This window comes from Bradyrhizobium sp. NP1, from assembly GCF_030378205.1.
Classification (GTDB): domain Bacteria; phylum Pseudomonadota; class Alphaproteobacteria; order Rhizobiales; family Xanthobacteraceae; genus Bradyrhizobium.
The window spans coordinates 5,497,323-5,723,242 of sequence record NZ_CP127385.1; the positions used below are offsets into that span (position 1 = coordinate 5,497,323).

Sequence of the window (225,920 nt, forward strand, 5' to 3'; positions counted from 1 at the left end):
CTCGATGTCGGTCAGCGTCTGGTTGCACAGGACGTTGAAGACGACGGAAATCAGCCTATTGGCCATGTAGTGGTGATAGTAGAGCGAGCGGTGCGGCTTGCCGTAGAAGCGCGAACCGTAGACGACATCCGCCACTTTCCGCTTCGCGATCAGGCCGTACATGACGTCCCAATCTGCGGGATCGTATTCGAGATCGGCGTCCTGGATGACCAGCACCGCGCCCGTCGATGCCTTGAATGCCGTCTGGATCGCGCCGCCCTTGCCCTTGTTGCGGGTATGAAAAATCACGCGAACGGTGCACTCGTCCGAAACGACGTCGCCGGATGCGGCTGCGTTGCCGACATCCTCCTCCGCCATCGCGCTGAACTTTTCCGACAGCCACGCCCGCGTGCCGTCTTTCGAGCCGTCATCGACGATGACGATTTCCTTCCGAACGCCCGGAAGAGCAACCTTCACGATATCGAGGATGGCGGCGATGCTCTCGATCTCATTGTAGACCGGCATCAGGATCGAGATGTCGGGCACAGCCTTGCTTGGGTTGTCGGTCATGGAAGAGTTTGCGGCGGGCTTGGGGGAATGGGTAAGGCGGGCGATGAATCAGTGATAGCGCAACCGCCGCCGTGATCCAATCACCACAGCGCGGCTCGCAGCATGATTCACGTCAAGCTGCAGGCGGTTTGACCCGCCATTTGACGTCGGCAGCCCCGTATCAGGTGACATGGCGCGCCCGGGGTCTCAACGACCCCAGACCTCGTTGGCGACTTCCACCGCGAGCCGCAGCTTGGCCCATTGCTCCTCCTCGGAGAGGATATTGCCCTCCTCGGTCGAGGCGAAGCCGCATTGCGGCGACAGCGCGAGCTGCTCCAGTGGCGCGAATTTCGCCGCCTCCTCGAGCCGCCGCTTGATGTCGTCCTTCTTTTCGAGCTGGCCGAACTTCGAGGTGATGACGCCGACGACCACGACCTTGTTGCCGGGCGGAAGGAAGCGCAGCGGCTCGAAGCCGCCGGCGCGGTCGGAATCATACTCCAGGAAGTAGCCGTCGTAGTTGGTGCCGGCGAGCAGCGTTTCCGCGACCGGCTCGTAGCCCCCGGAGGAGATCCAGGTGGAGCGGAAATTGCCGCGGCAGACATGGGTGGTGATCACCATGTCGGCGGGACGCTCGGCGATCGCGTAGTTGATGATCCGCGCATAGATTTCCTGCACGCCATCCGGATGGTCGCCGCGCTCGCGCGACTTCTGCAATTCCTCCTGCGAGCACAGATAGGCCCACACCGTGTCGTCGAACTGCAGATAGCGGCAGCCGGCGTCGTAGAATGCCTTCACCGCCTTGCGATAGGTCTTGGCCAGATCCTCGAAGAAGGCATCGAGATCGGGATAGACATCCTTCGAGATCAACTTGCGGCCGCCGCGGAAGTGCAGCACTGCCGGCGACGGGATGGTCATCTTCGGCGTGACATGGGCGATCTCCGCCTGCCGCTTCAGGAAGCGGAAATGGTCGAGCATCGGATGGTCGGCGGGGAAATCCAGCTTGCCGATCACGCGGATCGCGTCGTGGCGCGTCTGCGCGCCCGCGAACTGGATACCCGTGTCGGGGTGGAAAAGCTCGCAGCCGGTGAGCCTGGCGAGGAAATCGAAATGCCACCAGGAGCGGCGGAACTCGCCGTCGGTCGCGAGCTTCAACCCGGTCGAGGCCTGCCGGTGCACCACCTTCTCGATCTCCATGTCCTCGATCTTGCGCAACTCCTCCGGCGCGATCTCGCCCTTCTCGAGCCTGGCGCGCGCCTCCTTGAGGCGCGGGGGTCGCAGAAGGCTGCCGACCTCGTCGGCACGGAATGGAGGCCTGGTTCGCTGCATGGTCTCAAAACTCCCAACAAATCCTGTCAGTGCGCCGCGGTGCCGGCGACGCCGAGATGGCGCTCGAGCACGGACGGATCGGCTTTCAGGCTGTCGCTCGCCGCCTCGTGCACGATCGCCCCGCGCTCCAATATCACAACGCGGTCGGCCAGCCCCAGAATCTTTTGCGCGTTCTGCTCGACGATGATGGAGCAGATGCCGCCGGAACGCGTGATGCGGCCGAGCGCTGCCAGCAGTTCCTCGACGATGATGGGCGCAAGCCCCTCGGTCGGCTCATCCAGCAACAGGACCTTCGGATTGAGCACCAGCGCGCGGCCGATCGCCAGCATCTGCTGCTCGCCGCCGGAAAGCTGGTTGCCGAAATTGCCGCGCCGCTCCTTCAGCCGGGGAAACATCTCATAGACCCTGTCGACGGTCCACGGCCCCGGCTGCGCCACCGCGGTCATGTTCTCCTCCACCGTGAGCGAGCGGAAGATGTTGCGCTCCTGCGGCACCCAGCCGATGCCGGCGCGGGCGCGCTGGTCCGGCCGCATCGCGGTGATGTCGTGGCCCGCAAGCGTGACCGAGCCTCCGAAGCGGCGGGTGACGCCGACGATCGAATTGATCAGCGTCGTCTTGCCGGTGCCGTTGCGTCCCAGCAGCGCCAGCACCTGGCCCTCATCGAGCCGCAACGACAGGTTCGGCAGCACCACCGCCTCGCCATAGCCGGCACGCAAGGCTTCGAGCGCGAGCAGATCAGGCATCGGCGGCCTCGCCGAGATAGACGGCCTTGACCTGCGGATCACGCGCCACCGCCTCCGGCGTGCCCTCGACCAGCAGCGCACCGTTGACCAGCACCGAGATGCGGTCGGCGAAGGAGAACACCAGGTCCATGTCGTGCTCGATCAGGAGCACGGTGACATCGCGCGGCAGGCCGGCGACGGCGGCGAGAATGTCGTGGCGCTCGCTCTCGGGCACGCCGGCGGCGGGCTCGTCGAGCAGCAGCACCCGCGGCCTGGTGGCGATCGCAAGCGCGATCTCGAGCAGCCGCTGCTTGCCATAGGGCAGTGTCGCGGTGCGCTCGTTCATGACATCGAGCAGGTGGAAGCGCGCGAGGTTTTCGGCGATCTCCTCGTTGACCTCGCTACGCGTCCCCATGCGCCGCCACCAGTCGGCGCCGCGGCCCATCCGCTCGGATACTGCGAGCCCGATGGTTTCGAGCGGCGTGAGATCGGCATAGAGCTGGTTGATCTGGAAGGTGCGTGACAGCCCGCGCGAGACGCGCGTGTGCACGGCGAGATCGGTGATGTCATTGCCTTCGAGCAGGATGCGCCCGCCGTTCGGCTTCAGCACGCCGGTCAGGAGGTTGATCACCGTGGTCTTGCCGGCGCCGTTCGGGCCGATCAGCGCGTGGCGCGCGCCGCGCTCGACCGTAAGCGACAGGTCGCGGGTGACGCGCAGGCCTCCGAACGATTTTTCCAGGCCCCTCGTCTCCAGCGCCGGCGTCATGGCAGCTCGCTTTCGGGAACGACCACCGGCTTGCGGCCGGCGAGATGGCGGATGACGAGGTTCGGCGCCCACAACACCCAGCGGTGCAGCCGCTCGCGACCGACCAGCACGACCACGATCAGCACCAGCCCAATCCAGAAAAGCCAGTATTGCGGCGTGATGGTCGAGAAGAATTCCTGCAGCATCTTGAACACGACCGCGCCGATCAGGCCGCCATAGAGATAGCCGGTGCCGCCGAGCACGAGCACCAGCATCAGGTCGGCCGAGCGCTCGAACGAGAACACGTCGAGCGAGGCAAGCGCCGTGGTCTGGGTGAACAGCGCACCCGCAATGCCGGCATAGAAGGCCGACAGCGTATAGACCGCGATCAGCCGGCGGTTGACCGGAATGCCGATCGCCGCCGCCCGCAAGGGGTTGTTCCGGATCGCGCGCAGCGACAGGCCGAACGGCGAATGCACGATGCGGCGCGCCAGCAGGAAGAGGACGAACAACACGGCGAGCGAATAGAACAGCCCGACCCTGCCGTACATGTCGAACGCAAACAGGCCGAGGATCGGCTGCATCTCGATGCCCTGCAGGCCGTCGGTGCCGCCGGTGATGTTGGAGAAGCGCTCCGCCAGCGCCTCCAGGAGCAGCGCGATGCCGAGCGTCACCATCAGCCGCGTCAGGTCGGCGCCGCGGATGACGAGAAAGCTGGTGAGAAAACCGAGCACGGCGGCGATCAGCCCGGCGGCGACGAGTGCGAGCAGCGGCTCGGTGACGACGCCATGCAGCGCCATCAGGCCCGCGGCATAGGCGCCGACGCCGAAGAAGGCGGCGTGCCCCAGCGAGACGATGCCGGCATAGCCGAGGATGAGGTCGAGCGAGAGCGCGAACAGCGCGAGCCGCACGATCTCCGCCATGATGAGGTAGCGCGAGGGAAAGGCTATCGTGCAGCCGAGCACGACGAGCCAGAACGCGACTTCGCTCAAGCGCCAGCGCGCCTGTTCGGCCGCCAGACGTCCGACCTCCCCTTGCGCGTTCATCGTCGCGTCACCTCATCGCGCCGCGGTGCGGCCGAACAGGCCGTTCGGGCGCCAGAGCAGGATCACGATCATGACGGTGTAGATCACGAACGGCCCCATTTTCGGGACGTAATATTTGCCGGCGACGTCGGCGATGCCGAGCAGGAGCGACGCCAGGAACGGCCCGGTGATCGAGGACGAGCCGCCGACCGTCACGACGATCAGGAAGTAGATCATGAATTTCAGCGGGAAATAGGGATCGAGCCCGAGGATCTCCGCGCTCAGCGCGCCGCCGAGCCCGGCCAGTCCACAGCCGAAGGCGAAGGTGAAGGCGAATACCTGCGGCACGTTGATGCCGAGCCCGCTCGCCACGCGCGGGTCGTCGACCGCGGCGCGCAGGCGGCTGCCGAAGCGCGTGCGCGCCAGCACGAGCTGGAGCCCTGCCGTGAGCAGGCCGCAGATCACGACGATCATCAGCCGGTAGCGGCCGATGCCGACGCCGAACATGTCGATCTGCCCCTCGAGCACCGACGGCAAATTGATGAAGATGCGCGAGGACCCCATGATGTAGTCGACCGCCGCCACCGACATGAAGACGAGGCCGACCGAGAACAGCACCTGGTCGAGATGGCTTCGGGTGTAGAGGTGACGATAGAGCAGCCGCTCCAGCACCGCGCCGATCAAGGCGCTCGCGACAAAGGCCAGCGGCAGGCCGGCAAAGAATGGCCAGCCGGCGCGGTTGACCAGCACGGCGCAGACATAGCCGCCCGCCATCGCGAACGCGCCATGCGCGAGGTTGACGAAGTTCATCAGGCCGAGCGTGACCGCAAGCCCGCAGGCCAGCACGAACAGCAGCATGCCGTAGGCGACGCCGTCGAAAAGATTGGTGAGAACCGCGGTCATGGCAGCGAGACTACAACCCGCCTTACATCGCTCACAAGATCAATCCGGCTTTGCCAACAGCCCGACCGCGCGCTCGATCGACCGCGACACCAGCATGGCGGAGCGATCGTCGAGGTGGATGCCGTCGAGCCAGCGCAGTTGCGCGGTGTCGACGTCGATCGGCAGCCACTGGGCGGGGTCGGGAAAGCGGGCGTGCACGACGTTGCGGGTGACCTCGACCCAACGGGTCGTCTCGAGCCGTGCCGGGTATGGCAGCTCGAACAACAGCACCCGCGCGCCGCGCCGCCGGGCCTGCCCCGCCAGATCGAGCAACCGGTCAGCATTGGCCTGCGCCGCCGTCGCGGGGTCCTGATCGAACGACGCCAGCATCCGCTCCAGGTAGAGGCGGCTGTCGAAATCGCTGGGCGGTGCTTTCAGCAGACGGTCCATTTCGGCCACGACTTGCGCGTGGGTCGGCGACGCGTGGCGCCAGTTCTCATAGGCCGCGACCGCGGCCCGGATCGGCCTGATGAAGCGAGGTTCAAGGCTTCGGCCATGCGCATAGCGGGCCGCGAGCGCCTCGTCGGCGTCGCGCGAGATTACGTTGGTCTCGACCAGGATCAGCCGGGGAACACGTGGCTGGCTGAGCACGACCTCAAGGCCGGTGATCGGCGAGCCGCCCGAAAGCGCCACGTTGCGCAGGCTGGGGCTCGCAAAATACTCCTCCCGGAGACGAAAGGTCATCGAGCTGCCCGCGAGCACGATGTCCGGGGTCAACGCCTCGACATAGCGGTTGAGGGTGGCCAGCGTCCCGTCGCGCGTGGTGGTCGCCGGCATCTGCAACCGGCTGCCGACCAGCGCAGTGGCGACACCGCAGGCGAGAAGCAGCGCCAGCGCCGTGATCGCGCATTTGCAGAGCCAGGATACGACCGATTGTTGCGCCACGCGGCAGCCCTTTAGAACTGGAAATAGATGAAGGCGGATTCGGGCCCGGCTTCCAGATAGGCCAGCGCCGCGAGCAGACCGTAGAGAAAAGGTTCGGCAAAGCGCAGCCGTGTCTCCACCAGCCGACCGATGCCGAGATGCTGCAGGATCACCGGCAGCGAATAGATCAGCGCCAGATTGTGGAACAGCTTGGTCGGGTTCGGATTGGTCGAGGGCACGAACATGCCGGCAAGATAGGCCCAGGCGTGATCGAACTCGGGCAGCTTGAAAAAGATCCAGAGGAAACTGACGCAGACGAACACCACGCCGATCCGCGCGATGCGGAACCAGGTCGACTTGACCGCGGTCAGCGCCGGCAACAGCGGCCGCTCCAGGGCGAGGAACACGCCGTGCAGCAGGCCCCAGAGCAGATAGCCCAGCCCTGCGCCGTGCCAGAGCCCGCCCAGCCCCATCACGATGATCAGATTCAGGTAGGTCCTGATCGCACCGCGCCGATTGCCGCCGAGCGGAATGTAGAGATAGGTGCGCAGCCACGTCGACAAGGAGATGTGCCAGCGGGTCCAGAACTCGGAAAACGAGGCGGAGATATAGGGCAGATTGAAATTGACCGGCAGTCGATAGCCGAACAGCAGCCCGAGCCCGAGCGCGATCGCGGAATAGCCGAAGAAGTCGGCGTAGATCTGGTAGCTGTAGAGGAACACGAGCAGCCAGCGGTCCTGCGTCTGCAGCGCCTCATAGAGCGGAAACGCCATGTGCGACGTCATCTCGTTGAGATTGTTCGCCACGAACAGCTTGAAGAAGAATCCGCTCAGGATCCATTTCGTCGCATCGAGGATGGGAATCTCGAAAAAATATTTCGGACGGATCTGCGGCATGAACATCTCGGCGCGCGTGATCGGGCCCGAGACGAGCTGCGGAAAGAAGATGATGTAGAGGAAGACGCCGGCGAGGTCAGCGCGTGGCGCCTGCTTTTTGGTCAGATCGACCAGCAGGCTGATATTGTGGAACACGAAGAAGGAAATGCCGATCGGCAGCGGCAGCCGCAGCAGGAAATCGATCAGCGGCTGGCCGGTCGGCGCGGGCACGGGCCCCAGAAACAGGAACTTGTATTTGAAGAAGGCGAGCAGCGCGAGGTTGAAGGCGATGCCGATCGGCAGCCACAGCCGGCGGTCGCGGCACGCCAGCACCAGAAACAGATAGGTCCCGAGCACGGCGACGAAGAGCAGCGGCAGGAGTTCCGGCTGGCCGTAGCCGTAGAAGATGAGGCTCGCGACGATCAGGACCTGCACCTGATACGCCCGCAGCATTGGCAGGTAATACGCGACAAAGACGGCCGCGGCGAAGACGCCAAACTGCCACGATGCGAAGGTCATGAAAGCCCGGCGGCGCCATCGGAGAGGTTGCTCGAAGCGACGGTCATGCCGCCGGAGAACATCAAATGCAAGGGGTCATTCCGGGCGGCGCGATGCGCCGAACCCGGAACTTCGCGCCCCCGGGGTTGCGGTTTTGCGCAACCCCGGGACGACGCGCGCGTCACTTCTTGGTCTTGCCGGCATCCTTGACCGCCTCGAAGGTCGCGAACTCGACGTTGTAGAGCTCGCCGTCGACCTTCTCCACCTTGCGGATGTAGATGTTCTGCACGATGTCGCGCGTCTCCGGATCGATCGAGATCGGACCGCGCGGGCTCTCCCACTTCATCCCTTTCATGGCCTCGATCAGCGCATCGCCGTCGGTCTTGCCGCCGGTCTTCTTGAGCGCCTCGTAGATCAGATGGATGCCGTCATAGCCGCTGACCGCCATGAAGCCGGGGCGGTTGCCGAACGCCTTCTTGTAGGCGGCGACGAATTCCTTGTTCATCGCCGACGGATGCGCGGCCGAGTAGAGATGCGCGGTGACCGTGCCGATCGCCGCATCGCCCATGCCGTTGAGCAGGTCGTCGTCCATCACGTCGCCGGGCCCGATCACCTTGATGCCGGCCTTGTCGAGGCCGCGCTCGGCATACTGCTTCATGAAGTTGCCGCCCTGCCCCGCCGGCACGAACACGAACATCGCGTCGGGCTTGGCGTCCTTCATGCGCTGCAGGAACGGCGCGAAATCGGGATTGGCCAGCGGCACCTTGACCTCCTCGACGATCTGGCCGCCGCCTGCGGTGAAGTGCTCCTTGAAGAAGTTCAGCGCGTCGTTGCCGGGCGCATAGTCGGAGGTCAGGGTCGCGACCTTCTTGATGCCGTTCTTGACCGCCCAGTCGCCGATGATGGTGGAGGACTGCGCCAGCGTGAAGCTGGTGCGCACGATATAGGGCGAGCGCTCGGTGATCACGGAGGTGCCGGCCGCCATCACGACTTCCGGAATTTTGGCCTGGGTGGCGAGCGGAGCGGCGGCCAGCGCGGCCGGCGTCACGCCGAAGCCCGCGATGAAATTGACCTTGTCGTTGACGATCAGCTCCTGGGCAAGGCGCTTGGTGTTGTCGGGCAGCGCCGCGTCGTCCTTCAGGATGACCTCGATCTTTTTGCCGGCGACGGTGTCGCCATGCTGCTGCATGTAGAGCTTGATCGCGTTGTCGATCTGCTTGCCGGTCGACGCCTGGCCTCCGGTCATCGGCACGATCAGGCCGATCTTGACGGCGTCCTGCGCCCGCGCCGGCAGCGCCGCGCCCGCAATCGCCACGGCCGTCGCGGCAAGCGACAGCATTTTTGCACAACTGAACATGAACGTTTCCCCTTGGTCGGCCATCTCGCAGTTCGGATCGAAATCGGCGGCCCTGCCTCACCATAGTCCAGATTTTCCGCCGTGTAGCGGCGCGGCATGGCGTCGCCTCCGCGCAAATTTGTCAATCCGGACAATAGGCGCGGAGCGGCGAGCCGGCGAAAGGTGCCGTCCGGACAAGCATTGTTGGTGCTATAATACCTTGGACGCGAATAAGCCAATGTTTCCGGTTAGCCGCTAGAACCGCACTCCCGATCCGTCTCCGAGGCTCACGATCATACCGATGTCCCCTGCCGCTCGCCCGTCTCTGCTCCTGATTGCCGCGCTCGCCGCGGCAACGCTGGCCGGCTGCGCCTCGGTCAACGAGCGGGTATCGGCCGGGGTCGCGGACAGCCTTCCGCAATGGGCGGGCGGGCTGCCTTCCGACGCCCCGCCGCGGCCGGGCACCGCGAAATACGACGAGTACATGAAGGAGCGGGAACGGCTACGGCAGATGCCCGCATCCGAGCGGCCGGCCGAACAGCCAAAGGCGGACGGGGCGCCGCCGCTGGACCCTGTCCGCTAGGGCCTAACGTCTGCGTCGCGCACGCTTAGTCGGTGAACACCACCGTCTTGCGGCCATTGAGGAGGACGCGGTCGGCGAGGTGATAGCGGATGGCGCGCGCCAGCACCCGCCGCTCGATGTCGCGGCCCTTGCGCACGAGATCCTCGGGCATGTCGCGGTGGCTGATGCGCTCGACGTCCTGGTCGATGATCGGGCCCTCGTCGAGGTCGCTCGTCACGTAGTGCGCGGTGGCGCCGATCAGCTTGACGCCGCGCGCATGCGCCTGGTGATAGGGCTTGGCGCCCTTGAACCCCGGCAGGAACGAGTGGTGGATGTTGATGGACATCCCGGAAAGCTTCTCCGAGAGGTCGTCGGAGAGGATCTGCATGTAGCGCGCCAGCACCACGAGGTCGGTCTTCGTGTCCTGGACCAGCCGCCAGATCTGCGCCTCCTGGTCCTGCTTGGTTTCCCGCGTCACGGGCAAATAGTGAAACGGGATCTCGCCGAAATCGAGATGCTTGTAGGTCTCGCGCGGATGGTTGGAGACGATCGCGGTCGGGATCATCTCCAGCTCGCCGGTGCGCCAGCGGTAGAGGATGTCGACCAGGCAGTGATCGGAGGTCGACACCAGCAGCATCACGCGGCGGCGGCTGGCGCGCTCGCGCATCTGCCAGGTCATGGCAAAGCGCTCGGCGATGGCGGTAAAGCCGGTCTGCAGCGCCGACAATTCGACCGCGAGGTCGGCCGCGGTGAACACCACCCGCATGAAGAAATTCTGGGTCTCGACATCGTCGAACTGCTGGGCGTCGAGGATGTTCTGTCCGTTATGGGCGAGGAAGGTCGACACCGCCGAGACGATGCCGGGGCGGTCCGGACAGGAAAGCGTCAACACATATTGATGGTCGGTCATCGAAGCTTGCTTAAGATATAGGCAGCGCCGGAAATAGGGACTTTCGCGCCCCGCTCTACCACCGCCGCCAGCTTGCGCCAACGCTGATCGCAGAGTCAGGATGAACAAAATCAATCCTGCAATCCGTTAGGACAAGACCATGCCTGACCGGCTCAACGGCTATCGCATCCTGATCCTGGAAACGCGCGAAGAGGCGCAGTTCTCCCGCCTGCTCGCCGAGCAGGGCGCCGACGTCGTGCAATGCCCGATGTTCACGATCCATGACGCGCCCGATCCGGCGCCGGTCGAGGCCTGGATCCGCCGCGCCATCGCAAGGCCGCTCGACGATCTCGTGCTGACGACCGGCGAAGGCCTGCGCCGGCTGATGAAGGTCGCAACCCGGCTCGGAATCGAAAAGGATTTCATTGGCGCGCTCGCCAGCGCACAAAAATTCGCCCGCGGCCCGAAGCCGGGCCGCGCCTTGCGCGAGATCGGACTGGAGCCGCAAGCGACCACGGAGAAGCCGACCTCGGAAGGGATCGCCGAGATGCTGTCGCGGATCGACCTGCACGGCCACCGGCTGGGGCTGCAGCTCTATCCCGACCGCGACCATGGCGCGCTGATCTCGAAGCTGGCCGCGCAAGGCGCCGACGTCGATGCGGTCCTGCCTTACGTCTATGACGCCAAGGCGGCCGACGCCAACATCGTCACCGCGATCGAGGCGATGGCGAAGGGCCAGATCGACGCCATTGCGCTGACGAGCTCGGGCCAGGCGCGTCGCCTGTTCGAGGTGGCGGCGGCGCATGGCTGCGAGGCGCGCCTGCGCGAGGGGCTCGAAAAGACGCCGATCGCCTCCGTCGGACCCGTCGTGTCGGAGGAACTGACATCGCACGGGCTGCGCGCGGCTATTTCGCCGGCTGAGGGCGCCTATTTCATGAAACCGCTGATCTCGGCGATGGCGGCCGCGCTTTCGAAGAACCCGCCGCGGGCGGCGCGTTAGCGGCTATTCGGCCGCCTGCCTGTGCTCGCGCAGGTAGGATTCGTAGGCCAGCCTAAGCCCCTCCTCCAGCGGCGTGCGCGCGTGCCAGCCGAGCGCGTTCAGGCGGCTGACGTCGAGCAGCTTCCGCGGCGTGCCGTCGGGCCGCGAGGGATCGAAGCTGATCGCGCCGTGATAGCCGACCACCTTGGCGACGAGGGTCGCGAACTCGGCGATCGTAACGTCCTCGCCGGTGCCGATATTGATCAGCCGCCCGTCCGAATAGACCTTCATCAGGTGCATGCAGGCGTCCGCCATGTCGTCGACATAGAGGAATTCGCGGCGCGGCGTGCCGGTGCCCCAGACCACGACATTGGCGGCGCCGGACACTTTCGCCTCGTGGAAACGGCGGATCAGGGCCGCGACGACATGGCTGTATTCCGGATGATAGTTGTCGCCGGGACCGTAGAGGTTGGTCGGCATCACGCTGATGAAGTCGCAGCCATACTGGCTGCGATAGGCTTCCACCATCTTGATCCCGGCGATCTTGGCGATCGCATAGGGCTCGTTGGTCTGTTCCAGCGCGCCGGTCAGCATCGCGTCCTCGCGCAGCGGCTGGGTGGCGAGCCTCGGATAGATGCAGGAGGAGCCGAGAAACATCAGCTTCTCCGCCTTGTTGAGGTGGGCGGCGTGGATGACGTTGGCGGCGATCGTCAGGTTGTCGTAGATGAATTCGGCGCGCAGCGTGTTGTTGGCGACGATGCCGCCGACCCTGGCGGCGGCGAGCAGGACCACCTGCGGCGTCCTGGTCGCGAACCAGTCGAACACCGCCGCCTGGTCGCGCAGGTCGAGTTCCGCGCTCGTCGGCGTCAGCAGCTCGACGTCCTCGCGCGCCAGCCGACGCACGAGCGCCGAGCCGACCATGCCGCGATGGCCGGCGACGAAGACAGTCTTGCCTTTTAGCTCAAACGGCGTTCCTGCCATGGGCAATCTCGCGCTTGGCCTCGTCAAGATCGCTCGCCACCATTTCGCTGACGAGCTGGGCGAATGTGGTCTTCGGCTTCCAGCCGAGCTTGTCGCGGGCCTTGCTAGCGTCGCCGACCAGGAGGTCAACCTCGGTGGGGCGGAAATAGACGGGATCGATGCGCACCAGCGTCTTGCCGGTCTTCCTGTCGACCCCGGTCTCCTCGACGCCCTTGCCGCGCCACTCGATCTTGCGGTCGACCTCGGCGAAGCACAATTCGACGAATTCCCGCACCGAGCGGGTCTCCCCGGTCGCCAGCACGAAATCGTCGGGCTTGTCCGCCTGCAGGATCCGATGCATGCCCTCGACATAGTCGCGGGCATGGCCCCAGTCGCGCTTGGCCTCGAGATTGCCGAGATAGAGCGTGGTCTCGAGCCCGACCTCGATGCGCGCGACGCCGCGGCTGATCTTGCGGGTGACGAAGGTCTCGCCGCGGATCGGGCTCTCATGGTTGAACAGGATGCCGTTACTGGCAAACATGCCGTAGGCCTCGCGGTAGTTCACCGTGATCCAGTAGCCGTAGAGTTTTGCGACGCCGTAGGGTGAGCGCGGGTAGAACGGCGTGGTTTCCTTCTGGGGCACCTGCTGGACGAGGCCGTAAAGTTCCGAGGTCGAGGCCTGGTAGAACCGCGTCTCCTTCTCCATGCCGAGGATGCGGATCGCTTCCAAAAGCCGCAGCACGCCGATGGCGTCGGCATTGGCGGTATATTCCGGGCTCTCGAAGCTGACGCCGACATGGCTCTGCGCCGCCAGATTGTAGATCTCGGTCGGCCTGATCTGCTGCATCAGCCGGATCAGGTTGGTCGAGTCGGTCATGTCGCCGTAATGCAGCAGGAACGGCACGTTGCCGGTGTGCGGGTCTTCGTAGAGATGGTCGATGCGGGCGGTGTTGAAGGACGACGAACGCCGCTTGATGCCATGGACGATGTAGCCTTGGCCAAGCAGGTAGTCCGCGAGATAGGCGCCGTCCTGGCCGGTGACGCCGGTGATGAGCGCCACGCGCCGCTGCGAATCCTGAGCCGTCATGCCCTCTCCATAGCGCGGCCGCCTCTGCCCCGAAAGCGCGCGGCGGACTCACCCTATCGCGACCCGCCCCGGCGGGGCCGGCCTTAGCATCCGCCTGCGGCGAAGTCTAATCCAATATCGGCTGAATTTCCTGGTCTACGTGACTGAAATCGCGCGGCTTTTGCCTATTCCCCGTAGCTGCGCAGCCGCTCCAGGTCGACGATGGTGATGCCGCCATATTCGAGCCGCAGCAGGCCTTCCTTCTCCAGCCGCTTCAGACATTGGTTCGCATTCTGCCGGGAGATGCCGGTCAGCGCACCGATTTCCTCTTGGGTGATCTCCAGATACGGCGTCAGGTCCGGATAGAGGATCGGGTTGAACAGCGAGGCGATCGAGCGCGCCAGCCGCGCGGTCGCGTCCAGCGTGCGGCCATATTCGAGCAGCCCGATGAACTGCCCGAGCCGCTCGTTGAGCTGGCTGACCAGGAAGCGGTTGAAGCCCACGCTGTTCTCGAACAGCCGGACGAAGGTGGCGCGATCCATCAGCGCCGCGCGGGTGTCGCGCAGCGCCATCACGTCGTAACGCCGCGGCTCGTTCTTCAGCACCGAGCCCTCGCCGAACCAGGCGCCCGCGGTGAGGCCGGTGAAGCTCGTCGCCTTGCCGCCGCGCGACACCGTGCCCATCCGCGCGAGCCCGGTCACCACGCCGGCCCAGTATTCGAAGTCGTCGCCGCGCATGAAGATGAATTCGTTGGCGCCGTATGACCGCTCCACGATGCCGGCGCGCGCCACCTCGACCTCACGCTCGGTCAGATCGCGCGACCACGCCGCGATGCGCTTCAGGTGGTCCGCAGCAATCATGATCCCGTCGGCTGCCGCATGCCGGCGCTCCCGCCACTCGTGCTGCATCGCAACAAGGCGCATTTAACCCAGCCGCGCCGCCCGCGCGCGCGGCTGAACACCAGGGATGAATTTTGCCGCCTAATTGTCAGGCACATGACATTTCTCAATATCGCTTTCCACTATGGAGGACCACCCTGCGGCCCTTCGTCAGCCAGTGGCAGATCGAAGATCGCGGGTTGCGGGTGCGGCGTTACCACGCACGACATCCGGCTCGCCGGGCGCGGCGGGAAATGCTCGAAATCCTGACGGCGCGCGCGGGCCAAGGCGTCCGCCGCCGATAGTCGGGTGGTCTACCCATGACGGCCGATGTAAGGTCGGCATTCGTGGCGTCGAATGTGGACGAAGAGCGTGTCAAACGCCGGATTGTCGTGTTTGGAGGAACGAGGTGGCCAACGCATTGGACGTGCGCGGGGTATCACTGCGCTTCGGCGGCGTGCGCGCGCTGACTGATGTCAGCTTCAGCGTCAACGACGGCGAATTGTTTTCGATCATCGGCCCGAACGGCGCCGGCAAGACGTCGATCGTCAATTGCATCTCGGGGCGCTACCGGCCGACCGAGGGCTCGCTGATCTATCGCGACAAGGACGTCACCGCGCTCAACCCGAACGCCCGCGCCTCGCTCGGCATCGGCCGCACGTTCCAGAACCTCGCGCTGTTCCACCATATGAGCGTGCTCGACAACATCATGGTCGGGCGCCACCACCTCTTGAAGAACAACTTCATCACGGGCTCGCTGTACTGGCTGACCGGCGCGCGGCGCGAGGAGCTGACGCATCGCCGCAAGGTGGAGGAGATCATCGACTTCCTCGACCTGCAGTCGGTGCGCAAGGCGACCGCCGGCACCCTTCCCTACGGCCTGCGCAAGCGCGTCGAGCTTGCGCGTGCCATGGCGCTGGAGCCGCGGCTCATCCTGCTCGACGAGCCGATGGCCGGCATGAACTTCGAGGAAAAGGAGGACATGGCGCGCTACATCGTCGACCTGAACGAGGAGTTCGGCATGACGGTGATGATGATCGAGCACGACATGGGCGTGGTGATGGACATCTCCCACCGCGTCATGGTGCTTGATTTCGGCCGCAAGATCGCCGAGGGCGATCCGGCCGCGGTGCTCGCCGATCCACACGTCAAGCGCGCCTATCTCGGCGAGGAGGACGAGGTGCTGGTCGATCCGGACGATGCGCCGGCGGAGCGCGTCGCATGATGGACTACGCCGCGCGCGCCGGAGAGGCCGACACCTATCCGAAACTGCTCCGCCTCAACGCGAAGCAGCATGGCTCGGAAGTCGCGCTGCGCGAAAAGGATCTCGGCCTGTGGCGGGTGTTCACCTGGCACGACTACCAGGCCCGCGTCCACGACTTCGCGCTCGGCATGGTCGAGCTGGGGATTGGCCGCGGCGACGTCGTCGGCATCATCGGCGACAACCGCCCCGACTGGGTCGCAGCCGAGATCGCAACCCACGCGCTTGCCGGCTTTAGCCTGGGGCTCTACCGCGACGTGCTGGAAGAGGAAGCGGCGTACCTGCTCAATTACGGCGAAGCCAAGCTCGTCTTCGCCGAAGACGAAGAGCAGGTCGACAAGCTGTTGGGGCTTGCCGACCGCGTGCCCGCACTCAAGCACATCGTCTATTCCGACCCGCGCGGCATGCGCAAATATGACGATCCGCGCCTGCTCGCGGCCGACAAGCTTGCCGAGATGGGGCGCGCCCGCGCCCAGCGGGAGCCGGACCTCTATGACAGGCTGGTCGACGCGACCAATGGCGAGGAAACCGCGATCCTCTGCACCACCTCGGGGACGACCGCGAACCCGAAGCTTGCGATGCTGGCGCCGGCGCGGGTGCTGCGGCACTGCGCGACCTATCTCACCTTCGATCCCAAGGGCCCGGACGACGAATACGTCTCGGTGCTGCCGCTGCCCTGGATCATGGAACAGGTCTACGCGCTCGGCAAAGCGCTGCTCTGCCGGATGAAGGTCAACTTCGTCGAAGAGCCCGACACCATGATGAACGACTTCCGCGAGATCGCGCCGACCTTCGTGCTGTTCGCACCAAGGGTCTGGGAGCAGATCGCGGCCGACGTCCGCGCCGGCGTGATGGACGCCTCGCCCCTGAAGCAGAGCCTCTACGAGCTCGGCATGAAGAGCGGACTTGCGGCGCTGGACAAGGGCCGGCATTCGGCCTTCGCCGACATGCTGCTGTTCCGTGCGCTGCGCGACCGGCTCGGCTTCACGCGGCTGCGCTCGGCCGCGACCGGCGGCGCGGCACTCGGCCCCGACACATTCAAGTTCTTCCAGGCCATGGGCGTGCCGCTGCGCACGCTGTACGGCCAGACCGAGCTGCTCGGCGCCTACACGCTGCACCCGGCCGACAGGATCGATCCCGACACCACGGGGGTCGCGATGGGCAGCGAGATCGAAATGCGGATCGACAATCCCGACATCCAGGGTGTCGGCGAGATCGTGGTGCGCCATCCCAACATGTTCCTGGGCTACTACAAGAACGCGGAAGCCAGCGCCGCCGATCTGAAGGACGGCTGGATGCATTCCGGCGATGCCGGCTATTTCAACGACAACCGCCAGCTTGTGGTGATCGACCGCATCAAGGATCTGGCCGAGACCGCGCGCGGCGAACGCTTCTCGCCGCAATATATCGAGAACAAGCTGAAGTTCTCGCCCTATGTCGCGGAAGCCGTGGTGCTCGGCGCCGGGCGCGACGCACTCGCCGCGATGATCTGCATCCGCTACTCGATCATCTCGAAATGGGCGGAGAAGAGCCGCATCGCCTTCACCACCTATAGCGACCTCGCCTCGCGGCCTGAGGTCTATGCGCTGTTGCGCAAGGAAGTCGAGGCCGTCAACGCCACGCTGCCGCCGGCGCAGCGCATCTCCCGCTTCCTCCTGCTCTACAAGGAGCTCGACGCCGACGACGGCGAGCTGACGCGCACGCGCAAGGTGCGCCGCGGTGTCATCAACGAGAAATACGCCGATATCATCGACTCCATCTATCGCGGCGCCCAACGCATCCCGGTCGACACCGTGATCCGCTTCCAGGACGGCACCACCCAGCGCGTGCGCACCTCGCTCGAGGTCGTCGATCTCGGCCGCGAAGCCGTCATCGCGGAGGCCGCGGAATGATGCAGAGTTGGCAGACCGACAGCCGCTGCCTTCACCTCTCCCCGCCTGCGGGGAGAGGTCGGGTCGCGTCAGCGATCCGGGTGAGGGGGAGCTTCCGCAAGGGCGTCGGCAATCGTTTCCAGCACACCGGAAATATTGCCCAGCACATCGTTGTTCCAGAATCTCAGCACACGGTAATTGTGGTCGGCAAGCCATTTGTCGCGAACGACGTCGCCGGCATTGTCAGCATGTTGCCCGCCGTCCACCTCAACTACGAGGCGGCTCTCGCGGCAAACAAAGTCGACGGTGTACGGGCCAATCGGTTCTTGGCGCACGAATTTGGAGCCATTGACCTGGCGAGACCGGAGCCTCCGCCAGAGAGCGGTTTCTGCATCGGTAGCTGCATGCCGCAAGCGCCTGGCACGTCCCGTCTTGATCTCATTGGCAGGACGCAAAGCGGAAACTCCCCCTCACCCGACGCGCTCCGCGCGTCGACCTCTCCCCGCAAGCGGGGAGAGGTTAGCACCTCGCGGCATCACCCGAATAGGCCCGCATGAACACCGCCTTCCTCATCCAGCTCCTGGTCAACGGCCTCGTGGTCGGCACGCTCTACGGCGTGGTCGCGATGTCTTTCGTGCTGATCTACAAGGCGACGCAAGTCGTCAATTTCGCGCAAGGCGAGCTGCTGTTGATCGGCGCCTGGGTGTGCTGGGCGCTGCTGCTGAAATACAACGTGCCGTTCTGGCTCGGCATGCCCTTGACGCTCGTCTTCATGTTCGTGTTCGGCATCGCGATCCAGGTCTTGATCCTGCGTCCGATGATCGGCGAGCCGATCATCTCGGTGATCATGGTGACGATCGGGCTGTCGATGGTGTTCCAGGCCGCGCTGAAATGGATCTTCGGCGTCAACCCGCAGCCCTTTCCGCGCGTGTTCCAGAACCAGGCGATGGACTTCTTCGGCATACCGATCCAGACCGTCTATGTCATGAGCCTCGTCGTCTCGCTCGCGATGATGGTCGGCATGGCCTGGTTCTTCCGTTCCTCGAAATATGGCCTTGCCATGCGCGCCACCGCCTTCAACCAGCAGGTCGCGCAATCGCTCGGCATTTCCGTGAAAAACGTGTTCGCGATGGCCTGGGCGATCTCGGCGACCGTCTCGGCGGTCGCGGGCGTCGTGGTCGCCGTCGTCAACGGCGTGTCCTCCGGCCTGTCGACCTACGGCATCAAGGTGTTTCCGGCCGCGATCCTTGGCGGGCTCGATTCGATCGGCGGTGCCGTGCTCGGCGGCATCATCATCGGGCTACTCGAAAATATCGCGCAATATGTCGACAGCGAGTATCTGCACTGGGGCAATCTCTACGAGATCGCGCCGTTCTACGTCCTGATCATCATCCTGATGATCAAGCCGTACGGGCTGTTCGGCACCAAGGACATCGAGCGGATCTGATCATGGCGCATTCCCTCATTCCCGCCGGCGACTTCCGCACCAGCTATGCTGCGGACACCACGATCTTTCCGACCACGACGAGCCGCAACTTCACGATAGCAGGCGTCGCGCTGCTTTGCCTGGCGCCGCAGATCTTCAGCGAATACTGGCTGTCGGTCTCGATCCAGATCGGCATCTTCGCGATCGCGGCGCTGGGGCTGAACATCCTGGTCGGCTTCACCGGCCAGATCTCGATCGGACACGCCGCGTTCTTCCTGCTCGGCGCCTTCACCTCGGCCTACATCTCCAACAACGCGCCGATCCCGGTGTTCTTCGCGATTCCCCTGGCCGGCGTCGTCACCGCGCTCGTGGGCCTGATCTTCGGCCTGCCGGCGGCGCGGCTCAAGGGTCTCTACCTCGTCATCGCCACGCTCGCGGCGCAGTATATCCTGCTCGACTTCTTCTCCCGCGCGGAATGGTTCTCCGGCGGCTCGGTGCCGGCGAGCGCCAATCCGTTCTCGATCTTCGGCTATACGCTGCGCGGCGACCGGCAATATTTCTACGTGGTGCTGGCCTATCTGCTGGCAAGCTTCATCCTCGTCACCAATCTGATGCGCACGCGCGACGGCCGCGCGCTGGTCGCGCTCCGCGACCACTACCTCTCCGCCGAGATCATGGGCATCAACCTGACCAAGTACCGCACGCTGTCGTTCGGGCTTGCCGCCTTCTTCGCCGGCATCGCCGGCGCGCTTTATGCGCACTACCAGCTCGTGATCTCGCAGGAAGGCTTCGGCATCGAGCGCTCGATCCTGTTCCTGGCCATGGTCATCATCGGCGGCACCGGCTCGATCATGGGCACGCTGATGGGCACCGCCTTCGTGGTGCTGCTGCCGGAATCGATGGAGTGGATCAGCGTGCACCTGAAGGGCAGCGCGATCGACCATGCGCTGTCGCTGAACAACAACATCACCTTTCTGCGCGAGATCGCGATCGGCCTGATCATCATCGGCTTCCTGATGTTCGAGCCTGACGGGCTCGCGCACCGGTGGCGACAGATCAAGGCCTACTGGAAGCTTTACCCGTTCTCGCATTGAGGCCGGAACGGGGCCATTCGACAGCAACGAACAACAGGAGGAAACACTGATGACGATGAAATCCCTTTTGGGCACGGTTTCGCTGGCGCTGCTGATCGGCAGCGCGTCGGCCACGGCCCAGGCACAGATCGCGATCGGGCATCTGGCGGACTATTCCGGCGGCACGTCCGACGTCGGTACGCCCTATGGCCAGGCAGTCGCCGACACCTTCGCCTGGATCAACAAGAACGGCGGCATTGGCGGCAAGCAGGTCAATGTCGACACCAACGACTACGGCTATCAGGTGCCGCGCGCGATCGCGCTCTACAAGAAGTGGTCGGCGCCCGACAACAAGGTCGCGGCGATCATGGGCTGGGGCACCGCGGATACCGAGGCGCTGACCGGCTTCCTCGCGCAGGACAAGATCCCCGACATGTCCGGCTCCTACGCCGCCGCGCTGACCGACCCCGAGGGTACCAGCGGCAAGGCCAAGCCGGCGCCGTACAATTTCTTCTACGGCCCGAGCTATTCGGACGCGATGCGCGCGATGCTGACCTGGGCGGCGGATGACTGGAAGGCCAAGGGCAAGTCGGGTAAGCCGAAGTTCGTCCACATGGGCGCCAACCACCCCTACCCGAACGCGCCGAAGGCAGCCGGTGAGGCGCTCGCGACCGAACTCGGCTTCGAGGTTCTGCCGCCGCTCGTGTTTGCGCTCACGCCCGGCGACTACAGCGCGCAGTGCCTGAGCCTGAAGAGCTCCGGCGCCAACTACGCCTATCTCGGCAACACCGCGGCCTCCAACATTTCCGTGCTGAAGGCCTGCAAGGCGGCCGGCGTCAACGTGCAGTTCCTCGGCAATGTATGGGGCATGGACGAGAACGCGGCGAAAACCGCGGGCGATGCCGCCGACGGCGTGATCTTCCCGCTGCGGACCGCGGTCGGCTGGGGCGGCAACGCGCCCGGCATGAAGACGGTGATGGAAATCTCGAAAATGTCCGACCCCACGGGCAAGGTCTATCGCCCGGTGCACTACATCGCCGCGGTCTGCTCGGCGCTGTACATGAAGGAAGCGCTCGACTGGGCCGCCAAGAACGGCGGCGCGACCGGCGAGAACGTCGCCAAGGGTTATTACCAGAAGAAGGACTGGGTGCCGGCAGGCATGGAGGGCGTCTGCAACCCCTCGACCTGGACCGAGAAGGACCACCGCGGCACGCTCAAGGTCGACCTCTACCGCGCCAAGATTTCCGGCGCGACCGACGGCGACCTCAACGACCTGATGGCCAAGGGCACGATCAAGCTCGAGAAGGTCAAGACAGTCGAGCTGCCGCGCAAGGCCGACTGGCTCGGGTGGTGATTTCTTCTCCCTCCCCCTGAAAGGGGGAGGGTCGGGCGTGGGGGTCACACCGCGAAGAATGAACGACCCCCTCCCGCCTCGCCCTAACGGGCTCGCCGACCTCCCCCTTGCAGGGGGAGGTGACAAAGACAGCAACATTCGAACAGGGTTTCGTCGGTGCAACCTTCCGTCGCAACTGCAACAAGCCCAACTGCCACCGGCACCGACCAGGCGCCGATCCTCAGCGTGCGCAACATCGAGGTCGTCTACGACGACGTCATCCTGGTGCTGCGCGGCTTAAGCCTCGACGTGCCGAAGAGCGCGATCGTCGCGCTGCTCGGGGCCAACGGCGCCGGCAAGTCAACGACGCTGAAGGCGATCTCCGGCCTGCTCAAGACCGAGGACGGTGAGGTCACGCGCGGCGAGATCATCTTCGATGGCGAGCGCATCGACGGCATCGATCCCGACAAGATCGTCCGCCGCGGTATCTTCCAGGTGATGGAAGGCCGCCGCATCGTCGCCGACATGACCTCGCTGGAGAATTTGCGGCTCGGCGCCTTCACCCGCAACGACCGCAAGGTCGATGCCGACATCGACATGGTATTCAAATATTTCCCGCGCCTGAAGGAGCGCACCGGGCTTGCCGGCTATCTGTCCGGCGGCGAGCAGCAGATGCTCGCGATCGGGCGCGCGCTGATGGCGCGGCCGAAGATGATCCTGATGGACGAACCCTCGATGGGCCTGTCGCCTTTGCTCGTGAAAGAGGTGTTCTCGATCATCCGGGAGATCAACCGCGACCTCGGCGTCACCATCCTGCTGGTCGAGCAGAACGCGCGTGCCGCGCTCTCGGTCGCAAGCCACGGCTACATCATGGAGCAGGGCAAGGTGGTGCTGGAAGGCACCGCGGACGAGCTGCGCGACAACGAGGACGTCAAGGAATTCTACCTCGGCGGCGCCGGCGACCAGCGCAAGAGCTTCAAGAACCTGAAGAGCTTCAAACGGCGGAAGCGGTGGCTGTGAGCACCCGGGGCGGCCATTACGACGGCCTTGAGACCCGCGACCCGGCGGCGCGTGAGGCCGACCTTTTTGCTCGCCTGCCGGAGGTCCTGCGCAAGGCGCTTGCCGCGCCGGCCTATGCGGAGCGGCTTGGGGGCATCGATCCTGCCGGCGTCACCTCGCGCGCCGCCCTGGCACGCCTGCCGGTGCTGCGTAAATCCGAACTGCCGGCGCTGCATCGCGCCGCCCCGCCCTTCGGCGGGCTCACCACAGGGCCTCTGGGCGCGTTTGGGAGGCTTTTTACGTCCCCCGGGCCGATCTTCGAGCCGGAGAGCACCCATGCCGACCCCTGGCGCGGCGCGCGGGCCCTCTACGCGGCCGGGTTCCGGCCCGGCGACGTCGTGCTGAACACGTTCAGCTACCATTTGACCCCCGGCGGCTTCATTTTCGACGGCTCGGCCCGGGCGCTGGGCTGCGCGGTGATCCCGGCCGGCCCCGGGAATACCGAGCAGCAATTCGAGCTGATCGAGGCCTACCGGCCGGTCGGCTACAGCGGCACGCCGGATTTCCTCAAGATCCTGCTGGACGCGGGCGCAGCCACCGGCCGCGACGCCTCGTCGATCAAGCGGGCGGTGGTGTCCGGCGCCGCGTTTCCACCCTCGCTGCAGGCCGAGATCAAGGCGCGCGGCATCGACGCCTATCAGGCTTTCGGCACCGCCGATCTCGGCATCATCGCCTACGAGACCGAAGCGCGCGAGGGGATGATCGTGAACGAGGACCTGATCCTCGAGATCGTGCGGCCCGGCACCGGCGATCCCGTTGCACCAGGCGAGGTCGGCGAGATCGTCGTCACCTCGCTCGACCCCGATCATCCCTGGATCCGGCTTGCGCTCGGCGACCTCACGGCCGCCCTCCCCGGCGTGAGCCCCTGCGGCCGCACCAACCTGCGCATCGCGGGCTGGATGGGCCGCGCCGACCAGACCACCAAGGTCAAGGGCATGTTCGTCCGCCCCGAGCAGATCGCCGAGATCGGCAAGCGCCATCCGGAGCTCGGCCGCCTGCGTCTCGTGGTGACGCGCGCCGGCGAAGCCGATGCGATGACGCTTCGGGCCGAAAGTGGCGCGCCGAGCGAGGCACTGCAAAACGAAATCGGCGCGACCCTGCGCGCGGTGACGAAGCTCGGCGGCGCGGTCGAGCTGGTCGGCGCGGGCGCGCTGCCCAATGACGGCAAGGTGATCGCGGACGAGCGGTGAAAGCATTTGCCTGCGCGACTCTTGTCACTCCCGCGCCAAACATCGGCAGCAGCATGCGCCCCCAGGCCGTTAGCCGCAGGGGAGCCCAGATGTCGTGCCGACCCGTTCATGCCTTTCTGATTCTTTGCGCCGCTATTTTTTCGACCATTGCGCTGTCACTTGACCGGGCGGAGGCCGGAAACATCGTGGTCGGCGTCAACGTCGTCGGCATCCAGCAGATGAACGAGCAGCAGCAGGACGCCCTGATCGCGCAACTGCAAAAGGACGACGTGAAAGTGGTCCGGACCGGCATTGGCGAAGGCTTCAACCGCTTCATCACCAAGGCCCATGCGAGCGGCATCGGCGTGATCGCGATCATCTACCCCACAGCAGGCGCTTCGGGCGCCCACACCCGCCCCGCCGATCCCTCGGTGGGATTGCAATGGGCCCAACCTGCCCTGACTGACGCCGACCCCACGAAATTCAAGGCGTGGCTGACGAGCCAGCTTGCGCCGCTGGAAGCCGCGAATGTACGCCTTGTCGCTTTCGAGCTCGGCAACGAAATCAACGGGCCCTATTTCAACGGCGACTTCCTGCCCGGCCAGGCCTCGGGACGCGTTCTCTCGCTTTCCGATCTCGACAATCCCGGCGACGCGGAAGGTCGCGCCATCGCCGCGAGCTACCAGGCCTATCTTAAGGTGCTGGCAGCGCTGAAGGATGTTCGGGACCACGCGCGAGCCAACGCCGCCACACCCATCATCTCGGCAGGGCTGGCCGATGGCGGGTTACCGGGGAAGAAGCCGGGCCAAAAGCTCGACGGGGTCAGCATCCCCGCGACGCTGGAATTCATGCGACGGCATGGCCTGGACCGGCTCGCCGACGGCTACAGCGTGCACGTCTATCCCGCCGGCGATCCCAAGAGAACGGTCGCGACCCTCGCCGCGATTCTCGACAAGGAGGCCTTTGGCCTCTGCTCGGCGGCCAAGCCGTGTTGGTTGACGGAATGGGGGTTTAACAATCAGGACAAGACATGCCCGGTCGACGAGCGGACGCGAACGCAGCTGATCGGCACCATGCGCGGCGCGCTGGCCGAGTTTGAACGCCAGGGCCGGCTCGCGGGATCGATCTATTTCTCATGGGGCGGTCATCCCGGCGATGCCGGCTCGACCATCTTCCGCTGCGGCGCGCTCACCGACGCCGGCAGGCTGGCGCTGGCTCCGATGTGAGGGCTTGCCGAAGCGCAATGCCTGTCAGGTCGATGCCGGCCGGGGCGTCCAGAAACTTGCGCTCGAGCTGACGCCGAATAACGGCGGCGGCGTGCTCTGCCGATAGGGGTGCGATCGCCTGGAGGCCGCGAGCTGCGGACGAGGCCGCCACTCGAACAACGGAGCGGGCACCGCGCTTCCGAAACGTCATATGCCGACAAGTACCTCGCGCCGGTTCCGATTGTGAGCATGGTCACTGTCACCGGCGGTGACGGCGGCCTTGTTATGCTATGTTCGGGCTTTTCCGGATTTCGACCCATGTTTCGCGCCGCCTCTGCCGTCGTTTTGGCCGCCTTGTCGATGTGGCTTTTCAGCGAACCGGCGTTCGCCGAAAAACGCATCGCGCTGGTGATCGGCAATTCCGCCTATAAAAAGGTGCCGCCGCTTGCCAATCCGGCGAGGGACGCCGACGCGATGTCGGAAATGTTCAAGAACGCCGGCTTCAACGTCGTCGCGGCAAGGCACGATCTCGGGATCGCCGAGCTGCGCCGCGTCTTACGAGACTTTTCCGACGACGCGCGGGACGCCGACGTTGTCATCGTCTACTACGCCGGCCATGGGATGGAAGTCGACGGCATCAACTATCTCATCCCGGTGGATGCTGTCCTCGAACGCGACATTGATGCTTTCGACGAGGCCATGCCGCTCGATCGCGTGCTCACGGTCATCGAGCCGGCCCGGCAGCTCCGGCTTGTCATCCTTGACGCATGCCGCGACAACCCGTTCGGCAAGAACATGAAGCGGACCCTGGCCGCGCGCGCGGTCGGGCGCGGGCTCGCCAAGGTCGAGCCGGTCACTCCGAACACGCTGATCGCCTTCGCTGCCAAGGCGGGCTTCACCGCGACCGATGGCGACGACAAGAACAGTCCGTTCACCGCGGCACTGCTCAAGTACTTGCCGCGGCCCGGACTTGATCTGCGCAAGGCATTCGGCTTCGTGCGCGACGATGTCCTGAAAGTGACCCGCAACCGGCAGGAACCCTTCATCTACGGCTCGCTCGGCGGCGACGACGTCGCGCTCGTGCCGGCATCGCCTGCCGTCGACACCGACAAGGCCGCCAAGGACGATTACGACCTCGCCCGGCAGATCAACGTGATTTCGGCCTGGGATTCCTTTATCGGCAAATACCCTTCCGGCTTCTACAGCGACCTCGCCAGGGCACAGCGCGACAAGCTTGCCGCCGCGAAGGCTGCCGCCGAAGAAGCGGACCGCCTGGCGGCGCGGAAGAAAGCACTGGACGACGCCAAAGCCGCAGAAGCCGAGCGCGCGAGAATCGCAGCGCAGGCAAAGGCCGCCCAGGATGCCAGGATCCTGGCCGAGCAGGCGGCGGCCGAAACGGCCAAGGCAGCCGAAAAGGCAGCCGAAAAAGCGACCGCCAAGGCAAGGATCGAGGAAGCGGCGCGGATCGCCAGAGTCGTGATCGAAAGCAGCGGGATCGGCAAGGAGACGAAGAGCGACGGTCCCGCTGTATCGACGGTTTGCGCGGGCGCATCCACGCGCCTTGAGTCAATGTCGTCCCGGACGGCGCAGGCATTGTCGCAGGCGGAGGAATGCGGACTGTCGTCCCGGGACGTCTTCACGGAATGCCGGAATTGTCCTGACATGGTGGTCGTTCCCGCAGGCGAGGTCGTGATGGGATCGAGCCGCGCTGATATCGACACCGGCCTGGCGGCGGCGAACGAAGGGCCGCAGCACAAGGTGGCCATCAGGCAACCACTTGCGATCGGCCGTTTTGAGGTGACCCGGGATCAGTTTGCCGCCTTTGTGACGAGCTCCGGCTACAAGGCCGGCGACCACTGCTTCACGTTCGAGCAGAACAATCCGCAGGATCGCGCCAACCGTTCCTTCCTCAATCCGGGCTATGTCCAGGAGCGCAATCATCCGGCGGTATGCGTCAGCTGGGACGATGCGAAAGCCTATGTCGCATGGCTGTCGCAGACCACCGGCAAGCCCTATCGGCTGCTCTCGGAGGCCGAGTTCGAATATGCCGCACGGGCGGGCGCCGCCTCGCGCTTTGGCTTCGGCAATGATCCCGGCGAGATCTGCAAATTCGCAAATGGCGCCGATCAGTCGGCAAAGTCAGCGGGTCTGCCCGGCGACGCGTCCTACATGGGCTGCCGCGACGGCTATCCGTTCACGGCTCCCGTCGGATCGCTCGCGCCAAATGCGTTCGGTCTCTACGACATGATCGGCAACGTCTGGGAATGGACCGAGGATTGCTACTATGGCGACTACGCGACGGCGAGGGCCGACGGCGCGGCTCATTTGAATGCCAGCTGCTCGACGCGGACGGTGCGGGGCGGCGACTGGTTCTCCACCGAGGCGGCGCTCCGTCCGGCCGCCCGCGCCAAAGCCAATGCCGATGCGCGCCATGACGACATCGGCTTGCGGGTCGCGCGGACGCTCGGAAACTAGGGCGCATGCAGGAACGCCGGTTTCCCTCGCGAAGGCAGAAACGCCTTGCGCGCCAAGAGCCCGCGCAAGAAGCAACGCGCGATGGCTTCAGATCGTCACCGCGCGTCAGGTCCAGATCAGGTCGAGCATTTGACGACCTTGAACTCCACGCGCCGGTCCAGCGCGTCACTGGCATCGTCCCTGCCCGTCCCGACGATCATCTCGCGCGAGCCCTTTCCGGCTGCGATCAATCGTCCGCGCAGCGAGCGGTCTTCATCCTCGAGCCGGTCCTTGATGTAGTCCGCGCGCAGACCGGACAAGCGGTCGTTGATGGGTGCAAGGCCGGTTGCGCTGGTATGGCCAACCACCTCGAGGCAGCCCTTGTTCGCCGCGGTTCGCTCGGCGATCTTTTCCAGCCAGACGCTGTAGGGCGCCCTGACGCTTGGATCGGTGTTGAACTGGGTCGAACCGGGCTTGAACAGGAATTTTACGGCAAGCCGGTCGCTCTTGAGCCCGTAGTCGATCAGCTTTCCGAACGCCTCCATCGCGGGCTTGGTGCGGCGAAGTCTGTAATTGGCAAGATAGATGCCGTTGAGAACGCGCAATTGCTCGCCGCCGGGCGTCTTCAACGCGCTTTGATAGACGTCGAGCGCGTCGCGATAGCGTCCTGCGTCGTAGGCCTCGATGCCATCGTTGACGAGTGAAGCGACGAGGATGCGGTCGGCATAGGCCTGATCGATGGTGTCGCCGACCTTGCTCCCCTGGCAGCTCTTGATATAGGCATCGGTCGAAACGTCCTTGGCGAATATCGGGCTGTCCGCAAAGAACGCCACCGGCGTCGGGTCGATGCCCTCGGGCAGCGCGCGCGCAACGCCCTTCGAAATGATCGTCTTGCTCTTCAGATCCGCCAGCGCAAGGCAGATGCGATAGGCGTCGCGCGCGCCGCCCGCCACACCGGCATTGTTGATCGCCGTGAATGTGCCGATCAGGACGACCGGGGATTTCGCGACGGTTTCGGACGAAAAGCGCGCCACCTGGAAGCGCGGATAATTGCTCTTGATCAGCTCGACGACCCGCTTCTCCTCGAGATGCGTCGCACTGGATTGTGCGCCGGTGACGCCGTCGATCAGGGGATCGATCACCAGCGTCACCTTGTCGGGCGCGCTCTCGAGGTTGGCTTTCGAGAACAGGTCGTTCGCTGCCTTCAACAGTGCGGCATCAAATGCCACCGGCGCGGGCGGCGGCGCGGCGGCCGGTGGGGCCGTCGGCGAGGTCTGCGCCTGAGCGGCGCTACAAGCCAAGCCGCAGCAGATCAAGACCAGCAAACCCTGAAAATTCCGAAATATATTCATCGGCGTCGTCTCCCCGACAAAAGCATACAAATATACCATCAGGGCAGGGAAACGAAGGTGATCCATTTCACTGTCTGCCGCGACAGACAGCACGCTGCATGCGCAGCGTTCCCGGTCAGGGGCCGGGTTTCGACTACCTGAAGTCGCGGACGAGCCTGATCACCTCGTCCTGCTGCGCGCCCGTGATCTCGGCAAACATCGGCAGCGACAGGATCTGTCCTTGGTCGCGCACCGCGTTTGGAAACTGCTCGGCGCGATGCTTGAAGCGCTCATAGGCCGGAAGCAGCGGCAGGGCCGTGGGATAGTGGATCGCGGTCTGCACGCCATGCGCGTTCAGATGGGCGGCGAGCGCATCGCGGCGCGGATGGCGGATGGTGTAGAGATGATAGACATGGCTGCGGCCTGCCGCCGTCTGCGGCACGACCACGTCCTCGATCTGGTTGAGGCCGGCATCATAGACCTTTGCGGCGGCCTGGCGCGCCTCGGTCCAGGCGGGAAGATGCGGCAGCTTGGCCGATAAAATCGCCGCCTGCAGGCCGTCGAGCCGGCTGTTGATGCCCTCGATCGGATGCTGGTGCTTCACCAGCCCGCCGTGCCGCGCCAGCATGGTCATGTATTCGGCAAGCTGCGCGTCGTTGGTGATGACGGCACCGGCGTCGCCCATCGCGCCGAGATTCTTGCCGGGGTAGAACGAATAGGTCGCGATCGAGCCGAAGGTGCCGACCTGGCGACCCTTGTAGCGCGCCAGGTGCGCCTGCGCGCAATCCTCGATCACCCACAGCTTGTGCTTGTTCGCGATCGCCATGATGGCGTCCATGTCGGCGGGCTGACCGTAGAGATGCACCGGGATGATGCCGACCGTGCGCGGCGTGATCGCAGCTTCGATCGCCGCGGGATCAATGGTGAAGGTCTCCCCATCGGTGTCGCAGAACACCACGGTGGCGCCCGCGTGGGTGATCATCGCCGAGGTGGAGATCCAGGAATGCGCCGTCGTGATCACCTCGTCGCCCGGCTTGACCTTCAGCGCCTTCATGGCGAGGTAGAGCGCATCGGTGCCGTTGGCACAGGATACGCAGTGCCTGGCATCGACGGCTTTCGCGAAGTCGCGTTCGAACGCATCCACATACGCGCCGCGAATGAAGGCGCTGTCGCGGATCACACCGGCGATGGCGGCGTCGATCTCATTCTTGATGGTCTGATATTGAAGGTTGAGATCTGCGAATGGTACGGGCATCAAGCCTTCCTATTTCCGCTTGAGCAGGCGGGCGGGGTTTCCCGCATAGGTGCCGGCTTGCGTGATGTCTTTTGTCACCACGGCGCCCGCGCCGACCACCACATCGTCGGCGATCCTGACCGGCAGGATGGTGGCATTGGAGCCGATCGAGACCCGGTCGCCGATCACGGTCTTGCGCCACAACTCCTTGCGACCCCGCGCCGGACCGCCGTTCGCAAAGGTGTCGTTGATGAACATCACGCCGTGACCGATGAAACAATCCTCGCCGATCGTGACCAGCTCGCAAATGAAAGCATGCGACTGCACACGGGTGCGGGGGCCGATCACGGCTCCGTTCTGGATTTCGGTGAAGGGCCCGACGAAGCAATCGTCGCCAAGCCGGCAGCCATAGAGATTGCAAGGCTCGACCACCTTCACGCGCGCGCCGAAGGCGACGTTGCGGATCCCCGCCTGAAGCCGCTCCGGCGCCGTCACGATACGACACCCAGCCGGCTCAGGCGCGGCGTGAAGCGAAGCGCGACCTCCTGGCCCGTCTCGATCGATTCATAGAGCGCCGAGATCAGTTCCAGGCTCTTGCGGCCTTCGAGGCCATCGACCAGCGCGGAGCGCTGGTTCACCAGGCAGTCAACGACGTGCTGGTAATAGGCCTGATGGCCGAAACCGTAGACGTTCGGCGGGTTGACGGAAAATTTCTCGATCACATCCTTGTCCGACGGCAACTCGTCGACGAAGCGCCAGTGCCGGATCTGGTTGACCGCGAAGCCCGCGATCTCGACCGTGCCCTTCTCGCCGAGGATCGAGAGCGAACCTTCGAGGTCGTTGGGGCGCGTCGCGGTGGTGGCCTCGATGATGCCGAGCGCGCCGTTCTTGAATTTCAGCGTCGCAACCGCGGTGTCCTCGGTCTCGATCCGCACCAGCGCCGTGGTGGCACGCGCATGGACACTGATGACGTCGCCGAAAAACCATTCCAGCATGTCGATATGGTGGCTCGCCTGGTTGGTGAGCACGCCACCGTCATAGGCCCAGGTGCCGCGCCAGCTGTCCTGGTCATAATAGGCCTGATCGCGGCACCAGCGCACGCGCACGGTGCCGAGCACGAGCTTGCCGAAGCGTCCGGCCTCAAGCGCCTCGCGCGCCTTGAGCACGGGAACGTTGAAGCGGTTCTGCTTGACGATGAAGAGTTTGACGCCGGCCTCGTCGCAGGCGCGGATCATGTCGTCGGCGTCCTGCAGCCGCAACGCCATCGGCTTTTCGACCACGACGTGCTTGCCGGCCTTCGCGCAAGCGATGACGTGCTCCGGATGCTGGCCGCTCGGGGTCAATACCGCAACCGCGTCGATGTCCTTGCGAGCAAGAAAATCGTCGATGTCGTGGTGAGCAGGAACGTCGAACTTCGCGGCGATCGCGTCCGCGCGCGTGGGCACGGAATCGCAAACCGCCACAAGCCTCGCACCCTCGACGTGATTGCCGCCGAGCAGATCGGAATGGCGCCTGGCGATGCGCCCGCAACCCAGAAGGCCAAATCTGATCATCGAACTTCCTTTTCGGCGCAGGATCTGCGCGGGGCGATAATGCCCTGAGGCGATTGGCTCCGAGTCTATATTAGCAAAGGTCCCTGCGGATCAAGCCGATTGGGACGCATCAATTTTCACGTCCGATTGGTTTTTTGGGCTCGGCACTTTCACCTTGTTTAAGTTGGCATTGGGTGCTTGGCGCATTTCTGACGTGGTCGACAGCGCGCTGTTCACGCGTCAATGATGAGATCTATGGCTCGCTGCCGATCCAGCTTTTTTGAGACATCGCCCATCGACCAAATTCCCTATGCGGTAAGCAAGGCCGCCAGCGATCATTTTGGAGCGCGCTCTTATACGCAGAAAGAAAAGCCGTACGGAACACGGAACATCCCCAGTAAACGTCCGCCGCAATATCGCTACGACCCGCAACGGTCAGACGATTTCGATTTCAGGAAAGGGGAAGATCATTTTGCCGCCCGCATCGAGGAAAGCTTGCTCTCGCCTGAGAATCCCTTCCTTGAAGTGCCACGGAAGAACCAGGAAATAATCCGGCTTCATGGCACGCGCCTCGGCTTCCGAGATGATCGGAATGTTGCTGCCAGGCGTGAAACGGCCGAATTTATCCGGATTGACCTCGGCGACCGCACAGACTTCCTTCTCGGTGATCCCGCAGAACTGCAACACCACATTTCCCTTGGTCGAAGCGCCGTATCCGACAATTCGCTTGCCGTCGGCAACGAGCGCCCGCAAAAGCCGTTGCAAGTCCTCGCGATGACGATAGACGCGATCCTCGAACTCCCGGTAAGGGCGCGGGGTATGCAGCCCCATTCGGCCTTCCTGTTCGAGCAGCCAGTCTACGACCGTTGGATTGGCCTTCACCGGGCTTTTCTTCTTTGCGGCGCTGACGGCAAAGCTTCCGCCGTTGACCGCGTTCATCTGTACGTCGATGATTTTCAGCTCGGCGGCATCGAGAATCTTTTTGACCACGGACAACGAGTAGAATTCGAGATGCTCATGGCAAATCGTATCGTAAGAAGACATTCGCAACATCGACGGCATGTAGCTCTGTTCGAAATGCCATATGCCGTCGGGTGCCAGGATGCTCTCGACCTCGCGGGCGAATGCGATGGGGTCTTCAAGGTCGTAAAACATCGCAATCGAGGTCACGACCTTGGCGGAGGCTTGCGAGACCCTCCTGAACGCTGCGGCGGAAAAAAAGTCCGTCACCAGCTTCACCTCGTCGGGATAGTAGTCGATGAATTTCTGCCCCGTGGGATCGATGCCGATGCGGGTCAACCCGGTGACGGCATAGGCTTTCAGCGACGTGCAATCGTTGGACCCGATGTCGAGCACGGTGTCGCCGGGCTGGAGCTCGGCTTTGCGCGACAACTGTCCGATCTTCCGGGTCAGGTGGTCGACCATCGACTGGTTCAGCCCGGAGCGGTAGCCGTAGTTTTCACCATAGAGGTCCTGCGCCTCATAGGAGTGGGCGAGCTGCAATAGCCCGGAATCCGGACACCAAACCAGTTCGAGCGGACCCGAGGTGATGTTCTCGTCGCGTGATTTCGGAAATACGCCGGTAAGCCGCTGAACCCCGAGATTAAGGACCGACACGAGGTTCTCACTGCCGCTTATTCTGCAGCGATCAATCGGCTTATAGCCCGGCTTTCCCGAATTCATCTGTTTGACCGTCCCCTCGAGTGACGCAACGGCGATCGACGGCCCCCCAGCGCACTCCAATGGTACCCATGACCGGCCTGCCGAAACGGCCTTTTACAGAGCTTTCAAGCGTTTAACCATGGGATTATTGAACCCGTTTCGCTTGAATACTGGCCTCGGTTTTGCCACCACCTGTTGGGCCTCGCAGAGCCCTTGCATTCGCCTGTCAGCTACGCTTTGGATAGCCTCTAAGCGAGCCTCGGGCGGTAGCCACGGCTCGCCGAATCCTGCTTTGCACAGTGTCTAACCACGTTCACTTCAGGCCGCCATTTATGACCCGGAAGGCAATCGTCGTCGGTAGCGCTGGACAGGACGGACAATTGTTGTCTGCGCAGCTCAGGCGCCGGGGGTTCGAGGTGTTAGGTTGCGTCCGTCCCTCCGAAACAGCGACCAGCAGCAGCAACCAAACGACGATCGACATCTGCGCGGGCGACCCGGTCGCCGCGCTGGTGAAGGGCTTCCGGCCAGACGAGATCTATTTTCTGGCAGCCTACCACCACTCGGCCGAAGAAGGCGGCTACGTTTTCGCTGAAATCTTGCGTCGAAGCCTCGATGTCCACAGCGTTGCGCTCGTCAACTTCCTCGACGCGGCTGCTCTTCATGCGCCAGCCGCGCGACTGTTCTACGCGGCATCATCGCATGTCTTCGGACGTCCCGCCGATGGGGTGCAGGACGAGCGGACGCCGATCAATCCGGTCAGCGCCTACGGAATTTCCAAGGCGGCAGGATTGTTCGCCTGCCGCCACTACCGCGAGACGCACGGGCTGTTCGCCTCGGTGGGCATCCTCTACAATCACGAGTCGGAATTGCGCGCCGAGAAGTTTCTGTCGCGCAAGATCGCCCGCGGGGTGGCCGCGGTCCTGCACGGCGAGGCCAAGGGCCTGACGCTGGGGAACCTTGACACCGTCGTAGACTGGGGATACGCGCCGGACTATACGGAGGCCATGCAAAAAATCCTCGAGGCCGCCTCGCCCGGAGACTTCGTGATTGCCAGCGGCAAGCCGCACACCGTGCGGGATTTCGCCCGGATTGCATTCGAGAGCGTGGGGCTCAACTATGCCGACCATGTCAAGTCCGATCCTTCGATCGTCAACCGCGATGCCGGTCTTCTCGTAGGAGACCCGACCCTTCTGACAACGACGACGGGATGGCGCCCGACCGTGGATTTTTCCGAAATGGTCCGCCGTCTGGTTGCGCATGAGATATCCGCCAAGGATGCCCCGGATCGCGCCGCCAACCTTTCCAAGGCCAGCAGATGACCGGAATTTCGCGATAGATCGAATTCAGATTCGCGCGCCAGAGCTCGTTGGTGTGAATGACCGGAATGACGACCTCGATCGCGTCGGACGGATCGCGCGCGAAGCGATCCTCGAACGGGCGTTGAGTATAGTATTCTTCAAAAATAGACGCCGTCATTGGCCAATCTTGAGTACGGTTTCCGCAACGCGTTCGATCTGCTCGGTGCTCATGTTCGAGCCGGACGGCAGGCAGATCCCGCGGTTGAACAGGTCCTCCGAAACGGATTGGTTGCCGTGCGGAAAATAAGCGCACTGCGCGAATACCGGCTGCAGCTGCATCGGCTTCCAGACCGGACGCGCCTCGATGAATTCTGCCGAGAGCCGCTGGATCATGGCGGCGGCGTCGATCCTTGAATCGCGCGCGATGGTGCAGGCCGAGATCCAGTGCGTGGAAAAGCTCCAGTCGGGCTCCGGCATCATCTCGAGCCATGCGACGCCGGCGAACGCGGCGCAGTAGCGCCGATAGACTTCGCGGCGCGCCTCGACGCGCTGTTCCAGCACCTTCAGCTGGCCGCGGCCGACGCCAGCCAGGATGTTGCTCATGCGGTAGTTGTAGCCGATCGTGCTGTGCTGGTAGTGCGGCGCCGGATCGCGCGCCTGTGTGGCCAGGAAACGCGCGCGATCGGCGAACGCCTTCTCCTCGGTGACCAGCATGCCGCCGCCGGAGGTGGTGATGATCTTGTTGCCGTTGAACGAATAGATCCCGATGCGCCCGAACGTGCCGGAAGCCCTGCCCTTGTATTTCGCGCCGAGCGACTCGGCGGCGTCCTCGACCAGCGTCACGCCGTAACGCTCGCAGAGTGCGGCAATCGGATCCATGTCGGCGCTCTGGCCGTACAGATTGACCACGATGACTGCTTTCGGCAGCTTTCCCTTCCGGCGCGCGTCCTCCAGCGCGCGCTCGAGCGCGGCCGGCGACATGTTCCAGCTTTCCGGCTCGGAATCGATCAGCACAGGTTCGCCACCCTGATAGGCGATCGGATTGACGCTTGCCGCGAACGTCAGCGACGAACAGAACACGACATCGCCCGGACCGACGTCCAGGAGCACCAGCGCCAGGTGGATCGCCGCCGTGCCGGAGCTGAGCGCCACCGCATGCCCGGCGCCGACCATTTCGGCGAGCTCGTGCTCGAACGCGTCGACATTCGGACCCAGCGGGGCGATCCAGTTGGTCCGAAACGCCTCGTCGACGAAATCCCGCTCGGCATCTCCCATGTGCGGGGTCGAGAGCAGGATCTGGTCGTCGATGCCGCGGCGCTCGACCAGATCGACTACCCTTCCGGACCCATCCACCACCGGAAGATGGTCGATGGTGTGCTTCTGCATCAGTTCCAGCGCGTCCCGCCGGGTCCGGTTTTCCGGCACGACGATCGAGCGCCGTTCCGAGATGATGGCGAGCGTCTGGTCCAGCGAAGCGCCCTCGAGCAGCAGCCGGCGCAGGTCGCCGTCGGTCACCGTGCGTTCGAACTGGCGATTGCCGCTGACGAGCAGAATGACACCGAGACCGCCGCGATCGAGCATGTCGAGGGCGTCCCGCAGGGTGGATTGGCGTGTGATGCAGATTCCCGAAATATCCAAGCGACAATCCCTCAGCGAATTTTGCGGGCGGGCACACCCGCATAGATCATTCCGGGCGGTACGTCGACGGTAACGGCGGCGCCGGCGCCGATCGTCGCGCCATCACCAATCGTGATGCCGGGAAGTATATTCGCTCCCGCGCCAATGAAAACCCGCGATCCGAGCCGCACATTGCCGGCCAGCGTTGCAACCGGCGCAATATGGCAGTGGTCGCCGACCACGCATTCATGATCGACGACCGCGCCGTGGTTGACGATCCCCCCTTCGCCGACCGAGGCGGCCGGCGCAATGACGGCGCGGGCGGCCACGAACGTCCCCGCTCCGATCGTGGCACTCCGCGCGATCATCGCCGCCGGATGGATGATGGTTGATGGCAAGCCGCCGCCCGCCTTCAGCGCCTCGAATATCCTGGCCCGGACGTCATTGCGGCCGATTGATACGTGAAAGCGCTGTCCCGTCATGTTCATGGCGGGATCGAAGCGCTGCACGGTCAGCCCCAGGACGTTCTTGCCAATCTGGCTCGGTGACTCGTCGACCACGCTGACCTGCGCCTGCGTTCCGCTCGACTGCAGCGCGTCCAGCACCACCATGCCGTGGCCGCCGGCGCCGACCAGGAGAAATTGCTCAATAGGCATTGGTTTTTGCCATTGAAGCGCCGGCAAGATCGATGCCGGCGAGCAAGGCGACGATGCGTTCGCCGGCGCGGCCGTCGCCATAGACGTTGGTGCCGTCAAACCGCGCCGATGCCAGCGCGGTCGCGATCGTCCGATCGAGGTCGACGCGATTGGTCGAGCAGTCGAAGACATTGGCGTTGCGCTGACGCAAATTCTGCCGCGACCCGACATTGACGACCGGCGTCCCAAAACTCGCGGCTTCGATGATCCCGCTGCTGGAATTGCCTGCCAGCAGCTCCGCTGCGGCCACCCACGACAGGAACTCAACCCGCGGCAAATGAGTGACGAGATGGATCTCGCCCGCGGCCGCGCGCGCCTCCAGCATCCGTCTCACCTCGGCGCTTCCCGCATCGGAATTGGGCATGAGCGCGACGACCTGAAGCCCCTTGGCGCGCATCGCATCGACAATGTTCCTGGCGTCATCCTCCGATCGATCGGCCTCCTGCAGCACGGGGTGATAGACGAACAGGCCGAGCGGCCGACTCGAATCGAAACCGATACTGCGGCAAAGGTCTTCACGGCGTGCGAGCGCCACATTGGCAAGGCCGTCCAGTCCCGGCGCGCCGACCACGAAAACCCGGTCTGCGGCCTCACCCATGCGGATCAGCCGCTCCCTGCTCTCGTCGGTCGCCACGAAATGAAAATGCGCAAGCTTCGAGATCGCATGCCGCACCGGCTCGTCGACGGTGCCCGACCGCTCGCCGCCATGGATGTGGGCAACCGGAATGTTGAGATGGATCGCGGCAAGCGCGCCGGCCAGCATTTCGCCCCGGTCCCCCAGCGCGACAACGATGTCCGGCCGGATCGCCTCGAGGGCATCGACGAACCCGATCAGCATCCGCCCGACATTTTTGGCCATCAGCGCGCCCGATGGCGGGCCGTCCTCGACCGCGACACGCGCGGCGATCGGCAGGCCGGCTTCCTCGATCTGCGCGACGGTGCGGCCATAGTCGGCCTGCAGGTGCATGCCGGTGACCACGACCGCGAGCTCGAGCGCGTCCGACTCGTGGATGCGCTGCAGGGTCGACTGCATCAGGCCGAAATCAGCGCGGGTACCTGAGATGTAGCAGACTCTGCGCGGGCTCATGCAAGGTCCGACCAGGTCAGTGTGGCGCCCGCGGCGATCGCGCGCGCCGATTTCCTGCCGATCACCCGTTCGAGGTCGGCAGGCGCAATCCCGGTCCCTGGCCGCATCAGGGCGACATCCTCTCGTGCGATCGGTGCGCCCGCTTCAAGCGCACGAACGGTCGTGACGCTGCGCCGCACCAGGTCGCGCACCGGCAGTTCGGACGGGGTCGGCGCCTTGATGTCCGAGCCGAGCGCTTCTTCGACGTCGCGGATCTGCCGCACCAATGCCGCAAGCTGGTCCGGCTCGAGCGAAGCCTTGTGGTCGGGACCGGGCAGGTTGCGGTCGAGCGTGAAATGTTTCTCGATGACGGTAGCGCCAAGCGCCACCGCGCCGGTGGAAACCGCAAGGCCCATCGTATGGTCGGAATAGCCCACCGGCAGGCCCGTCGCGCGCGCCATCGTGCTCATGGCGCGCAGATTGACGTCGGTATTGTCGGCGGGATAGTTCGACGTGCAGTGCAGGATCGTCACTTTGTCGGCCAGCGGCTCGGCGAACCGTCGCGCGGCCCGCTCGGCGCGGATGACATCGACAGCGGCAACGACCTCGCCCAGTTCGGCCATTCCCGTCGACATGATCAGCGGCAATCCCTTGGAGGCCATGTGCCGCAACAGCGGCACGTTGGTGATCTCGCCGGAGGGCACCTTGATGCGCCTGATGCCGAGCTTGACCAGGAAATCGAGCGCCTCCTCGTCGAAGGCGGTCGACATGAACTCGATTCCGAGCCTCTCGCATTGCGCGAACAATCGCGCGTGGAGCTGCTCGGACATCTCGAGCGACTTGAGCATGCTGTGCTGGTCGCCGTCGCCGGTCGCCTTTTTCTGATATTCGGCCTTCGCCGCGCCCTTGCGCGTCAGCTTGTCGGCGGAGAAGGTCTGGAATTTCACCGCGTCGGCGCCGCTCCGCGCGGCTGCCTCGACCAGCGCCAAGGCCTTCGCTTCGTCGCCGTTATGGTTGACGCCGGCCTCGGCGATGATGAACGTCTTCATGGCGATTTGCCGTAGTGTCGAGCCAGCGCCTCGGCGGCGATCCAGTCCGCCTCGGTGTCGATATCGATTGCCTCGCAGGGCTGATCGCAGAGCACGCCGACAGTCCGTGGCGGAAAAAAGGTGCGCTCCGCTTCTAGCACGGAACATCTGACCAGGTACATGTTGCCGGCGACATGGACGGCGGGCGGCAGGTCCTGCGACCGCAGCTCGGTCCCTCGCGCATCGACAAACGGCGCCAGCCTGCCGCCCTGCTCCCAATGGAAGACGTGGAAGGGGTGAGGATGCGCCGGAGCGACGCCGATGACGGCATCGCAACCGCCGCGATCGAAATGCGCGTAGGCCTCGTGCCAGCGCGACGGTTCGCGCACCGGCGAGGTCGGTTGGAGCAGCGCGACGAGATCGTAGGATCGTCCGTCCTGCCGCTCGCGCGCCAGGATGTCGATCACCACGTCCGCCGACGTCGCCGTGTCAGAGGCCAACGGGTCAGGCCGCAGATAGGGAATGTCGATGCCTTCCGACCGGGCAACCGCTGCGATCTCCTCCGAATCGGTGGAGACCACGATCCGCTCGAAGCGGCCGAGCGCCCTGGCGAACCGGATCGACCAGGCGATCAGGGGAGCGCCGAGAAAGTTCCTCACATTCTTGCCGGGCAGGCGCTTCGAACCGCCGCGAGCCGGGATGACAGCGAGCGTTTTCACGGAATGAACCACGCTATTGCGAGAGGAACTCTTTCAGCATGCCGAGTCCGACCGTGCCGCTGCGTTCGGGATGGAACTGGGTCGCGGTCACATTGTCCCGCTTCACCATCGCGCTGACGCGATGGCCGCCATAGTCGCAATCGGCGAGCCGGTCGCCGGCCTGCGCCGGCTGCGCGGCAAACGAGTGGACGAAATAGACGGCAGGTCCCTGCGCGCCGAAGGGCCGCAGCAGCGTGTCGCCCCACGGCCGGCCGGCTTCCGGCTCGATCAGGTGATTCCAGCCGATATGCGGGACGCGCTGCGGCGTGCCGTTCGTCGTGGTGCCCGGCACCATCCGCACCCGCCCGGGCAGGATGCCGAGGCCCGGCGTCTCGCCAAACTCCTCGCTCGCGTCGAACAGGATCTGCATGCCGACGCAGATGCCGAGCATGGGACGTCCCGAGCGCACGAATTGGCGGATCGCGTCGCCGAGACCGAGGTCGTTCACGGCGCGCATGCATTCGGAAAAGGCGCCCACCCCCGGCACCACCAGCCGCTCCGCGGCGACGGCTTCCTTCGCGTCCTCGGTGACGATCACGTCAGCACCGGCATGCTCGAGCGCGCGCGCGACATTGAGCATGTTGCACATGCCGTAGTCGAGCAAGGTGACCTTCCGTGTCGTCACTGGATATGCCTCACGGACAGCCCGGCCTTGAGGGCCGCGGCGCGGATGTCGCTGATTTCGAGCCGATTATAGTGCAATACGTCGGCCATCGAAACGCCGTCGGCGCGACCCTGTTGTGCGGCCTGCAGGAAGTCCTCGATCGAGCCCATGCCGCCACTGGCGATCACCGGCACCGTGACGCCAGCGCTGACGCGGCCGATCAGCTCGATGTCGTAGCCCTTGCGGGTGCCTTCCCGGTCGACGGAGGTCAAAAGGATCTCCCCCGCCCCCATCTCGACACCGCGCCGGACCCATTCCAGCACGTCCAGCCCGGTCCGTTCGCGGCCGTTGTCGGTATAGGCCTCCCATTTGCCTGGCGCGACCTGCTTGGCCTCGATCGACAGCACCATCGCCTGGGAGCCGAAATGCCGCGCGACCTCCGTAATGAGCTCCGGACGGGCAATGGCGGCCGTATTGATGGCAACCTTGTCGGCGCCCGAGCGCAGGATATGCCGGGCGTCGTCCACCGAGCGGATGCCGCCGCCGACGGTGATCGGAATGAAGACCTGATCGGCGGCACGCCGGATGATGTCGCTCAGATTGTTGCGCCCGTAGAGGCTGGCGACGATGTCCATGTAGACCAGCTCGTCGGCGCCGGCCCGATAGTATTTCAGCGCGAATTCCTGCGGGTCTCCGATCACGCGAAGCCCCTCGAGCTGGACGCCCTTGATGAGGTTCTTTCCCTTGATGTCGAGCCGGGGAATGATTCTGAGGTTGCTCACGCGATCACGTGCCGGATTTTTCGGGACCTATTCGTCATAGACGGCGTGGCGCAGCTGCCAGCCATTGCCGAGCCACTTCCACAGATGGGGTGAGCGGAAATTGTCGGCGAGCCGGTGGAAATACTGCTCGGTCATAACAGGTTCTTCGAACATCCTGCTCGCCTCCGGAAACTCCTTCGCCGGAATGCTCAGATAGCGGAAGATCTCCTCGGCAAAGCGCGAGGGATATTCATGATCGAAGCGCTTGACCAGCGCGACGCCCTCGTCACGGTCGATATCGCCCGAACGGATTTCCTGCGAGGCGTCGTAGCTGGCGCGCCCGATGCCGAACTTCACGCCGGTCGTGTAGTAGTGGAAGTCGTCGATGCGATCATCGATGCTGTTGTACTTGCTGTAGGTCCCCGAGGTGCGCTCCGGCGACGCCTGGAAGCCGCCATGCTCGACGGCGTAATAGTAGCAGCTCTGCGGATGCCATTTCAGGTAATAGCCGAGGTAATGCACCTCGACCTTCTGGCGTTCGATCTCGTTCGGGTCGGCCGGCAGATAGGGCAACAAGTCCTGATGCTCGACGCCGAACTGGCCCTTCAGATCCGCAACCGAAACGCCGCCGAGATAGATCTTCGATTGATCGCCCGCCGTGAAATAGGACCAGTCGCGCTTGGCTGTCTCGGTATCGCCGATCGGATTGCCGTATTCCGCTTCGTTCTCGCCGTAGATCACGAGCGGGATCTTGTGCAAGAGCGCCATCTTCGGCGCGAGCGACTTCTGGCCGAACATGAAGGCCTGGAACGGGTGGAACAAAAGATCGACCGCAAGCCGCGTCAGCAGCCGGTGCACGCGGCCGTTCGGGGTCATCAGCAGATTGTCGTGGCCGGCATGGATCCAGGCCTGGAAGTTCTTCCAGCCCCAATCCGTGTAGATGTGCGGCGCCCAGGTGACGGTCAGCGGATGCATGCCGTATTTGGTGCGCAGGATGTGCGAGGCGTAGAAGCTGTCCTTGCCGCCCGACCCCGGCACGATGCAGTCATAGTTGCCGTTGCGGCTGCGGTGCTGGTCGAGCAGGTCGCGCAGCTTCCGCTCGCGCTCCTCCCAGTCGATGCTGCCGTTCTTCTTCTCGGCGAAGCGGCAGGCGTCGCAGATTCCCTCGGCATCGAAATTGATGGTCTTCTTCTTGCTCTCCTTGGTGTGCTCGTACTCGACCGCCGAGTTCGGGCGCTGGTTGGAGATCACGCAGCGCTTGCAGTACACGACCTTTTTCGGAAGACCGTATTTGGTGGTCAGATTGACCGCGTCCGGCGCAAATTGCGATTTGTCGACATCACGCGGGGCGGGAATCCTGTCCATAGAAGCCTCTGATTCTCGAACGCCGAGCGGTCCGGCTGCCGGAAAACGACCGGCCGACCGCCAGCGCCACCGATTTGGGGTGTCGGCCGCCTTTTAGGCCATTGGGGGTGGAAAAACCAATAGATATTGCAGAGCAATATCCGGGCCTTCGAGGGGCATTCGGCCCCGCCCGCGGGGCTAGGGATGGGCGCCGGATGCGCGTGTTTCGCCTGGTTTTTCGTGTTCCCCCGCCCGCGCCAGCACCCGCTTGTAGAGCGCGAGCAGTTTCATGCTGTTCCGTTCCGGCAGAAAGTTCGAAACGGCCAATTCATGGGCAGCCGCGCCCATCTGCGCGGCACGACCGCGGTCGGCGGCGAGCACCGCGATCGCGTCGGCCAGGGCGCCCGCATCGCGCGGCGGCACGGCAAGCCCGGTCACCCCGTCCAGCAGCGTGTCGGACGTAGGCTTCCTGACCGCGACGATGCTCGGAATCCTGAGGAACGCCGCCTCGAAGATCGGCCGTCCCGGCGCGTCGTAGTGCGAGGGGAAGCACAGGACGTCCATGCAGGCATAGGCCTGCGCGACATCGGCGGTGAAGCCCGCCATGTGAACCCGGTCCTCGAGCCCGTATTCGGCGATCTTCGCCCTCACCTCGCTGCCAACGTCCTGACCCAGCTTCAGGCGGTTGAGAAGGCGCGACCACAGCGTGCCGGAACGCCCGGCATCGCCGCCGACGATGATGAATTCGGCGTCGACGCCCTGCTCCCGCGTCAGGCGCGCCGCCTCGATCAGCTCGAATATGCCTTTGACCCGCAGCAGATTGCCGACAAAGCCGACCTTGAACGATCCGGGCTTGAGGCTGAGCCGATCGACAAAGCGCCCGTCCGCGTCTTTTGGGGCGGCAAGCGAGAACGAGTTATGAATGACGTCGACGGCAAGCTCGGGCGGCAGGCTGCCGCGGACAGTCTCGTCGATGGCGATGACCGCATCCGCCTTGTCGCGCAGCAGCGAATTGATCCAGCGGGTTCGCTGCGAGCCGGCATCGTTGCGGACGACCGAACGCACGTGCACGACGACCGGGGCCTTGAACAGGCGCCGCGCGATCAGCCAGGGCACGACACCCGTGATCTCGTTGACGTGAATGAGATCGACGCTGTTCCAACGCCTGTGCGCGCGATGAAGCACCATGAGCGTGGCCGGCAGGAATGCCAGCTCGCGCAGCGCGACCAGCCAGCGCAACCCGCGATAATAGCTGTAGCGGGTGTTGTCGAACTGGCTCATCCCCCATGTGTCGAGCACTTCGCCAATCCTGGCGAAGAAATCATGGACGCTGCCGCGTGGCGCGACGAAGAGCGACTGGACCTCGCCTTCGGGAAGCGCCCGCACCGCCTCGTAAAGGCTGCGACAGCCGCCGGCAAAGGCGCCCGTCATGTGGATGTACAGAACTCTCATGCCCGGTTCATCGCGGTCGCCGCGTCTGAGGCCTGGAAGCTGGTCATGGGCGCCACCGCTCCAAAGCAAACTACCCGATCAATTGCCGCGACGAGTTCACTAGCTTCTTCGCCAGCTCGAACAGGCCGTGGCTGGTCCGGTAGTCGAGAAAGGTCCGGCGCGGCGCCGCCATGATCTCGGCGAAGGCGGCTTCGTCGAGCTCAAGCTTCTTCAGCGCGTATTGACGGTCTTCCTCCAGGAGCTCCGCGGGGTAGACCGGCGCTTTCATCGCTTCCAGCGCCTCGTCCCGGCCCATTTGTCCCGACAGGACGAGGTTCGAATAATGCGCCTTGCGCTTGTCGATATCGAACTTCTTCGGCAGCAGGTAGGCTTGGTAGAATCGCGTGTAGATCGATTCATAGTGCTTGCCGCCGTAATAGACCCAGCCGAGCTGCTTCTGGAGAACCTCCATCGCCCGCTCTTTGTCGTAATCGATGAAATTCAGGATCGACACCATGCGGATGCGCCGCAGGAAGATGTAGTAGAACAGTTCGAGCAGCGAGAAGTGCGGATAGGTCGACAGTCTCGCGCTGCCGAAGCGGCGGTGGACATCCTTCACGTACGACCAGTCGAAATAGCCGTAGCCCCATTTCTCCGGCAGGATCGCCTCGGACACGACATTAGTGCCGGTGATGATGTGCTTGAGGCCGTGCCTGGCGGCGATCTGGTAGAGCAGCGCCCAGATCGCATGGTCGGTCGGCACCTCGCCGTCCGGGGTGGAGGCCTTCAGGAACGAAATCTGCAGGTCGCGAAACTCCTCCCAGTCGATCACATGGGTGTAGAGATCGATCCCGAGCGTCTTGAGCGTCTTCTCGATATTGGCCACCGCGAGTTCGGAGTCCCAGCCATTGTCGAGATGAACCGCCAGCGGCCGCAGCCCCAAGTCCTTGACCACCCAGGCGACATAGGTGCTGTCGACGCCCCCGCTGACGCCGATGACGCAGTCATAGGCCTTGCCCTTGCCCGCCTGCCTGATCTCGGCCACCAGCCGCGCAAGCCGCTCCTTGCGCTCGGCCGGCGGGATGATCCGCTGCCGGGCGACCACGTCGTAGCGGTGGCAATGGTTGCAGACCCCCTCCGCATCGAAAACGATGTCCGGATCGGTCGTATCCATGATGCAGCGCGTACAGATTGCCATCGTGACTGTTGGTTCCTTGCAGGCAGGCCGGCATGATACTGGCTGCCCGCCAGTATCCCGGGCTCGGCGTCATGGATATCACTCAATTCAGGGCGGCCGACAACTCCGCCTGCGACGGATAGGTGATCAGCACGGCCCGGTGGGGGCCGTGAAACACGAACATGGCGCCCGCGGCAACCGCGGCGGCGCCGGCCCGCCTTGCCGCGGTAAAATCGGCGACCTTGCCGGCCCCGCCCGAGGCGATCACGGGAATGCCGACCGCTGCTGTGACCCGCGACACCAGATCGACGTCATAGCCGGTCATCGTGCCGTCGCGGTCGATCGAGGCGAGCAGGATTTCGCCGGCGCCGAGGTCCTGCATCGTCCTGGCATAGGCCACCGGATCGTGACCGGTCGCCTTCGAGCCGCCGTCACCATAGACCTCGTAGCGGCCGAACAGCCTGCGCTTGACGTCGATCGACACCGCGATCGCCTGGCTGCCGAACTCGCGCGCCGCCTCGCGCACGAGTTCGGGGTTCCGCAGCGCCGCGCTGTTGATGACGACCTTCTCGATACCCGTGCCGAGGATCTTTCTGATGTGCTCGACCGAGCCGATCCCGCCGCCATAGGCGACCGGCATGAAGCATTCACTGGCGATGTTCTCGATGGTGGCGAAGGCCGGTCCCTTCCCGGTACGCGAGGCCGTGATGTCGAGCAGCACGAGCTCGTCGACCTCCTTTTCGTTGAAGATCCGGATCGCGTTGATGGGATCGCCGACATAGACAGGATTGCGGAAGCCGGTCGTTTTCACGAGGCCGGCGCCGCGCAACAGCAGCGTGGGAATGACGCGCGTGCGGCGCATCTCAGAACTGCTCGACGAAATTCTTGAGCAGCGCCATGCCGAAGCTGTGGCTCTTCTCGGGATGAAACTGCGCGCCCATCAGGTTGCCGCGCTGGAACGCCGCGGTGAAGGTGTTGGCGCCGTAGGCGAATGTCAGCAGGACATCCTCGGCCTTGCGGCAGATGACGTGGAAAGAGTGCGCGAAATAGAACCGCGCTTCCGGCGGAAATTGCGCGGTCAGCCCTGACGGCTTGACCGCCGTCACCTCGTTCCAGCCCATGTGCGGGACCTTGATGTCGGGGTCCGATGCCTGGTCGAAGCGCTGCGCCCGCGCCTCGATCCAGCCAAGCCCGGCAAGCTCGCCCTCCTCGCTGCCCTCGGTCATCAGCTGCATGCCGAGACAGACGCCGAGGGTGGGCACCCGCTCCACCTGCACCTTCTGGTTCAGCGCCGGAACCATGCCCGACTGCTGCAGCTTGCGCATGCCCGCGTCGAACGCACCGACGCCAGGCACGATGATCTTGGTCGCACCCTCGAGGTCCTGCGGAACGGACGCGATCTTCGAGGCGGCGCCGATCTTCTTCAGCATGTTCCGCATCGAGCCGAGATTGCTGGTGCCGTAGTCGACGATGGTGATCACTGGACGCTGCCTGTGCGAGGCGAGGCGCATTCGTCGAGGACGGCGCGCAGGCTCGCGACATGGTTGCGGTGGAAGTAGTGATCCGCGGTCTGCGGCGGCACCGTGCCCCAGCCGCGGCTTGCGACCAGGTCGGCCAGCGCTTGCGGGCTGTCGATCAGGATGGCGTCGCCGCGCTCGGCAAGGTCGCGCACGAGCTCGTGGCTGGGCAGCGCGATGATCGCGGTCGGCGTGCCGATGCCGAGCGCCTCGAAATGGCAGGCCGAGGAGATGCTGAGGTGCAGATCCGACATCGCGATCATCTCGAACGTGTCCGGTTTCGAGTTGCCCCGCCACAGGATCACGCGCGGTTCGTCGGCAAACCGGGCGTCATATTGGTTGGCGTCGGCCTCGTAGCCCGGATGCAGGCGGATATTGAGCACAAGCGGGCTTGGACAAAGGCTCAGGAACGCCGCCACGAAATCAGCCAGGCGCTCGGCCGCGATGCCCTGCGAGGTCAGCGTCAGCACCGGCTTGTTCGGATCGGCGGCAAACCGGCGCTCGCGCAGAGCCCGGGCGGATTCGATCATGGGGGCGCCGACCGGGCGGATGCGGTTCAGCCTGCCGAGCGCGGAAGGCTTCAGCAGTTGCATCCAGTAGGCGCCATAGACCGTGAGCAGGTCAGGCAGCATGATGGCCTGCCGGTCGCAGCCGAGCGCCTCGGCGGGAAGGTTGTCCGGGTGCTTCTCACTGAAGATGCCGTGCTGCATTTCCACGAACGGGATACCGAGGCTGTTGGCGGCCAAAAATAGCGCGAATTGCCCGGAATTTGGAACCAATAAGCAGCGCGGCCGCAGCCTTTTTAGCACCAGCCGATAGAGCCGGACCCGCCATTTCAGGACGCTGAATTTGCGGCGGATTCGCTCCGGCGAGAACTCAGGAAGGTTGAGATCCCGCGCGATCAGCTCGGAAAGCCTGCGGAAGGCAGCCTCTTCCCTGGCGGGAAACAGCCGGCCAAGCACCGCGCTCACGGCCAACACGGACGTGTCGTTGAACACGGGCTTGCGGAACGCATGCTTTTCGTTCTCGGCGAAGCCGCCCGCGTCGGCATACAGCATCTTGGCGCCGCGGCCGATCTGATCGATCACCGGGTCGAAATAGATGTCGTGCCAGCCCCGCTCGTCGAACATCCGCAGCGCCGACGTCATGGTCGCGCCGAGAAAGTCGAGTCCGCGGGGCGCGGTGGCAAGCTGGCCGATCGCACCGAACAGGCTTGCCACGATCTCGCCTGGTGGAACCGAGGGCCGCTGCAAGCCGAGATTTTGCAGGGTGAAGGAGATCTCGAAGCGCAGCAGCCGCCACAGCGAAATGCCGTCGACCGTCAGGCCGAACGCGGCGTTGCGGCGCTCGAACTCCTCCAGGATGGAGGCGACCTCCGCTTCCGATCTGGTGGCGGAAGCCCCATCCATCATGCGAGGCCGAAAATGTCCGCGACCAGCTTCATGGAGTGCCAGGAGTCGTCGAGGGTCGCGAGATCGGCCCGCTCGCCGCGGGTGGCGGCAAGCGCCTGCGCGGCCTGATAGCGCAATCCAGGCTTGAAGGTCTTGTCATCCGGATCGATCTCGAGCTGGGTGACCGCGCGCGTGCCCCGCAGCTGAACCGAGACCTGCTCCAGCGGCCGCATCTCGACCCGCTGGGCGGGTGTATTGACGCTCACGATCCAGGGCCCCGGACCGTTCCAGATCCCTTCGTAAAGGCCAATGTCGCCGCTCGTGAAATTGACCTTGGCGAGCACCAGCCCCGGCGTTTCCGGATTCCACGGCGCGACCGGCTCGACGCCGGCGATCTCGCCGCGGCCAAGCACGCGGAAATAGTCGATCAGGTGGATCGAATTGGCGAACATGAAGTTGCGCGCCACCAGCTCCGGCTGCTTGTTGACCTCGATCGCGGCCCTTTGGTCCTGCTGGTCGATCACCTTGATGAAGCGCGGCGAGGAATCCTTGGCCAGCAGCTCGACCGCCTGGCGCGTGCTCGAATAGGCGCGCCGGTTGAGCGCGACGAAGACGCGCCGACTGGCGCGCCGCGCCGCATCGCGAATCCGCGTGGCGTCGGCGAGGTCGTAACCTGCCGGCTTTTCCAAGAGCACGGTCCAGGGATGGGCGAAGCAGGCGCCGGCGACCTCCGCCATCGAGAGCTCGACCACCGTGACGACGACGAGATCGGCCTGCGTCGTCTGGTAGAGCTCGGCGACGGAGTCGAAAACCTTCGTATTGTGGGTGGCGGCAAGCTTCTCGGCCCTGGCACGCGTGCGGCTAAAGATGCCGGCGATCGCGACGCCGGGCAGGCCCGCGAACGCGCGCATATGCTCCTCGGCCATGTAGCCCGCGCCGACGAAGGCGACCTTTGTTTCTGCCACGACGCTGTTCTCCTCAGGCCCAGGGGAATATGCGCTCGCGCGGCAGGCCGCTTGCGAGCGCGACCGCGCGGCCACCACTCTCGCCCGAGAGGTTGGCGGCCACCAGGGCCGCGACGGCGTGGCGTCCGCTGTCGCCGTCCGGATAGGAGCCGTCCGCCAGCATCGCCCGCCAGAGCGCCACCGTCGGGCCGGTGACTTCCGCCTGCGCGATCTGGCGCTGAAACGTGTCGGCCGGCATGCCATAGCGTGTCGTCGGCAGATCGCGGTACTCCGCCTGGCGGTGGATCGCCCGAACATAGCCGGCGAGTTCGTCGACCAGAATCTGCCCGTTGCGGCAGGCATAGACCACCTCGATGCCGTGGCCGAGATCGCCGCCGAGCTCCATCACCAGGCGCACCCCGGAGGCCGTCACCCCGCGCAACTGCCCCGAGCGGTCGACATATTGCGGACCGCGCGGGTTCGGCACGTTGTTCGGATCGAACCAGGCGGAGATTTCCGCGATCGGCTCGCCCGTCAGGTAGCGGAACGCCTCGAAATAATGCGAGCCGTTCATGGCCAGGCCGAAATTGCCCGCCGTCACCACCATCGAGCGCAGCCCGCCGAAGTCAGGCGTGTCGATCAGGGCCTTGATGTCGGTATACTGCTCCATGAAGCGCATCTGGTGATTGACCGCGAGCTTCGCCCCTGCCGCGCGGCAGGCGGCGATCATGCGGTCGCATTCCGCAAGCGAGGTCGCCATCGGCTTTTCGCACAGGATGTAGCGCACTCCGCTCTCCGCGGCGGCGCAGACGAATTCGCAGTGGCTGGGCGCCGTGGTGGAGACGACGACCGCCTCGGGGCGCGCGGCTTTCAGCATCGCCGCGGCGTCGTTGAACGCGAGCGCAGCATCGACATTGCATTCCGCGCGCGTCGTGGCGAGCGCCTCCGCCGACTGGTCGAACACGCCAGCGATGTCGAATCCAGCGCCGCGGGCGGCAGCGACGTGCCTGCGGCCCATGCGTCCGACACCGATCACGCAAAGCTTCATCCAAGTCTCCAGCTACCGACGCAGCACCGAAATCCACGAACCAATGAGAATGTCAGGCTACGATTTCAGGGAGTAGTTACGATGATTAGGCCGTCCAGGCAACCGATTGGGCCAGCCCGCAATGCGCGGCTGTTAATCTTGGAGCCAACCAGCAGGCCGCAAAAACACGCTACCGCAGGACGCAAGCGTCTCGCGGCGGCCAACGGACCTTTAGCGTACCCTTTGGCCGATCAATTCCGTTACAAGAGCCGAGAAGCGCTCTGGCAATTTATCGTCCACCATCCCCCAGCGCCACATCTCGCGGCGTTGTCGTTCAGCGAGGTTGGCGGCGAACAAGGGGTCCTCCAGGAATCGAGCGAGCTGAGCGCGGAAATCCATCAGTGATTCCGTGAGAATGACGCCCGCGACCTTGTCGTAATCTCCATAGCGATAACGGTAAGTGTCATAGTTTATGACGGGGATACCGCACGCAATCGCCCAGCGGATTGTTGCTGATATCGATGCGACATAAAGGTCGCTCAACGGAATCAGCTCAGCCGTCGGCTGCAAGGTAAATCGCACATTCGGTATCTTGAAGCTCTCAAAATGGCTCAGTGATAGACGAGGGTGAGGCCTCACCAGAACATTGGCCCGGTCGCTCAACGCCTTAAAACTTCCCATCCAACCTTCAATGAGCTGATCGTAACTTTGAAATTCAAAGCCCTCAGCCTGGCCTCCATATTGGTTCGGAGGAAATCCGCACAGAATTAGAGGGCGACCTTGCGGCAACTCGTGCTTTGCGAGAAGTTCGGCCAAAAGCCGGCGTCGGTTCGACAAGCCCCGGTGCAATACTTCGCCGTTGACGTCTCCAACAACACTGAGCTGGCCTGCAGGAAATCCAAGCTCAAGATACCCGTCGCGCTGAGCTTCACTGTCAAGCATAATCCTGGATGCGTTGCCTCTATTCAGTATCCAGGGCGCGGGCGACGATTGGCCAAGCGCTTCGAGCACCAAGGCCGTAACGGCCGGCATTCGAATCAAGCTTCGACCATCAATGCGAAACTGCCACTTTGGATAGACGCTGATCACCAGCCGATCCAGCGGACTTCTGACCTGATTGAGCTTGTGATCACGATAGGCTTTGGCTGGCTCCAGCGGATTGGGGATCGTGAACGGAATGATGATGCTTGGAATTCCCCGCTTCCGGCCTTCGTTTACAAGCGTCTTGGAAAGCCTCTCAATATTGTCCTCTGCAAGGATAATTATGTCCGGTCGAATCTTCCGGAGAAATCGCTTCACGTAGAAAGCTCTGCGACACGCCTGAACTATTTGTGCCGTCAACCCCACAGCCCGGATATGCCGGTATCGGCGATAATATTGCAGCGCCAGCGACGGGATTTTTCCTATCGCGCAATGGATCGTCTCAAACAGCGCTCTTCTACCAACCGGAAAAGTGCTCTCTCTCAATATAACCGGCTCGTTCGCACTTGCGTCCTCGCTCGCAGCGATCGGCGCCAATTTGCCCGACCACTGAAATAGGTTTTCGTGATCATAAAGTTCGTAGTTTTCAAAAGCCTCATCGAAATAGATCTTCCGATCCAAAACGGTCATGATTACATGTGCCCCAAGCTCGCGGCGAAGCATCTCGGCGGCAGCCACACAGTGCGGAATGACCGCCTCCATGTCAGCGTAAAACAAGACTCGTATGGGCTCCGTGCTCTCTGCCATTCCTTACCGCAAACCACTTTCTGTACTCGGATTGATAGCTATTTTTGCACCACGTAGCTCCCACAGATAGAGAGTACGCGGCACCGGCCATTCTTACTGACAGCTACCCTTGGGCTCTTCGGTTCGATGCGCTATGCTGCTTCCCTCGCGCCTCTCAACCACAAAACAGTGTCTAGCCACCTACGCGCGGCCCATGCGCCCGACGCCAATCACACAGACTCCCTGGATTTCGCCTATCGCCCGCAATGGAGCGTGCCGGGCCGCAACCACAGGCTGGCGAAGGTCGTGACTTCAGGCCGATTGCTACGATGATTGGGCGGGCAAGGCAACGGAGCGGATCAAGAAGGCAAGCCTGGACGCGCTGAGAGGTCACCCACGGTTACAACTACTGGTCCACTTGGACCAACGTATTGGCTTGCATTTGCCTCCGAGCTGCGCTTTGGATGCATCTGCGTCGTCGACCGGCAGAGGCTTGCTGCTGGGTTCCGTCCCAAACTCGTTTTGACCTGTCGCAGAAATTGAAGATTTCGAGCTCGAAGCCATGAAACGGAAGGCATTTGTGGTCGGGGGCGCCGGTCGGGACCGGCGGCTTCTGTCGGCACAGCTGCCTCGACGCGGCTGTGAGGTGCCGGGCTACATCAGCTCGCCGCCGAAGTGCGGTGGGTCGGAGTTCGCCCCGATCGGAATCACCTCGCAAGTTGAGGTGTCCGATTTTGTAAGAACCTTCCTTCCGGACGAGATCTATTTTCTTGCCGCCTTTCATTAATCTGCAGACGGGCAAGCAGATGGCCGAACCAGCAGAACTGATCATCGAGGCAGGCCGTACCGAGCGAACCTACTGGCGCGATCTGTGGAACTACCGCGAGCTGTTCTACTTTCTCGCCTGGCGCGACACGCTGGTGCGCTACAAGCAGACCGCGATCGGCGTTGCCTGGGCCTTGATCAGGCCGCTGGTGACTATGTTGGTTTTCACGATCGTGTTCGGCAAGATCGCCAAGCTGCCATCCGACGGCGTCCCATACCCTATTCTCGTGTTCGCCGCCGTCCTGCCATGGCAGTTTTTTGCCAGCGCGTTTTCGGAAGCGGGCAACAGCCTGGTTGCCAATTCCGGCATGCTTTCGAAAATCTACTTTCCCCGCTTGATCATACCAACCAGCGCGGTCATGACCAGCCTCATCGACTTTCTGGCTTCCATCGTCATCTTGATCGGATTGATGGCCTGGTACGGGCTCTGGCCTAGCTGGCAGATAGTGACGCTGCCACTCTTTACCCTGCTTGCCTTTGCCGCGGCGATGGGTTGCGGCATCTGGATCGCTGCACTGAACGTCACGTACCGCGATTTTGCCTATGTCATTCCGTTCATGCTGCAGCTAGGGCTGTATTTGTCGCCGGTCGGCTTTGCCAGCTCGGTCGTTCCCGGCCAATGGCGGCTGCTGTATTCTCTCAATCCGATGGTCAGCGTGATCGATGGTTTTCGCTGGGCCATTATCGGCGGCAATTCCGAGCTTTATCTGCCCGGATTCCTGCTGTCTTGCGCGGTGATCGCGCTCCTGCTGCTGACCGGCATTGCGCATTTCCGGCGCACCGAGAGAACCTTCGCTGACGTGATATAGAACCGCTATGTCCCCGGTCATCAAGGTCGAAAATCTCTCCAAGAGATACTTCATCAGCCACCAGAAACGCGAGCCTTATCTTGCGCTGCGCGATGTCCTCGCGACCGGTGCCAAACGATTCGGAAACCGACTTACGCATCTGTTTTCAGGGAAGCAGTCTCCTTCGATAACCACCAGGGAGGAATTTTGGGCGCTTAAGAACGTGAATTTCGAGCTGTCGCAGGGTGAGTCGCTTGGTATCATTGGCCGAAACGGCGCCGGTAAGTCGACGCTACTCAAAATCCTGTCGAGGATCACGGAGCCGACAACCGGCAGGATAACCTTGCGCGGCCGCGTCGCGAGCCTTCTGGAAGTGGGAACTGGATTCCATCCGGAACTGACCGGCAAGGAAAACATATTTCTGAACGGCGTCATTCTTGGAATGGGCCGTGCCGAGATCGAGCGAAAGTTTGATGAGATCGTGGCGTTCTCCGGAGTCGAGAAATTTCTCGATACACCGGTCAAGCATTACTCGTCCGGCATGCGCGTGCGGCTCGCCTTCTCCGTCGCGGCTCACCTTGAACCGGACATTCTCGTTGTTGACGAAGTGCTTTCGGTGGGCGATCTCGATTTCCAGCAAAAATGCGTCGGCAAAATGGAAGGCGCGACAAAAGACGGTCGGACCGTTATTGTCGTAAGTCATGACTTGGCTGCCGTGCAGCGGCTATGCAATCGATCCCTCCTCCTTGAACAGGGAAGCGTCGTGGTCGATTCGAACACTGATGAAGTCATCAGACACTATGTTTCGCGGCGTCTCGACGAACGATCCGTTTACGAACAGGCGTCCAACAAGGAAAAAACGGTTAACCTGCGAAAAGTGTTCCTTGCCAACAGCCATGGCACGCCATCGCTGGAATTTCGTTATGATGAGCAAATTACCCTGGTTGTCGAATATGAGGTCAACAAGACGCTGAAGGATTGTTGCATCTGGTTCGGACTTCGAACAATGCAGGACGTTCTTGCATTCGGCTCGGCAGATATCGACGTCGATGCCTCTATGCTTGGCGAACGCAGTCCGGGATATTACCGGACCTCCGTTGTCCTCTCCGAGAGTTGGCTGAACGCGGGACAGTACGTTACAGTCATCGGAATAACGAAATACAATCCGCTCCAGGAATTGGATCGCGTTGAAGCCCTTCGCTTCACAATTCTTGACGTAGGAACGCCCGAAAAACTCAGAACAGGAAATTTCAGACCCGGCATCCTCCAGCCGCTCATGACGTGGACCACAAGCCAGGCGCAAGACAAAGCGGATTTGGTGGAAAAATGAACATCAAGAAGCTTCGGAGGACGATAGGTGAGTTCACAGTGGTTCCGGTGGCCTCCTTGTCCATTCGCTTGCTCGTACGTCTGCAGGGCATCTCGCGGATCAGGCGCAGCTCCGGTGATCTCTTCGACGCGCTACGAGATTCAGCTCACAAAAACTATGAAGAGAGAGCCAAGGCGAAATACGATATTCATCCCACGGTGTATTGGGGTGAAGACACGCTGATTTATGGCGATGGCGAGATCAAGATCGGCGAACACAGCTATTGCGGCAAGGGGTCGTTCCTCCTTGCCCATCCGAAAGGCACAAAGCTGAAAATCGGAAAATATTGCGCGATCAGCCATAACGTCAACATTCGCACCGAGATCAACAAGAAAGAGCCGCATTACAAGCACGACCTTGCCAGTCCTCCGGCTGGAAAAGACGTGACGATTGGAGATTATGTCTGGATCGGCGCTAACGTATTTATTGGTGGCGGCATCGTCGTAGGCGATAACAGCATCATCGGTGCGAACAGCGTTGTGACGAGCGACGTTCCGCCGAACAGCATTTTTGCCGGCGTTCCAGCCAAGCAGATCGGCTTAAAATCCGATTACGAGAGAACTTAACTGCGATTAGCACGAATCCACGTGGCACGCTCGAAGGTACTCTTCATCTCTCACGTCGACTCTTATTTTTCGGGGTTCATAGACCTCGTTCGCATGCTCAATAGTTCCGCCGAATATGAGCCTCACATCCTGTTTCCGGCGAATTATCCCAACCTCGCAAAGCACATCGAAATTTGCAGCGCGGAACAGATCGGGTTCACAGCCCTGGCACTTCCGATCCCGAGCGGCGCGATCACGTCCGGATTTCTCGCAAGAGCAAAACGATCAATCATCGCTCGCAGCAAAGCGGCATTGCTTGTATTTCCCATCACCGGCTATCTCAGTTATTTGACAATGTTCGAGAGCAGGCTGCGGACTATCCGGCGCGTTCTCGCAAGCACTAAGGCCGATCTTATGATCCTCGGCGGCGATATCGTCGGCCATGACATGGCGCTATACATTAAGGCCGGTCACGAACTGGCGGTGCCATCGGTGCTGTTGCCGGGCTGGATGGCGAGCGCGCGCGAGCCGGCCGAGTTGTATTTCGAGAACCCACGATTCTTTCTCAACCGTCCGATGAATCGGCTGCTCGGTCATTTCTTTCCACGCTGGATCTATGAACACAGAGGCCGCGCGCTTGTAAGGCAACCTGCGCAGGAGGCTCTCGCATTAGAAACGCTCGGTCTGGCGCCGCCGTTGCCGTGGATATTGCACAGTGGCTTCGCCGACAAGATCGCAGTCGAGAGCGAAGCGGCATTGAAGTATGGCCTCGCCGAAGGCATCTCGGAAACAGCGATGGTGGTAACCGGTTCGCGTACCCATGACAAAATGCATGATCAGATTGCTATCGCGCGCGAAGCGCGAGCAAAGCTCTGTAACGATCTCGCCCTCGCCCAGGATAAGCCGCTCCTTCTGAGCGCGCTGCCCCCCGATCAGCTCTACGGCCTCGGCCGACCAGAATGCGATTTTTCTAGTTACCGCGATCTGGTCAAGTTCTGGATTTCCGCTTTATGCGCTGCGGCGGATGGGAACGTCGTTGTTAGCCTGCACCCGTCTGCCAGAAAGGGCTACGAGCCGTTCATCGCTGAACTCGGCGCGAAAATTTCCGATCAGCCCGTCGCCGAACTAATCCCGCTGTGCGATTACTATGTCGCCTGCATTTCGGCGACCATTCAGTGGGCGATCGCCTGTGGCAAGCCCGTCATCAATTACGATGTCTACCGTTATCGCTACACGGATTATCAAGGTTTGAAGGGCGTCCTGACCATCGAGAAGCAGGACGAATTTCTCGACGTGCTGCGCCGCATGGCCTCGGACGACACATTCCGCAACGAGATCACGGAACTTCAGAAAATCGATGCCCCGCGATGGGGCAATCTCGACGGAAAGGCAGGCCAGCGAATTGTGGCGCTTTTCGACGAGCTAGTTGAAAAGAAAAAGCGTTGATCGGCGGCTTCCGAAAGCGGCGTCCGTCTTGCTCTCTACCGCAACTGTGAAACCGGGATGGACAGCAAATGCGAACTTGTCAAGCACCTTTGCATATGGCATTCGCATCTGCGGGACTCGGCGGTACACCGAGCCGACATGTGAGTTCGTGCTGGTCGCTTTTCTGAGGTTCATTTTGTCTCGAACAATTCGGAAGAGAAGCCGATCGTGGCGCTGCAGCCGTCGTCTGCGTGCCACCGCCACAGTCCGTCTCGGTTACGATTAAACGACACGACGAAAAACGCTAACGCGCCACCAGGATTCCGTCGTGTCAATAACTCGTCAATCCAGCCGTCCACCGATCTAGACCTGTAGGTCGAGCTAGCCTAGATTAGGCCCCACGTAGCTTTGAAGGCGCTTGAATGCTCAGCTTGGTTAACAATCGTATCTTGCCTCTGTTCGGGATACGGATCGAACGAGTTTCCAATTTCAAGGCCCGCGAACAAGAGCGGCAGCGTCTGGAGACGCTGGCCGCATCCAGCAATGCGCGGCAGCGGATTATTAAGCTAGCCAAATTGCTGAAACCGCATAGCGCAATCGGACAATCGAAGGTTAGGATCGGTCGCAAAAATGACGGCGGCTATGTCTGCCTTGATGATTTCAAAGGTATAAAAGGGGCCTTTTCATTCGGCATCTTCAACGATGTGTCGTGGGACAGCGAAATTGCCGATCGCGGCATCATCGTTTACCAATTCGACCACACAGTGGACGGCCCGCCGACGGCGAATCCAAACTTTCGGTTTGAAAAGAAACGTATCGTTGCCTCTGGTGGCAACACGCCAACGTCAACGACTATATCGTCATTACTGACACAGCTCGGAGACGTTGCCCCTTCATCTCTTATTCTCAAGATCGATATTGAGCACGAAGAATGGGAGGTCTTTGAAAAAGTATCCGACGAAGAGCTTTCCAAGTTTTCGCAAATCATTTGCGAATTTCATTCGTTCTCCCGCGTGATCGAGGATAGCTGGTTCGCAAGAGCCAAGAATGCTCTGGAAAAGCTTCATCGCAGATTTGAGGTCGTGCATGTGCACGCTAACAACTACGCACCTCTAATTTCGATTGGAAACATTCCGTTTTGCGAGACGCTTGAAGTCACCTACGGCAGCCGCGATCGATATACTTTCGGGCCGCTCGGGCAACCTCTGCCGACGAACGTCGATGCCCCTAACGATCCAGATAGACCAGATATCTATCTCGGATACTTTGAATTTGATGGCGGGTAGCTCAGTGGCACAGCTTGTGTAGCCCTCGGCGCCTCCGGCGCTTCACTTCCATGGCCTCGTCGCCGATAAGGTGGTCAACACCGTCTCGATCACCTCGCCAATATTTAAGAGCCAAATCCGAGTGCGCCATCAAGTCCTAAGGCTGGAACACCGACGTCAACAGCCGCCGCCAACGCCCACGGGCGGAGTCCAGCGCTATCACTAGCTTCATACGCCAAGGCTTGATCGCCTGCTTCCAGACCGGCTTCGTGTGGAGCACCCATTCGTCGAACTCCGCCTGAGTGATGGCATTCAGCTCAAGCAATCTTTTCAGGTTGGTCTCGACGTGGAGCGCAAGCGCCGGGGTCGGATCGAGATATTTTATGACCCCCTTGACCTGCATCATGCAGGCCCGGATCTCTTCTTCCCTGGTCCAGGCGACGTTGATCGAGACCGACGTCAGTTTGCGCGCCCACGGGCTGATTTTGTGCATGACCTGATGGAAATGAAAAGCGTCCTCGACATTGCCGCTTTTGAACCCATGCTTCTCGACCAGGTTTCGCAGCACGAGATCTTCCTGGCGATACACGTAGTCATCATCGATCTCAGGAAGGCCGGGCAAGAAGGCTGCCTTGCGGCCCATTTGACTGCCCGCATGCGGCCGGATCTCCTCTCCGAGAAAATCGACGTTCGGGTACTCGACGAGAGCGGTGATCCGCTGCGGGCATCCAAACCAGTCGTATTCCTTCTGGTGGGCTTTCATCGCGTCAAACCAGCCGCCGGGAAGATAGACATCCGAATGCAAGTAGGCGAACCACTCTGACTCCACGGCTTCGATCAGCTTTCGCAGGCTGAAGCCGAGCGAACGGTACTCTCGATGATCCAGTATTTGGACGCGGGGAAAGCTCCGAGCGATATCGATTGAGTCGTCCTTGCAGCCGCCGTCCCCGATGAGCAATCTACGCACCGGAATCTCACGGAAAATCGAATTCAGATTGGCGCGCCAAAGTTCATTGGTATGAATGACGGGAATAATAACATCGATTGCATCCGCAGGATTTTTGGCAAAGCGATCCTCGAACGTCGGCAGTGAGTAGTACTCGCTGAAAATGGAGTCGCTCATTCTATCGGGGTACTCGCATCAAGCATGGGACTCGCGTTATGGCACGGCCGATCATCAACGATTTCAAGTGCGGTAGCGGAAACTGATGGCCGCAGCGCGAAATGAAGTTGGCTTCTGGGATCGCTGTTCCCAATTTGCGCGGTAATAGCAAAGCCTATAAAAAAAGCCAACGAATCTGGCTATCTGACGTTCGACCGCAGGCCCAGCAGTCAACGATCAAATTTTTCCTCGAACTCTGAGGTTGGCTGCGCGCGAGGATCCAGGGCCCCGCCAAATGCCACTCGGCCTGCGAAGGCTTGGGGGCGAGCACCAGTTGCTACTGCGCCACGGCCCTCGCTGCCTCACCTGATGATCAGGTGAGGCAGCGAGGGACCGGAATATTCGAGCCGTGCAAACAGGATTTTCGAACAATTGACACGCGCGAAGGCTTGCGCTGACGGACTTTTCCTGACCCACGCCGTCGAAGCGGACCGCCCTGCGCTATCCGCTATTGAATTTGCAACCGATCTGGCCGATCAAAACGGGTCAGTTTGCGCCGTCGACGGAGCCCCCCGAAAATGCCCTTTCCGCATGCCTCGCAGGCCCTCTCCCGCTTCACCGTCCTGGACCTGACCCGGGTCCGCTCCGGCCCCACCTGCGTGCGCCAGCTCGCCGACTGGGGCGCCAATGTCGTCAAGATCGACGCCCTGATGGCGGATGCCGCCGGCGAGCAGCCGGGCGGCCCGCGGCACGGTTCCGATTTCCAGAATTTGCACCGCAACAAGCGGGCCATGGCGCTGAACCTGAAGGACCCCCGCGGCCTCGCCGTCTTCAAGCGGGTGGTCGAAAAGGCCGATGTCGTCGTCGAAAACTTCCGGCCCGACGTCAAGGCAAAGCTCGGCATCGACTATGACAGCCTGCGCAAGATCAATCCCCGCATCGTCTATGGCAGCATCTCCGGCTTCGGCCAGGACGGCCCCTATCACAAGCGCCCCGGCTTCGATCAGATCGCGCAGGGCATGGGCGGGCTGATGTCGGTCACCGGCGCGCCCGGCGGCGGTCCGATGCGGGTCGGCATCCCCGTCGCCGACCTCACCGCGGGCCTGTTCTGCGCGATCGGCATCCTCACTGCGTTGCTCGAGCGCGAGGTTTCCGGCGAAGGCCAGTGGGTGCAGACTTCGCTTCTGCAGGCCCAGATCTTCATGCTGGATTTCCAGGCCGCGCGCTGGCTGATGGAAAAGGAAGTCGCAAAACAGGCCGGCAACAACCATCCGACCTCGATCCCGACCGGCGTGTTCAAGACCTCCGACGGCTATATCAACATCGCCACCACGGGCGGGCGGATCTGGGAGCGCTGCGCCCAGGCGCTCGGCGCGCCCGAGCTGATCACCAATCCCGATTATGCGACCGCGCCTGCGCGTTCGAAGAACCGCGACGCGCTCAATGCCGCGATCAACCGGCAGACGGAGAAGAAGTCCACCGAGGCCTGGGTCAAGGAGCTGAACGAGGCCGGCGTGCCCTGCGGTCCGATCTATGCCATCGACCAGATGTTCGAGGACGCGCAGGTCAGGCATCTCGGCATCGCGCAGGACGTGCCGAACGCGGAGAACCGGCACATCCGCCTGGTCGGCCAGCCGGTGACGCTGTCGCGCACGCCGAGCAGGATGGTGGCGCGCCCGCCGGAGTTCGGCGAGCAGACCGAGGAAGTGCTCGCCGAGTTCGGCTTCGACAAGGACGAGATCGCGGCGCTCAGGCAGGCCAAGGTGGTTTGAGGCAAGCCGTGACAAAATAAAAAAGCCCCGGAAAACCGGGGCTTTTTGCATTTCTGAAAGGTGCCGCTCAGTATCTGGCGACGACGGGGCCACCGAAGCGATAGTTCACACCGACACGGACGATGTTGTCGGTGAAGGACGACGTGTAGGAGACGCCCGCATTGGTCCGCACCGGGACCAGGATCGTGGTCGCAATCGGACCCGCGCTGACGGAGCCGAGATCCATGTAGAGATATTCGAGCTTCGCCGTCCAGTTGCCGGTGATCCGTCCCTCGATGCCGGCGCCGGCGGTCCACCCGGTCCTGGTCGAGGACGTGCCGGGGAACAACGCGGTTACCGGATTGCCGGCAATGTTGTTGCCGGTGATGCTGCCGCCGGTCTGCACCTCGCCATACGCGAAGCCACCGGTCCCATAGAGCAGAATGCTCGGAGTCACCAGGAAGCCGGCGCGGCCGCGCACGGTGCCGAACCAGTTGAGCCGCTGGGTCACCACCGACGTGATGTTGGTGCCGTCATCGGCGCAGGCCAGACAGGTGAAGCCCAGCGATCCCCGCTCCCCGCTCGCCTGGATGTCGGCCTCAAGGCCCACCAGCCAGTTCGTGAGCTGCCAGTTGTAACCGATCTGCCCGCCGCCGATCGCACCGTTGACGTCGTTGCGCCCGGCCGCCGCGTTCAGCGGGAAGCCGGTCGCGAACCGCGAGATCAGCACTGAATCGTCCGAACGACCCCAGCTGTAGCCGACATTGGCGCCGATGTGGAAGCCGGTCCAGTTGTAGACTTCGACGACGGCTGGCGGCGCCTTGGTGTACGGCCGCGCCGCAAGATCGGCCGCGCCTGCACCCGTCGTAAACATTGAAACAAGCGTCGCAATTCCCACCAGTATGCGCTTCATGGCGCCAGTTCTCCAAAAATGATTCAAGTCTGACTTCAAAGTACGCCCAAACAGGCACGGACGCTGTCGCGCGCAGGCAACAGGTTCCCGTATTCACAGACGGAGTTCAGACTTCACTAACGCCGGAAGCCCTTCACGCAAGCCATTGAATATGCGGGATCTATTTGGCTCGTGTGGACCCCGGCGACAGCTAGCCGGCGGCACGCGCCGGCCTGAGCCAGCGCCCCACTTCGCCGAACAGGCGGTCGATCACCGGCCAAAACAACAAGAGAATCGCAAGCGTCGTGATCGAGCCGACGAGGCCGTTGGACCAGAACACTTTCATGTCGCCACTGGCGCCGATCATCGACAGGCGGAAGGCGTCCTCGGCGCGGCTGCCGAGCACCAGCGCGAGCGTGAATGGCGCCAAGGGAATGCCGATCTTCTTGAAGACATAGCCGACCACGCCGAAGCCCAGCATCAGCCAGATGTCGAACATCGCGTTCTGGATCGCATAGGCGCCGATCGCGCAGGACACCACGATCATCGGCGCCACGGCTGCGAACGGCACGCGCAGGATGGAGGCAAAGATCGGCACGGTGGTGAGCACCAGCACGAGGCCAACGACATTGCCGAGATACATCGAGGCGATCAGGCCCCAGACGAAATCCTTGTGCTCGACGAACAAGAGCGGCCCCGGATTGAGCCCCCACACCATCAGCCCGCCGAGCAGGATCGCAGCCGTGCCGGAGCCGGGAATGCCGAGCGCCAGCATCGGCAGGAGCGCCGAGGTGCCGGAGGCGTGCGCCGCGGTCTCCGGCGCGAACACGCCTTCGATGCGCCCCTTGCCGAAACTGTCCGGATCCTTGGAAAAGCGCTTGGCGAGGTTGTAGCCCATGAAGGACGCCGCGATCGCTCCGCCCGGCGTGATGCCGAGCCAGCAGCCGATGAAGGAGGAGCGGAGCAGCGTCACCCAGTATTTCGGCAGGTCCCTCCACACGTTCAGCACCACGCGCAGGCTGATCGCCGCCGCATGCCCACGCAGCGCCAGCCGCTCTTCCATGGTGAGCAGGATCTCGCTGATGCCGAACAGGCCGATCACCGCGACCAGGAAATTGATGCCGCGGAGCAGCTCGGCCGAGCCGAAGGTCATGCGGAGCTGCCCGGAGACGGTATCCATGCCGACGCCGGCCAGCAGCAAGCCCAGCGCCATCGAGATGACTGTCTTGTGCTTGGCCTCGCGGCCGAGCCCGACGAAGGAGCAGAAGGTCAAGAGATACACCGCGAAGAATTCCGGCGGTCCGAACTTCAGCGCGAAGGAGGAGATCAGCGGCGCGAGGAAGGTGATCAGGAGCACTGCGACCAGCGAGCCGATGAAGGAGGAGGTGAAAGCCGCGGTCAGCGCTTCCGCGGCCTGGCCCTGCTGCGCCATCGGATAGCCGTCGAAAGTGGTCGCCACCGACCAGGCTTCCCCCGGGATGTTGAACAGGATCGAGGTGATGGCGCCGCCGAACAGCGCGCCCCAGTAGATGCAGGACAGCATCACGATCGCCGAGGTCGGGTCCATCGTGAAGGTGAGCGGCAACAGGATCGCAACGCCGTTCGGGCCGCCGAGCCCCGGCAAGACGCCGACGAAGATGCCGAGCACGAGGCCCAGCATCATCAGCGCCAGCGTCTTCCAGGTCAGAAGAACGGCGAAACCGTGCAGCAAGAGGCCGAGCGCTTCCATGGTTCGCGGCCTGTCCTGCTAGTAGCCGAAGGCCGCTTCGAGCGGGCCCTTCGGCATGATGACGTCGAAGGCGATGTCGAAGGTCACGAACATCGCCGCGGTGAAGATGAAGGCGGTCAGGAGCGACTTCCACAGCGCGATCTTGCCGACCAGCCGCATGAAGCCCGCGATCAGGAGAAAGCTCGCCACGTAAAGCCCGAGGAACTGCGTCACCAGGCAGAACAGCAGCGTCGGGACGAACACCGCCATCACGCGGCGCGCCTGCGCCCGCGTCACGAAGGTCTCGGCCGCCTCCTTGCGCGAGAGAACGGTGGCAACAAGACCATAAAGGCTCGCGAGCCCCAGGATCACCGCCAGGTAGAACGGGAAGTAGCCGGGCTCGGGCCCGGTCGAGTCCCAGCCGATGCCGGTGCGCCAGTTGTCGGCGCCGAGCAGCACCGCGAGCGCGAGCAACAGCAGCGACACCACGATTTCGACCGTGCGGTCGCTCGTCACCGCAGGCGAATTTTCCTCCGGCGCGGTCGGATCGTCGACGACGATTTCAAGATCGGTATCGGACATCGCCTGAGCTATTTCGCGACAAAGCCCGCTTCCGTCATCAGCTGCTTGTTGAGCGCGTCATCCTCCTCGAGGAACTGCACCATGTCCTTGCCGGTGAGGAAGATCGGCTTCAGCGCCTGCTTCTCCATATAGTCCTTGTATTCCGGCGTCTGCGTCACCTTCTGGAACAGATCGACGTAGAAGGCCTGCTGTTCCGGCGTCACCTTGCCGGGCAGGAACATCGCGCGCAGCATCAGATACTGCACGTCGAGCCCCTCTTCCCGACAGGTCGGGATGTCGTGCCAGGACTGTGCCTCCGTTACCTTGGCGGTGTAGGCGATCCGCTCCTTGTCGAACACGCAGAGCGGCCGCACCTGGCCCGCACGCCAGACCTCGAGATTTTCGGACGGGTTGTTGACGTTGGATTCGATGTGGCCGCCGACCAGCTGGGTCGCGGCCTCCCCGCCGGACTTGTAGGGCAGATAAGAGAATTTCGCGCCGGTCTTCTGCTCGACGAACACGGTCAGCACATGGTCTTCGCGCTTGGAGCCGGTGCCGCCCATCTTGAAGGGGCTGCTCGCGGCCTTGGCGGCGGCGATGAAATCCTTCACCGTCTTTGCCCCTGTCGTGTTGTCCCACAGCACGAACTGGTCGAGCGCGATCACCGACACCGGCGTCAGCTCGCGCCAGTTGAACGGGATCTTGGCCGACAGCGGCAGCATGTAGATCAGCGAATAGGCGATCAGCACCTTGTTGGCGTCGCCGTCGCTGGACTTCATGTACATCAGCGCTTCCGCACCCGACGCGCCGCCCTTCAGCGACACCACCATCGGCTGCTTCATCAGATTGTTCTTCTGGATCGCGGCCTGCATCATGCGCGCCATCTGGTCGGAGGCGCCGCCGGCGCCGGCCGCGACCACGATCTCGACCGGCTTGGTCGGTTCCCAGCCGGCGAAGGCGGGCGCTGCAACGAGCATCGCCGCGGCTGCGGCCGTGGCTGTCATCAAGTTCCGCACGCGTTTCTTCCCTGTGAGTTTTTTCCGAGCGCTGCCCATCTCGCGGATGGCCCCGCCGCGCATTCTGCTGGCTCTGGTATACCAATGCAAGCGGGGCGCCGCACGCCGGCCTATGACTTTCGCATAAGCTCGCGCGGCTGCTTATTTGCCCTTCCAGTTGGGCGTGCGCTTGTTGAGGAAGGCGTCCATGCCCTCGCGGAAATCCTCGCTCATATAGGCCTTGAGGATCAGGTCCTCGCCCTCATCGCGCGACAGCGTGCGGCGGATGCGGCGCACCGCCTCCTTCGTCACCTCGAGCGTGATCGGGGCGTGGGAGGCAACGAGCTTCGCCGTCTCCTCGGCACGGCGCTGCAGCGTCGCGACGTCGGGAACCACCTCGTTCAGAAGCCCGAGCGCCAGCGCCTCCGGCGCCTCGACGAGGCGCGCCTTGAAGATCAGGTCCTTGGTCCGTGCCGGGCCGATCAAGGCGACGAGCCGCGAGATGTTGGACATCGACAGGCAGTTGCCGAGCGTGCGCGCGATCGGAAAGCCGATCCGGGTCGATTCGGTGCCGATGCGGATATCGCAGCACGCTGCGATCCCGGCGCCCCCGCCGGTGCAGGCGCCCGCGATCGCGGCGATGATCGGCACCCGGCACTGCTCCAGCGTGCCGAGCACGCGGTCGATCCGCGCCTCGTAGTCGAGCGCGTCCTGCGCGGTCTTGAAGGCGCGGAACTGCGAGATGTCGGTGCCGGAGGCGAACGCCTTGTCGCCGGCGCCGGTCATGATGATGGCCTTGATCGAATGGTCGGCGTTGGCGCGCTCGCAGATCGAGGCCATCTGCTCGTACATCGCGAAGGTCAGCGCATTGCGCGCCTGCGGCCGGTTGAAGGTGATGCGGGCGATGCCGTCCTCGACGGAATAGAGCAGGTCTTCGGTTGATGTGGCCGGGGCGTTCATCTTGTCTTTCCTTGCAGTGACGAAGCGACTTCAGGCGACGGCGGCTTTCGGCGCCATCGCGCCGTCGCGCTTCTTCAGCACGTCCATCGCCGCGTTCACGCCGCCGGCGCGATGCGGCACCTTGGCGAGGTCGAAGCCCATCTCGACGCCGGCGAGCGTGCCCATCAGCATCAGATCGTTGAAATGGCCGAGATGGCCGATCCGGAACATCTTGCCCTTGACCTTGTTCAGCCCGGTTCCGAGCGACATGTCGAAGCTTTCCAGCACGACTTTGCGGAACTGGTCGGCGTCATGGCCTTCGGGCATCACGACGCCGGTGAGCGCCGGCGAATGCGCGCCCTGCTCCTGGCACTGCGTCTCCAGGCCCCAGGCCTTCAGCGCGGCGCGGGTCGCCGCGCTGTGGCGCTTGTGGCGGGCGAACACGTTCTCGAGCCCCTCCTCCTCGAGCATCTTCACGGCTTCCTTCAGCCCCATCAAAAGATTGGTCGCGGGCGTATAGGGCCAGGTGCCGGCCTTGTTGATGGCGATGACCTCGTGCCAGTCCCAGTAGGAGCGCATCGCGGGATTGGCCTTGGCGACCGCAAGCGCCTTTTCCGAGATCGCGTTGAAGCCGAGCCCCGGCGGCAGCATCAGCCCCTTCTGCGAGCCCGCCACCGAGACGTCAATGCCCCAGGCGTCGTGCTCATATTCCAGCGAGCCGAGGCCCGAAATCGTGTCGACCATCAACAGCGCCGGATGCTTGACGTTGTCGAGGATCTTGCGCACTTCCTGCGGATAGGTGACGCAGCCGGTCGAGGTTTCGTTGTGCACGATCATGACCGCCTTGATCTTGTGCGCCTTGTCGGCGGAGAGCCGCGCCTCGACCTGCTCGAGGTCGGCGCCGTGGCGCCAGTCGCCGGGAATGAAGTCGACGTCGAGCTTGAACTTTTCGGCGATGCCGCGCCACAGCACGGCGAACTGGCCGGTCTCGCACATCAGCACCTTGTCGCCGGGCTGCAGCGTGTTGACGATGGCGGCCTCCCACGCGCCGGTGCCGGACGAGGGATAGATGATGACAGGCTGTTTGGTGCGGTACACGCGCTGGATCGCCGCCATGACCTCAAAGCCGAGCACGGCGAACTCGGGACCGCGATGGTCCATGGTCGGCATGTCCATGGCGCGCAGCACCCGGTCCGGCACGTTGGTCGGTCCGGGAATCTGCAGGAAGTGCCTTCCAGTGTGCACGGTCATGGGCGTCCTTCCGGTCCTGGCCTGATGCGTTGCGAGCCGCTCGAATAGCACCATTCGGCGGACTTGTCCCCCGCCGTCAAGACACAAGAATGGAGGTTTTGCCAACGCGCATGACCGTCATCGTGCCGCGACCGTGTTTGCGGCCGAAAGTGCCGCCTCGCCTTCCTCGAAGGGTTGTTCGGGGCGCATCAGGAACGCCGAAAATCCGCCGAGCAGAAGCAGCCCCATCGACATCAGGAACGGCAGGTACCAGTTGCCCGTCGCGTCGATGACGAAACCCGCGACGAGCGGCGAGACGATCGCAGCGAGTGCCGAGCCGCTGTTCATGATGCCGGAAGCGGTGCCGGAATATTTCGGCGCGATATCCATCGGCACCGACCAGATCGGGCCGATGACGAGCTCGGCGAAGAAGAACCCGGCCGACAGGCACAGCGCCACCACCGTGATGTCGTGGATGAACAGGATCGGGAAAAGCGAGGCCAGCGCGCCTGCAAATCCGGTCACAATGACGCTCAGCCGCGCAAAGCGGATGTTGCCGGTCCGCTTGAAGATGCGGTCGGAGAGAATGCCGCCGAGACTGTCGCCGACGACGCCCGCGAAAAACACGCCCGAGGCGAACAGCGCCGAACTCTTGATGTCGAGATTGTAACTGTTCTTGAAGAACAGCGGCAGCCAGTTGAGATAGAGCCACAGCGACCAGCCGTAGCAGAAATAGGTCAGCGTCACCGGCCACATCCGCCGCAACAGCGGAGACCAGGGCACTTGCGGCCGCGGCCCGGTCGGACGCGGCGGCAGCGTCGCAAGCTCGGCTTCCGTGATCGAGGCATGGTCCTTGGGCTCGTTCCGGAAGTACCAGGCCCACACGACGCCCCATACAAGGCTGACCAGTCCCAGCACGACGAAGGATCCGCGCCAGGTCAGCCATGCCATCAGAGCTGCGATCAGCGGCGGCGTCATGGCGTTGCCGAGGCGAGCGAAGGCGTGGGTCAGCCCTTGTGCAAAGCCGCGCCGGTCCGCTGGCGTCCAGTACTGCATCGCGCGCGTGGCGGTGGGAAAGGTCGCGCCCTCGCCGAAGCCGAGCGCCACACGCGCGATGAACAGGCTGACGATGCCGTTGACGAAGCCGGTCATGATCGTCGCGGCCGCCCAGATCATGCCGCACCAGAACAGCGTCTTGCGCGGCCCGAAACGGTCGCCGACCCAGCCGCCAATGATCTGGAACAACAGATAGGGATAGGCGAAGGCGGAAAACACCAGGCCGAGCTGCGTATGGGTGAGGCCGAGCTCCTTCTGGATTTCGCTCGCCGCCGTGCCGATGTTCACCCGGTCGACATAGGTGATGAAATACATCACGCACAGCATCGCCAGCACGACATGTGTAGCCTTGAATCGAAACCTCAAGCTCGGCCTCCCGGAGTTTTTGAAGTTGCAGCGCCGCGCGCCCGCGACGCTGTGCTGGCCTGCGGCCGCGATTTGCTAGCTGACGATCTTGAGATGCGAAGCCGCGTTGTCCTGCGTGCGCTCTTCCAAAAGCTTCATCGCAGCCGCGACGCCGCCCGCGCGGTGCGGAATGCCGGCGACCGACAGGCCCATCTCGACACCGGTCAGCGCACCGAGCAGGGTCAGCTCGTTGCATTCACCGAGATGCCCGATGCGGAACACCTTGCCTGCGACCTTCGACAGGCCGGACCCGAGCGACATGTTGTAGTTGTCGAGCACGACTTTGCGGAACTGATCCGCGTCATGGCCCGGCGGCATCAGCACGGCGGTGAGAACCGGCGAAAAGTCCTTCGGCTCCTGGCAAAGCACTTCGAGGCCCCAATGCGTGACGGCAGCCCGGGTCGCCGCGGCAAGCCGCCGATGACGGGCGAATACGTTGGCAAGCCCCTCCTCCAGGAGCATCGCGATCGCCTCGCGCAGGCCGTAAAGCAGGTTGGTCGCCGGCGTATAGGGGAAGAAGCCGTTCACGTTGGGCTTGAGCATCTCCTCCCAATCCCAATAGGAACGCGGCATCTTGTTGGTCTTCGCGGCATCGCGCGCCTTTTGCGAGATCGCGTTGAAGCCGAGGCCCGGCGGCAGCATGAAACCCTTTTGCGAGCAGCTGACGCTGACGTCGACTTTCCACTCGTCGTGCCGGTAGTCGACCGACCCGAGCGAGGAAATCGTATCGACCATCAGAAGCGCGGGATGGCCGAGGCGATCCATGGCGGCGCGGATCTCGCTGATCCGGCTGGTCGCACCGGTCGAGGTTTCGTTGTGGACGACCATCACCGCCTTGATCGCGTGTGCCTTGTCCTCCGCGAGCTTCGCTTCGACCGCAGCCGGATCGGCGCCGCGGCGCCAGTCGCCGGGAAGAAAATCGACCTCGATGCCCCAGCGCGCGGCCATGTTGCGCCACAGGGTGGCGAAGTGGCCGGTCTCCACCATCAGCACCCTGTCGCCCGGCGAGAGCGTGTTGACGATCGCGGCTTCCCAGGCGCCCGTCCCGGACGACGGGAAGATCATGACCGGCCCCTGGGTCTGGAAAATCTTCTGGCAGCCCGCCAGCACCGCGCGCCCAAGCTCGCCGAAGTCAGGGCTGCGGTGGTCGATGACAGGCATATCCATGGCGCGGAGAACGCGGTCGGGGACCGGGCTCGGCCCCGGAATCTGCAGAAAATGGCGTCCTTGGCCCATGGTAACCTCCGAACGGTCGGCGCTGTGGATCAGTTGACGGACATTTTGCATTCATTTTAAAGCTTGGCAATCCTCTATTTTGAATTCACAATGGAACATCGACCACCAGGGTTCCCCTTACTATTGTTGCCTTCATGAAATCGACGATTCCCGAACAAGGCACGCCGATCGGCAAGCTGACTGACGCGGGCGCCGAGCGCGGCGAGGCTTCGCTCCATGGCGAGATCCTCTCCCGGCTGCGCGACCACGTGGTCGAAGGCAACATTCCGGACGGGGCGCGCATCCCCGAGCGGCAGCTCTGCGAAATGTTCGGGATTTCCCGCACGCCCTTGCGGGAGGCGCTCAAGGTGCTCGCCGCCGAGGGCCTGATCGAGCTGCTGCCCAATCGCGGCGCGCGGGTCCGTCAGCTCTCCCCGCGCGATCTCGAGGAACTGTTCGATGTGATGGCGGGGCTCGAAAGCCTTGCCGGACGGCTCGCCTGCGAAGCCATCACCGATGAGGAAATCGCCGAGATCGAGCGCCAGCACTACGAGATGTACGGCTATTACCTGCACCGCGACATGCACAATTATTTCCTGGCCAACCAGCGCATCCATGAGCGGATCGTGGCAGCCTCGCGCAACGAGGCGCTGCGCGCGGCCTATGCCAACTTCGCAGGGCGGATCCGCCGCGTACGCTATTCGGCCAATTTCGCCCGCAAGCGGCAGCGCTGGGCCGAGGCGATGCGCGAGCACGAGGCGATCCTGGACGCACTGCGCCGCCGCGCGGGAAGCGAGCTTGCCGACATCCTGTTCCAGCACCTGCGCAACAAGCGCGCCGCCGCGGTGGAGCATCTGGCCGAGGTGCGGGGTGGCGCAGCCCCGGCTGCGGCCGCCGAAGGCTAGCCCCCGGCAAATTTGCATTCACAATGCGCGCCCTTGGAAAGTAGATTGCATATCGTTTGCCGCGGGGTATCAAGGCCCCCTGCCCGATCACGTCTGGACCACCGATGAAGAATGCATCAACGCTCGAGCGCCGCTTGCGATCGAACATCACGGGTGAGGTGCTGTTCGACGCCTTCAGCCGCGGCCGCTACGCGACCGATGCCTCGTTCTACCAGATCATGCCGGCAGGCGTGGTGGTTCCCCGCACCATGGACGAGGCGCTGCAGACGCTTGCAATCGCGCGCGACGAGCACCGGATCGTCACCCCGCGCGGCGGCGGCACCTCGCAATGCGGCCAGACCATCAATGACGGCATTGTCGTCGACTTCTCGAAACACCTGAACCGGCTGCTGTCGCTCGATGTCGAGAACCGGACTTGCGTGGTCGAGCCCGGCGTCGTGCTCGACGACCTCAACCGGCAGCTGAGGAAGCACGGCCTGTGGTTCCCGGTCGACGTCTCCACCGCCTCGCGCGCCACCATCGGCGGCATGGCCGGCAACAATTCCTGCGGCGGCCGCTCCTTGCGCTACGGCACGATGCGCGACAACACGATCTCGATGCAGGCGGCGCTGGCGGACGGCACGCTGCTCCGCTTCGGCGAGGTCCCGCGCGATCTCGCCGGCGTCGCGGCGCCGGAGAACGGACGGGCGCTGTTCCGTGACATGCTCGATCTCGGCGAGCGCGAGGCGGCCGAGATCGTCGAAAAGTTTCCCAAGGTGCAGCGCCGGGTCGGCGGCTACAACCTCGATGCGCTCACGCCCCGCAACACGCCGAACAACATGGCGCATCTTCTGGTCGGCTCGGAGGGCACGCTCGCCTTCACCACGCAGGTCGAGCTGAAACTATGGCCGATCATCCGCAACCGGGTGCTCGGCGTGTGCCATTTCGGCAGCTTCTACGAGGCGATGGATGCGACCCAGCATCTGGTGAAGCTGAAGCCGATCGCGGTCGAGCTGGTCGACCGCACCATGATCGCGCTCGGCCGCGACATCGCGATGTTCCAGCCGACCATCGCGGCTGCCGTCCGCGGCGATCCCGATGCGCTCCTGCTGGTGGAATTCGCAGAAGAAGACCAGGCCGAGAATCTTGGCCGCCTGAAGCAGCTCGCCGAGCTGATGAGCGATCTCGGCTTCTCCTGGAACAATCCGCCGCGCAAATGGGGCGGCGTGGTCGAGATCACGGACGCGCCCCTGCAGGCGGCGATTGCGGACTTCCGCGCCGCCGGCCTCAACGTGATGATGTCGATGAAGGACGATGGCAAGCCGGTCTCCTTCGTCGAGGACTGCGCGGTGCCGCTGCCGCACCTTGCCGACTACACCGAGCGGCTGAACGCGATCTTCGCCAGGCACGGCACCCGCGGCACCATGTATGCGCACGCCTCCGAAGGCTGCCTGCATGTGCGCCCGGTGCTGAACCTGAAGCTGGAGAAAGACGTCAAGGCGATGCGCGCCATCGCCGAAGAGGTGTTCGCGATGGTGCGCGACTACAAGGGCTCGCATTCCGGCGAGCATGGCGACGGCCTCGTGCGCTCGGAATTCCACGAGCCGATGTTCGGCAGCCGCATCATCGCCGATTTCCGCGAGGTGAAACATCACTTCGATCCGGACAATACGCTGAACCCCGGCAAGATCGTCGATCCGCCCAAGATGGACGACCGCGCGCTGTTCCGCTACGCGCCCACCTATCGCGTTGGCGAACTCAAGACCGTGCTCGACTGGTCGGCCTATCCGGGCGCCGGCGGCGGCTTCCAGGGCGCGGTCGAGATGTGCAACAACAACGGCACCTGCCGCAAGCTCGAGGGCGGCGTGATGTGCCCGTCTTTCCGCGCCACCCGCGACGAGAAGGACGTCACACGCGGCCGGGCCAACACGCTGCGGCTGGCGATCTCCGGCCAGCTCGGGCCCGACGCGCTCACCTCGGACGCGACGATGGAGACGCTGAAGCTCTGCGTGTCCTGCAAGGCCTGCCGGCACGAATGTCCCGTCGGCGTCGACATGGCCAAAATGAAGATCGAGGTGCTGGCGGCGCGCGCCGCAAGCCATGGGCTCTCCTTGAGAGATCGCCTGGTCGGCTATTTGCCGCGCTATGCGGATTTGGCCGCGCGCTTCGCCTTCATTGCCAATCTGCGCAACAACAGCCCCGTGCTCCGCCGCCTGTTCGAGCGCTTCGCCGGCATCAGCGCCAAGCGCGCGCTGCCCGCGTTCCGGCGCGACACCTTCCGCACCCGGGCCGACGTCTTCGGCAAGCCCGACGGCCGCGAGGTCGTGCTGTTCGCCGACACCTTCAATCGCATCTATGAGCGTGAAAACCTCGATGCGGCGCTGCGCGTGCTGGTCGAGGGCGGCTATCGCGTGCACATGCCGAAACCGGTCGATGGCGGACCGCGCCCACTCTGCTGCGGACGCACCTTCTTCTCGGCGGGGCTGGTCGACGAGGCGCGCGCCGAGCTCGACCGGCTGGTTGGAACTTACGCGCCCTTTGCCGCGCGCGGCGTGCCGATCGTTGGCCTTGAGCCGAGCTGCCTCTTGACGCTGCGCGACGAACTCTTGTCGCTGCGATCGGACAACACCGCGAAGACGATCAGCGCGCATGCGCTCACCTTCGAGGAATTCCTGGTGCGCGAGGCGGAGGCCGGACGGTTGAAGCTGCCGCTCGGAGCGCTCAAGGCGAAGGCGCTGGTTCACGGCCATTGCCACCAGAAGTCCTTCGGCGCGTTCAAGCCGGTCGAAAAGGCGCTGCGGCTGGTGCCGGAGCTTGCAGTCGAGACCATCGAATCGAGCTGCTGCGGCATGGCGGGCGCCTTCGGCTATGGCGCCGACACCTTTGAGGCCTCGATCGAGATGGCCGAACTCTCCCTGCTCCCTGCGGTGCGCCGTGCCGACGGCGAAACGCTTGTGGTCGCCGACGGCACCTCCTGCCGGCACCAGATCAAGGACGGCGCGGCGCGTGAGGCGCTCCACGTCGCGCGCGTGCTGGCGATGAGCCTCGACCGCGCAAAATCCACATCCTCTCCCCTTGCAAAGGAAACCATCCATGGCTGAACTCACCCTCGACGCCGCCCGCAAGATCCTCGATGCCGCGCTTGCGAAGAGCGCCGACAAGAAGCTGAAGCCGCTTTGCGTCGTCGTTCTCGATGCGCGCGGCTGCGTGAAAGCTGCCGCGGCGCAGGACGGCACCAGCCTGATGCGGTTCGACATCGCCAACGGCAAGGCCTATGGCGCGCTCGCCATGGGCATGGGCTCCCGCGCCCTGTTCCAGCGCGCGCAGGAGCAGGCCTATTTCGTGAGCGCCGCAAACGAGCTCGCCCAGGGTCGCCTGGTGCCGGTACCCGGCGGCGTGCTGATCATGGACGGCACGACGCTGTTGGGCGCGGTCGGCATCTCCGGCGACACCTCCGACAATGACGAGGCCTGCGCGATCGCCGGCATCGAGGCCGCCGGCCTGAAGGCCAACCCGGGATAGGGGCGGCGCGAGGGTCCGCCCGCGCGCCACCCATCATTGGCGAAACGCAGCCGAGTTGTGCTAGCATCCGCGCGAGGCGCAAGCGTCCGCGCGCCCAACGACACGATCTTGAGAATTCTCGATCCGGTCTCGAGGGGTTCTCGCCATGCTCAAGGTTGCAGAAGGCCATCTTCAAGAGCTGAACCCGGCGGAGCTGGGTGCGATCGCCCACCTCTATCGCGGCGAGATCTATCGCAGCACGATCTGGCGCACCCGCCTCGACAACACGACCAACTGGTCGATCGTGACCATGGGCATCGCGCTGTCCTCGACGTTCTCCTCGCCGGAGGCGTCGGCGTTGCCGCTCATCCTGATCGGCATGCTGCTTGCGGTCTTTCTCGGACTCGAGGCGCGCCGCTACCGCTACTTCAACGTCTGGCGGGCGCGGGCGCGCTTCATGGAAACGCATTTCTACGCGCAGATGCTGAATGGCCAGCGGGACGACGATACCGGCTGGCGAACGATTCTCGCGGACGACTACCTGCATCCGCGGCACCATATCAGCTTCGTTCGCGCCGCCGGACGCCGTGTCCGGCGCACCTATATCTGGGTCATCGCGATTCAAACGACCGCCTATTTCGGCAAGCTTGCGATCCATCCGCATGTCGCAAACCATTTTGGCGAATACGTCGAGCGCGCCGCGATCGGACCGATTCCTGGTTGGGTCGTGCTGGCTTGCGGCCTCCTCTACAATCTCTGCTGGATCGCCCTTGCGATCGGCACCTATTGGGCCGATCGGCGTGCACACGTCCATCGGACGGGTGCAAGCGCGATGGGCTGATCGTCAGCCGGCGGTGCGTGGCGCAGACATTCGAGGTTGCGGAATGATCGAAAGCATCAGCGCCGTGACGCTCGCCACCCACGACATGCAGCGCGCGGTGCGCTTTTACGTCTCGCTCGGGTTCGAGATGCTGCACGGCGGCGAACGCTCCTCCTTCACCAGCTTTCGCGCAGGTCCCGGCTATCTCAACCTGATCGCGCAAGGCGACGACAAGCGCTGGTCGTGGTGGGGGCGTACCATCTTCTACGTCAGCGATGTCGATGCGCTCTACCAGACGGCGCTCAAGGCCGGGCACAAGCCCTCGACCGTGCCGCGCGACGCAGAATGGGGCGAGCGCTACTTTCATTTGACCGATCCCGATGGCCACGAGCTCAGTTTTGCACGGCCGTTGCAGTGAAACTGATTTGCCCGACAGGCAAATCAGCTACGGTTTGCCGGCTTCTCGTGGCTCGCGAGTGGCTGAACGCGCGAAAACCGCCTGCGCGTAAAAGTCAGATTCTTCCGCAGATTCAACGTGATTTGGGTCGTCCAGTCCTCTCGCCAAAAATATTCCGCTTGTTGCGTCGGGCAAATCAGTGGCTTCAATCGGCGCGTTCCGCACCCACCAGAGGGGCGCTTCGCGATCGTCACGAAACGTTGGGCGCGGGATGCGATGGACGCTTTGGCATCAACTGACGAGTGATGCTGACGCGTACGGCGAAGTCGTGTGGTCCTGGCGCCGCGACGCTGGCGCTAAGTTGGTGGATGATGATCTGCCGACGACGGTGGCAAGAAAGCCCGCTCACCGGGGAGAGCACGAAGGAACCCGTTCAAACCATTCGCGCGGGGAAAGCCGGCGTTGATCTGGCTGAACCTGTGGTGACTAACTCGTATGCTTTTCTCACTTCGCATACGAGGCTGCGGGTGCAGTCGGCACCCGGCTTTCCCTGCGCCCTCTCGCTTCCGAGGGACATGATTTTCGCAAGACCCGGGCAAGAAACGCGCCGCGGGAATGCAGAGGCGTGCCTCACGACGTCATTGCGAGCCAACGGGTCGCGCGAATGCGCCCCCCCCATGACAAGCTCCGCGAAGCAATCCAGAAAGCAACGCTCGCGACATCATGGATTGCTTCGTCGCTATCGCTCCTCGCAGTGATAGCCGCGCTGTTTGAAAACTGAATCGGGAGCGACACACTTCTCTTCACCCTCCCCTGGAGGGGGAGGGTCGGCGAAGCATCGAGCGAAGCGAGATGCGAGCCGGGGTGGGGTGAACCTGGCGCGCGAAAGATCACCCCACCCCGATCGCTCATTGCATTCGCGATCGACCCTCCCCCTCCAGGGGAGGGTATTAGCCGCGGCGAGCGCCGCTACTTCCCCGGCCAGACCGGCTTGCGCTTCTCGGCAAAGGCCTTCAGCCCCTCCTTGGCGTCCTCGGTCATGGCCATGATCGCGATCTGGCTTTCGGTGTAGGCGATGCTCTCATCGAACGACATCGCGGCGATCGCGCGCATGGCGTATTTGCCGCGCCGGATCGCGGTCGGCGACTTGTCGACGATGCGGCCGATCAGCCAGTCGATTTTGGCGTCGAGCTCGGCTGCCGGCACGACGTAATTGAGCAGCCCGGCGGCGAGCGCCGCCTTGGCGTCGAACGGCTCGCCGGTCAGCGCCCACTCGTTGATGAGCCGCGGCGGCGCGATCCGCTGCAACAGGCTCAGGACCTGCATCGGGAACACGCCGACCTTCACCTCGGGCAGGCCGAAGATCACGTTCTCGGCCGCGACCGCCATGTCGGTCATGCAGAGAAGCCCCATGCCGCCGGCCATGCAGACGCCGCCGACCCGCGCGATCGCGGGTTTTGTGGCGCTCTGCGACAGCCGCAACAGATCGGCGTAGTCGGCGTTCGGCTTCGACAGGTCCATCGCGAAGGCGGCGCCGGAATTCTGCAGGTCGGCGCCGGCGCAGAACGCCTTGTCGCCCGCGCCGGTCAGCACGATGACGCGGACCTCCTTGTCGTCATGGGCCTCGCGATAGCCGCGCGCGATGCCCGCGATGACCTCGCCGTTGAGCGCGTTGCGCTTGTCCGGCCGGTTGATGGTGATCCAGAACGCCTGCCCGCGCTTTTCGCGTATCACGCTGTCGGTCATGGCCGTGCTCGCCTCTCAGCAATGCTTCCTGGAAAGCATTTGCGACGGGATCGCCAGGAAGCGCAAGCAGGATTTAGACGGGGAGCGGCGCGGCCTTCTTCACCCAGACCTTGTTGTCGTGGAACGCGGCGCCGCCGATCGGCGCCACGGCTTCGGCGCCGGTCAGCATGTTGATACCCCGGCCGCCGATATGGTCCTTGTTCGGGTGGATCGATTCCGCGATCAGCACGCCGCGCCGCACGCCATCGAACAGGGTCGCGATCAGCGTGGTCTCGCCGCGCGTGTTGCCCAGCGTGACGGCGTCGCCCTCGGCAATGCCAAGCGCGGCGGCATCGAGCGGGTGAATCATCACGGACGCCCTGCCCTCACGCGCCTGCGACGACGGCGTCTCGTTGAAGGTGGTGTTGAGAAAGCTGCGCGAGGGACTGGTGGCGAGGCGGAACGGATGCGTCGCGTCGGCCTGCTCGATGACAGCCCAGTGGTCGGGCAGCGCGGGCATCTTGTCGACATCGCCCATCATGAGGCCGAACGGCGGATGCGCCCAGTCCGCCTTGAAATGGAACTTCCTGTCGGCATGCGCAAAGCCGTCGAGATAATGCGAGGTCCGGAAATCCGGCTGCAGGTCGCGCCACAGATCGGCTTCGAGCTTTTCGATGTCGCCATGGCCGGAAAGCTTGAGCGTGGCGTCGATCAATTCGCGCGGCGTCATGTCGAAGCCGCGATGGTCAGCGCCGACGCGGCGCGCAATTTCCTGCAGCACCTCGTGATTGGAGCGGCATTCGCCGGGCGCGTCGATCAGCTTGGCACCCACCGAGATGTGCTGATGGCCGCCGCCGTAATAGAGGTCGTCGTGCTCCATGAACATGGTTGCCGGCAGCACGATGTCGGCCATTTGCGCGGTCTCGGTCATGAACTGCTCATGTACGACCATGAACAGGTCCTCTCGCGCGAATCCCTGCCGCACCAGCCCCTGCTCGGGCGCTACCGTCATCGGATTGGTGTTCTGGATCAGCATCGCCTTGACCGGGCCGCCGCCGCGCAGGGCTTCGGCATCGCCGGTGAGGATGCGGCCGATCTTGGATTGATCCATCACGCGGGTCGTGCGGTCGATCGCGTCGTGACCCTCGATGATGGACTCGTTGAAATGCCAGAGCGCGTAATTGTTGAAGAAGGCGCCGCCGCCTTCATACTGCCAGGCGCCGGTCACGGCGGGGATGCAGAGCGCGGCGTGCATCTGCGCAGCGCCGTTGCGGCTGCGGGTGAAACCGTAGCCGAGCCGGAAGAAGGTGCGCCTGGTCTCGCCGACCGCGCGGGCAAAGGCCTCGATCTCGGCGACCGGCACGCCGCAGATGTTCGATGCCCATTCCGGCGTCCGCGACTTCAGGTGCGCCTCGAGCTCGCCGGGACAGTCGGTGTACTTGTCCATGTAGGCGCGGTCGGCATAGCCGTCGCGGAACAGCACATGCATCACGCCGCAGGCGAATGCGCCGTCGGTGCCCGGCCGCAGGATGATCTTGATGTCAGCCTGCTTCATGGTCTCGTTGTTGTAGACGTCGACCGCCGCGATCCTGGCGCCGCGCTCCTTGCGCGCCCGCGAGGCATGCGTCATCACATTGACCTGGGTGTTGACGGGGTTGGTGCCCCAGATCACCACGAGGTCGGAGACGCCCATCTCGCGCGGGTCGGCGCCGGCGATCTTGCCGGTGCCGATGGCAAAGCCGATGCGGGCGACGTTGGCGCAGATGGTCGAATAGAAGCGCGAGTACTTCTTGACATGGGCAAGGCGGTTGATGCCGTCGCGCATCACGATGCCCATCGTGCCGGCGTAATAATAGGGCCACACCGACTCCGCGCCGAACTCGCGCTCGGCCTGGTTGAAGCGCTCGCCGATCTCGTCCAGCGCCTCGTCCCACGAGATCCGCGCAAACTGCCCGGAGCCCTTCGGCCCGATGCGGCGCAGCGGATGGATCACACGATCCGGATGGTGGATGCGCTCGGCATAGCGCGCGACCTTGGCGCAGACGACGCCCGCCGTGTAGGTCTGCTGCTTGGAGCCGCGCACGCGGCCGATGCTTTGGCCGCCGATCACCTCGACATCGAGTGCGCAGGCCGACGGACAGTCGTGCGGACAGGTGGAGTGGCGGATCTCGACCTTGGCGTGCTGGTTCATGGCGAGATTGGTAGCATCAAAAACCGGATGCGCCGAGCGCCTTTATCCGTCCATTCATGCGAAATTGACGCAATACTATGCGCCGAAATAAGCCCCGCCATTGCTGTGGATCGCCTGCCCCGTGATGTAGCGCGCGGCGGGCCCCGCCAGGAATCGCACGACGGCGGCGATGTCCTCGGGCCGGCCGCGCTCGCCGGTGAGCGTCCGATGGGTGGCGTGATGCGCCGGTTCCGGCTGGCCCTTCGGGCGTGGCGTGCCGATCAGGCCGGGAACAACGCAATTGACCGTGATGCCGTCAGAGGCGAGGTCATTGGCGAGCGCGCGGGTGAAGCCGACGAGGCCCGCCTTGGCAGTGACGACATGGGCGCGGTCTTTGGCGCCGGTATGGGCGCTGAGGCCCCCGATATTGATGATCGTGCCGGCGCCGGATTCGCGCAACGCAGCAAGGCAGGCCTTGGCACAGTGGAAGGCGCCATCAAGGGTTACGTCGAGGATTTCCCTCCACTCGACATGATCCATCTCGGCAAAGGGCTTCTCGCGCCGCAGCGCCGCGTTGTTGACGAGGATGTCAATCCGGCCGAAAGCCTGCAACGCCGCGTCCGCCATCAGCTGCACGGCCTTGGAATCGGCGACGTCGCCGATATGGACCACCGCCCTGCCGCCCGCAGCGGTGATCTCGCGGGCGGCGCTGTCAGCCTCGCTGCGGTTGCTGCGCGCATTGATGAGCACCGCCGCGCCGCCTTCGGCCAGCGCAAGCGCGATGGCACGGCCGATATTGCGCCCCGCGCCAGTGACGATGGCGGCCTTTCCCTCGAGTTCCCTGGTCATGCGCTCCCTTCCACGTCACGCCCGGTGCACCGATCAGACGTGAAAGATCTTGGAATAGCGCGTCTTGATCGCCTCGCCTTCCCGCTCCACCGCGGCCGGATCGTCCTTCATGGTCTTGATCTCCTTCAGCGGCTTGCGACCGGCCCTCTCCTGGGTTTGCGCATGCACCGAGCGCAGCCCGCCGACATCGATGATGAGCTGCTGGGCCTCGCGGCCGAGACAGAACGCCTGGAACAGTTTTGCCGCGTTGGGGTTGGGCGCGGCCTTGAAGATGCCGTTGGGGCCGACGATCAGCGGCGAGCCCTCGGTCGCGTAGACCGGCTCGACCGACCGGCCGGCCTCCTTCATCTGGAAGATGTTGTACTCGTTGCCGTCGGCCATCACGGCGCGCTCGCCAAGATCGAGCTTCTTCGGCGGATCGGTCGAGGACTGCACCTGCATCACATTCTGCTTCGCAAGCTGCTCGAAAAAGCTCCAGCCGAGATCGCGCTGCATCTGATAGGTCGCGGTCATGATGGTGCCGCTGTAGCCGGGGTGCCCCTTGACGATCTTGCCCTTCCATCTGGGATCGAGCAGGTCGGCGAAGCTCTTTGGCGCCTCCTCCGCCTTCACCAGGCTGGTGTTGTAGGCGATGATCGACAGGAACACGCGGAAGCTCGCGAACTGGCCGTCCGCGTCGCGATGCTCGGCCGGATAGAATTGGGCGACCTCCTCGGGGACATAAGGCGCGAGGATGCCGTCGCGCTTCCAGACCACGAAATGCGCGGCATCCGACGAGTTCACGACGTCGACGGCATGGATGTTGGAGGCATATTCCTGGCCGATGCGCTGGAACACGCGCTCGGCCCCGGTGCGCTCGACCCGGACCGCTATGTCCGGATATTTCGCCTCGAAGGCCTTGGCCATCTTCTCGGCGACCGGCAGATCGGTCGAGGTGTAGTAGATGACCTTGCCTTCCTTCTTCGCCGCCGCGATCAGATCAGGCGTCACCGCCTCCGCCGGCGGCGCCGCGGCCATCACGCGGGTCGAGAGCGCGGAGCCTGCGAGCAGCACGCCAGCGCCTTTAAGGACGTGGCGACGCGAGAGGTTGCGGTGTTTCATCGGCTGGTCCATTGCGATCAGAGATACACCAAAGGCTATCCCGTATTCCGGCCCCGCGCATCTAGTCTTACGTCGACAGGCCCTGCCGCACGCCGCTAGATTGCCGCGCAACACGAACGACATTTGAGGGAGCGGCCATGGCAGGCTGGAAGGGTGCGGTAGCGCTGGCGGGGATCGTCGCCGCAATGTTCGCGGGCTCGCCTTTGCATGCTGACGACTATCCGGCGCGGCCGGTGCGCATCGTCGTTCCCTTCGGCGCCGGGGGGCCCGCCGACGTCACGGCGCGGCTGATCGGCAACATCCTGCAGGAAAAGTTCGGCCAGCCCTTCGTCATCGAGAACCGTACCGGCGCCGGCGGCGTGATCGGAACGCTGGAGGCCGCCAAGTCGCCGCCGGACGGCTATACGCTCCTGATGATGTCGAACACCCAGACGGCGAACGAATCGCTGGTGCCGCAGCGCAAGTATGAATTGATGCGCGACCTCGCGCCGATCGCCCCGGTGAACTATTCCGACCTCGTCATCGTCGTGAACCCGCAGGTGCCGGCGAAGACCCTGGCCGAATTCATCGCGCTCGCCAAGGCGCAGCCCGGAAAGCTCAACTACGCCTCCTCCGGCCAGGGCACGCCCTACCACATGGCGGGCGAGCTGTTCAAAACCATGGCCGGCATCGACGTCGTGCACGTGCCCTATCGCAACAGTGGCGAGGCGCGCTCCGGCGTGATCGGCGGCCAGGTCCAGATGATGATCGATGCCGTCACCACGATGGCGCCGAACATCGGCGAGAAGCAGGTGCGCGCGCTCGCCACGACGGGCAAGGAACGCTCGAGCGTGCTGCCGGATGTACCCACCGCGACCGAGGCCGGCGTCGCGGGCTATGAGGCCACCATCTGGCTCGGCCTGATGGCGCCCGCGGGCACACCGAAGCCCATCATCGACAAGCTCAACGCCGCCGTGAGCGAGGCGGTGAAGCGACCCGACATCGTCAAGCTGTGGACCGACCAGGGTGCCGTTGCGATGTCGATGTCGCCCGAGGAGTTCGACAAGTTCCTGCGTGCAGATATCGTGAAATGGGCCAATGTCGTGAAGAAGTTCGAGAAGCCGTAAAGGTTCGGGGATCGCAATGCCCGGCATTCGCTTCCGCCTCAATGGCAAGGAGACCGAGATCGAGGCCGATCCGGATTCCCTGCTGCTCGACATCTTGCGCGGGCGGCTCGGCCTGGTTGGGCCGCGTTTCGGCTGCGGCTCCGGCGAGTGCGGCGCCTGCCATGTGCTGGTTGGCGATCGGGCGGTGACCTCCTGCGACCTGCCGCTATGGGCGGTGGCGGGCAAGGCCGTCACCACGCTCGAGGGACTCGGCAATTCCGAGCGGCCGCATCCGTTGCAGCGCGCCTTCATTGCGGAGCAGGCGATGCAATGCGGCTATTGCATCGCGGGCATATTGATGAGCGCCGCGGCGCTTTTGAAGCAAACCCCCGCGCCCACCGACGCCGAGGTGCGCGCCGCGCTCGACCGCAACCTCTGCCGCTGCGGCGCACATAATCGGATCGTTCGCGCGGTGCTGCGCGCCGCCGCGGAGATGGCAACGCCATGAGCGACGCCGCGCCAAAATTGCCGGTGAGCCTCGCCGCCAATCCAAGGCTGTCGTCGTGGCTGAGATTCTCTACCGAGGGCGAGGTGACGCTGTCGCCCGGCAAGGTCGAGATCGGCCAGGGCATCGTCACGGCGCTGGCGCAGATCGCGGCCGACGAGCTCGACGTCGATCTCGCGCGCATACGGCTGGTCCGCGCCTCGACCGCGGGCAGTCCGAATGAGGGCGTCACCTCCGGCAGCCTGTCGATCCAGCAGTCGGGTCGTGCGATCCGGCAGGCCTGCGCCGAGGTGCGCCGCCTCTTCGTCAACGCGGCCGCCGAACGGCTCGGCGTCCCGCCCGACGCCCTCGACGTCAAGGACGGCACGATCTCCGGTCCCGGCAATGTACAGACCAGCTATTGGGAGCTCGCTGACGCCGTTTCGCTCGATCGCGACGCGTCCATGCAAGCGCGACCGAAGGCGGCAGCGCGGCGCAACGTGGCGGGACAGTCGATCCCGCGCCTCGACATTCCCGACAAGGTGTTTGCGAAGCCGCGCTTCATCCATGATGTCACCTTGCCCGGCCTGCTGCACGGCCGGGTGCTGCGGCCGGAGCACTCGCGCGCAAAACTCGCCGAGCTGCACGACGCCCGCGCGCGTGCGACGGAGGGGTTCGTCGCGATCGTGCGCGACGGCAGCTTTGCCGGCGTCATCTCTGAGACGGAAGCTGCCGCCGACGCAGCGCTGAAGGCGCTTCATGCCGGCGCCAGCTGGACCGATGGCGAAGCGCTTCCGGATGAGAATGATCTGGCGGCGTTCCTCAAAGCCCAGCCGGTGCAGTCGAGCGTGATCGATGCGAGGACGCCCACAAGGCCGGGCGAGAAACGGCGAACCATCCGCCGGCAATATACCCGGCCCTACCTCGCGCACGGCTCGGTCGCCCCGTCCTGCGCGATTGCGCAATGGGACGGCGATCACGTCCATGTCTGGACCCACAGCCAGGGCGTCTATTTCCTCCGCGCCGACCTCGCGCTGGTCCTCAAGATTGCTCTCGAGTGCATCACGGTCGAGCACGTGGAAGGCGCCGGCTGCTACGGCCACAACGGCGCCGACGATGTCGCGCTCGACGCCGTGCTGCTGGCAAGAGCTGCGAACGGACGCCCGGTGCGCGTGCAATGGTCGCGCGCCGACGAGATGACGCACGCGCCATTCGGCGCGGCCATGGCGATCGAGATCGAGGCCGATCTCGATGCGCGAGGCGAGATCGTCGACTGGCGGCATGCGATCTGGAGCAACGGCCATACCGCCCGTCCCGGACGCGCGAGCCAGCCCGCGCTGCTTGCCGCCTTCGAGCTGGAAAATCCGTTCCCGCGGATGATCTCGTCCAATCCGCCGCAGGCCAATGGCGGCGGCGCCGATCGCAACGCGATCCCGCTCTATGACTTTCCATCGTGGACGATCGAATGTCACCGCCTCACCACCATGCCAGTGCGCACTTCGGCGCTGCGCACGCTGGGCGCGCAAGGAAACGTGTTCGCGATCGAATCCTTCATCGATGAGATCGCGGCTGAACGCGGCGAGGACCCGATCGCGTTCCGCCTGCGACACCTGTCGGATGCGCGCGCCCGCGACGTGATCCGCGCCGCCGCGACGCGCGCGCAATGGAAGCCTTCGAGGCGGCCGAATGTCGGCCACGGCATCGGCTTCGCCCGTTACAAAAACACCGGCGCCTATTGCGCCGCGATTGCCGAGGTCGAAGGCGACGAAGAGATCCGCGTCCGGCGGCTGTGGATTGCCACCGACGTCGGTGAAGCCGTCAATCCCGATGGCGTCGCCAACCAGATCGAAGGCGGCGCGATCCAGGCGGTGAGCTGGGTCTTGAAGGAGCGCGTGCGGTTCGATCGCGCCCACATCACCAGCCGGTCCTGGACGGACTATCCCATCCTGCGCTTCAGCGAGGTCCCGGACGTTGTGGTCGAGGTGATCCAGCGTCCGGAGATCGAGCCGGTCGGCGCCGGCGAAGCGGCGCATGGTCCGGTCACCGCGGCAATAGCGAACGCCGTGTTCGATTGCCTTGGCCTGCGCGTCCGCAGCCTGCCGATCACCCGCGACAATCTGATCGCGGCCATGGAGCTTGCCTCATGACATCCCTGAACATCCTGAGCGGCGGTGCGGCGCAGGGCCTCGTCACCGGCCTTGCGCCGCAGTTCAAGACGAAAAACGGCTTCACCATCGCCGGCGAATTCGGCGCGGTCGGCGCAATGGCCGACAAGCTGCGAAAGGGCACGCCGACCGATCTCGTCATTTTGACGGAGCCGCTGGTGACGCGGCTTGCCGAAGAAGGGCTGGTCGCTGCCGCGTCCATTGCGGATGTCGGCGTGGTCGAGACCGCGATTGCGGTGCGCGCGCGCGACCCGAAGGTGCGGATCACGAGCGCCCCCGAGCTTCGCGAAGCGCTGCTCGCTTCAGATGCGATCTACGTACCCGACACCGAGGCGTCGACCGCTGGAATTCACGTCGCAAAGGTGCTGGCGCGGCTCGGCATTGCCGATGCGGTGGCCTCGCGCCTGAAAATCCATCCGAACGGTGCGACCGCGATGCGCGCGCTGGCCTCCTCCGACGCGAAGCACCCCATTGGCTGCACGCAGGCAACCGAGATCATCGCAACGGAAGGCGTTACGCTCTCGGGTTCGCTGCCCCCGGGATGCGAGCTCAGGACGATCTACACCGCCGGCATCACGGCGAACGCAGCGCATCCGCGCGAGGCGCAGGCCCTGATTTCGCTCCTGACCAGCGCTGAAGCACGCGAGGCTCGCGCCCGCGCCGGCTTCATCGATGCGGAAGGCCGACGGCCTTAAGAGCGGCTCAGTTGCGTCAGGCCGGTGGGCGGGCGCCAAGCCTTGTTTGCCATCAGCGCCGAATTCATATACTAATATATTACTTGAGAGAGCAAGCATGCCCGCACGCCCGAGCAAAAAGATCGAGGCCGCGCCCCGCGACGCAGCGCGCATCCGCCGCAACGGCCGCCCGCGTGGGGCGACCGCAGCGTCCCGGATCTATGCCGAGCTGCGCGGCGAACTGGTAACGCTGCGGCGACGCCCGGGCGAAGCCATTTCGGAGGCCGAGATCGCGCTCGCCTATGGCGTCAGCCGCACGCCGGTGCGCGAGGCGATCCTGAAGCTCGCCGATGAAGGCCTGGTCGAGATCTTTCCGCAATCGGGCATCTTCGTCTCGCGCATCCCGCTCGCCGCGCTTCCCGAAGCCATCATCATCCGCAAGGCGCTGGAGGAAACCACGTCCCGTCTCGCGGCCGAGCGCGCCACCGCAAGCCAGATCCTGAACCTGCACTCGATCCTGGAACGTCAGCGCGAAGCCGATGCCGCGCGCGACCGTGACGCCTTTCACCAGGCGGACGAGACATTTCACGCCACCATCGCCGAGGTCGGCGGCTATCCGGGGATCTGGACCCTGATCCAACAGGTGAAGGTCCATGTCGATCGCTATCGCCAGCTCACGCTGCCCCTGATCGGCCGGATGTCGCAGGTCATCGTCGAGCACAAGGCGGTCCTGGACGCCATCGAGGCGCACGACCCCGCCGCTGCAGTCCATGCGATGGCGAGCCACCTGGAGCGGCTGCTCCAGGACATTTCCGCGACCCAGCACACCAATCCGGAGTTTTTCGACAAGCCAGGCTGACAGGTGAAGACGCGGCAGCGAGCCGCGAGATCGTCGAGAAGTCGCGCAAGTCCTGATTGCTCGCCGCGGAATGTCTTGAAACAATGCAACTACAAAATGAATGGCCGGGAGGATGTCCATGAAACGCCGTGATTTCATCAAGCTTGGCGCGTTCGGCGCCGCAGCGGCGACCCTGCCGCAGCCGGCTTTCGCGCAGGCCAAGGCCATCTTCAAGGCTTCCGACGTGCAGCCCGCCGGCTATCCGACCGTGGTCGCGACCGAAAACCTCGGCAAGAAGCTCGAGGCCGCGACCGGCGGGCGGCTCTCGGTGCAGATGTATCCCTCGATGCAGCTTGGCGGCGAAAAGGAAACCATCGAGCAGACCCAGATCGGCGCCATCCAGATCCTGCGCGTCAGCGCAGGCTCGCTCGGACCGATCGTCGACGACATCAACGTCGTCAACATGCCCTTCCTGTTCAAGAGCATGGCGCAGGCCGAAAAGATGATGGACGGCCCGATCGGTGAGGAGCTCCTCGACAAGATCACCGCCAACGCCAATGCCAATCTCGTTGCGCTGTGCTGGATGGATGCCGGCGCACGCAGCCTCTACAACACCAAGAAGCCGGTGAAGTCGATCGACGACATCAAGGGACTGAAATTCCGCGTGATCGGCAATCCGATCTTCATCGACATGATGAACGCGCTCGGCGGCAACGGCGTGGCGATGGGCTACGACCAGGTGTTCAGCGCGCTGCAGACCGGCGTGATCGACGGCGCCGAGAACAACCCGCCGAGCTATGTGTTCAGCAACCACTACACGGCGGCGAAATATTTCTCGCTGACCGAGCACCTCGTCATTCCCGAAGTCCTGGTGTTCTCGAAACGCGCGTGGGCTTCGCTGTCGCCCGACGACCAGAACCTGATCAGGAAGTTCGCCCGCGAGGCGCAGATGGAGGAGCGCGAGCTCTGGAAGAAGTACGAGCAGCAGGCGATGGAGAAAGCCAAGGCAGCCGGCTGCGAGATCACCGAGATCGCCGACAAGGCACCGTTCCAGAACGCGGTGAAGCCGGTGTGGGACAAATACGGACCGAAATACAAGGACATGATCACGCGCATCCAGGCGATCTGAGCGGACGTCTCCAAGGCAAGTAGGAATCCGAGCAATGGCCGCCCTGTTCCGCCGGATGATGGATGCGCTCTATCTCGCCTGCGTGGTGGTTGGAGTCGCAGCCTTTGTCCTGATCTCCGCGATCATCCCCTGGGCGGTCTTCACCCGCTATGTGCTCAACAGCGCCGCTTCCTGGCCCGAGCCGCTCGCCGTGCTGCTCACGATCGTGCTGACCTTCATCGGAGCGGCGGCCGCCTACCGGCTCAACCTGCACATGAACATCTCCTATTTCGCCGACAAGCTGCCCAAGCCGTGGCGGGCGCTGCTCGATCTCGTGGTCCAGCTCCTGATGGCGCTGATCGCGACCTTCATGATCGTCTGGGGCGAGCGGCTGGTCGAGGTGACATGGCACAATACCATCGCCGATTTTCCGTTCCTGTCGGTCGGCGTCACCTATTTGCCGATCCCGATCGGCGGCGTCTGCCTGCTGCTGTTCGTCATCGAGCGCGTGCTGCTTGGCCTTCCACCGGATCCGATCGCGCACCGGCAGGAAGCCGCGCCATTCGAATGAGGAATTAAGAGGCGGATATGGATATCCTCGTCCTGCTCGGCACCATGCTGGTCTGCTTCCTGATCGGCATGCCGATCGCCTATTCGCTGGCGATGGCCGCGATCGCCGGCGCGCTTTCGATCGGCATTCCGCTCGAAGCCTTGATGCTGAAAATTTCCGACGGCGTCAGCAAGGTCGCGATGCTCACGATCCCGTTCTTCGTGCTCGCGGGCGCGATCATGGCGGAGGGCGGCATGGCGCGGCGGCTGGTGGCTTTCGCCGACGTGCTGGTCGGCTTCACCCGCCTGCGCGGCGGGCTTTCCATCGTCAATGTGCTGGCGACGACGTTCTTGAGCGGCATTTCCGGCTCCGCGGTGGCCGATACCTCCGCGATCGGCTCGGTGATGATCCCGCAGATGGAGCGGACCGGCTATCCGCGGGTGTTCGCGACCAACCTGACCATCACCTCCTCGGTGCAGGCGCTGCTGGTGCCGCCGAGCCACAATGCGGTGCTCTATTCGCTCGCGACCGGCGGCACGATCTCGATCAGCGCGCTGTTCATGGCTGGCGTGTTTCCCGGCCTGCTGCTCGGGCTCTCGCTGATCATTCTCTGCCTCGTCGTCGCCTACCGCGAGAGCCACCCGCGCGGCCAGAGCGTGCCGATGAAGGATGCGGTCCGGATCACCATCGATGCCGCCTGGGGGCTGATCACGCTCGTCATCATCCTCGGCGGCATTCTGGGCGGCATTTTCACCGCAATCGAAGCCGGCGCCGTGGCGTGCGTGTGGGCATTCTTCGTCACGATGTTCATCTACCGCGACTATCGCTGGCGCGACCTGCCGGTGCTGCTGCATCGCACGCTGCGCACGGTCGCGATGGTGATGACGCTGATCGCATGCGCCTCCAGCGTCGGCTACATCATGGCGCTGACGCAGATGCCGGCGAAGATGACGGCCTTCTTCCTGTCGATCTCCAGCAACAAATACGTCATCCTGTTCCTGATCAACATCCTGCTGCTGGTGCTCGGCACGCTGGTCGACATGGCGCCCTCGATCCTGATCGCGACGCCGATCCTGCTTCCTGTCATGCAAAATTTCGGCGTCAACCCGGTTCATTTCGGCATGATCATGCTGCTCAACCTCGGCATCGGGCTGTGCCATCCGCCGGTCGGCGCGATCCTGTTCGTGGGCTGCGCCGTCGGCAAGGTCACCATCGAGCAGGTGATGCGGAAAATCTGGCCGTTCTATGCGGTGATGTTCCTGGTGCTGATGGCGGTCACCTACCTGCCCGAGATCTCGCTCTGGCTGCCGCAGCACATCCTGCGCTGAGGTGCGATTGCGGCTGCTTGAACAAGGCGGCAAAACGCGCCAGCATGGGTCCGGGAAACGTCCCTCGCCGATCGCCCGTCCAGAAGGCGCTCAACAAGGTGAAAATAACCACGTGAAAATCGTCGACCTGAGCCGCGAGCTCTATCACCGCACGCCGAGCTATCCCGGCCATCCGCCGATTATCCACGGGATGTGGAAGAGCCACGAGGAGGCGCTCGCCGAATCCAGGGTCTGGGGCCTGGCATCGATGTTCCTCTCGATGGCCGACCATGGCGGCACGCATATCGATGCGCCCCGGCATTTCGGCCCGCGCGGCATTCCGATCAACGAATATCCGCTGGAAAAATGCATCGTGCCGGGCATCTGCCTCGACCTGCGGCATATCCCGCCGCGCGCGGAAATTGCGCCCGCGGATATCGAGGCCGCCGTGGCGAAAGCCGGCGTCGCGGTGCCGAAGGGCGGCACCGTGCTGCTATGCACCGGCCATCACGCGCGCACCTTTCCGCGCAAGGAATATGCGACCGACAATTCCGGCGTGAACGTCGCGGCGACCGAATGGCTCGCGGGACAAGGCATCGTGCATTTCGGCATCGACTCGATGCGGCCCGGCCCCGAAGGCGACGTCAACCTGCTGGTCCACAAGGCCTGCCTCGACCTCGACATCACCCATATCGAGAGCCTGTGCAATCTCGAGGCCCTGCTCGGCCAGGGCTCCTTCACCTTCATCGGCCTGCCCCTGAAATGGCGGGAGGGCACGGCTTCGCCGATCCGCGCCGTCGCCGTATTCGGCCTGTAAGGAGAACCACTTGGTTCGGCAAAACAACGAACAGCCCATGCGATCGCGTCGCGCCTTCCTGCGCAGGGCCGGCCTCGTCTTGGGTGCAACCGCCGTCTGCGGCCTCGGCATGAGAGGCGCAAAAGCGGCAGGCTATCCGGAGCGGCCGATCAGGATCATCGTGCCGTTTGCGCCTGCCGGCCCGACCGACATCATGGCGCGGGTGCTCGCCACCCATCTCGGTGAAGCGCTGCCCGGCACCGTCGTTGTCGAGAACCGCCCCGGCGCAGGCGGCAATATCGGCATTGGCATAGCCGCGCATGCGGACGCCGACGGCCACACGCTCCTGATCACCTCCTCGGCCTATGTCGTCAATCCCGGCCTCTATTCGAAAATTCCGTACGACCCCTACAAGGACTTTGCGCCGGTCGCCGAGCTCGGCACCTCGCCCAACGTGATCCTGGTCGATCCCGGCTTGCGAATAAATTCGATCGCTGATCTGATCGCCCGCGCGAAAGCCAACCCGAACGAGCTGAACTATGCGAGCCCCGGCATCGGCACCACGCCGCATCTGTCCGGCGAGCTGTTCAAGCTGGTCTGCGGGGTCAACCTCACTCATGTGCCGTTTTCCGGCGCAGGGCCTGCGATCCAGGCGATCCTGAGCCACACCACCCAGGTGGCGTTCGCCGCACTGCCGCCGGCGCATCCGCATATCGAGGCCGGCGCGCTCAAGGCGCTCGCGGTCACGGGTCCGCACCGCTGGTTCGACCTGCCCGACGTTCCGACCATGGTCGAGCTCGGTTATAAGGATTTCCTCTCCGACACATTCCAGGGCTTTCTGGCGCCAGCCAGGACACCCCCTGCCATCATCGAGGTGCTCGCGGACAAGTCGATCCAGATCCTCAAGACGCCGAAGATTTCGGAACAGCTCCGCAATGACGGCTTCGAGGTGCTCGCCAACGGCCCTGCCGGGATGAAGAAGCGTATTGAGGATGAAGTGCCGAAATGGCGCGACATCATCGCAAAAGCCGGGATCCAGCCGGTCTGAACCGCGCCGGGCGCTAACCCTCTCGCACGCCCAGCTGTCGTGCGGCTGTCGTGCGCGCCGCCTCCCGGAGGAACAGGCATTAACACCGGTCCGGCCGGAATCTTCCCGTGCGCTCCCTCCATAGACGCGCGGCAAAAGCCCGCTTAAACTCCCCGACAACCGACGCCGGAGCAACCGGCGCGCCGGGCGGCACTGCCGCCGAAAGATCAAGGGGAGGAAACCATGGATCACATCCGGCGGATCCGGCGCGCTGCGCTCGTTGCGGCAACCATCGTTGTTCCTGTCGCGCTGACCGCACCCGCCTCGGCGGAAGATACTTTCAAGCTGGGCGTCGTAACGTTCCTGTCCGGGCCGGCGGCCGAGAGCTTTGGCGTGCCGGCGCGCAACGGCGGCCAGTTCGTGGTCGAGGAATTGAACAAGGGCGCGGCGCCCACCCCCTACGACAAGGTCGGGTTCGGCGGCATGAAGATCGAACCTGTCGTCATCGACGAGAACGGCGGCGCGACCAAGCAGGTGCAGGAACTGCGCAACCTCTACGAACGCGACAAGGTTGACGTCGTGCTCGGCTATATCGGTTCCGGCGACTGCCTCGCGGTGGCGCCGATCGCCGAAGAGCTGAAGAAGATGCTGATCCTGATGGATTGCGGCACGCCGCGCATCTTCGAGGAAGCGAAGTACAACTACGTGTTCCGGACCGCCGCGCATGCCACGATGGATAATGTCGGCCTCATCCGTTACATGAAGGCGAAGGGCGTCAAGATGACGACGCTTTCCGCCATCAACCAGGATTACGCCTGGGGCCAGGACAGCCGGGCCGACTTCCTCGCCGCCGCCGGACAGCTTTACCCCGACGCCAAGCTGCAAGCCGACCTGTTCCCGAAATTTGGCGCCGGCCAGTACGGCACCGAGATCTCGGCCTTGGTCAGCGCGGGATCCGACGTCGTCTATTCGAGCCTGTGGGGCGGCGACCTGCAGGCCTTCATCCTGCAGGCGACCCCGCGCGGCCTGCCCAAGCGCAGCCAGCTCGTGCTGAGCGCCGCCGACCATGTGCTGCCGCCGCTCAGCGACAAGATGCCCGACGGCACCATCATCGGTGCGCGTGGGGCCTATGGCCTGATGTCGCAGAAATCGCCGATCAACGACTGGTTCTTCAAGGGCTACCAGAACGCCAACGGCATCTACCCCGTCCAGGCCGCCTATCGCATCGCGCAGTCGATCCTCGGACTGAAGACGGCGGTGGAAAAGGCGATGGCCAAGAACGGCGGCAAGAAGCCGTCGACCGACGAGCTGATCGCGGCAATGACCGGGCTCGAATGGCAATCGCCGGGCGGCCTGATCCAGATGAAGCTCGCCGACGGCCACCAGGCGATCCAACCGATCGCCTTCAGCCGCACCAAGTACAATCCGGACCTGAAGCGGGTCGACCTCGTCGACATCCAGTATTTCCCGGCCGAATGCGTCAACCCGCCGGCTGGTGTGAAGTCGATCGACTGGATCAAGGGCGGCATGCAAGGAGCCAAATGCAACTGACGCGCGATTGACGTGCAACTGAGCGGCGCCTGGTTCTCATGGACGGCAGAAGCGGCGTGAGCGAGGTGCTTGCGCCGCTTTCTCCTGCGGAGGACCAGGCCTTCACTTCGAAGCGACCGGCGATGAAGGCAGCATGAATTTCTTCCTGACCATCATCCTCGACGGCCTGATAGAGGCCTCATGGCTGTTCGTGGTCGCGCTTGGGCTAACGCTGGTGTTCGGCGTGCTGAAGATCCTCAACATTGCCCACGGCAGCTTCTACGCGCTCGGCGCCTATGTCGCGGCCACCACCGTCACGCTGGCCGCCGCGCACAGCCTGCCGCCGGCCTTCGGCTTTGTCGCGATGCTGATCACGGTCGCACTGATCGCCTCCATCGTCGGGTTCCTGCTCGAGCGTGGCCTTTTCAAGCTGTTCTATGGTCGCGACGAGGTCGTGCTGCTGCTCGTGACCTATGCCGTCTTCCTGATCCTGGAGGACACCACCAAGCTGATCTGGGGCGTGAACCCGATCTACGCCACGCAACCTTACGAGCTGTTCGGCAATGTCGAGTTCGCCGGACTCTATTATGTCGGCTACGACTTGCTGCTGATCCCGGCCGCGGCCGCGATCGGGTTTGCGGTCTGGTTCGGTCTCAATCGCACCGTGATGGGCAAGATCGTGCTCGCGGTGATCCATAACGAGGAAATGAGCGTCAGCATGGGGGTGCGGGTCAACCGCGTGTATGCGGCGGCCTTTGCCTTCGGCGTGCTGCTGGCGGCGCTCGCCGGCGCGCTGACGGCGCCCAAGATCTCGATGCAGCCGGGCCTCTCCTCCGATGTGATCATCCTGAGCTTCGCCATCGTGGTGATCGGCGGACTCGGCAGCGTCGAAGGCGCGGCCGTCGGCGCCCTTCTGGTTGGGCTGGCGCGATCGGCCTCGGTGCACCTGATGCCGCAGATCGAGCTGTTCATGATCTATGTGATCATGGCGGCGGTGCTGCTGTTCCGCCCGGAAGGGCTGTTCAAGCGCGAGACCGCGAGGCGGATCTGATGGGACGTCACCACCCCCTCGCCCTGCTCGTTCCGGTGATCGCGGTCACGCTGCTCGGCCGGCTGCTGCCGACCTGGACCCTGTCGCTGGCGACGATCGCCGCCGCCAACGCGCTGGTCGCTCTCGGCATCGTGATCGTCGCGCGCACCGGCAACGTGTCGTTCGGGCAAGGATTGTTCTTTGCCTCGGGCGGCTATGGCGTGGCGCTGGTCGCCAACCATTGGGGCATCACCGATGCGGTCGCGCAATTGCTGATCGGCGCCATCTGCGGCGGCCTGCTCGGCCTCCTGATCGGTCCGCTGATTGCCCGCTATAGCGGAATCTTCTTCGGCATGCTGACGCTTGCGCTGTCGATGGTGTTTTACGGCGTGCTGGTCAAGACCACCGTGCTCGGCGGTTCCGACGGCTTCAACGTCGGCCGCCCGAGCCTGTTCGGCGTGACGTTCACCGACACGCGCGAGGCCGACTTCATGCTCTATGCCGTCGCGGTCGTCACCACCGGGTTTGCCGCCATCGCGGCGACGATCCTGTTCCGTTCCGAATTCGGGCTGGCCAGTCTCGCGGTACGCGAGAACAATCTTCGGGTCGAATATCTCGGCCTGTCGGCGAGCCGGGTCATCACGGTCAACTTCGCGGTTGCTGCGGCTTGCGCGGGAACCAGCGGCGCGTTTGCGCTGATGGCGCAACGGCATATCGATCCGCAATTCGCCTACTGGACCACGTCCGGCGAGTTCGTCTTCATCGCGGTGCTCGCCGGATATCAAAGCGTGGTCGCGGTGTTCGTGGCTTCGCTCGCGCTCGAACTCGTGCGCTCCTTCTCGAACCTGTATTTGCCCAACACCTGGCAGCTCGTGCTCGGCTTCTTCCTGCTCGCCGTCATCCTGTTCCTGCCTCGCGGCGTCGGCTCGCTCTGGATTCGCGAGGGCCGCAGGAAGCCCGAGGCGCCGGCGGCAACCGCCACCGCCACCGAGGAAAGGACCGCGTCGTGAGCACGCTGCTGTCCGTGCGCGCGGTCAACAAGCGATTTGGCGCAGTGACCGCTGCCGAAGCGCTCTCGATCGACATCGCCGCAGGCCAGAAGGTGAGCCTGATCGGCGCCAACGGCGCCGGCAAGACCACCTTCGTCAACATCGTGACCGGCTACCTTGCACCTGACAGCGGCTCTATCGCACTTGACGGCGTCGACATCGTCGGCCGGCCGCCGCGGCGCGTCGCGCAGCTCGGCATCTCCCGCTCGTTCCAGATCCCGCAACTCTTCATCGAGCTGACGGCCGCGGAAAACCTGACGGTCGCGGTTTCGGGCGCGGGGGGGCGCGCGTTGTCAATGCATTCGCCCGCCGAAGCAGGCGAGCGCCGCGAACGCGCGCTCGAGCTCCTGCAGCGCTTCGGCCTTGCCGGACATGCGGACCGTCCGGTGTCGGAGCTTGCCGGCGGCGTCCGCAAGCTCGTCGATATCGCGATGGCGCTGGCGCGCCGCCCCAGGCTCCTGCTGCTCGACGAGCCGACCTCGGGCGTATCGGCGGAAGAGAAATTCACGACCATGGATCGCGTGATCCATGCGGTGGCACCTGATGCCGCCACCATCGTGTTCGTCGAGCACGACATGGACATCGTGAGCCGCTATGCCGACCGCGTGGTCGCGTTCTATTCCGGCCGCATCCTCGCCGACGGCGAGCCGCATCATGTGCTGGATGATCCCGAAGTGCGGCGCTACGTCACCGGGAGCGCAAGATGAACGCACCCCTGATCGAGATCGAGGACCTCGTCGTCGACATCCGCTCGATGACGGCGCTGCGCGGTTTTTCCATGCAGGTCGACAAGGGCGCGATGGTGAGCCTGGTCGGGCGCAACGGCGCCGGCAAGACCACCCTGATGCGCTCGATCATGGGGCATCTGAAGCCGGTGCGCGGTCGCCTGCGCTTCGAGGGGCAGGACCTCTCGGCGCGGCCGCGCCACGCCCGCGCCGCGCTCGGCATCGGCTACATGCCGGAAGACCGCTGCCTGGTGCCGCAACTGACAGTGGAGGAAAACATCCTGCTGCCATTGTGGGTGGGCAGGCACATCGAACGCAAGGCAAGACTCGACTTCGTCTATGAGGTGATCGCCGAGCTTGCCGAGATGCGCGACCGCAAGGCGCTGCTGTTGAGCGGTGGCCAGCAGAAACTCGTCGCGCTCGGCCGCGCGCTTGCGATCGGGACGAAGTGCCTGCTGCTCGACGAGCCGTTCGAAGGCATCGCGCCGGCCCTGTCGGAACGCCTTGCCGAGGTGCTGGCTTCGCTCCGTGGCAAGGCGCTCACCATGCTGATGGCGCAATCGGACATGAACCATTCCCGCGAGCTGGTCGATCGCGAGTTCAGGATCGAACGCGGCGCGAACGTAACTCCCGTCCGGGCCGCAGTCTGAGATGGCCATGCGAGGCACGCCTATTCCCGGTTCGACCATCGACTTTAGTTCTGCCACGGCACCGACCCGTGGCGCGCGGTTTCGCTTGCTGCGCGCGGAACGCTGGGTACAATGTTGCCAACAACTGCCAACGAAGCCGAATAGCTCAATAACAAGAAGGAGAGGAACAACATGAAAACAACATCCCAACCGCCTGTTTTTTGGTCAGTGCAAGGCCTGCTTGGCGCGACCGCGCTGGGCCTTTTGACCACGTTTCCGGGCCAGGCGCTGGCCGCAGATCCGATCAAGATCGGCGTGATCGCGGAAGCCCAGGCCATCGCGGGCGCCTCGATCCCACAGGCCGCCCAGATGGCAGCCGACGAGATCAACGCCAAAGGCGGCATCGACGGCCGCAAGATCGAGATCATCACCTATGACAATCACTCCTCGTCGGCCGATTCCGTGCGCGCCTTTCAACGCGCCGTGAACGAGGACAAGGTCAACGTGGTGATCGCCAGCTACATCAGCGAGGTGGTGTTGGCGCTCGAGCCGTGGGCATCGCGGCTGAAGACGCCGTTCATCACGCCGGGCGCGGCCTCGAACGAGATCAGCAAGAGCGTCCATGCCGACTATGAGAAGAACAAATACACCTTCCATGGCTACCTGACCTCGGCTGCGCTGGCCCTGTCGGTCTGCGACGCCGCCAAGGAGCTGCTGGTCGACCAGAAGCACATGAAGACCGCCGTCATCGTCAGCGAGGACGCCGCCTGGACTAAGCCGCTCGACGTCGGATACGAGGAGTGCCTGCCCAAGGTCGGACTGAAAGTGCTGGATCACATCCGCTTCTCGCCCGACACCACCGACTTCACGCCGATCTTCAACAAGATCGAGGCCGTCAAGCCCGACGTCATGATCACGGGCATTTCGCATGTCGGCGTGCAGCCGACCGTGCAGTGGAAGAACCAGCAGGTGCCGATACCGATGTTCGGTATCTCTTCGCAGGCCACCAACTCCACCTTCGGCAAGGACACCAACGACGCCGCCAATGGCGTGCTGTACCAGGGCGTGTCCGGGCCGGGCGTTGCGGTGACCCCGAAGTCGATCCCGTTCGCAGACGGATTCAAGACGAAGTACGGCAACTTCCCCTCCTATGCCGGCTACACCGCCTATGACGAGGTCTATTTCATCGCCGACGCCGTAAAGCGCGCCGGTTCGACCGACGCCGACAAGCTCGTCGACGCGCTGGAAAAGACCGACTGGGAAGGCACCATCGGTCGCGTGCAGTTCTATGGCAAGGACGACCCGTTCACCCACTCGATCAAATACGGCAAAGGGCTGATCACGGGCTTGATGCTGCAATGGCAGGATGGCCAGCAGGTCGCGGTCTGGCCCAAGGAAGTTGCCAAGACCGAGATCAAGTTCCCAAGCTTCATCAAGGTCACCGCCAATTAAAACAGGGATTGCGCTCCCGGGCTCGCCCGGGAGCGCCTTTGCCAGTTGTCGCTATCAAAGGAGTTGAGGCGGCGGTGCTGCCGCCCCCAATCCGATGCTTGCTTTCCAGATATTGATCGACGGCTTTGCCGTCAGCGCCCTGTACGCGCTCGGCGCAACCGGCTTCACCCTGATCTTCGGCGTCTCCGGCGTGCTCAACCTCGCGCATGGCGCGATCATGGTCGCGGCCGCCGTGGCGGCCTGGGCGGCGGCCAGCTTGCTGCATACCGACACCTACTCCGGTGCGCTGATTGGAGTCGCGGTGGCCCTCATCGCGGCCCACGCCACCTATTTCGCGGTGGTGCAGCCGATCCAGCGATCGACGCGGATCGCCAATGAGGAAAAGGAGATCTTCGTCCTCACCGGCACGCTCCTGTGGGGCATCATGATCCAGGAGCTGATCGCCTATTTCTTCACCAACAACGCCAAGACCGTGCTGCCGATCGTCGAAGGCGTCGTCGACATCCTGGGCGTGCGCACGCCCAGGAACGAGATCTTCACCGCGGTCGTCTGTTGTCTCGTGATCGCGCTGTTGTGGCTGCTCGTGAACCGTACCCGCACCGGCAAGGCGGTGCTGGCCGCCTCGATGAACCCGCGCGGGGTCACCCTGCTCGGGCTCGAGCTCACCAACATCTACATTGTGGTCTGGACGATCTACGGCATCCTTGCCGGCATCGCCGGCGTCCTGCTCGGCATGTTCCTGGGCGTCAGCTCCTACAGCGTCGGGCCGCTGACGGCGAGCGCGTTCTCGATCGTCGTGCTGGGCGGGCTCGGCAGCGTGTCGGGTTCGCTGATTGCGGCCTTCGTGGTCGGCTATCTCGAGACCATCACCGCCTACCTGATCTCGCCGGCCTACCGCACCATTCCTGCGCTCCTGTTGCTCGTCGCAGTCATGTATGTCCGGCCGCAGGGCCTGCTTGGGAGGCGCTGAGATGGCCGGCTTCTTCACATCGCGCCTGTTCGTGATTTCGCTCGTTACGGTGGTTGTTGCAGCCACACTGCCGCTCTACGTCTCGGGCTACGTGCTGGGCCTGCTCACCGTCGCCTATTATTTCGGCGTGTTCGCGATGGCCTGGGACCTCCTGTTCGGCTTCGCCGGCGAAGTGAATTTCGGCCCGACCTTCCTGATCGGCGTCGGCGCCTATACCGCCGGCATTCTCAATAACCAGTATGGCTGGTCGGTCTATGTCTGCATCCTGCTCGGCGCGCTGGCGTCCGTGATTGCCGGGCTCGTGCTGGCGCTGCCGGCGTTGCGGGTTCGCGGCCCCTATTTCGGGCTGACGACCCTGGTTGCGGTGCTGATGCTGCAAAATTTCGTCGTGGTGTTTGCCGATCTCACCGGCGGCGAGATCGGACTCACCATTCCCGACGTCATCACCATCAACGCCAACGCCAATTACTGGATCGCACTGGGCTTCATGACGATCAGCGCCGCGATCCTCTACGGTCTCTCGCAGTCGCCGATCGGCCTCGTGCTGCAGGCAAGCGGACAGGATCCGGTGCAGGCCGGCGCGCTCGGCTTCAATATCGTCAAGCACAAGCTCGCCGCCTTCGTCGTCAGCGCCTTCTTTTCGGGATTGTCGGGCGCGCTGCTGGTGTTCTATTTCGGCACGGCTTCGGTGGGCACCGTGGTCGACATCGCCGTCGGCGTGAACGTCATCGTCGCCGCCGTGCTCGGCGGCCGGCGCACTGTGCTGGGCGCCGCCCTCGGCTCCATCTTCCTGATCGTGCTCGGGGAATTCCTGCGGCCGACGGGAGAGCTTGCGACCTTCATCGTATCGTTCATCGCGCTGCTGGTCGTGCTGTTCTTCCCCGGCGGCTTCCTCGGCGCAGCCCTCTCGCGCGAGGCCCGCTCGTGACGAATGCCAGCATGAACGCCACCGACAGCACGGCACCGATCCTTCAGGTGCGCGGCCTGACCAAGCGCTTCGGCGGCCTCACCGCGGTAAAGAATCTCGCTCTCGAGCTGCGCCCCGGCGAAATCTTTGGGCTGATCGGTCCGAACGGTTCCGGCAAATCCACTGCGATGAAGGCGATCATGGGGATCGAGCGCCCGACCGCCGGACAAGTGATCTTCCAGGGTGAAGACGTCGCGGGCCTGCCGGCGCACAAGATCGCGCGCAAAGGCTTTGGCATGGTGTTTCAGCACTCGCGGCCGCTGAACCGGCAGACGGTGCTGGAAAACATCATGGTCGCGCTGTTGCCCGACAGCCTGTTCATGCTGTTTCCCGATGCGGCGCTGACTGAACGCGCCAAATGGATCGCCAACCGCGTTGGCCTCGGCAAGGTCATGGACCGCCGCCCGCCGACCCTGCCCTTTGCCGATCTGCGCCGACTGGAGCTTGCGAAAGCGATCGCCCGCGACCCCAAGGTCGTGCTGGTCGACGAACCCTTTGCCGGACTGACGCTTGCCGAAGTCGCCGTGTTTTCCGAGCTGATCCGAAGCTTCCGCGACGAAGGCCGCGCGGTGCTCCTGGTCGATCACAACGTCAAGAGCGTGGCCGCGTTGGTCGACCGCGTACTTGCGATGTATCTCGGCGAGGAAATCATCACCGGCCGCGCCGACGAGGTGATGCGCAATGAGACCGTGCGGCGGGTCTACCTCGGCGGTGCGATCGAGACGCACGCCCGACCCGAGACCAGCTTCAAGGACAAGGTGCCTGCGCTGCAAGTCGAGAATCTGAGCGTGTACTACGGCAAGGCGCAGGCGCTGCAAAACGTCTCGATCCACATCCACCACGGCGAATTCGTCTCCGTCGTCGGCTTGAACGGTGCCGGCAAGACCACGCTGTTCAACGCGATCTCTGGTTTTTTGCCCTATACCGGCGACATCATTCGCGACGGCGAGAAACTGCGCGGCATCAGCCCGGCCCGCATCGCCCGCAGCGGCATCGTGCAGTGTCCGGAATCGCGCGAGCTGTTCGGTGAAATGACGGTGCGGGAGAATCTGGACCTTGGCGGGCAGCACCTCTCGGAGGAAGAAAGGGCCAGGCAACTGGCTTGGCTGTTCGAGCTGTTTCCGATTCTGAAAGAACGGCAGGGCCAGTTGGCGCAGACCCTGTCAGGCGGCGAGCAACAGATGCTCGCGATCGGTCGCGCGCTGATGATGCAGCCGAAAATCCTGATCCTGGACGAGCCGACGCTGGGTCTTGCGCCGGTCATTCTCGAGCAATTGTCGAAAGCGCTGGAGAAGCTGCGGCAGACCACCTCGATCACGGTGCTGCTGGGCGAGCAGAACGTCACCTTCGCCCTGCCGCATGCCGACCGTGTCTACGTGCTCGAGCACGCCCGGATCGTATGGGAAGGCGATCCCGGCCGCTTCGCCGTGGAGGCCGGCGAAGGCTATCTCTGAGCGCTGGCCTCGAGCTGCCCTGCGGTCTTTATCTCGCGGCGCGGTTGCGCGACTTGCGTCGGTTCGCTCACGGACGGAACGTTGACGAGATATTCGGCTTGCACCGCTTCCGAGATCCGGTCCGATGCAGCGGGATAGCCGGTCGCTATCGCGATCAGCACCAGAACAAGGCCGCCATGGATGGCGAGGACGGCCGCCGTCCAGTTGGTGAGAAAGCGGCGATCGGATGGACTCAATTCGTCGAAATTTCGCTGCACGGGTGCCTCCGGGATTGCACCCATGCAAATACCGACGGATCGAGCGCGCACATGCAATCTCGATCACATTTGCCGGATTTTTTCGGCTGCGATGCTGATATGAGACACCGCTCGCCAGGACGTGGCGCGCGGGCGATATTGCCGCCTGGTCTACTTCTCGTCGACCGCCCCCGCCTCGACCAGATCGCGAAGCGAATCGGCATCCAGCACGACGATCGCGCCATGCTCAAGCCGGACCCAGTTGCGTGCAGCCCAGGCGCGCAACTGCTTGTTGATGCTTTCGCGCGTCATGCCGACCATCTCGCTGATTTCCTGCTGCGTGATGGCGATCGTCTGGCTTGCCGGTTCGAGCCCGCGCTTTTCGGTCAAGCCGATCAGCGCGCTCGCCAGCCGGCCCGGCAGGTTCTGCAGGATGATCTGCTCGACCTGCTCGCTGGTCCAGCGCAGCCGGGCACACAACAATTCGATGAATCGCATCGAGAGCGCCGGCTGGCTTCGCACGAAGGGCAGGAATTCGCGCCGGTCGATGACAAAGAGTTCGCAATTGGCATTGGCGGTGGCGTCGGCGCTGCGCGGCGCACCGTCGAGGATCGCGATCTCGCCGAAAATCTCGCCGGCGCCGATCAGGTTCAGGATCGCATTGCGACCATCGGGCGAGGAAATGCTGATCTTCACGGTGCCCGAAACCACCGCAAACAGGCTGTTGCCCGGATCGCCCTTGGAAAAGATCGAAGCGCCCCGCTTCAGCGTCACGTATTTGGCGTAGCGGCAGAGCTGGTCGAGAGCATCGGGCTCGAGATGGGAAAAGATCGGGTGCCGACGCAGCACGGACAATTTGCTGCTCACGGTTCGCGGCGCCTCGCCGGCTTTCCCGCCGCCGGACAGAGCTTCAGCCATGGGCCTTTCCGGAGCCATTCACCGATCGCCTTTTTCGCCAGGAAGCATGCAACTGCCAGCGGTGGAGGCCTATGGAGATGGGGACTGCCGCCCTCCAGAATGACCAAAATCGCGACCACCTTCACTGGACAATAGCAAGCCCGGCCCGCCCCACCAAGTGATACAGTTCACTCTCCGCCAACGCTTTTTTGACGCTGGGAGCAGCCGACGGAAATCTTGACAATCGTGCAAAAAATTACTTTAGGTAGTTAACAAATACATAAACACGTCTGGCGTGTTCGGGTATAATCTCCGCATCACTCGTTGACGATGCCCATTTCCCTGATGACGCGGGCATATTTGGCGAGCTGCTCGCGTGTCATGGCCCCCAGCTCGTCCGGCGAGCTGCCGCGGATCGCAAAGCCGAGCTCCTCCAGCTTGCGGCGCACGTCGGGGTCGCTGATCGCCTTCAGTGCCTCGGCATTCAGCCGGGCAATGATCGCCTTCGGCGTGCCGGCCGGCGCCAGCATCGCAAACCAGGAGTTGAAGGTGAAACCAGGCAGGCCCGACTCCGAGACCGTCGGCACATCGGGGAATTGCGGCAGCCGCTTTTCCGTCGTCACTCCGATCAGCCGGACCTGTCCCCCGCGCACCAGCGCAGCAACCGTGCCGAGTCCCTGGAAACCGACCGGAATCTGGCCCGCCGCGACGTCGGTGGCGGCCTGCGTCGCGCCTTTATAGGGCACGTGGGTCAACGCAATGCCGGCGCTGGAAGCAAACATCGCCATGGCGAGATGCTGCGGGCTGCCGGGGCCGCCCGAGCTATAGTCGATCTTCCCCGGCGCCGCTTTCGCCGCGGCGATGAGATCGGCCGCAGTCTTGTAGGTCGTCTGGTTGCCGGCAATCAGGCCCCATTCCACGGTGGCAACGAGCGATATCGGCTCGAAATCCTTCAGGATGTCCCAGCGCATGTTCGACTGCAGGTTCGGCACCATGGTCATGATGCTGTCGTTGAAGCCGCCAATCGTGTAGCCATCCGGCTCCGCCCGCGCGACCTGCTCGGCCCCGATCAGGCCGGACGCGCCCGGCAGGTTCAGGATCACGAACTGCTGGCCCATGTTGTCGGCCATCTTCTGCGTGACGATGCGGGCGGCAACGTCGACCGCGCTGGCCGCGGCCAGCGGCACGATCATCTTGATTGGCCGATCGGGGTAATTCGCCTGCGCCTGCGCGGGGGCGCTTCCGGCTAGGCCAAGCAGTAGAACCAGCAAGCGAAACAGGCGCATACACCCCCCTTTGTGCCGGCGGCCCCTCGGAGCTACCGCTTTTTTGAAAGATTGCGCTGTCCGCCCACGGCTTGCAAGCCGCGCCACCCTGGCCGCCTTCGGTTCGCGAGGTTGCCGCAGGTGGCGGGACCTATAATATCGCGGCCATGGGCCCAAGCCCCTCACCGCGAACGACCATGCCGCCGCGCCAGAAATCCGCAGGTACCGCTTCTTCCTCGCGCAAAAGAGCCGCGGGAGAACGGAAATACCCCGCAGCGCGATTAAATGGCGCGATGGCGTGCGACACCGCCTTCCGCATCGTGGCGCGGCGGCATCTCGACAGCCTGAACGCCCACAGCGAGGCCGCCGCCAAGGGCGATCCGAACGCACTGCACCAAATGCGCGTCGCCTTGACGCATCTGCGCTCCGCGATCCTGTTCTTCTCGCCCATGGTCGAGGACAGCCTTCGCGACGAAATCAGGGACGAGCTGAAATGGCTGAACGGCGAGCTCGGCGCGGTCCGCGACCTCGACGTCGCCATCGAACGGATCAAGGCCATTAATGGCAAGCGCAAGCCGGCAGTAGCGGCGGCCCTGCAGTCCTGGAAGGCCAGAAACGCGCAAGCCCACCAGCATCTGACGCGCATGCTCAGCTCCGTGCGATACCGTTGGCTGATCGATCAGGTTTCGGCCTGGATCGAGAACGGTCCCTGGTCGACAAAAAAGGGCAAGCAGGCGGCGAAAGCGCGCGCCTTGCCGGTGGCAGATTATAGCGCGGACAAATTGGCGGAGTGGGAGTCCAGACTCCTCAAGAAGAGCCGCAAGCTTCGCGAGATGGGAACGGAGAAACGGCACCGCCTGAGGCTGCTGAACAAGAAGCTCACCTATTCGATCGATTCCCTCGAGGACCTCTTTACAAGCAAGGCCTTTTCAAAGCAGAAGGCTGCGCTCAAGCATCTGCGCAAGGCGCAGAGATCGCTGGGCGAGCTGAACGACGCGGCGCGGGGCGACGCGCTCGCTGGCGAGATCACGCAGAACGGCGCGCCGACCTCGCTGGAATTCCTCACACCGAAGCGCAAGAAACGGCTCTTGAAGAAGGCCGCCAAGGCCTATCGCAAGCTCGATTCCACTATCTAGTGGTCTAACATTCGCATCCCATCGCGGCAGGCGCGTAGCGAACGTCAAATCCGCTCCACTAGCGTGACGGCGCCTAGCCGGCCCTTAGAGCAGCTCGCCGTCCGGTCCGAAGAACGGATGCGGTCCGTCGAATTCTCCGATCGGCACCTGGTGGGTCACCATGTCGCCGAAGCCCGCACCGGGAAACCAGGCATGAAGGTGAAAGGCCGGCGGCTCCACCTTGAACGACGGCTCGCGCAGTTCGGCAAGATCGAGATCGACGGCGTGGTTGGGCGCCGGACAGATCGTGCAGGGCACGCCGGCAAACATCGTGAACGTTGCGCGGTGAACGTGGCCGGTGGCGATCAGCCGAACCCGCGGGTGGCGCTGGACGATCGCTGCAAGGTCACCGGCATTGGCGAGATTCTGGCGGTCCATGTGCCAGATGCCGGCGATGAACGGCGGATGATGCAGGAACAGCAGCGCCGGCCGGTCGGCGGTCGTTACCAGCGCAGCATCCAGCCAGCTCAAGGTTGACGGATCGAGTTCGCCATGCGGCTTTCCCGGCACGCTGGAATCAAGCAGCAGCAGGTCGAGACCTCCCACGGCGATCTTCTGGTTGAGTGGGCCGGAAACCGAGGCATAAGGCGCGTTCGGGAACGCTGCGCGCATCATCTCGCGCGAATCGTGATTGCCGGGAATCGCGGCAAACGGCAGCTTCAGCGGCGCCAGCAGGCGCGCCAGATACTCATATTCCTCAGAAGCAGGGGTGTCAGCAAGATCACCGGAAATGACGACGAAGTCCGGGGCCGGGACGAATGCGTTGAGCGCGGCAACGCAGCGCTCCAGCGCCTTCGCGGTGTCGACGCGACCATAGGCAAGCGCACCCGGCGATTTGACGTGGAGGTCGGAAACTTGCGCGATACGAACGGGCCTGGACGACATCGATCCCTCTCATCCCTCGGCTGGCAACAGTCGAACGGCCTCCGGCGCGATCGAAAGTCCGACCCGCTGGCCGGCCTTCAGCTCAATGGTGTTCGGCGCGTCGACCGTCAATGGCTTGTGCGACGCGCCGCCGACGACAACCCGCTGCCGGTCTCCCGTGAAGCTGACGCTCTCGACTGTCCCGGACAGCGGCGCGTTGCCGGAATCGACGATCCCGATGGTCTCTGGCCTGATCATGGCGATCGCAGCGGCAAGGCTCGCTGCGCCGCCGATCGGCTGGCGGCCTCCCGGCAGCATCAGATGTCCGTTATCGACCGGCGCCTCGACGATGTTGGCAGCACCGATGAACTCGGCGACGAAGCGGCTGTTCGGCGTGAAATAGATGTCGCGCGGCGACCCGATCTGCGCGATCGCGCCTTTGCGCATGACCACGATGCGGTCGCCGAGCTCCATTGCCTCGGCCTGGTCATGCGTCACGTAGATCGCGGTGATGCCGAGCGCGCGGAGCAGGCGATTGAGCTCCCCGCGCAGGCGATCGCGCAACGCCGCGTCGAGCGCGGTCAGGGGCTCGTCGAGCAGCAAGATGCCGGGACGGATCGCGACTGCGCGCGCCAGCGCCACACGCTGGCGCTGGCCGCCGGAGAGCTGGTCGATCCGGCGGTTCTCCAGCCCCGTGATGTTGGTGAGCTCGACGAGCTCGGCGATGCGCGCGGCGCGGGCCTCTCTCGGCACACGGCGGATTTTCAGCCCGTAGCCGATATTGTCGGCGACGCTCATATTGGGAAACAGCGCGTAGGACTGGAACACCATCCCGACATTGCGCCGCTCGATCGCGACCCCGGTCACGTCCTTGCCGTCAAACAGCACCCTGCCGCCGGTATCGGGCGTCTCGATGCCTGCGATGATGCGCAGCATCGTGGTCTTGCCACAGCCGGAGGGTCCGAGCAGCACCAGCGTCTCGCCACGCGCGATGTCGAGTGTCGCGGGCTCCAGCGCGCGCGTGCCGTCGGCAAACGTCTTGCCGCAATTCTCGATCCGCACCGCGGCGCCATGGCCGGCGTCGACGCTCATTTCGCGTGCTCCCTGTCGGCAAACATCTGCATCGCGACCAGGAGCGGGATGATCATGACGAAGAAGATCAGCGTGTAGGCGGACGCCACTTCGAGCCGCATCGAGGCATAGCTGTCGGCAAGGCCGATCGGCAGCGTCTTGGTGAGCGGCGTATGCAGCATCCAGGTGACGTTGAATTCGCCGAGCGACAGCGTCACCACCATGAGCGATCCCGCCAGTATTCCCGGCACCGCATTGGGCACGATCACGCCAAGAAAGCGCCGCCAGGGCGAGGCGCCGAGCGAAGCCGCGCCCTCGTCCAGCGTCCTGATGTCGACGGTCGCGAATACCGCCATTACCGATCGCACCATGAATGGCATGGTGAAGATGACGTGCCCGGTGAGGATGAAGAGCCAGGAACGGCGAAAGTCGCTGAACCCGCCGTAGGACAGCAGCAGGGCGAGCGCGATGGCAAGGCCGGGGATTGCCAGCGGCAGCGTGATGATCTCTTCAACGAACCGCGACAGCCGCCCTGCCCGCACATGCAGGGCGTAAGCAGCAGGAACGCCCACGAGCAGCGTCACCGCAAGTGTCGCGAAGGCAATCAGGAAGGACAAACCGATAGTGCCGGCATAGAGATCGAAGACCTGCGCCACCCATTGCAGGGTGAGGCCCGACTGGATACCGCGAAAATAGTTCACGGTGACGCCGGCCATGATCGAGAGCACCGCCGGCACGACCAGGAAGGCGGCGACGAGTAGCGTGAACAGGAGCTGGCTGGTGAAGATCAGGCGATCGCGCATCAACTATCCCGCCGCCGCGACCGCGCTGCCCGAGAACGAGCGGGCGAGCGCCAGGATAAGCCAGGTGATGATGCCAAGCCCCACCGACAGCGCAGCCGACGTGGCAAAATTCGCGGCCAGCGTGAACTCGGTGTAGATCAGCATCGGCAGCACGTCGATATTGGTGGCAAGCGTGAACGCCGTGCCGAAGGCGCCCATCGCGGTAGCGAAGGCGATGGCGCCAGAGGCGACAAAGGCCGGCGCCAGCGCCGGCAGCACCACGTCGCGCTGCACCGCCCAGGGACTGGCGCCCAGCGAGCGCGCCGCCTCCTCCAGGCCGACGTCGAGCTTCTGCACCGCCGCCATCACGGTGAGGATCACGCGCGGGATCGAGAAGTAGAGATAACCGAGAAAGAGGCCGTAGATCGAATAGGCGAACACGATCTTCTCGCCGGACAACCGGCTCGCGATATCGCCGAGCAGGCCCTGGCGGCCCGCCAGCAGGATGATCATGAAGCCGACCACGACGCCGGGAAACGCCAGCGGAAAGGTCAACATCGCGATCAGCACGGCACGGCCCGGGAAGCGATGGCGCTGCAGGAACATGCCGGCAATCGTCGCCACGATCAGTGTCACGGCGGTGGTGGCCGCGGCAAGCACGACCGTGTTGATCAACGTCGCGCGATAGCGGGGCTCGGTCAGGATCGCGAGATAGCCCGAGAGCCCCTGCGGCCCCTCGGCGCCGATGACAACCAGGCGCGCCATCGGCAGCAGGAAGAATGCCGTCGTGACGACGCAAAGCGGCAGCAGGCAGAGCCAGACAAAGGAATTACGCGACATCGAGCGAATGGTGCCCCTGGGAAGGAGGCACCATATTGCCTCAGCGCACCTCGGCGAGATAGCGGTCGACAAAGCCTTTTTGCACGTTTTCCATCTCGCCCCAGTCCACGCTCTTGGCGCGGGCGTAGTCGCTGTCGGGCAGGAATTTGCTCTTGACGGCCTCCGGCAGCTCGATCGGGCGCGCCGGACGCAGATAAGCATTGGTCCAGATCGCCTGCCCCTTGTCGGAGAGCAGGTAGTCGATGACCTTCTTGGCCTTCTCCTTGTCGGGCGCATTCTTCACGAGGCCGACGACGTAGGGAAACACCACCGATCCCTCGCAGGGGATGACGAAGGCGAAGTTGCCCTTCTCGGAATATTTGGCGCGGTAGGCGTTGAAGTCGTAGTCGAGCAGGATCGGCATCTCGCCGGAGACGACGCGGGCGTAGGATGTCTGCTTGGGCACGATCGGATCGTTCTTGCGCAGCTCCTTGAAGAAGTTGATGGCCGGATCGAAATTCGAGGCAGAGCCGCCGAGCGCGAGGTTGATCGCGACCGCACCGACATAGCCAACCGCCGCCGAGGACGGATCGAGATAGCCCACCATGCCTTTGTAGTCCGGCTTCAGCAGGTCTTTCCAGCAGGCCGGCACGGGCTTGCCGCCGAGCGCATCCTTGTTCACGAACAGGCCGAGCGTGCCGGAATGGATCGTGGTCCAGTAGCCGTCGGGATCCTTCAATCCGGCTGGGACCTCGTCCCAATGGGCAGGCTTGTATGGCTCGAGCGCATCCTGCGCCTTCGCCTTCATGCCGAAGGTAACGCCGAAATAACCGATATCGCCGACCGGATTGTTCTTCTCGGCCAGGATCTGCGCGAGCGCCTGGCCGGAATTCTTGTTGTCATGGGGAATGTCATAGTTGAGGTCGGCCTTGATGGCCTTGAGCATGGACGCCCAGTCCGCCCATTCCGGCGGGCAGTTGTAGCAGATGACGTCCGCGGCCTCGGCGGATTGCCATGGCGCGAACAGGGTCAGCGCGAGCAACGTCAGGACAAGGCGGACGGTCTTCATACAAAGGCTCCGGGCAAGGGAAAAGCGCAAGCAGGACGCAAGATCAGCATCAACAGCGGACCAAGTATAGGCCGCGGATGAAGGATTTGCGACGGCGGCTTTTTGCTCCGCAGCAAAGTAGGCGGGGACACTCGCCGGCCGGACTAGCGCGGCACCACGGCGGTGGCCTCGATTTCAAGGCGGGCCGCCTTTTCGACCAGCCGGACGACCTGGACCAGCGCCATGGCCGGATAGTGCGCGCCAAGGATTTCGCGATAGATCGCGCCGAGTTCTTTCAGGTTCGCCAGATATTCATCCATATCGACGACATACCAGGTGAGCCGAACCAGGTGCTGTGACCCTGCGCCACCCTCGGCGAGAATGGCCACGATGTTGGACAGCGCCTGACGGGCCTGCGCCAGAAAGCCGGAGGCCAGGCGCTCCTGCGCGTCCCAGCCGATGACGCCGCCGGTCACCACGATGCGGCCGTCCGCCGCCATGCCATTGGCATAGCCTTTCGGTGCCGGCCAGCCGCTCGGCTGCAGGACTCGCGGTGCGTCGTTTTCGGCCGCCCGCACGGCGAGCCCGGACGCGTCAGCGCTATTCACTGAATACTCCATTCATTCGGCGGCGACGCCGGTCGAGGCCGAGCCCGCCTGTGCCATCTGCCGCAAGGCGTACCGCTTCAGCTTGCCGGTCTCGGTCTTGGGGAGTTGCGCGACGAACTCCATCGCGCGTGGATATTTATAAGGTGCGATCGTCTGCTTGACATGATCCTGCAACGCCAGGACCGTTGCGGCATCACCCGTCACGCCGGCAGCCAGCACCACATAGGCCTTGACGACCATGCCGCGCGCCTCGTCCGGCGCGCCGACGACACCGCATTCGGCCACGGCGGGATGCGACAGCAGCGCAGCCTCGACTTCGGGGCCGGCGATGTTGTAGCCGGAGGAGATGATCATGTCGTCGGAGCGCGCGACAAAGGAGAAGCGGCCGTCTTCATCCTGCACGAACGTATCGCCAGTCAGATTCCAGCCATCGCGAGCATAGTTGGTCTGCCTGCCGTCCGCCAGATAACGGCATCCGGTCGGCCCGCGTACCGCGAGCTTGCCAGGCGCGCCGGCCGGCAGTTCCTTCATCCCGTCATCGACGATCCTGGCCTCATAGCCCGTGACTGGATATCCCGTCTTTCCACCGACGGCATTGCCCTGCCGATTGCTGATGAAGATATGCAGCAGTTCGGTGCTGCCGATGCCGTCCAGGATCGGTTTGCCGGTCTTGGCTGTCCAGCTTTCGAACACCGGCGCAGGAAGTGTTTCGCCGGCCGATACCGCAAGGCGCAGCGACGATAGATCGGCGCCGTTGTCCATCGCCGCCATCATCGCCCGATAGGCCGTGGGCGAGGTGAAGCAGACCGTCGCCTTGTAGGTCTCGATGATCTTGACCATCTCGCTCGGAGCAGCGTTCTCGAGCAACGTCGCCGTGGCGCCGAAGCGCAACGGAAAGATCGCCAGGCCCCCGAGCCCGAACGTGAACGCCAGCGGCGGAGAGCCGACGAAGACGTCGTCGGGGATGACCTTGAGCACCTCTTTCGCATAACCGTCCGCGATGATCAGCAGATCGCGATGGAAATGCATCGTCGCCTTCGGCTCGCCCGTGGTCCCTGACGTGAAACCCAGCAGGGCCACATCGTCGCGGCCGGTCTTCACCGCATCGAACCGGACCGGCTTGTTGAGCGCGACCCGATCGAGCTCCGCGTCATGGTTCGACGTTCCGTCGAAATTCACGACCTGCTTGAGGAAGCGGCTGGTCTTGGCGCAAGCGACCAGTTCATCGGCGATCCGGCTGTCGGTCAGCGCCAGCGCAATCTCGGCCTTGTCGACGATTCTGGTCAGTTCGCCGGCGCGCAGCATCGGCATGGTGTTGACGACGACAGCACCGGCCTTGGTTGCCGCAAGCCAGGCTGCGACGAGCGCGGGGTTGTTGCCGGAGCGGATCAGGACGCGATTGCCGGGCTTGACCCCGTAATTCTCGACCAGAGCATGCGCAAGACGGCTGGACCAGTCCGCGAGTTCCTTGTAGGTGCGCTGGCGGCCGTTACCGATCAGCGCGGTGCGGTCGCCAAATCCCTTCTCCACCAGCCGGTCGGTCAGCTCGACCGCAACGTTGAGATATTCGGGGTATTGAAACTCCGGCCGATCAAGCAGCAAGTCCGGCCACTGTTCGAACGGCGGAAGATTTCGCCGCGTGAAATCGTCAACATGGCCTGACGGGCCGAGGTTCGGATTTCTTCCTGACATTTCTGTTCGCCCCTCGCTTTCCGATGAAAGGCTCAAGACCAATATCGAGGACGCCTGGCGGCGCTTCATTCCTAAACATTTTATACTTAAAATATCTGGACGCAAGAGCCCCGAATCCGGGTGATCTCGTGCTTTTTTCAAAACGCCTAGCGTCCGGCGAGTTGCTTCAGCCGCGCCACCATGGGCGACGCAGGGTCGGCCAAGGGGGCGATCGCGGTGAAATGGTTCGCATCGGCGATGGTGTCGAACCGGGTGGCAATGTCAGCCACGCCCCATTGCTCGACGATGGCACGGCTCTGGCGGAAATATTCGGCGCTTTCGTTACCGCCCACGAGCGCATCGAGGCTGCCATGCTCAGGCGGGTGCCAGAACAACGGGCTTGCAGCCCTCGCCGAATCCGGATCAAGCCGCAAGGCGTTGTTCAGCGAAGTCTCGATCAGCGGCGCCAGATCGAACAAGCCGGAGATCGTATACGCAGCCACAACGAGGTCGTTCGGCAAGGATGGATCGAGCGCCCGCCAATCCGTCGCAAGCAGGCAGGCGGCAAGGTGGCCGCCGGCGGAGTGACCACTCGCCACCAGCGGACGACCGAACCGCGCCAGCGCGCGGGCCGCGGTACCCATCTCGCCGACGATCTCAGCGACCGTCACCCGGGGACACAGATCATAGGTCGGGACTGCGACGTCGATGCCATGGGCGTTCAGCCCGCGCGCGCAGTGGCTGAAGGACGAGCCATCCAGCGCCTGCCAGTAGCCACCGTGAATGAAAACGACGATCGGCCCATCGCCGTCGCCGGCAAAGAGATCGATCGTTTGGCGTTGGCCCGCGCCGTAGGCGATCGATTGCGGCGGACGTTGCATGCGGTAGGCCGCCGCGTCGCGCGCCCAACCCGCCATCAGGGCCGGATGTTCCGGCACCCGCGCCCGGTTGTTGTACTCGACCTCGTAGTCGATGCCGGGCACGGCGATCACGTCGCCCGCCGGCCGGCAGCCTTCTGTGCCGATCCCTTGGCCTTGGCCAGAAGCCGCATCAAGTCGCGCACGTCTTTCGGCGTCAACTCGGCGAAAATATCGGCAATCCAGGTCTCGTGCTCGGCCGCCATCTTTCGAAATTCGGACCGGCCCGCCTTGGTCAGGCGGATGACCTGGACCCGACGATCGGAGTCCGAAGTTCGGCGGTCGAGATGGCCGGATTCGACAAGTCGCTCCACCAATCCTGTCACGTTGCCGTTGGAAACCATCATCCGCTTGGAAACGTCCGACAGCGTCATGCCGTCGGGTGCCCGATCGAGCTGCGCCATCAGGTCGAAGCGCGGCAGCGTGACATCGAACCGCTCGCGCAGCCGGCTGCGGACAGTTCCCTCGATCAGCGTCGTGCAGGTGAGAAGGCGCAGCCACAGGCGCAGCTCGTTGCCATGGTCTTCCGGAAGCTCGACGGCCTTGGTCTCGGAATCAAGCATCATGGTGCAATCCAACCCGCCAGCCTCGCCGCTCGCAAGCCTCGCGTCGGCTCATCATTTTGACCTTCAAATAATTCGGGCGGCACTGCAAGTCAAAGTAGAAGACATCGTGATGCCCGCGGTTTTCGGATTTTCTTTAAGCTTCAAGTAATTGGCGCGCCGCTTGCATGGCAAGGGTCGCGGCGAACACGGCGGACCATCGGTTCGCTTGCAGCACTGGTCTGCATCAGCATAAGCTTGAACCCACGGCATGGCGGCGGCGCGCGGCCGATCGAGGGAAACGAGATGAAGCAGAAGTGGTGTTGGGCTGGGCTGGCGGCTTTGTTGGGCATGACCATCCACCCCGCGGTCGCGCAGGAAAAAATCAAGATCGGAGTGATCCTGACGCTGTCGGGCCCGGCGGCCGTGCTGGGACAGCAGGCACGCGACGGTTTCGCGCTCGCGGTCAAGGATCTTGGCGGCAAGCTAGGCGGACGGGATGTCGAAGTCGTCGTGGCTGACGACGAGCTGAAGCCTGATGCCGCCGTGACCAAGGTCAGGGGGTTACTCGAGCGCGACAAGGTGGATTTCGTGGTCGGCCCGATCTTTTCCAACATCCTGCTGGCGATACACAAGCCCGTCACCGACACCAAGACGTTCCTGATCAGCCCGAACGCCGGCCCGTCAAGCTATGCCGGCAAGGAATGCAACCCGTTCTTCTACGTGACGTCCTACCAAAACGACCAGGTGCACGAGATCCTTGGCAAGGTGGCGCAGGAGCGCGGCTACAAGCGCGTCTATGTGCTGGTGCCGAACTATCAGGCTGGACGGGACTCGGTTGCAGGCTTCAAGCTCGACTACAATGGCGAGATCGTCGAGGAATCCTACATGCCGCTGAACACGCTGGACTTCCAGCCGGAGCTCTCGAAAATCGCCTCGCTCAATCCGGACGCCGTCTTCACCTTCATGCCGGGCGGCATGGGCGTCAACCTGGTCAAGCAGTACAAGCAGGCGGGGCTCGCCGAGCGGATTCCCTTCCTGTCGGCCTTCACCGTCGATGAATCGACACTGCCGGCGCAGCAGGACGCGGCGGTTGGCATGTTTGGCGGCGCCGACTGGGCCCCCGATCTCGACAACCCGCCGAGCCGAAAATTCGTCGCAGCCTATGAAGCGGCTTACAACAGCGTGCCCGGCACCTATGCCATGCAGGCGTACGACGCCGCCCTCCTGATCGACAGCGCGGTGAAAGCCGTGAAAGGCGATCTCGGCAACAAGACGGCCGTGGCGGCCGCATTGAAGAAGGCCGACTTCACGTCGTTGCGTGGGAAGTTCAGGATCAACACCAATGGCTACCCGATTCAGGATTTCTACCTGACAAAAGTCGCCAAGCGGCCGGACGGCAAATTCCAGACCGAGATCGTGCAGAAGGTATTCGAGAACTATGGCGATCGCTACGCCAAGGATTGCGCGCCGGCCAACTGAGCGCCGGCCAACTCAATGCAGGGAGGAAACGAAGCCATGAAAGCAGAGGTCGCTGGCATTACGCGCGCCAATGAAGGCATCCAGGGTATTACCTGGAACATTCTCGGCCAGACCTACGTGCCGAAGAGTAGAACCGAACATTCCTTTTCCTGGCACGCGACGTTTCCGCCCGGCACCTTCGTGCCGCCGCACATCCATCCCGACCAGGACGAATATCTCTACATCCTCGAGGGTCGGCTCGACTTCATGCTCGACGGCGCCGACGAGTTCGCGACCGCCGGCGACACGGTGCGGCTGCCGATGGGCAAGCCGCACGGCATCTTCAACAAATCCCAGCAGAACGCCAAGACATTGTTCTGGGTGTCGCCGACGCGCAGGCTCTACGACCTGTTCTGGGCCATTCACAATATGAAACAGCAAAACCCGGACGACGTGGTCAAGCTCGCTGCCGAGCACAACATCCACTTCCTGCCGCCACCGCCCGCCTAGCAGCCGTTGATCAGGATTGCCGCGCCACCACGCGGGCGGCAAAGCCGGCCTTGGCGGCATAGCCACGCACGATTGCCTCGCGCGCCTCGTAGCTCAGGATGGTGTCGATATCGGTGAATCCCTGCGGCGCAAGCTGCTCGACTGCGTCGATCACGCCCTCGGGGCCGCCGCGGCGGTTCGATGCGACGATATCGGCGGTCATTGGCAGGCGCTGGCGCTCATAGGCCTGCAACGACTGGCGCGGATGCTCCGAGCGCGCCAGCGCGTCGGCGAGGCATCGGGCATCAAGGATCGCCTGTGACGCGCCATTAGAGCCCACCGGGTACATCGGATGCGCAGCGTCACCAAGCAGCGTGACGCGGCCACTCGACCAATAGGGCAGCGGATCGCGGTCGCAGCACGGATATTCCCAGAACTCGGGGGTGGCCCGGATCAGGCTCGCGAAATCGACCTGCGGGATCGAGAAGCCCGCGACGTGCGGCATCAGTTCTTCCGGCTTGCCAAGCCTCGACCAATCCTCGCGCCGCGGCGGCGGGGTTGAGCCATCGCCAATCCGGACCAGCACCGCCCAATTGGTCAGGCGGCTTGCCGGGCTCGAACCCTCCGCGATCGGATAGACCACCGCCTTGGCATTCAGGCCGCCCGCGATGATCATCGAACGGCCGGTGAGGAATGCCGGCCAGTCCGCCGCACCACGCCACAGCATCAAGCCGTTCCAGCACGGCGGTCCCTCCTCCGGAAACAGTGCCTGCCGCACCTTGGAGTGGATGCCGTCGGCGCCGATCAGAATGTCGCCGCGCGCGGTATGCGTGTGCGCGCCGCTGCGGTCGAAGAAATAGGCGGTGACGCCACCCTCGTCCTGGCTGAACGCCCCTAACCGGCAACCGGTATGAATGGCGTCCGCCCCGAGCTGCGCGACTACCGCTTCGTGAATGATGCCCTGCAGGCGGCCGCGATGGATGGAGAATTGTGGCACCTCGTGCCCAGCATCAAGACCGCGCTTTTCGTGCCAAACCTGCTGGCCGTGCCGCGTCAGATAAAACAGCTCGCCGGTGCGGATCGCGACCTCGTCGAGCCGATCCAGGAGGCCGAGGCCGGCAAGCTCGCGGATCGCGTGCGGAAGCGTGTTGATGCCGACACCAAGTTCGCGGATCGTATCCGCCTGTTCGTACAGCTCGCAATCGATGCGGCGCGCACGCAACATCAGCGCAGTGGTCAGGCCACCGACGCCGCCGCCGACGATTATCGCCTTCATCGCCCTCTACTCCGCAAACGCAACGCTACCGCCCAGCGTCGCATGAGCCGTCGCTCCGCGGCAAGCGGCTTCGTCGCTTCAACCTTGAGCTGGGTGCGGGTTTTCTCCACCTGTCCATATGAAGCCTCCACCGACACGCTTCTTCCGGCGATCGGAGCAGCAGATACTTTAAATCTAAAATATCTGCTGACAAGTCTCCGCCGAACGGGGACCGGCGGCTCAATTGCCCTGGAAGGACGGCTTCACCTTGTTGGAGAAGGCGATAAAGGCACGCTCGAAATCGGCCGTTGTCATGCAGAGCGCCTGCGCCACGGCTTCGGCCTCGATCGCCTCTTCCACCGACATCGCCCATTCCATCGCCAGCATGCGCTTGGTCATCGTGTTGGCGAAATTCGGTCCTTCTGCCACCTGCCGCGCCAGGCCCTGGGCCTGCGTCAACACATGCTCGGGCGTCACGATCCGGCTGAAGAAGCCCCAGCGCTCGCCCTCCTCCGCGGTCATGAAGCGCCCGGTATAGAGCAACTCCGACGCCCGCGATTGCCCAATGATGCGTGGCAGGATCGCGCAGGCACCCATGTCGCAGCCCGCCAGTCCCACCTTGTTGAACAGGAAGGCGACCTTGGCGCCGGTCGCTGCCAGACGCATGTCCGACGCCATCGCGACGATGGCGCCAGCGCCGGCGCAAATCCCTTCGACGGCCGCGACGATCGGCTGCGGGCACGCCCGCATCGCCTTGACGAGATCGCCGGTCATGCGCGTGAAGCCGTCAGCCCCTTGGTGTCCATCTTCACGAGCGGACCGATGATCTCAAACACGTCTCCACCAGAGGAAAAATTGCCGCCTGCGCCGGTCACCACGATGGCCTTGACTTCGTCGTCGAACGCACAGGCACGGAAGAGGTCGGTCAGTTCGCGGTAGCTATCGAAGGTGAGCGGATTCTTGCGCTCGGGGCGATTGAGCGTCACGGTTGCCACGCCCTCAGTCACCGCCAGCAGGAAGTGCTCGGGCGAATAGTCCGCTAGCGGCAAGGTCACGGGATTGGCTGGTCTGCTCATCTCACTTTTCCTCGCACAATTGTCGTGATCGCGTTGCGATGCCTTCAAACCTCGCCGCCGGCAACCGCGACGGCCTGGCCGGTGATCGCCCCTGCATTCTCTCCACATAGCCACGGCACGGCGTCGGCCACCTCGGCTGGCGTCACGGACCTCCCCAGTGGCTTCATCGGCGTCGGCCCGGATATATTTTATACTTGAAGCTCTTGCAAGAAATGCGCGACGACCGCATTGCACGGCAAGGGAGGAGACGAAAACCCGGCCGAATTGCTTTAAACATAAAGTTTCCGCTTCCCATCCTCGGCGGGCCTGTTAGCATCGATGAGTTGGTCGTGATGGGAGACATTTGCGTGCCTGCTTCGACGCCGAAGAAGACCGGAAACGGACGCTTCGCCTACGAGGCCGCGGGCGATCCCGGCAAACGGACGTTGGTCTTTCTTCACGGCATTGGCGGAGCAGCCCGGGCGTGGCGCGGCCAACTGGACGCTTTCGGCGATCGCTACCATACCGTTGCCTGGGATATGCCGGGTTATGGCGGCTCAGCGCCGCTCGCGCGCGTGAGCATCATGACGCTCGCCGACGCACTGCAGGATTTTCTGCGGCAGATCGGATCTACGAAGCCAATCCTGGTCGGGCACTCGATCGGCGGCATGATCGTGCAGCAATGGCTGACGCAGAATCCGCAGGGCTCCGCGGCTGTCGTCCTGGCTCAGACAAGTCCCGCCTTCGGCCGGGCTGACGGCGAATGGCAGAAGCAGTTCATCGACGCTCGGCTGGGCCCGCTCGATCGCGGCGAGTCGCTGGCTTCGCTGGCGCCGAAGCTGGTCGCCGAACTGATCGGCGATGACGCGGAAGCCGCCGGCCTTGCGGTTGCCCGCGACTGCATGGCGAACGTTCCCGAAGCAAGCTATCGCGCGTCCATGCTGGCCCTGCTTGGGTTTGATCTGCGGCACGCGCTGAAGGACATTCGGGTGCCGACCCTGCTGCTGTCGGGCTCGAGAGACAAGAACGCGCCCGCCCCCATGATGGCCAAGATGGCGACCTACATCCCTTCCGCAGAATATGTCGAGCTTGACGGCGTCGGCCATCTCGTCAATCTCGAGCGGCCCCGAGCGTTCAATACGGCGATCGACCAATTCCTGAAGACCATCGCGGTGACAGCGTAGATGACGGCGCAGATCAAAAGCACCATGACCGCGGCAGGCAACACCGCGCTGGACGCACCGATCTTCGATCCCGAAGCTTTTCGCCTCAACGCCGAGCAGGCAGCAATCATTGCGCGCGCCCGGGAGCTTGGCCAAACCATATTTGCGGGCCGCGCAGCGGCCTACGACCGCGACGCCACGTTTCCTACCGAGAACTACAGGGATCTCCACCGCGCAGGTCTGCTCGGTATTTCGATCCCATCCAAGCATGGCGGTCTCGGCGCCAACTATCAGACCTATTCGCTGGCGGCCGCCGAGATCGGCCGTTACTGCGGTGCCACCGCGCTGACCTGGAACATGCACGTCTGTTCCACTCTGTGGTCCGGCCCGCTCGCCGACGATCTCGACATGGACGTGACGACCCGCGCCGAGCATGAGCGGCGCCGGGCGGTCCACTACAAACGCATCGTTGATGACGGCGCCATCTACTCGCAACCGTTTTCGGAAGGTGGCGCGGCCGCCGCCGGCGGCGTCGCCTTCGGGACCGAGGCGAAGCCTGTCGCCGGCGGCTGGATCGTCAACGGCAAGAAGATATTTGCATCGCTCTCGGGGCATGCCGACTATTACGGTGTGCTCTGTACCGAAATCGTCGAAGGCGAGAAAGTCTCTCGGCGCAACACGCTCTATCTTGCGATGCCCGCAAAAGCCGACGGTGTCTCCGTGGTCGGCGATTGGGATCCTCTGGGCATGCGTGGGACTGTGTCCCGGACGCTGCTGTTCAAGGATGTGTTTGTAGCGGAGGATGCGGCGCTCATGCCGCGCGGGGTCTATTTCCAGGCCGCGCAGCGCTGGCCGCATATGTTCCTGACGCTGTCGCCGACTTATATGGGCCTTGCCCAGGCGGCCTATGACTTCACAGTGCGGTATCTGCGTGGTGAAATTCCCGGCACGCCGCCAGCGAAGCGGCGGATGTATCCCACCAAGCAGATCGCGGTCGCCCAGATGCAGATCAAGCTCGAGCAGATCAAGGCGATCTGGTTTCAGGCGGTCTCCGAGGCGCGCGCCAATCCCACCAAGGAGCAGGTGCTGCGGGCCTATGCGGCGCAATACTCCGTCATGGAAGGCGCCAACGAACTTGCGGCGCTCGCGATACGAACCTGCGGCGGACAGGCGATGTTGAAATCGCTGCCGCTGGAAAGGATCTATCGCGACAGCCGCTGCGGCTCGCTGATGCTGCCGTGGACAGCCGAGCTCTGTCTCGACCGCATCGGTCGCGAGGCACTGTATGAGCCCGGTGAAACGGATGACTGACGGTGGACCTCTCCAGTCTGATCGCGCGCAATGCCGCCTTTGCCCCGAATAAGCCTGCCCTTCGTTTTGAAGGCACCACGCTGAGCTATGCTGCGTTTGCAGCGCGCATCGAGCAAACCGCGCGGGCGTTGCAATATGAACTTGGCGTCGGCCGTGGCGATCGCGTCGCAATCCTGAGTCTCAATCGGCCCGACTATCTGACGCTGCTCTACGCATGCGCGCGACTGGGCGCCATTCTGGTGCCGTTGAACTGGCGTCTTGCCGTCACTGAGCAGTCCTTCATCCTGTCCGATGCCGCCATCAAGGTGCTTGTACTCGAGCGGGCCTTCGCTGCGGTCGTTCCCGTCCTGGAGCAGAGCCTGCCGAACACAGCCATTGTGGGCCTTGATTTCTCGCCCGGGAAAGGCGTCGCATTCGAACGGCTGCTCGAAGAAGGCTCCGGTGGCCTCGGCACTGCCCGTGCAGATCTCTCCTGCCCTCTTCTGATCGTCTACACATCTGGCACGACCGGGCGACCGAAGGGCGCGGTACTTCTGCAGGAAGCCCTGTTGTGGAATGGCGTGATGAGCCAGCACATGCACGGCCTGACCTCCGACGACCACATATTGACCGTGCTGCCCTTCTTCCATGTCGGCGGACTGAATATTCAGACCACGCCGGCACTGCATCATGGGGCGACCGTCACCATTCATTCGCGGTTCACGCCTGAGGCGACACTTGCCGCGATCGCGCGGGACCGGCCCACCCTGACCGTCCTCGTTCCCGCGACCATTCAGGCGATCACGGAGCATCCCGAATGGCTAACGAGCGACCTGTCATCGCTGCGAGCGGTCGCAACCGGCTCGACCATCGTTCCGCAACCCCTGATCGATCGCATCACGACGCGCGGCGTGCCCGTGCTGCAGGTCTACGGCTCGACCGAGACCTGCCCAATCGCAGTCTACACGCGCATTGGTGGGGACCCGGAGCGAGAAGGATCGACCGGTCTGCCCGGCCTGTGCTGCGAAGCGGCCGTTGTCGACGACGCCGGCAACGAGGTGCCGTCGGGCACGGTCGGTGAGATCGTGGTGCGCGGTCCCAACGTCTTCGTCCAGTATTGGAGAAATGAGGGCGCGACGCGCGAAGCATTGCAGGACGGTTGGTACAGGACGGGCGATATCGCCGTGCGGGATATCGACGGCTTTTTCTGGGTGCGCGACCGCAAGAAGAACCTGGTCATCTCCGGTGGCGAGAACATCTATCCGGCCGAGGTCGAGCGCGTGTTGCAGGAGCATCCGGATGTTGCCGAATGCGCCGTCATCGGCCGCGACGATCCGCGTTGGCAAGAGGTCCCGGTCGCCTACGTGATCCGCAGGAACGGCCACCATCAGGCCGAGGCTGATGACCTGAAAGCTCACGTGCAGGCACAACTCGCGCGCTTCAAGGTGCCACGCGAGATCATCTTCGTTGCAGACCTGCCGCGAACCGCGCTCGGCAAGGTCCAGCACTTCAAGCTGAAGCAACTCGACGCTGAAATGGTTCGGGGAGGCAATTCGTGAAGATAGCGGTTCTCGGAGGCGGTAACGGTTCTTTCGCGGCCGTCGGCGATTTCGCGCTTCAAGGTCACGACGTGCGGCTTTGGCGGCGAGACCGCGATGCCGTCGCTGCGCACCGTGCCGGGGGATCGCACGTCACCGTCAAGGACGTCAACGGGCGGCATGACGTGCGGCTCACGCTCGTCACAAACGATATTGCGGAGGCGATCGGCGGTGCCGAACTAATCCTCTGCCCCGCCCCTGCCTTTGCTCAGCACGATATCGCCGGCGCACTTGCGCCGCATCTGGCCGACGGCCAGGTGGTTTTTTTGCCGCCAGGCACGCTCGGCTCGATGATCTTTGCGTCCGCCGCACGTGCCGTCGGCAATCGCGCCAAAGCCAGCTTTGCCGAAACCGGAACCCTGCCCTGGCTTGCCCGCAAGCATGGTCCGTTCGAGGTCGCGATCACAGTGCGCGCCAAACGATTGCCGGTCGGCGTGTTCCCATCGAGGGAGGCTGCCCGCACGCTGGCCGTGATCGAGAAGGCTTTTCCCGGCGTGATCGAACCGTGTGGCGATGTGCTGTCCGGCGCCCTGATGAACGCCGGGCCGATCATCCACCCGCCTCTGATCGTCATGAATGCCGGCCCTATCGAGCATTTCGAACGCTGGGACATCCACAAGGAGGGCACTCAGACAGCGATCAGACGGGTTACCGACGCGCTCGACGCCGAACGCATCGCCGTGCGCGAGGCGCTCGGCTACGGCGCCCCTCACTTTCCACTGGCCCATCACTACGCGAACGATGGCGAGATCTGGATGTACGGCCGCGGTTCGCATGATCGCCTGACTGATTCCGGCGATTGGCGCGAACCACTCATCCTGACGGAGCATCGCTACATGCGCGAGGATCTGCGGCTGGGCCTGTCATTTCTGATTTCGGTTGCAGAGGTGGCCGGCGTCGCAACACCGTTGGCGAGATCGTTTCTTGCAATTGGCAGCGCAATCTGCGCCGAAGACTTTGCGGCCGGCGGCCGCACGCTTGCAAGCCTGGGGTTCGGTGGGTTCGATCGCAGCCGGCTGCAGCGGTTGCTGCGCGAGGGTTTCGACGAATGACGGCTCAACGTATGTCGATCGCCTGCCTCGGCGCCGGCCGCATGGGCCGCGGCATTGCCGTGGCATTCGCTTATGCCGGCCATCCCGTTACCCTGATCGATGTCAAGGACGGACGTTCTGGCGAACAATTCGAAGAACTGAAAGCCGAGACGCTTGGCGAGGTCAAATCGACGCTCGCGAGCCTCGCCCGGTTCGGGCTGATGCAGGGTAGCGATGCCGATGCCGTGATGGCCAAGGTGAAAGTCGTGTCTTCCGGGCAAAGCGCTGAAGCGCTCGCAACCGCCGGGCTGGTATTCGAAGGCGTGCCCGAAGTCGTCGAACTGAAACGCGCGGTGCTGCGGGCCGCTTCAAGGCAGGTCGCGCCCGGCGTGGTCATCGCCTCCACCACTTCAACGATCCTTGTCGACGATCTCTCCGGAGCTATCGCGCATCCCCAACGCTTTCTCAACGTGCACTGGCTGAACCCGGCCTACCTGATACCGCTGGTCGAAGTTTCGCCGGGAGCCGCAACCGATCCAGCGGTCGTCGCAAGGGTAAAAGCACTGCTCGAAGACATCGGCAAAGTGCCAGTCATCTGTGCAGCGACGCCCGGCTTCATCGTGCCGCGTATCCAAGCGCTTGCCATGAACGAGGCTGCCAGGATGGTCGAGGAGGGCGTCGCCAGTGCCGAGGACATCGACAAGGCCATCCGATACGGCTTCGGCTTCCGCTACGCCGTGCTGGGACTTCTGGAGTTCATCGATTGGGGCGGCGGAGATATTCTTTACTACGCAAGCCGCTATCTCGAAGGCGCCTTGGGCAGCGAGCGCTACCGCGCGCCCGAGGTGATCTTGCGCAACATGCGGGAGGGTCGGATCGGCCTGCGCACTGGCGCTGGCTTCCTCGACTATTCCGACCTTGATATCGAAGCCTATCGCGAGCGGCGCCTTGCGGCCATGGTCGACATGCTCAGGCACTTCGCCCTGGCGCGGCCGCCGGTGCTCGACAAGGACTAACTAGCCAAAGACGTCCTGCAGAACGCCGTCGCGCACCACAGGGGTGCCGTCAACCTCGATCGTCGTGCCCATGACCGGCAGATCGAAATGTCCGGCGGTATAGCGTCCCGCAAATTCGTTGGCGCCGGTGGAAAACAGAAAATTCCCGGCCACCGCGCGCAGCTCCGTGCCATTGGTATCGCGCTGGTCATACATCGACAGCGCCTCGTAGCGTGCCCGCGGGTTCATGCCGAAACCGACATGGGACACGGCATAGGCTTCGCGGTCGCCCCAGGCCGCAAGATACGCGCGCATCATCGCGGCATCGGTCCCCTCTCCGGCGAGATCAACGACGTAGTCGTCCTTCAGCGTCAGCCTGACCGGTGAGGTCAGGTAGCGCTTGAAGGTGAGATTGATGTCGCCCGCGGCCATCACCAGGGTTCCGTTGACCGTTCCGCTTTTGGGAAAGCTGACGACAATGCCTCCCGGCCAGTGCGCCAGCGTGCCCGGCTTGTCGGTCCAGCCCCAGACTCCGACCGTCGATGCGCCCGTCATGTCGATATCGAGATCGGTACCCACCTTCGAGGTCACGCGCATGCGCTTCGCACTACGCAGCATCCTTGCCGCCGCCCTCACCTGCTTCTCCAGCGCCGGGTCAGGAACCATGCGCTCCAAGGCTTCCGGGTGTTCGTTGGAGACCACGAGGATGCGCGCCCCAGCCTTGAGGATTTCCGGAGTCTCCACCGCGTGCATCAATCCCTCGATCGTGCAGTCCACCACGAAGCCGGCCTGCTGCAACGCCGAGACGACGGGGGCCAGTCGCTGGATCGCCTCGCTAGCGCCGGTTGAACGAATCGGAACCACCTGCCGGTTGCGGGGCGTTGGAACGATGAGGTGAAAAGGCTTTGCTCCCATGCGCAACAGTGCGAGCTCGGCAAGGTGGACATTGAGGGCCCGCGACTGGGTTTCCGACAGGATCGCCGCCGTATCGCCCGGTTTCACGGCGCAACGGTCGAAGATCTCACAGAAAGCGTCGATCCACTTTGCTTCGATGCGATCCGCCAGCATTCTGTCTTCCTTCTCTCACCAGCATCAAACGTCCGGAAACCCACGCAACAAATAAGCCCGCAGCGCCTCCAGGGCGCCGTTGAGGATCAGGCCCAGCAGCGAGATCGTGATCAGCGGCACGAACATGTCGACAGCCTGAAAGGTGCGGGCTGCGGTTACCAGAACATGACCGAGGCCATCGGTCGAGGTGATCATCTCCGCGAGAAACACCACAATGCAGGAAATCACGAGTCCGATGCGGCAACCCGTGAGAATCGAAGGCATAGCCGCCGGCAGCACCACCTTGAACAAGATCTCCCGCGGCGGCGTGCCGGCCGCCATAGCCGACCAGACCAGCTTCTGTTCCACTGTGGAAGCGCCGTAGTAGGTGGATAGCAGGATCGGAAACAAGGCGTCGGCAGCAACGAGGGTAATCTTCGACTCGTGACCGAATCCAAGCAACAGCAGCAACGCGGGATAAAGTGCCACTTTCGGGAGAGGAGCCAGCACCCGCACGATCGGCCGCACGACCGCGTTCACCGCCGGACTTGCCGACGCCGCTAGGCCGATCGATACGCCAAGGACGACGGCAATCGCAAATCCGGCAAAAAGCCGAAACAGCGTGGCTGCGATCTCCTGCTCGAAGGTGACGGTCGTCAACTGTTCGAGCAGACGCACGAACACTAGTCCCGGCGGCGGAAGCAGGGTCGCTGGCGCATAGCCGAACGACACCAACCCTTGCCAGACCGCAATCAACAATGCGATCGGCACCAGCCCAATAAGGATGTCGTTTGTGACGACTCGCGCGTTCATGAAAAACTCAACGGCAGATCGAATTGCGGCTCCGACCACCGCACTAGGCGTGCTCGCAGCCGCTCGAACGACGCGTCCAGCACGATCCCCAGTGCACCGATGATGATGATCATGGCAAACACGGTATCATATTGCCCCATGTCGAGCGCATTGAAGAGGATATTTCCTGCACCGGACTGACGCGCGATCATTTCGCTCGTAATCATGGTGATCAGCGCCAGCACAAGCCCGGTACGACAACCGGTGAGGATTTCCGGCAAGGCGGCCGGCAACACGATCCGGATCAAGCGTTGTGCCGGGGACAGGCCCATGGCAGCGCCTGACCAAATCATCTTTTCTTCAACCGCCCTGGCGCCCTCAAAGCTGTGGTAGATCACCGGCAGGCTGACGCCCAGGAAGATCACGAGAGTCTTGGCGAGATCGCCGACCCCCAGCCATAGCATGATGATCGGCATCAGCGCCGCCTTGGGCACCGGGTAGATCACCATCAAGAGCGGATTGAAGAACGCGTTCACGGCGCGGCTGCGACCCATCACCAAGCCGAGCGGAATAGACAGCACAACTGCGGCGCCAAAGCCGAGGGCCATCCGTCGCAACGAGGCCGCAAAATTCGTCAGCGTGTCCTTATCGGCCAGAATGACCGGGATTGCGCGAATGGCTTCGGTCGCGGTGGGGAAACTGTCATTGTGCAGGGCAAGCGAAGTCACCTGCCACCCCGCAAGCAAGGCCAGGCAGGCCACCAGGGGCGCGGCTCGTGACAGGAATGTTTGCCCGATACTCATGGGGCTGCTCCGTCCCCGTCGCTATCGTCGAACATGCGCTCGATATCGACGACGTATTTCTGGTAGGCAGGGTCAAGCAGGAGCTCGGTGCGGCGACGCGGACGCGGCAGGTCGATATCGATGATTTGCCGGATGCGACCGGGAGAGCGCGTCATCATCACGACCTTGTCCGAGAGGAATACCGCCTCCTCGACCGAATGCGTCACGAAAAGTACGGTCTTGCGGTCACGCTCCCAGATATTGAGCAGATCGTTCTGCAATCGCGTGCGGGTATGCGCGTCCAGCGCGCCGAACGGTTCGTCCATCAGGAGCACCGCGGGATGGTAAGCGAGCGTGCGCGCCAGCGCGACGCGCTGCTTCATGCCGCCGGACAATTCCTTCGGGTAGAAGTCCTCGTATCCCTTGAGGCCGACCATTTCGATCAGCGCGCGCGCTTGCGCTTCGGCCTCAGCAAGCCTGACGCCCTGCTGGCGTGGACCATACATCACGTTGCCGAGCACAGTCTTCCAGGGAAACAGCGCGAATTCCTGGAACACCGGCCCACGATCCGGACCCGGTCCGGTGATCGCCTTACCCGTCATCCTTGCTGCCCCGCGCGTCGGGCTCACGAAGCCGCCGACGATATAAAGCAGCGTCGATTTTCCGCAGCCGGAAGGGCCGAGAATCGAAACGAAAGCACCGTCCTCGATAGTCAGCGAGATATCGGAAAGCGCCACATGGTCCTGGCGCGCGGAGGTCTGGAACACCTGCGAGACATGGTCGATCTCGATCATCGCACTCTTCGGCCCGGACGCCGGCGCGGGCTTAGCCTGACGATCCGATCGCGATGACAACACGTTCATATGCCTAGCTCTTTTTCCTCAGAGGCAACATACGAAGACTGGCATCTTGTGGCGAGGCAGGATTTCGCGCCATTCAATTGCTGTCCGCCCCGTCGAACCACGGCCATTCGGCCGGCCCTTCATGGGTTACGGCCCCGCCGGGCGCCTGACCGACCAACCTTGCATATTTGGCAAGCGCCCCTGCCCGATGACGCGGCGGTCGCGGCTTCCAGGCCTTGCGCCGTTCGGCAAACTCGCGCTCGTCGATCAAGAGGTCCATGCGCCGCGCGCCGGCATCAATCCTGATCCGATCGCCGTCGCGGACCAGGGCCAGCGGCCCCCCAACAAAGGACTCCGGTGAAACATAGCCAATACACATGCCGCGCGTGGCGCCGGAAAATCGGCCATCGGTGATGAGTGCAACCTTCTCGCCCATGCCCTGTCCATAAATCAACGCAGTGACACCCAGCATCTCGCGCATTCCGGGACCGCCGACCGGCCCCTCATTGCGGATCACCAGCACCTCGCCTGCTGAGTAGTGTCGGTTACGAACCGCCTTGACGCATGCTTCCTCGTCTTCAAAGACACGCGCAACGCCTTCAAAGACGAGGCTTTTCAGGCCGGCAACCTTGATGACTGCGCCGTCGGGACAGAGATTGCCCTTGAGCACGGCGACGCCCCCGTCCGCCATGATCGGCTTGGACACCGAATGAATAACGTCGCCATCGGGCGCGTTGGCATCGCGATATTCCTCGGCAAGCGTCCTGCCCGTCACGCTTAGACAGGATCCGTCAATATGACCGCTTTCGATGAGCGCTCGGATGATGACTGCAGTTCCGCCGATATCGTAAACGTCCTTGGCGGTGTATTTGCCGCCTGGCCGCAGGTTGCCGATCAACGGCGTCCGCGCGAACACTTCGCCAACATCGTCGAGGCTGAAGGCAATCCCGGCTTCGTTGGCGATCGCCGGCAGGTGGAGCGCCGCATTCGTCGAACCTCCGGTCGCGGCCACGACGGCTGCGCCATTTTCCAGCGACTTCCGCGTAACGATCTCTCGGGGAAGCGGTCCCCCCTGTTCCAGCATTCGCATCACCAAGCGTCCGGCCCGGCGGCAAGCCTGTGCCCGCTCCGCATAGACGCCCGGAATCATCGAGACGTTGGGGATGGTCAGTCCCATCGCCTCGGAAACCATCGCCATGGTGTTGGCGGTGAACTGTCCGGCACAGGCGCCAATCGTGGGCAGGCAGGACCGCTCGATCGCGGCCAGCGTCGTCTGATCGATCTCACCGGTCATGAAGCTGCCGACGGCTTCGTAGGAGTCGAGCACCGTCAACGTTCGCCCGCCGAGCTTTCCCGGCAGTGCACTGCCCCCATAGATGAAGATCGAGGGAACATTGCAGCGGATCATCCCCATCATCACGCCCGGGAGCGTCTTGTCGCAGCCGCCGAAGCCGATCAGGGCGTCGTAGGCAAGACCGTGAACGACAGCCTCGATGGAGTCGGCGATCAGTTCGCGTGAAAAGAGGGAAAATTTCATGCCCTCATGATTCATGCTGATGCCATCGGAAACGGAGACCGTGGCGAATTCGCGCGGCGTTCCGCCAGCCTCGGCAATTCCCGCTTTGGTCGCCTCGACCTGGAAATCGTGGGTCATGTTGCAGGGCGTCTGCTCGCCCTTCATGCTGACCACCCCGACCATCGGCTTTTCGAGCGCCGCGTCGTCGAGCCCCATCGCCCGCATGAAAGCGCGGTGCGGCGCCCGGTCGAGCCCGTCAATCGTTACACGGGATCGCCTTTTCGTCATGCGCGCGGTCCCTTCCGAAAACCTCGACCTTTAACGATCGACATCAACCGAAAGCAGCCGGCGCTATTGCAGCGGAGCGACGATGGTCGGATGTTTGAACTGGGATACGTCCATCTTCGGCAGCATCCCCGTCTCGGCATAGATGTCGAACATCTTCTGGATCGCGGCAAAGTTGGGCGCCGCGCCTGGATCCCTGCCGAAATCGTTGTCCTTGAGCAGATAGGTGTCGAGCACCGGTACGGGCGCCTTCAGCACCTCAGAAACCACTTTTAGAGTCTCGTCGCGATTGGCCAACGCCTTCTTCATGCCGGAAGTGATGTCGCGGACATAAGCCTTTACCAGATCAGGATTCTTGTCGACGAAGTCGGCGCGGCAGGCTTCCAGGATATGGACGATATTCGGCATCGCCTGCGACAGCGAGAACAGCTTGCGCGTGCCGCCCTTGGCCTCCGCGCGCGCCGCGAACGGCTGGTTCATATTGACCGCATCGACGCGACCCTGCCGGAGCGCGTCTTCCGAAACAGCGAAACCGACCTCGACAAGCTTGATGTCCTTGGCCGGATCGACGCCATTCTGCTTCAGCAGCATGTTGAAGGGCCCTTGGGTTCCGCCGCCGATCACGGAAATGCCGATAGTCTTGCCCTTCAGGTCAGCGATGGTCTTGATCGGCGAGTTGTCCAGAACCGCCCAATAAACCGAGAAGCCGCCCGGCTTCTCGAACACATGCTGCGCCACGATGTAGGCCTTCAGGTTGCCGCCGACGACGCCGTTGGCGAGCGACAGCGGCGCCTGGGTCGCACAGTCGAGTGCCCCGGCGGCAAGCGCCTGCGTCATGGGCGCGGTGCCCTGAAACTGCGTCCATTCGATGTTGTAGGTCTTGCCGAGGTCAGGGAATTCCGCGGGTCGCCGCATCATCCAGTATTTCGATTCCTCTGCCGGGATTGTCCAGCCAACGCGGATCGTTTGCTGCGCGTGCGAAGCGTTCGACGCCCCAAGCAGAGCGACCAGCATTCCAGCCGCAAGACCCCACTTCCCACCCAAACGCATAGTCCCCCACTCCTCTTTGGCGACGGTAGCTGCCGCACGCTAAGTGGGTAAATGTTTCATGGTTCAAATAGTTAGGCAAGCCGCCGCAGGCGTCCGTCAGCGGCGGCTGGGTACGGCAAGTCCCTGCTTCGCAGGCAACTTGAGCTTGTTCAGCCTTCAACCTGACACGGATCCCACATCTGCTGATATCGGGGATCACTCGCCTTCGCCGGACCCGGTGGGGAGAGAGGTGTCAGTACAGACCGGCCGTGCCGCACGACGGGACTAAAGCGGCCCTTGGGAACATGCGAAATCTTCGCGCCAGCCGCGGGGGTGACCGACTCCGACCGGGCCGGCGCCATCACGCACAAGAGGCCGATCGTGGCGACGCCGAGGGCGGCTATCAGTGTCCGCATGAGAACATCCCGGATTCAGGTTGCGTTGCAACGTACAACACCGCCAACATCAAAACATTCGCCCACCTTCCCCTCGAACAAAAATAAAGCGGGGATCAGGATGTCGGAACAGCCAATCCTGAGCGCAGTCCCGCCGCTCAGACTGAGCAATAGCGCTCCTTGATCTCGCTATTGGCCAGGAGCTCCCGTGCGGAAGCCTGATGGACCACCGTCCCCTGATCCATTACATAGGCGCGGTCCGCGATATCGAGCGCCAGCTCGACATTCTGCTCGACCAGCAGCAGAGTCGTTCCCTGCGCCTTCATGGTCCGGAACAGGGCGAACATCTCGTCGACCAGGACCGGCATGATCCCCTCGGACGGTTCGTCGAGCATGATGAGGGCAGGCTTCGCGATCATGGCTCGCGCGATCGCAAGCATCTGCTGCTCCCCACCCGACATGGTCATCGCGTCCTGGTCAAGGCGCTCGGCCAGGCGTGGAAATATCTTGGCGATTCCATCGATCAGCGTGATCTCTTTCTTCTTCTCAGGCGAAGCGACAAGTCCGAGCCGAAGATTCTCCCGGACCGACAGCCCTTGCACGATGCGTCGTTCCTCAGGAACGTAGGCAAGACCCAGGGCAAAGCGCATGTGGGCGGGCCGGTTCAAGAGTTCCTGGCCCTTGAAACTCACCGAACCACGTGTTCGGTCCATCAGGCCCATGATCGACTTGAGCGTCGTGGTCTTGCCTGCACCGTTGCGGCCAATCAGGCAGACGATCTCGCCCTTGCCGACCTCAATACTGATATCCTGCAGCACGTGGCTTGCACCATACCAGGCGTCGAGATGGTGGACTTGCAGCATCGGTTCAGTGCTCGCGCTGGCCAAGGTAGACACGCTTCACCGCCTCGTTCTGACGAACCTGTTGCGGCGTGCCTTCGGCAAGCAATTCGCCGTGATGAAGTACCAGGATACGATCGCTGATCCCGAGCACCAGCTTCATCTTGTGTTCGACCAGAATGACCGTGCGCTCGGCTGCAAGCTTTACGATCAGGTCCATCATGGTGCGGGTCTCTTCCGGACTCATGCCGGCGGTCGGCTCGTCAAGCAGCAGCAAACGCGGCCGGCTTGCGAGCGCCATGCCGATCTCGAGTGCTCGCTGCTCACCATGTGCCAGTGTCCTGGCCGAACGCTCGCGCGCCTCCCACAAGCCCACGAGGCGCAGCAGCTCGTCAGCCTGCTCGGTCAGTTCGCGAAGGCGGGCCCGCGGCCGCCAAAGGTCGTAGCGCGAAACCAGGGCCTGCAGCCCAACCCTGATATTCTCGCGCGTGGAAAGCTGCGGAAACACATTGGTGATCTGGAACGATTTTGCGATTCCCATATGGGCGAAACGATGCTGCGGCAGACCCGTTACATCCCTGCCCTCGAACTCCACAGTTCCCGTCGAGGGCGGGAACGCTCCTGACAGCAGATTGAAATACGTGCTCTTGCCTGCCCCATTCGGGCCAATAATCGAGGTAATTGCGCCGCGGTTGAACTCGGCCGAAATATCCCTCAGTGCGACGAACTTGCCGAACATCTTGCCGACACCCTTGGTGCGCAGGATGGCGGATTGCGCCGGCAGAACAGTCGGGGTCATGGCTTGACCCGTGCGATCAGCGTGCCCCAGATGCCGGACGGAAAGAACAGCACGCACATCATGAAAATGGCTCCGACGACGAGCTGCCAGTGCACAGTCCAGACCGAGACCAGGTTTTCCAGCAGCAGGAACGTCGCCGCTCCGATCATCGGCCCGAAAAACGTACCCATACCGCCAAGCAGCGCAATCATGACGACGATGCCCGAGGTGTCGTAGTGCAGGATTTCGATCGGCACGATGGACAAATGCAAGGCTTGCAGAGCGCCAGCCAACCCGCAGAAGCCGCCGGACAGCACAAAGGTAATCAAGCGCGTCAACGTGGCATTATAGCCCGATGCGCGCGCACGAACCTCGTTTTCTCGCACCGCTTCAATCACCGCACCGAACGGCGATGCAAGGATACGCGACAACACAAAAAACGCAGCAATCACGAAGGCCGCGATGACATAGTAGCGCGTCAGCGGATTGATGAAATCAAGCTTCAGTCCGAACAGATCAATGGTGCGGACATTAATGCCACGCAGCCCGTTCTCACCACCGGTCCAATCGACCGCCTGATAAAACAGGTAGTAGACGCATTGCGACAGCGCCATCGTGACCATGGCAAAATAGATCCCGCGAGTTCGGATCGCCAGCACGCCAATCGCGGCCGCCATCAGAAGTCCTGCGACGATGCCGATCGCTATCGCTGCGTACCAGGGCAACCCAAGGTGCACGATGGCGATGCCGCAAAGATAGGCCCCCGTTCCGAACAGCGCCGCATGTCCGAAGGACAACAACCCGAGGTAGCCGTAAACCAGGTTGAATCCGAGCGCATACAGCCCATAGATCAGGATATTCACCGCGAGCGCTGAAAACGGCATCACGAGCGGGAAAACGAGGACCACCAGACTTGCCAGGCTGGCACGATGGCGCGTAGCGAAGTCCAACCAGTTCGTCATCCGTGTCTGGGTCCGCTGCAGCGATTGGGTCATCTCATTCATCGCGAGATGTCACCTCAACTGAGCAGTCCCGCACGGCCGAAGAAACCTTGCGGTCGCACGATCAAGACAACAGCCATCAAAGCAAAAATCGAAACCTTGGCCATCTCTGGCGCAATCAGCGACGTCATGCTGACGACAACACCGACCAGGAGCCCGGCAAGCACGGCCCCACCGATCGATCCCATGCCACCGACCACAGTGACCACGAAGGCTTCCGCAAGGATGGTAGCGCCCATTTCGGGGATAACGCCTTGCAAGGGTGCGGCCAGCAGACCGGCAAAGCCGGCAATGGCCGTGCCGATCCCGAACACGATCAACCAGACCCTTGCCACATCGACGCCGAGCACCCGAACAATCTGCGGATCGCGCGCGCCCGCCCGGACAATGAGCCCGAAGCTGGTCTTCTCCAGGAACAGCCAAAGGGCCAGCAGCACTGCTGCGGTGGCCCCGATTACGAAAAGGCGATAGAGCGGAAAATAACCGACCCCGATGTTGACCGCACCTTGCAGGATTTCCGGCGTATCGAAGGGATAACCGGTCTTCCCGAAAGCAATACGAACCAGTTCGACCATGACGTAGCTGAGCCCGAAGGTCAGTAGCAGCGGATAGTCGATGCCCCGCCCGTAGAGCGGCCTGATCAGGAAGCGTTCAACCAGAAGTCCGAACAATCCCACTACAAGCGGCACGGCAAACAAGCAAAGCCAGAAATTGCCGCCAAGCATCAGAACATAGAGACCGGCATAGGCGCCGACCATATAGAACGCCCCGTGTGCAAAGTTCACCACGGTAAGCATGCCGAAGATCAAGGAAAGGCCGATCGCGAACAACACGTAGATCGCGCCGAGCGCGAGCCCGGCGAACAGTTGAAGCGCGACAAGATCGAAGCTCAGACCCGCCATTTTCTCCCCAAAATCGGCATGCGCACGTCAAGCCGAAGCTCTGTTCGGCTCAGGCCTTGTGACCAAGCTCAGCACAGGTGCGGAGGGTTGCTTCGTTAGGCTCATCCGTGGAGAGCACCTCGAAGACATCCGACTCGTTCCTCATATTGGATGACTTGGACTTGATAACCAGGACCGACTGCACCGACTGATGATCGCATTTGCGATAGTATTGCGGACCCTTGTAGTAGTCGTATTTCAGCGCCTCCATGGCGGCTATCACCTTGTCGGTATCTACGCTGCCGGCATCCTTGACGGCGCTCAGCACAGTCCGTACCCCGCCGTAGCCGAGCGCACCGTAGTCGGTGGGCAGCTTGCCATCGTACATCTTTCTGAAGGCTTCGTTGAAGGCCTTGGTGGAGGCGTACTTGTCTTCGATGCCCCAATAGAATGAACAGCCACCGATCACACCTTCAAAGGCCTGCGGTCCGGCCGCAACGCGGCTCGCATGCGAGAGCAGCGGGGCAATGATCTGGGTCGTCTTCTTGATTCCGAAATCGGTCGCCTGCCGCAGTACGATCTGCTGATCGCGGCCGAAATTGCTGATGCAGAGAATGTCCGGCTTCAGCGCCTGGATACGCGGCAGCAGCGTGGAGAAATCGGATGTCCCGAGCGGGTGACGGATGTCGCCGAGGTTCTCGATGTTGAAGGCCTTGCCGACTTCGAGGAAGCCGCGCACCATCTCATGACCGTAGGCATAATCGGCAGTCAGGAAGGCGACCTTCTTGCCGAATTTCGAGAAGGCGTAACGTCCGACCGCGCCGGATGTCATGTGTGGATTCAAGGCCTCGTGAAAGGTATACTTGCTGAAGTCGGCAGCTTCGTTGATCGCGTCAGACTGGCTGATCGAATTGAAGATGATGCCGCGCTCCTTGGTGACATTGTTGATCGCGAGCTGCACCGCGGCAGACAGGCTGCCGACGACAAAATTCACCTTCTCCTTTTCGACCAGCTCCAGTGTCCGCGTCGCGGCTTCCCCCGGATTGAGCTTGTCGTCGCGCACGACCAGTTCGGCCTTGCGCCCACTAAGACCGCCCGCATCGTTAAACTGGGCGATCGCGAGTTGGGCAGCACGCACCTGATCCTGCGCCTCGGTGCCGTAGGGGCCCGTCAGGGGAACGGGAAAGCCGATCTTGATGGGCGTCTCTTCCGCCTGAAGCAGGTTGATCCTGAAAGGAGACGCCGCGACTATCGCCCCCGCGCCGACGGTCGCGAGCACGCGGCGGCGCGTGATCGGCGCCGATTTGATCATCTTCCTGGTCATTCCTGCATCCTCCCCAGAACAGCCTCGTTGGTTTCTTAGGCGCGGGCTTTCAGATCCGCCCCAATGCCGACAGGATAACCTGCGGTGTAAGCGGAATCTCTGTGACTATAGTACCGAATGGCCGAAGCGCATCATTAACGGCGTTGGTCACCGCGGCCGCGGCACCGGCAGTACCGGCCTCGCCCGCGCCCTTGGCGCCCAGCTCGCTCTCGCGGGTCGGCGACACGACATGACCGACATCGATATCGGGCATTTCCCCCGACATCGGAACCAGGTAGTCCGCCATATTGGCATTGGTCAGCTGCCCGCGCTCGTCATAGATGCACTTCTCGAACAGCGCCGCCCCGAGCCCTTGCACCACGCCACCTCTGATCTGCTCGTCGACCAGTTGCGGATTGATGATGGTGCCGCAGTCTTCCACGACCCAGTGCTTCAGCAGCTTGATGAACCCGGTGTCGGTATCGACCTCGAGCCACGAAGCCTGCAGGCCATTGGTGAAGGCAAAGGGATATTCGCGGGGCACAAAATGCCGCGTTGCCATCAGCTCGGGCTGGATGCCCGGCGGCAGCGTGTCCGGCCGAAAATACACGATGCGAGCCAGTTCCTTCAGCTCTATCCGTGGCGAACCGTCGATCGCGTTCACCACCATTGCACCGGCAATGTCCAGCTCGGCGGAGGTCGCCTGCAGGATGGCCGCGGCGACGTCGAGAATGTTGTTGCGCAGGATCTTGGTCGCTTGAAGAGCAGCCTCGCCGCCGATACCAGCGCCACGCGAAGCCCACGTGCCGCCGCCATACGGCGTATTGTCGGTATCGCCCAGGATCACGCGGACCCGCTCCATCGGGACGCCAAGCACGCTACCCACGATCTGCGCGGTCAGCGATTCCGACCCCTGCCCCTGCTCGGTTATGCTCGTCTGACAGATCACCGATCCCTGCGCGTCCAAACGTACTGCAACGCCGTCCTGCGACGAAATCCGGGCTCCGCCGACGCCGTAAAAGGCCGCGCTGGGATTGGTCACTTCAATGAACGCGGCAATCCCGATGCCGCGATGGATATTGCTGCGGCGCAATTCCGCCTGCTCGGCGCGCAGGCGTTCATAGCCCATCATCGCAAGCAATTTGTTGAGCGAAGCATGATGCGACAGGCTCTCGAAGCGCAACCCCGCCGGGGACACGCAAGGGTAGGCGTCATCGCCAATCAGATTACGGCGACGAATTTCAGCGGGATCCATTCCGATCTTGATCGCCGCGAGATCGACGAGGCCTTCGGTCACCGAGCAGGCGACCGGATGACCAACGGCCCGGTATTGGCACGTCACGTTCTTGTTCTGAAACACCACGCGCGCCCGCGCGCGATAGTTTTTCGTCGTATAGGGGCCCCCGACGAGGTTGACCACCTGGTTCGCCTCGATCGCGCTCGTGCGCGGATACATCGAGTACGGCCCGATGCCCGTGAGATCATCGATCTCGAAGGCCAGAATGGCGCCATCCCGCTTGACACCGATTCGGCCTCTGCAACGGTGATCCCGCGCGTGAATGTCGGTGTTGAAGCTCTCGATCCGGTCAGCCACAAACTTGATTGGCCGACGCAACAATTTTGAAAGCGCATAGGTCGCCATCTCGTCGGCGTAGATGTGGACTTTTATACCGAAGGAGCCGCCGACATCCTTGCAAACCACGCGCACCTGCGATTCCTGCAGCCCAAGATGCAGCGCCGCGATGTTCTGAACCATGTGCGGCGCTTGCGTGCCCTGATAGATCGTCAGCCGCCCTTCGCCGGCATTCCAATCGGCAACCACCGCACGCGGCTCCAGCGTCACCCCGGTATGCCGGCCGAACACAAACTCGGCTTCAATCACCTCATCCGAGGCGGCAAACGCCTGATCGACCTCCCCAGCATCAAGATTGCGCTCGAAAGCGAGGTTGTCACCGAGCGACGAATGGATGACTGGAGTTTCCGGATCGAGCGCGGTACGCATGTCCGTTACCGCCTCGAGTTCCTGATATTCGACAAGAACCCTTTCCGCCGCATCCTCTGCAGCTGCACGGCTTGTTGCGACAACCGCGGCTACGGCTTCGCCCTGCCAGCACACCCGGTCGATGGCGATCGCGCTTTGCGGCGCCGACTTCAGTCCCTTCAGGTGCGAAAGCACACCGACCCAGGGCGTTATGGTCGCGGCAAGCTCTTCGCCGGTGACGACGGCAATGACGCCGGGCCCCGCCTTCGCCGCAGCGGCGTCGATTGCCACGATCCTTGCATGCGCATGCGGCGAGCGAACGAACACCACGTGGCCCATCCGTGGCAATTCGAGGTCGCTGACATAGAGACCTCTCCCTTGCAGCAGACGATCGAGATTGGGCCGAGGCACAACCTTTCCGATATAGGAGTTCGGCTGGTCCAATACTGACAGCATCGCTGGCTTTGGACTCATCGCGCGCGCTCCCGCCGCAAGCGCGCCGTCGTTTCGATAGCATCAACGATCGCCTGATAGCCGGTGCATCGGCAATAATTGCCCGAGAGGTGCTCGCGTATACGGTCGCGGCTGGGCTCAGGCTCCTCGCGCAACAAGTCCTGCGCGGTCATCAGCATGCCCGGCGTGCAATAGCCACATTGCAGTGCATTGCGATCGCGGAACGCAGCCTGTAGGTCAGCAATCTCTCCACTGTCAGCCACGCCCTCGATGGTCTGGACGGACGAACCGTCGGCCTGCGCCGCCAGCGTCAGGCATGAACGCACGATCTCGCCATTGACGCGCACCGTGCAGGCGCCACATACACCGTGCTCGCAGCCTACATGCGTGCCCGTCAGCTGCAGATGCTCGCGCAGGAAGTCCGCAAGATTGAGACGCGGCAAAACCTGGGCGTCCACGCGCTCGCCGTTGACATCGAGAGAGATCGCTATCGGGCCGGTCACGCGGCCCTCGCATCGAGGTCGGGACGGTCGAGCAATGTCGAAATGCAGCGTGCGATCAGCACTCTCGCCAATTGCTTCCGCATGGCGGGCGAAGCCTGCTGATCATCGGGCGGATCAAGCTCATCGGCGATCGCCGCGGCCACGTCGGTTACAAGGGGTTGCGTAACAACTTTGTCGACGAGATCAGCCGTGGACCTGGCCAGTACCGGCCGATCACCAATGGCGAAGAGTGCGATCCGCAGGTCGTGGAAGACTTCCTTACCCAGCAGCGCCTGCGCAGCGACGCCGGCAATGGCATAGTCGCCGTGGCGGCGCGCGAATTCATTGAAGTACTGCGCAGCGCTCTTGCGAATCGGCAGCTCGACGGCGACGAGCAACTCCTCCGGCGACAGGGCCGTCTCATAGATGCCCTTGAAAAAATCGCTAGCGGCCAGACGGCGCTCGCCGGCCAGACTGCGCACGATCATGGTGGCGTCCAGCGCCAGCATGCAGGCGGGCAACTCCGCCGCCGGGTCGGCGTGGGCCAGGCTGCCTCCGATCGTTCCACGGTTGCGGATCGCAGGATGCGCGATATGGGGGGCCGCCTGGGACAACAGCGGCGCGTGCAGCCGGATCTCGGGCGACCGCAGCAGGTCGGCATGGCGTGTGAGCGCGCCAATCGCGAGGGTATCGCCCCTGACAGTTGCGCCACGCAGTTCGTCGACGCCGCCAATGTCGACAATCAGGTCAGGCGAGACAAGGCGGAGGTTCAGGGCCGGCATCAGGCTTTGGCCACCAGAAAGGACCTTCGCCTTCTCGCTATGCTCAGCAAGCAGCGTCAACGCGTCCTCGACGCTTCTTGCCCGCGCGTAGCTGAAAGCCGAGGCCTTCATCGGCGTGACCTCCCCGGCCGGATTTTGGCATGTTTAGCCGGATTAGAAGGTGGTCATGTTGAAACGTCAAGTTTTGTTTATCGGCCGATTATTTCCAAGGATAGACTTTTGGCCTTGTTTTGCGGCAGTGGACGACGCACCGTCGGCCCGGGCACGCAAGACCCGCCACGCAACGGGGGATCGGGAGGTCTGGATCATGAATTTGGGTTTCTTCACGATGCCCATCCATCCCTTGGAGAAGGACTGGCGGCAGTCGTTGCAAGAGGACCGGGAAGCCTTCCTGCTCGCCGACGAACTCGGCTTTACTGAGGGTTATGTCGGCGAACACATCACTGACAGAGCGGAAAACATCACCTCCTGCGTTGCTTTCCTGGCGTGGATCGCCGCTGCAACAAAGCAAATCAAGCTCGGCACCGGCACGATCAATATGCCGAACACGCATCCGGCAACGGTCGCAGCAACCGTTGCGATGCTGGACCATATGCTTGACGGCCGCCTGATCTTTGGCATCAGCCCCGGTGGGCTGCTGTCGGATGCGGAGCTGTTCGGTAACCTGGACGCCGACCGCAACGCGATGCTCGTCGAAGCGATCAATCAGGTGCTCGCGATCTGGGAAGGCGAAGCACCCTACAACATCCAGGGCAAATACTGGAACATCTCGACGCAGAGAACGTCGATACCCGACATCGGGCAAGGCGTCATTGCACGCCCGCTGCAGCGGCCGCATCCGCCAATCGTCGTGACCGCCGTTGCACCCTTTTCCAAAGGCGTCAGCGAAGCCGCCGCACGCGGCTGGGACCCGATCTCGGCGAATTTCCTGATGCCTGCCTGGGTCAAGACCCACTGGCCGAAATATGTCGAGGGCTGCGAGCGGCTCGGCCGTGCTGCAGATCCCGCCAACTGGCGCATTGCCAAGAGCATCTTCGTTGCCAAGGACGCCGCGACAGCAAGAGCCTACGCTACCGATCCAAATGGGCCCTATGTCTACTACTACCGCTCACTATTCACCAAACTGAAAAAGGGCGGTCGTATCGACCTGTTCAAAACAAGGCGCGATCAGCCGGATCATGAGGTGACTCTCGACATGATCTGCGACAGACTGATCATCCATGGCACGCCTGAGAGCGTCGCCGACCAGTTGCTGGCATTCCGGGCGGAGGTCGGAGAATTTGGCATCCTTCTTTATGCAGGCAAGGACTGGAAAGACCGCGAACTGGCGCGTCGATCCATGATCCTGATGGCTGAAGACGTCATGCCAAAGGTCAATGCTGGCGCCCCGAGACGCTCCAGGAGCCAACCCTTCAACGATTGAGGAAACGTTCGCCGTGGCACTCTCCGATCGTATCCCCTATCAGGCGCAGATTGACCGACCGAAGCTTGTGTTACCCAGCGGCAAGCGGCTCGCGGTCTGGGTCATTCTCAATGTCGAGGAATGGCGGATCGAGAATGCGATGCCGCGAACGGTGTTGAGCCCGCCCATGGGCCAACCGCTATTGCCTGACGTGCCGAACTGGTCATGGCACGAATACGGAATGCGCGCCGGCTTTTGGCGGCAGTTCAAGGCGCTGACCGATCGGAACATTCCGGTGACGTTGGCCGCAAACGGTAACGTCTGTAACGCCTATCCACGCGTCGCCTCCGCCGCACGCGAAGCCGGCTTCGAGTTCATGGGGCACGGCTTCGTGCAGGGTCCGATGCACAAGCTTGCCGATCAAGGCGACGCAATAAGGCGAGCTGTCGAAACAATCGCACGATTTACCGGAAGACCACCGCGATCATGGGAGAGCCCTGGCCTGACGGAAACTGAGGAGACGCTCGATTTGTTGCGTCTCAACGGCATCGAGTATGTCGCGGACTGGGTGATCGACGATCTGCCGCAGGACGTACCGACACCCCACGGGATCATCACGACCATCCCTTACTCGGTCGAAACCAACGACATCGTCATTCACGCGCTGCAGCATCTTCCTTCAGAGCAATTCCTGAAGCGCTGCACGGACCAGTTTGATCGGCTCTATCTGGAAGGCGCCACGAACGCCCGGATCATGGCGATCTCGATCCATCCCTACATTACCGGCGTTCCGCACCGCATCAAGTATCTCGAAGCACTGCTTGACTACGTTGTCGGTCACGACGGCGTAGCGCTGATGACGGCAAGCCAGATCGGCGACTGGTATCGAACCGAAATGAAGAAATACGCGGGCTGAGTAACCGGCCAGCCTCATCGCCCGACGCCCAACCGAAGCGCCAGCGCGCCCCGTGCCGCCGCCAAAGGCTTGTTCCGCGAAAAACTCCGTTGCCTTCGTCACGAACTCCTTGCAGCGATCTTCCGGAGAACGCCGCCCCTGTTTTGTACGCCTGGACGGCTCGTTCTTCATGATCTACCGGCCGTTGAACGGTCACCAGCCAGAAACCGCCCGTAACCTCCGCGCGCGAACAGCAGCGGCTCCCTCCGGTTGTAGGAATAAGCCTCGACCGCGCCGAGGAAAATCACATGGTCTCCACCATAGTAGCGATTGGCCGCACGACACTGGAAGTGCGCGACGCAATCGGCAAGCAACGGCGCGTCGCCAAGGCCCGGCTTCCAGTCGACCCCGACGAATTTTTCGTTCGACGACTTCGCAAACCTGTCAGCCAACGACTCCTGTGACAGGCCAAGAACATTCACTGCGAAATGACTGGCATTCTGGAACGTGCTCAGGCTCGAGGAATAGAGCACCAGGCTCCAGAGTACGAGCGGTGGATTCAACGAAACCGATGCAAACGAATTGCAGGTGATGCCAACAGGCTTTCCGTTGGAATCCGCAGCCGTGATGATCGTGACACCTGTTGCATAGGAGCCAAGCGCATTGCGAAAATCCCGCGGATCAATCGGCGAGTGTCCGCTGGCCAATTCGCTGGCAGGATCTAGCGTTGCGGGGTTCTTGGGCGCGTCAGCCATCGATGGCCTCAAAGCGTCAGATTTTCTGAGGGAAGGCCGAGCGCTACCCTTCCAAAATTCGTTCCAGCCGCATCGAAATTGAATGCGAGATGCGAGTTGACCGCGTGACCATCGCGAAACTGGCGCTGCAGTACGCCCGACATGAACAACCCACGCGCACCGCTTGCCGCGAACAGCATCGACACTGCCTCAGTACATAGATTGACCGAAAATGCGCCGTCGCGACGCAATTTCGTCTTGGCGGCCATATCCGGAATATGTCCTCGTCTTGCATCGGCCATCGCTTCGATGCATGACAAACGCATGATCAGTCGAGCGGCATCGATTTTGGCCGATGCTTCCGCAATTTTGATCTGCGTGCTCTGCATATCGCCCAGTTTGGTTCGATTGTAGGTCGACGCGCGGTGCCGCGCGATGTCGACGTAGTCATCGAGGCATGCCTGGGCATTTCCGAGGCCGACGCCGGAAAGGACGTAAGGAAACAGGGAAAAAACCGGCAAAGTGTAAAGCGCACTCGGATTGACGGCACTACCGGGCGTCTCGCCACCGCCGAGATCATTTACAGCGACTGTCATCCACGTCGGGACGAAGGCATCGCGTACTTCGACATCGTTCGAGCCGGTTCCTCGCAGCCCTACAGCATTCCACGTATCGGCGATGACGTAGTCGCTCTTGTGAATCAGAAATATCCGGTATTCGATGCCGTCAGCCTCGTCGTCGGAAGAGACCACACTGGCCAGCATGTTCCACTCGCAGGACGCCACCCCCGAGGAAAACGGCCAACTTCCCGAAAGCCGGTAGCCGCCCTCAACCTTTCGAGCTCGGCCTGCGGGAAATATGAATGAAGACGCAATGAGGGCGTTAACGTCCCTGTTCCAGACCTCGTCCTGGGCCTGCTTGTCGAACATGCCCAGCATCCAGTGATGGCTGGCAAGATTGGCGAAATTCCATGCTACCGACGCGTCGCCGAGCCCAAGCATGTCCGCGCAATCAACCAGCGCCACGTAGTCCAGCTCGGAGCCGCCAACACGCTTCGGCTGAACGATCCGAAACAGGCCGGCTTCATGCAGGTCCCGCTCAGTCTCAGTCGGCAACCGCCGCAGTTCCTCCGTTTTTGCCGCGCGCTCCCGCAACCGCGGAATCAGCGCTTTGGCACGGGCCACCATAACCATGTAGGCATGACCGCCCGGGCCGCTCTCGGCTCCCTGATTGGCATTTGGTTTCCGACCAACACCTGGCATCTCAGCGTTCCTCGCAAGGCCCGGACGAGGCCCCCTCGTGACCAGAACGACGATGACCGCCCTCCTCGTCCTGCCCCGGTGAATGCACCTCGCTTGACCAGTCCGAATAGCTTGGCGATTGTTTATCACCCGATTAGCAATTAAGGCGCGACCAACGATGCGCGTCAATCGAATTCAACAGCCAGGGAGCGATGCTGCGTGGACAGAACAATTGGAATAATCGGCCTCGGCATCATGGGCGGCGCAATCGCTCGTAACCTCGTCGATCGAAATTGGCACGTGATAGGATTTGACATCGACCCGAAACGACGAAATGAGCTGGCGTCGGTCCGCGTCGCCATCGCCTCGAATGCAGCGCAAGTCGCCCGCGACGCGCCAATCATCATGACCAGCCTCCCCAGTCCAGACGCCGCACACCAAGTCGCTCAGGAAATCGCTGATGCGAACCTGTCGCAGCGGATAGTAGCCGAACTGAGCACACTGAGTCTCGCTGACAAGATTCGGTTCGAGAGTATCCTCGCCAAAGCGGGCCATGTCGTACTCGATTGTCCGCTCAGCGGTACGGGTGCGCAGGCGAAAGTTCGCGACCTCGTGGTCTATGCCAGCGGCAACAGTGAAGCGATCGCGCGATGCGTGGAGCTGTTCGCTGATTTCGCCAAGGAAAGCGCCGATCTCGGTCGGTTCGGCAACGGCAGCCGCATGAAATTCATCGCCAATCACCTGGTTGCCATCCACAACGTCGCCGCCGCTGAGGCTATGATGCTGGCAGAACGCGCTGGTCTCGATCCCGAGAAAGTCGTCGACATGATCAGCCCCGGCGCGGGCAGTTCGCGAATGTTTCAGATGCGCGCACCCATGATGGTTAGCCGGGTTTATGAACCGGCAACAATGAAAGTCTCGACCTGGAAGAAAGACATGGCGATTATCGCTGAGTTTGCCGAGGATGTCGGCTGCGACGTCCCTCTTTTCAACCTGACGGCACCGATCTACAGCCAGGCGGCAGAAATGGGGTTGGGCGATAAGGATACTGCATCAGTTTTCGAAGTTCTGAGAACTTCAACGGATCGGCATTCGGGTTAACAAATACACGTCTATCTATAGCCCGGCGATGCATGCTCGGCCGGGCGCGCATCCCGCGCCAAGACGATCCCTACCCTGACTCATCTTGCAATCGAGACCGGCTTCCTTGAAATATCCGATCGGCGACGAAGTGGGTCTGGCGGATTGATAGATTGATCGGCGAGTCATCTCGGCCCATGCACGGCTGGCGGACAGCGTCATCTCTCCACCAGCCACGACCGTAAAGGCTGGCGCCGGCTGCCGTCATTGGTCGCCTTCCTCGTCCTTGCTCGAAATGTCCTCTAACGTCGCTAGCACGGCATCGCCCATCGCCACCGTGGACAACGTTTTGGCTCGCGGTTCTGCAATGTCTGCGGTGCGCGCGCCGCGCTCAAGGGCAAGGGCGACTGCTCTCTCGAGCAAATCAGCATCCTTGCGACGATCCAGCGTCAGGCGCAGCATCATGGCGACGCTCAGAATCGAGCCGAGCGGATTGGCAATGCCCCTTCCCGCGATATCAGGAGCGCTGCCGTGAACCGGCTCATACAGCGCCTTTCTGCGGCCGAACTCATCTACCGGACCGAGCGATGCCGACGGCAACATCCCGAGCGAGCCAGATATCATCGCGGCGCAGTCGGAGAGAATATCTCCAAACATATTGCCGGTCACCATCACATCGAATTGGCGGGGCTCCCTGACGATTTGCATCGCAGCATTGTCGACATACAGATGGGTCAGCTCCACATCGGAAAACTCTGCGCGATGCAGCGCAGTTACCTCGTCGCGCCACACGACGCTCGTCTCAAGCACATTGGCTTTGTCTACCGAACAAACCTTGTTCCTGCGCGTCCGTGCAAGCTCGAAGGCAGCCCGGGCGACGCGTCTGATCTGATCGCTGGTGTACTGTTCCGTATTGAAACCACGGCGCTGCCCGTCCGGCAGGATTTCGATTCCACGCGGTTCGCCGAAATAGATGCCGCTCGTCAGCTCCCGGATAATGACAAAATCGACACCATCGAGTACCTCGGCCTTCAGTGGCGCAGATTCCGCAAGCACGGGGCTCGCGACGATCGGCCGAAGATTGGCATAGAGATCGTATTTTCTCCGCAAGCCCAGAAGGCTTCCGGCCTTGCGCGCCGCCGATGGCACTTCCTTCGTCTCGGGGCAGCCGGTCGCAAGATACGGGACGAGGCCGTATTGAGCCTCGCGCAGGGCTACCGGCAGGCCACGTCGGACGGAGAGCCAGTTGAGTATGCGATGCGATTGCTCGGTTACCTCTGGGCCGATACCCTCGCCGCCCACGATGGCGATCTTGACGGTGTTGGAGCGTGAATTCATGCCGTCTTGCTCGCAAAGTGGATCCAGGGCCGGGCCGCGCGATCAGCGGCCTGAAAGGCGCGGATTTCCGGGTCACGGACCAGTGTCAGGGCAACCTCATCGAGGCCTTGCAACAGTCCTTCGCGGCGGCGTGGATCGATCTCGAAGCGATACTGCTGACCCGTTGGCGCTGTAATCGACTGCGCCTTGAGGTCTATGCTGATCCGTCCTGCACCCTGCGTAACTTCGACTTCGCTCGCCAGAGCATCAACGATCTCGCTGTCGATCACGATTGGAAGAATTCCGTTCTGGAAGCAGTTGGCAAAAAAGATATCTCCAAAACTGGAGCCGATCACGGCGCGGATACCCATCTCCTGCAGCGACCAGACCGCGCCTTCGCGCGACGATCCGCAGCCAAAATTCGGACCGGTAATGAGGATCTCCGCCTGCCGAAAGGGTTCGCGGTTCAGGATGAACTCGGGGTTCTCGGAGCCGTCCGACAAATAGCGGAGCGCCCCAAAGGCCCATTTTCCCAGCGTTCCGCGGGCATTGTTACCGACCAGGCGCTCGATCCGGATGATGACGTCGGTATCGATGTTGCTGCGCATGATGGGCGCGGCGATCGCGGTCAGTTTGTCGAATGGTTTCGGCATGATCAACGCTCCAGCGCTCGCACGTCGGCAATTGCCCCCGCGATCGCCGCAGCTGCCGCGCTTGCCGGACTGGCGAGATGGGTGCGTGCTCCGGGGCCCTGGCGACCGACGAAATTGCGGTTAGAGGTCGAAACCGACCGCTGGCCGGGCGCGACGGTTTCGCCATTGGCGGCGAGGCACATCGAGCATCCAGGCTCCCGCCATTCGAATCCGGCCTCCATAAAAATTTTGTCGAGGCCTTCCGCCATGGCATCGCGCTTGACCGTCTCCGAACCCGGCACGACCCAGGCACACACCGTCGGCGCTACCTTACGACCGCGCGCGACCCCTGCAGCCGCGCGCAGATCGCTCAGGCGGCTGTTGGTGCAGGATCCGATAAAGACCCAGTCAATGGGCGTGCCGAGAATCGGCTCACCGCCCTTCAATCCCATATAGTGCAGTGCCGTCTCGACGGCAGTGCGCTGGACAGCGTCATCAATGGCTTGCGGATCTGGAATACGCCCGGTCACCCCGATAACATGCTCCGGGCTGATGCCCCAGGTCACCTGCGGGACAAGGCTCGAGAGGTCAATCAACACGTCCTTGTCAAACACCGCGTCTGGATCGCTCGCAAGCGAGCGCCACTCCGCAACCGCTCGGTCCCACAGGACGCCTTTGGGTGCATAGCGTCGTCCATGAAGGAACGCATACGTTGTTTCATCCGGAGCGACCATTCCTATCTTTGCACCAAGTTCGATCGACAAGTTACAGATCGTCAGGCGCTCTTCGATCGACAGCCCGCGAACGGCACTGCCTGCATATTCGACAGCATGGCCGGTCCCGCCTGCCGCGCCGACGTGGCCGATAAGGGCAAGGATCATATCCTTGGCCGTCACGCCCGGTGGGCGCTCGCCCTCGAAGCGGACGCGCATGGTTTTGGGTCGACGCTGGATCAATGCTTGCGTCGCGAGCACGTGCGTCAGCTCGCTGGACCCGATTCCGAACGCCAAGGCGCCGAGACCGCCGTGGGTGCAGGTATGGCTGTCGCCGCAAACGATCAATGAGCCGGGGAGGCTCAAGCCCAGCTCGGGTCCGATAACGTGGACGATACCCTGCCCGGGCTGGTCGACATCGAACATGTGAATGCCGCTGGCCGCTGTTTCCGTACGAAGCGCGGCAAGCAGATCCAGCCCTATCTTGGTCATACCGGCGCGGCCCCGCGCTGTCGAAATAGCATGGTCGGGCGTGGCGAACGTCAACTCGGGATTGTGAACTTTCAGACCACGATTCTTCAAATCGAGCAGTCCGCGCGATCCGCCCAGATCATGCAGGAGATGACGGTCGACATGCAGAAGATCTGTATCGTCACTCACTTGAGCGATGACATGCTGGTCCCAGATCTTGGCCAGCATCGTGCGGCCAGGGTACCCCATGGCGCGCCTCCCTTACCTTTTCGGGCCGACAGCGTCAGCCACGGCCGCCGTTTTGCACGGCTTTTCAGGTTTCGACGTTTCCGATGCATCAAAGCACAGCTGACCTCCACCCGACTAGGCCGGCAAGAAGGACAAGCAGCGCACTGGGCCAGCGGTCATGGGCGTCTGTATCCTTGAATTGACCTTTGTCTGCCCAACGCGCCAGGGGGAAAATGCCCAATTCGATCGAGCTCATTGACCACGCGGACCGAAACCGGTCGAACTGACTTGCTTTCCAAAAACGCCGGCCTCCGCAAGCGCAGCAAGACGGGCGTCATCGTAGCCGAGCGTCCTTCGCAACACCTCCCTGGTATGCTGTCCGAGGAGCGGCGCGGCTACCGCATCGACCGCCGGGGTCATGCCCAGGCTGAGAGGGGGCTCGATATTTGGCACTGTCCCCGCCGTGGGATGTGGAATTCGACTGAGGCGATGCCGCTCACGCGCTTCGGGCGCATTAAATCCCTGCTCGACCGTCCGGAGATAGCCGACCGGAACGTTGGCCTTCTTCATCTTCGCCATCCAGTTTTCCAGCCTATCAGTCGCGAAGACGCTAGCTATCGTGGCGCGCAATTTTTCCTTGTTGGCCGCCCTTGCCTTGCGATCAATAAAGTCCGGGTTTGTCAACAGATCTGGCCGATCGAGCACCTCAATTACAAGCCGACGAAACAGACGGTCATTCGCGCATGCCATGTAGAGCGGTCCGTCCGACGCCTCATAGACGCCAACTGTCGGAGATCCATTCGGGGAATTCCCGAAACGGCCGGGATTGTTGCCATTGATCAGATAGGCCATGCCGTAGAAGCCGGTCATCGACATCGCCATATCGAAGAGAGCGACTTCGACGTGCTGTCCGCGGCCGAGGCGGTCGCGCGCAATCAGCGCAAGCAGGATAGCGTTGCAGGCGGCCATTCCGGTCGCGATATCGACGATTGGCGGGCCGGTCCGTACGGCTGGACCATCGGGAAAGCCGTTTAGCGACATGAAGCCGCTTTCTGCCTGCGTAATCGGATCAAACCCGGGTCGTGCCGCGAACGGTCCCTTCCGGCCGTAGGCCGAGATCGAGCAGTAGATTAGACGCGGGTTGGTCGGAGCAACCGACTCATAGTCCAGCCCAAACTTGACCATGACGCCACTTGAAAAATTTTCGACCACGACGTCGGCCTTGGTCATAAGCTCTCGCGCAACGGCACGCGCTTCCGGCACCGCAAGGTCGAGCGTGATCCCCCGCTTGCCGCGGTTGAGACTAAGAAATGCAGCGCTCTCGCCGCCGATCTCGGCATGCTCATAGGCACGCGTGTCGTCGCCGCCCTCCGGATTCTCGATCTTGATAACCTCCGCTCCGAAATCGGCGAGGGTCTGCGTGCACGCGGGGCCCGCGACGACACGTGTGAAGTCGACGACCAGAAGCCCATCCAGAGCCGTGGGTGCCCCGTCGGGTCTCGGGGTTCGCTCTGGCAGCGCAGGTCTTCCGATCATAATCAACTGTCCTGTTCCATCGTCGAATTTCGATCATCCGGTCAATCTTACGGCCCACCTGGCCGGCTTCACAAGTACCGCAGCCGCTCTGCTTTTGCAGACTACCTCTGAAAAGCAAAAAAGCCCGGTAGCCATTCTGGCTACCGGGCTTTCTGGGCCGAGTCTTAAACGCGCTAGTCTACCAGGTTTGATCGATCGCCGACGGGCTTGCGCCAATACAGTGTATTGGACCACCCCCATGGAAATTCCGGTTCATACAAGCGCGTGAATGTGAAATCAATATTTTTGATTAGCCTGAGCTACCTCTTTTGGCCTCCGGCCGTGTTGTTTGGGTGGTTAGCTATCTGGTTCTGTGATCTATCTGATCGTTGCTACCAATTGGGTCGCGAAGATAAGAGATCTCCGCCGCTACTTAGATAATCCTCATGATGTAGTTGCTGACGATCGTTGGCTGCACGATTGCGTGAGCGTTCCCTGAACCAGCGTTATTGATCGTGATTCCAGTAGTGGCGTTGTTAATGATGATGCTGGCCGGTGCAATTGGGAAACTAACGTTATTTAGCGAAGCCCCGGATGTACTAGTGCCGCCAAATACGCCGCCAGAAACGCCGTGAGTATGGCCCGGATCAGTCACGCCGTGATTGTGCGATGGCATTTCGGCGCTGGTTAGCGTGTGGCTTTCGACGCCTCCCGTCGCACCAAGGCTTGTGGAATTTCCTCCGAAATAGCTCGACGTCAGTCTCGTCGAGCTTGCCTCCTTCATCGCCGAGACGCGGCCAGTTTTGTCAGGTAGATTGAACGTGGTGCTGCCATCGCCAGGTCCATACGTGGTCCCAATGATGGCAAACAGCACTGCATAGGTCGTTCGCGAAATCGCCTGTCCCGTCGGGAAAGCAAACGAACTGTTCGGCGTCGTCGCGCCCCAATAGTCCAATCCAGCGCCGATTGGGATAAGATATGGCGATGCACCGTAGAAGCCTTGCAGATAGAACGCGCCATCGTTGGCGTTATAGACTGCGACATAAGGCGAGCCCTGGACAAGAACGCCAGCCAGCAGATCAGTGTTTGGTGCCGAGCGAAGAGGCTTTGCGCCAAGGCCATCGACGTTAAGCGTAACCGATGAAGTGCCAGCAGTGTTTGTCGTGTGGGGCGTGAACGCGATCATCTGGCTTCCCAGATGGGTCAACGTGTCGAACTGCTGATAGCTCGAAACCGCATAGGCCGTGCTCGTCCCCGACGTGACGATCGCGCCTGAGATATCGTCGCGGTACTTTGCCGTTGCAGCCATCATAGCGCGAGCCGAGTCGTTGATGCTGGATGGCGCCTGGCCTTCGGCCCAATTGATGGTGGAATCGGCCGAAGCATCCAGCGACGCGGTCTGCGACCATTTGTAGAGGGTCATTTTGCTTTTTCCTGAAAATAACAAGGCGGCCGTCAGGCCCGCCTCCGATTCGCCAATTGCCGAGCCTCCGGACGCGTTCAGCGCCCCTCGGTCAAATCCAGATACTGCGCGCAGGGACATGTCGGCGCTCGCGCGGTAAGAAGATTGCGAATGACACCCATTGGAACCCCCGGGCTTTCTTTCGCTACTTTTTCAACTTTCGCCGCGACGACGGCTTCGATTTCGGTACGAATTTCGCGGATGCGATCTTCAAGCGTTGCGGCGCGCGCTGTTTTCACTGGCTTCGGCTCCTGTGGTGTTCTTGGGTGGCGTTGGTTGCGAAGATGCGAGGGCCTTCCTGGCGGAGGCCGCCTCGTTTTGCGCCCGCCGCAGCGCCTTCTCGCGCCGCGCATCGTGATCCGCGACATAGATCTGCAGGTCGTAGGGCAGTGATTTGAAACGCTGCTTGCTGTCTTCAGGCCAGGAACGCGGTGGCGCTATGTTGGCAAGACTGTTGACAGCTTCAGCAGCCGCGCCACCGAGTGTCGGATCGGCCAGCCCCAGCGAGACATGCAGCCTGGAAATATCCTCCACTGCGGGCCACAGCCGCTCGATGCCTAGCACAGCACAATCCCTGACAAAGCGCGCGACCGTCGCCGGTGCCGCGGGGCAGAAGATGGCCGAATTCAGTTCGCACCAGCGCGCAAATAGCGGTGCTGCGCGCAGCCGAGCCTGCGCGAGCGCGGCCAACACCGGGTTACTCATCGTTTGGCTTTGCGTAGCGCTGCGTGCAGGTCGCCCATCTTCCGGCGCATATCCATCAACTGTACGCGGCGGCGCAGACTGTGCGGGCTGGAATCGATGTCGCTCCGTAACTCTGCATCAACGCTTTCCAATATGCCGGCGCGTCTCTTCAGGCCAAACAGCGCAAAGTTTTCCGTCGTCTTCTCGATATCCATCGGCTGGCCATGCAGCTTTTCGCTCGCTGCGTCCGCGCGCTGGATGAAGTCCTGGTCGTGATCTGCCATGAGCATTCCTGTTGTATCGTGGCATGAAAAGTCGACCGTCAGAACTGCGACCAGCGCCTGTCGCTCTGGAGAGCAGCGTGACGAAGCAGTCCTGAAAGCCGGTGATTGTTCTAGCGCCGAAGCTGAAGGAGCCACGCGGGATCATTGCGATAGAAGCTCCCCAGTTCATCATACTGCGGGGGTGGCGCGGACCGCGCCGCGCGCAAGATTCCCGTTGTCCAGGATCTGATGGATGACCGGAAACATTCCCGGGTGATAAAATCGTCCCGGCCCCTCGCCCACGTACCAAGACATATCAACATCGACTGGCTCAGGTGGACCCGCCACCGGAGTAGGCCCACCTGACGCAGTAGGCCTAAAATAATGATCCACGAATTCCTGCTTTGTCCAACGCCGGCCGTTTGTCAGCCTCACAGTGCTCTCAGTCATATCAGTTCTACCTTATTGGTTCAGCAACGATGTAGGAGTCATCATCAAAAACGGCGCCGCAGTTTGAAAGCAAAATATCCGCGCTTACGTGTCTCGGCCGAGGTTCTCCGATCGTTTCCCCGTCAAGCGAAACCTTCCACACAATGACCCCGTTAGCGCTTAGGACTCTTCTGACGGTGCAACAATCGGCCTGGCTAAAATCTGCGATATAGGGCTTCTCATCGATATATCCGGATATGCCGTGGCTGGCGTAATGGGCCTTGAACATCAACTTTTGCGCTTGTTTGATAGCGTCAGCATCAGACTGGATAATGTGCTCATCCGGTCCGCAGACGTAATTCGTGCGATAAGCAAATCGGACATGCCACCCAACCACCAGCACCAGCAGCACGAGGAACCAGTTTCTCGGGCGGAAGATTTTCCTTAACCGCGCCGTCCAGCGTTGGCCGTTCGCGGATCGCAGCGAGCTTTCGTTCATATCTATTCCACTCTGCTGGCGAGCGTGTTGTGACGTCAGGCGGATCGGTTAAGTCGGAAGGTGCGGCCGAACGCGATCACGACGGGCACCAACAGCAGAATCTTGCCCGCAACCGCGCGGCTGGAAAAGCTCGGGCCATCTCGGCGGGCGTAGCGACGAAGCAGGCGATCCATTGAAGCAACGTGAAATTCATTGCGCTTGCCGACCGGCGCCGCTTCTGACCCATCAAACGGCCCTTTTAGAACAAATAGAGAACATTTGTCAACAAGCGGATCGCGTGGCTGATCGACGGACCCAGATCGCGGTCGGTGTCGTACAGCCGCACAAGTCCCCACATCGCTAGCGCTTGCTTGACTGCCGCGCCTTGTAGAGCGCGACAGCATCCTTGAGGTCGCCCGAGCTCGACAGCCTGGCGTTGAGCGTCCTGATGTCGGCGCTGTCCCGCTCAGCGCGGGTCGCCGCCATGCCGGGCCGCTGCACCGGCGGAAGCGGCCTTGCGGCGACCGCGCCCCTCGCCTTCATCATCAACCGGTATTTGCCGGCGTCATACATCATCCGCTGAAACACGGCGTTGCGCATCAAGGGTTCGTTGCTGAACAAGCGGTTCAACTCGGCCGGCTCAATGCCACTCGCCCTGGCAGACGCCATGATCTCGGCTGTCACCGCGCGCTGGGTTTCTCTTGGCTCGCCCTTCAGCATCGTTTCGAGGCGCGCGTCTTCGGATCGCGCAAATGCAAGGAAATTCCGTCGCGCTACCTCAGTCTGCCGCCGACTTTCCTGTTGCTGACGCGCCAACAACTGCTCCGTTGATGCGATCATGGCCTGGATGCGCGCGAATTTGGCAGGATCCTGCCGCGAGAGGGACTCGAGCGCACCCGGGACGCTTTCCGGCGCCATGTTGGCAAATTCCGGAAACTGGCCGAAAAAGCTGGCTTGCGCGATCTGCGTCGCCGCAGCCAGGCCGTCAAGATAACCTCGCCTGGCTTGTTCGGCCTCCGCCACCTTCTCCCCGATCGCAAGCTGCACTTGCGGATGCTGGATCGCCTTCGCGATCTCGGAATCGAGGTTTGTTGCGGCATCCTTTTCGACGGCATCGGCACGAGGCGACGCCGCATCTTTTTCGTCGGCCGCTGCTTTGTCGTGTTGGCCTTTCGGCGGCTCGAAGCCGTAGAACTCCGCCGCGTCTGGATCGTTCGCCAGGGCTTCGGCGCGGAACGCATCGACGCGCGCGGCGAGATCCTTGGCGGATTTGGCGTCCGCTATCAGCCTCTCGCTCGTTGTGGTACTGGCGCGGTCGCGTGCAGCGCGCTCCAGCGTGATCGCTTCATTCTCGGCGGCCGGCTTGCCGTCCCCGTCGGTATATTCCCGGACGATGACGTCGTCATCCGGAAGCGAACGCTGCTTGACGGCCTCACGCAGGGATAGATTGTCGCTGCCGATCATCTCCGCATCGTCCTCGCGCTCGCCGTCGCCCATCGCCGAATAGCCGGCATTGGCAAGCTCAAACGCAGCACCAGTCAAGGCAGAGTCGGACTCATTGGCCATATCGCGAGTTCCTGCTGTTCGGACGCGGCATGATTCGGCTGGAGAGAACGCGCATCGCGGCCCTGTTTGCTGCGGGCGCGTTCACGGGCGTTGGTGCCGCGTCCTGGACGCCTGCAAACGGCTGCGGCGGCTCATCCAACCGTCTCGTGTTTTGCGATGGAAACGCCTGCATCCCGCCGACGGGCTGACCCGCGTTGAACGCAGCGATTCCGTTGGCTAGCGCTGCAAAGGGATTTCCGACCGGCGTATGCGCCCAGCTTTGAAAACCCGCGCTCACGCGATCACCGAGATCAGGCGCCTGTTGAGCGGGCTGCGCCACGTCCGCCCTTCCGAATTGCGGCATCCCGTAGTTGCCGATGGGGATGTTGAGTGTTTGGCCATAGTCCGGAGTCTGCGCCGCAGGAAAGCCCTGGCCGCCGCTCGCCGGCGTTGAAGGGGGGGCGAACGCAGCCGGCGCCGACATTGCGGTCACATTCGGGGCGCTGCCATTTCCCGGTTCACCATTCGCATCGCCAAACCCCTGAGATGGCTGATATTGCCCTTGCTGCTGCTGCAATGCGAGCAGACGTCCGAGCAACCCGCCGCCCTCCCCGAATTGCTGCGGATCGAAATAGTCGTCGAACAGACCCATACCTGGACCTCCTTAATTCCAATGGACGATTGATCTCTTCATCACGTCAAACAGCGCGATGACTTCGCGCCAAATGCTCCGCTGCCGATGAGCACGCTCACTTGCTTCAGCTAATTTGAAAATCGTACTGCGCGTTCGCAGACCCGCCGGTCATTATAAGATGAACTGTTTGCACAGCACGGAAGACGCCGATGCGCCGGCGCGCACTTTTGGCCGGTTACCGGTGCAGCACGGCCGGATAACCTACGTCGGCATTAGCCATCGAGAGTGTAGCGTTGCTGTCGACAAGACCGAAGCGGCCGGCTGCGTCACGATCCGAAGTCCAAAACTACGACCAGCCGTCTTAACCGAAGCGCGATCTGTGAAGATCGGCCGCGAACGCGCGACACCTCGGTCTCCTATCCTCGCACCTCACCTGCCGTAGGCGGTCACCCATTGCCCATTCGAATAGAGCTCTTTGCTGATCGAAATTCGAAGCGCGGCCTGCGCATTCCCGATATCGACCTTGTAGGTATGCGTGAGAAGATTGCTCTCCGAGGCGATCGTCAGGTCCTTTTCGACATTAGCGAGATAAATCGTCAATGTTGTCGGTGCGAAAAAAGCTATGCCGGTGAAATTCAGCGGTTTTGATGGATTGTCGAAAGGCGCTATTGTTTCTCCGAAGCCAATCCTGTCATCGCGCTTGCCCGCCGGAGGGGGCTTGAACACCCAGTCCTTGTTGATCTTCGGGATATCTCTTGCTTGCACTTCCTTTTCTGCGTCTCCGTCCCGGTCGTAGCGTTTGACCGTCAACACATATCGACATGCGGCATTTTGAACGAAAAAGTCCGCCCTCTTTCCATCCGAGTTGCTCCCGTCCAGATAGACAGTCGTTCCAGCAGCGTCATTAAGGCTGAGGTTTGGCGTCAGCAATTCGAGCCGGTCGCCGGCAGAGAAGAACAGGCTCGTAAGTGTCGGGCAATTGGCTTCGAGATCGTTATCGAACTTGACGATCGTCACCCGGTTATTCCGCGCCTCCGCCAGCTTGTTCATGAAGGCGTTTCGTCTAACGACGACGGCATCTTCACCAGGGCCAGGTTGCGGCATCCAGGACGGCCAATCCACGTCGGGCTCCGCCGAAGCTCGGGTGCCATCACTGAGTGGCACGATGAACAATGCACATACGATAGCTAGAGCCTTCTGTGACATTGCAACAGCCTGAGGTTGATAGCCGAAAAACTATATATGGTCGCCTGCAGAGGACTCTTGTATGACGACTTCTCTTCTATCGCAGCATCGATACGTGCGATATTGTGTTGTTCGCCGGTAACCGCCTTCGCTTGACTATCGTTCCTCGTGGTCTGCTCGGCTAAGTCCATGTTACGTTGGCTAGCGCGCCGAATAAGAGCCAGTCTTCTCGAGAATTTTCTCAAGAGCCAGTTCGACAGTGGAGCGGCCATACCGTTCGAAATCGTAGTGAGGTAGATAGCTGGAAGCATTGACCTGTTCTATTTCGAAGAGCGGTTCGAAGACATCGTTCCAAAGAGCGTTGTCATCAATGACCGAGAGCAACCCGTCGATCGCCGAAACCAGTTCTTGCAATGACATCAAACCGTTTCGATAGTCTTCTATCGCGCCTCTCATGAGGCCGATTTGGTGTATCTTATCGATCATCGCCCACCTGTAATGACGGTAATGACTTGCCCACGTGATCCGGTGACTACAATAACTCCGTTTGCTCCGATATGCACAGTTTCATCCGGTCCGTTTCCTGGTCGGATCGCTCCATTTTGGATCGCGTCCTCCACGGCCGAGGGAGGAATCCCACGGCCTTGCATCTGATCTGCCGCATGACCGGTATACACGCGCCCGCCAATCTCAGTCGGACGGTTCGTGCCAGGCGTTACTTTGATCGGCTCGCCTCTCCGACCGATCGGAGTGGCTGCCGACTTTTCACCGGTATCTTCCGGTTGGTCTGGCGTAAGATCACCTGGCTCGTGCTCCGGCCGACGCCTCGCAAGACCAACCGCTCCTACCGCCCCTCTGACAATACCGGGCAATTGCCCGACGAACGGACCAAGCCCCGCTAGCGATGGCCCTATGGCGTGGGAAAATCCTGCTGGATCGTTGATAGCGTCACTGACATATCCCGCTATGTCTCTCCCAGCTCGTCGGATCGTCTGCTGGTAGAAATCATCCAGAGCGCCATTGATTGCGCCGCCTATCGATGCAGATGGCGAAGCACTGTCGGCTCGGCTTTGGTTCGCCGGTGTTGGCCCCGCCGGCGCCTGTCCCATCGGTACATCAGAAGTTAGGAGTCGCCTAAATCAACCGCCGTTGTTATGTGGCGATTCTGGATGATGGCCGGCCGGGCTCATCGCCGCAGGCGAAACTTGCCAACGGCATGATCGTGAGATCTCCAAAGTCCTTGCTGGGTCACAACGACAACGCCTCTAGATTGCCGTTGACAGTTGGGCCTGGGGCCATGGTCACGGCGAATGCGGCCACAACCTCCGCCTCGCCGCCGCCAATGCGGGAAGCAAGACGGCTACCTACACGACGTACGCTGGTCATCACTCTTTTGCGACAGCGCGACGTGTCCTTGACCATTGGAGAACTCATGCCCATGATTTTCGGATTGATGTCTTCCGGCAAACAACACAATGGGTCCGGGATCAAAGCCAATCAAAGGGTTGCCTCAGGTGCCGCCGCCCAAGGCGGTCGCTGAGCGACCGCCGCACGGAATCGAGGCATCACCGCAAACTGCCCAGCGGCAACTCCTGACACTCACTTCCATTTTGGCATTCATTGCCGCGTGGTTTTTTGGCTGGCCGATGGCGGTCGGTTTCGCCTGGTTACGCCCAGCAACAAGCTTATGGAGGCGTGCCTGTTAGGCATCGGAAGTTTGCTCTGGTTCGTGGCAAGCTTGGGAATGTGCGGCGCCCTACTCGTCCTAGCCCAGGACACGCGCCGGCGGTCGCCCATGCTATATCGCGGAATGGCCGCACTCATCGTAGGCTATTTTCTTGGCTTTCCCCTACTGCTGCCGGTTCTGGCGTGCCTCAATGTTAACCAGTCGCCTGATAGCTTGCCTGACTGGATTTTCGTGTTGAGCATTATCGGCAGTCCGCTCTGGCTCGCCGCAGCATATTGGATTTACGACACGCTGTTCAATCTGGCTGAGTCCGCTTGGCCTGCCGCAAAATGGATTCAGGAAATCCTGAGCCCAATTATAAAATCCTTGCTCTTGCGGCATCACTCCTCCCGATAGTTGATCCCACAGAACAACGTTTATCGCGGCATCTGCTGAGGAACCGTTGGACCGCGATCGCCGCGGGAGCCCGCGATTGCGACCACTACCGGCCAGGATTTCCTCTCAACTATTCATCGGAACGCTTCGGACGGAACTGGTTGTATCGCGTGAGAACATTGACCGGAATGAGTCCGGGCGGCGCATTGTCGATGAAATCGCGCTCCCGGCCAATGTCGGGAATGTGCTTCTCGATCTTGAGAGACATAATTTCCTCGAGGACATCCGACAGCTGCTGCCCCCGGCCAAGCTGCAGGAGGATTCGTGCTTTCACACCCAGGGCTTCGCGTCGGAAAAAGCCGATGCGATAGGCACGGTCGAGCGCCAGATCGATGCATTTCAATGCTTCTTGGAGGTCCTCAAGACAATAGAGAAACAGCGTCGCTTTGCTGATAAGAGGCCGCACATTATCAGGATGGCGTTCGGTCAGCTCATCCAAAAGCGCGAGGGCCTCTTGGTATCTTTCAGCTTCGACCAAAAGCCACCTAATTTCCAAGCCGAGAGCTAAATGGCCTTCATCATGTGCATCAAGCATCCGCGCGGATACGGCATCGATTGTCTCGTCCAGAGACAATTTCGTTCTCAACTCCTCGACCCACTTTATGATCTGCATCGTCGGATTGAACGAACTGATGGCTTGCTCCTATCGCTCGCGACTACGCCATCGCTTCGACAGTTTCACCTGCTCCATTTCGATCTTGGTGTCGATGAGCTTGCACAGCTCCCGATGAAACTCGAGACCGCCGCAAATGGGTATGTATCGCGGGAAAACAAGCTCGTAGGCCGGGCCGTCGAAGCTGATATTTTTTGTTCTATCAAGTAGTTTGCGAATGACATCGCTCGCGATCACAAGCGCCTGGAGTCCGTGCCTGCCGCACGCGTGACGAATTCGATCGTCCTTCAGACCATGCACCTGGAACGAACACACCCATTCGTTAGCATGGACCTCATCAGGTCTCGGAAACTCCAGGCGGGCCTCCGCTGGCCGCTGTTGCACACCGAACCGAAACGCGTATCGCATCAGATAGGGCTCGTTCCACTCCATAAGTCTCACCTCTTAAAAACAGGCGAATGGTCTTACCGAATGCCGCGCGCGCCCTCGCGGATCTGATGTTGCCGAGCCTCCCAGTTTCGAGGATTTCTCGAGATCTTTGAACTTAGAAGCATTTGCAAGGACGGCGTCTATGCAAGACAGCATGACCGGAAGTGCAACTAGAACAAATAAAGAACACTGTCAATCCAGCGAAACAGTTTCCCGGTGGAGCCTTAATCCACCCTAACGCGCGCGAAATTGGTTCTCGCACCAATTTCGCTTGTTGGTGGCGGACTCGTACGTCTTCGACCAACACGCTTCCCCAGCCGGCGAACCAGCAAACTGACCGCCGACGTTCGGGGCGGATGTCCCGAACGGTATCGCTCCACGACTGTTTCCAAGCCGCTGTTGGGCCTGCATCGCCAGGAATTCGCCGAACAGGCCTTGCGGATTCCCGTAGGCGTCGGTGGTAACAGTTGAACCAAAGTCAGATGCAGGCTGAGCGACGCCTTGTCCTTGCGGCAGCTGCTGCAAGATTCCGAACAGACCGCCGCTCGGTTGTGAGCTGGCAGCGCCGAAATACCGGCCCGGTCCAAAATTCATATTCATCGTCAGTTCAAATCCTTATCCATGATCGAAAATGTGTGTCGGTAGCCGTCAAGCGCGCGCAGCCAGCCCTTGCGCCCGAAGATGCGCGCGGTCTTGCAGCCTTCGTTCTTCGCGTAATTCTCGATGCCGGAGATCAGCGGCAGCCAGCGCCCCATGCCCTGCCCTGCGCAAGCCGTGATGACGCAGACCTTGCCGGCCTCCGTTTGCTGCAGAGAGGTCGAGGCCACAGCTTCAATCGCAAGAGCGGCCTCTTCGCCGCTCACCGCGATCCATAGCAGCGCGTGCGCCACTATTACCATTGCCATGAAGGCCAGCGGCCCCCCCCCGCCGCCACCACCCACAAGGGTCGTGGCGCCAGTTCCGCCGCCTCCAGCGCCGCCAGAAAATTTGGTCGTGCCTGTGCTGGCAGCGGCGGTGCCGCCGCTGCCGCCTGACGCAGAACCAGTAGGCGCGCTGCCACCACCAGCGGCCAGCACCGCACCAGAATTCCAACTGGTATTGCTTTCCTGGGCTGCGCTGACACTGGCGCCGACGAGCGCCAGCAGCAATATGGCCGCAGCGAAACGTGCGTCGCCTGAATACGGAGCGACTACTCTTGCAAACCTGCGACCAGACACGTCAAAGCTCCACCAGCTCCTAACAGCCAGCAGCCAGCGGTCGGCGAAGAAGAACGTCACGGCCGATAGTGCCGCCTCCGCCGAGAAAGGCCGCTCGCGCTATGGTTGCCATAGAACATATCATGAACAATGTCAAAGGTCCGCGTTGCCGCAGACGTCGCGCCAGGCGTAGAGTGGATAAAGCATCCAATGCTGTCGGCGCGTGAGGTCGTTCCCTCCCAGCAGAAATCTCCGAAGACTTTTGATCGTGGCCATCGGATGTCTCTTTCGACGGATATTTCTATGGGGCGAATTTCTCGGTCGCCCCGAACGAACAGCGGCAACCTCGGAACGAAATCGGGCGTTGGCTCGCAGCCGGCAACATGAAGATGCGTCATTTTGGCTTGTTGCGGTGTCAAACGGTCGAAATGCTGATGCCAATACGACCAGTTGCGCCATTCCGGCGCGCCCCCAGTATCGACAAGAAGCAGCCCATGGAAGGTCCATTGCATCGAACCTATAGAGCCGCCGCCGTCAAAGTCCGGTGCCTGCATGGCAAAGCCGTTCAATTGCAGCAACGAAGTGACCAGCAAGTATGCAGGAAGCGTTCACCCGCGACGGCCACGCAATCCGGCTGTCCGCCCGTAAAGTACTGAGCCTGCGCGGCGATCAGACCGATCTGCGCGAACGGCCAGGCCAGCAAAACGCCGACAACGATTCAAGACAGTTTTCGTTCGACGCCGCATCAACGCCGGACATAACGGCGATCCCTGCGCTCTGCTCGAAGTCATCGTCCTCGACATGACCAATAACGATAGTGATCAGTACCGTACGACGCGCGAGCTGAGATATCGGATTGGCGCCTTCGACTGCGGCGGCCAGGTTGGCGGCGTAGGCTCGTCCGAATTGACGCCCGCGAGCGAGCCGGCAAAAGATGCGGTGCCATTGCCGTCACCGATCTGGTCCGCAGCAGGTTGTTGTCCGCTGCCGTAACCATCGTCAATGAACGGCGCAGGTGGCCTGCGGGCAGCGAGGCCAGCGGCAAAGCCTTGTGCGATATTCGCGTGATTCTGCCTGGACAACCAATAAGGCCCGCCAACGTCGATGTTTGGATCGCCGCGCAGGTAGTGAAACAGGTTGGCCGCCCCGCCGCCCACTTCTGACAGCGCCATCGGAATTGGCGTCAAACCCGTCACATACCCCAAATGGTTCGAAGCGCTCCCGACGAACGCTGGAACGACGGAGCCCTTCGGTACTCCCCATTGAGGATGCCGCTGCAAGTCCTGCGGCCCACCTTGTGCAAAGGCGTCGGCCATACTCATCAGCGCCTGGTTGGGTCCATGAGTCCCGGTCTCGTCACCCGGATACACCCCGTACCAAGTATCGCTGACCTTAGCCGCAAAATTCCTAGCCTGCTCCTCCGTGTAGTTAGCAGGAACGACTAGATAATTGTTCGGATTTGCGGCTTTCCCGTCCGTCTTGTTGTTACCCAAGCCGTCGGAATAGAGGTAGGCCTGCTGCGAACCGCCCGGCGTCGGGTCGGTCACGTACATGCCTTCGCGCATGAGAAACCTAGCAGGAACATAGCCGGTGAATTGGCCATTTCCGTTTATCGCGCCAACATAAAACACATCGTCTGACATTCTCGTGTTAACTCCATCCAACCGAACGGTGTACTTATCGTTCGTCGTCTCCGTCGAATTCGGTAGACGAAATCAAAATCTCGAAGAAGTTTCCAAACAGATCCCGCGCGCGTCCCTCAGAATCGGCAAGCACCGTGTGCGGCGAAAAGCGTCGCATTGCCGCCTTCCATTGTGGCGTCCGTTGCGATGGTGGCAGCGCAAATTCTCCGGTTGAGTCGTAGAAGATGTTGAGCGCTGCTACACCATGGACGTCGAAGCTTTCGCATCTTCCGAGCCTTTGCGTCGTGCCGTTCTCGGCAAACTCGATCAGCCTGCATTGCGATAGATATCGCTCGATCGGCGAAACATGATGGCGGAACGCCGCGACATAGAGCCAACGGGGCGGATTGCTCGGGCCATAGATTGGCAACAACGCAGCCGCCACAAGGATTATGAGAATTGCGCACTCTTTCCACCGGCGAAAAAACAGCTCCCCGAGAAGAAGAAAGAGCAGAACGGCGAGGGCAAGAAGGTAGAGATGCACAATTCGATCGGCGGCTCCCCTCATCGAAAATCTTAAAAGCGGCTCGCCATACCAGGATGCCAGCGCGACGATGCACAGGAGGTATTGGGCAATGGCCAAACCAACCCGCACACGAGGCGATATCAGGCCGTCATCGTTACCAAAATTGCCCATGCCAAAGCCTCAGCTGTGACACGAGCACGGCCGCTCGCGCTATGGTTCCCATAGAACATATCATGAACAATGTCAAAGGTCCGCGTTGCCGCAGACCCGCGCCAGGCGTGGAGATGCCATCCCGATACCCGAGACGCCGAAAGAGCGACCGCAGCGTCTGGACGTCAGCCGCTCTTCCTCACGATCTCAAAGCCGTTGGCTTCCAGTTCCAGCATCACGGCCTTGGTGAGGTGCGCGCTTTCCTCGGGCTGGATCCAGTGGTCGCTCCAGGACGGATCGTCTTCCCTCGGATATTTGACGAAGGCGGATTGGATCGCGGCGTAGATGACATCTCTTGGATTTGACATCGGCCTCCCCTGCTCTGTGTCGAGCATAGCATGGGGTACCACGGGCCGTCATCGTCACAAGGGAGCGCGCGATCGAGGGGTCGGCGAAGGCCTGTGATGCCAGCCTTCTTCGCTCAAACAAAAAGCCCGCTACCGATCTCTCGGTTGCGGGTTCTTCACGTGCGACGATGAGACAATGCCGGTGATTTGCCCGACGTGTCAATTGTTTTGACGAAGCAAATTCGGCGGCGCTTGAGTCCCTTCCAACACCGCGCATCGCCCGGCACGAACGGGGAATTCAGGCTTTTCGTCGGCTCAAGATCGACCGGTCACTGTGAAGCGAAAAGTCTCATGTCCCCGTTGCGACGGCTCACAAGATCCCGAACCGCCTCTTCCGCTCGGCCGCCAGCGCAAGCTCCTTCAATTCCGCCTGCGCCAGCTTGCCGTTGGCGACAACACTCGCAAGGTGATCGCGCACCTTGCCGACGATGTTGATGGCGAGAAACAGTTTTTCGCGCGCCGCGACGTCGTCGATCGCGGTGCCGCGCCAAGCGGAGATATAGTTTGCCTCGAGGGTCGTAAAGGCTTCGGCCAATAGTTCGCTGTCCAGCAACTCCTGCGCGCGAACGCCGCGTGTCGCCGTCCCATTGAGGCTTGCCTCGTCAGTCATCATATCGCTCCGTCTGTTGTCCTGCTGCGCCTTGGTAGCTTTGATTTCGTCATGTTCCGTTATCGGCGTCGCGGTCAAGCGACGTCGTGGGCACGATGGATAGTCCGGCGATGCCCGCGAGTGGATGAAGATCAACGTTTTCGCGCCACTTCGAATACCGCAATCGGGTTGCGAAGCTGATCTGCGGCTCGGATGGCAATGGCCTTTCGATCGTCGTGCCGCCAGCGTGGCGCAACTCCCGATCATCGCGCCATCGCCGGCGCGCCAACATCAGGTTGAGGGATTCCCGTTGGCGGCTATTGTGGCGGGCTTTGCGGTTGAGTCTGCACCGGTTGAAGCGGCGTCGGCGGATCGTGCCGCGCAGCAGCACGAAATCGATTCACGCGGTCGCCTTTGCCCAAACCTTGTCGAACTCCACTTTTGATATGGTTTCTGGCTCGAACTCGATCGCGCGTTGCGGCAGCGTCGCCAGCGCGGTTGCGGCTCTCACAGGTTGGATGGATTCTCGCTTGCTGCATTCTCATAAAAGTTCTTGAAGGCAGCAACAGATCGAGGACACGCCCTGACGAGCCGCTCGAAGTGAGACGCTGCAGGAAGCGCCTCCTTTGCGGCTAGTCGTCCAGTTGAGCAGCCATCTCTAGCAGTACAGCCGCCAACTGCTTTGCCATCGTTTTCGTGAGTTCGACCGGGTCGCTCCCTTCAGCGGCTTTCAAGTAGATGCCTTCTTCCGGCTCAACCCAAACGCGGACGTCGCCATCAAGCAATTTGAAGACAGATGGATTGTGGCTTGCTTTGTTACCCATGGTTACTCTCCCTCTGTTGGAATGTGTCTGTCGCCATTCACCTCAATCCAATTTCCGCGGGAACGGAGGAAACGTCTCGAAATCCGGTTGATGGTCCGCCGACGCCGGAGAAGTCAGGCATGATGAACGACCATCAGGAATTTCCCAGCCGTTTCGGGTCCGAGACATACCAATGACCGTCTCGCCAAATTAGATCCAGGTCATCGGCGTAAGCCGTGTGGACCCCCAGCGAGTCCTCTCCGTCCATGAACTCGACCTCATAGGCGGGCGGGTCGGCCGCATGCACGATCAGGACGGTTCCCGTGGTGCCCACCGGGAGCGGAATCTCCGGCGTCGTTCGTTTCAGTCTAATGACGTCATATTCCTTTAGCATTGATCTAACTCCTTGGCAGCGCTGTGACGAGTCGTGGCACGCCATCCGGCCAGATGATCCAAGTCGTGCGAATCGGGATCGTGCGGCCGTTGGCTCCAGTCACGTTGATGATCTGATCGAATTTCGTTCCGTGTTGTGTGACATTGGTTTGGACCGCCTGAGATTCATCGAACACCAATTGTTTTGCAAGATCTGCAGCATTTTCCCGGTTGAAGCCGAGCGCTCGTCTGAACCAATTTGCCTTTGGGCCACCATCTGAGTGATCCGGATTGAGCAGATAGCGCTCCAGCTTGTCGGCCACACTGGCGGCGCTCTGTTCGGCGACACTGCGCGCATCGTTCGCACCCGGTAAAACTCCATCCGCTACGGCGGGAACCCCGGGAGGGACTTCAGACCGTGGAATGCCTTCACCTGCAACCGTCGGCGGCTTCACCTTGCCCGCAGATGCTAACCTGGCGGCACCAAGGCCACCCAGTACGCCGCCGAAGATCCGGAGAGGCAGCTCCAGAGACGTTCCCTCACCAAGTTGACCGCCAGCTTCGCTCCCCAAGCCCCCCAGCACAGCCGTTCCGGCTTTGACGGGCAAGCTTCCGGGCACCAGATAGGAAGCGGGGTTGCCGAGAAATTCCCCGACAGATGCACCGAATTTGCCCGGTCGGCTTTCTGGCCTGTGCAATGGTCGGGTTACATTCTTCTCAAGAATCTCCATCCCCTGCTCTGGGGTCGGCGCGTCCACGTCTTGCCCCATCTCAGCCTGCGTGGCGCGAGCCAACGCGCTCCCCGCATTATTCAGGCCAGAGACGATTCCGCGAGGGATGGACCTGAAGAAGTCATCGGCCCCCGCCATGAGGGCATTTTGGTAAGGCTTCGCGGGCTCTGTCGTTTGCAGGCCAAGCGTCGGTGGGCTGGATTGACTTGCTCCCGTGGTCGGCTGTTGCGTCTGACCTTGCGGTTGAAATTGCGCCGGCTGAGGCGATGTCGGTGCCGTCTGTGTCGGCGCCGCTTGTGCTTGTCCTTGCACCGGCTGCGTCACGCCATCGTCGCCGAACGGATCATGCTCCACGGGGACGAGCGAGACATTTTCAAACTCCGGCTGATGATCCACCGGCACCAGCGAAAAATCAGGCATGGTGGAGCACCAGCAGATATTTGCCGGGTCGGCTGGCGTCCGGCACGTAATGGTGGCCGTCTCTCGCCTTTCGTGCGCCCGGCGGATATGGACGCGGCGTCTTCTGCGCTTCGGTTGCGGCCTTCAGATGCGCATCAAGCAGCGCAATCTTGCCGTCGAGCCCTGCCCTGATCTTCGCAAGCTCGATCTCGGCCTGCAGCTTCACCTGCTGGTGCAGGGCATCGGCCTGCGCGCGCTCTTGCTCGAGCTGCGCTTTTTGCGCCGTTCTTGCCCGATCGATCTGCGCGCGCACCTGCACCGCCAGCAATTTGGGGTCGGGCGGCGGCGAAAGCGGCACTGGGGGCGGATGCAGCAACTGCCCGGTTTGCGGATTGATCGCGGTCGGATCATTGAAGAAGGGATCGGCGTTCTTGTGGCCCATGATCCGCGTCAGCTCGACCGCGGTGTTGTAGAGCTCGCGGTCGCTGACCATGTTGACCTTGCCGGCGGCCACCATCTGCTTCTGCACGTCGGCGATCGCCATCATCTGCGCGAACTGCTGCGCCTTGCCGCCGGAGCCGAGCGCGACATTGATCGTCATGTCGTCGCGCGTCTTCCAGTTGCGCGGGTCGACGTTGATCCACGAATTGCGCAGCCGCACGGTCTGAAGTTGCTGGCCGTGCTTGCGGATGGTGCCGTGCAGCAGCGCGAAGATGTCGCGCACGCCTTCGGCCAGGATGCGCGCGACCAGCTTGATGCGCATTTGGGAGGCCGAAAACACCTGCGCGACCGCGGTCGCCGACTGGTTTTGCAGCGCATTGGCATCGATACCCTGGCTTTGCTTCGAAAGCCCACTGCGGCTCTCGAGCTCGGCGTCGAGATATTGCAGCATCGGATAGATCGACGTGGTGATGTCGGGCACCACCTGCCAGTTCAGCCCGCCGGCGGTCTTGGTGCGCACCACCCCACCCGGCCGCGACACCAGAAGATCGTCGAGCGTGTTCGGCCCGGCATTCTGCTCGGCGACCTCCACGCGCGGATTGTTGTGGAGGTAGAGGTTGTCGAGCGCGCCACGCTTGAGCGCGGTCTTTTCCCGCTGCAACGGCATCACGAGATCGGCGATCGAGCGGCCGAAGAAGCGGTGCGTTATCGGCACTGGCGTCGTCGCGGCAAAGGGCATGGCGTCGAACGGCGTGATGCAATCCTTGCCGTTCTGGCGCAGGATCTCGCTTTGGTCGCCGCCGGTGATCACCTGGTAGAGGCAGGGCCGGCCGTTGCCCTCGTAATCCATCCGCACATAGTGCTCGGTGATGCGCACCAGCCGCGCGGCCGGGTTCGCCGCGTCCGAGCCAGTCGAGAAATGCTCATCCACGGTATCGCGGGCGAGCGTCTCGATCTCGGTGTTGCCGGTGTAGTCGGTCAGCGAACGGATCTGGGCGGCGTCAAAGCCCTCGTCGATCAACTGCGCCTCGGTCTTGGTGACGACCTCATGGAAGCAGTAGTTGCAGTCGCGAATGCTGCGCGCGCCGCGCTCGACGCCGAATTCCTCCGGCGGCACGCCCAGCACGCGCGCCTGCGCGAGCTTGCGCGTGGTGACGATGGTGACGTCGTGGGTGACAGGCGGCGGCGCAAGCGGAGCCGGCGCCTGCCGGGAAAGCAGGGGGATAACCATGTTCATTGAGCTCATTTGAAGGTGGCGGTGAGTGGTGGTCGCACAATGCGGGCCGCCCGCCGCAGCGGTCCGCCGGTCAGCAGCTACTGCTGCGGGTTGTTACGCAGATATTCCTGAATCATGCCCGGAAGGCCGCCAGCGGGTGGCGCGTCGGGATTTGCCGGATCGATCAGGCCGGCGTCGATCATCATGCCGAGAAGCCCGCTGGGTTTTTCCTGCGAAAGAGGAGCAACCGGAGGTGCGGAAGGAAGGAACGGCACCGGTGCGGCGCCGGAATTGAACACATCAGGCGAAGGCTGACTGCTGCTCGCACTGCCGAAGGCAGACTGCGGTGAAGCTGTCGGCCATGCCGTGGCAGGCGCGTTGCCCGTGAGCACGGCGATGCGGCGCGCGAGATCGGCCATCGGGTTCGCATTGCCAGGCGGCACGAACTGCGTCGACGATTGTCCGGTCGCTAGCGGGTTGGGAGTTGACGGACTCGGATAGTCATATTCCCAGACGTGGTTTCGGCTGGGGACACCAGCGGCAGCAGCGGAATCGCGAACAAAGACCTTGCTTGACGCGGGACCTCCGGGCAGGGCCGGAGAAGTGATCGTGCTTGCCCCCTCGCCGACCGACCTGGCGCCTCCCGACGAAAGGTCCGGGCTCTGCGTCGCTGGCACGATCGCGCCTGCGGCATCGACGGTCCAGTTCTCCGGATGCGAGAGAATATCCCTTACAAGCAGGCCCTCGAGATATGCGCCGTGACCGCCCCACGCACCAGCAAGAGCGCCTCCAAGTCCCGCGGCAAATCCGCCCGCAATTGCACCAGGCGGGCCTGCTATCGCTTCTCCTCCAACTATGCCTGCTGTCGTTCCCAGGATGCCTCCCCACGTTTTTCCAATTCCGACAAGACCGTCGTGAACAATATCATCGCGGAGAGGTGGATCGTATTGCGAAAGATACTTACCTACCTCATATTTACCGATCGATGCGAGCAGTTGCCCTAACAAACTATAGTTTGCCATTCTTCGTTCAATCCTGACACTTGAGCTAGACTAGGACGCAAACGAGACGGCCGTGCAGCAGAAATCTCTCGACAACGGAGCTGTAGGCTGTTTGAAGACTATGGCTCTCAACGTACTTGCAGTCATTTTTGGGTGTGGCCTCTGGTACCTATATCTCGGGCCTAGGGGAATCCTGATTGGTATTGCCGGGGTCTTTGTGTACTTCTCTGCTATCCTGTTTGTCCGCGTTTTTGGACGCACTGAAGAGAAGCACCAAAATATCCCTCCATCATAATCCTCGCGAATGCTGCGTGCGCCGCGCTCGACGCCGAACTCCTCCGGCGGCACGCCCAGCACGCGCGCCTGCGCGAGCTTGCGCGTGGTGACGATGGTGACGTCGTGGGTGACAGGCGGCGGCGCAAGCGGAGCCGGCGCCTGCCGGGAAAGCAGGGGGATAACCATGTTCATTGAGCTCATTTTGAAGGTGGCGGTGAGTGGTGGTCGCACAATGCGGGCCGCCCGCCGCAGCGGTCCGCCGGTCAGCAGCTAACGCTGCGGATTGTTACGCAGATATTCCTGAATCATGCCCGGAAGGCCGCCAGCGGGTGGCGCGTCGGGATTTGCCGGATCGATCAGGCCGGCGTCGATCATCATGCCGAGAAGCCCGCCGGGTTTTTCCTGCGAAAGAGGAGCAACCGGTGGTGCGGAAGGAAGGAACGGCACCGGTGCGGCGCCGGAATTGAACACATCAGGCGAAGGCTGACTGCTGCTCGCACTGCCGAAGGCAGACTGCGGTGAAGCTGTCGGCCATGCCGTGGCAGGCGCGTTGCCCGTGAGCACGGCGATACGGCGCGCGAGATCGGCCATGGGATTCGCATTGCCCGTCGGCACGAACTGCGTCGACGATTGGCTAGGCGCTTGCAGGTTGGGAACGGTCGGACTCGGATAGTCGTATTCCCAGACATTATTTCTGCTGGGAACGCCGGCCGCAGCCGCGGAGTCCCGGACCTGCGTCTTCGCCCAAGGCTGCGAGAAATCGTCTGACAATTCTAGCGGACCGTATCCCTGCGTCACGCCAACACCAGGTGTTCCGATGCCCACCCCAACACCAGGTGCGCTACCGCTTCCACCCAGGTTGAATTTAGCGGCCCCAGTTCCAAGGTTTCCTGAAACCGATGTCCCCGTCAGGAGCCCCTCGAGATCGGGCGTGTATCCAGCGGAAAGACCCAATCCGGGCGTGCCTCCGTAAAGCTGAGGATAGATCCTTCCGTGACTGTCGATGTACAGCCCACCTCCGATTCCCCAGAGCGAACCAAGAGTGCCTCCAAAGTACGTCCCTGATGTCATTAATGCTCCTCATTAGATTTCATCAAAGCCCGGTTGCAGTTTTCCTTGTAGGTTCTCCAGGACTTGAATGTAGAGAAAACGACTAGAATAAAACCAATAAGCAGAAAGCAGCCGAGGACGACGTTCTGCATAGAAAAGCAGCCGAGCGAAAAACACAGAAAGCTTACGCAAAAGCCCCACAGAGACTTCATATACTCCGCCTGCAACGGTAACGGCGTTGAAGGCATCAGCGCGTACACGGAAAAGGCGTAGCGCGCGTTCAAATCGTCCTGAAACTGGGGAGGAAACGAGTCTCGCACCGAATAGTAGACGATTTGGGATTTGACGGCTGACCAGATGAAAGCAATCACGCCGACAGCGAAAAAAAGGGCAGGCACTTCTCATCTCCTCGCAACGTTTGCGCAGCCGGTGACTGTAGCAGATGCACCCTGCCTGTTGGCACCGGCTCGCGGTCGAGCGAATAATTGTTGCGCATGTATTCCAGGATCATGCCGGGAAGGCCGCCAGCGGGCGGCGCGTCGGGATTGGCCAGATCGATCAGGCCGGCGTCGATCATCATGCCGAGAAGGCCACTGGGCTTTTCTTGCAAGGGAGGAGCAACCGGCGGTGCCGAGGGCAGAAACGGCACCGGCGCCGCGCCGGTAAGGGCTCGCGAGGAAGAGAATGCGCTCACGGGATATCTCGACGGGACTACTGATGCCCTCCGTCTCACTTCTGAAGATCACCTTGCAATCGAGAGCATCAGTGCTGCATGAAACAAGTTCGCCGCCGACTTGACCGGCGCGATAGCGGACAAACAGCAACCGGTCGCCATCCTGCGAAAGATAGGGATAAAGCAGCGTCGAGTCCTTGATGCCCAACATCCGGGGTTCATGTGTCCTGAAGTCGATCAGCAGAAGCCGAGCGCGATTGTCCGTGCCTGGAACCCGGAAGACTGTGTTGCGCGGCGAAGCGGCAAAGCCATCCGCAACGCCAACGTTGATGACCTCCGGCCCCCACAATGGGCCCATCGCGCGCCAGGCAATCAGAACTTGCGATGAGACTGACGAATATTCCTGCTCTGCGCGCGACGGACGACTCGATCTCTATTCGCCCGTTTTCATCGCGTCGAGAGCCGAACGTATTGAACGCCTTCGAGGCCGAATTGCGCGGCTCGACGTGTATCCTGCCAAACGACACGATCGGCAGCACAAGTCGCGCTGCCTGAAATCCGACGCCGTCAACCAGGACGTCGAAGATGCTCACAGCCTTCCAGCCATTCTTGCGATCATGATGTCTTGCGCTGAAAGACTTGCCGTTCGTTTGCCTACGCCGCCGCCAATGGATGCGGCCTGCGAAGACTTTCGCGGCGCGACGGCTCGGACGTCGGTCTTGCTGCCGCGTCGATCAGGCATGAAATAAACGCTCGGCGTCCGGCAGGAAAGCTTGGGGTTCTATGTCTGACACTTCGAACGAACGATAGAACAAAACGAAAACATCGTCAATCGCCTCTCCATCGCTGGCGAAGCGCAAGCGTGCCGAAGGCGCGCGTCCGAAATCCGTCAGCTCGTCGCTTCCGGCTTGTCAGGGCCATTTTCCAGCGCCTCAGCCATATTGTGCACGGTGTGCGCGACGATCTTCATGGCGCCGCCGGATTCCGCGACTGCCTGCGCGATCAGCGCGAACTGGTCGTCGGTGAGGTCGTAGTAGGTCTCGCTGCTCTCCTCCTCCCGCTCCTCCCACCACACTTTCACGATGCCGACCTTGGACAGCAGCGCGTCCTTGATGAAGGAGTAGAGCACCATGAAGCCTCCGTTCTGCTGCATGAAGACGTGATTGACGTAATCGGTCTCCTGTTGGGCCGCGGCCTCGTCCTCTGGCCCGACCGGTTCGAAGCGGACCACTTCATCTGATCCCGCAAAGATATCCATCAGATGCGGCATCAACCCTTCGATAGTGTCGGCGACGTCGGTCGAGACCGCGCGCGAGCGGCCGTCCTGCGCCGGCATGTCCTTGCGCATGTCGCCGAGATAATAGTCCATGGCGTCGGCGCGCTCCTCGGCGAGCCGCGCGGCCGACATTGCCGCGAGCGCATTGGCCTTCTCGGAAGCGAGCATGGCCTTGAGGTCAGAGGTAGACATTTTGGGCATGAAATTCTCAATATGTTGGGCCTCGAGTCCTTGCGGCACGCGCGGCGTAAAACCGAGGTCTCGGGCGTTCGAATTGACAAGGGCGACGAGACGACGGCGCGCCGGCCGCCCTGCTCTCGTCACTAATCAAGGTAAGGCCTGACCACGCGATCGGACCAATCCTGGGCGTCCTTGCGGAAAGCTTCGGATCGGTCGTCGACGCCGAAGATCGGCGGCCCCACGGGATAGTTCGGTATCGGCTGGCCGCTGAAGAGGCCAAGCGGCCGCGCCGGCTGTGGTAATGATGTGGTCATGTACGGCGCAAGTGGCGCGCCGGCGTCAGCCGAAGAAGGCCCGCTTCCGGCGCGACCGCCATACGAACCAAAGCGATCGGGAAAGAAGGGATTGTTGGGCGCAACAAACGGCGCGGCCGGAGCAGCCCTATCGAATACGGATGCCTCCGGTCTGCCGGCGAGCGGCGCTGCTGCCGCCTCGGTGTCAACCGCGGACGCCTGCGGTTGGCCGGCGTCCAATCGCCTTCGATATTCAAGATAGGCATCGTTGAGCGAAAGTGGCCCCGCAAGCGGCATCGACATGGGCGCGACGGGAACGCCTGGGTCAGACTTGCCCATGACGCGGCCGCGCAGGTAGCGCGTCGTATTGGCGTCCGCTGAGCTTGATTGCTGATACGCATTCGCGCCGATCGAATTGGTAGCTACAGCGCTCGGTGATCCGCTGGACACACTCCGTTCCTTTCGAGGCGCGACCGGATTCGGTGGCGGAAAAAACGGATCGGGGTTCGGATCCACGTATATGATATTGTGGTCTTCGGTAGTCGGCGCGATGCTATCGGGTAACCTTATCCTTTGATCTCTCTTGTCGTCCTCGTTGTTCCACATCGCTTCGACGTCGTCGCTCGTTCTGTTCTTGAACGTACTTGCGAACTCGTTCAAATCGCGCACGGCACTTTCCAAAATTCCTGTCGGGTCGTTGACTACCCCTTTCAAACTGGTGACTGCACCGATGAAGCTCTGGAGCTCAGATGTCAGATCCACCGAGTCCTTTTTCACACTGTCGGGATAATAAGATGCCGGCCCGTTCAGGATGTTGTTCAGCTCCTTGCCGATGATGGCGTAGATGCGTGCGCGATCTGTCTCGGTGATCGTCGGAGCGTTCGGCGGAAGCAGGGGCGATTGCTGTATGACACCGTTTTCGTTGGACATATTGTAATGCTTTCTTCACATGCTCGTCGCTGCGCGGAATTGCGCCGCCTAGCGCAAGTCGGACAATTGAAGATATAGAACGCCAAACCGCTCGTTGCGGACGAATTCGTTGCGTCTGCGCTCCCTGCCGCGATACATCGGCACGCGCAAAACACCCGGCGTGGCCTTTAGATTGTGGTTGTCGCATCGTCGGAAAAGCAGCAACCGGGTGGGCCACTGACCTCCACCTTGACCCACTCGTCCTGCGGCAACCTGGGTCTCAGGGAGAGAAGCAATCCAGTCCGCGCGGACGTTATTTCACATCTCTGGTCGTATATGCAGGTATCGACCCTTCCCGTATCGGTCTTACCGTTCGCGTCGATGGCATAGGTCACGATATAGTCGCCCGCGACCGCCGCACTCACCGACAGAAGGAACAGGATGATTGCAGCTCCGACCGTGAGCATGGAAGACACCAGACGCTTGTCGAAGGTCAATGTCGGAATCTTCTCTGCAATCTCCATGTAGCGCTTACCGCAGGTCGGAAAATTCGAAATAAAGCACACCAAACCGCTCGTTGCGGACGAACTCGTTTCCTTTGCGCAACCTGCCTTGATAGATCGGCACACGCATGAGACCAGGCGTTACCTTCACCTGAATTGTTCTCTTTGCGTCGGCGGAGTAGCAACAGTTCGGCGGTCCCACGACAAAAAGATCAAGCCAGGCCTCGTCTTGGCGAGCGAATTTAAGAGACATCGACAAAATCAAGCCAGCCGCACTTACGTCGCATGGCTTTGCGTATCGGCAGCTATTGATCTTGCCCGTATCGATCTTGCCGTCGGCGTCGATGGCGTAGGTCACGACGTAGTCGCCCGCAGCCGCGCAAGACATCGAGAGCAGGAGCGCAAGAAGCACCGCTCCGATTACACGCAAAAGCCGTAGGCGCGCGTCGCATCTCAGCGACGGCTGTTTCTCAATCGTCGCCATATTTCGTTACCTAAGTCTCTTTCTGGAAAACACGGTCGGGCCGGAGATGGAATTTCAGATAGAGCCGGCCCACATGCTCGTTCTGAATAAATTCGAGTCCTTTGGCTTCCTCGCCGACGAAGAGCCGTAGCCGCAGGAGTTCTTGTTGAGGTTGGACACTCAGCCTGCGAACGGCACCTTCAAAAAGGCAGCAATTCGCTTCACCATCCATATTCAGGTCAGCCTGCGCTCGGTTGTTGAGCAACCAGACGCCCAGCTTCAGCTTCAGTGTTTTGACGCTTATCGTGCATCGTCGGCCAAACTGGCACACTGCAGAACCCGTGTCCTCGGCACCTCGCAGCCCGATCGCGTAGTCGATGCTGTAATCTTCGGCGAGGGCCGGCGCACTCATCAAAAAAAGTGGCGATAACCGCTACTGCTGCAAACTTCATCACGTCTCGTCCCCTCGCGATTTTTCTGCCGCAACAGTCGTTTTCCGACACATACGGCCGACTAGCGCAAGTTGGAAAATTGAAGATATAGAACGCCAAACCGCTCGTTGCGGACGAATTCGTTGCGCCTGCGCTCCCTGCCGCGATACATCGGGACGCGGCGCAAGCCCGGCTTGGTTTCCAAATGAATCGTTTCGGCTGCATCGCTGGAATAGCAGCAGCCCGTGGGCCCCTCCATTTCCAGATCAATCGACGCATGGTCTGGTCGGATGAAGGTCAGGGAAATCGATAGCCCGATCGCGTGCGACTCGATATGACATGTCTCAGTGTACGTACAGCTATCGACCCTTCCCGTATCGGTCTTGCCGTTGGCGTCGATCGCATAGGTCACGACATAGTCGCCCGCGGCTGCAGCGGTCGTGCACAAAGATCCCAACAGGAGCGCGATGCCGACAGCGCCGATTGACCGCGCAAGCCACGCGCTCAAATCATGTCGACAGACCATGCATTCCCCGGATCGCTGACGCACGAATGTCCATACTGGAACAAAACGGGAACTCTGTCAAGCCTTGGATCGCGCATTGATTTCTTTAGAAATACTGGATAACATCTATTTCTGGAGAAATAGCATGCCCGCAAAGCCGAAACCTCGTCCCGCCGTGGTCCAGGAAGGCGCGGTGCTGACCAAGGCCACCATCCGCGCCGCCGACAAGCTCGACGTCTCGCAGAAGGTGCTCGCCTCCGTCATCGGCGTCTCCGAGGCGGTGGTCTCACGAATGCGCAGCGGGTCCTTTGTGCTGGAGCGCGGCGGCGGCAAAGCGTTCGAGCTCGCCGCGCTGTTCATCCGCCTCTACCGCTCGCTGGATGCGATCGTGGGCGGCGACGAGAGTGTCGCGCGCGCCTGGCTGAAGAACGAGAACACCGTGCTGCAAAGCCGGCCGATCGAGCTGATCCAGAAGGTGCAGGGCCTGCTCGACGTCATCCACTATCTCGACTCCAGGCGCGCACCGATCTGAGATCTGCCGCGCGCCATCGTTCCCTCTCCCGCCGTCGCACCGGCACAGAGCCAACAGCCGACGCCATGCCCGGAAAAGAAGACAGGCGGCGCATGCCGTTCGCCGCCGCCGACCTCGAAGCGAGCGCCGTGAAGCTCAACGAAAGATGCTGGCGCGTCGTCGAGGCGCAGCACCGCATCTCGACCATGAAGCTCACGGACACGCTGGCCGAGCAGCGCGTGCTGGAGGATCTGATCGAGGAAACCAAGCCGCCGTTCCCGCGCGACTGTGCCGAGCTCGATTTCCTGCTCGCGACCCCGTTTCGTTATAGTTCGACCAACCCGCATGGCTCGCGCTTTCGGCGGCCCTTCGCAGTGGAGGGCGTGTTCTACGCGTCCGAGGATCCGGAGACCGCGATCGCCGAAACCGCGTTTCATCGCTTGCTGTTTTACGCAGAGTCGCCGGATACGCCGTGGCCGGCCAACGCCGGCGAGTTTAGCGCGTTTGCGTGCTCGTTCCGCTCGGGCCGCGCCAGCGACATCACGCAAAAGCCCTTCTCCGAGGACCGGCGGCTCTATCACCGCACGGACTATTCGACCTCGCAGGTCTTTGCTGATCTGGCGCGCACCGTGGGCTTCGACGTGATCCGCTACCGATCGGTGCGCGATCCGGAAAGACGCAGCAATCTCGCGCTGCTCGGCCCGAAGGTGTTTTCCAGGCGCACGCCGGTCGCGCGCATGTCGTGGAAGCTCTATCTCGACAGCAGCGGCGCGCGCGCCTTGTGCGAGGCCCCCCGCCTGTCGATCGAATATGGCCGCCGCGCCTTTGCGGCCGATCGGCGGATCGCGAAGCTGAAGTGGGATCGGTAGCGGCGGCCGTCGTCTTGTCCAAGACCCTTGGAGGATCGAAGCGGCAATGCGGCTTCGCAGGGTTGGTGCCACCCCAAGCTGTCATGACCGAACAGTGCGAAGCCAGCGGTTGAACCAATCCTGCCCGTCGTCCGCACTTGATGTGGAGCTATCCGAAAAACCCCAGACCGATGGAGGCAAGGGAAAATCCGGCATCGGCTGGCCGCTGACGAGGCCCGCCAGACGGTTCGTTTGAGAGGGCGGCGCCTCCAGTTGGCTCGGAATCTCCGCTGACCCGACGCTGCCGCCGTTGCGTGGCGCGATACGGCTGCTCAAGACACGAATGCGATTGGCATCAACAACGGTCGGACTTCGGGGATCGAAACCCGCCATCGCGGCCAGCCGGCCGAGAAGGCCGCCTGAGAAATCCGGTTCATCGGAAGGCACAAGCGTTGCTGGTAGCGCGTTCGCGTCCATCGCCAACGCCGGCGATTGATTGGCGTCCAGCCTCCTCCGATATTCGAGATAGGCATCCTTGAGGGAAAGCGGTCCCTGGGAGGGCACCGGCGCTGGAGCTGCCGGCGCGCCGGCGGCAAACGCCGACCCCTGCGATTGGCTGTAGGTTCTTCGGCCCAGGCGTCGCACCGGCAGATCGTCGGCGACCGTTGGGGGATCGAAGCTGGACGCGCCAAATGCATCGACCGCCGCGGGCGATGGCGTTGAAGTAGCCGCACAGGCGCCTTACTCGTCCAAGGAATCCGAGCTATGGCATTCGGAGCACCCCACGCCAGCGGGCCCGACGGTTCTCTAGGCAGATCACCGGGCGCAGCATTCACTGTTTGTGTTGAACCCACGATATCCTCCAAGTGAAATAGTCATCAAAAAAATTCTGAATTGTCTCGCCGTACATCAGATAGATGATCGCGATGAACAAAATCAAAGCGACCAGGAACGCCAAGCCCTTTCCAAATTTTCCCGGGATGAGCCAAGCAATCAGGTCTGCGATGCGATCCAATATCCAGGTGATTAGCGGGTCCATGGCATCATCTGACCTGATGTTTCTGGCAGAATGTCCGCGTCTGACGTTGCCAGCCGACCCTGGATAAGCCCAATGTAGTCAGTCATGCTTGATCTTCCGTGTTATGATCAGATTGCGTTGACGGTCCAAGCAGCCGTCGGCAACGGGTGATTTCAAGCCGTCGATCCAATAATCAAACTCTCGATCGTCGAACCAAAAGCATTGATAAACGATACCGCTGGTGTACTTGATGAGGATCTTGCTCGGATCACCTGTATGGCGCACATCCGTACGGAGCAGAGTTAGTGCCTCCAAGCTCACTCCTGTCCAATGGCAGATCTTCACATTTTGAAGCTCGATAGCCTCGTGCCGCACACCGCAAAATGCGCCACCTGGCGGGTCAAAATAGCGACTATATGCTGCGGCGCTGACGAGACATGCCGCAAGAAGCGAGAAGGCAATCAACGCCCTTCGTAGCAACTTGTACATAAGGCTAGATCTCCACATTTTCGGAGGATACGGCCAACCGCACTCCCTGCCGCGCTTTTCAACGATACCATCGACCGGCGGTCGCAACGCAGGATGATTTTTTGAACTTCGAAATTTGTCCGCCAGCGTAGTTGAAATCAACTCCGCCATGAGGGATGGACGACGGAGGATGCCTTCCCACCTTTTCTCCAGCGCCATAAGCTCCCGCCGGACCGGTAATATGAGGCGACACGTCCTTGATAGGCGGCAGCACGCGCCGCATGACGTCTTCCCATGACATGATTGATCTCCGTTGTTCTTTCCGTGTGAAAAGCGGCTGCGGCGCCACGGTCAATTCCCTCGCCGCCGCCCATTGCTCAACCTGTGGCTGATCAGCTATTGAAACCTGCCGTCGCCGTCGATGAGGGGGCTCTCGCCTACACCCACCCCCGATCCGCATAGTCGATCCGCCGGTTGAAGCCGGCCGTCCGCGCCGGCTGCTCGTAGCAGATCGCCATCAGCCCCAGCGCGTCGGCGGCGTGCGAGGACCAGTCGTGCTCGGGGCCGAGGCCGACATTGCGTACGTCGTCCTTCTTCTCGTGATAGAAGCCGAGCGCGTCGCGGCCGGCTTCCGTCGCCTGTTCGTTGAACCAGAGCTGCGGCGCAAGACGCCGCAGCGCCTCGATCCGCATCATCGCCGCCCCCCTGCCCTGGTTCTTCACCGGCGGCTCGACGGTGAAGCCGGCCTCGCGCAGATGATCCTCATAGCGCTTGCCGGTGATGTTGTTGGTGGCGATGCCGTCATGCGGCAGATAGAGGATCGCGTTCTGATAGCCGCGCGAGCGCAGCCAGTTGACATGGAACGCCAGCACCTGGCCGACGGCTTCATAGTAGTCCAGCACGCGGATCTCAGCGCCGACCCACTGCACGATCCAGATCACGAAGGCGTCGGCGCTCGCGCCCGCGCCGCCGATATCGATGAAGGCGCGCAAGGGAAGCAGCGGATCGGCGGAAACCTTGCCGATGCGGCCCTGCGCCTGCGCCTCCGCGAGCAGGCCTGCGAAATACGCCCCCTCGAACGCACGCACGTAATCGCCCTCCCAGATATGGTCGTAGCGGTCGGGATAAAGTCTCTGGTCGAGCTTGCGCTCCTCCTCGAGCACATCGGGAAACCAGGGATTGTCACGCCAGCTCGCATTCACCACGATCGCGCCGTCGGGCTTGCGCGCGCGCAGGAAATCGTCAATCGCGTCCGACTTGCGCCGGGGATTCCAGCTCGCCCACAACTCGGAGCCGGCGGCGCGAATGGTCGGGCGCAACAGCGCCAGGCTTCGCGCGCTCAAGGTCTGCGCCTCGTCGATCCAGGCGACGCGAAAGCCTTCCAGCGACTTGATCGATTCCGAGGTGTGGTCCTGCATCCCGCGGAAAATGATCAGGCCGTCGCCGGGCGTCTCGATCTTGTCGTTGAAGACGCGAAAGCGGTGGCCAAGGCCGAGCGTGGCGATCTTGCTTTCGATCAGCCGTTTTGAGGATTGCGCCAGCGTGCGCTGCGCCTCGCGGATGCAGACCGCGAGCGTGCCGCGCTCGGCCTGGCAGGTCTCCACCAGAAGTTCGCCGAAAAAATGCGATTTTCCAGAGCCGCGGCCGCCGAACGCGCCTTTGTAGCGGGCGGATGTAAGCAGCGGCTCGAACACTTTTGCGGTCGGGATTTTCAGGGTCGACAAGGGCGTGTCACTTTCAAAGATGCGCGATAAAGCGATCAGGCGATCACGCGGTATTTGCATCATGCCTCCAGGAACGCCTTGGCCCATCGCCGGCGAAACGCATCCAGATCGTCATCGGGCGATGCGGCAGCCGGCGTCGCGCTTGCCAAAGGCGAGGCAGCCTGAAAGCGTTCGTCGAACGTGGCGGGACCACTGGGCGGCGCAATCGGATTTTGCGGAACGAACGGCACCGCTGGCGCTCCGAGATCGAACACGGTCGCGCCGCGTCTGTCCCCGATGCGCGCACCCAGACGCCGCACCGGCTTGCTGTCGTCGGTCGCGTCGGGCGACGTCGGTCCATCCGGAGGCGGGACGGGCGATTGCGTCCCATAAAGCGGGCGCGATGACGTGGCCGAACCTGGCACAAATTGTCCGCCGGTGCCGAATGGGCCGGAGTCGGTCGGCGCGTTCGCGTTGCTGCCGGGGCCTGAGGCCTGCGGAGCCGCTTGACCGCGCGCAGCATAGGTCAACCTCGGAAGCTGGGTTGCCCAACCGCCCTTATTGAAGGGACCGAAACCATCGAAGTTTGCCGTTACGTCAGCGGCCGCTGGGCCCAGCGCATTCGACGATGTAAGGCCCGCGGCACGTTGGTATTGCTGAAATGCTTGCAGGAAAGAAAGCGAAGGTGTTCGAGAAGCATTGCCAGAACTAGCTACCAAGGAGGGGTCGAAAGGATGCCCCTCAGCCCGTCCGGTCTCCGGAGTTCTATGGTTGGCGTCGAAATCAAACTCGTATCCGCCGAAACGTTTCATGTATTCGGTGACCAGGGTCTTGTTTCCATCTCGCGGTACAGAAGCGCCATTCGAGTCCAGGAATCTTTTTACATCCCCGCTACCAACCAGATGCGCCCCGGCCAGCATTCCGGACATCGTCACCGGTATTCCGCCAACCGTTTGCCCCACGTAGTGCTTGTAATTCCGCAGATAGTCCCAATTCTTCCTTGTGAAATTCCGGAACGCTATATCCTGAGCTTGCTGACTGTTCTTGAATGCCTCCAACGAATTGACACCCAGCGATTGGGCGTAGCTTGTCCAATTTCCGTTCCTGTCTAGAAATCCGGCATCGATCAGGGCAGGTTTTCCCATCTGATATGCCCCGGCATAGCCGCCCCGGTTGACGGCCCTGTAGTCTCCGCTGGACTCGCGCTCCCGGATGGCGGCGGCATAAGCTTCGAAATTGCGGCTGGTTGACTGGCTCACTATGTGATGTTCCTCTCATTTCACTACTTCCAATCGTTCCCGTCCCAAATCCATTCCTCGGAAGGACCCCTCTTGTTACAAAAGAAGAGACCGGTTACGCCGCCATGATCCTGGGACGAAAACGCAAATTCAAAAGCCGCAACGCTGATTTTGTGTAAGAGGCGGTCGCCCTTGAGAAGGATCGCAAACGACACTTCGCGCGTGTCTGCATCGACGAACCGCACGACAACGGTCGACGTGCCATTCGCATTCCGGTGGACGATCCAGCCCTTCGGTACCTCGCGTTCTCGCAGTTCGAACGCAAGGTCTTGCTGATACTCGCGCGGGAGCGACTTCGTTGACCAGGGAGCTTGAACAGCGCCTCTTTCAGATGACAGTGCCTCCCTGCACATCTGATGAACTTCCTCGGTGGCAACTTCCGCAGAAGCGCTAGAAACGACGTACGAGATCGAGAACAGCACCAGCACAGCGCGCAAGATATTCATCTCTTCTCCATCCGTTTTCCGCGAGAACGGCGATATCCCCGTTCACTTTTGACATTTTCGTCTAAGGATCGCTAAATTCGCTCAAGATCACAACGAACACTTTTGCGGTCGGGATTTTCAGGGTGGACAAGGGTCGAGCTCGCAATTTCACTTTCGAGGACGCGCGATCAGGCGATCACGTGGTATTTGCATCATGCCTCCAGGAACGCCTTGGCCCATCGCCGGCGAAACGCATCCAGATCGTCGTCGGGCGATGCGGCAGCCGGCGTCGCGCTTGCCAAAGGCGAGGCAGCCTGAAAGCGTTCGTCGAACGTGGCGGGACCACTGGGCGGCGCAATCGGATTTTGCGGAACGAACGGCACCGCTGGCGCTCCGAGATCGAACACGGTCGCGCCGCGTCTGTCCCCGATGCGCGCACCCAGACGCCGCACCGGCTTGCTGTCGTCGGTCGCGTCGAGCGACGTCGGTCCATCCGGAGGCGGGACGGGCGATTGCGTCCCATAAAGCGGCCGCGATGACGTGGCCGAACCCGGTACGAATTGTCCGCCGGTGCCGAATGGGCCGAGGACATTGGCCCCCATCGGGGCGGGATTGAGAGGATTGTATCCGGGGTCGGGCGCACCAGGCTGGCGGGGCAGCAGACTGCTCGGAGGCGAGGCAGGATGATTCGTGGAGTTCAGCGGATCATTGCCGTAGAGCTTTTCCCAATAGGCGCGATTTGAATCATAGAGATTCCACGCTTGCCCATAATCGCGAAGATGAAATTCTCGCATGATCCGATCAGCGTACGCCTCCGGCTTGTTTAGTTCGCTATTGAAGAACCCGCTGGCAATTCCTCGTCCCGTCAGTCCTGCCGCTTGTTTTGTTGCTTGTCTCTGTACCTCCCTCATGAGATTTTCAAGAATTAGCTGCCACATCGACGACCTCCGTTAAGAGCCAAGGTAGAACGCGCATCCGCACGGGACGGTTTTCCGGTTGATTTGGAAAATGCGCACACATAGGAATTTTCGCAAAACACCGCAGAGCGGGGTCCTACAACGCGCAGGCCTAGAATCTTCGCGATTGAGCTGCTCTGCTACGGTGTGCGTCATCCGAACCGAAGTTCGTCGGAGACACAGCTTTCATCCTCCGCGAACTTGCGACGGAGAATAGAGGCCGAAATACACGCGCGGTCAGAAGAAATGAAGAGTTATCACTAGGCAGACGACACAGAGGACAAGCCCCATCTGGCCGGCAGCAGCAGACTCTATTTCCACGCGTCCACGTTCGTCGCGCCTGTAACCAAACCAATTGAATTGTCTATCGTGGCCGTCAAAAGGCTCGACATGTATCTTTCCAAACGAAATCAGCGGCAGGATCAGACGCATGATGCCACATCCGACCGTACTGACAAAAAAATCCACAATCGGCATAGTCTGCCTGCAAGTTCGATCGATAAAGACTAGAGAAAGCGGCTCAGCAGGGCCACAATAACAAAAACCGCCACGCAAGCGATGAACCCAATCCATCCCGCAACGATCGCCTTTATTTCTATCCACTGCCGCGCATCGCGTCTGTAACCAAGCCAGTTGATGCCGTCTGCGCCGGAATTCAAAGGCGCGACATATACCTTGCCGAAGGAAAGCAACGGCAGCAGCAGCCGGGCCACCGCGTAACCCGCCGCGTAGATCAGGGCTTCAACTATCGAGACCAGCGCAAGCGCGATCCACATGGGATATCCAGCTATAGTGTAGGAGAAAGCATTGGTTTCCGGGAGTCAGATCACCGCACGAAGTGCAGGGCTATCGCAAGACAGATGAAACAGATGAGCACCCCGATCCCGCCGGCGTGAGTCGCTTGAACCTCTATTCGTCCATTTCCATCCCGCCTGAAACCGAGCCAGTTGAATTCCCTGAAAGGGACTGCGACCGGGGCGGCATACACGCCTCCAAATGAGACAAGCCACAGGACAAGCCTTCCGACCCTGTACGCAAGCATGAGCAACCGGCCTCCAAGCTCTAGCCAAAAAAATTGATCAGGAAATCGATGACCACGACACGAACTCCCTGGCAATCCACGTCACCGCACGAAATGCAGGACTATCGCAAGACAGATGAAAAAGAAGATCAGCCCAATTCCGCCGGCGAGAGTCGATTCGACTTCTATTCGTCCATTTCCGTCTCGTCTGTAGCAGAACCAATTGAATTCACTATGAGGGACATCGATAGATGCCGCACGCACGCTTCCGAATGAGACAAGCCGCAGGACGCATTCCCCCACCTGGAACGCCAACCCACCCCAGAACATGTCCAGGATGATTTTCAGGATGGCAGTCAGGAAATCGATGACCATGACGGGAAGCAAAAATGAAAACGTTTCACGCGGTTGAACTTGTTACCAACATGCCTACGAACGAGCCGTTCAACCAGCAGGCGAGCCAACCTATCATGGAACATAACAGGAACAAAATCAAGAGCCAGTGACAGTGCGTGCGGCAGAACACCTCAGGCGTCGCTCTCCGAATTCCCGGGATACACGATCACGCGCTCGATGCGGTGGATGAGCTCGAGCGCACCATCGTCGCCGTTTTCGAGGCTTTGCGCGGCCTTACCCCAGCCGCGATCGAGAATCGCGTTCGCCGCCGTGACGCGCGCCGCGGGCGTGGCGTCCTTGTTGCGCATGATGCCGACGAGGACGTTGATGGCTGTCCTCGTATGACTGCGCGCGATGGAACGGATTTCGGTAATGGTGTTCGTCGGCATGAGCGGATATTCCGGAGCGTGTCGCGGCCAGCGCCGCGATCAGGTGTTCGAACAGGCTCGCTCATGAAAGCACCTCGCACATCACGATGGTGACGAGGCCGGCGAGCGCGAGCGAGATCAGGAAGGCGGTCATCAACGTCCCCAAAAAAAATTCGCGGCAGATCGCGGACGACGCGATCGTTTCGGGCGCGAACCCGTATCCCCTGAAAATGCGGGGGCCGCGTGCGGCAGCGGCTGAAAGGGCCGCGCCGCGGGCCAGGCGCGTTCGCGCGCGCCGGCCAAATCGTTGCATTCGGTTCGGCGTATGCGCCGGCATTGGAGCCAGGCCGTTCATGCGGACAGAATGCAATTTGGAAGAAGAGGTTCGGACGGCGGCGCGCTTGCCGGCGCGCGTGGCGACGTGCTTTGGGAGATGTGGCGCCGTGACGTGCGGACCGCCGTCCGATTGGCGAAAACAAAAAGCCCGCTGCCGTTTCCGGCCGCGGGCTCAACAATTCTTGCGATGATGGCAGAGTGCCGGTGATTTGCCCGACGTGTCAAATCCGGGCGGGTGCTGTCAATCCGCAGGATCGGCGATCGGCGCGACCGAGCATTGCCGTCACTGCTGCAACAGCGGCTTGATCCAGCGGGCAAGGAATTCCTCAACGCCGCGATCCGGTGTACCGGAATCATCTGACAGGCCAAACACCGACGGCGGAAGACGCGTCGCCGGCATCGGCTGGCCGGTGAAGAAGCCGAGCCGCCTTGTCGACTGCGGCGGCTGGTTTGGATCGATCGGCGCACTGATCGGCGGCGAAGCGATCCCATTGCCGACGCGGTCAGAGCTGTCGGATGAAATGAACCGCATGGTTTGCGTCATTGGGTCGAACAGCGTTACGCCCGGCTTGCCCGCGATGCGCGTGCCCAGGAATCGCATCCGGCTCGGGTCGGCGGCTGTGTCGGCTGGCGTCGCCTCGTTCGGTGGCACAGCGAACGCGTGCGCGTCATCGGCCGGCCGCGACGCAGGCGCCGCGTTGGGCGCGAATTGTCCAGCACCGAACGGACTGGCTGGCGCGCTCGAAGTCGATGCGAAGAGCCCGGAGGCTACGGAGGGAGACGGGTTTAGGTTCGCCCAGTCGCGGGAGCCGCTGAATGACAAGCCTGCATCTCTTGCTGCGAGAAGAGGACCAAACAGTCCGTCCCGCGGCTGATAGGCTGTCGGCTGTACTTGCCCGCTCGGAGCACCGAGCTGCATCGGCCCACGAATGTTGTTTGGCGCGCGCAGTGTCGGATCGACGATATCGCCCGCACCAGGCGTCAGATGCTGTTGCAGAACCGAGCCATTCGGGACGACTGGGCCTTCGCTCTTTGGAACGTTCGCATCCTTTGGCGGAGCTGGGACAACATTCAAATAGTTGGATCCGGTCGTATTCTCCCCTTCGAATTTGAGCGTGCCGGGACGACCACCGCCGTTGACGTAATCATTGTACCGATCATCGAAGAACTTTTGGCCAAGTGTTGAATATGCGGTGACGAAGGCCGCCTTGTCTGCATCAGACATCTGATTCCAATCAGCAATCCGACCCGCTGCCCAGTTGTACGCCTGCCGGGCAATGATAGCCTGAAGGCCGATCGAAGCCTTCATGCTAGTGGCGGGATTAATGAGGTCCGCCACCAATTTCGGCGTGTCGCCTGCATATTGGCCCAGACCTAATGGATCAGAGCCTTGTCCGAACAGTTGGGGATGAGCAAGATAATAAGCCAAGGCCTGCATCGCCGTGCCGACCTGGATATGCGCAACACCAAGATCGTTCAGCGTTGTATTGTTGAAACGATTGAAGAGACCGCCAATTCCCGCACCTAGCGTGTTGGCCAAACCTTTACGCTGGACGTCGTTCAAATTGTCAACGTAATCCTGATTGGTAAGCGGCCTTGCCGGAGCTCCATCGATTCCCGCATAGAGTGTTCCGTACAAGGCTTCGACATTGGCAACACCATGGAGCGCATCGGCGAGCACCTTTGAATGAAGAATGTTGTAGTCGCCAGAGGCGTCCTTGTTCATCTCGCGCGCAATCGCCCCTGCGATAGCCAAGGGTGATACGCCGGCGGCGTCGGCCGCCGCCGCAATCAACGGCCCGAAAGCCTGAATCTTCGACAAAACGTCCTTGTTCAGTGGCGTAATTGGCTTGCCGCCATCTTTACCATCCATCGCTAACCTCTTTAAAAACGTGTGACTACTGTCCGCCCTGCGCCTTCTTCATCGCGAGCAGACCATCGATCGAGATTTCCTTATCGTCGGGAAGCCTGAATGGAGCTGCTTTTCGCAAGTCAAAGACGTTGCCGGCTCTATATTCAGGAAGGGCATGACTGTAAGGAAATAGCCCACCCAGATATTCGACAAAACGACACTGCTCCCGCTGTCGCGTATCGAAGAGCGTGCCGTAATAATGAATGCAGAATTCTTGCACCGGCGCGATGCGCCACCGGCCGTTGAACGTCATCGGAAACAGGTACCAATTCGTCCACCAGATTCCTTCCGTCAGATCGAGACGAGGTCCTGTCCAAAGAACAAAACGGTGCGAGGCGCCGAAATAAAAAACTGAATTTCCTGCCGATGGATGAGAAAATAAAATCGTTGCATTCGAGAGATAAGACTCGATCTCGTCGGCGGTTACAAACTTCCTGGCAAAATGGCGCTCCGCATTCGCGGGAAGGTACCAGTCAGACAAACGAGTCTCTTCGACAGACAGAATCTTCTCTGACAGATAGACGTAGCCCCAAACGCAAAGAATGACACCGATAACGATGAATGCCCACTTCCGGATTTTCCGACGAGGAGGTTCAGCGTGCGTCTCAGCAACTTCTGTCATAGCGACTGCCTTGTGCCCTCCGACCAACCTAGAGGCGAACATTTGATATTAGAACATATCAAGAACACAATCAAGCGTGGCGATGAGATCAGACAGGCGGTCATCAACGCTTCCTAAAACAATGTGCGGCAGATCGCGATTGATGCGATCGTTTCGGGCGCGGACCCATATCCCCTGAAAATGCGGGGGCCGCATGCGGCGGCGGGCGAAAACGCCGTGCCGCCGGCCGGGCGCGTTCGCGCGCGCCGGCTAGACCATTTCCGGTTCTGATCGAATCAGAACCGATGCTCGAGATTCTTGTTTTGACGCGCTTTCTTCACGCGAACCGGCACCCACTTCGCTCGAAAACGCTATAGCTCGCTGCGCCCCGTTCGCTCGACACGCCGGCATCACGCGGGATCGTTCGAGCGAACGGAACGCCATTTGGAAGAGAGGTTCGGACGGCGGCGCGCTTTTCCGGCGCGCGTGGCGACGTGCTTTGCGGAGATGTGGCGCCGTGACGTGCGGGCCACCGTCCGACTGACGGTGCGACGTCGGCTCGATGACATTGCCAGCACCTGATACGGTCGTCCGTCCCGCATTCGGATCGAACGACGCGCTCTGCACGCCCGATGCGGCATCGGGAGGCGCCTCAAAGTCTCCAGAGTTCAACAGGGAGTTGATGGAAAAGAAATTGCGATGGGAATATTTGCCGCCAGCAAGACGGTTTGGATCAGGCAAGACGCTGCCAGGGCCCCCTGCGACTCCTATTGGAAAGAACGAACGAAACCTGGCTTCGCCCATTTTGTAGAAGGCGCCGAGCAGTCCAGCCTGCGTTTGCAGGTCGGAGACATCCTTTGGATCGGTAAACGCTGAACCGTAGAGACCATCGAGATATTGATAGCCGCGCGCGACGTTTAACATCGCCATCGCAGATGTCAGAGGACTATCCAGACTCTCGAGGTCCGCGACGAACTTTTTGAAGTCAATGTGCTCAGCGCCGATAGGTCCCGAGGTCGCGCCGGAGGGATTCAGCAGATATTTCCGAAGCCCAAGCGGATCGTTCGCATAGGAGGGGTTGTTCAGATAGCCCAGCAGATAATTTGATGCCGTCCCGAGATTGATGTTGCCGGGCCCGACGTCGATAGACATCGGATTAGACAACTTTCTCGCGTCGAATACTGGATTAAGTAATCCAAGTGGGCCACTCCGGTTGAGAGAACCATCCAGTATCTGGGGAAGAGAATCATTAAATCTGCGAGCGAAATACTCATTGCTGAACTGCGATGATACTAACCAATCAAGAAACGCGTCCGTTGCCGTCATGCGGCCGTCGGCTGAGTGGACGTTTCTCATTTCCTCCGATATAGCGCTCGCCGCAGCATGTGCAACCTGGTCAGGCAAGCCGAGCGCCTGCGCGTGCCTCAAAAATTCTCTGCCGTGCTGGGCGATGTAGCTCAACACAAACTGATTGGCGGGAGTGGGATCATACGGGCCGAATGACGCCATTTGCTGTCTCCTGAAAAATTGCTGTTGACGTGCTCTGACGAGGGAGCGCTGGGGCTTCCATGTCGGCACAAATCGTTCTCGGGCGAGCCGGAATCCGCGGCGCCTGGATATGCACCAGCGCTCGGCGGCGGGCTTGCGCGCAGAAAGCGGAGATAAGGATCGAACCGGCCGCGTGGTGCCGAAGCGGCCACCGTCCACAAACGCAGGCGGCGTCTATTGGATTCGTCAAATGAGATCGACGGCGGCCGCGTTCGGGGCAACGTGGTCGAAAGCCCGGGGCGTGAGAACGTGACGGCTGCTCTCGATTCACAGGGCAGCCGCGCTTGTGCTAAATATTTGTCGGCCGGAACATGGTCTTTCGTCCGGTGGCGAACAGCCTTGCTCCCTTATACGGGAGCTGCTCGGCCTGAACGAATGGGCACCTATGGAGAGCATCGCAAGATTCCTGCTGCCCGTTGACCCCGAAGACTTTCTGTTGAGAGCTTTGGCAGCGCTTGCAGTTCTCTTCCTGTTTGCCTGGCTTATCCTCAGAGGATGGTCGACCCGGTCTGGCATAAGGTCACCCGGATTCTCGCCCGCAGTCACGGCTGCCTTGTTTGCTCCTGTTCTCCTCGTCGTCTCCCTCATAGTTTTGGCATCACAAAGATTCGAACATACGGTTTCTACCTATGCCTTGGTTATCTTCTTCTACGCCCTGTTCTTCGCGCCAACCTTCCTTCTACTGCTCCCGGCCGGCATCGCGTCCATCGTCATGGCCCGGCGAAAGAAGCCCATTTCAAATTGGAAATTGTGGCTCGTGCTCGCGACGTGGTTTATCTCGTCCTGGTTATGGCTTGCGGCATTGTTAGGCACAGCTCACTGAACAGTTGCCGCGTACAGAGCGCACGAATCGCGATTCGCTCGGTCCAATAATTGCAATCGCGTTCGAGCACCGGCGAGAGCGGAAACGCGGTCATCAGCGTCCCCAAAAGCAATTTGCGGCAGATCGCGGAGATGGCGCGATCGTTTCGGGCGCGAACCCATATCCCCTGACAATGCGGGGGCCGCGTGCGGCGGGGGCTTCAAGGCCGCGCCGCGAGCCAGGCGCGTTCGCGCGCGCGGCTAGAGCATTTCCGGTCCTGATTGGATCAGAAAAGAACGATCAGCGACGATAAGCGCGAGCTGTGCCTACCGAATTCTTCAAACGAAATCAGCGGTGGTCTGGTTCGCGCAATAGCGGGAGAAAGGACGGAAGAACGCGCCGGCGGCTTTCAACTTACAGACCAGCCGTGCTTATGCTAAAATCTATCGGTCGAGGCATCGAGCGGAAATGATCTTTCGTCCGACGGCAGCTCGGAGCGGCTTACTGCCTTGTACGGGGAAGAAGCCGCTTGGTCCGCGCGAAACGAATAGGGCGCTATGATAGATATTGCGAGTTTTTTGCTGCCCACCGACCCCGACGCTTTTCTTCTCAGACTGTTGTCGGCACTTGCCGTCTTCTTCCTCTTTGCGTGGCTTATCCTCAGACGATGGACGAACCGGTCGGGCATAGGTGAAAGTGGATTCTCGCCCGCCGTCTCGGCTGCCCTTTTCGCCCCTGCTCTCCTCGTCGTCTACTTCATAATTTTGGTATCATTCGGACTCGAACATAGAGTGTCCGCTTATGCCTTTGTTGTGTTCTTCTTCGGCCTTCTGTTCGCGCCGACCTTCCTTCTGCTGCTCCCAGTCGGCATCGCGTCCATCGTCATGGCCCGGCGAAAGAAGCCCATTTCAAATTGGAAGCTGTGGCTTGTGCTCGCGACGTGGTTATTGTCGTCGTGGGGACTGCTTGCGGCATTTTTTAGTCAAGGTCACTGAGCCGTGACCGCGTGCTGAGTACGCGCACCGTTCTGGTCGAGCGGTCGGGGTCCGACTTTGTGCGAAAGACCGGCTTTCACTCCTGTCGTGTAAAATTCGCTATGTAGATTCTTGCGCGCACATCCGAGCAGGTTTCCCCGACCAAAGCGCTCGCGATGGCTTCCGCCAGCGTTCGCATTTCAGGGAGAGTAGCCACGGGCTGCTCGTCCGAATAAACGACGAGCCAATTGTCATCACCGAAATATTGTCGGGTACAGGCGATGCTGTTCGCCAAATGATCGGGAACGATGCCAGGCATCTTCACCTCCGGGTGATAGTGAGAATCGCAAAGGTCCCGGAGTACGGGATTTGCAATGTCCTTGCTAACCGAATAGCCTTGGTCGATCAGCAGTATCGCTTTGTGCCCCCTTCCACTACGAGCAATGTCTAATTGCTGGATCATGGGCCCTGGACGAACCTTGCAGACATGTGGTGGACCAACGTCATTCTGAACGGCGGCAGACGCACCCGAAGCACCTGCCAGCCGCGCCACAACGCTTTGGTACCAAGCTAGAAAATCGTCGTACCTGACGCCTGCATAGTCACCTTCGTTCAAACTGAGGATGAGCTTCTCTGGCGTTCCACTCGCGTAGAGCTCGCGATAGGCCTCCACGATTGCCGGCTGTAGACCTAGCGACAGATATATCGGCCGCCAGGTATTCCACCGTTTTGCCGCGCACGATTGAATCGACGATGTTATGAAATTCCAGCTCATCGACAGGATCAGCCTTGAGAATATTCGAAGCCAAGCGAGCACAATGAGCGAGAAGGCATTCATCGACCGTGACATTCAAGCTGTCCGAATCGAGAACCATGATGGAATTCGGTTCGATATCAGGATCGAAGCTGCAATTACGATCGCTGGACGACAATTTCTCGGTCAGAACTCTGCCAAGAATGATCTCATTGAGAAATCGACTGCGAAGATCGAATGACGATTTTTTCGGTTCGGCAAAGATTCGCGACGAAAGGTTGGGGCCGGTCTTGGGACGAACGTAAAACAAACCTTGGCTATCCCCCGCCACGTCGCAGGCGGCAGGTTCGGCGACAGCGACCACGGAAATGGAGATCATGCCGGCCACAAGAAGTGAGAGCAAACTTGAACGGAACACGATCACCCCTCGCTTGTCCTAATAGGTCCTCCAAGCAACTTGGAGGCGAATGTCGTACGCTAGAACCTATCAAGAACGACATCAATCGTGGCGAGCGCGGGCGAGATCGAACGAGCGGTCATCGACGTCCCCAAAAGAAAATGTGTGCGGCAGATCGCGGACGGCGCGATCGTTTCGGGCGCGAACCCATATCCCTGAAAATGCAGGGGCCGCGTGCGGAGCGGCTTGACGGCCGCGCCGCGGGCCAGACGCGTTCGCGCGCGCCGGCTAGAGCATTTCCGGTTCTGATTGAATCAGAACCGATGCTCTAGTTTCTTGTTTTGACGCGTTTTCTTCACGCGAACCGGCACCCATTTCGCTCGAAAACGCTATAGCTCGCTGCGCTCCGTTCGCTCGACACGCCGGCATCACGCGCGATCGTTCGAGCGAACGGAACGCCATTTGGAAGAGGTTCGGACGGCGGCGCGCTTTTCCGGCGCGCGTGGCGACGTGCTTTTTCGGAGATGTGGCGCCGTGACGTGCGGGACGCCGTCCGATTGGCGAAAACAAAAAGCCCGCTGCCGTTTCCGGCCGCGGGCTTAAGAAATCCTTGACGATGGCAAAGTGCCAGTGGCCTGTCCGGTGTTCAAACCTCGTTCGGATTGACTTAAATGCGAAATGGGATCGCCTCGACGGACAGGATCGGCAGACAAGAAAGCCCGCGCCGAATGCTCGGTTGCGGGCTTGTTTACCAATTTCTGCGAGGATGCAGCTATGCCCCTGATTTGCCCGACGCGTCAAGGGCACAATTTCTATTGCGAAGACGAAAGGAAATGATCCGGATCGGTCGGCGGCTGTCGTTCGCTACGGCCGAAATCCATCGGATGAGGAGATAGCATGTATTTCGTCGCTGTCGTCTTGGTCGTGCTGTCAGCGCTGTTCTATGCCGCGGGTCATCACGAGATCGGCTCGCTCGGCACCACGATGTGCCGCTATGGCGACTCGTTCTGCGACAATCCGTTCCTGGTGCTTGTCGGCGCCGCCCTCGCCGCGGCCTGGGGCAAGTTCGTCAGCATCCGCTAAGCAAAAGCCCGCCCCCGTTTCCGGTGCGGGCTTGTTGCGACAATTCCGGTATGCGCCTGATTTGCCCGACGAGTCGAATCGCCTTTGTCACGGCTCGGCCGCGGCTGACCCTGGAACTTTCAGCGCGCAGAAGACTTGGATCGAGAACACGGAGGCGCGATACCGGAATGGACCTGATCCGACCTTGAACAGAATGACCGAAACCAAGCGTCCAGCATCGAAGAATTTCGGCAGGACGCTGTTTCGTCTGCTCGGACCAGGACTGGTGACGGGAGCCGCCGACGACGACCCGTCGGGCATCGCCACCTATTCGCAGGCCGGCGCGCAATTCGGTTACGGCCTGTTGTGGACGGTGTTTCTCACGACGCCGTTCATGATCGCGATTCAGCTCGTCAGCGCGCAGATCGGCCGCGTGACCGGCAAGGGTCTTGCCGCCAACGTGATGGAAGTAGCGCCCCGTGCGGTGGTGCTGGGGCTGATTTTTCTCCTGGTCGCCGCCAACACCTTCAACATCGCCGCTGATATCGCCGCGATGGCGGAATCGTTGTCGCTCGTCATCGGTGGTCTCAATCACGAGCACGCGCTGATCTTCGCCGCGACATCGACCTTGTTGCAGGTGTTCGTGCCCTATCGCCGCTACGCGCCGGTGCTGAAATTCCTGACGCTGACGCTGTTTGCCTATGTCGCGACCGCGCTGACGGTAGAGATCCCCTGGGGCACCGCGCTGCTTGCGGCGATCTGGCCGAGACCGAACCTCAGCTCTGATTATCTCCTGATGGTGGTCGCCGTGCTCGGCACGACCATCAGTCCCTATCTGTTTTTCTGGCAGGCGTCGCAGGAAGTGGAGGAGATGAACCAGGGCCGGATCAGCCGCCCGTTGCGCGATCTGGTGCGCGGCGGTGACCCCGAGCTCGACCGCATCCAGATCGATACCACGATCGGCATGCTCCTCTCGAATGTCGTCGCGTTCTTCATCATCCTGACGACGGCGGCGGTCCTCAACGCCAACGGTATCACCAACATCAATTCGGCGACGGATGCGGCCAACGCGCTGCGGCCGCTGGCGGGCAATTTCACCTTCCTCTTGTTCGCGCTCGGGATCATCGGGACCGGCATGCTGGCGATCCCGGTGCTGGCGGGATCGGCGGCCTATGGGGTCGCAGAAGTATTCGGCTGGCATGCGACGCTGGAAGCCAAGGCGCCCGAAGCCGTCGGATTCTACACCATCATCGCCGCCGCCACGGTCGTCGGCTTCGGGCTCGGCTTCACCGGGATCGACGCGATCCATATGCTGGTGTGGAGCGCCGTGCTCAACGGCATCGTCGCCGTGCCGATCATGGCGATGATGATGACGATCGTCTCCAATGACAGGCTTATGGGACGCTTCAAGGCTCGCCCGCGGCTGGTCGCGCTCGGCTGGGCCGGCACCGCGCTGATGGGGATGGCGGTCGTTGCCATGCTCGGCGCGTCCATTGCGAGCTAGGCGAGCAAGCGAGGACCGCTCAATCAGCCGCTGCGCTGCAACAGACGTCGCAGCTTGCGGACATCAGTTACCTCCTCGATCGTGAAGACCGTGTCGATCAGGCGTGCCGACTGCTCCGAGCCCAGCACCGGCACGATCAAGTCGCGCGCCTTCGCGATCACCTCGTTTCGTGTCATCGGATTGCGCGGCGTGCCGCGCACTGCTGAGACACGCTCGGACAGCCGCGTCCCGTCGGAAAGCTCGACCTCGACGATCGTCTCGCGCGCCGGCAGCAGCTTCGCGAGCTCCTCGTCCTTCACGAGACTGACCTTGGCTCGCTCCTTCAGCACGGCCGGGTCCTGCATCCGCGCCTTGTCATGGGCGGCGTGGAAGGAGACCGTCTTGTCGATCAGCATCACCGCGATCATGTGCTGCAGGCAGATGTCTGGGATGTCCCTGTTGTCCACGACGGCGGCGACGGACGGCGCAAGCCGGATCGTGACCCGCCTGACCTGGGCGGTCTCGAACGGCTTCCGGTTGCGGATCGCCTCGATCCCGTCGAGCGGTCCCTGGATCGGCGAGCCCACGGTCCACTTCTTGATGTCGGTCTGGGTGATCTCGTAACGCTCGCCGAGCCTGTCGATAAGCCGCTCGGCTTGCGCCTTCGGCGCAAAGGCCTGGAAGAAATTGTCGGGGCCCGAGAAGACATCATCGACGCCATTCCAGCCTGATTTGACCAGCAGCGCTGCGGTAACGCCATTGCGCGCCGGCATGCCGGCGAACACAAAGGCCTTCTCGATGTGGTCGGTGTCGCGCCGCCAGGCCGCGATCCCCGAGGATTGCTGCGCCGCATAGTCGAGCAGCCAGCGCATCTGGCGCGCGTCGAGAGCGGCCGCACAGCCGGCCGCAGCCGCGGCGCCGAACGTGCCGGCGATGCTGTGCGTCGCAAGGCTGCTCTCATAACTGAAAGCCGCCCCGCCCATCGCCATCACCACGCGCGGACCGATGTCGTAGCCCAGCGTGACGGCCCGCAGCAGGCCGGTGCCGTCGATGCCGTGCACCTCGCCCGAGACCAGCGCTGCCGGCACCACCGCACAGCCCGGATGCGAGCGGGATTCGTTGTGCGAATCGTCGGTTTCGTCGGCATGCGCCATCACGCCGTTGGCGAGCGCGGCATCGAGCGACGACGCGGTCACCGCCGAGACCACGACGGTCGCCGCACCGTTGCCGCCATGCTCGCGGATATAGCGCTGCGCCGCCTGGCCGGGCGGCAATTCCGATCCCGATATCATCGCGGCGAAAGTATCGAGCAGATGATATCTGGCCTGCTCCGTCACCTCATCCGGCAAGGCGCGCTTGCCGGCGTCGGCCATATAGGCGCTCAGCGCGGTCATCACGCGGCTGGGACCGGAAGCCTGCGCAAGGACGGGCCGCGGCAGCAATGTCATCGCCGTCGGCACCGTTGCCATCATGCCGAGTACGCTGCGTCGCGACAAATCACCCAAGGTCCGGCCTTCCGCGCTTGTCTTCCGTTCCGCTGAACGATCGCCCTGCATATAGGCTATTGCAGCGCATTGCGACAGACGGACATGCACGGCGAGCGTTGCCGAGCCAGCCCCTTTCGCCTAAGCTTTGTCAACAAACCAGGGAGGAAATGGCGATGGATATCATCCCCTTGGGCCCGGGATTTGGCGCCGAGCTGCGCGGGGTGACGCTCGCCGACGTCGCATCCAGCGACGAGGCCTATGCGGCCGTCCGTGCGGCCTTCGAGGAGCATTCGGTCCTTGTGCTGCGGGACCAGGACGTGACCGACGAGGTGCAGCTCGCCTTCTCCCGCCGCTTCGGCCCCCCCGAAGTGACCAAGGTCGGCTCGCAGGGTACCGGCTCGCATTTCGTGATCCTGAGCACGATCGGTCCCGACGGCAAGGTCGTGCCGTCAGATCATCGCATGCAGATGCGCGCCAGGGCCAACCAGCTCTGGCACACCGACTCCTCGTTCAAGCGCGTGCCCGCGCTGACTTCGATCCTCTCGGCACGCGTCATTCCCGATCAGGGTGGCGAGACCGAATTCGCATCCACCCGCCTCGCCTTCGAGCGGCTCGACCCGGAGATGCGCCACCGGCTGGAAAATTCCTTTGCCTGGCACGACTACGCGCATTCGCGCGGCAAGATCGCAGCCGACCTCGCGAGTCCCGAAGAGCGCGCGGCGCTGCCGCCGCAGTGCTGGCGCATGGTCTGGCGGAATCCCGTCAACGGACGCGGCGCGCTCTATCTCGCATCGCATGCCTACGCCGTCGAAGGCATGGAGCCGGCGGCAGGCCTAAAGCTGATCGAGGATCTGGCGGCGATGGCGACCGCACCCGGCACGACCTATCTGCACGCCTGGCGCAAGGGCGACGTCGTCATGTGGGACAACCGCGCCACGATGCATCGCGGCAGGCCATGGCCTTCGCACGAGGCCCGGCTGATGGTCCGCACCACGATTTCGGCAATCGAGGCTGATGGCGTCGGCACCATGCGCCCGCCCTTCTGGCAGGCCGCCGAATAGAGGCGGCGGCCCAGGCGCGCGGGCGCCAGGGCTTTCGGCCCGATCGAGCTTCGACGAGGCTGCCGGAACGCAGAACTAGACCCGGCTTGTTCGTCACAAGGATGCAACGCCGGCTGGATGCCGGACGGAGCAGGCCTACGCCGGATAGGGCGCAAGCGCGGCAGAGATTTGCGATGCAATGAGAAACGCGGCGAACACCGCAGGCACGCTGATAAATCGAAGAAACTGATCTACGGAAAGCATGTTTTCGTCCCCCCTAACAAAAATGCTTCCCAAAGGACCGCTCAATTCGTCGTTTGCACGGTCCGTTGGTCGCCGGTCAAAGCCTGGTCGGTATAGGCGGCGCCCGTAATCGTCAGCAGCGCCAAAATCGAAATGACAGCCAGTGTTTGCATGGCCAAATCGTCGATTCCGATTGTGGCCAAAAATGTCAAAGGCTGGTGCATTTTCGGGACGATCCCGGGAAACTTCATGACCGTCCGGAAGGCCCTGGCCCGTCAGTCCCGCCGCTAGACCAGCCCTAGTTCGGCCGGATGGACGCCGGCGAAGATGCGCTGGACGGCTGTCCCATCGAGGCCGTACATGCGCTGGAAAAGCCCGGCGAACATGGCGCGATAGTCGGTCAGGACCGGATAGTCGCGGTTCTGGAAAAGGCTCGCCTGGCTGACCTTGACCTGCTCGCCCAGGATGCGGCCGCCATTGATGCCGCCGCCCATCACCCAGTAGACGCTGCCATGACCATGGTCGGTGCCGCGGTCGCCGTTCTCCCGGAACGTGCGGCCGAATTCGGAAATGACGACCACGACCGTATCCCGCCACCCGGCCGGGCCGATCTCTTCCGAGAAGCCGGCCAATGCTCGGCCAAGCTCCCCGAGCCGGTCGGCGAGATAGCCCGTGGCCGCGCCCTGATTGACGTGCGTGTCCCAGCCCCCGACATCGACAAAGCCGAGGTTGAACTGCTCGCGCATCAGGCGTCCGATACGCCGCGCCGACAGCTCGAAGCCGCGCGGCGAGACGGCCCCGCGGTTGGCGGCCATCATCTCCTGCGAGATCGACTTGTAGACGTCGTCGCGGACCCTGAAGCCCTCTGAAACAGCCGAAGCGAGGCTGTCATGGGCATACATGCTCTGGATAAGCTGCGCCTGGCGATCATCCACGCCGGGGCGGCCGACGCTGTTGATGCCGATGTTCGGGATTTGCGCCTTGCCGCGGAACACCAGCGGAAGCTGCTCGGTGAAGGAGATCGGCTTGGCGCGCGTGAGCTCTGCCGCAAGCCGGCTCATGAAGCCCGAGCGATAGTCGCGCGAACCGCCGACCGATTGGCCGAGCTCGATCGTATCCTGGGTTTCGAAATGGCTCCGCGTCAGGTCATCGCCAGTGCCGGCAAAGGGGATGAACGCGACCTCCCGCTTGCCCCAGAGTGGCAGGATACTGTCCCGCAGCGCCGGATGCAGCCCCCAATCGGCACCGAGCGACAGCGCCGCATTCGGATTGCCGGCATCGGGACGGGCAATGCCGAGCGTCGGACGGGCGTTATAATAGAAGTCGCTCGATATCGGCACCAGCACGTTGGCGGCATCATAAGCGCCGCGCAGGAAAACGACGAGCAGCCGGGCTTCGGTTGCGGGCGCGGCCCAGACGCGGCCCGCCACCGTCACCGGAGCGATAGCGGCCAAGGCCTTCAACAGATCACGACGCTTCATGGTTGCGATCCTTTTCCAGAGCTAATGCATGAATTCCGGCGACGACAGAAACAGCGCGTTCCAGTCCTGGGGCGAGATCGCCTTGTCCAGCGCCGCCAGCGTGCTGGGTCCGAGCGCCTGCCGCAATCCGTTGAAGTAGAGCGCGTTCTGAAGCAGCGGATAGGCCGGCTGCTCCATCGCGTTTGGCATGTCGGGCTTGAACAGGCCCGCGGATCCCGAACCGATCTGGCGCGCGATCTCGAACCGCACCATCATCTGCCCGGGCCCGTTCCAGAACGGCGACGTCATCGCGTAGCCATCCGGTGTCTCGTGATTGAACAACCCTTCGCCAAGGCGGTTGAGCCAACCCTGAATCGGCGCTGTGTTCAGGATCACCTTGTCGTCATAGGCGAGCCGGACAGCCGACAGCACGTAGTGCATGGGATCCTTGAATTTGGTGCCGGGCTTCAGGGACGCGGTAAATTCCGGCGAGTGCACCATCGTGCCAAGCACCGCGGCGATATCGCCATCCGTCGTCCTGAAAGTCTGCGCCATTCGCTGCACCAGCGCCTCCGGCGGATTGTCCGAGACGAAATAGGTCGCGAGCTGTCGCGACAGATGCGTCGCCGTGGCGGGGTGGTGCACGATGATGTCGAGGGCCTCGTCGACCTCGGCAAGCCCCCTGCCCTTGATCGGATGGCCGAGGAAAACCTTGTCGCTGAAATCGTGCCGCGCGGGATTGAACTCGAACGCGCCCTCACGCAAGAGCTGGGATTGCAGCTCGGGCTTGAGTTTCGGATCCTCCGGCTTGAGGTCGATGCCCAATCCGGTCAGGATCTTCGCCAGTGCCTCGACGTCGGCCTGCGTGTAGCCGGAGCCGACGCCCATCGTGTGCAGCTCCATGATCTCGCGGGCGTAGTTTTCATTCAGATGGCCGACCGCATTGTCGGCGTTGTCGAGATAGCGCAGCATCGCCGGATGACGCAGGGTCGCGGCAAGCAACGCGCGGAATTTTCCCAGCGCATAGGGCCGAATCGCGCGATCGACATAGTCGCCGACCAGGATGCGGATATTGCCTTTCGACTGGACGACATTGAAATGGTTGAACCAGAACCAGGTCATGCGCTCGCGCAGCTGATCGGGTGCATAGAGCGCACGCAGGATCGTGCGCGCCGCGGCCTGCCTGGCGCGATCATTCATCGCCTGCTGGAAGACCTGCTGCGCCGCCTTCTTCTGGTCGGGGTCGGCCACCTGGTTCGCGCTCTTCGCCTGCTGATCGAAAGATACCGCGATGTCGAACGGAAACCTGTGCACGTCCGGCATCGCCTCGATCTGCGCCTTGGCAGCATCGGGTAGCGTGGCATTCGCGGCAGGATGCAACTGCTCGGCAAGCCAGCGCTCGCTACCGACGCCGCGCAGATGCTCGGCGCTCGAGGCAGTGATCCCCCAGGTCAGCCGGTCCAATAGCGCAAGGTCCTGAGAATTGAGCTCGCCGGCATGCGTGTCGGCGGCGCCGGCAATCGCTGCAATCAATGCCAGGAAGGCGCATCGGGTGCGCATCGACCTGAAGCTCGCGTTCAAGGTTCCCGAGATCATCATAACGACCTGGCAATTCACCAGTCGATCCGCGGCCATTCGAACTGGCCTCGTTCTTCAAGGTGTTTCGGTCAACGAGTTTGCTCGACCACGCCTGAACATGTTCTGAACGAAAGAACAAATAAATGATGGCGGAACGTGAAATTTCGTTAAGTCAATTCGCGAGGTATTTCCGCAGAACCTCGGCCAGGCGATCCGGACCGGTCTGTGGCGGCATGAAGCCGAGATACTCGCCGTTGCGGCCCATCAGATAAATCACGCCGGAGTGATCGATCGTATAGTCGCCGCTCCGCTCGTCCTGCGCTTTGGCATAGAACGCCTTGTAGGAATTGGCGACCTTTCGAATCTCCTCGGGCGTGCCGGTCAGGCCGACGAAACTGCGGTGGAAAGCCGAGAGGTAATCGGCAAGCAGGCGACTGTCGCGCTCCGGATCGATCGTGACGAACACGGGCTGAACCCCGTCCGCGGCAGGCCCGAGCGCATCGAGCGCCTGCGTGATCGCCATCAGGTCCGTCGGACAGACGTCGGGGCAATAGGCATAGCCGAAATAGACGACCATCAGCTTGCCGCGGAATTCGCCGTCGCTTCGCTTCCGGCCGGCGGCATCGGTGAGTGTGAACGGTCCGCCGATCGGGCCGCGGCCGTACATCAGATCGTCCATCATCTGGGCCGCCGACGGCGTCTCGGCCCCCGCAACCGATCCGCAGCCGAACAGTAAGGCAATCATCAGAAGCGCGAGCGCCCGCAGCGGCCCCATGACCGGAGATCAGATGCCAAAGGTGATGCGGGTGCCGGTTGTCGTGGTGAGCACCCTGCCGGGCATCTGCCGCTGCGCTTCCTGCGTGAAGTTCAATCCGCTGCAATGCATGGGAATCAGCACATCCGGATTGAGCTTGCTGATCTCGGCAACGACCTGTGTCAGGTAGTCAGCCGGCGCCGGCCCGAGATGGAAGCCGCCCATGATGGCATGGATTTTCTGCACGCCAGAGACCTCCATCGCCTGCCGCACAGAATTGACGATGCCGACATGACCGCAGGAGGAGATCACGATCAGGCCCCTGTCCTTCAGGTTGAAGCAGGTCGCGTGCTCATGGATGTGCTCGTCGGGCACGATCTTGCCTTCCATTTCCGCAGGCAGATAGTGGCTGGCGTTGCAGCCCGCGCCGTCCTTCAGCTTGAACTCCACCAGCGAATTCGGCAGCACCTTCTCGATGCTGCTGCGCTTGATCTTGCCCGTCGTGAACGCCTGCCCGCCGATGACAACGGGAGACTCGCAGAGCACGACCTTGACATCGTGTTTCGCGATATCGCGGCGATCGAGCATGCCGAAATCGCTCAGCTCGCCCATACTGCCCATCTTGACGTAGCGTTGGCAGAAATTGTCTTCGCCTCCGGCATACATCGTCAGATCGGCCGGCATGTCCTTGCGATGCCTGTCAAGGAATCCGAGCAGGCCGCCCCAGTGATCGAAATGGCCATGGCTCATGATCAGCGCGTCGATCCTGGAGGCGTCGACGTTCATCAATTCCATGTTGCCGTTGATGACCTCCGGCGTCCAGCCATAGTCAAGCAGGAAGGTCCGCTTCTCGTCGCCGCGCTGCGGCTCGAGATAAAGCGACAGTCCCCATTCGCTGTGCAGCGGCCGCTTCGAATCCGCCGAGCGCCCCGGCTCGGTCTTGACCCCGCTCACTTCCTGCGGCCGGAAGAAGATGTCGCTGGCACTGTCGACCAGGACGCGGACGCTGAGCTTGTCGATGGTGGGAACGTCGATCGGCCCCGCCTTCGCAAGTTCGATGCAGGAAAACCCACCGGCTGCGGCCGTCATGGCCAGGCCTGCGGACATTTTCAACGCGTCGCGACGGCTGAGATCGGGCATGGCGCTATTCCCTGCTGTATATGGCTTAAAACGCAATGAGCGAACTACAGGCCCGATCGTCGTTCGTGTCAACCTTTGTCATGAGGTGAGCGCCCGATGGTGGTGACCGCCGGCGCTCGCAGGCGAGCAGTCCCCTATGGATCGATCCCGCAACACCCGGCATAATGAAGCACAACGAAAACCATGCTCGCGAAACCGGGAGGCGCGCCGTGACAAAAGCATCAAGAGTAAAAAACGTCGAGCTCCTGGCCTGCGACGCCGGCTGGCGAAACTACCATTTCGTCAAGCTTACGACCGAGGACGGCGTGGTCGGATGGAGCGAGTATGACGAAGGCTTCGGCTCGCCTGGCGTCAGCGCGGCGATCCAGCGCCTTGCCACCCGCGTGGTCGGACAGAATGCCTTCCAGCACGAGCGGATCTACGCAGAGTTGTTTGCGGCGACCCGTCCCGCGGCCGGCGGCGTGGTCGCGCAGGCTCTCGGCGCAATCGAGAACGCCCTGCTCGACGCCAAGGCCAAGCTGCTTGGCGTGCCCTGCTACGATCTGCTCGGCGGCAAGATCCGCGATCGGGTTCGGGTCTACTGGTCACATTGCGCGACGTGGCGGATCAATCATCCCACCTGGTACAAGCCGCCAATCGAAAGTCTCGACGGCGTGAAGGCGATCGGGCGCGAGGTGCGCGACAAGAAATTCACCGCCCTGAAGACCAATATCTTCACCTATGACGAAGGCAAGCCTACCGGCTGGCGGCCCGGCTTCGGCACACCGTTCCAGCCCGAGATCAATGTCGATCGCAAGGTGCTCCGCGACTTGCGCATGCACGTGGAAGCGATGCGCGACGGCGCTGGACCCGATGTCGACATCCTCCTCGATCTCAACTTCAACGCCAAGACCGAAGGCTATCTGAAAATCCTTCGCGCCATCGCCGACCTCGACATGTTCTGGATCGAGATTGATACTTTCAACCCGGAGGCACTCGGCTTCATCCGGCGACAAAGCCCGCACCCGATCTCGTCCTGCGAGACGCTGTTGGGCCTGCGCGAATTCCTGCCGTATTTCCGCGAGCAGGCGATGGACGTCGCCATCATCGACACGCCGTGGAACGGAGTCTGGCAGTCGATGAAGATTGCTTCCGCCGCCGAACATCACGAGGTCAACGTCGCCCCGCACAATTTCTACGGCCACTTATGCTCGATGATGAACGCGCATTTCTGTGCCGCCGTGCCCAACCTGCGCATCATGGAAACCGACATCGATCGTCTTGCCTGGGATCATGAGCTGTTCACGCATCTGCCTGACATCCAGGACGGCCATCTGGTGATTCCGGATCGGCCGGGCTGGGGCACCGAACCCAACGAAGAAGCGCTTCGGGCGCACCCGCCAAAGAGCAGCGGCGGCCTTCTCAACTACGGCCGGAAGAGCGGCTAGGCTTGCCCCGCGCCAGCATCGCTTATGACTGCGGCGACGTCGTCCGCTCAGCGCGTCTCTGGGCTGGCAGGCTCTACGGGTTTTGGTCCGGGAGCGACCGGTTCGACCGGTGACTTCGGTTCCGTCGGGGTAACCGCAGCGCCGACGGCGCGCGCAGCTTCGCCTGTTGTCCTGTAGTTGGCAACCGCCACCGTCTGCACGTGCGGCCTGCTCCAGGGACCATGATCGACGAGCAGCATCGCGAGCAACCCCAGCATCGCCACCGCGAGCGCGATGAGGGCCGGATGGGTGAGCAGCGACGACGATCCGCCTCGTTTCCACGAAAGATTGTTCATGTTATCGGGCCCGTGTTTCCTCTTCCACGGACAATTCGCAACCGAATGGAAAGGTTCCGGCGCAAGTCACGCCGGTTCCACTTCCCCACAACGATCGTCCATGCGGAATCGTGCTAGCAGTCGCGCACGCAGGCCTTGTTCTTCACATCGGGCCGCGGATCGCTGACGAAACGGTCGCGGTTCGGCATCTTGATTGCGGCAAGCGTCTTCGCATCAAGCGTCGCGTCGCCAGGCAACAGGCCGTTGAGGTTGAGGACGTAAGCGGAGACGGCGTAGACATCCTCGTTGCTCAGCGATTGCGGCGCGTTCTGCGGCATGGCGCGGCGGATGTAATCGAACAGGGTCGGCGCATAGGGCCAATAGCTGCCCACGGTCCGGACCGGCTTGGTGGTTGCGAGCGTGCCCTCGCCGCCGACCAGCCTGTCGCCGATACCGCCCTCGCCCTTGTCGCCGTGACATGATGCGCATTGCTGCTCGAACACCTCGCGGCCGTGACTGACGGTGCCGCTGCCTGGCGGCAGATTGCTTCCATCGCCGCCGATATCGATGTTCCAGCCCGCGATCTCCGCGGGCGTCGCCGCGCGACCAATGCCGTAAGCACTTTGCGCCATCGCCTGCGGCGCACAGGCGAGGACCATGATCGCAAGCGGGATCGGACGCAGATCATGCCAGCGCATTGGTCACCTCGCCGTCAGCGGCAATCCGCCAGGGCCAGATCGCATTGTTGTGGTAGTAATAATTGTCGCCGCGCACGGCGAGCAGTTCGGCAAGCGTCGGCTGCACGTAGCCGGTCTCATCAATGGCGCGACTCTGGATGACCGCGGGCTTGCCGTCCCAGCGCCATGGCAGGCGGAAGCGGGTGAGTGCCCGCGTCAGCACCGGCTCCTGCAATTCGGCTTCTTGCCAGCTCTTGCCGTCGTCGACCGACACGTCGACGCGACTGATCTTGCCGTGGCCGCTCCAGGCGATGCCTGTGATCTGATGAAAGCCGGGCTCGGCCAGGTGTTGTCCGCCCGACGGCCGGGTGATGATCGACTTGGCTTCCATGTAGAAGGTGAACTCGCGCGCGGTGCCGTCCGGCATCGGGTCGGTGTATTTCGACGTCTCCTCGCGCGAATAGGCCGGCTCCGCGGTGACGTGGAGGCGACGCAGCCATTTTATATTCATGTTGCCTTCGAATCCCGGCAGCAGCAACCGCACCGGATAGCCCTGCTGCGGCCGCAAGCGCTCGCCGTTCTGGCTGTAGACCAGCATCGCGTCATCAAGACACTTCTCGATCGGGATGCTGCGCGTCATCGCCGCAGCATCGGCGCCCTCGGCAACCACCCACTTCGCGCCAGGCTTGAGCCCCGCCTCCTGCAGGACCAGCTTCAGGCTCACCCCCGTCCATTCCGCGCAGCTCAAAAGCCCAACAAGATCGGAAGCCGTCTTCCCGTAAGGTTTTGTATAGACCGGGTTGCCGGAGCACTCGATGAAATGGATGCGCGATTGCGACGGGAAGCGGCGGATGTCCTCCATGGTGAAAATCATCGGCCTGTCGACCAGGCCGTGCAGCATCAGGCGATGCTCGGCCGGATCGATGGTGGGAACGCCGCCGTGATGGCGCTCGTAAAACAGCCCGTTCGGCGTGATGATGCCGTCGAGCTCCTGCAGCGGCGTTCGGCCCGAGGCGGAAAGATATTGCTTGAGGTCTTTCGGAATATTCTTGACCACGTTCTTTTCGAACGGCGACGGCGTGCCGTAAAGCTGGCTGCCCATGGGATCGCCCGGCGCCTTCATCCATTCGGGGATGTTGGGCGGCAGGTTGTCCGCCTTGGGCGCTGCGGACTGCGCCATCGCCGCGCCTCCGGCGAGCCCGCCAGCGATCACCGCTCCGCCCGCGGCGGCACTTTCGCGAAGGAAGCGCCGCCGCGAGGTCGAAACCCGATTGTCCCTGGATTCAGCCATCGGAAATCTCCGTTCAGGTCGGGTTCCAGCATACCCCCTGCGCCGGGGACGGGCGATGGCTTTGCTTCTCAAAATCGGGCGACGGCCGGATCAGGATGACCAAAAGGCGGGAACCAGAGGGGCGTTTCTTTCCCAGCCGCAAAAACTCAAACCTTGAACAGCTTGGCGTAGCGCGCCTTGATCTCCTCGCTCTGTGCCAGCACGGCCGCGGGGTCGGACTTGAGCAGCTTGAGTTCAGCAAGCGATGGATGCCCGGGCTTTTCCTTCACCTGGGCGTGGAACGAGCGGTGGGCAAACTCATCGACCAGAAGCTGCTGGCCCTCGATGCTGAAGAAGAAGCTCTGGAAGAGCCTCGCGGCATTCGGATTGGGTGCATTGCGAAACACCCCTGACGGCACGATGATGAGCGGCGACCCCTCGGTCGCGTAAACGACGTCGACCGGTTTGCCCTGGTCCTTCAGTAGCAGCAGGTTGTAGTCGTTGCCGTCGGCCATGACGGCACGCTCGCCGAGCAGCAGCTTCTTGGGCGGATCGGCGGCCGACTGCACCTGCAATACCTTCTGCTGGGCGAGCTTCTCGAAGTAGCTCCAGCCGAGCTCGCGCGAGAGCACGAAGGTTGCGGTCATGATCGCACCGCTATAGCCGGGATGCCCCTTCACGATCTTGCCCTGCCACCTCGGCTCCAGCAGATCGGCATAGCTCTTCGGCGCTTCCCCCGGCTTCACCAGATTGGTGTTGTAGCCGATGGTTTCGAGCCAGCCGCATGACGTGGCATAGGTCCCGTCCGGATCAACCTGGTCCGCCGGGAAATATTTCGCGACGTCGTCGGGAAGATAGGGCGCGAGCCAATCCTTTGCCTTCCAGTCGAGGTAGTGGGCGGGATCGGTGGAATTGGCGACGTCGACGGCGTTGATGCCGCTCGCCTGTTCCTGGGCGATGCGCTGATAGATGCGCTCCGCGCCGGAACGTTCGACACGGACGGCAATGCCGGGATATTTGGCCTCGAAGGCTTTGCCCAGCCGCTCCCCGACGTTCAATTCCAGCGCCGAATAATAGGAAAGTTTGCCTTCCTTGCGGGCGGCTGCGATCAGTTCCGGCGTCACCGCGCTGGGCGGCGGTGCGGCCGCTCTCGTCGGTTCCGCGAACAGCGCGCCCGCCGCGAGTGCAGTCGTGGCCTTGAGTACGTCGCGCCGTGACCAGTGGCGACCCCGCATGGCGTTTTCCCTGTATGCTGCGCATTCGATCGGCGCTTGGGTGTATCAGCCGGAGTGTAGCAGATGAGACAGTGCGATGTCCTGATCGTTGGTGCCGGCCCGACAGGCCTGGTGCTCGCGCTTTGGCTGACCCGGCTGGGGGTCAAGGTCCGCCTTGTCGACAAGACCGCCGAGCCCGGAACGACCTCGCGCGCGCTCGCAGTGCAGGCCCGTACGCTTGAACTGTACCGCCAGCTCGACCTCGCGGATGCCGTCGTGGCCAAAGGCCATCGGGTCCCGGCTGCCAACTTCTGGCTCGGTGGCGAGCGGAAGGCGCGCTTCCCGCTCGCCGCGATCGGCGAGGGGCTTACCCCCTATCCATTCATGCTGATCTTTCCACAGGACGAGCATGAACGGCTCCTGATCGCGCGGCTTGAGGCGCTAAACGGTGCCGTCGAGCGTCGCACCGAACTAATCAGCTTTACCGAACGCAGCGATGGTATACTGGCCCGCCTGCGCGGGCCTGACGGCGCCGAGCAGGATTGCGAAGCGGGCTACATCATCGGCTGCGATGGTGCGCGCTCGACGGTCCGGGAGACGATCGGCGCCGGCTTTCCCGGAGGCACCTATCGGCAGCTCTTCTATGTGGCCGATGTCGATGCTTCGGGGCCCGCTCTGAACGGCGAATTGCATGTCGATCTCGACGAAGCCGATTTCGTCGCGGTGTTCCCGCTTGCCGGCAAAGGGCGTGCCCGGCTGATCGGCACGGTGCGCGATGAGCGTGCCGACCGCGCCGATACGCTGACATTCGCTGACGTCAGCAATCACGCGATCGCCCACATGAAGATCGAGGTGGCGGCGGTCAACTGGTTCTCGACCTACCACGTACATCACCGGGTGACGCGGCATTTCCGAAAAGGGCGCGCCTTCCTCGCTGGCGACGCGGCTCACATCCATAGTCCGGCGGGCGGCCAGGGCATGAACACCGGCATCGGCGACGCCATCAACCTCGCATGGAAGCTCGCCGCGGTCGTGGCCGGTCGGGCGAAAGAGAGCCTGCTCGACACTTACGAGGCGGAGCGGATCGGCTTTGCGCGACGCCTGGTCGCGACCACCGATCGCGCATTCACCTTCGCCACCTCAGAGGGCAGGCTCGCGCAATTCGTGCGCACGCGCCTGGCGCCGATCGTGATCCCTGCCGCCTTCCGGCTCGCGGCGGTTCGCCATCTCGCGTTCCGCACTGTCTCGCAGACCATGCTGAACTATCGCGGCGGCCCGTTGAGCCGCGGCAGCGCCGGAGCCGTGCATGGCGGCGATCGCCTGCCATGGGTCAAGAACGAGGCCGCCGACAATTTTGCGTCCCTCGATGCCATCGATTGGCAGGTGCATGTCTACGGCTCGGCGGGCGCGCCGCTCGTCTCCTGGTGTGCGCAGGAAAACCTGCGTCTGCAGGTCTTCCCCTGGAGGCCGGACTATGCGGCCGCAGGCCTGGTGCGCGACGCGATCTACCTCCTGAGGCCGGATACCTATGTCGCGCTCGCCGATATCGGCGGCAATCCGGACGCGCTGGCGCGCTATTTCAGAGATCAAGGCGTCCGTCTGAAGCACGCGAATGACGTCGTCACTCCAGCGGCGTGATCGCGTTGCTCGGTGTCGGTCGGTCCGTGATCTGCTGGCCGAACAGGCTGCCGATCAACTCGACCGCGGTGCGCGCGGTCCGGCCCCGCTCGTCGAGGAAGGGATTGAGCTCGACAATATCGACCGAGCCGACCAGCCCGGAATCGTGCAGCATCTCCATGATCAGATGCGCTTCCCGATAGGTCGCTCCACCCGGGACCGTGGTGCCGACACCCGGCGCGACCGCCGGATCGAGGAAATCGACGTCGAAGCTGACATGCAGCACGCCGTTGCGGGCGCGTACCTTGTCGATAAGGCGGCGGATCAGCACCCCGACGCCGAACTCGTCGATCGCCCGCATGTCGGCGATGCTGACGCGGCGATCACGCAGCAGGTCCTTTTCCAGCTTGTCGATCGAGCGTGTGCCGAACAGCTCGAGCTGGTCCGGGTCGATCGGCGCCCGCGGCACATCGCCCAGCAGGCCGTCGAGCCCGCCCTCGCCGCACAAAAACGCCGCCGACATGCCGTGCATGTTCGCGGTCAATGTCGTATCGGGCGTGTTGTAGTCGGCATGCGCATCGAGCCAAAGGACGAACAGCTCGCGGCCGGCCTCCTGCCAGTGGCGCGCCATGCCGTTCACCGAGCCCATCGACAGCGTATGGTCGCCTCCAAGGAAAATCGGCACTGCGCCGGACCGCGCCAGCTCATAGCTGTGCCGGCTCAGGATGCGGGTCCAGCGCTGGATTTCGCGGTAGTGATTGGCGTTCCTCGGTGGCGCGTCGCTCAGGTCAGCGGTGCCGTTGACCGCGAGATCCCCGTGGTCGACCACCTCGAAGCCGAGGGCTTCGAGCAGGGTTAGCAGGCCCGCGGTCCTCAGCGCCGCAGGCCCCATCAACGTTCCGCGCTGCGACGCTCCCATATCGATGGGCGCGCCCAGCACCGCAATCCGCTTCATCCCGACATCGGTCACGGCGAACGAACCCTGTGCATTGATTCCGGTGGCCGAGGGTAACAGAGATTCTTGAACGAGGGCTTCCGGAAGGACGGATAATCCGGAACAAAATCCGGGGCGGCGCATTGAATTCCCAAGGCTGCCACCCGCCGTCAATCACGGCGCCTGTCGCGGATAGCCAAAGGTCCGTCAGGACCCGCTGTTCAGAACGAGCGCACGCGCGGATAGCCAAAGGTGGCAGCCCTTTCTACTTTGCCAGCTCTATTTTGCCAGCGAGCATGACCGTGAGCATGGAAACCCCGCAGTTGCCAGATCAGCCCGGGATGGCGGAGCGTGCCATCGACACGGCAACCGACGTGTCCCGCTCGATCACTGAGGTCACGGCTGCCTTGCGCACCGCGGCCGACCGCCTGAGCGACGCCATGAGAGCCGCACGCCAGCCGGGCCAACCGCTTGCAACGATCAGCGCCATCACCCGGGAAGCGCCCTTGGCCAGTCTTCTGGTTGCCTTCCTGTTCGGGATCGCGGTTGCCCGCCGACGCTAGCCGCTCCCGCAATACCGAGCTGATGAACGTCAGCCGACCTCGGCACGGCCTTCCCGGAACCTGACGGGACGCGCCCCAGTCATCAAAACGCATCGCGAAACGACCCAGCGGGGACCCGTCTTTGCCGACAGAGGCGTCGCGGAAAGCGGAACCAAAGTTGCCTTAATTTAATTTTCCCTATGCTGTAACCGGCCTCGTTCGGTCACAGCCAATCACCACCTGTTCAAGCAGGGGTGAACAGGAGGAAGCGGTGAAGAGGGCAATCGCTATTTTTGTCTGCCTTTGCGTGCTCGCAGGCGGCGAATATTTTGCGATCAGCAAGTGGGCGATCCGGCACGAAACGTTGAACCTGTTCGACGCAGACCGTGAGCGGCCGGTCGCGGTCGACCTCGCCGTGCGCCGCGACTATGAGATGAAGGCTGACAACGGCCTGTGGAAGCTGCCGGTTGCCATCATCAGCAACGGCAACACGGTCAGGAACACGGAGTATTCCTTTCTCGCCAACGTGCTCGCGGCGCGCGGTTACCTCGTTGCCAGCATCCAGCAGGATCTGCCGAGCGATCCGCCGCTGATGACGAAGATCGGCATGCCCTATGTCGGCCGGATCAAGGTTTATCAGCGCAGCGAAGACAACATCATGTTCGTGATCGGCGAGCTGCAGAAGCTGCAGCCCCATGCCGACTACAATCATCTGACCCTCGTCGGGCACTCCAATGGCGGCGACGTGGCGATGTATTGCGCCAAGCAGCATCCCGAGCTGGTTTCCAAAGTCATCACGCTCGACAACCTGCGCGTGCCGTTCGTGCGCGGCGGCGGGATGAAGATCCTGTCATTCCGCTCGAAGGATCCGAACTTCAAGACCGACCCGGGCGTGCTGCCGACGCCGGACCAAGCCGAAGCCGCAGGCATCGATATCATCAATACCGGCGCGCAGCATACCGACCTGAGCGACCGCGGGCCCGACGCCGTGAAAGAGAAGATCCAGGCGGCGCTGGAACAATTCCTGGCCGACAGCACGACGAGCGAACTCGCGCCGGTCGATACCACCCAGCCGATGATCATGAACCCCGGCGACTATTGAGAGGATGCCGGTCTAAGACTTGCCCTTGGTCGCATCCTTGGCGGCAGACATCACGTCGCCCGTGATCTGTCGCATATGCTCGCCGGCATTGGTGAACTGGCTGCGGAGGAATTCCGACTGAATGCGCATCGCTTCCTGCAGGTCGGTCGCCTGAACCAGCTTTCGGGCGTAATCGAAAGCCGACTTCATGTTCTGCTCGGTCAGCGAGAGTGCTTGCTTGGAAATCTCGCTGCCGGCCCCCGGGACCGAGGCCATCGACTTGCTTGCGGCGTCAAAGAACATTCCGAATGCTCTTTCGGCCTGGTCGATGGTCTTTTCGGCAAGATCGCGCAGTTCGGCCGGCACTTCCAGTTTCGGTTCGATCATGATGACGTTCCTCCGATCCCGAAAGAGAGCACTATCACATTTTACAGGCCCCGCACGCCGAAAAACGGCGTCTTGGTGCCCTGCAAGGTCCCCTCCCGGCCCGCCGGGGTCCTCGTCACCGGTCTTTCGGGCCCGCCGGTATGCCCGCTACTTCTGGACCGTATCTCGGGAAATCTGCGCGAGCGCTTCCTGCACCGTCGTCATGAATTGAGCGGGGAAAATAATCGTCGAATTCTTCTCCACAGAGATTTCGGCCATGGTCTGCAAGGTACGAAGCTGCAGCGCAACAGGATGCTGCGTGATGATATCGGCAGCCTCGCCAAGCTTGACCGCAGCCTGATACTCGCCCTCCGCCGCGACGATCTTGGCGCGACGCTCGCGCTCGGCCTCTGCCTCCCTGGCCATCGCGCGCTGCATGTTGTCCGGCAGCTGGATGTCCTTGATCTCCACCGCGCTGACCTGCGTTCCCCAGGGCTCGGTGTGCTGGTCGATGACGTTCTTGATCTGCTCGTTGATCCCCGACGTATCGGAGAGCAGCTGATCGAGGCTGAAGCGGCCCACCACGTTGCGCACCGTGGTCTGGCTGATCTGGTTGATCGCGTTGTACACATTCTCGATGACGATCACCGCCTTCTCGGGATCGGTGATGTGATAGTAGGCGACCGCGGCGATATCGATCGATACGTTGTCCTTGGTGATGATTTTCTGCGAGGGGATCTGCATCGTGACCGTGCGCAGGGAAACCCGCGTCATTTGCTGGAACGGAACGAAGATCAACGTCAACCCGGGTCCGCGCACGCCTTCGAACTTGCCAAGCAAGAACACCACGCCCCGCTCGTACTGCTTCAAGATTCGAATTGAAGCGAGCGCATAAAAAATCACGAGTATGAGAAGAGCACCTGTAAAGCCCACGACGTCCTCCTTCGCTTCCCCATCCCTCACGCCACGGCCAGTCGCCCCGGCGCGATGACGTCGATGTCCATGTTAGCTGAATTGTGGGGTTTTGGCGCCGCGCCGAAAGACGCCTCCGGCCGGTCCATCGGGCGCAAGCCGCAATAAATATGGTCGGAATAACGGCCGGCAAGGCCATGACCGGCGGATCGTTGGCGCGCATGTCCGCCATGCGCGCATGAGATTAAGTCTGGATCGGCGTCGACCGCGTCATTCGTATGATGATCATACTTCCATCGCGGTCAAAAATCGCGTTTTAAGCTTCCGACCAGCCGCAGCAGAGAATTCCGTTGCTTTTTTTCAACGCCGATGGCGCGCCATTCCCTGTCGTCCCATGTCGAGTTCGGGGCTAGAACGAACGACAGAGAGAACGATATGAAACAGCTTTGGAAATTGAGCGCCGCGCCGATCACCGCGCTGTCCGCGCTTGCTTTCATCGGGATGGCAACGCCGGCGTCGGCGGCCGAATATTGTCGCAAGGACGTCACGTCGGCCGTCGTCTCCTGCAGCTTCTCCAGCCTGGAGCAGTGTCAGTCGATGTCCGCCGGCCGCGGCGGCGACTGCTACCGCGACCCCTTCCTCACTGACGCGAAGAGCGCCTTCGCTTATGCGCCGAAGGCCGTGCATCCGGCGAAGCCAGTCCGCGCCAGGACGCACGAGAGCCGCTAAACATCGCAATTGCGCTGACACACAACAGCTGCCGCTCGCATCACCTTGAAGCCAGGGTGCTGCGAGCGGCGCAGCCGGGTATCTCGTTCACCACAGCGACGGCAGCAGCCGGTAGTGGACCCTGCCCTGATATTCGACGTAGCCGGGAAGGTGGCCGGCGAGGTACCGCTCTTCGTCGACGATGCGCCACGCTAGCGCAGGCAGCGTTGCCAAAACCACCAGCACACCCCACCACGAACCGAGCGCAATCGGCATGCCAGCAAGCATGACCAGAGCGGCCGCATACATCGGATGACGGACGAGCGCTAAGGTCCGGACGATATCACGCGCTGCTCCGCCGCCACCTCGATCGTGGCAGCCGCAAAGCTGTTCTCCCTAAAGACCACCAACGTGCCGAGCAAGCCGAGCAAAACCAGGACGTCGCCCGCGATCGCGGCATAAGCCGGCATATGCGACCAGGCGAAGCGATGATCGAGGCCGGGCACCGCCAGCAGGCCGATGAACCCGAGCGACGCAAACGCCATGATGATCTTCTGGGCCGGCGTCTTCTCGGCGAACGGTCCGCCGCGCATCCGTCGCTCAAGCAGCGCCGGATCGTAGGTCATGAGGTAGACGATGATCGCGAACGAGCAGAGAAGGTAGAGCGAGAGGAACGCCCAGGCCTGCCAATAGCGCCATGTCCCGGCCGTGCCGAAAAGCAGCGCGGCCATGGCCAGGACGACAAGCGCCAGTGCGCCGAACGCTCTTCCGAGAAGCGAGTCCATGGCGCAAGACTAGCACGGCAGCCGGTGCGGCTCGCCTGCGCTCAGCTCATTGCTGCTTTTCCCAGAATGACAGCAGGCCCTGCGAGGCCGAGCCGCCGATCACGCAGGGGATTCCGATGGCCACCTGCCCCAGCGCCGCTGCCGACACGCAGCCCAGTGCGAGGGCCCCGACACCAACCTGACCCCAGAAATCGAGGTTGCGGCGCGAATCCGACCCCTTCGCCTTGAGCTCGTCGACGGCGGCAAGCGCGTCCTTGCGCACGGCGCCGAGCTGAACGGTATCGGCCGCCTGCACCACTTCCTTGAGCGGCACCTTGACCGGCTCCGGCTGGGTCGACAGTTCACTGCGCAGATATTCGCGCAACTCCGCATCGCGCACGGCATAACTTGCAAGCGTGTAGCGCGCCATGCTGCCAACCGTCAGCTTGTCGACGGTGTCGCGGCTCTTCGACCACGGCAGCATCTGCAAGATGCGCAGGACCGGCATGTGGGAGCCGGTCGCGAAATAGTAACCCCACAATGTGTCGAGCAGATCCTGATTGCCAGCATAGGTAAGCGCCGTGTCCAGCTTCTTCTGCTCCTTGGTGAAGGGGTTCTTGAACACGCCGCGCAGCTTGTCCATCATTCCGGGCTTGGCCTCTTCAAGCGGAATCTCGGTAAGGATCGGCAGCGCCCCGGCCAAATATGCGTCGATCATCACTCGCCGCCCCGGCATCTTCGGCGCGACCCGACGCAGCAGGTTGCGCCAGTCCGGAAGCCCGGAATAGGCGATCGCGCGCACGATCACCCATTCGCCTTCCGGTGGCACCGGAAAGAAGCTGTTGACGAGCTGCTCCGCCTTGGCTGGGTTCGACCCGATCGCGCCGGCGATAAAGCCCAGGTAGATCCCGGCATTCTCCGGCTCCTTGAAGGTCTGCGCATGGAAGAGCACGCGAACCGCTGCCGGCACGTGGGCGTAGTCCGGCTTGGCGCGGTAGTTATAGATCCACTGCTGAACCACGCTCAGCGACGCCCGCGGATCGATCTCCGGTGTCACAACGGCGTGAGCCGGTACGATCAGCATGAACAGGAAAGCGACGAAGGATACGCGACGCATGTGATGCTCCCACCGCAACGTTCGCGGCGTGAAACCTACAAAACCGCGACGTTCTCGATATCTGGCTGACCAGCAATTAGAGCCGCCATGCAAGCGATTTTGGGGAGCGGCCGGTGCGGCACCGCGTCGAAATTGTGGCAACGTCAATTTGGGCCCGCAACTGACCCCGGCTCCGACATTCTTTTGCCCAGCGGGCGCACTTCGATCCCCCTGTGAATGGAAGTGACAGGCGGAACGTGACGATGGACAAGGTGCCGAGCCGGCATCGCCGACTGGGTCGTGGCGCGGCAGCGTTCTTCGCCGCGCTGCTGGCGCTATCGGCCGTCCCGGCAAGCGCGGCTGAGGCGATCGCAGTCGAAGGCAATCACCGTGTCGAAGCCGATACAGTGCGCTCGTATTTTCATCCCGCAGCCGACGGGCGGCTCGACGCGGCGGCACTCGACGATGCACTGAAATCGCTGATCGCAACCGGGCTGTTTGACGATGTCACGGTGCGGCGCGTCGGCGACAAGATCGTGGTCCACCTGGTCGAAGCCAAGCTGCTCGACCGCGTGGCCTTCGAAGGCAACAAGAAGATCAAGGACACGGACCTCACCCCCGCCGTCGAGTCGAAGGCGCGCGGACCGCTGCAGCGCGCGACCGTGCAGGGCGACGTCGGCCGCATCATGGACGTCTACCGGCATCACGGACGTGACGACGTCAGCGTGGAGCCCCAGATCATCGATCGCGGAAACGATCGGGTCGATCTCGTCTTCGCGATCACCGAAGGCAAGAAGACGACCGTGCATGAGATCAATTTCATCGGCAACCATGCCTTCGGCAAGCGGCAGCTCGCGGCCGTGATCAAGACATCCGCAACCAACATGTTGAGCTTCCTGACTGGCGGCGACGTCTACGATCCCGATCGCGTCGCCGAGGACCGCGAGCAGCTGCGGCTCTATTATCGCAACCACGGCTACGCCGACGCCAGCGTGTCGGAGGCCCGCGCCGAATACGATCCGGCCAGCCGGGGCTTCACGTTGACCTTCGTCCTCGATGAGGGACCGCTCTATCACTTTGGCGACATCGGCATCGTCTGCAACGTTCCAGGCCTCGACGCGGAACGGCTGCGCCGGCGACTGCTGGCCCGCAGCGGCGCCGTGTTCGACGGCAGCGCCCTCGACAAGACCACCGACGCGCTCGCGATCGAGATGGCCAGGCTCGGCTATCCCTTTGCCCACGCTGAACCGCGCATCACCCGCGACGCCATCGGCTCAAAGGCCGACGTCGCCTTCGTCATCGACGAGGGAAAACGGACCTATGTCGAGCGCATTGAGATTCACGGCAACAGCCGTACTCGCGACTATGTGATCCGCCGCGAATTCGATTTCGGCGAAGGCGACGCCTACAACAAGACGTTGATCGACCGTGCCGAACGTCGCTTGAAGAACCTGAACTACTTCAAGACCGTCAAGATCACGACCCGGCCGGGCTCGACGGCGGACCGCATCGTGCTCGACGTGGAGACCGTCGACCAGTCGACCGGCGATTTCAACATCGCCGGCGGCTATTCGACGACCGACGGCTGGCTCGGCGAGATCAAGCTCGGCGACCGCAACTTCTACGGGACCGGCGATGCCGTGCAGACGACGTTCATGTACGGCCAGTATTCGCGCGGCGCCGACCTGTCGGTGACCGATCCATCGATCTTCGGCAACCGCATTTCCGGCGGTGTCGACATTTTCGGCAAGCAGACGGTCGCCAACACCTACCAGTCCTATGGCATCGACACCTACGGCACGACGTTCACGCTCGGCATGCCGATAACGGAAGAAACCAGCATCGGCTGGCGCTACTCGATCTACAACCAGAACGTCACCCTCGACCCGACCTCGCTCGCCGCCCCGGCGTCGCTGCCGATCCAGCAGGCGGCTGCAACCGGTCCGCAATGGGTCTCGGACGTCGGCGACACCATCACCTACAACACGCTCGACAACAACAAGATGCCGACCAACGGCATCAATTCGCAGTTGCGACAGGACCTCGCGGGTCTCGGCGGCGACGTGAAATTCCTGAAGACGACCGAAGACGTGCGCTACTACCAGGCGATCAACGACGATCTGGTTGGGCTGGTGCGTGGCCAGGGCGGCTACATCACGGGCTGGGGCGGCCAGCAGGTGCCGCTGACCAACAGCTTCTTTGGCGGCCCGAGTCTGGTGCGCGGTTTCGCACCCAACGGCTTCGGTCCGCGCGATCTGACGCCCGGCACAACCATGGACAATGTTGGCGGCAGCATGTACTGGGCGACAACGGCTGAACTGCAGAGCGCGATACCCGGCGTTCCCCAGGAATACGGCCTGCGCGCGTCCGCTTTCGTCGATGCCGGCAGCGTGTTCCGCTACAACGGTCCGACGACGTTTCCCGGCTCGGCCCAATCGCTGCAGGTGGCCAACAACAACGTGGTGCGGTCCTCCGTCGGTGCCGGGCTGACCTGGGCCTCGCCATTCGGGGCGCTGACGGTCAATTACGCCGTGCCCCTCACGAAAGCGTCGTACGACGTCGTGCAGCGGCTGAACTTCAACGCCGGGCCGTTCTGAGCAGGCGCGTGACAGCGCCGCACAGCGACCGACCGGCCGGCCAGCCGCTCTTGCGTCACCCCGTTATGAAGGCGAACAGGTCGGCATTCAAACGGTCCTTGTGCGTGACGAAAAGACCGTGCAGCGCCCCCTCATAGACTTTCAGCTGCGCGTTCGGGATCAGGGCCGCCGTCGGCCGGCCGGTGAGCTCGATCGGAGCGGACGCATCCTTGTCGCCGTGAACGACGAGCACCGCAACGGAAATCTTCGGCAGCTCCTTTCGGAAATCCGTCGCCGTCATGGTTCGGTTGCACTCGACCGCAACACGGAGCGGGGTACTCAGCATCAGCTGCTTGATCCATTCCTGCTCGCGGGTCGATTACGTCCGACGTAAGCGGAACGCGTCAGGGACGCGCCGTCACAAACCCGTAGATCAGGGCCAGCCGGTCGAGACATTCGCGAAAACGCCGCGAGAAATAGTCCTTCCAGCGCTGCGTCTGCAGCCCGCGCCGGTCTCCGATCTGCTCCATGGTCATTCCCATGATCAGCACCTCGTGCACCAGCACCGCGCCGTCGGTGCCGAGTTCGCGCTCGATGCGGTTCAGCCGCTGCGCCGCCTGGCGCTGGCCCTCGGTGATCGGCTCCCGCATCCGTGCGCCGTCGACATGGTCACGTCCGGGATCGACCGCCTGCGGACCACGCTCAGCCCTTTCCCAGTCGTTCTGGAACGCCCGGCCGCCCTGATATTGCGCGTCGTCGATCTGCCCATGCGCGTGAAGCCGCCCGAGAGGGTCGTTGCGGATCGAACGCAGCGCCACGACCTTCCCCCCCGGATCGAGCGCCAGGGGATCGTCGATCTCGACCGTCGCCACCTCGGCATTGAGCGGCAGGTCTCGCGAACGCCGGTCATGCAGCTTGGCGATGCGGTAGGACTTGTTCCGTTTGACACGTGGCACGTTGATACTCCTGCTGCCTTGGGGTTTCGGTGGCTAGGCCGCTTTCACCAGCCGCAGCACGACCGGCGCGGCGCCGCGCTCCGATCCGAGCCCGGGGTCACGGGTTAGACGGAAGTGCGCCGTGCAATAGCTTGAGCCCTTCCGTCTCGGATGGCCGCAGAAGGTGATGGGTTCGCCGTCCTTGTCGCCGCCGTACGGGTAACGGCAATCGCCGGCTTCGAGCTCGACGAGCGGAACGAGCCGCGGCCTGATGCCGACACAACGGAGCTTGACGGGTTCGGCGTGGTGTATTGCTGGTGTCGGCTCGGTCTTTGCAGCAGCGCCAGCGCGGCCTGCCCGGTGCGGCCGTGGCGGCCTCGTCTGAGGTGGCACGCGCTGCGGGCTCGCCGGCTTCGCCGGCCCCGTGAGCCCCATTCGCTTGCTGCGGCCAATCGTGGCGTTTCGTGTGTAGTTCGTTCCAAACCTCTCGTTGATGGTCTTCGCGATCTCCGAATGGGACAAGCCTTTCGCCATGAGCTCGCGCAGCGCGTCGGAATGCTCCGGCGCCCAGTTGGTCGCTTGCATGAATTTTGCCTTTGTACGCGACGGATATGCGGGCTGATCCCGATTCCGGTGCAGGCGGAGTAATTTCTGATATTCCGAAATGAAAGTCAAGCTTGATTTCGGATAATCAGAATTGCTATGAGTAGAGTGGATTCGAAAGCCGGAGCGCCTGCCATGCTTGACGTCGTGATGATCGAACGGGGGCTGAAGAAGCCGGGCAAGACCAAGGGTGGCCTCGCGCTGGCGATGGGCGTGCGCCCGGGCGCGGTCTCCGAAATTCTGGCCGGACAACGGCTGATCAAGGCTTCCGAGATCGACGCCATCATCGCCTATCTGGAACTGAACGCGGTGCCGATCATGGGACGGGTCGGCGCCGGCGCCTCCATCGAGCCCGAGCACGAGCAGGTGCCCCCTGAAGGGCTCGGCGATGTCGAACTGCCCTTCCCGATCTCGGAGGAAACCGTCGCATTCGAAGTATCAGGCGATTCCATGCTGCCGAAATACGAGAACGGCGACATCATCGTGGTCTATCGCGAACAACGCCATCCGCTCGCGAGCTTCTATGGCGAGGAGGCCGCAGTGCGGCTGAGGACGGGCGAGCGCTATCTGAAGACCATCGAGCGCGGAAAATCCCCAAACCTCGTCAACCTCACCAGCTTCAACGCCAAGCCGATCAGCGGGGTGAAGCTGGAATGGATCGGGGAAATCTGCGTAACCCTGCCGCGCGGCCAGATCGAGCGGCTGCGCGCCAGATCCGCGAGCCGCGCTCGAAAGGCGGCAAGGCCTGCGGATGGCCGCCCGCCCGAGAAGTGAAGCTGGGTACCACTGAGCGGTTTCTGATTTTCAGAAATTGGGCTTGACTATTTTCTGATTTTCAGAAATAATCGACCCCATGCAATACTTCGTGGTGATGATCGACTACGGCAGGCGCGGTCGCGAGGCGGTGGTCGATCCAGAGGTCACGCGGCGCGAAGTGGTCTCGCGCGTCACCTCTGGCGAATACAAGAACATCAGCTTCATCCACGAGATCGTGGATGCCTGCGTCGAGGACGTCACCGCCGAAATCCTCAAGGAAGCCGCCCTCCCCGAGCCCGCGCCCGGTGCCGCCGAGCTGCAGGCCAATCACTTCGACCATCTCAGGGATTTGCGAAAGCACGAGAGCGTCTGAGGAGCCGGGATCGGCCCCGGCTCCTTCTCCTCACTTGTTGCGCTGCACTCCGATCACTTGATCTTGCGTCATCGCCCGCAATGCTGTCAGTCTGTGGCAACGCCCGGAAACGGGGGCTCACGGGCGCGTCGCAGTTCCAACGGGCTCGTCACATGAACAATCTGGAAGTCACGACGCTCACGAAGGTGACGAGCCGGCTCGTCCCCTTCCTTATCGTTTGCTACTTCATCGCCTATCTTGACCGGGTCAATGTGGGCTTTGCCGCGCTCACGATGAACCAGGATCTCGGCCTGTCGCAGACGGCATATGGTTTCGGCGCGGGCATCTTCTTCCTGGCCTATTTCCTGTTCGAGGTGCCGTCGAACCTGATGCTTGAGCGCTTCGGCGCGCGCAAGTGGATCGCCCGCATCATGCTGAGCTGGGGGCTTCTGTCCGGCCTGATGGCCTTCATTCCGGACATTGGCCGCGCTACTGGTCTCGGCAGCGAGAACACTTTTTACCTGATCCGCGTGCTGCTCGGCGTGGCCGAGGCCGGCTTCTTCCCCGGCATCATCTTCTATCTGACGCTGTGGTTCCCGGCGGAGTACCGCGCCCGCATCGTCGGCTACTTCATGGCCGCCATCCCGCTTTCCACCGTGATCGGCGCGCCAATCTCCGGCTACCTGCTCGGTCTGCACGGGCTGGGAAGCCTTGCCGGCTGGCAGTGGCTGTTCGTCATCGAGGCGCTGCCTGCGATCGTCCTGTCGGTCGTTGTGTTCTTTTATCTGACCGACCGGCCGGCCGATGCCCATTGGCTTGAGGCGAGCGAGCGTGACTGGCTCGCCGAGCGGCTACGCCTGGAGCAGAAGCAGCGCGAGGCGGTGCGTGAATACACGGTGGGACAAGCCCTGATCAATCCGCGCGTGATCGGGTTGAGCCTGGTCTATTTCGGCGCGGTGGCGACCAACTACGGGCTCGGCTTCTTCCTGCCGCAGATCGTGAAGGCGTTCGGACTCACGACATTCATGACGACTGTGGTTTCGGCGCTGCCCTATGCGGTCGGAACCGTTGCGATGGTCTGGTGGGGCCGCCGGTCCGATCGGAAGACGGAGCGGCGCTTCCACACCGCAATTCCGTTGTTCCTTGCCGCCGCCGGCATTGCCCTGTCCACGGTGCTCGACGATCCCACGCTGAAGATGCTGGCCTTCTGCCTGGCCGGCTTCGGCATCTTCAGCTGCCTGCCGGTGTTCTGGACCCTGCCGACGGCGTTTCTGTCGGGCGCGGCCGCCGCGTGCGGCATCGCCGTGATCAATTCCATCGGCAACCTCGCCGGCTTCGCTGGCCCGTTCGCGATGGGCTGGATCAAGGACCACACCGGCTCCTACACCGGCGGCTTGTTGTTGCTCGCAGGGCTCGGCGTGATCGCGATGGGTATCGTGCTGTCGCTCAGTCACGACGATGCGCTCGAGCGCGCCCCGGCACCCGTGGCAAAGTGAACGGCGGGCGCGCTGCCATAACCCTCGGCAACGCGCCCGATCCTTTTTGAACCTCAGACCAGCAACACCGTCGAGCCGGTGGTCTTGCGCGCGGCAAGGTCGGCGTGCGCCTTCGCCGCGTCCTTCAGCGGATAGGTCTGGCGTACTTCGATCTTCACCGCGCCCGACTGCACGACATCGAACAGCTCCTTGGCCATCGCAACGAGGTTTTCGCGCTTGGCGGCATAGGTGAAGAGCGTCGGGCGGGTGACGAAGAGCGATCCCTTCTGCGCCAGCAAGCCGAGATTGAGCGGCTCGACGCTGCCGGACGATTGGCCGAACAGCGCCGCGACGCCGAGCGGGGCAAGACAATCGAGTGACTTGAGGAACGTGTCCTTGCCCACGGAATCATAGACCACCGGCACCTTCTTGCCGCCCGTGATCTCGTCGACGCGTTTGACGAAATCCTCCTTCGTATAGACGATCGTATGGGCGCAGCCATGGGCCTGGGCGAGCTTTGCCTTCTCGTCACTGGAGACGGTGCCGATCACGGTCGCGCCAAGATGCTTCGCCCACTGGCTCAGGATCAGGCCGACGCCACCTGCCGCTGCATGGAGAAGGATCGTGTCGCCCGCCTTGACCCGGTAGGTCTGCCGGATCAGGTACTGCACGGTCAGGCCCTTCAGCATCATGGCCGCCGCCGTCTTGTCATCGATCCCGTCAGGCAGCTTCAGCAGGGAGCCTGCGGGAATGAGCCGCGCCTCGGCGTAGGCGCCAAGCGGCGAACTGCCGTAGGCGACGCGGTCGCCGGGCTTGAGATCGGTAACTCCCGATCCGACCTCCTCGACCACGCCGGCCGCCTCGCTGCCGAGGCCGCTCGGCAACTGCACAGGATAAAGGCCCGAGCGGTTGTAGATATCGACGAAGTTCAGGCCCACGGCGGTGTGGCGGATGCGCGCTTCGCCGGGGCCGGGCTTGCCGACATTGACCTCCTCCCAGACCAGGACCTCGGGTCCGCCGGCGCGATGGAAGCGGATGGCGTGCGTCATTGTATGTACTCCTTGAGTGGAACGGCGCGAAAGACAGGTGTAACAGACGTTCAGGCGTCAATCGCATCCTTGATGCGCTTGCGTGTCAACGGCAGGTTTCGCAGCCGCTTTCCGGTAGCATTGGCGATGGCATTTGCAATCGAGGCCGCGGCCGGCCCCTGCCCGGTCTCGCCGCTGCCGAGGAAGGGCTGTCCAGGCCGGTCGATGATGTGGACATCGATCCGCTCGGGCACAGCATCGAAGCGCAGGATGGGATAGGTCTGCCAGTCGATGCTGGTGATCCTGCTATCGTCGAATGTCACCCTCTCATAGAGAGTCCAGCTCATGGACTGGATGATCGCCCCTTCGACCTGGTTGATCAGCCCATCCGGATTGACGACCTGCCCGCTGTCGACCGCCGCAACCGCCCGCACCAGGCGGGCGCGGCCGGTCTCCTGGTTCACCTCGACTTCGCTGGCAATGGCGCAATAGGCGGCGAGATTCTTGTAGCGGGCGAAGGCAAAGCCATAGCCGTGGCCGGGCGGCGCTTTCTGTCCGCTCTGCCACCCAAAACCCTGCGCGGCTTTTTCGATGACGTCGCGCCCGCGCGAATCGTCAAGATGCTTCAGCCTGAATTCGACCGGATCGGCGCCGGCAAGCCCGGCTAGCTCGTCCATGAAGCTCTCGATCGAAAACACGTTGTGATAGGCGCCGAGCGCCCGCATCGCCGAAATCCGCAGCGGCATCTCGGCAATGAAGTGATGCACCACGCGCGCATTGGGGAACGTGTAGATCGGGATTGCGTTGCGATCGCCGCCGCCCTCCGGCAGCGGCAGCGGCTTCGGCGCGGGCACAGCGATTGGCTCCGCCATGTGTTGCGCAGCCAACAGACAGCCGGCGCCGCCCGGACGCATCGAATGGGTGTTGCTCCAGACCTCGAAATTCCAGTCCGCGATCCGGCCACTCTCGTCGAGCGCGGCCTTCAACTTCGTCACCATGGCGGGCCCAAACGGCTCCCAGGCGTGTTCCTGCTCCCGCATCCATTGCACCCGCACCGGCGCGCCGGGCATGGCGCGTGCGATCAGCGCGGCGTCGGCCGCCGCATCGTCGGCGCCGTTGTGGCCATAGCAACCGGAGCCTTCGACATGGATCAGCCTGACGCTCGAAGGAGCCATCTTCAGCATTTGCGCGATCGCCTGGCGGTCCGGATAGACGCCTTGGGTGTGCGTCCAGACCGTCATGGCGCCGTCGACGAGTTGGGCGATTGCGCAGGACGGCCCGATCGACCCGTGCGATTGATAGGGCCGCGCATAGGTGGCTTCGATCGTCCGGCGGCCGGCGATGGACGGGTCGCTGCGCTGGAAGATCGTCGAATCCTCTGCCGGCAGCTTCAACAGGACGTCAGCGATCTCGTCCTGCTTTGGTAGCTTTGCGCTCTCCTGCCACTTGGCGGCGGCTGAAAGCGCGTTCATCGCCTTGACGGCAGCAAACTCCTTGTTGGCAACGACAGCAAGGAAATTGCCGTCGCGCACGACCTTGACGACATCAGGCATCTTCTCGATCGCCGAGGTGTCGCATTCGACGAGCTGCGCAGCATAGCTCGGCGGCCGGACGATCCGCGCATGCACCATGCCGGGCCGCCGCATGTCCTGGACATAGGCCATCCCTCCGGTAACCTTGGCCGGAATATCGACCCGCGGCACCGGTTGGCCCACGACCTTGAACGTCGCCGGATCTTTCAGCTTCGAAGTGGCCTGCGCCTGCACGTGCAGCAGATTGCCGGCAACAAGCTCGCCATAGGTCAGCCGCCGCCCATCCGACGCGATGACTGCGGCATTCTCGGTCCGCAGGCTTTCCGGCCGCACCTCGAGCCGTCTCGCCGCTTCGGCCGTCAGAAGCTCACGCGCCTGCGCCGCAGCGTGCTGGATCGCGGTGCCGCTATCCTGCATCGAATGGCTGCCGGACGTGTAGCCTTCGTTGGCGGTCAAGCTTGTGTCCGCGGTGACGACCTTCAGCGACGCGAAGGGAATGTCGAGCTCCTCAGCCGCGATCTGCTGGAATGCAGTCTTGAAACCCTGGCCGAGCTCCGCCTTGCCGGTAAACGCTGTGATCGAGCCATCGGCGTCGATCCTGATCCAGGAGTCGAGATAAGGCGTCGTCGCGAGACTGCCCGGCGCTTTCGGTGTGGGGGGTGCCGCCGCGCCCTGGTCCTGTGCGAACGCGCCGCGAAGCGAAAAACTGACGATCAGCGCGCCGCCACCCGCAAGCACGCGACGCCGGTCGAGGATGACAGGGGCATTCATCGCGCACCTCCGTTGGCAGACGGCGACGTATCCGCGGTATCCATCAGCCGCGCCGCACGACGTACTGCGCGGAGGATGCGCATGTGCGTTCCGCAGCGACAGAGATTGGGCTCGAGCTCGGCGCGGATCTGTTCGTCGGTTGGTTTCGCGTTACGCTGCAGCAGCGCCTGCGCGCGCATCATCATGCCCGCGATGCAATAGCCGCACTGCGCCGCCTGCTCCTCCATGAAGGCGCGCTGGATCGGCGCCGGCTCCGCGATCGTGCCCAGGCCCTCCAGGGTCGTGACCTGCCTGCCCTCGAGAAGCATGATCGGCGTAACGCAGGACAGCACCGCCTGACCGTCGACGATGACGGTGCAAGAGCCGCACTGGCCAAGCCCACAGCCGAACTTTGCGGCGTTCAGCTTGAGGTCGTCACGCAGCACGTAGAGCAGCGGCGTATCGGGATCAGCATCGATCCGGTGTTCCTGGCCGTTGACCTTCAATTTTGTCATGGCACGCCTCGCTGCTTCGCATCGACGGGAGCACTGTTCGGCCCGGCCGAGGTTTGCAAAAATACGGTCTGCGTTCGACGCGCCTCGCGGACGAGCTTCGCAAGGTCGGTCCAGGCCGGCTGACTACTGAAGCGGGTACGCAGATAGGTGAGCAGCGTGACGATCTGCTCGTCGCTCATGCTCGGCGCAAAGCCCGGCATGATCGGGCTGCGCTCGCCCTCGACGGAGCGGATGCCGGACAAGACGATATTGGCGAGGTTGCGTGGATCAGGGCTTGTCACTACCGTGCTGAGGCCCAAATTGATTCCGCCGTAAGGAGGCTGGCGGCCGCTTTCGTGGCAGGTCGCGCAGGCGGCGTGATAGATCGCGGCACCACCTGCTTCTGCTTGCGGCGCGGAAGGCGTGGGCTTTGTCGCCTGCGCCAGCGCGAGCTCGCCTTCGCGCTTACGGTCCGGCGTCGGCGGTCCGAGCACGTCAGCCATGTAGATCGCGATGGCTCGGACGTCGCCGGCAGGCACCGATGCGAGATTGCTCACGACTTGTGCCATCGGCCCACGCGCCGTTCCGTGATCTGGGTGGAAGCCGTCCCGCAAATAGGCGTAGAGCGCTTCGGCCGTCCACGGCACGGGCGCCGGAGATGCTGCATTGATGGGATAAGCCTGCCAATTGTCGACGTCGCCGCCGGCGAAGGCCGCACTGATGCGTTCCGCGCCCAGCGCGTTGCGCGGCGTATGGCAGGCGCCGCAGTGTGCCAGTCCCTCGACCAGATAGGCGCCGCGATTCCATTCCGCGCTTTTGCTGCTGTCGGGCTGGTATGTACCGCGGCGCAGGAACAACAGCTTCCAGCCGGCGATCACCATCCGCTGATCGAGCGGAAAGGACAGCTGGTTCGGCCGCGCCGGCGCGTGCACCGGTTCGCGGGTCATCAAGAAGGCGTAGAGCGCGCGATCGTCCTCATCGCTGACATTGGTGAAGTGATCATATGGGAAGGTCGGATAAAGGTGAGCGCCATTACGGGCGACGCCCGAGCGCATGGCGCGGCGGAACGCCGCTTCCGGCCAGCGGCCGATTCCCGTTTCGGGATCCGGCGTGATGTTGGACGAGAACACCGTGCCGAACGGCGTCGGCACCGGCAGCCCGCCGGCGTAGTTTTTTCCGCCGCGCACCGTGTGGCAATCGTTGCAATTGCCGATCGACGCAAGCACACGGCCGCGCTTGACGAGATCGGCATCGAACGATTGCGGCTTTGGCGGATCGATCTCCGCGATGGCGGGTCGCCAGGCGATCGCAAAAGCGAAAGCGGCCCCACCGACGCCCAGCGCCGCCAAAATGCTCCAGATGAGTCCTGATCGTGTCATCGGTTCAACGGCTGCTTGCAGGTTCCTGGCATGAAACCAATGCCAGTCCCGTCGTCCCCAGCTTCATCACTTTCTGTTGACGAAAGCCAACGGGCGGGCTTGAGGCGCCGAATACGCCCGCCACTCGATGACACCCGAGGGTCGGGTCGGCGGCCTTGTCGATCGTAACGCCCAGCTTGGTGCCAGGATTAGCCGGACGCAAGCTCCCGCACGGCGCCTTCGTGATTGCACTCCCGGAAGTGCTGCGCGATTTCGTCGAGCGCGCGCTGCTCCCATTCCTCCGCTTGCGCCAGCCAGAAAAGCCGCCGCTCGGAATCATGCGTCGCGCGCTCCCGACAGATCGCTACCTGACCGCGAATTTGCGTAAGCTTGTTCATGAACTTCACTCCGCCGTGTGAAGCCGATTGATGATCCACCCTATCAGACCGGCGTGGGACTCCCGCAATATTGGCATGTGGAAAACGGCAGCATTTGGTTGCTGCACCGCCAACAGGAATCATGTC

Annotated in this window: 227 protein-coding genes and 2 pseudogenes (1 of these 229 only partly in view); 72 read left to right on the plus strand and 157 right to left on the minus strand. The window is 62.5% G+C overall.

Annotation, left to right across the window (positions count from 1 at the left end; all coding sequences use genetic code 11):
• From QOU61_RS26685 to QOU61_RS26725, 9 genes are all read right to left on the minus strand, one after another.
• On the minus strand, positions 1–549 hold the 5' portion of the coding sequence (locus QOU61_RS26685; RefSeq protein WP_289654198.1) for a glycosyltransferase family 2 protein. It extends 237 nt beyond the left edge of the window; 549 of the gene's 786 nt are visible here — the first part of the coding sequence; its start codon is at positions 547–549; its stop codon lies beyond the left edge, outside the window.
• Positions 550–735: 186 nt separating this feature from the next.
• A complete protein-coding gene (locus tag QOU61_RS26690) occupies positions 736–1,854 on the minus strand; it encodes a cobalamin-independent methionine synthase II family protein (RefSeq protein WP_289654199.1) in 1,119 nt (372 codons plus the stop codon).
• A gap of 26 nt (positions 1,855–1,880) precedes the next feature.
• Positions 1,881–2,597, minus strand: a complete 717-nt coding sequence (locus tag QOU61_RS26695) for an ABC transporter ATP-binding protein (protein WP_289654200.1) — start codon at positions 2,595–2,597, stop codon at positions 1,881–1,883.
• Positions 2,590–3,342, minus strand: coding sequence for an ABC transporter ATP-binding protein (locus QOU61_RS26700; protein ID WP_289654201.1), 753 nt, complete (start codon positions 3,340–3,342; stop codon positions 2,590–2,592). The genes QOU61_RS26695 and QOU61_RS26700 overlap by 8 nt, the downstream gene beginning before the upstream one ends.
• Positions 3,339–4,367, minus strand: a complete 1,029-nt coding sequence (locus tag QOU61_RS26705) for a branched-chain amino acid ABC transporter permease (protein ID WP_289654202.1) — start codon at positions 4,365–4,367, stop codon at positions 3,339–3,341. Before QOU61_RS26705 ends, QOU61_RS26700 begins: the two co-directional genes overlap by 4 nt.
• A 12-nt stretch (positions 4,368–4,379) precedes the next feature.
• A complete protein-coding gene (locus tag QOU61_RS26710; RefSeq protein ID WP_289654203.1) occupies positions 4,380–5,249 on the minus strand; it encodes a branched-chain amino acid ABC transporter permease in 870 nt (289 codons plus the stop codon).
• Positions 5,250–5,288: 39 nt separating this feature from the next.
• Complete coding sequence (locus QOU61_RS26715; RefSeq protein WP_289654204.1) at positions 5,289–6,173, minus strand: hypothetical protein; 885 nt, start codon at positions 6,171–6,173, stop codon at positions 5,289–5,291.
• 11 nt (positions 6,174–6,184) lie between these two features.
• Positions 6,185–7,546, minus strand: a complete 1,362-nt coding sequence (locus QOU61_RS26720) for an MBOAT family O-acyltransferase (RefSeq protein ID WP_289654205.1) — start codon at positions 7,544–7,546, stop codon at positions 6,185–6,187.
• Positions 7,547–7,706: 160 nt separating this feature from the next.
• On the minus strand, positions 7,707–8,882 hold the full coding sequence (locus tag QOU61_RS26725; RefSeq protein ID WP_289654206.1) for an ABC transporter substrate-binding protein: 1,176 nt from the start codon (positions 8,880–8,882) through the stop codon (positions 7,707–7,709).
• Positions 8,883–9,162: 280 nt separating this feature from the next.
• On the opposite strand from QOU61_RS26725, the gene QOU61_RS26730 reads away from it, so the two are divergent.
• The gene (locus QOU61_RS26730) at positions 9,163–9,444 is read left to right on the plus strand and encodes a hypothetical protein (RefSeq protein WP_289654207.1); all 282 of its coding nucleotides are present in this window, start codon (positions 9,163–9,165) and stop codon (positions 9,442–9,444) included.
• 25 nt (positions 9,445–9,469) lie between these two features.
• On the opposite strand, the gene purU is transcribed toward QOU61_RS26730, so the two are convergent.
• The gene (gene purU / locus QOU61_RS26735) at positions 9,470–10,333 is read right to left on the minus strand and encodes a formyltetrahydrofolate deformylase (RefSeq protein WP_289654208.1); all 864 of its coding nucleotides are present in this window, start codon (positions 10,331–10,333) and stop codon (positions 9,470–9,472) included.
• 139 nt (positions 10,334–10,472) lie between these two features.
• Between purU and QOU61_RS26740 the strand changes: the two genes are divergently transcribed.
• Entirely contained in the window at positions 10,473–11,312 is an 840-nt protein-coding gene (locus QOU61_RS26740; RefSeq protein WP_289654209.1) for a uroporphyrinogen-III synthase, read from the plus strand.
• Positions 11,313–11,315: 3 nt separating this feature from the next.
• Here the strand turns inward: QOU61_RS26740 and fcl are convergent, their stop codons facing one another.
• The 3 genes from fcl to QOU61_RS26755 form a co-directional block, all read right to left on the minus strand.
• A complete protein-coding gene (gene fcl, locus QOU61_RS26745) occupies positions 11,316–12,272 on the minus strand; it encodes a GDP-L-fucose synthase (protein WP_289654210.1) in 957 nt (318 codons plus the stop codon).
• Positions 12,253–13,338: a GDP-mannose 4,6-dehydratase gene (gmd, locus tag QOU61_RS26750; RefSeq protein WP_289654211.1), complete on the minus strand. Its 1,086-nt coding sequence runs from the start codon at positions 13,336–13,338 to the stop codon at positions 12,253–12,255. Before gmd ends, fcl begins: the two co-directional genes overlap by 20 nt.
• A gap of 164 nt (positions 13,339–13,502) precedes the next feature.
• Positions 13,503–14,177, minus strand: coding sequence for a Crp/Fnr family transcriptional regulator (locus QOU61_RS26755; RefSeq protein WP_289661776.1), 675 nt, complete (start codon positions 14,175–14,177; stop codon positions 13,503–13,505).
• Between the two features lie 427 nt (positions 14,178–14,604).
• On the opposite strand from QOU61_RS26755, the gene QOU61_RS26760 reads away from it, so the two are divergent.
• Together QOU61_RS26760 and QOU61_RS26765 are read left to right on the plus strand one after the other, a co-directional pair.
• Positions 14,605–15,420, plus strand: a complete 816-nt coding sequence (locus tag QOU61_RS26760; RefSeq protein ID WP_289654212.1) for an ABC transporter ATP-binding protein — start codon at positions 14,605–14,607, stop codon at positions 15,418–15,420.
• Positions 15,417–17,348: a long-chain fatty acid--CoA ligase gene (locus tag QOU61_RS26765; protein ID WP_289654213.1), complete on the plus strand. Its 1,932-nt coding sequence runs from the start codon at positions 15,417–15,419 to the stop codon at positions 17,346–17,348. Before QOU61_RS26760 ends, QOU61_RS26765 begins: the two co-directional genes overlap by 4 nt.
• A gap of 68 nt (positions 17,349–17,416) precedes the next feature.
• Here the strand turns inward: QOU61_RS26765 and QOU61_RS26770 are convergent, their stop codons facing one another.
• The gene (locus QOU61_RS26770; protein ID WP_289654214.1) at positions 17,417–17,782 is read right to left on the minus strand and encodes an endonuclease domain-containing protein; all 366 of its coding nucleotides are present in this window, start codon (positions 17,780–17,782) and stop codon (positions 17,417–17,419) included.
• Between the two features lie 98 nt (positions 17,783–17,880).
• Here QOU61_RS26770 and QOU61_RS26775 point away from each other — a divergent pair, with 98 nt between their 5' ends.
• The 7 genes from QOU61_RS26775 (at position 17,881) to QOU61_RS26805 (ending at position 27,067) form a co-directional block, all read left to right on the plus strand.
• On the plus strand, positions 17,881–18,774 hold the full coding sequence (locus tag QOU61_RS26775; protein ID WP_289654215.1) for a branched-chain amino acid ABC transporter permease: 894 nt from the start codon (positions 17,881–17,883) through the stop codon (positions 18,772–18,774).
• A 2-nt stretch (positions 18,775–18,776) separates the two neighbouring features.
• The gene (locus QOU61_RS26780) at positions 18,777–19,847 is read left to right on the plus strand and encodes a branched-chain amino acid ABC transporter permease (RefSeq protein WP_502876825.1); all 1,071 of its coding nucleotides are present in this window, start codon (positions 18,777–18,779) and stop codon (positions 19,845–19,847) included.
• Positions 19,848–19,896: 49 nt separating this feature from the next.
• Positions 19,897–21,180 (plus strand): ABC transporter substrate-binding protein, encoded by a 1,284-nt coding sequence (locus tag QOU61_RS26785; RefSeq protein WP_289654216.1) that lies wholly within the window; start codon positions 19,897–19,899, stop codon positions 21,178–21,180.
• 156 nt (positions 21,181–21,336) lie between these two features.
• Complete coding sequence (locus QOU61_RS26790) at positions 21,337–22,179, plus strand: ABC transporter ATP-binding protein (RefSeq protein ID WP_289654217.1); 843 nt, start codon at positions 21,337–21,339, stop codon at positions 22,177–22,179.
• Complete coding sequence (locus QOU61_RS26795) at positions 22,176–23,408, plus strand: phenylacetate--CoA ligase family protein (protein ID WP_289661779.1); 1,233 nt, start codon at positions 22,176–22,178, stop codon at positions 23,406–23,408. Before QOU61_RS26790 ends, QOU61_RS26795 begins: the two co-directional genes overlap by 4 nt.
• Before the next feature lie 89 nt (positions 23,409–23,497).
• Positions 23,498–24,613, plus strand: coding sequence for a hypothetical protein (locus QOU61_RS26800; RefSeq protein WP_289654218.1), 1,116 nt, complete (start codon positions 23,498–23,500; stop codon positions 24,611–24,613).
• Positions 24,614–24,910: 297 nt separating this feature from the next.
• Entirely contained in the window at positions 24,911–27,067 is a 2,157-nt protein-coding gene (locus QOU61_RS26805; RefSeq protein WP_289654219.1) for an SUMF1/EgtB/PvdO family nonheme iron enzyme, read from the plus strand.
• Positions 27,068–27,183: 116 nt separating this feature from the next.
• On the opposite strand, the gene QOU61_RS26810 is transcribed toward QOU61_RS26805, so the two are convergent.
• The 5 genes from QOU61_RS26810 to QOU61_RS26830 form a co-directional block, all read right to left on the minus strand.
• The gene (locus QOU61_RS26810; RefSeq protein WP_289654220.1) at positions 27,184–28,398 is read right to left on the minus strand and encodes an OmpA family protein; all 1,215 of its coding nucleotides are present in this window, start codon (positions 28,396–28,398) and stop codon (positions 27,184–27,186) included.
• A 133-nt stretch (positions 28,399–28,531) separates the two neighbouring features.
• On the minus strand, positions 28,532–29,632 hold the full coding sequence (locus QOU61_RS26815) for a DegT/DnrJ/EryC1/StrS family aminotransferase (protein WP_289654221.1): 1,101 nt from the start codon (positions 29,630–29,632) through the stop codon (positions 28,532–28,534).
• Between the two features lie 9 nt (positions 29,633–29,641).
• On the minus strand, positions 29,642–30,106 hold the full coding sequence (locus QOU61_RS26820) for an acyltransferase (protein WP_289654222.1): 465 nt from the start codon (positions 30,104–30,106) through the stop codon (positions 29,642–29,644).
• A complete protein-coding gene (locus QOU61_RS26825; protein WP_289654223.1) occupies positions 30,103–31,164 on the minus strand; it encodes a Gfo/Idh/MocA family protein in 1,062 nt (353 codons plus the stop codon). Before QOU61_RS26825 ends, QOU61_RS26820 begins: the two co-directional genes overlap by 4 nt.
• A 414-nt stretch (positions 31,165–31,578) precedes the next feature.
• Positions 31,579–32,760: a class I SAM-dependent methyltransferase gene (locus tag QOU61_RS26830; RefSeq protein ID WP_289654224.1), complete on the minus strand. Its 1,182-nt coding sequence runs from the start codon at positions 32,758–32,760 to the stop codon at positions 31,579–31,581.
• A gap of 377 nt (positions 32,761–33,137) precedes the next feature.
• Between QOU61_RS26830 and QOU61_RS26835 the strand changes: the two genes are divergently transcribed.
• Complete coding sequence (locus tag QOU61_RS26835) at positions 33,138–34,124, plus strand: GDP-mannose 4,6-dehydratase (protein WP_289654225.1); 987 nt, start codon at positions 33,138–33,140, stop codon at positions 34,122–34,124.
• Between the two features lie 153 nt (positions 34,125–34,277).
• Here QOU61_RS26835 and QOU61_RS26840 read toward each other — a convergent pair whose 3' ends face one another.
• From QOU61_RS26840 to QOU61_RS26915, 16 genes are all read right to left on the minus strand, one after another.
• On the minus strand, positions 34,278–35,741 hold the full coding sequence (locus tag QOU61_RS26840; protein ID WP_289654226.1) for an aminotransferase class I/II-fold pyridoxal phosphate-dependent enzyme: 1,464 nt from the start codon (positions 35,739–35,741) through the stop codon (positions 34,278–34,280).
• A gap of 11 nt (positions 35,742–35,752) precedes the next feature.
• On the minus strand, positions 35,753–36,457 hold the full coding sequence (locus tag QOU61_RS26845) for an acetyltransferase (RefSeq protein ID WP_289654227.1): 705 nt from the start codon (positions 36,455–36,457) through the stop codon (positions 35,753–35,755).
• Positions 36,366–37,502, minus strand: a complete 1,137-nt coding sequence (gene neuC, locus QOU61_RS26850; protein WP_289654228.1) for a UDP-N-acetylglucosamine 2-epimerase — start codon at positions 37,500–37,502, stop codon at positions 36,366–36,368. The genes QOU61_RS26845 and neuC overlap by 92 nt, the downstream gene beginning before the upstream one ends.
• On the minus strand, positions 37,499–38,530 hold the full coding sequence (gene neuB, locus QOU61_RS26855) for an N-acetylneuraminate synthase (RefSeq protein ID WP_289654229.1): 1,032 nt from the start codon (positions 38,528–38,530) through the stop codon (positions 37,499–37,501). The genes neuC and neuB overlap by 4 nt, the downstream gene beginning before the upstream one ends.
• A complete protein-coding gene (locus QOU61_RS26860; RefSeq protein WP_289654230.1) occupies positions 38,527–39,228 on the minus strand; it encodes an acylneuraminate cytidylyltransferase family protein in 702 nt (233 codons plus the stop codon). Before QOU61_RS26860 ends, neuB begins: the two co-directional genes overlap by 4 nt.
• Before the next feature lie 13 nt (positions 39,229–39,241).
• Positions 39,242–39,892 carry an imidazole glycerol phosphate synthase subunit HisH gene (gene hisH / locus QOU61_RS26865; RefSeq protein ID WP_289654231.1) on the minus strand — a complete coding sequence of 217 codons (651 nt, stop codon included), beginning with the start codon at positions 39,890–39,892 and terminating at the stop codon, positions 39,242–39,244.
• On the minus strand, positions 39,889–40,653 hold the full coding sequence (gene hisF, locus QOU61_RS26870; RefSeq protein ID WP_289654232.1) for an imidazole glycerol phosphate synthase subunit HisF: 765 nt from the start codon (positions 40,651–40,653) through the stop codon (positions 39,889–39,891). The genes hisH (QOU61_RS26865) and hisF overlap by 4 nt, the downstream gene beginning before the upstream one ends.
• A gap of 27 nt (positions 40,654–40,680) precedes the next feature.
• A complete protein-coding gene (locus tag QOU61_RS26875) occupies positions 40,681–41,997 on the minus strand; it encodes an N-acetyl sugar amidotransferase (RefSeq protein ID WP_289654233.1) in 1,317 nt (438 codons plus the stop codon).
• Between the two features lie 177 nt (positions 41,998–42,174).
• Positions 42,175–43,428, minus strand: a complete 1,254-nt coding sequence (locus QOU61_RS26880; RefSeq protein WP_289654234.1) for a glycosyltransferase family 4 protein — start codon at positions 43,426–43,428, stop codon at positions 42,175–42,177.
• Between the two features lie 70 nt (positions 43,429–43,498).
• The gene (locus QOU61_RS26885) at positions 43,499–44,605 is read right to left on the minus strand and encodes an N-acetyl sugar amidotransferase (protein WP_289654235.1); all 1,107 of its coding nucleotides are present in this window, start codon (positions 44,603–44,605) and stop codon (positions 43,499–43,501) included.
• 82 nt (positions 44,606–44,687) lie between these two features.
• Positions 44,688–45,446, minus strand: a complete 759-nt coding sequence (locus QOU61_RS26890; RefSeq protein ID WP_289654236.1) for an AglZ/HisF2 family acetamidino modification protein — start codon at positions 45,444–45,446, stop codon at positions 44,688–44,690.
• A 1-nt stretch (position 45,447) separates the two neighbouring features.
• A complete protein-coding gene (hisH, locus tag QOU61_RS26895) occupies positions 45,448–46,065 on the minus strand; it encodes an imidazole glycerol phosphate synthase subunit HisH (protein WP_289654237.1) in 618 nt (205 codons plus the stop codon).
• Positions 46,062–47,513 carry a hypothetical protein gene (locus QOU61_RS26900; protein WP_289654238.1) on the minus strand — a complete coding sequence of 484 codons (1,452 nt, stop codon included), beginning with the start codon at positions 47,511–47,513 and terminating at the stop codon, positions 46,062–46,064. The genes hisH (QOU61_RS26895) and QOU61_RS26900 overlap by 4 nt, the downstream gene beginning before the upstream one ends.
• Positions 47,510–48,457 (minus strand): Gfo/Idh/MocA family protein, encoded by a 948-nt coding sequence (locus tag QOU61_RS26905; protein ID WP_289654239.1) that lies wholly within the window; start codon positions 48,455–48,457, stop codon positions 47,510–47,512. The genes QOU61_RS26900 and QOU61_RS26905 overlap by 4 nt, the downstream gene beginning before the upstream one ends.
• Before the next feature lie 13 nt (positions 48,458–48,470).
• A complete protein-coding gene (locus QOU61_RS26910; protein WP_289654240.1) occupies positions 48,471–49,484 on the minus strand; it encodes a Gfo/Idh/MocA family protein in 1,014 nt (337 codons plus the stop codon).
• A 210-nt stretch (positions 49,485–49,694) separates the two neighbouring features.
• On the minus strand, positions 49,695–51,161 hold the full coding sequence (locus QOU61_RS26915; RefSeq protein WP_289654241.1) for a CDP-glycerol glycerophosphotransferase family protein: 1,467 nt from the start codon (positions 51,159–51,161) through the stop codon (positions 49,695–49,697).
• Positions 51,162–51,976: 815 nt separating this feature from the next.
• On the opposite strand from QOU61_RS26915, the gene QOU61_RS26920 reads away from it, so the two are divergent.
• The 5 genes from QOU61_RS26920 (at position 51,977) to QOU61_RS26940 (ending at position 57,408) form a co-directional block, all read left to right on the plus strand.
• Complete coding sequence (locus QOU61_RS26920) at positions 51,977–52,804, plus strand: ABC transporter permease (RefSeq protein ID WP_289654242.1); 828 nt, start codon at positions 51,977–51,979, stop codon at positions 52,802–52,804.
• Positions 52,805–52,811: 7 nt separating this feature from the next.
• On the plus strand, positions 52,812–54,113 hold the full coding sequence (locus tag QOU61_RS26925; RefSeq protein ID WP_289654243.1) for an ABC transporter ATP-binding protein: 1,302 nt from the start codon (positions 52,812–52,814) through the stop codon (positions 54,111–54,113).
• Complete coding sequence (locus QOU61_RS26930; protein WP_289654244.1) at positions 54,110–54,718, plus strand: acyltransferase; 609 nt, start codon at positions 54,110–54,112, stop codon at positions 54,716–54,718. The genes QOU61_RS26925 and QOU61_RS26930 overlap by 4 nt, the downstream gene beginning before the upstream one ends.
• A 21-nt stretch (positions 54,719–54,739) precedes the next feature.
• Complete coding sequence (locus QOU61_RS26935; protein WP_289654245.1) at positions 54,740–56,143, plus strand: CDP-glycerol glycerophosphotransferase family protein; 1,404 nt, start codon at positions 54,740–54,742, stop codon at positions 56,141–56,143.
• A gap of 401 nt (positions 56,144–56,544) precedes the next feature.
• Positions 56,545–57,408: a hypothetical protein gene (locus QOU61_RS26940; RefSeq protein WP_289654246.1), complete on the plus strand. Its 864-nt coding sequence runs from the start codon at positions 56,545–56,547 to the stop codon at positions 57,406–57,408.
• A 136-nt stretch (positions 57,409–57,544) separates the two neighbouring features.
• On the opposite strand, the gene QOU61_RS26945 is transcribed toward QOU61_RS26940, so the two are convergent.
• The gene (locus tag QOU61_RS26945) at positions 57,545–58,510 is read right to left on the minus strand and encodes a glycosyltransferase family 2 protein (RefSeq protein ID WP_289654247.1); all 966 of its coding nucleotides are present in this window, start codon (positions 58,508–58,510) and stop codon (positions 57,545–57,547) included.
• Positions 58,511–59,067: 557 nt separating this feature from the next.
• Here QOU61_RS26945 and QOU61_RS26950 point away from each other — a divergent pair.
• The gene (locus tag QOU61_RS26950; RefSeq protein WP_289654248.1) at positions 59,068–60,261 is read left to right on the plus strand and encodes a CaiB/BaiF CoA transferase family protein; all 1,194 of its coding nucleotides are present in this window, start codon (positions 59,068–59,070) and stop codon (positions 60,259–60,261) included.
• A gap of 67 nt (positions 60,262–60,328) precedes the next feature.
• Here QOU61_RS26950 and QOU61_RS26955 read toward each other — a convergent pair whose 3' ends face one another.
• The 8 genes from QOU61_RS26955 to QOU61_RS26990 all read right to left on the minus strand — a co-directional run bounded on the left by QOU61_RS26955 (position 60,329) and on the right by QOU61_RS26990 (position 69,262).
• Positions 60,329–61,153: an outer membrane protein gene (locus tag QOU61_RS26955; protein ID WP_289654249.1), complete on the minus strand. Its 825-nt coding sequence runs from the start codon at positions 61,151–61,153 to the stop codon at positions 60,329–60,331.
• Positions 61,154–61,343: 190 nt separating this feature from the next.
• The gene (locus QOU61_RS26960) at positions 61,344–62,861 is read right to left on the minus strand and encodes a tripartite tricarboxylate transporter permease (RefSeq protein WP_289654250.1); all 1,518 of its coding nucleotides are present in this window, start codon (positions 62,859–62,861) and stop codon (positions 61,344–61,346) included.
• Positions 62,862–62,879: 18 nt separating this feature from the next.
• Entirely contained in the window at positions 62,880–63,422 is a 543-nt protein-coding gene (locus QOU61_RS26965) for a tripartite tricarboxylate transporter TctB family protein (protein ID WP_289654251.1), read from the minus strand.
• Between the two features lie 8 nt (positions 63,423–63,430).
• Positions 63,431–64,405, minus strand: a complete 975-nt coding sequence (locus QOU61_RS26970; RefSeq protein ID WP_289654252.1) for a Bug family tripartite tricarboxylate transporter substrate binding protein — start codon at positions 64,403–64,405, stop codon at positions 63,431–63,433.
• Between the two features lie 153 nt (positions 64,406–64,558).
• Positions 64,559–65,356, minus strand: a complete 798-nt coding sequence (locus QOU61_RS26975) for an enoyl-CoA hydratase/isomerase family protein (protein ID WP_289654253.1) — start codon at positions 65,354–65,356, stop codon at positions 64,559–64,561.
• Between the two features lie 30 nt (positions 65,357–65,386).
• Entirely contained in the window at positions 65,387–66,586 is a 1,200-nt protein-coding gene (locus QOU61_RS26980; protein ID WP_289654254.1) for a pyridoxal-phosphate-dependent aminotransferase family protein, read from the minus strand.
• A 117-nt stretch (positions 66,587–66,703) separates the two neighbouring features.
• Positions 66,704–67,987, minus strand: coding sequence for an MFS transporter (locus tag QOU61_RS26985; RefSeq protein WP_289654255.1), 1,284 nt, complete (start codon positions 67,985–67,987; stop codon positions 66,704–66,706).
• A gap of 75 nt (positions 67,988–68,062) precedes the next feature.
• The gene (locus QOU61_RS26990) at positions 68,063–69,262 is read right to left on the minus strand and encodes a pyridoxal-phosphate-dependent aminotransferase family protein (protein ID WP_289654256.1); all 1,200 of its coding nucleotides are present in this window, start codon (positions 69,260–69,262) and stop codon (positions 68,063–68,065) included.
• A 134-nt stretch (positions 69,263–69,396) separates the two neighbouring features.
• Here QOU61_RS26990 and QOU61_RS26995 point away from each other — a divergent pair, with 134 nt between their 5' ends.
• The 5 genes from QOU61_RS26995 (at position 69,397) to QOU61_RS27015 (ending at position 74,864) form a co-directional block, all read left to right on the plus strand.
• The gene (locus tag QOU61_RS26995) at positions 69,397–70,146 is read left to right on the plus strand and encodes a GntR family transcriptional regulator (protein ID WP_289654257.1); all 750 of its coding nucleotides are present in this window, start codon (positions 69,397–69,399) and stop codon (positions 70,144–70,146) included.
• Positions 70,147–70,250: 104 nt separating this feature from the next.
• Entirely contained in the window at positions 70,251–73,226 is a 2,976-nt protein-coding gene (locus QOU61_RS27000) for an FAD-binding and (Fe-S)-binding domain-containing protein (protein ID WP_289654258.1), read from the plus strand.
• On the plus strand, positions 73,219–73,647 hold the full coding sequence (locus QOU61_RS27005) for a GlcG/HbpS family heme-binding protein (RefSeq protein ID WP_289654259.1): 429 nt from the start codon (positions 73,219–73,221) through the stop codon (positions 73,645–73,647). Before QOU61_RS27000 ends, QOU61_RS27005 begins: the two co-directional genes overlap by 8 nt.
• Positions 73,648–73,792: 145 nt before the next feature.
• Positions 73,793–74,467, plus strand: coding sequence for a DUF2270 domain-containing protein (locus QOU61_RS27010; RefSeq protein WP_289654260.1), 675 nt, complete (start codon positions 73,793–73,795; stop codon positions 74,465–74,467).
• A gap of 43 nt (positions 74,468–74,510) precedes the next feature.
• Entirely contained in the window at positions 74,511–74,864 is a 354-nt protein-coding gene (locus QOU61_RS27015; RefSeq protein ID WP_289654261.1) for a VOC family protein, read from the plus strand.
• A gap of 948 nt (positions 74,865–75,812) precedes the next feature.
• On the opposite strand, the gene QOU61_RS27020 is transcribed toward QOU61_RS27015, so the two are convergent.
• From QOU61_RS27020 to QOU61_RS27035, 4 genes are all read right to left on the minus strand, one after another.
• A complete protein-coding gene (locus QOU61_RS27020; protein WP_289654262.1) occupies positions 75,813–76,589 on the minus strand; it encodes an enoyl-CoA hydratase/isomerase family protein in 777 nt (258 codons plus the stop codon).
• A 73-nt stretch (positions 76,590–76,662) separates the two neighbouring features.
• A complete protein-coding gene (locus tag QOU61_RS27025) occupies positions 76,663–78,759 on the minus strand; it encodes a molybdopterin oxidoreductase family protein (RefSeq protein WP_289654263.1) in 2,097 nt (698 codons plus the stop codon).
• Between the two features lie 75 nt (positions 78,760–78,834).
• The gene (gene fabG, locus QOU61_RS27030; protein ID WP_289654264.1) at positions 78,835–79,587 is read right to left on the minus strand and encodes a 3-oxoacyl-ACP reductase FabG; all 753 of its coding nucleotides are present in this window, start codon (positions 79,585–79,587) and stop codon (positions 78,835–78,837) included.
• 33 nt (positions 79,588–79,620) lie between these two features.
• Positions 79,621–80,688, minus strand: a complete 1,068-nt coding sequence (locus QOU61_RS27035) for an extracellular solute-binding protein (RefSeq protein WP_289654265.1) — start codon at positions 80,686–80,688, stop codon at positions 79,621–79,623.
• 185 nt (positions 80,689–80,873) lie between these two features.
• Here QOU61_RS27035 and QOU61_RS27040 point away from each other — a divergent pair, with 185 nt between their 5' ends.
• From QOU61_RS27040 to QOU61_RS27130, 19 genes are all read left to right on the plus strand, one after another.
• Positions 80,874–81,794, plus strand: coding sequence for a tripartite tricarboxylate transporter substrate binding protein (locus QOU61_RS27040; protein ID WP_502876980.1), 921 nt, complete (start codon positions 80,874–80,876; stop codon positions 81,792–81,794).
• Between the two features lie 16 nt (positions 81,795–81,810).
• Positions 81,811–82,281 (plus strand): (2Fe-2S)-binding protein, encoded by a 471-nt coding sequence (locus tag QOU61_RS27045; protein WP_289654267.1) that lies wholly within the window; start codon positions 81,811–81,813, stop codon positions 82,279–82,281.
• Positions 82,278–84,404 carry a xanthine dehydrogenase family protein molybdopterin-binding subunit gene (locus QOU61_RS27050; RefSeq protein WP_289654268.1) on the plus strand — a complete coding sequence of 709 codons (2,127 nt, stop codon included), beginning with the start codon at positions 82,278–82,280 and terminating at the stop codon, positions 84,402–84,404. Before QOU61_RS27045 ends, QOU61_RS27050 begins: the two co-directional genes overlap by 4 nt.
• Positions 84,401–85,117 carry a molybdate ABC transporter substrate-binding protein gene (locus QOU61_RS27055; RefSeq protein WP_289654269.1) on the plus strand — a complete coding sequence of 239 codons (717 nt, stop codon included), beginning with the start codon at positions 84,401–84,403 and terminating at the stop codon, positions 85,115–85,117. Before QOU61_RS27050 ends, QOU61_RS27055 begins: the two co-directional genes overlap by 4 nt.
• Positions 85,118–85,268: 151 nt before the next feature.
• On the plus strand, positions 85,269–85,955 hold the full coding sequence (locus tag QOU61_RS27060) for a GntR family transcriptional regulator (RefSeq protein WP_354142545.1): 687 nt from the start codon (positions 85,269–85,271) through the stop codon (positions 85,953–85,955).
• A gap of 118 nt (positions 85,956–86,073) precedes the next feature.
• Entirely contained in the window at positions 86,074–87,063 is a 990-nt protein-coding gene (locus QOU61_RS27065) for a TRAP transporter substrate-binding protein (protein WP_289654271.1), read from the plus strand.
• 34 nt (positions 87,064–87,097) lie between these two features.
• Entirely contained in the window at positions 87,098–87,613 is a 516-nt protein-coding gene (locus QOU61_RS27070; RefSeq protein WP_289654272.1) for a TRAP transporter small permease, read from the plus strand.
• Between the two features lie 17 nt (positions 87,614–87,630).
• The gene (locus tag QOU61_RS27075) at positions 87,631–88,920 is read left to right on the plus strand and encodes a TRAP transporter large permease (RefSeq protein WP_289654273.1); all 1,290 of its coding nucleotides are present in this window, start codon (positions 87,631–87,633) and stop codon (positions 88,918–88,920) included.
• A gap of 112 nt (positions 88,921–89,032) precedes the next feature.
• Positions 89,033–89,716, plus strand: coding sequence for a cyclase family protein (locus tag QOU61_RS27080; RefSeq protein WP_289654274.1), 684 nt, complete (start codon positions 89,033–89,035; stop codon positions 89,714–89,716).
• A gap of 37 nt (positions 89,717–89,753) precedes the next feature.
• The gene (locus tag QOU61_RS27085) at positions 89,754–90,743 is read left to right on the plus strand and encodes a Bug family tripartite tricarboxylate transporter substrate binding protein (RefSeq protein WP_289654275.1); all 990 of its coding nucleotides are present in this window, start codon (positions 89,754–89,756) and stop codon (positions 90,741–90,743) included.
• A 222-nt stretch (positions 90,744–90,965) separates the two neighbouring features.
• A complete protein-coding gene (locus QOU61_RS27090) occupies positions 90,966–92,273 on the plus strand; it encodes an ABC transporter substrate-binding protein (protein WP_289654276.1) in 1,308 nt (435 codons plus the stop codon).
• A gap of 133 nt (positions 92,274–92,406) precedes the next feature.
• Positions 92,407–93,303 carry a branched-chain amino acid ABC transporter permease gene (locus tag QOU61_RS27095; protein ID WP_289654277.1) on the plus strand — a complete coding sequence of 299 codons (897 nt, stop codon included), beginning with the start codon at positions 92,407–92,409 and terminating at the stop codon, positions 93,301–93,303.
• Entirely contained in the window at positions 93,303–94,292 is a 990-nt protein-coding gene (locus tag QOU61_RS27100; protein ID WP_289654278.1) for a branched-chain amino acid ABC transporter permease, read from the plus strand. The genes QOU61_RS27095 and QOU61_RS27100 overlap by 1 nt, the downstream gene beginning before the upstream one ends.
• The gene (locus QOU61_RS27105) at positions 94,289–95,038 is read left to right on the plus strand and encodes an ABC transporter ATP-binding protein (protein ID WP_289654279.1); all 750 of its coding nucleotides are present in this window, start codon (positions 94,289–94,291) and stop codon (positions 95,036–95,038) included. The genes QOU61_RS27100 and QOU61_RS27105 overlap by 4 nt, the downstream gene beginning before the upstream one ends.
• A complete protein-coding gene (locus QOU61_RS27110; RefSeq protein ID WP_289654280.1) occupies positions 95,035–95,706 on the plus strand; it encodes an ATP-binding cassette domain-containing protein in 672 nt (223 codons plus the stop codon). The genes QOU61_RS27105 and QOU61_RS27110 overlap by 4 nt, the downstream gene beginning before the upstream one ends.
• A 171-nt stretch (positions 95,707–95,877) precedes the next feature.
• Positions 95,878–97,137 (plus strand): ABC transporter substrate-binding protein, encoded by a 1,260-nt coding sequence (locus tag QOU61_RS27115; protein ID WP_289654281.1) that lies wholly within the window; start codon positions 95,878–95,880, stop codon positions 97,135–97,137.
• Positions 97,138–97,231: 94 nt separating this feature from the next.
• The gene (locus QOU61_RS27120) at positions 97,232–98,107 is read left to right on the plus strand and encodes a branched-chain amino acid ABC transporter permease (protein WP_289654282.1); all 876 of its coding nucleotides are present in this window, start codon (positions 97,232–97,234) and stop codon (positions 98,105–98,107) included.
• Position 98,108: 1 nt separating this feature from the next.
• Positions 98,109–99,035, plus strand: coding sequence for a branched-chain amino acid ABC transporter permease (locus QOU61_RS27125; RefSeq protein WP_289654283.1), 927 nt, complete (start codon positions 98,109–98,111; stop codon positions 99,033–99,035).
• Positions 99,036–99,046: 11 nt separating this feature from the next.
• Complete coding sequence (locus tag QOU61_RS27130; protein WP_289654284.1) at positions 99,047–100,528, plus strand: ATP-binding cassette domain-containing protein; 1,482 nt, start codon at positions 99,047–99,049, stop codon at positions 100,526–100,528.
• On the opposite strand, the gene QOU61_RS27135 is transcribed toward QOU61_RS27130, so the two are convergent.
• From QOU61_RS27135 to QOU61_RS27145, 3 genes are all read right to left on the minus strand, one after another.
• The gene (locus tag QOU61_RS27135; RefSeq protein ID WP_289654285.1) at positions 100,519–100,785 is read right to left on the minus strand and encodes a hypothetical protein; all 267 of its coding nucleotides are present in this window, start codon (positions 100,783–100,785) and stop codon (positions 100,519–100,521) included. The genes QOU61_RS27130 and QOU61_RS27135 overlap by 10 nt on opposite strands.
• Positions 100,786–100,935: 150 nt before the next feature.
• Positions 100,936–101,682 carry a Crp/Fnr family transcriptional regulator gene (locus QOU61_RS27140; protein WP_289654286.1) on the minus strand — a complete coding sequence of 249 codons (747 nt, stop codon included), beginning with the start codon at positions 101,680–101,682 and terminating at the stop codon, positions 100,936–100,938.
• Positions 101,683–101,978: 296 nt separating this feature from the next.
• Positions 101,979–102,947: a Bug family tripartite tricarboxylate transporter substrate binding protein gene (locus tag QOU61_RS27145; RefSeq protein WP_289654287.1), complete on the minus strand. Its 969-nt coding sequence runs from the start codon at positions 102,945–102,947 to the stop codon at positions 101,979–101,981.
• Between the two features lie 272 nt (positions 102,948–103,219).
• On the opposite strand from QOU61_RS27145, the gene QOU61_RS27150 reads away from it, so the two are divergent.
• Complete coding sequence (locus QOU61_RS27150; protein ID WP_289654288.1) at positions 103,220–104,062, plus strand: CHAD domain-containing protein; 843 nt, start codon at positions 103,220–103,222, stop codon at positions 104,060–104,062.
• An 84-nt stretch (positions 104,063–104,146) separates the two neighbouring features.
• Here QOU61_RS27150 and QOU61_RS27155 read toward each other — a convergent pair whose 3' ends face one another.
• The 9 genes from QOU61_RS27155 to QOU61_RS27195 all read right to left on the minus strand — a co-directional run bounded on the left by QOU61_RS27155 (position 104,147) and on the right by QOU61_RS27195 (position 112,447).
• Positions 104,147–104,986 carry a phosphodiesterase gene (locus QOU61_RS27155; RefSeq protein WP_289654289.1) on the minus strand — a complete coding sequence of 280 codons (840 nt, stop codon included), beginning with the start codon at positions 104,984–104,986 and terminating at the stop codon, positions 104,147–104,149.
• Between the two features lie 9 nt (positions 104,987–104,995).
• The gene (locus tag QOU61_RS27160; protein WP_289654290.1) at positions 104,996–106,057 is read right to left on the minus strand and encodes an ABC transporter ATP-binding protein; all 1,062 of its coding nucleotides are present in this window, start codon (positions 106,055–106,057) and stop codon (positions 104,996–104,998) included.
• Positions 106,054–106,839 carry an ABC transporter permease gene (locus QOU61_RS27165; RefSeq protein ID WP_289654291.1) on the minus strand — a complete coding sequence of 262 codons (786 nt, stop codon included), beginning with the start codon at positions 106,837–106,839 and terminating at the stop codon, positions 106,054–106,056. Before QOU61_RS27165 ends, QOU61_RS27160 begins: the two co-directional genes overlap by 4 nt.
• Before the next feature lie 3 nt (positions 106,840–106,842).
• Positions 106,843–107,658, minus strand: coding sequence for an ABC transporter permease (locus QOU61_RS27170; protein WP_289654292.1), 816 nt, complete (start codon positions 107,656–107,658; stop codon positions 106,843–106,845).
• A gap of 40 nt (positions 107,659–107,698) precedes the next feature.
• Complete coding sequence (locus tag QOU61_RS27175; RefSeq protein WP_289654293.1) at positions 107,699–108,706, minus strand: ABC transporter substrate-binding protein; 1,008 nt, start codon at positions 108,704–108,706, stop codon at positions 107,699–107,701.
• A 143-nt stretch (positions 108,707–108,849) separates the two neighbouring features.
• Positions 108,850–109,305, minus strand: coding sequence for a RidA family protein (locus QOU61_RS27180; protein ID WP_502876826.1), 456 nt, complete (start codon positions 109,303–109,305; stop codon positions 108,850–108,852).
• Complete coding sequence (locus QOU61_RS27185; protein ID WP_289654295.1) at positions 109,306–110,985, minus strand: AMP-binding protein; 1,680 nt, start codon at positions 110,983–110,985, stop codon at positions 109,306–109,308.
• A 146-nt stretch (positions 110,986–111,131) separates the two neighbouring features.
• Positions 111,132–111,947: an alpha/beta hydrolase gene (locus tag QOU61_RS27190; protein ID WP_289654296.1), complete on the minus strand. Its 816-nt coding sequence runs from the start codon at positions 111,945–111,947 to the stop codon at positions 111,132–111,134.
• A gap of 5 nt (positions 111,948–111,952) precedes the next feature.
• The gene (locus QOU61_RS27195; RefSeq protein WP_289654297.1) at positions 111,953–112,447 is read right to left on the minus strand and encodes a MarR family winged helix-turn-helix transcriptional regulator; all 495 of its coding nucleotides are present in this window, start codon (positions 112,445–112,447) and stop codon (positions 111,953–111,955) included.
• Positions 112,448–112,729: 282 nt separating this feature from the next.
• Between QOU61_RS27195 and QOU61_RS27200 the strand changes: the two genes are divergently transcribed.
• Positions 112,730–113,905, plus strand: a complete 1,176-nt coding sequence (locus QOU61_RS27200) for an ABC transporter substrate-binding protein (protein WP_289661782.1) — start codon at positions 112,730–112,732, stop codon at positions 113,903–113,905.
• Positions 113,906–113,941: 36 nt separating this feature from the next.
• Positions 113,942–114,394, plus strand: a complete 453-nt coding sequence (locus QOU61_RS27205; RefSeq protein WP_289654298.1) for a cupin domain-containing protein — start codon at positions 113,942–113,944, stop codon at positions 114,392–114,394.
• A 10-nt stretch (positions 114,395–114,404) separates the two neighbouring features.
• On the opposite strand, the gene QOU61_RS27210 is transcribed toward QOU61_RS27205, so the two are convergent.
• The 3 genes and pseudogenes from QOU61_RS27210 to QOU61_RS27220 form a co-directional block, all read right to left on the minus strand.
• Complete coding sequence (locus tag QOU61_RS27210) at positions 114,405–115,649, minus strand: flavin-dependent oxidoreductase (protein ID WP_289654299.1); 1,245 nt, start codon at positions 115,647–115,649, stop codon at positions 114,405–114,407.
• Between the two features lie 219 nt (positions 115,650–115,868).
• Positions 115,869–116,704 (minus strand): annotated as a pseudogene (locus QOU61_RS27215) (enoyl-CoA hydratase family protein).
• Positions 116,705–116,748: 44 nt separating this feature from the next.
• A pseudogene (locus QOU61_RS27220) lies at positions 116,749–116,865 on the minus strand (SDR family oxidoreductase); the annotation flags it as partial.
• Between the two features lie 171 nt (positions 116,866–117,036).
• On the opposite strand from QOU61_RS27220, the gene QOU61_RS27225 reads away from it, so the two are divergent.
• The 5 genes from QOU61_RS27225 to QOU61_RS27245 are packed head-to-tail and all read left to right on the plus strand — an operon-like array spanning position 117,037 to position 122,781.
• A complete protein-coding gene (locus QOU61_RS27225; protein WP_289661784.1) occupies positions 117,037–117,867 on the plus strand; it encodes an alpha/beta fold hydrolase in 831 nt (276 codons plus the stop codon).
• Positions 117,868–119,157 carry an acyl-CoA dehydrogenase family protein gene (locus QOU61_RS27230; RefSeq protein ID WP_289654300.1) on the plus strand — a complete coding sequence of 430 codons (1,290 nt, stop codon included), beginning with the start codon at positions 117,868–117,870 and terminating at the stop codon, positions 119,155–119,157.
• A 2-nt stretch (positions 119,158–119,159) separates the two neighbouring features.
• Complete coding sequence (locus tag QOU61_RS27235; RefSeq protein ID WP_289654301.1) at positions 119,160–120,695, plus strand: class I adenylate-forming enzyme family protein; 1,536 nt, start codon at positions 119,160–119,162, stop codon at positions 120,693–120,695.
• The gene (locus QOU61_RS27240) at positions 120,692–121,786 is read left to right on the plus strand and encodes an NAD/NADP-dependent octopine/nopaline dehydrogenase family protein (RefSeq protein WP_289654302.1); all 1,095 of its coding nucleotides are present in this window, start codon (positions 120,692–120,694) and stop codon (positions 121,784–121,786) included. The genes QOU61_RS27235 and QOU61_RS27240 overlap by 4 nt, the downstream gene beginning before the upstream one ends.
• A gap of 41 nt (positions 121,787–121,827) precedes the next feature.
• Positions 121,828–122,781 carry a 3-hydroxybutyryl-CoA dehydrogenase gene (locus QOU61_RS27245; RefSeq protein ID WP_502876827.1) on the plus strand — a complete coding sequence of 318 codons (954 nt, stop codon included), beginning with the start codon at positions 121,828–121,830 and terminating at the stop codon, positions 122,779–122,781.
• Here QOU61_RS27245 and QOU61_RS27250 read toward each other — a convergent pair whose 3' ends face one another.
• From QOU61_RS27250 to QOU61_RS27315, 14 genes are all read right to left on the minus strand, one after another.
• Complete coding sequence (locus QOU61_RS27250; protein ID WP_289654304.1) at positions 122,782–123,828, minus strand: 2,5-dihydroxypyridine 5,6-dioxygenase NicX family protein; 1,047 nt, start codon at positions 123,826–123,828, stop codon at positions 122,782–122,784.
• Between the two features lie 24 nt (positions 123,829–123,852).
• Positions 123,853–124,620, minus strand: a complete 768-nt coding sequence (locus QOU61_RS27255) for an ABC transporter permease (protein ID WP_289654305.1) — start codon at positions 124,618–124,620, stop codon at positions 123,853–123,855.
• Positions 124,617–125,402, minus strand: a complete 786-nt coding sequence (locus QOU61_RS27260) for an ABC transporter permease (protein ID WP_289654306.1) — start codon at positions 125,400–125,402, stop codon at positions 124,617–124,619. Before QOU61_RS27260 ends, QOU61_RS27255 begins: the two co-directional genes overlap by 4 nt.
• Positions 125,399–126,244 carry an ABC transporter ATP-binding protein gene (locus QOU61_RS27265; protein ID WP_502876828.1) on the minus strand — a complete coding sequence of 282 codons (846 nt, stop codon included), beginning with the start codon at positions 126,242–126,244 and terminating at the stop codon, positions 125,399–125,401. Before QOU61_RS27265 ends, QOU61_RS27260 begins: the two co-directional genes overlap by 4 nt.
• Before the next feature lie 73 nt (positions 126,245–126,317).
• Positions 126,318–128,027, minus strand: a complete 1,710-nt coding sequence (ilvD, locus tag QOU61_RS27270; RefSeq protein WP_289654308.1) for a dihydroxy-acid dehydratase — start codon at positions 128,025–128,027, stop codon at positions 126,318–126,320.
• Between the two features lie 63 nt (positions 128,028–128,090).
• Complete coding sequence (locus tag QOU61_RS27275; protein WP_289654309.1) at positions 128,091–129,074, minus strand: ABC transporter substrate-binding protein; 984 nt, start codon at positions 129,072–129,074, stop codon at positions 128,091–128,093.
• Positions 129,075–129,606: 532 nt separating this feature from the next.
• Positions 129,607–130,311, minus strand: coding sequence for an ABC transporter ATP-binding protein (locus tag QOU61_RS27280; protein WP_289661787.1), 705 nt, complete (start codon positions 130,309–130,311; stop codon positions 129,607–129,609).
• Positions 130,312–130,315: 4 nt separating this feature from the next.
• Positions 130,316–131,086 (minus strand): ABC transporter ATP-binding protein, encoded by a 771-nt coding sequence (locus QOU61_RS27285; protein ID WP_289661790.1) that lies wholly within the window; start codon positions 131,084–131,086, stop codon positions 130,316–130,318.
• Complete coding sequence (locus QOU61_RS27290; protein WP_502876981.1) at positions 131,083–132,060, minus strand: branched-chain amino acid ABC transporter permease; 978 nt, start codon at positions 132,058–132,060, stop codon at positions 131,083–131,085. The genes QOU61_RS27285 and QOU61_RS27290 overlap by 4 nt, the downstream gene beginning before the upstream one ends.
• Before the next feature lie 23 nt (positions 132,061–132,083).
• A complete protein-coding gene (locus QOU61_RS27295; protein ID WP_289654311.1) occupies positions 132,084–132,968 on the minus strand; it encodes a branched-chain amino acid ABC transporter permease in 885 nt (294 codons plus the stop codon).
• Positions 132,969–133,017: 49 nt separating this feature from the next.
• Positions 133,018–134,271 carry an ABC transporter substrate-binding protein gene (locus QOU61_RS27300; RefSeq protein WP_289654312.1) on the minus strand — a complete coding sequence of 418 codons (1,254 nt, stop codon included), beginning with the start codon at positions 134,269–134,271 and terminating at the stop codon, positions 133,018–133,020.
• A gap of 49 nt (positions 134,272–134,320) precedes the next feature.
• The gene (locus QOU61_RS27305; protein WP_289654313.1) at positions 134,321–136,705 is read right to left on the minus strand and encodes a xanthine dehydrogenase family protein molybdopterin-binding subunit; all 2,385 of its coding nucleotides are present in this window, start codon (positions 136,703–136,705) and stop codon (positions 134,321–134,323) included.
• The gene (locus QOU61_RS27310) at positions 136,702–137,187 is read right to left on the minus strand and encodes a (2Fe-2S)-binding protein (RefSeq protein ID WP_289654314.1); all 486 of its coding nucleotides are present in this window, start codon (positions 137,185–137,187) and stop codon (positions 136,702–136,704) included. The genes QOU61_RS27305 and QOU61_RS27310 overlap by 4 nt, the downstream gene beginning before the upstream one ends.
• The gene (locus tag QOU61_RS27315; protein ID WP_289654315.1) at positions 137,184–138,059 is read right to left on the minus strand and encodes an FAD binding domain-containing protein; all 876 of its coding nucleotides are present in this window, start codon (positions 138,057–138,059) and stop codon (positions 137,184–137,186) included. The genes QOU61_RS27310 and QOU61_RS27315 overlap by 4 nt, the downstream gene beginning before the upstream one ends.
• A gap of 196 nt (positions 138,060–138,255) precedes the next feature.
• Between QOU61_RS27315 and QOU61_RS27320 the strand changes: the two genes are divergently transcribed.
• A complete protein-coding gene (locus tag QOU61_RS27320; RefSeq protein WP_289661793.1) occupies positions 138,256–139,371 on the plus strand; it encodes an LLM class flavin-dependent oxidoreductase in 1,116 nt (371 codons plus the stop codon).
• 13 nt (positions 139,372–139,384) lie between these two features.
• Complete coding sequence (locus QOU61_RS27325; RefSeq protein ID WP_354142546.1) at positions 139,385–140,266, plus strand: polysaccharide deacetylase family protein; 882 nt, start codon at positions 139,385–139,387, stop codon at positions 140,264–140,266.
• A 167-nt stretch (positions 140,267–140,433) separates the two neighbouring features.
• Here QOU61_RS27325 and QOU61_RS27330 read toward each other — a convergent pair whose 3' ends face one another.
• Positions 140,434–141,000: a flavin reductase family protein gene (locus tag QOU61_RS27330; RefSeq protein WP_289654317.1), complete on the minus strand. Its 567-nt coding sequence runs from the start codon at positions 140,998–141,000 to the stop codon at positions 140,434–140,436.
• Between the two features lie 8 nt (positions 141,001–141,008).
• Positions 141,009–142,241: an acyl-CoA dehydrogenase family protein gene (locus QOU61_RS27335; RefSeq protein WP_502876829.1), complete on the minus strand. Its 1,233-nt coding sequence runs from the start codon at positions 142,239–142,241 to the stop codon at positions 141,009–141,011.
• 198 nt (positions 142,242–142,439) lie between these two features.
• Between QOU61_RS27335 and QOU61_RS27340 the strand changes: the two genes are divergently transcribed.
• Entirely contained in the window at positions 142,440–143,321 is an 882-nt protein-coding gene (locus QOU61_RS27340; protein WP_289654318.1) for an NAD(P)-dependent oxidoreductase, read from the plus strand.
• 243 nt (positions 143,322–143,564) lie between these two features.
• Here the strand turns inward: QOU61_RS27340 and leuB are convergent, their stop codons facing one another.
• The 13 genes from leuB to QOU61_RS27405 all read right to left on the minus strand — a co-directional run bounded on the left by leuB (position 143,565) and on the right by QOU61_RS27405 (position 155,342).
• Complete coding sequence (gene leuB / locus QOU61_RS27345; RefSeq protein ID WP_289654319.1) at positions 143,565–144,638, minus strand: 3-isopropylmalate dehydrogenase; 1,074 nt, start codon at positions 144,636–144,638, stop codon at positions 143,565–143,567.
• Entirely contained in the window at positions 144,635–145,270 is a 636-nt protein-coding gene (gene leuD, locus QOU61_RS27350; protein ID WP_289654320.1) for a 3-isopropylmalate dehydratase small subunit, read from the minus strand. The genes leuB and leuD overlap by 4 nt, the downstream gene beginning before the upstream one ends.
• Before the next feature lie 2 nt (positions 145,271–145,272).
• Positions 145,273–146,682, minus strand: a complete 1,410-nt coding sequence (gene leuC, locus QOU61_RS27355; protein WP_289654321.1) for a 3-isopropylmalate dehydratase large subunit — start codon at positions 146,680–146,682, stop codon at positions 145,273–145,275.
• 231 nt (positions 146,683–146,913) lie between these two features.
• Positions 146,914–148,197, minus strand: a complete 1,284-nt coding sequence (locus tag QOU61_RS27360) for a CaiB/BaiF CoA transferase family protein (RefSeq protein ID WP_289654322.1) — start codon at positions 148,195–148,197, stop codon at positions 146,914–146,916.
• A gap of 412 nt (positions 148,198–148,609) precedes the next feature.
• On the minus strand, positions 148,610–149,599 hold the full coding sequence (locus tag QOU61_RS27365) for a phage tail protein (protein WP_289661799.1): 990 nt from the start codon (positions 149,597–149,599) through the stop codon (positions 148,610–148,612).
• Between the two features lie 77 nt (positions 149,600–149,676).
• Positions 149,677–149,877 (minus strand): hypothetical protein, encoded by a 201-nt coding sequence (locus tag QOU61_RS27370; protein ID WP_289654323.1) that lies wholly within the window; start codon positions 149,875–149,877, stop codon positions 149,677–149,679.
• Positions 149,849–150,343, minus strand: coding sequence for a hypothetical protein (locus tag QOU61_RS27375; protein WP_289654324.1), 495 nt, complete (start codon positions 150,341–150,343; stop codon positions 149,849–149,851). Before QOU61_RS27375 ends, QOU61_RS27370 begins: the two co-directional genes overlap by 29 nt.
• Positions 150,340–150,606: a hypothetical protein gene (locus QOU61_RS27380; protein WP_289654325.1), complete on the minus strand. Its 267-nt coding sequence runs from the start codon at positions 150,604–150,606 to the stop codon at positions 150,340–150,342. The genes QOU61_RS27375 and QOU61_RS27380 overlap by 4 nt, the downstream gene beginning before the upstream one ends.
• Before the next feature lie 436 nt (positions 150,607–151,042).
• A complete protein-coding gene (locus tag QOU61_RS27385; RefSeq protein WP_289654326.1) occupies positions 151,043–151,513 on the minus strand; it encodes a hypothetical protein in 471 nt (156 codons plus the stop codon).
• A 339-nt stretch (positions 151,514–151,852) separates the two neighbouring features.
• Entirely contained in the window at positions 151,853–153,058 is a 1,206-nt protein-coding gene (locus tag QOU61_RS27390) for a hypothetical protein (RefSeq protein ID WP_289654327.1), read from the minus strand.
• Complete coding sequence (locus QOU61_RS27395; protein WP_289654328.1) at positions 153,048–153,689, minus strand: hypothetical protein; 642 nt, start codon at positions 153,687–153,689, stop codon at positions 153,048–153,050. Before QOU61_RS27395 ends, QOU61_RS27390 begins: the two co-directional genes overlap by 11 nt.
• Before the next feature lie 411 nt (positions 153,690–154,100).
• Positions 154,101–154,877: a hypothetical protein gene (locus tag QOU61_RS27400; protein WP_289654329.1), complete on the minus strand. Its 777-nt coding sequence runs from the start codon at positions 154,875–154,877 to the stop codon at positions 154,101–154,103.
• A 180-nt stretch (positions 154,878–155,057) separates the two neighbouring features.
• Positions 155,058–155,342, minus strand: coding sequence for a hypothetical protein (locus QOU61_RS27405; RefSeq protein ID WP_289654330.1), 285 nt, complete (start codon positions 155,340–155,342; stop codon positions 155,058–155,060).
• Between the two features lie 1,324 nt (positions 155,343–156,666).
• Between QOU61_RS27405 and QOU61_RS27410 the strand changes: the two genes are divergently transcribed.
• Complete coding sequence (locus QOU61_RS27410; RefSeq protein WP_289654331.1) at positions 156,667–156,939, plus strand: hypothetical protein; 273 nt, start codon at positions 156,667–156,669, stop codon at positions 156,937–156,939.
• Positions 156,940–157,048: 109 nt separating this feature from the next.
• Here the strand turns inward: QOU61_RS27410 and QOU61_RS27415 are convergent, their stop codons facing one another.
• The 5 genes from QOU61_RS27415 to QOU61_RS27435 all read right to left on the minus strand — a co-directional run bounded on the left by QOU61_RS27415 (position 157,049) and on the right by QOU61_RS27435 (position 159,794).
• Complete coding sequence (locus tag QOU61_RS27415) at positions 157,049–157,591, minus strand: tetratricopeptide repeat protein (RefSeq protein ID WP_289654332.1); 543 nt, start codon at positions 157,589–157,591, stop codon at positions 157,049–157,051.
• A gap of 30 nt (positions 157,592–157,621) precedes the next feature.
• Positions 157,622–158,023: a DUF6968 family protein gene (locus tag QOU61_RS27420; protein ID WP_289654333.1), complete on the minus strand. Its 402-nt coding sequence runs from the start codon at positions 158,021–158,023 to the stop codon at positions 157,622–157,624.
• A 231-nt stretch (positions 158,024–158,254) separates the two neighbouring features.
• Entirely contained in the window at positions 158,255–158,620 is a 366-nt protein-coding gene (locus QOU61_RS27425) for a hypothetical protein (protein ID WP_289654334.1), read from the minus strand.
• A 2-nt stretch (positions 158,621–158,622) separates the two neighbouring features.
• Entirely contained in the window at positions 158,623–159,297 is a 675-nt protein-coding gene (locus QOU61_RS27430) for a hypothetical protein (RefSeq protein ID WP_289654335.1), read from the minus strand.
• Positions 159,294–159,794, minus strand: coding sequence for a hypothetical protein (locus QOU61_RS27435; protein ID WP_289654336.1), 501 nt, complete (start codon positions 159,792–159,794; stop codon positions 159,294–159,296). The genes QOU61_RS27430 and QOU61_RS27435 overlap by 4 nt, the downstream gene beginning before the upstream one ends.
• Before the next feature lie 17 nt (positions 159,795–159,811).
• Here QOU61_RS27435 and QOU61_RS27440 point away from each other — a divergent pair, with 17 nt between their 5' ends.
• Positions 159,812–160,021: a hypothetical protein gene (locus QOU61_RS27440; RefSeq protein ID WP_289654337.1), complete on the plus strand. Its 210-nt coding sequence runs from the start codon at positions 159,812–159,814 to the stop codon at positions 160,019–160,021.
• A gap of 16 nt (positions 160,022–160,037) precedes the next feature.
• On the opposite strand, the gene QOU61_RS27445 is transcribed toward QOU61_RS27440, so the two are convergent.
• The 13 genes from QOU61_RS27445 to QOU61_RS27500 all read right to left on the minus strand — a co-directional run bounded on the left by QOU61_RS27445 (position 160,038) and on the right by QOU61_RS27500 (position 169,379).
• Positions 160,038–160,859 carry a hypothetical protein gene (locus QOU61_RS27445; protein ID WP_289654338.1) on the minus strand — a complete coding sequence of 274 codons (822 nt, stop codon included), beginning with the start codon at positions 160,857–160,859 and terminating at the stop codon, positions 160,038–160,040.
• 34 nt (positions 160,860–160,893) lie between these two features.
• A complete protein-coding gene (locus tag QOU61_RS27450; protein WP_289654339.1) occupies positions 160,894–161,535 on the minus strand; it encodes a hypothetical protein in 642 nt (213 codons plus the stop codon).
• A 164-nt stretch (positions 161,536–161,699) separates the two neighbouring features.
• Entirely contained in the window at positions 161,700–161,882 is a 183-nt protein-coding gene (locus QOU61_RS27455; RefSeq protein WP_289654340.1) for a hypothetical protein, read from the minus strand.
• Between the two features lie 349 nt (positions 161,883–162,231).
• On the minus strand, positions 162,232–162,609 hold the full coding sequence (locus QOU61_RS27460; protein WP_289654341.1) for a hypothetical protein: 378 nt from the start codon (positions 162,607–162,609) through the stop codon (positions 162,232–162,234).
• Positions 162,581–162,901: a hypothetical protein gene (locus QOU61_RS27465; protein WP_289654342.1), complete on the minus strand. Its 321-nt coding sequence runs from the start codon at positions 162,899–162,901 to the stop codon at positions 162,581–162,583. Before QOU61_RS27465 ends, QOU61_RS27460 begins: the two co-directional genes overlap by 29 nt.
• Before the next feature lie 241 nt (positions 162,902–163,142).
• On the minus strand, positions 163,143–163,334 hold the full coding sequence (locus tag QOU61_RS27470) for a hypothetical protein (RefSeq protein ID WP_289654343.1): 192 nt from the start codon (positions 163,332–163,334) through the stop codon (positions 163,143–163,145).
• Between the two features lie 133 nt (positions 163,335–163,467).
• The gene (locus tag QOU61_RS37275) at positions 163,468–163,752 is read right to left on the minus strand and encodes a DUF4926 domain-containing protein (RefSeq protein WP_354142476.1); all 285 of its coding nucleotides are present in this window, start codon (positions 163,750–163,752) and stop codon (positions 163,468–163,470) included.
• Entirely contained in the window at positions 163,712–164,836 is a 1,125-nt protein-coding gene (locus QOU61_RS27475) for a DUF6883 domain-containing protein (protein ID WP_289654344.1), read from the minus strand. Before QOU61_RS27475 ends, QOU61_RS37275 begins: the two co-directional genes overlap by 41 nt.
• The gene (locus QOU61_RS27480) at positions 164,829–166,487 is read right to left on the minus strand and encodes a portal protein (RefSeq protein ID WP_289654345.1); all 1,659 of its coding nucleotides are present in this window, start codon (positions 166,485–166,487) and stop codon (positions 164,829–164,831) included. Before QOU61_RS27480 ends, QOU61_RS27475 begins: the two co-directional genes overlap by 8 nt.
• An 83-nt stretch (positions 166,488–166,570) precedes the next feature.
• On the minus strand, positions 166,571–167,494 hold the full coding sequence (locus QOU61_RS27485; protein WP_289654346.1) for a hypothetical protein: 924 nt from the start codon (positions 167,492–167,494) through the stop codon (positions 166,571–166,573).
• 525 nt (positions 167,495–168,019) lie between these two features.
• Positions 168,020–168,520, minus strand: a complete 501-nt coding sequence (locus tag QOU61_RS27490; RefSeq protein ID WP_289654347.1) for a hypothetical protein — start codon at positions 168,518–168,520, stop codon at positions 168,020–168,022.
• Positions 168,521–168,819: 299 nt separating this feature from the next.
• Positions 168,820–169,197 carry a hypothetical protein gene (locus tag QOU61_RS27495; protein ID WP_289654348.1) on the minus strand — a complete coding sequence of 126 codons (378 nt, stop codon included), beginning with the start codon at positions 169,195–169,197 and terminating at the stop codon, positions 168,820–168,822.
• Complete coding sequence (locus QOU61_RS27500) at positions 169,167–169,379, minus strand: hypothetical protein (protein ID WP_289654349.1); 213 nt, start codon at positions 169,377–169,379, stop codon at positions 169,167–169,169. The genes QOU61_RS27495 and QOU61_RS27500 overlap by 31 nt, the downstream gene beginning before the upstream one ends.
• A gap of 380 nt (positions 169,380–169,759) precedes the next feature.
• Here QOU61_RS27500 and QOU61_RS27505 point away from each other — a divergent pair, with 380 nt between their 5' ends.
• Positions 169,760–170,221: a hypothetical protein gene (locus tag QOU61_RS27505; RefSeq protein ID WP_289654350.1), complete on the plus strand. Its 462-nt coding sequence runs from the start codon at positions 169,760–169,762 to the stop codon at positions 170,219–170,221.
• A 140-nt stretch (positions 170,222–170,361) separates the two neighbouring features.
• Here QOU61_RS27505 and QOU61_RS27510 read toward each other — a convergent pair whose 3' ends face one another.
• From QOU61_RS27510 to QOU61_RS27535, 6 genes are all read right to left on the minus strand, one after another.
• A complete protein-coding gene (locus tag QOU61_RS27510; protein WP_289654351.1) occupies positions 170,362–170,949 on the minus strand; it encodes a portal protein in 588 nt (195 codons plus the stop codon).
• 122 nt (positions 170,950–171,071) lie between these two features.
• Complete coding sequence (locus QOU61_RS27515; RefSeq protein WP_289654352.1) at positions 171,072–172,151, minus strand: hypothetical protein; 1,080 nt, start codon at positions 172,149–172,151, stop codon at positions 171,072–171,074.
• Positions 172,152–172,318: 167 nt separating this feature from the next.
• On the minus strand, positions 172,319–172,654 hold the full coding sequence (locus tag QOU61_RS27520) for a hypothetical protein (RefSeq protein ID WP_289654353.1): 336 nt from the start codon (positions 172,652–172,654) through the stop codon (positions 172,319–172,321).
• Between the two features lie 7 nt (positions 172,655–172,661).
• Complete coding sequence (locus QOU61_RS27525; RefSeq protein WP_289654354.1) at positions 172,662–173,117, minus strand: hypothetical protein; 456 nt, start codon at positions 173,115–173,117, stop codon at positions 172,662–172,664.
• A gap of 10 nt (positions 173,118–173,127) precedes the next feature.
• Positions 173,128–173,508 carry a hypothetical protein gene (locus QOU61_RS27530; RefSeq protein ID WP_289654355.1) on the minus strand — a complete coding sequence of 127 codons (381 nt, stop codon included), beginning with the start codon at positions 173,506–173,508 and terminating at the stop codon, positions 173,128–173,130.
• Positions 173,509–173,609: 101 nt separating this feature from the next.
• A complete protein-coding gene (locus tag QOU61_RS27535; RefSeq protein ID WP_289654356.1) occupies positions 173,610–173,939 on the minus strand; it encodes a hypothetical protein in 330 nt (109 codons plus the stop codon).
• Between the two features lie 238 nt (positions 173,940–174,177).
• On the opposite strand from QOU61_RS27535, the gene QOU61_RS27540 reads away from it, so the two are divergent.
• Entirely contained in the window at positions 174,178–174,564 is a 387-nt protein-coding gene (locus QOU61_RS27540; protein ID WP_289654357.1) for an MbcA/ParS/Xre antitoxin family protein, read from the plus strand.
• Positions 174,565–174,656: 92 nt separating this feature from the next.
• A complete protein-coding gene (locus tag QOU61_RS27545) occupies positions 174,657–175,412 on the plus strand; it encodes an RES family NAD+ phosphorylase (protein ID WP_289654358.1) in 756 nt (251 codons plus the stop codon).
• An 81-nt stretch (positions 175,413–175,493) separates the two neighbouring features.
• Here the strand turns inward: QOU61_RS27545 and QOU61_RS27550 are convergent, their stop codons facing one another.
• The 15 genes from QOU61_RS27550 to QOU61_RS27620 form a co-directional block, all read right to left on the minus strand.
• Positions 175,494–176,036 carry a hypothetical protein gene (locus QOU61_RS27550; protein ID WP_289654359.1) on the minus strand — a complete coding sequence of 181 codons (543 nt, stop codon included), beginning with the start codon at positions 176,034–176,036 and terminating at the stop codon, positions 175,494–175,496.
• Between the two features lie 187 nt (positions 176,037–176,223).
• Positions 176,224–176,430, minus strand: a complete 207-nt coding sequence (locus QOU61_RS27555; protein ID WP_289654360.1) for a hypothetical protein — start codon at positions 176,428–176,430, stop codon at positions 176,224–176,226.
• Between the two features lie 78 nt (positions 176,431–176,508).
• Entirely contained in the window at positions 176,509–177,096 is a 588-nt protein-coding gene (locus QOU61_RS27560) for a hypothetical protein (protein ID WP_289654361.1), read from the minus strand.
• A gap of 218 nt (positions 177,097–177,314) precedes the next feature.
• Positions 177,315–178,601 carry a PBSX family phage terminase large subunit gene (locus QOU61_RS27565; protein ID WP_289654362.1) on the minus strand — a complete coding sequence of 429 codons (1,287 nt, stop codon included), beginning with the start codon at positions 178,599–178,601 and terminating at the stop codon, positions 177,315–177,317.
• Between the two features lie 59 nt (positions 178,602–178,660).
• Positions 178,661–179,839, minus strand: a complete 1,179-nt coding sequence (locus QOU61_RS27570; RefSeq protein WP_289654363.1) for a hypothetical protein — start codon at positions 179,837–179,839, stop codon at positions 178,661–178,663.
• 23 nt (positions 179,840–179,862) lie between these two features.
• Positions 179,863–180,324, minus strand: coding sequence for a hypothetical protein (locus tag QOU61_RS27575; RefSeq protein WP_289654364.1), 462 nt, complete (start codon positions 180,322–180,324; stop codon positions 179,863–179,865).
• Positions 180,325–180,515: 191 nt separating this feature from the next.
• A complete protein-coding gene (locus QOU61_RS27580; protein ID WP_289654365.1) occupies positions 180,516–181,241 on the minus strand; it encodes a hypothetical protein in 726 nt (241 codons plus the stop codon).
• 255 nt (positions 181,242–181,496) lie between these two features.
• Positions 181,497–181,691 carry a hypothetical protein gene (locus QOU61_RS27585; protein ID WP_289654366.1) on the minus strand — a complete coding sequence of 65 codons (195 nt, stop codon included), beginning with the start codon at positions 181,689–181,691 and terminating at the stop codon, positions 181,497–181,499.
• A 74-nt stretch (positions 181,692–181,765) separates the two neighbouring features.
• On the minus strand, positions 181,766–182,035 hold the full coding sequence (locus tag QOU61_RS27590; protein WP_289654367.1) for a hypothetical protein: 270 nt from the start codon (positions 182,033–182,035) through the stop codon (positions 181,766–181,768).
• 347 nt (positions 182,036–182,382) lie between these two features.
• Positions 182,383–182,655, minus strand: coding sequence for a hypothetical protein (locus QOU61_RS27595; RefSeq protein ID WP_289654368.1), 273 nt, complete (start codon positions 182,653–182,655; stop codon positions 182,383–182,385).
• Between the two features lie 152 nt (positions 182,656–182,807).
• Positions 182,808–183,065, minus strand: a complete 258-nt coding sequence (locus QOU61_RS27600) for a hypothetical protein (RefSeq protein WP_289654369.1) — start codon at positions 183,063–183,065, stop codon at positions 182,808–182,810.
• A 61-nt stretch (positions 183,066–183,126) separates the two neighbouring features.
• Entirely contained in the window at positions 183,127–183,381 is a 255-nt protein-coding gene (locus QOU61_RS27605; RefSeq protein ID WP_289654370.1) for a hypothetical protein, read from the minus strand.
• Between the two features lie 282 nt (positions 183,382–183,663).
• Positions 183,664–185,253 (minus strand): hypothetical protein, encoded by a 1,590-nt coding sequence (locus tag QOU61_RS27610; protein ID WP_289654371.1) that lies wholly within the window; start codon positions 185,251–185,253, stop codon positions 183,664–183,666.
• Positions 185,254–185,278: 25 nt separating this feature from the next.
• Positions 185,279–185,914, minus strand: coding sequence for a hypothetical protein (locus QOU61_RS27615; RefSeq protein WP_289654372.1), 636 nt, complete (start codon positions 185,912–185,914; stop codon positions 185,279–185,281).
• Positions 185,915–186,163: 249 nt separating this feature from the next.
• The gene (locus QOU61_RS27620; RefSeq protein WP_289654373.1) at positions 186,164–187,402 is read right to left on the minus strand and encodes a hypothetical protein; all 1,239 of its coding nucleotides are present in this window, start codon (positions 187,400–187,402) and stop codon (positions 186,164–186,166) included.
• Between the two features lie 424 nt (positions 187,403–187,826).
• Here QOU61_RS27620 and QOU61_RS27625 point away from each other — a divergent pair, with 424 nt between their 5' ends.
• Positions 187,827–188,264, plus strand: a complete 438-nt coding sequence (locus tag QOU61_RS27625; RefSeq protein ID WP_289654374.1) for a hypothetical protein — start codon at positions 187,827–187,829, stop codon at positions 188,262–188,264.
• Positions 188,265–188,800: 536 nt separating this feature from the next.
• Positions 188,801–189,238, plus strand: coding sequence for a hypothetical protein (locus QOU61_RS27630; RefSeq protein WP_289654375.1), 438 nt, complete (start codon positions 188,801–188,803; stop codon positions 189,236–189,238).
• Between the two features lie 76 nt (positions 189,239–189,314).
• Here QOU61_RS27630 and QOU61_RS27635 read toward each other — a convergent pair whose 3' ends face one another.
• Positions 189,315–189,890 (minus strand): hypothetical protein, encoded by a 576-nt coding sequence (locus QOU61_RS27635; RefSeq protein WP_289654376.1) that lies wholly within the window; start codon positions 189,888–189,890, stop codon positions 189,315–189,317.
• Positions 189,820–190,395 carry a hypothetical protein gene (locus QOU61_RS27640; RefSeq protein ID WP_289654377.1) on the minus strand — a complete coding sequence of 192 codons (576 nt, stop codon included), beginning with the start codon at positions 190,393–190,395 and terminating at the stop codon, positions 189,820–189,822. Before QOU61_RS27640 ends, QOU61_RS27635 begins: the two co-directional genes overlap by 71 nt.
• Positions 190,396–191,265: 870 nt before the next feature.
• On the opposite strand from QOU61_RS27640, the gene QOU61_RS27645 reads away from it, so the two are divergent.
• Together QOU61_RS27645 and QOU61_RS27650 are read left to right on the plus strand one after the other, a co-directional pair.
• Positions 191,266–191,451 carry a hypothetical protein gene (locus QOU61_RS27645; protein WP_289654378.1) on the plus strand — a complete coding sequence of 62 codons (186 nt, stop codon included), beginning with the start codon at positions 191,266–191,268 and terminating at the stop codon, positions 191,449–191,451.
• 193 nt (positions 191,452–191,644) lie between these two features.
• A complete protein-coding gene (locus QOU61_RS27650) occupies positions 191,645–192,934 on the plus strand; it encodes an NRAMP family divalent metal transporter (RefSeq protein WP_289654379.1) in 1,290 nt (429 codons plus the stop codon).
• A 23-nt stretch (positions 192,935–192,957) separates the two neighbouring features.
• Here the strand turns inward: QOU61_RS27650 and QOU61_RS27655 are convergent, their stop codons facing one another.
• The gene (locus QOU61_RS27655) at positions 192,958–194,418 is read right to left on the minus strand and encodes an MmgE/PrpD family protein (protein ID WP_289654380.1); all 1,461 of its coding nucleotides are present in this window, start codon (positions 194,416–194,418) and stop codon (positions 192,958–192,960) included.
• 155 nt (positions 194,419–194,573) lie between these two features.
• Between QOU61_RS27655 and QOU61_RS27660 the strand changes: the two genes are divergently transcribed.
• Positions 194,574–195,461: a TauD/TfdA dioxygenase family protein gene (locus QOU61_RS27660; RefSeq protein ID WP_289654381.1), complete on the plus strand. Its 888-nt coding sequence runs from the start codon at positions 194,574–194,576 to the stop codon at positions 195,459–195,461.
• A gap of 284 nt (positions 195,462–195,745) precedes the next feature.
• Here QOU61_RS27660 and QOU61_RS27665 read toward each other — a convergent pair whose 3' ends face one another.
• The 5 genes from QOU61_RS27665 to QOU61_RS27685 all read right to left on the minus strand — a co-directional run bounded on the left by QOU61_RS27665 (position 195,746) and on the right by QOU61_RS27685 (position 200,615).
• Positions 195,746–195,934, minus strand: coding sequence for a hypothetical protein (locus QOU61_RS27665; RefSeq protein ID WP_289654382.1), 189 nt, complete (start codon positions 195,932–195,934; stop codon positions 195,746–195,748).
• Between the two features lie 36 nt (positions 195,935–195,970).
• Positions 195,971–197,164: a DUF1501 domain-containing protein gene (locus QOU61_RS27670; protein ID WP_289654383.1), complete on the minus strand. Its 1,194-nt coding sequence runs from the start codon at positions 197,162–197,164 to the stop codon at positions 195,971–195,973.
• 21 nt (positions 197,165–197,185) lie between these two features.
• On the minus strand, positions 197,186–198,703 hold the full coding sequence (locus tag QOU61_RS27675) for a DUF1800 domain-containing protein (RefSeq protein WP_502876982.1): 1,518 nt from the start codon (positions 198,701–198,703) through the stop codon (positions 197,186–197,188).
• Between the two features lie 190 nt (positions 198,704–198,893).
• Positions 198,894–199,496: an SCO family protein gene (locus QOU61_RS27680; protein WP_289654385.1), complete on the minus strand. Its 603-nt coding sequence runs from the start codon at positions 199,494–199,496 to the stop codon at positions 198,894–198,896.
• A gap of 9 nt (positions 199,497–199,505) precedes the next feature.
• Entirely contained in the window at positions 199,506–200,615 is a 1,110-nt protein-coding gene (locus tag QOU61_RS27685) for an MBL fold metallo-hydrolase (protein ID WP_289654386.1), read from the minus strand.
• A gap of 209 nt (positions 200,616–200,824) precedes the next feature.
• Between QOU61_RS27685 and QOU61_RS27690 the strand changes: the two genes are divergently transcribed.
• Positions 200,825–202,042 carry a mandelate racemase/muconate lactonizing enzyme family protein gene (locus tag QOU61_RS27690; protein ID WP_289654387.1) on the plus strand — a complete coding sequence of 406 codons (1,218 nt, stop codon included), beginning with the start codon at positions 200,825–200,827 and terminating at the stop codon, positions 202,040–202,042.
• A gap of 47 nt (positions 202,043–202,089) precedes the next feature.
• Here the strand turns inward: QOU61_RS27690 and QOU61_RS27695 are convergent, their stop codons facing one another.
• The 4 genes from QOU61_RS27695 to QOU61_RS27710 form a co-directional block, all read right to left on the minus strand.
• On the minus strand, positions 202,090–202,377 hold the full coding sequence (locus QOU61_RS27695; protein ID WP_289654388.1) for a hypothetical protein: 288 nt from the start codon (positions 202,375–202,377) through the stop codon (positions 202,090–202,092).
• A gap of 113 nt (positions 202,378–202,490) precedes the next feature.
• Positions 202,491–203,015: a c-type cytochrome gene (locus QOU61_RS27700; RefSeq protein WP_502876983.1), complete on the minus strand. Its 525-nt coding sequence runs from the start codon at positions 203,013–203,015 to the stop codon at positions 202,491–202,493.
• A 25-nt stretch (positions 203,016–203,040) separates the two neighbouring features.
• The gene (gene soxC, locus QOU61_RS27705; protein WP_289654390.1) at positions 203,041–204,324 is read right to left on the minus strand and encodes a sulfite dehydrogenase; all 1,284 of its coding nucleotides are present in this window, start codon (positions 204,322–204,324) and stop codon (positions 203,041–203,043) included.
• 146 nt (positions 204,325–204,470) lie between these two features.
• Positions 204,471–205,538, minus strand: coding sequence for an ABC transporter substrate-binding protein (locus tag QOU61_RS27710; RefSeq protein WP_289654391.1), 1,068 nt, complete (start codon positions 205,536–205,538; stop codon positions 204,471–204,473).
• A gap of 63 nt (positions 205,539–205,601) precedes the next feature.
• On the opposite strand from QOU61_RS27710, the gene QOU61_RS27715 reads away from it, so the two are divergent.
• Complete coding sequence (locus QOU61_RS27715) at positions 205,602–207,155, plus strand: FAD-dependent oxidoreductase (protein WP_289654392.1); 1,554 nt, start codon at positions 205,602–205,604, stop codon at positions 207,153–207,155.
• On the opposite strand, the gene rocF is transcribed toward QOU61_RS27715, so the two are convergent.
• Positions 207,139–208,089 (minus strand): arginase, encoded by a 951-nt coding sequence (gene rocF, locus QOU61_RS27720; RefSeq protein ID WP_289654393.1) that lies wholly within the window; start codon positions 208,087–208,089, stop codon positions 207,139–207,141. The genes QOU61_RS27715 and rocF overlap by 17 nt on opposite strands.
• A gap of 281 nt (positions 208,090–208,370) precedes the next feature.
• Here rocF and QOU61_RS27725 point away from each other — a divergent pair, with 281 nt between their 5' ends.
• Positions 208,371–208,631: a hypothetical protein gene (locus tag QOU61_RS27725; protein ID WP_289654394.1), complete on the plus strand. Its 261-nt coding sequence runs from the start codon at positions 208,371–208,373 to the stop codon at positions 208,629–208,631.
• Between the two features lie 250 nt (positions 208,632–208,881).
• Positions 208,882–209,712 (plus strand): alpha/beta hydrolase, encoded by an 831-nt coding sequence (locus QOU61_RS27730; protein ID WP_289654395.1) that lies wholly within the window; start codon positions 208,882–208,884, stop codon positions 209,710–209,712.
• A 12-nt stretch (positions 209,713–209,724) separates the two neighbouring features.
• Here the strand turns inward: QOU61_RS27730 and QOU61_RS27735 are convergent, their stop codons facing one another.
• A complete protein-coding gene (locus QOU61_RS27735) occupies positions 209,725–210,078 on the minus strand; it encodes a phasin (protein WP_289654396.1) in 354 nt (117 codons plus the stop codon).
• A 147-nt stretch (positions 210,079–210,225) separates the two neighbouring features.
• The gene (locus tag QOU61_RS27740; protein WP_289654397.1) at positions 210,226–210,990 is read right to left on the minus strand and encodes an SPFH domain-containing protein; all 765 of its coding nucleotides are present in this window, start codon (positions 210,988–210,990) and stop codon (positions 210,226–210,228) included.
• Positions 210,991–211,404: 414 nt separating this feature from the next.
• Here QOU61_RS27740 and QOU61_RS27745 point away from each other — a divergent pair, with 414 nt between their 5' ends.
• The gene (locus QOU61_RS27745) at positions 211,405–211,698 is read left to right on the plus strand and encodes a DUF3551 domain-containing protein (protein WP_289654398.1); all 294 of its coding nucleotides are present in this window, start codon (positions 211,405–211,407) and stop codon (positions 211,696–211,698) included.
• A gap of 87 nt (positions 211,699–211,785) precedes the next feature.
• Here QOU61_RS27745 and QOU61_RS37280 read toward each other — a convergent pair whose 3' ends face one another.
• The 3 genes from QOU61_RS37280 to QOU61_RS27755 are packed head-to-tail and all read right to left on the minus strand — an operon-like array spanning position 211,786 to position 213,558.
• A complete protein-coding gene (locus QOU61_RS37280) occupies positions 211,786–211,953 on the minus strand; it encodes a hypothetical protein (protein ID WP_354142477.1) in 168 nt (55 codons plus the stop codon).
• Positions 211,954–212,003: 50 nt separating this feature from the next.
• Positions 212,004–212,462: a hypothetical protein gene (locus QOU61_RS27750; protein WP_354142478.1), complete on the minus strand. Its 459-nt coding sequence runs from the start codon at positions 212,460–212,462 to the stop codon at positions 212,004–212,006.
• 46 nt (positions 212,463–212,508) lie between these two features.
• A complete protein-coding gene (locus tag QOU61_RS27755) occupies positions 212,509–213,558 on the minus strand; it encodes a hypothetical protein (protein WP_289654399.1) in 1,050 nt (349 codons plus the stop codon).
• 242 nt (positions 213,559–213,800) lie between these two features.
• On the opposite strand from QOU61_RS27755, the gene bamA reads away from it, so the two are divergent.
• Complete coding sequence (gene bamA / locus QOU61_RS27760) at positions 213,801–216,134, plus strand: outer membrane protein assembly factor BamA (RefSeq protein ID WP_289654400.1); 2,334 nt, start codon at positions 213,801–213,803, stop codon at positions 216,132–216,134.
• Positions 216,135–216,189: 55 nt separating this feature from the next.
• Here bamA and QOU61_RS27765 read toward each other — a convergent pair whose 3' ends face one another.
• From QOU61_RS27765 to QOU61_RS27775, 3 genes are read right to left on the minus strand one after another with little or no spacing between them, the layout of a single operon-like run.
• A complete protein-coding gene (locus tag QOU61_RS27765) occupies positions 216,190–216,459 on the minus strand; it encodes an alpha/beta fold hydrolase (protein WP_289654401.1) in 270 nt (89 codons plus the stop codon).
• 58 nt (positions 216,460–216,517) lie between these two features.
• Positions 216,518–217,069: a hypothetical protein gene (locus QOU61_RS27770; RefSeq protein ID WP_289654402.1), complete on the minus strand. Its 552-nt coding sequence runs from the start codon at positions 217,067–217,069 to the stop codon at positions 216,518–216,520.
• A gap of 33 nt (positions 217,070–217,102) precedes the next feature.
• A complete protein-coding gene (locus tag QOU61_RS27775) occupies positions 217,103–217,633 on the minus strand; it encodes a GcrA family cell cycle regulator (protein WP_289654403.1) in 531 nt (176 codons plus the stop codon).
• Between the two features lie 153 nt (positions 217,634–217,786).
• Between QOU61_RS27775 and QOU61_RS27780 the strand changes: the two genes are divergently transcribed.
• The 3 genes from QOU61_RS27780 (at position 217,787) to QOU61_RS27790 (ending at position 220,255) form a co-directional block, all read left to right on the plus strand.
• Positions 217,787–218,425 (plus strand): S24 family peptidase, encoded by a 639-nt coding sequence (locus tag QOU61_RS27780; protein ID WP_289654404.1) that lies wholly within the window; start codon positions 217,787–217,789, stop codon positions 218,423–218,425.
• A gap of 79 nt (positions 218,426–218,504) precedes the next feature.
• Complete coding sequence (locus QOU61_RS27785) at positions 218,505–218,780, plus strand: hypothetical protein (protein WP_289654405.1); 276 nt, start codon at positions 218,505–218,507, stop codon at positions 218,778–218,780.
• A 152-nt stretch (positions 218,781–218,932) separates the two neighbouring features.
• Positions 218,933–220,255, plus strand: a complete 1,323-nt coding sequence (locus QOU61_RS27790) for an MFS transporter (protein ID WP_289654406.1) — start codon at positions 218,933–218,935, stop codon at positions 220,253–220,255.
• Between the two features lie 53 nt (positions 220,256–220,308).
• On the opposite strand, the gene QOU61_RS27795 is transcribed toward QOU61_RS27790, so the two are convergent.
• The 5 genes from QOU61_RS27795 to QOU61_RS27815 form a co-directional block, all read right to left on the minus strand.
• Positions 220,309–221,283: a quinone oxidoreductase family protein gene (locus QOU61_RS27795; protein ID WP_289654407.1), complete on the minus strand. Its 975-nt coding sequence runs from the start codon at positions 221,281–221,283 to the stop codon at positions 220,309–220,311.
• A gap of 50 nt (positions 221,284–221,333) precedes the next feature.
• The gene (locus tag QOU61_RS27800; protein ID WP_289654408.1) at positions 221,334–223,565 is read right to left on the minus strand and encodes a xanthine dehydrogenase family protein molybdopterin-binding subunit; all 2,232 of its coding nucleotides are present in this window, start codon (positions 223,563–223,565) and stop codon (positions 221,334–221,336) included.
• Positions 223,562–224,059 (minus strand): (2Fe-2S)-binding protein, encoded by a 498-nt coding sequence (locus QOU61_RS27805; protein WP_289654409.1) that lies wholly within the window; start codon positions 224,057–224,059, stop codon positions 223,562–223,564. The genes QOU61_RS27800 and QOU61_RS27805 overlap by 4 nt, the downstream gene beginning before the upstream one ends.
• Positions 224,056–225,417: a c-type cytochrome gene (locus QOU61_RS27810; protein WP_289654410.1), complete on the minus strand. Its 1,362-nt coding sequence runs from the start codon at positions 225,415–225,417 to the stop codon at positions 224,056–224,058. The genes QOU61_RS27805 and QOU61_RS27810 overlap by 4 nt, the downstream gene beginning before the upstream one ends.
• Before the next feature lie 188 nt (positions 225,418–225,605).
• Positions 225,606–225,794 carry a hypothetical protein gene (locus QOU61_RS27815; protein WP_289654411.1) on the minus strand — a complete coding sequence of 63 codons (189 nt, stop codon included), beginning with the start codon at positions 225,792–225,794 and terminating at the stop codon, positions 225,606–225,608.
• Positions 225,795–225,920 lie beyond the last annotated feature (126 nt).

Bases quoted from the DNA above. Each gene is read 5' to 3' on its own strand.
- QOU61_RS26690 (WP_289654199.1), bottom strand. From the start codon at position 1,854: ATGCAGCGAACCAGGCCTCCATTCCGTGCCGACGAGGTCGGCAGCCTT.
- QOU61_RS26695 (WP_289654200.1), bottom strand. From the start codon at position 2,597: ATGCCTGATCTGCTCGCGCTCGAAGCCTTGCGTGCCGGCTATGGCGAG.
- QOU61_RS26700 (WP_289654201.1), bottom strand. From the start codon at position 3,342: ATGACGCCGGCGCTGGAGACGAGGGGCCTGGAAAAATCGTTCGGAGGC.
- QOU61_RS26705 (WP_289654202.1), bottom strand. From the start codon at position 4,367: ATGAACGCGCAAGGGGAGGTCGGACGTCTGGCGGCCGAACAGGCGCGC.
- QOU61_RS26710 (WP_289654203.1), bottom strand. From the start codon at position 5,249: ATGACCGCGGTTCTCACCAATCTTTTCGACGGCGTCGCCTACGGCATG.
- QOU61_RS26720 (WP_289654205.1), bottom strand. From the start codon at position 7,546: ATGACCTTCGCATCGTGGCAGTTTGGCGTCTTCGCCGCGGCCGTCTTT.
- QOU61_RS26725 (WP_289654206.1), bottom strand. From the start codon at position 8,882: ATGTTCAGTTGTGCAAAAATGCTGTCGCTTGCCGCGACGGCCGTGGCG.
- QOU61_RS26730 (WP_289654207.1), top strand. From the start codon at position 9,163: ATGTCCCCTGCCGCTCGCCCGTCTCTGCTCCTGATTGCCGCGCTCGCC.
- purU (WP_289654208.1), bottom strand. From the start codon at position 10,333: ATGACCGACCATCAATATGTGTTGACGCTTTCCTGTCCGGACCGCCCC.
- QOU61_RS26740 (WP_289654209.1), top strand. From the start codon at position 10,473: ATGCCTGACCGGCTCAACGGCTATCGCATCCTGATCCTGGAAACGCGC.
- fcl (WP_289654210.1), bottom strand. From the start codon at position 12,272: ATGGCAGGAACGCCGTTTGAGCTAAAAGGCAAGACTGTCTTCGTCGCC.
- gmd (WP_289654211.1), bottom strand. From the start codon at position 13,338: ATGACGGCTCAGGATTCGCAGCGGCGCGTGGCGCTCATCACCGGCGTC.
- QOU61_RS26755 (WP_289661776.1), bottom strand. From the start codon at position 14,177: ATGATTGCTGCGGACCACCTGAAGCGCATCGCGGCGTGGTCGCGCGAT.
- QOU61_RS26765 (WP_289654213.1), top strand. From the start codon at position 15,417: ATGATGGACTACGCCGCGCGCGCCGGAGAGGCCGACACCTATCCGAAA.
- QOU61_RS26775 (WP_289654215.1), top strand. From the start codon at position 17,881: ATGAACACCGCCTTCCTCATCCAGCTCCTGGTCAACGGCCTCGTGGTC.
- QOU61_RS26780 (WP_502876825.1), top strand. From the start codon at position 18,777: ATGGCGCATTCCCTCATTCCCGCCGGCGACTTCCGCACCAGCTATGCT.
- QOU61_RS26785 (WP_289654216.1), top strand. From the start codon at position 19,897: ATGACGATGAAATCCCTTTTGGGCACGGTTTCGCTGGCGCTGCTGATC.
- QOU61_RS26800 (WP_289654218.1), top strand. From the start codon at position 23,498: ATGTCGTGCCGACCCGTTCATGCCTTTCTGATTCTTTGCGCCGCTATT.
- QOU61_RS26805 (WP_289654219.1), top strand. From the start codon at position 24,911: ATGTTTCGCGCCGCCTCTGCCGTCGTTTTGGCCGCCTTGTCGATGTGG.
- QOU61_RS26810 (WP_289654220.1), bottom strand. From the start codon at position 28,398: ATGAATATATTTCGGAATTTTCAGGGTTTGCTGGTCTTGATCTGCTGC.
- QOU61_RS26815 (WP_289654221.1), bottom strand. From the start codon at position 29,632: ATGCCCGTACCATTCGCAGATCTCAACCTTCAATATCAGACCATCAAG.
- QOU61_RS26825 (WP_289654223.1), bottom strand. From the start codon at position 31,164: ATGATCAGATTTGGCCTTCTGGGTTGCGGGCGCATCGCCAGGCGCCAT.
- QOU61_RS26835 (WP_289654225.1), top strand. From the start codon at position 33,138: ATGACCCGGAAGGCAATCGTCGTCGGTAGCGCTGGACAGGACGGACAA.
- QOU61_RS26845 (WP_289654227.1), bottom strand. From the start codon at position 36,457: ATGGCGACGGCCGCGCCGGCGAACGCATCGTCGCCTTGCTCGCCGGCA.
- neuC (WP_289654228.1), bottom strand. From the start codon at position 37,502: ATGAGCCCGCGCAGAGTCTGCTACATCTCAGGTACCCGCGCTGATTTC.
- neuB (WP_289654229.1), bottom strand. From the start codon at position 38,530: ATGAAGACGTTCATCATCGCCGAGGCCGGCGTCAACCATAACGGCGAC.
- QOU61_RS26875 (WP_289654233.1), bottom strand. From the start codon at position 41,997: ATGGACAGGATTCCCGCCCCGCGTGATGTCGACAAATCGCAATTTGCG.
- QOU61_RS26880 (WP_289654234.1), bottom strand. From the start codon at position 43,428: ATGAGAGTTCTGTACATCCACATGACGGGCGCCTTTGCCGGCGGCTGT.
- QOU61_RS26885 (WP_289654235.1), bottom strand. From the start codon at position 44,605: ATGGCAATCTGTACGCGCTGCATCATGGATACGACCGATCCGGACATC.
- QOU61_RS26890 (WP_289654236.1), bottom strand. From the start codon at position 45,446: ATGCGCCGCACGCGCGTCATTCCCACGCTGCTGTTGCGCGGCGCCGGC.
- QOU61_RS26900 (WP_289654238.1), bottom strand. From the start codon at position 47,513: ATGATGGATGGGGCTTCCGCCACCAGATCGGAAGCGGAGGTCGCCTCC.
- QOU61_RS26910 (WP_289654240.1), bottom strand. From the start codon at position 49,484: ATGAAGCTTTGCGTGATCGGTGTCGGACGCATGGGCCGCAGGCACGTC.
- QOU61_RS26920 (WP_289654242.1), top strand. From the start codon at position 51,977: ATGGCCGAACCAGCAGAACTGATCATCGAGGCAGGCCGTACCGAGCGA.
- QOU61_RS26925 (WP_289654243.1), top strand. From the start codon at position 52,812: ATGTCCCCGGTCATCAAGGTCGAAAATCTCTCCAAGAGATACTTCATC.
- QOU61_RS26930 (WP_289654244.1), top strand. From the start codon at position 54,110: ATGAACATCAAGAAGCTTCGGAGGACGATAGGTGAGTTCACAGTGGTT.
- QOU61_RS26940 (WP_289654246.1), top strand. From the start codon at position 56,545: ATGCTCAGCTTGGTTAACAATCGTATCTTGCCTCTGTTCGGGATACGG.
- QOU61_RS26945 (WP_289654247.1), bottom strand. From the start codon at position 58,510: ATGAGCGACTCCATTTTCAGCGAGTACTACTCACTGCCGACGTTCGAG.
- QOU61_RS26950 (WP_289654248.1), top strand. From the start codon at position 59,068: ATGCCCTTTCCGCATGCCTCGCAGGCCCTCTCCCGCTTCACCGTCCTG.
- QOU61_RS26955 (WP_289654249.1), bottom strand. From the start codon at position 61,153: ATGAAGCGCATACTGGTGGGAATTGCGACGCTTGTTTCAATGTTTACG.
- QOU61_RS26960 (WP_289654250.1), bottom strand. From the start codon at position 62,861: ATGGAAGCGCTCGGCCTCTTGCTGCACGGTTTCGCCGTTCTTCTGACC.
- QOU61_RS26965 (WP_289654251.1), bottom strand. From the start codon at position 63,422: ATGTCCGATACCGATCTTGAAATCGTCGTCGACGATCCGACCGCGCCG.
- QOU61_RS26970 (WP_289654252.1), bottom strand. From the start codon at position 64,405: ATGACAGCCACGGCCGCAGCCGCGGCGATGCTCGTTGCAGCGCCCGCC.
- QOU61_RS26975 (WP_289654253.1), bottom strand. From the start codon at position 65,356: ATGAACGCCCCGGCCACATCAACCGAAGACCTGCTCTATTCCGTCGAG.
- QOU61_RS26980 (WP_289654254.1), bottom strand. From the start codon at position 66,586: ATGACCGTGCACACTGGAAGGCACTTCCTGCAGATTCCCGGACCGACC.
- QOU61_RS26990 (WP_289654256.1), bottom strand. From the start codon at position 69,262: ATGGGCCAAGGACGCCATTTTCTGCAGATTCCGGGGCCGAGCCCGGTC.
- QOU61_RS26995 (WP_289654257.1), top strand. From the start codon at position 69,397: ATGAAATCGACGATTCCCGAACAAGGCACGCCGATCGGCAAGCTGACT.
- QOU61_RS27000 (WP_289654258.1), top strand. From the start codon at position 70,251: ATGAAGAATGCATCAACGCTCGAGCGCCGCTTGCGATCGAACATCACG.
- QOU61_RS27005 (WP_289654259.1), top strand. From the start codon at position 73,219: ATGGCTGAACTCACCCTCGACGCCGCCCGCAAGATCCTCGATGCCGCG.
- QOU61_RS27010 (WP_289654260.1), top strand. From the start codon at position 73,793: ATGCTCAAGGTTGCAGAAGGCCATCTTCAAGAGCTGAACCCGGCGGAG.
- QOU61_RS27015 (WP_289654261.1), top strand. From the start codon at position 74,511: ATGATCGAAAGCATCAGCGCCGTGACGCTCGCCACCCACGACATGCAG.
- QOU61_RS27020 (WP_289654262.1), bottom strand. From the start codon at position 76,589: ATGACCGACAGCGTGATACGCGAAAAGCGCGGGCAGGCGTTCTGGATC.
- QOU61_RS27025 (WP_289654263.1), bottom strand. From the start codon at position 78,759: ATGAACCAGCACGCCAAGGTCGAGATCCGCCACTCCACCTGTCCGCAC.
- fabG (WP_289654264.1), bottom strand. From the start codon at position 79,587: ATGACCAGGGAACTCGAGGGAAAGGCCGCCATCGTCACTGGCGCGGGG.
- QOU61_RS27035 (WP_289654265.1), bottom strand. From the start codon at position 80,688: ATGAAACACCGCAACCTCTCGCGTCGCCACGTCCTTAAAGGCGCTGGC.
- QOU61_RS27040 (WP_502876980.1), top strand. From the start codon at position 80,874: ATGTTCGCGGGCTCGCCTTTGCATGCTGACGACTATCCGGCGCGGCCG.
- QOU61_RS27045 (WP_289654267.1), top strand. From the start codon at position 81,811: ATGCCCGGCATTCGCTTCCGCCTCAATGGCAAGGAGACCGAGATCGAG.
- QOU61_RS27050 (WP_289654268.1), top strand. From the start codon at position 82,278: ATGAGCGACGCCGCGCCAAAATTGCCGGTGAGCCTCGCCGCCAATCCA.
- QOU61_RS27055 (WP_289654269.1), top strand. From the start codon at position 84,401: ATGACATCCCTGAACATCCTGAGCGGCGGTGCGGCGCAGGGCCTCGTC.
- QOU61_RS27065 (WP_289654271.1), top strand. From the start codon at position 86,074: ATGAAACGCCGTGATTTCATCAAGCTTGGCGCGTTCGGCGCCGCAGCG.
- QOU61_RS27070 (WP_289654272.1), top strand. From the start codon at position 87,098: ATGGCCGCCCTGTTCCGCCGGATGATGGATGCGCTCTATCTCGCCTGC.
- QOU61_RS27075 (WP_289654273.1), top strand. From the start codon at position 87,631: ATGGATATCCTCGTCCTGCTCGGCACCATGCTGGTCTGCTTCCTGATC.
- QOU61_RS27085 (WP_289654275.1), top strand. From the start codon at position 89,754: ATGCGATCGCGTCGCGCCTTCCTGCGCAGGGCCGGCCTCGTCTTGGGT.
- QOU61_RS27090 (WP_289654276.1), top strand. From the start codon at position 90,966: ATGGATCACATCCGGCGGATCCGGCGCGCTGCGCTCGTTGCGGCAACC.
- QOU61_RS27095 (WP_289654277.1), top strand. From the start codon at position 92,407: ATGAATTTCTTCCTGACCATCATCCTCGACGGCCTGATAGAGGCCTCA.
- QOU61_RS27100 (WP_289654278.1), top strand. From the start codon at position 93,303: ATGGGACGTCACCACCCCCTCGCCCTGCTCGTTCCGGTGATCGCGGTC.
- QOU61_RS27110 (WP_289654280.1), top strand. From the start codon at position 95,035: ATGAACGCACCCCTGATCGAGATCGAGGACCTCGTCGTCGACATCCGC.
- QOU61_RS27115 (WP_289654281.1), top strand. From the start codon at position 95,878: ATGAAAACAACATCCCAACCGCCTGTTTTTTGGTCAGTGCAAGGCCTG.
- QOU61_RS27120 (WP_289654282.1), top strand. From the start codon at position 97,232: ATGCTTGCTTTCCAGATATTGATCGACGGCTTTGCCGTCAGCGCCCTG.
- QOU61_RS27125 (WP_289654283.1), top strand. From the start codon at position 98,109: ATGGCCGGCTTCTTCACATCGCGCCTGTTCGTGATTTCGCTCGTTACG.
- QOU61_RS27130 (WP_289654284.1), top strand. From the start codon at position 99,047: ATGAACGCCACCGACAGCACGGCACCGATCCTTCAGGTGCGCGGCCTG.
- QOU61_RS27140 (WP_289654286.1), bottom strand. From the start codon at position 101,682: ATGGCTGAAGCTCTGTCCGGCGGCGGGAAAGCCGGCGAGGCGCCGCGA.
- QOU61_RS27145 (WP_289654287.1), bottom strand. From the start codon at position 102,947: ATGCGCCTGTTTCGCTTGCTGGTTCTACTGCTTGGCCTAGCCGGAAGC.
- QOU61_RS27150 (WP_289654288.1), top strand. From the start codon at position 103,220: ATGGCGTGCGACACCGCCTTCCGCATCGTGGCGCGGCGGCATCTCGAC.
- QOU61_RS27155 (WP_289654289.1), bottom strand. From the start codon at position 104,986: ATGTCGTCCAGGCCCGTTCGTATCGCGCAAGTTTCCGACCTCCACGTC.
- QOU61_RS27160 (WP_289654290.1), bottom strand. From the start codon at position 106,057: ATGAGCGTCGACGCCGGCCATGGCGCCGCGGTGCGGATCGAGAATTGC.
- QOU61_RS27165 (WP_289654291.1), bottom strand. From the start codon at position 106,839: ATGCGCGATCGCCTGATCTTCACCAGCCAGCTCCTGTTCACGCTACTC.
- QOU61_RS27170 (WP_289654292.1), bottom strand. From the start codon at position 107,658: ATGTCGCGTAATTCCTTTGTCTGGCTCTGCCTGCTGCCGCTTTGCGTC.
- QOU61_RS27175 (WP_289654293.1), bottom strand. From the start codon at position 108,706: ATGAAGACCGTCCGCCTTGTCCTGACGTTGCTCGCGCTGACCCTGTTC.
- QOU61_RS27180 (WP_502876826.1), bottom strand. From the start codon at position 109,305: ATGGAGTATTCAGTGAATAGCGCTGACGCGTCCGGGCTCGCCGTGCGG.
- QOU61_RS27185 (WP_289654295.1), bottom strand. From the start codon at position 110,985: ATGTCAGGAAGAAATCCGAACCTCGGCCCGTCAGGCCATGTTGACGAT.
- QOU61_RS27195 (WP_289654297.1), bottom strand. From the start codon at position 112,447: ATGATGCTTGATTCCGAGACCAAGGCCGTCGAGCTTCCGGAAGACCAT.
- QOU61_RS27200 (WP_289661782.1), top strand. From the start codon at position 112,730: ATGAAGCAGAAGTGGTGTTGGGCTGGGCTGGCGGCTTTGTTGGGCATG.
- QOU61_RS27205 (WP_289654298.1), top strand. From the start codon at position 113,942: ATGAAAGCAGAGGTCGCTGGCATTACGCGCGCCAATGAAGGCATCCAG.
- QOU61_RS27210 (WP_289654299.1), bottom strand. From the start codon at position 115,649: ATGAAGGCGATAATCGTCGGCGGCGGCGTCGGTGGCCTGACCACTGCG.
- QOU61_RS27225 (WP_289661784.1), top strand. From the start codon at position 117,037: ATGGGAGACATTTGCGTGCCTGCTTCGACGCCGAAGAAGACCGGAAAC.
- QOU61_RS27230 (WP_289654300.1), top strand. From the start codon at position 117,868: ATGACGGCGCAGATCAAAAGCACCATGACCGCGGCAGGCAACACCGCG.
- QOU61_RS27245 (WP_502876827.1), top strand. From the start codon at position 121,828: ATGGGCCGCGGCATTGCCGTGGCATTCGCTTATGCCGGCCATCCCGTT.
- QOU61_RS27250 (WP_289654304.1), bottom strand. From the start codon at position 123,828: ATGCTGGCGGATCGCATCGAAGCAAAGTGGATCGACGCTTTCTGTGAG.
- QOU61_RS27255 (WP_289654305.1), bottom strand. From the start codon at position 124,620: ATGAACGCGCGAGTCGTCACAAACGACATCCTTATTGGGCTGGTGCCG.
- QOU61_RS27260 (WP_289654306.1), bottom strand. From the start codon at position 125,402: ATGAGTATCGGGCAAACATTCCTGTCACGAGCCGCGCCCCTGGTGGCC.
- QOU61_RS27265 (WP_502876828.1), bottom strand. From the start codon at position 126,244: ATGAACGTGTTGTCATCGCGATCGGATCGTCAGGCTAAGCCCGCGCCG.
- ilvD (WP_289654308.1), bottom strand. From the start codon at position 128,027: ATGACGAAAAGGCGATCCCGTGTAACGATTGACGGGCTCGACCGGGCG.
- QOU61_RS27275 (WP_289654309.1), bottom strand. From the start codon at position 129,074: ATGCGTTTGGGTGGGAAGTGGGGTCTTGCGGCTGGAATGCTGGTCGCT.
- QOU61_RS27280 (WP_289661787.1), bottom strand. From the start codon at position 130,311: ATGCTGCAAGTCCACCATCTCGACGCCTGGTATGGTGCAAGCCACGTG.
- QOU61_RS27285 (WP_289661790.1), bottom strand. From the start codon at position 131,086: ATGACCCCGACTGTTCTGCCGGCGCAATCCGCCATCCTGCGCACCAAG.
- QOU61_RS27290 (WP_502876981.1), bottom strand. From the start codon at position 132,060: ATGACCCAATCGCTGCAGCGGACCCAGACACGGATGACGAACTGGTTG.
- QOU61_RS27295 (WP_289654311.1), bottom strand. From the start codon at position 132,968: ATGGCGGGTCTGAGCTTCGATCTTGTCGCGCTTCAACTGTTCGCCGGG.
- QOU61_RS27300 (WP_289654312.1), bottom strand. From the start codon at position 134,271: ATGACCAGGAAGATGATCAAATCGGCGCCGATCACGCGCCGCCGCGTG.
- QOU61_RS27305 (WP_289654313.1), bottom strand. From the start codon at position 136,705: ATGAGTCCAAAGCCAGCGATGCTGTCAGTATTGGACCAGCCGAACTCC.
- QOU61_RS27315 (WP_289654315.1), bottom strand. From the start codon at position 138,059: ATGAAGGCCTCGGCTTTCAGCTACGCGCGGGCAAGAAGCGTCGAGGAC.
- QOU61_RS27320 (WP_289661793.1), top strand. From the start codon at position 138,256: ATGAATTTGGGTTTCTTCACGATGCCCATCCATCCCTTGGAGAAGGAC.
- QOU61_RS27330 (WP_289654317.1), bottom strand. From the start codon at position 141,000: ATGGCTGACGCGCCCAAGAACCCCGCAACGCTAGATCCTGCCAGCGAA.
- QOU61_RS27335 (WP_502876829.1), bottom strand. From the start codon at position 142,241: ATGCCAGGTGTTGGTCGGAAACCAAATGCCAATCAGGGAGCCGAGAGC.
- leuB (WP_289654319.1), bottom strand. From the start codon at position 144,638: ATGAATTCACGCTCCAACACCGTCAAGATCGCCATCGTGGGCGGCGAG.
- leuD (WP_289654320.1), bottom strand. From the start codon at position 145,270: ATGCCGAAACCATTCGACAAACTGACCGCGATCGCCGCGCCCATCATG.
- leuC (WP_289654321.1), bottom strand. From the start codon at position 146,682: ATGGGGTACCCTGGCCGCACGATGCTGGCCAAGATCTGGGACCAGCAT.
- QOU61_RS27360 (WP_289654322.1), bottom strand. From the start codon at position 148,197: ATGATCGGAAGACCTGCGCTGCCAGAGCGAACCCCGAGACCCGACGGG.
- QOU61_RS27365 (WP_289661799.1), bottom strand. From the start codon at position 149,599: ATGACCCTCTACAAATGGTCGCAGACCGCGTCGCTGGATGCTTCGGCC.
- QOU61_RS27375 (WP_289654324.1), bottom strand. From the start codon at position 150,343: ATGAGTAACCCGGTGTTGGCCGCGCTCGCGCAGGCTCGGCTGCGCGCA.
- QOU61_RS27380 (WP_289654325.1), bottom strand. From the start codon at position 150,606: ATGGCAGATCACGACCAGGACTTCATCCAGCGCGCGGACGCAGCGAGC.
- QOU61_RS27385 (WP_289654326.1), bottom strand. From the start codon at position 151,513: ATGAACGAAAGCTCGCTGCGATCCGCGAACGGCCAACGCTGGACGGCG.
- QOU61_RS27390 (WP_289654327.1), bottom strand. From the start codon at position 153,058: ATGGCCAATGAGTCCGACTCTGCCTTGACTGGTGCTGCGTTTGAGCTT.
- QOU61_RS27395 (WP_289654328.1), bottom strand. From the start codon at position 153,689: ATGGGTCTGTTCGACGACTATTTCGATCCGCAGCAATTCGGGGAGGGC.
- QOU61_RS27400 (WP_289654329.1), bottom strand. From the start codon at position 154,877: ATGTCACAGAAGGCTCTAGCTATCGTATGTGCATTGTTCATCGTGCCA.
- QOU61_RS27405 (WP_289654330.1), bottom strand. From the start codon at position 155,342: ATGATCGATAAGATACACCAAATCGGCCTCATGAGAGGCGCGATAGAA.
- QOU61_RS27410 (WP_289654331.1), top strand. From the start codon at position 156,667: ATGGCCGCACTCATCGTAGGCTATTTTCTTGGCTTTCCCCTACTGCTG.
- QOU61_RS27415 (WP_289654332.1), bottom strand. From the start codon at position 157,591: ATGCAGATCATAAAGTGGGTCGAGGAGTTGAGAACGAAATTGTCTCTG.
- QOU61_RS27420 (WP_289654333.1), bottom strand. From the start codon at position 158,023: ATGGAGTGGAACGAGCCCTATCTGATGCGATACGCGTTTCGGTTCGGT.
- QOU61_RS27425 (WP_289654334.1), bottom strand. From the start codon at position 158,620: ATGAATATGAATTTTGGACCGGGCCGGTATTTCGGCGCTGCCAGCTCA.
- QOU61_RS27440 (WP_289654337.1), top strand. From the start codon at position 159,812: ATGCAGGAAGCGTTCACCCGCGACGGCCACGCAATCCGGCTGTCCGCC.
- QOU61_RS27445 (WP_289654338.1), bottom strand. From the start codon at position 160,859: ATGTCAGACGATGTGTTTTATGTTGGCGCGATAAACGGAAATGGCCAA.
- QOU61_RS27450 (WP_289654339.1), bottom strand. From the start codon at position 161,535: ATGGGCAATTTTGGTAACGATGACGGCCTGATATCGCCTCGTGTGCGG.
- QOU61_RS27455 (WP_289654340.1), bottom strand. From the start codon at position 161,882: ATGTCAAATCCAAGAGATGTCATCTACGCCGCGATCCAATCCGCCTTC.
- QOU61_RS27470 (WP_289654343.1), bottom strand. From the start codon at position 163,334: ATGGGTAACAAAGCAAGCCACAATCCATCTGTCTTCAAATTGCTTGAT.
- QOU61_RS37275 (WP_354142476.1), bottom strand. From the start codon at position 163,752: ATGGCGTGCCACGACTCGTCACAGCGCTGCCAAGGAGTTAGATCAATG.
- QOU61_RS27475 (WP_289654344.1), bottom strand. From the start codon at position 164,836: ATGCCTGATTTTTCGCTGGTGCCGGTGGATCATCAGCCGGAGTTTGAA.
- QOU61_RS27480 (WP_289654345.1), bottom strand. From the start codon at position 166,487: ATGGTTATCCCCCTGCTTTCCCGGCAGGCGCCGGCTCCGCTTGCGCCG.
- QOU61_RS27485 (WP_289654346.1), bottom strand. From the start codon at position 167,494: ATGGCAAACTATAGTTTGTTAGGGCAACTGCTCGCATCGATCGGTAAA.
- QOU61_RS27500 (WP_289654349.1), bottom strand. From the start codon at position 169,379: ATGATGATCGACGCCGGCCTGATCGATCTGGCCAATCCCGACGCGCCG.
- QOU61_RS27510 (WP_289654351.1), bottom strand. From the start codon at position 170,949: ATGCCCAAAATGTCTACCTCTGACCTCAAGGCCATGCTCGCTTCCGAG.
- QOU61_RS27515 (WP_289654352.1), bottom strand. From the start codon at position 172,151: ATGTCCAACGAAAACGGTGTCATACAGCAATCGCCCCTGCTTCCGCCG.
- QOU61_RS27520 (WP_289654353.1), bottom strand. From the start codon at position 172,654: ATGGAGATTGCAGAGAAGATTCCGACATTGACCTTCGACAAGCGTCTG.
- QOU61_RS27525 (WP_289654354.1), bottom strand. From the start codon at position 173,117: ATGGCGACGATTGAGAAACAGCCGTCGCTGAGATGCGACGCGCGCCTA.
- QOU61_RS27530 (WP_289654355.1), bottom strand. From the start codon at position 173,508: ATGAGTGCGCCGGCCCTCGCCGAAGATTACAGCATCGACTACGCGATC.
- QOU61_RS27540 (WP_289654357.1), top strand. From the start codon at position 174,178: ATGCCCGCAAAGCCGAAACCTCGTCCCGCCGTGGTCCAGGAAGGCGCG.
- QOU61_RS27545 (WP_289654358.1), top strand. From the start codon at position 174,657: ATGCCGTTCGCCGCCGCCGACCTCGAAGCGAGCGCCGTGAAGCTCAAC.
- QOU61_RS27555 (WP_289654360.1), bottom strand. From the start codon at position 176,430: ATGGACCCGCTAATCACCTGGATATTGGATCGCATCGCAGACCTGATT.
- QOU61_RS27560 (WP_289654361.1), bottom strand. From the start codon at position 177,096: ATGGCGCTGGAGAAAAGGTGGGAAGGCATCCTCCGTCGTCCATCCCTC.
- QOU61_RS27575 (WP_289654364.1), bottom strand. From the start codon at position 180,324: ATGAATATCTTGCGCGCTGTGCTGGTGCTGTTCTCGATCTCGTACGTC.
- QOU61_RS27580 (WP_289654365.1), bottom strand. From the start codon at position 181,241: ATGTGGCAGCTAATTCTTGAAAATCTCATGAGGGAGGTACAGAGACAA.
- QOU61_RS27585 (WP_289654366.1), bottom strand. From the start codon at position 181,691: ATGCGTCTGATCCTGCCGCTGATTTCGTTTGGAAAGATACATGTCGAG.
- QOU61_RS27590 (WP_289654367.1), bottom strand. From the start codon at position 182,035: ATGTGGATCGCGCTTGCGCTGGTCTCGATAGTTGAAGCCCTGATCTAC.
- QOU61_RS27595 (WP_289654368.1), bottom strand. From the start codon at position 182,655: ATGGTCATCGATTTCCTGACTGCCATCCTGAAAATCATCCTGGACATG.
- QOU61_RS27600 (WP_289654369.1), bottom strand. From the start codon at position 183,065: ATGCCGACGAACACCATTACCGAAATCCGTTCCATCGCGCGCAGTCAT.
- QOU61_RS27605 (WP_289654370.1), bottom strand. From the start codon at position 183,381: ATGCCGGCGCATACGCCGAACCGAATGCAACGATTTGGCCGGCGCGCG.
- QOU61_RS27610 (WP_289654371.1), bottom strand. From the start codon at position 185,253: ATGGATGGTAAAGATGGCGGCAAGCCAATTACGCCACTGAACAAGGAC.
- QOU61_RS27615 (WP_289654372.1), bottom strand. From the start codon at position 185,914: ATGACAGAAGTTGCTGAGACGCACGCTGAACCTCCTCGTCGGAAAATC.
- QOU61_RS27620 (WP_289654373.1), bottom strand. From the start codon at position 187,402: ATGGCGTCATTCGGCCCGTATGATCCCACTCCCGCCAATCAGTTTGTG.
- QOU61_RS27625 (WP_289654374.1), top strand. From the start codon at position 187,827: ATGGAGAGCATCGCAAGATTCCTGCTGCCCGTTGACCCCGAAGACTTT.
- QOU61_RS27630 (WP_289654375.1), top strand. From the start codon at position 188,801: ATGATAGATATTGCGAGTTTTTTGCTGCCCACCGACCCCGACGCTTTT.
- QOU61_RS27645 (WP_289654378.1), top strand. From the start codon at position 191,266: ATGTATTTCGTCGCTGTCGTCTTGGTCGTGCTGTCAGCGCTGTTCTAT.
- QOU61_RS27650 (WP_289654379.1), top strand. From the start codon at position 191,645: ATGACCGAAACCAAGCGTCCAGCATCGAAGAATTTCGGCAGGACGCTG.
- QOU61_RS27660 (WP_289654381.1), top strand. From the start codon at position 194,574: ATGGATATCATCCCCTTGGGCCCGGGATTTGGCGCCGAGCTGCGCGGG.
- QOU61_RS27665 (WP_289654382.1), bottom strand. From the start codon at position 195,934: ATGAAGTTTCCCGGGATCGTCCCGAAAATGCACCAGCCTTTGACATTT.
- QOU61_RS27670 (WP_289654383.1), bottom strand. From the start codon at position 197,164: ATGAAGCGTCGTGATCTGTTGAAGGCCTTGGCCGCTATCGCTCCGGTG.
- QOU61_RS27675 (WP_502876982.1), bottom strand. From the start codon at position 198,703: ATGCGCACCCGATGCGCCTTCCTGGCATTGATTGCAGCGATTGCCGGC.
- QOU61_RS27680 (WP_289654385.1), bottom strand. From the start codon at position 199,496: ATGGGGCCGCTGCGGGCGCTCGCGCTTCTGATGATTGCCTTACTGTTC.
- QOU61_RS27685 (WP_289654386.1), bottom strand. From the start codon at position 200,615: ATGCCCGATCTCAGCCGTCGCGACGCGTTGAAAATGTCCGCAGGCCTG.
- QOU61_RS27695 (WP_289654388.1), bottom strand. From the start codon at position 202,377: ATGAACAATCTTTCGTGGAAACGAGGCGGATCGTCGTCGCTGCTCACC.
- QOU61_RS27700 (WP_502876983.1), bottom strand. From the start codon at position 203,015: ATGGTCCTCGCCTGTGCGCCGCAGGCGATGGCGCAAAGTGCTTACGGC.
- soxC (WP_289654390.1), bottom strand. From the start codon at position 204,324: ATGGCTGAATCCAGGGACAATCGGGTTTCGACCTCGCGGCGGCGCTTC.
- QOU61_RS27710 (WP_289654391.1), bottom strand. From the start codon at position 205,538: ATGCGGGGTCGCCACTGGTCACGGCGCGACGTACTCAAGGCCACGACT.
- QOU61_RS27715 (WP_289654392.1), top strand. From the start codon at position 205,602: ATGAGACAGTGCGATGTCCTGATCGTTGGTGCCGGCCCGACAGGCCTG.
- rocF (WP_289654393.1), bottom strand. From the start codon at position 208,089: ATGAAGCGGATTGCGGTGCTGGGCGCGCCCATCGATATGGGAGCGTCG.
- QOU61_RS27735 (WP_289654396.1), bottom strand. From the start codon at position 210,078: ATGATCGAACCGAAACTGGAAGTGCCGGCCGAACTGCGCGATCTTGCC.
- QOU61_RS27745 (WP_289654398.1), top strand. From the start codon at position 211,405: ATGAAACAGCTTTGGAAATTGAGCGCCGCGCCGATCACCGCGCTGTCC.
- QOU61_RS37280 (WP_354142477.1), bottom strand. From the start codon at position 211,953: ATGCCGATTGCGCTCGGTTCGTGGTGGGGTGTGCTGGTGGTTTTGGCA.
- QOU61_RS27750 (WP_354142478.1), bottom strand. From the start codon at position 212,462: ATGGACTCGCTTCTCGGAAGAGCGTTCGGCGCACTGGCGCTTGTCGTC.
- QOU61_RS27755 (WP_289654399.1), bottom strand. From the start codon at position 213,558: ATGCGTCGCGTATCCTTCGTCGCTTTCCTGTTCATGCTGATCGTACCG.
- bamA (WP_289654400.1), top strand. From the start codon at position 213,801: ATGGACAAGGTGCCGAGCCGGCATCGCCGACTGGGTCGTGGCGCGGCA.
- QOU61_RS27765 (WP_289654401.1), bottom strand. From the start codon at position 216,459: ATGCTGAGTACCCCGCTCCGTGTTGCGGTCGAGTGCAACCGAACCATG.
- QOU61_RS27775 (WP_289654403.1), bottom strand. From the start codon at position 217,633: ATGCAAGCGACCAACTGGGCGCCGGAGCATTCCGACGCGCTGCGCGAG.
- QOU61_RS27780 (WP_289654404.1), top strand. From the start codon at position 217,787: ATGCTTGACGTCGTGATGATCGAACGGGGGCTGAAGAAGCCGGGCAAG.
- QOU61_RS27785 (WP_289654405.1), top strand. From the start codon at position 218,505: ATGCAATACTTCGTGGTGATGATCGACTACGGCAGGCGCGGTCGCGAG.
- QOU61_RS27790 (WP_289654406.1), top strand. From the start codon at position 218,933: ATGAACAATCTGGAAGTCACGACGCTCACGAAGGTGACGAGCCGGCTC.
- QOU61_RS27795 (WP_289654407.1), bottom strand. From the start codon at position 221,283: ATGACGCACGCCATCCGCTTCCATCGCGCCGGCGGACCCGAGGTCCTG.
- QOU61_RS27800 (WP_289654408.1), bottom strand. From the start codon at position 223,565: ATGAATGCCCCTGTCATCCTCGACCGGCGTCGCGTGCTTGCGGGTGGC.
- QOU61_RS27805 (WP_289654409.1), bottom strand. From the start codon at position 224,059: ATGACAAAATTGAAGGTCAACGGCCAGGAACACCGGATCGATGCTGAT.
- QOU61_RS27810 (WP_289654410.1), bottom strand. From the start codon at position 225,417: ATGACACGATCAGGACTCATCTGGAGCATTTTGGCGGCGCTGGGCGTC.
- QOU61_RS27815 (WP_289654411.1), bottom strand. From the start codon at position 225,794: ATGAACAAGCTTACGCAAATTCGCGGTCAGGTAGCGATCTGTCGGGAG.